211 protein-coding genes, 4 tRNA genes and 2 pseudogenes (1 of these 217 only partly in view) are annotated in these 227868 nt (G+C 71.9%); 129 read left to right on the top strand and 88 right to left on the bottom strand.

Annotated features, from left to right (window positions below):
* From ACWFQ8_RS04115 to ACWFQ8_RS04105, 3 genes are all read right to left on the bottom strand, one after another.
* On the bottom strand, window positions 1–223 hold the 5' portion of the coding sequence (locus tag ACWFQ8_RS04115) for a DUF5667 domain-containing protein (RefSeq protein WP_453784602.1). 980 nt of this gene lie to the left of the window's left edge; only the first 223 of its 1203 coding nucleotides appear in the window; it begins with the start codon at window positions 221–223; the stop codon falls past the left edge of the window.
* A gap of 233 nt (window positions 224–456) precedes the next feature.
* Window positions 457–1272 carry an ECF subfamily RNA polymerase sigma factor, BldN family gene (locus ACWFQ8_RS04110; protein ID WP_453784601.1) on the bottom strand — a complete coding sequence of 272 codons (816 nt, stop codon included), beginning with the start codon at window positions 1270–1272 and terminating at the stop codon, window positions 457–459.
* A gap of 361 nt (window positions 1273–1633) precedes the next feature.
* Window positions 1634–2656 carry an HAD family hydrolase gene (locus ACWFQ8_RS04105; protein ID WP_453784600.1) on the bottom strand — a complete coding sequence of 341 codons (1023 nt, stop codon included), beginning with the start codon at window positions 2654–2656 and terminating at the stop codon, window positions 1634–1636.
* Between the two features lie 106 nt (window positions 2657–2762).
* Between ACWFQ8_RS04105 and ACWFQ8_RS04100 the strand changes: the two genes are divergently transcribed.
* The 6 genes from ACWFQ8_RS04100 (at window position 2763) to hemB (ending at window position 9631) form a co-directional block, all read left to right on the top strand.
* Window positions 2763–3041: a glutaredoxin family protein gene (locus ACWFQ8_RS04100; RefSeq protein WP_453784599.1), complete on the top strand. Its 279-nt coding sequence runs from the start codon at window positions 2763–2765 to the stop codon at window positions 3039–3041.
* A 273-nt stretch (window positions 3042–3314) separates the two neighbouring features.
* On the top strand, window positions 3315–4124 hold the full coding sequence (locus ACWFQ8_RS04095) for a redox-sensing transcriptional repressor Rex (protein ID WP_362740397.1): 810 nt from the start codon (window positions 3315–3317) through the stop codon (window positions 4122–4124).
* A complete protein-coding gene (locus ACWFQ8_RS04090) occupies window positions 4121–5836 on the top strand; it encodes a glutamyl-tRNA reductase (protein WP_453784598.1) in 1716 nt (571 codons plus the stop codon). Before ACWFQ8_RS04095 ends, ACWFQ8_RS04090 begins: the two co-directional genes overlap by 4 nt.
* Window positions 5833–6801: a hydroxymethylbilane synthase gene (gene hemC, locus ACWFQ8_RS04085; protein WP_453784597.1), complete on the top strand. Its 969-nt coding sequence runs from the start codon at window positions 5833–5835 to the stop codon at window positions 6799–6801. The genes ACWFQ8_RS04090 and hemC overlap by 4 nt, the downstream gene beginning before the upstream one ends.
* A complete protein-coding gene (locus ACWFQ8_RS04080; RefSeq protein WP_453784596.1) occupies window positions 6798–8465 on the top strand; it encodes a uroporphyrinogen-III synthase in 1668 nt (555 codons plus the stop codon). Before hemC ends, ACWFQ8_RS04080 begins: the two co-directional genes overlap by 4 nt.
* 164 nt (window positions 8466–8629) lie before the next feature.
* Window positions 8630–9631, top strand: a complete 1002-nt coding sequence (gene hemB, locus ACWFQ8_RS04075; RefSeq protein ID WP_453784595.1) for a porphobilinogen synthase — start codon at window positions 8630–8632, stop codon at window positions 9629–9631.
* Window positions 9632–9743: 112 nt separating this feature from the next.
* Here hemB and ACWFQ8_RS04070 read toward each other — a convergent pair whose 3' ends face one another.
* Window positions 9744–10088, bottom strand: a complete 345-nt coding sequence (locus ACWFQ8_RS04070) for a hypothetical protein (protein WP_453784594.1) — start codon at window positions 10086–10088, stop codon at window positions 9744–9746.
* A gap of 142 nt (window positions 10089–10230) precedes the next feature.
* Here ACWFQ8_RS04070 and ACWFQ8_RS04065 point away from each other — a divergent pair, with 142 nt between their 5' ends.
* Window positions 10231–10503, top strand: a complete 273-nt coding sequence (locus ACWFQ8_RS04065; RefSeq protein WP_453784593.1) for a DUF1876 domain-containing protein — start codon at window positions 10231–10233, stop codon at window positions 10501–10503.
* 87 nt (window positions 10504–10590) lie between these two features.
* Here the strand turns inward: ACWFQ8_RS04065 and ACWFQ8_RS04060 are convergent, their stop codons facing one another.
* Window positions 10591–11442 (bottom strand): ABC transporter permease, encoded by an 852-nt coding sequence (locus tag ACWFQ8_RS04060; protein WP_453784592.1) that lies wholly within the window; start codon window positions 11440–11442, stop codon window positions 10591–10593.
* Entirely contained in the window at window positions 11439–12368 is a 930-nt protein-coding gene (locus tag ACWFQ8_RS04055) for an ATP-binding cassette domain-containing protein (protein ID WP_453784591.1), read from the bottom strand. Before ACWFQ8_RS04055 ends, ACWFQ8_RS04060 begins: the two co-directional genes overlap by 4 nt.
* A 104-nt stretch (window positions 12369–12472) precedes the next feature.
* Here ACWFQ8_RS04055 and ACWFQ8_RS04050 point away from each other — a divergent pair, with 104 nt between their 5' ends.
* Window positions 12473–13252 (top strand): TetR/AcrR family transcriptional regulator, encoded by a 780-nt coding sequence (locus tag ACWFQ8_RS04050; RefSeq protein ID WP_453784590.1) that lies wholly within the window; start codon window positions 12473–12475, stop codon window positions 13250–13252.
* Here ACWFQ8_RS04050 and ACWFQ8_RS04045 read toward each other — a convergent pair.
* The 3 genes from ACWFQ8_RS04045 to ACWFQ8_RS04035 form a co-directional block, all read right to left on the bottom strand.
* A complete protein-coding gene (locus tag ACWFQ8_RS04045; RefSeq protein ID WP_453784589.1) occupies window positions 13230–13475 on the bottom strand; it encodes a DUF397 domain-containing protein in 246 nt (81 codons plus the stop codon). The two genes, ACWFQ8_RS04050 and ACWFQ8_RS04045, sit on opposite strands and share 23 nt — an antisense overlap.
* Window positions 13472–14296 carry a helix-turn-helix domain-containing protein gene (locus tag ACWFQ8_RS04040; protein WP_453784588.1) on the bottom strand — a complete coding sequence of 275 codons (825 nt, stop codon included), beginning with the start codon at window positions 14294–14296 and terminating at the stop codon, window positions 13472–13474. Before ACWFQ8_RS04040 ends, ACWFQ8_RS04045 begins: the two co-directional genes overlap by 4 nt.
* A 339-nt stretch (window positions 14297–14635) precedes the next feature.
* Window positions 14636–14953 (bottom strand): hypothetical protein, encoded by a 318-nt coding sequence (locus tag ACWFQ8_RS04035; protein WP_453784587.1) that lies wholly within the window; start codon window positions 14951–14953, stop codon window positions 14636–14638.
* A 334-nt stretch (window positions 14954–15287) separates the two neighbouring features.
* On the opposite strand from ACWFQ8_RS04035, the pseudogene ACWFQ8_RS04030 reads away from it, so the two are divergent.
* A pseudogene (locus ACWFQ8_RS04030) lies at window positions 15288–15386 on the top strand (IS5/IS1182 family transposase); the annotation flags it as partial.
* Between the two features lie 87 nt (window positions 15387–15473).
* Here ACWFQ8_RS04030 and ACWFQ8_RS04025 read toward each other — a convergent pair.
* Window positions 15474–16271 carry a VOC family protein gene (locus ACWFQ8_RS04025; RefSeq protein ID WP_453784627.1) on the bottom strand — a complete coding sequence of 266 codons (798 nt, stop codon included), beginning with the start codon at window positions 16269–16271 and terminating at the stop codon, window positions 15474–15476.
* Between the two features lie 305 nt (window positions 16272–16576).
* Between ACWFQ8_RS04025 and ACWFQ8_RS04020 the strand changes: the two genes are divergently transcribed.
* Window positions 16577–16855 carry a hypothetical protein gene (locus tag ACWFQ8_RS04020; protein WP_453784586.1) on the top strand — a complete coding sequence of 93 codons (279 nt, stop codon included), beginning with the start codon at window positions 16577–16579 and terminating at the stop codon, window positions 16853–16855.
* A gap of 72 nt (window positions 16856–16927) precedes the next feature.
* Here the strand turns inward: ACWFQ8_RS04020 and argS are convergent, their stop codons facing one another.
* A complete protein-coding gene (gene argS, locus ACWFQ8_RS04015; RefSeq protein ID WP_453784585.1) occupies window positions 16928–18697 on the bottom strand; it encodes an arginine--tRNA ligase in 1770 nt (589 codons plus the stop codon).
* A 179-nt stretch (window positions 18698–18876) separates the two neighbouring features.
* Here argS and lysS point away from each other — a divergent pair, with 179 nt between their 5' ends.
* A complete protein-coding gene (gene lysS / locus ACWFQ8_RS04010) occupies window positions 18877–20607 on the top strand; it encodes a lysine--tRNA ligase (protein ID WP_453784584.1) in 1731 nt (576 codons plus the stop codon).
* Between the two features lie 120 nt (window positions 20608–20727).
* On the opposite strand, the gene ACWFQ8_RS04005 is transcribed toward lysS, so the two are convergent.
* The 3 genes from ACWFQ8_RS04005 to ACWFQ8_RS03995 form a co-directional block, all read right to left on the bottom strand.
* On the bottom strand, window positions 20728–22215 hold the full coding sequence (locus tag ACWFQ8_RS04005) for a DUF2637 domain-containing protein (RefSeq protein WP_453784583.1): 1488 nt from the start codon (window positions 22213–22215) through the stop codon (window positions 20728–20730).
* Between the two features lie 194 nt (window positions 22216–22409).
* A complete protein-coding gene (locus ACWFQ8_RS04000; RefSeq protein ID WP_453784582.1) occupies window positions 22410–23189 on the bottom strand; it encodes a DUF3558 domain-containing protein in 780 nt (259 codons plus the stop codon).
* Between the two features lie 113 nt (window positions 23190–23302).
* Window positions 23303–24196 carry a DUF3558 domain-containing protein gene (locus ACWFQ8_RS03995; RefSeq protein ID WP_453784581.1) on the bottom strand — a complete coding sequence of 298 codons (894 nt, stop codon included), beginning with the start codon at window positions 24194–24196 and terminating at the stop codon, window positions 23303–23305.
* Between the two features lie 192 nt (window positions 24197–24388).
* Here ACWFQ8_RS03995 and ACWFQ8_RS03990 point away from each other — a divergent pair, with 192 nt between their 5' ends.
* A complete protein-coding gene (locus ACWFQ8_RS03990; RefSeq protein WP_453784580.1) occupies window positions 24389–25582 on the top strand; it encodes an RtcB family protein in 1194 nt (397 codons plus the stop codon).
* Between the two features lie 135 nt (window positions 25583–25717).
* Here ACWFQ8_RS03990 and ACWFQ8_RS03985 read toward each other — a convergent pair whose 3' ends face one another.
* Complete coding sequence (locus tag ACWFQ8_RS03985; RefSeq protein WP_453784579.1) at window positions 25718–26485, bottom strand: hypothetical protein; 768 nt, start codon at window positions 26483–26485, stop codon at window positions 25718–25720.
* Between the two features lie 255 nt (window positions 26486–26740).
* Here ACWFQ8_RS03985 and ACWFQ8_RS03980 point away from each other — a divergent pair, with 255 nt between their 5' ends.
* Together ACWFQ8_RS03980 and ACWFQ8_RS03975 are read left to right on the top strand one after the other, a co-directional pair.
* A complete protein-coding gene (locus ACWFQ8_RS03980; protein ID WP_453784578.1) occupies window positions 26741–28237 on the top strand; it encodes a glycosyltransferase family 39 protein in 1497 nt (498 codons plus the stop codon).
* Window positions 28238–28284: 47 nt separating this feature from the next.
* Window positions 28285–29397: a tetratricopeptide repeat-containing glycosyltransferase gene (locus ACWFQ8_RS03975; protein WP_453784577.1), complete on the top strand. Its 1113-nt coding sequence runs from the start codon at window positions 28285–28287 to the stop codon at window positions 29395–29397.
* 66 nt (window positions 29398–29463) lie between these two features.
* Here the strand turns inward: ACWFQ8_RS03975 and ACWFQ8_RS03970 are convergent, their stop codons facing one another.
* Together ACWFQ8_RS03970 and ACWFQ8_RS03965 are read right to left on the bottom strand one after the other, a co-directional pair.
* Window positions 29464–30228, bottom strand: coding sequence for an SDR family NAD(P)-dependent oxidoreductase (locus ACWFQ8_RS03970; RefSeq protein WP_453784576.1), 765 nt, complete (start codon window positions 30226–30228; stop codon window positions 29464–29466).
* Between the two features lie 68 nt (window positions 30229–30296).
* Window positions 30297–30632, bottom strand: a complete 336-nt coding sequence (locus ACWFQ8_RS03965; protein ID WP_453784575.1) for a YnfA family protein — start codon at window positions 30630–30632, stop codon at window positions 30297–30299.
* A gap of 324 nt (window positions 30633–30956) precedes the next feature.
* On the opposite strand from ACWFQ8_RS03965, the gene ACWFQ8_RS03960 reads away from it, so the two are divergent.
* Window positions 30957–31328, top strand: coding sequence for a hypothetical protein (locus tag ACWFQ8_RS03960; protein ID WP_453784574.1), 372 nt, complete (start codon window positions 30957–30959; stop codon window positions 31326–31328).
* Window positions 31329–31396: 68 nt separating this feature from the next.
* Here ACWFQ8_RS03960 and ACWFQ8_RS03955 read toward each other — a convergent pair whose 3' ends face one another.
* The 21 genes from ACWFQ8_RS03955 to ACWFQ8_RS03855 form a co-directional block, all read right to left on the bottom strand.
* On the bottom strand, window positions 31397–31573 hold the full coding sequence (locus tag ACWFQ8_RS03955; protein WP_453784573.1) for a hypothetical protein: 177 nt from the start codon (window positions 31571–31573) through the stop codon (window positions 31397–31399).
* Window positions 31570–33156 carry an FAD-dependent oxidoreductase gene (locus tag ACWFQ8_RS03950; RefSeq protein WP_453784572.1) on the bottom strand — a complete coding sequence of 529 codons (1587 nt, stop codon included), beginning with the start codon at window positions 33154–33156 and terminating at the stop codon, window positions 31570–31572. The genes ACWFQ8_RS03955 and ACWFQ8_RS03950 overlap by 4 nt, the downstream gene beginning before the upstream one ends.
* A 176-nt stretch (window positions 33157–33332) precedes the next feature.
* Window positions 33333–34079 (bottom strand): Mut7-C RNAse domain-containing protein, encoded by a 747-nt coding sequence (locus ACWFQ8_RS03945; protein ID WP_453784571.1) that lies wholly within the window; start codon window positions 34077–34079, stop codon window positions 33333–33335.
* Window positions 34080–34184: 105 nt separating this feature from the next.
* A complete protein-coding gene (locus ACWFQ8_RS03940) occupies window positions 34185–34724 on the bottom strand; it encodes a GNAT family N-acetyltransferase (RefSeq protein WP_453784570.1) in 540 nt (179 codons plus the stop codon).
* A gap of 36 nt (window positions 34725–34760) precedes the next feature.
* Window positions 34761–35750, bottom strand: coding sequence for a zinc ribbon domain-containing protein (locus ACWFQ8_RS03935; protein WP_453784569.1), 990 nt, complete (start codon window positions 35748–35750; stop codon window positions 34761–34763).
* Between the two features lie 491 nt (window positions 35751–36241).
* Entirely contained in the window at window positions 36242–36814 is a 573-nt protein-coding gene (locus tag ACWFQ8_RS03930) for a phage tail protein (protein WP_453784568.1), read from the bottom strand.
* Window positions 36811–38802: a putative baseplate assembly protein gene (locus ACWFQ8_RS03925; RefSeq protein WP_453784567.1), complete on the bottom strand. Its 1992-nt coding sequence runs from the start codon at window positions 38800–38802 to the stop codon at window positions 36811–36813. Before ACWFQ8_RS03925 ends, ACWFQ8_RS03930 begins: the two co-directional genes overlap by 4 nt.
* A complete protein-coding gene (locus tag ACWFQ8_RS03920; protein ID WP_453784566.1) occupies window positions 38802–39224 on the bottom strand; it encodes a GPW/gp25 family protein in 423 nt (140 codons plus the stop codon). The genes ACWFQ8_RS03925 and ACWFQ8_RS03920 overlap by 1 nt, the downstream gene beginning before the upstream one ends.
* Window positions 39224–39541 carry a PAAR domain-containing protein gene (locus ACWFQ8_RS03915; RefSeq protein ID WP_453784565.1) on the bottom strand — a complete coding sequence of 106 codons (318 nt, stop codon included), beginning with the start codon at window positions 39539–39541 and terminating at the stop codon, window positions 39224–39226. The genes ACWFQ8_RS03920 and ACWFQ8_RS03915 overlap by 1 nt, the downstream gene beginning before the upstream one ends.
* A gap of 136 nt (window positions 39542–39677) precedes the next feature.
* A complete protein-coding gene (locus ACWFQ8_RS03910) occupies window positions 39678–41495 on the bottom strand; it encodes a VgrG-related protein (RefSeq protein ID WP_453784564.1) in 1818 nt (605 codons plus the stop codon).
* Window positions 41492–42226 (bottom strand): CIS tube protein, encoded by a 735-nt coding sequence (locus tag ACWFQ8_RS03905; protein ID WP_453784563.1) that lies wholly within the window; start codon window positions 42224–42226, stop codon window positions 41492–41494. The genes ACWFQ8_RS03910 and ACWFQ8_RS03905 overlap by 4 nt, the downstream gene beginning before the upstream one ends.
* A gap of 89 nt (window positions 42227–42315) precedes the next feature.
* Window positions 42316–42741 carry a phage tail protein gene (locus ACWFQ8_RS03900; protein WP_453784562.1) on the bottom strand — a complete coding sequence of 142 codons (426 nt, stop codon included), beginning with the start codon at window positions 42739–42741 and terminating at the stop codon, window positions 42316–42318.
* Window positions 42742–42774: 33 nt separating this feature from the next.
* Complete coding sequence (locus ACWFQ8_RS03895) at window positions 42775–45906, bottom strand: hypothetical protein (RefSeq protein ID WP_453784561.1); 3132 nt, start codon at window positions 45904–45906, stop codon at window positions 42775–42777.
* Window positions 45907–45910: 4 nt separating this feature from the next.
* Entirely contained in the window at window positions 45911–46069 is a 159-nt protein-coding gene (locus tag ACWFQ8_RS03890; RefSeq protein ID WP_453784560.1) for a DUF6760 family protein, read from the bottom strand.
* Window positions 46066–46557, bottom strand: coding sequence for a hypothetical protein (locus tag ACWFQ8_RS03885; protein WP_453784559.1), 492 nt, complete (start codon window positions 46555–46557; stop codon window positions 46066–46068). The genes ACWFQ8_RS03890 and ACWFQ8_RS03885 overlap by 4 nt, the downstream gene beginning before the upstream one ends.
* A complete protein-coding gene (locus ACWFQ8_RS03880; protein WP_030388073.1) occupies window positions 46554–46994 on the bottom strand; it encodes a phage tail protein in 441 nt (146 codons plus the stop codon). Before ACWFQ8_RS03880 ends, ACWFQ8_RS03885 begins: the two co-directional genes overlap by 4 nt.
* Window positions 46995–47073: 79 nt before the next feature.
* The gene (locus ACWFQ8_RS03875) at window positions 47074–48630 is read right to left on the bottom strand and encodes a phage tail sheath family protein (protein WP_453784558.1); all 1557 of its coding nucleotides are present in this window, start codon (window positions 48628–48630) and stop codon (window positions 47074–47076) included.
* Between the two features lie 207 nt (window positions 48631–48837).
* A complete protein-coding gene (locus ACWFQ8_RS03870) occupies window positions 48838–51093 on the bottom strand; it encodes an ATP-binding protein (RefSeq protein WP_453784557.1) in 2256 nt (751 codons plus the stop codon).
* Complete coding sequence (locus tag ACWFQ8_RS03865; RefSeq protein ID WP_453784556.1) at window positions 51090–51794, bottom strand: DUF4255 domain-containing protein; 705 nt, start codon at window positions 51792–51794, stop codon at window positions 51090–51092. The genes ACWFQ8_RS03870 and ACWFQ8_RS03865 overlap by 4 nt, the downstream gene beginning before the upstream one ends.
* Window positions 51791–54979, bottom strand: a complete 3189-nt coding sequence (locus tag ACWFQ8_RS03860) for a hypothetical protein (RefSeq protein ID WP_453784626.1) — start codon at window positions 54977–54979, stop codon at window positions 51791–51793. The genes ACWFQ8_RS03865 and ACWFQ8_RS03860 overlap by 4 nt, the downstream gene beginning before the upstream one ends.
* Window positions 54980–55167: 188 nt before the next feature.
* Window positions 55168–55845, bottom strand: coding sequence for a LuxR C-terminal-related transcriptional regulator (locus ACWFQ8_RS03855; RefSeq protein ID WP_453784555.1), 678 nt, complete (start codon window positions 55843–55845; stop codon window positions 55168–55170).
* A 167-nt stretch (window positions 55846–56012) separates the two neighbouring features.
* Here ACWFQ8_RS03855 and ACWFQ8_RS03850 point away from each other — a divergent pair, with 167 nt between their 5' ends.
* A complete protein-coding gene (locus ACWFQ8_RS03850; protein WP_453784554.1) occupies window positions 56013–57380 on the top strand; it encodes a COG1470 family protein in 1368 nt (455 codons plus the stop codon).
* 271 nt (window positions 57381–57651) lie between these two features.
* Here ACWFQ8_RS03850 and ACWFQ8_RS03845 read toward each other — a convergent pair whose 3' ends face one another.
* The 3 genes from ACWFQ8_RS03845 to ACWFQ8_RS03835 all read right to left on the bottom strand — a co-directional run bounded on the left by ACWFQ8_RS03845 (window position 57652) and on the right by ACWFQ8_RS03835 (window position 60610).
* Window positions 57652–57879: a hypothetical protein gene (locus ACWFQ8_RS03845; protein WP_453784553.1), complete on the bottom strand. Its 228-nt coding sequence runs from the start codon at window positions 57877–57879 to the stop codon at window positions 57652–57654.
* 327 nt (window positions 57880–58206) lie between these two features.
* Complete coding sequence (locus tag ACWFQ8_RS03840; RefSeq protein ID WP_453784552.1) at window positions 58207–60042, bottom strand: eCIS core domain-containing protein; 1836 nt, start codon at window positions 60040–60042, stop codon at window positions 58207–58209.
* Window positions 60043–60172: 130 nt separating this feature from the next.
* Window positions 60173–60610, bottom strand: coding sequence for a hypothetical protein (locus ACWFQ8_RS03835; protein ID WP_053675327.1), 438 nt, complete (start codon window positions 60608–60610; stop codon window positions 60173–60175).
* Window positions 60611–60902: 292 nt separating this feature from the next.
* Between ACWFQ8_RS03835 and hemL the strand changes: the two genes are divergently transcribed.
* The 6 genes from hemL (at window position 60903) to ccsB (ending at window position 67397) form a co-directional block, all read left to right on the top strand.
* Entirely contained in the window at window positions 60903–62225 is a 1323-nt protein-coding gene (gene hemL / locus ACWFQ8_RS03830) for a glutamate-1-semialdehyde 2,1-aminomutase (RefSeq protein WP_453784551.1), read from the top strand.
* Window positions 62222–62911: a histidine phosphatase family protein gene (locus tag ACWFQ8_RS03825; RefSeq protein ID WP_453784550.1), complete on the top strand. Its 690-nt coding sequence runs from the start codon at window positions 62222–62224 to the stop codon at window positions 62909–62911. The genes hemL and ACWFQ8_RS03825 overlap by 4 nt, the downstream gene beginning before the upstream one ends.
* Window positions 62912–63097: 186 nt before the next feature.
* The gene (locus tag ACWFQ8_RS03820) at window positions 63098–63742 is read left to right on the top strand and encodes a TlpA family protein disulfide reductase (protein ID WP_453784549.1); all 645 of its coding nucleotides are present in this window, start codon (window positions 63098–63100) and stop codon (window positions 63740–63742) included.
* Window positions 63743–63746: 4 nt separating this feature from the next.
* Entirely contained in the window at window positions 63747–64523 is a 777-nt protein-coding gene (locus ACWFQ8_RS03815) for a cytochrome c biogenesis CcdA family protein (RefSeq protein ID WP_453784548.1), read from the top strand.
* 13 nt (window positions 64524–64536) lie between these two features.
* The gene (gene resB / locus ACWFQ8_RS03810) at window positions 64537–66312 is read left to right on the top strand and encodes a cytochrome c biogenesis protein ResB (protein WP_453784547.1); all 1776 of its coding nucleotides are present in this window, start codon (window positions 64537–64539) and stop codon (window positions 66310–66312) included.
* Entirely contained in the window at window positions 66309–67397 is a 1089-nt protein-coding gene (gene ccsB / locus ACWFQ8_RS03805) for a c-type cytochrome biogenesis protein CcsB (protein ID WP_453784546.1), read from the top strand. Before resB ends, ccsB begins: the two co-directional genes overlap by 4 nt.
* Before the next feature lie 40 nt (window positions 67398–67437).
* Here the strand turns inward: ccsB and ACWFQ8_RS03800 are convergent, their stop codons facing one another.
* Window positions 67438–67905 (bottom strand): PLD nuclease N-terminal domain-containing protein, encoded by a 468-nt coding sequence (locus ACWFQ8_RS03800; RefSeq protein WP_453784545.1) that lies wholly within the window; start codon window positions 67903–67905, stop codon window positions 67438–67440.
* A gap of 88 nt (window positions 67906–67993) precedes the next feature.
* On the opposite strand from ACWFQ8_RS03800, the gene ACWFQ8_RS03795 reads away from it, so the two are divergent.
* The 3 genes from ACWFQ8_RS03795 to mqnP are packed head-to-tail and all read left to right on the top strand — an operon-like array spanning window position 67994 to window position 70832.
* Window positions 67994–69448, top strand: a complete 1455-nt coding sequence (locus tag ACWFQ8_RS03795; protein ID WP_453784544.1) for a menaquinone biosynthesis decarboxylase — start codon at window positions 67994–67996, stop codon at window positions 69446–69448.
* The gene (locus tag ACWFQ8_RS03790; protein ID WP_453784543.1) at window positions 69445–69912 is read left to right on the top strand and encodes a hypothetical protein; all 468 of its coding nucleotides are present in this window, start codon (window positions 69445–69447) and stop codon (window positions 69910–69912) included. Before ACWFQ8_RS03795 ends, ACWFQ8_RS03790 begins: the two co-directional genes overlap by 4 nt.
* Window positions 69909–70832 (top strand): menaquinone biosynthesis prenyltransferase MqnP, encoded by a 924-nt coding sequence (gene mqnP / locus ACWFQ8_RS03785; RefSeq protein WP_453784542.1) that lies wholly within the window; start codon window positions 69909–69911, stop codon window positions 70830–70832. Before ACWFQ8_RS03790 ends, mqnP begins: the two co-directional genes overlap by 4 nt.
* Before the next feature lie 15 nt (window positions 70833–70847).
* Here the strand turns inward: mqnP and ACWFQ8_RS03780 are convergent, their stop codons facing one another.
* Entirely contained in the window at window positions 70848–71462 is a 615-nt protein-coding gene (locus ACWFQ8_RS03780; RefSeq protein WP_453784541.1) for a rhomboid family intramembrane serine protease, read from the bottom strand.
* Between the two features lie 86 nt (window positions 71463–71548).
* Between ACWFQ8_RS03780 and ACWFQ8_RS03775 the strand changes: the two genes are divergently transcribed.
* Window positions 71549–72268 carry a UbiX family flavin prenyltransferase gene (locus tag ACWFQ8_RS03775; protein WP_453784540.1) on the top strand — a complete coding sequence of 240 codons (720 nt, stop codon included), beginning with the start codon at window positions 71549–71551 and terminating at the stop codon, window positions 72266–72268.
* 2 nt (window positions 72269–72270) lie between these two features.
* Here ACWFQ8_RS03775 and ACWFQ8_RS03770 read toward each other — a convergent pair whose 3' ends face one another.
* A complete protein-coding gene (locus ACWFQ8_RS03770) occupies window positions 72271–72399 on the bottom strand; it encodes a hypothetical protein (RefSeq protein WP_453784628.1) in 129 nt (42 codons plus the stop codon).
* Between the two features lie 121 nt (window positions 72400–72520).
* Here ACWFQ8_RS03770 and ACWFQ8_RS03765 point away from each other — a divergent pair, with 121 nt between their 5' ends.
* The 6 genes from ACWFQ8_RS03765 (at window position 72521) to ACWFQ8_RS03740 (ending at window position 80369) form a co-directional block, all read left to right on the top strand.
* Window positions 72521–72976, top strand: coding sequence for an Lrp/AsnC family transcriptional regulator (locus tag ACWFQ8_RS03765; RefSeq protein WP_384540255.1), 456 nt, complete (start codon window positions 72521–72523; stop codon window positions 72974–72976).
* Between the two features lie 64 nt (window positions 72977–73040).
* Window positions 73041–74204, top strand: a complete 1164-nt coding sequence (gene mqnE / locus ACWFQ8_RS03760; RefSeq protein ID WP_453784539.1) for an aminofutalosine synthase MqnE — start codon at window positions 73041–73043, stop codon at window positions 74202–74204.
* 224 nt (window positions 74205–74428) lie between these two features.
* Window positions 74429–74701 carry a DUF4229 domain-containing protein gene (locus ACWFQ8_RS03755; RefSeq protein ID WP_453784625.1) on the top strand — a complete coding sequence of 91 codons (273 nt, stop codon included), beginning with the start codon at window positions 74429–74431 and terminating at the stop codon, window positions 74699–74701.
* Window positions 74702–75168: 467 nt separating this feature from the next.
* A complete protein-coding gene (locus tag ACWFQ8_RS03750) occupies window positions 75169–76512 on the top strand; it encodes a dicarboxylate/amino acid:cation symporter (RefSeq protein WP_453784538.1) in 1344 nt (447 codons plus the stop codon).
* A 207-nt stretch (window positions 76513–76719) separates the two neighbouring features.
* Window positions 76720–78600, top strand: a complete 1881-nt coding sequence (locus ACWFQ8_RS03745; protein WP_453784537.1) for an AMP-dependent synthetase/ligase — start codon at window positions 76720–76722, stop codon at window positions 78598–78600.
* 161 nt (window positions 78601–78761) lie between these two features.
* Complete coding sequence (locus ACWFQ8_RS03740; protein WP_453784536.1) at window positions 78762–80369, top strand: alpha/beta hydrolase; 1608 nt, start codon at window positions 78762–78764, stop codon at window positions 80367–80369.
* Window positions 80370–80523: 154 nt separating this feature from the next.
* Here the strand turns inward: ACWFQ8_RS03740 and ACWFQ8_RS03735 are convergent, their stop codons facing one another.
* A complete protein-coding gene (locus ACWFQ8_RS03735; RefSeq protein WP_453784535.1) occupies window positions 80524–81201 on the bottom strand; it encodes a GNAT family N-acetyltransferase in 678 nt (225 codons plus the stop codon).
* Window positions 81202–81292: 91 nt separating this feature from the next.
* Between ACWFQ8_RS03735 and ACWFQ8_RS03730 the strand changes: the two genes are divergently transcribed.
* On the top strand, window positions 81293–81589 hold the full coding sequence (locus ACWFQ8_RS03730) for a hypothetical protein (protein ID WP_453784534.1): 297 nt from the start codon (window positions 81293–81295) through the stop codon (window positions 81587–81589).
* 130 nt (window positions 81590–81719) lie between these two features.
* On the opposite strand, the gene ACWFQ8_RS03725 is transcribed toward ACWFQ8_RS03730, so the two are convergent.
* Complete coding sequence (locus ACWFQ8_RS03725; RefSeq protein WP_453784533.1) at window positions 81720–82019, bottom strand: hypothetical protein; 300 nt, start codon at window positions 82017–82019, stop codon at window positions 81720–81722.
* Window positions 82020–82134: 115 nt separating this feature from the next.
* On the opposite strand from ACWFQ8_RS03725, the gene ACWFQ8_RS03720 reads away from it, so the two are divergent.
* Together ACWFQ8_RS03720 and ACWFQ8_RS03715 are read left to right on the top strand one after the other, a co-directional pair.
* Window positions 82135–83310, top strand: coding sequence for an NAD(P)/FAD-dependent oxidoreductase (locus ACWFQ8_RS03720; protein ID WP_453784532.1), 1176 nt, complete (start codon window positions 82135–82137; stop codon window positions 83308–83310).
* 31 nt (window positions 83311–83341) lie between these two features.
* Complete coding sequence (locus ACWFQ8_RS03715) at window positions 83342–84232, top strand: RNA polymerase sigma-70 factor (protein WP_453784531.1); 891 nt, start codon at window positions 83342–83344, stop codon at window positions 84230–84232.
* Window positions 84233–84292: 60 nt separating this feature from the next.
* Here the strand turns inward: ACWFQ8_RS03715 and ACWFQ8_RS03710 are convergent, their stop codons facing one another.
* Together ACWFQ8_RS03710 and ACWFQ8_RS03705 are read right to left on the bottom strand one after the other, a co-directional pair.
* On the bottom strand, window positions 84293–84541 hold the full coding sequence (locus ACWFQ8_RS03710; protein WP_453784530.1) for a DUF397 domain-containing protein: 249 nt from the start codon (window positions 84539–84541) through the stop codon (window positions 84293–84295).
* Window positions 84538–85410 (bottom strand): helix-turn-helix domain-containing protein, encoded by an 873-nt coding sequence (locus ACWFQ8_RS03705; RefSeq protein ID WP_453784529.1) that lies wholly within the window; start codon window positions 85408–85410, stop codon window positions 84538–84540. The genes ACWFQ8_RS03710 and ACWFQ8_RS03705 overlap by 4 nt, the downstream gene beginning before the upstream one ends.
* A gap of 118 nt (window positions 85411–85528) precedes the next feature.
* On the opposite strand from ACWFQ8_RS03705, the gene ACWFQ8_RS03700 reads away from it, so the two are divergent.
* Both ACWFQ8_RS03700 and ACWFQ8_RS03695 read left to right on the top strand, forming a co-directional pair.
* Window positions 85529–85957: an ATP-binding protein gene (locus ACWFQ8_RS03700; protein ID WP_453784528.1), complete on the top strand. Its 429-nt coding sequence runs from the start codon at window positions 85529–85531 to the stop codon at window positions 85955–85957.
* Window positions 85958–86207: 250 nt separating this feature from the next.
* A complete protein-coding gene (locus tag ACWFQ8_RS03695) occupies window positions 86208–87920 on the top strand; it encodes a lytic transglycosylase domain-containing protein (protein WP_453784527.1) in 1713 nt (570 codons plus the stop codon).
* Between the two features lie 197 nt (window positions 87921–88117).
* Here ACWFQ8_RS03695 and ACWFQ8_RS03690 read toward each other — a convergent pair whose 3' ends face one another.
* Window positions 88118–88321, bottom strand: a complete 204-nt coding sequence (locus ACWFQ8_RS03690; RefSeq protein WP_453784526.1) for a cold-shock protein — start codon at window positions 88319–88321, stop codon at window positions 88118–88120.
* Between the two features lie 236 nt (window positions 88322–88557).
* Here ACWFQ8_RS03690 and ACWFQ8_RS03685 point away from each other — a divergent pair, with 236 nt between their 5' ends.
* The 3 genes from ACWFQ8_RS03685 to ACWFQ8_RS03675 all read left to right on the top strand — a co-directional run bounded on the left by ACWFQ8_RS03685 (window position 88558) and on the right by ACWFQ8_RS03675 (window position 95069).
* Window positions 88558–89421 (top strand): menaquinone biosynthetic enzyme MqnA/MqnD family protein, encoded by an 864-nt coding sequence (locus ACWFQ8_RS03685; protein WP_453784525.1) that lies wholly within the window; start codon window positions 88558–88560, stop codon window positions 89419–89421.
* A 254-nt stretch (window positions 89422–89675) separates the two neighbouring features.
* Complete coding sequence (locus ACWFQ8_RS03680; protein WP_453784524.1) at window positions 89676–94127, top strand: FtsK/SpoIIIE domain-containing protein; 4452 nt, start codon at window positions 89676–89678, stop codon at window positions 94125–94127.
* A gap of 213 nt (window positions 94128–94340) precedes the next feature.
* Window positions 94341–95069, top strand: a complete 729-nt coding sequence (locus tag ACWFQ8_RS03675; protein WP_453784523.1) for a hypothetical protein — start codon at window positions 94341–94343, stop codon at window positions 95067–95069.
* Between the two features lie 37 nt (window positions 95070–95106).
* Here the strand turns inward: ACWFQ8_RS03675 and ACWFQ8_RS03670 are convergent, their stop codons facing one another.
* Genes ACWFQ8_RS03670 through ACWFQ8_RS03660 form a run of 3 tightly spaced genes read right to left on the bottom strand, consistent with a single transcriptional unit; the run spans window position 95107 to window position 97327 of the window.
* Complete coding sequence (locus tag ACWFQ8_RS03670; RefSeq protein ID WP_453784522.1) at window positions 95107–95631, bottom strand: hypothetical protein; 525 nt, start codon at window positions 95629–95631, stop codon at window positions 95107–95109.
* Between the two features lie 44 nt (window positions 95632–95675).
* Window positions 95676–96686: a hypothetical protein gene (locus ACWFQ8_RS03665; RefSeq protein ID WP_453784521.1), complete on the bottom strand. Its 1011-nt coding sequence runs from the start codon at window positions 96684–96686 to the stop codon at window positions 95676–95678.
* Window positions 96674–97327 (bottom strand): hypothetical protein, encoded by a 654-nt coding sequence (locus ACWFQ8_RS03660; RefSeq protein WP_453784520.1) that lies wholly within the window; start codon window positions 97325–97327, stop codon window positions 96674–96676. Before ACWFQ8_RS03660 ends, ACWFQ8_RS03665 begins: the two co-directional genes overlap by 13 nt.
* A 197-nt stretch (window positions 97328–97524) precedes the next feature.
* Between ACWFQ8_RS03660 and ACWFQ8_RS03655 the strand changes: the two genes are divergently transcribed.
* Window positions 97525–97788 carry a hypothetical protein gene (locus tag ACWFQ8_RS03655; protein ID WP_453784519.1) on the top strand — a complete coding sequence of 88 codons (264 nt, stop codon included), beginning with the start codon at window positions 97525–97527 and terminating at the stop codon, window positions 97786–97788.
* A 74-nt stretch (window positions 97789–97862) separates the two neighbouring features.
* Here the strand turns inward: ACWFQ8_RS03655 and ACWFQ8_RS03650 are convergent, their stop codons facing one another.
* Entirely contained in the window at window positions 97863–98123 is a 261-nt protein-coding gene (locus ACWFQ8_RS03650; protein ID WP_384535236.1) for a WXG100 family type VII secretion target, read from the bottom strand.
* A gap of 310 nt (window positions 98124–98433) precedes the next feature.
* On the opposite strand from ACWFQ8_RS03650, the gene ACWFQ8_RS03645 reads away from it, so the two are divergent.
* Complete coding sequence (locus tag ACWFQ8_RS03645) at window positions 98434–98895, top strand: hypothetical protein (RefSeq protein WP_453784518.1); 462 nt, start codon at window positions 98434–98436, stop codon at window positions 98893–98895.
* A 28-nt stretch (window positions 98896–98923) separates the two neighbouring features.
* On the opposite strand, the gene ACWFQ8_RS03640 is transcribed toward ACWFQ8_RS03645, so the two are convergent.
* Window positions 98924–99169 (bottom strand): hypothetical protein, encoded by a 246-nt coding sequence (locus ACWFQ8_RS03640; protein WP_453784517.1) that lies wholly within the window; start codon window positions 99167–99169, stop codon window positions 98924–98926.
* Between the two features lie 78 nt (window positions 99170–99247).
* Here ACWFQ8_RS03640 and ACWFQ8_RS03635 point away from each other — a divergent pair, with 78 nt between their 5' ends.
* The 7 genes from ACWFQ8_RS03635 to ACWFQ8_RS03605 all read left to right on the top strand — a co-directional run bounded on the left by ACWFQ8_RS03635 (window position 99248) and on the right by ACWFQ8_RS03605 (window position 105600).
* Window positions 99248–101440, top strand: coding sequence for an alpha/beta hydrolase (locus ACWFQ8_RS03635; protein ID WP_453784516.1), 2193 nt, complete (start codon window positions 99248–99250; stop codon window positions 101438–101440).
* A 52-nt stretch (window positions 101441–101492) separates the two neighbouring features.
* Window positions 101493–101861 carry a hypothetical protein gene (locus ACWFQ8_RS03630; RefSeq protein WP_453784515.1) on the top strand — a complete coding sequence of 123 codons (369 nt, stop codon included), beginning with the start codon at window positions 101493–101495 and terminating at the stop codon, window positions 101859–101861.
* Window positions 101858–102205: a hypothetical protein gene (locus ACWFQ8_RS03625; RefSeq protein WP_453784514.1), complete on the top strand. Its 348-nt coding sequence runs from the start codon at window positions 101858–101860 to the stop codon at window positions 102203–102205. Before ACWFQ8_RS03630 ends, ACWFQ8_RS03625 begins: the two co-directional genes overlap by 4 nt.
* A 96-nt stretch (window positions 102206–102301) precedes the next feature.
* On the top strand, window positions 102302–103519 hold the full coding sequence (locus ACWFQ8_RS03620) for a mucin-2 (protein WP_453784513.1): 1218 nt from the start codon (window positions 102302–102304) through the stop codon (window positions 103517–103519).
* 10 nt (window positions 103520–103529) lie between these two features.
* On the top strand, window positions 103530–104120 hold the full coding sequence (locus ACWFQ8_RS03615) for a hypothetical protein (RefSeq protein ID WP_453784512.1): 591 nt from the start codon (window positions 103530–103532) through the stop codon (window positions 104118–104120).
* A gap of 64 nt (window positions 104121–104184) precedes the next feature.
* On the top strand, window positions 104185–104772 hold the full coding sequence (locus ACWFQ8_RS03610) for a hypothetical protein (RefSeq protein ID WP_453784511.1): 588 nt from the start codon (window positions 104185–104187) through the stop codon (window positions 104770–104772).
* Window positions 104773–104808: 36 nt separating this feature from the next.
* On the top strand, window positions 104809–105600 hold the full coding sequence (locus ACWFQ8_RS03605) for a hypothetical protein (protein ID WP_453784510.1): 792 nt from the start codon (window positions 104809–104811) through the stop codon (window positions 105598–105600).
* 74 nt (window positions 105601–105674) lie between these two features.
* On the opposite strand, the gene ACWFQ8_RS03600 is transcribed toward ACWFQ8_RS03605, so the two are convergent.
* Together ACWFQ8_RS03600 and ACWFQ8_RS03595 are read right to left on the bottom strand one after the other, a co-directional pair.
* The gene (locus ACWFQ8_RS03600; protein WP_453784509.1) at window positions 105675–106718 is read right to left on the bottom strand and encodes a hypothetical protein; all 1044 of its coding nucleotides are present in this window, start codon (window positions 106716–106718) and stop codon (window positions 105675–105677) included.
* Window positions 106706–107344, bottom strand: coding sequence for a hypothetical protein (locus ACWFQ8_RS03595; protein WP_453784508.1), 639 nt, complete (start codon window positions 107342–107344; stop codon window positions 106706–106708). The genes ACWFQ8_RS03600 and ACWFQ8_RS03595 overlap by 13 nt, the downstream gene beginning before the upstream one ends.
* Before the next feature lie 607 nt (window positions 107345–107951).
* On the opposite strand from ACWFQ8_RS03595, the gene ACWFQ8_RS03590 reads away from it, so the two are divergent.
* The 13 genes from ACWFQ8_RS03590 to ACWFQ8_RS03530 all read left to right on the top strand — a co-directional run bounded on the left by ACWFQ8_RS03590 (window position 107952) and on the right by ACWFQ8_RS03530 (window position 120221).
* Complete coding sequence (locus ACWFQ8_RS03590) at window positions 107952–108662, top strand: hypothetical protein (protein WP_453784507.1); 711 nt, start codon at window positions 107952–107954, stop codon at window positions 108660–108662.
* Window positions 108663–108690: 28 nt separating this feature from the next.
* Window positions 108691–109539: a hypothetical protein gene (locus ACWFQ8_RS03585; protein WP_453784506.1), complete on the top strand. Its 849-nt coding sequence runs from the start codon at window positions 108691–108693 to the stop codon at window positions 109537–109539.
* Window positions 109536–110843, top strand: coding sequence for a CpaF family protein (locus ACWFQ8_RS03580; protein ID WP_453784505.1), 1308 nt, complete (start codon window positions 109536–109538; stop codon window positions 110841–110843). Before ACWFQ8_RS03585 ends, ACWFQ8_RS03580 begins: the two co-directional genes overlap by 4 nt.
* 7 nt (window positions 110844–110850) lie before the next feature.
* Complete coding sequence (locus tag ACWFQ8_RS03575) at window positions 110851–111792, top strand: type II secretion system F family protein (protein WP_384535269.1); 942 nt, start codon at window positions 110851–110853, stop codon at window positions 111790–111792.
* Window positions 111789–112724 (top strand): type II secretion system F family protein, encoded by a 936-nt coding sequence (locus tag ACWFQ8_RS03570; protein ID WP_453784504.1) that lies wholly within the window; start codon window positions 111789–111791, stop codon window positions 112722–112724. The genes ACWFQ8_RS03575 and ACWFQ8_RS03570 overlap by 4 nt, the downstream gene beginning before the upstream one ends.
* Before the next feature lie 46 nt (window positions 112725–112770).
* Entirely contained in the window at window positions 112771–113019 is a 249-nt protein-coding gene (locus tag ACWFQ8_RS03565) for a hypothetical protein (RefSeq protein ID WP_453784503.1), read from the top strand.
* A gap of 103 nt (window positions 113020–113122) precedes the next feature.
* The gene (locus tag ACWFQ8_RS03560; RefSeq protein ID WP_453784624.1) at window positions 113123–113500 is read left to right on the top strand and encodes a TadE family protein; all 378 of its coding nucleotides are present in this window, start codon (window positions 113123–113125) and stop codon (window positions 113498–113500) included.
* A gap of 7 nt (window positions 113501–113507) precedes the next feature.
* Entirely contained in the window at window positions 113508–113978 is a 471-nt protein-coding gene (locus tag ACWFQ8_RS03555; protein ID WP_453784502.1) for a TadE/TadG family type IV pilus assembly protein, read from the top strand.
* The gene (locus ACWFQ8_RS03550; protein WP_453784501.1) at window positions 113975–114436 is read left to right on the top strand and encodes a pilus assembly protein TadG-related protein; all 462 of its coding nucleotides are present in this window, start codon (window positions 113975–113977) and stop codon (window positions 114434–114436) included. The genes ACWFQ8_RS03555 and ACWFQ8_RS03550 overlap by 4 nt, the downstream gene beginning before the upstream one ends.
* Before the next feature lie 62 nt (window positions 114437–114498).
* Entirely contained in the window at window positions 114499–117456 is a 2958-nt protein-coding gene (locus tag ACWFQ8_RS03545; RefSeq protein WP_453784500.1) for a BTAD domain-containing putative transcriptional regulator, read from the top strand.
* Window positions 117457–117460: 4 nt separating this feature from the next.
* Complete coding sequence (locus ACWFQ8_RS03540; protein WP_453784499.1) at window positions 117461–118216, top strand: prepilin peptidase; 756 nt, start codon at window positions 117461–117463, stop codon at window positions 118214–118216.
* 113 nt (window positions 118217–118329) lie between these two features.
* Window positions 118330–119529, top strand: a complete 1200-nt coding sequence (mqnC, locus tag ACWFQ8_RS03535; RefSeq protein WP_453784498.1) for a cyclic dehypoxanthinyl futalosine synthase — start codon at window positions 118330–118332, stop codon at window positions 119527–119529.
* Between the two features lie 47 nt (window positions 119530–119576).
* The gene (locus tag ACWFQ8_RS03530) at window positions 119577–120221 is read left to right on the top strand and encodes an imidazolonepropionase-like domain-containing protein (protein WP_453784497.1); all 645 of its coding nucleotides are present in this window, start codon (window positions 119577–119579) and stop codon (window positions 120219–120221) included.
* On the opposite strand, the gene ACWFQ8_RS03525 is transcribed toward ACWFQ8_RS03530, so the two are convergent.
* Together ACWFQ8_RS03525 and ACWFQ8_RS03520 are read right to left on the bottom strand one after the other, a co-directional pair.
* Entirely contained in the window at window positions 120187–120588 is a 402-nt protein-coding gene (locus tag ACWFQ8_RS03525) for a response regulator transcription factor (RefSeq protein ID WP_453784496.1), read from the bottom strand. The two genes, ACWFQ8_RS03530 and ACWFQ8_RS03525, sit on opposite strands and share 35 nt — an antisense overlap.
* Window positions 120589–120642: 54 nt before the next feature.
* Window positions 120643–121461: a DUF3152 domain-containing protein gene (locus ACWFQ8_RS03520; protein WP_453784495.1), complete on the bottom strand. Its 819-nt coding sequence runs from the start codon at window positions 121459–121461 to the stop codon at window positions 120643–120645.
* 480 nt (window positions 121462–121941) lie between these two features.
* On the opposite strand from ACWFQ8_RS03520, the gene ACWFQ8_RS03515 reads away from it, so the two are divergent.
* The 3 genes from ACWFQ8_RS03515 to ACWFQ8_RS03505 all read left to right on the top strand — a co-directional run bounded on the left by ACWFQ8_RS03515 (window position 121942) and on the right by ACWFQ8_RS03505 (window position 124636).
* On the top strand, window positions 121942–122634 hold the full coding sequence (locus tag ACWFQ8_RS03515) for a demethylmenaquinone methyltransferase (protein WP_453784494.1): 693 nt from the start codon (window positions 121942–121944) through the stop codon (window positions 122632–122634).
* 6 nt (window positions 122635–122640) lie between these two features.
* Window positions 122641–123567 (top strand): glutaminase, encoded by a 927-nt coding sequence (locus ACWFQ8_RS03510; RefSeq protein WP_453784493.1) that lies wholly within the window; start codon window positions 122641–122643, stop codon window positions 123565–123567.
* A gap of 310 nt (window positions 123568–123877) precedes the next feature.
* Window positions 123878–124636, top strand: coding sequence for a GntR family transcriptional regulator (locus tag ACWFQ8_RS03505; protein WP_453784492.1), 759 nt, complete (start codon window positions 123878–123880; stop codon window positions 124634–124636).
* 376 nt (window positions 124637–125012) lie between these two features.
* On the opposite strand, the gene ACWFQ8_RS03500 is transcribed toward ACWFQ8_RS03505, so the two are convergent.
* Window positions 125013–125561 (bottom strand): GNAT family N-acetyltransferase, encoded by a 549-nt coding sequence (locus ACWFQ8_RS03500; protein WP_453784491.1) that lies wholly within the window; start codon window positions 125559–125561, stop codon window positions 125013–125015.
* A 105-nt stretch (window positions 125562–125666) separates the two neighbouring features.
* On the opposite strand from ACWFQ8_RS03500, the gene ACWFQ8_RS03495 reads away from it, so the two are divergent.
* Window positions 125667–126950: a geranylgeranyl reductase family protein gene (locus tag ACWFQ8_RS03495; RefSeq protein WP_453784490.1), complete on the top strand. Its 1284-nt coding sequence runs from the start codon at window positions 125667–125669 to the stop codon at window positions 126948–126950.
* A 49-nt stretch (window positions 126951–126999) separates the two neighbouring features.
* Here the strand turns inward: ACWFQ8_RS03495 and ACWFQ8_RS03490 are convergent, their stop codons facing one another.
* The 4 genes from ACWFQ8_RS03490 to ACWFQ8_RS03475 all read right to left on the bottom strand — a co-directional run bounded on the left by ACWFQ8_RS03490 (window position 127000) and on the right by ACWFQ8_RS03475 (window position 129513).
* Entirely contained in the window at window positions 127000–127443 is a 444-nt protein-coding gene (locus tag ACWFQ8_RS03490; RefSeq protein WP_453784489.1) for an NUDIX hydrolase, read from the bottom strand.
* 45 nt (window positions 127444–127488) lie between these two features.
* On the bottom strand, window positions 127489–127935 hold the full coding sequence (locus ACWFQ8_RS03485; RefSeq protein ID WP_453784488.1) for a PIN domain-containing protein: 447 nt from the start codon (window positions 127933–127935) through the stop codon (window positions 127489–127491).
* Window positions 127932–128174 (bottom strand): hypothetical protein, encoded by a 243-nt coding sequence (locus ACWFQ8_RS03480; RefSeq protein ID WP_453784487.1) that lies wholly within the window; start codon window positions 128172–128174, stop codon window positions 127932–127934. The genes ACWFQ8_RS03485 and ACWFQ8_RS03480 overlap by 4 nt, the downstream gene beginning before the upstream one ends.
* 484 nt (window positions 128175–128658) lie before the next feature.
* Complete coding sequence (locus ACWFQ8_RS03475) at window positions 128659–129513, bottom strand: C40 family peptidase (RefSeq protein WP_453784486.1); 855 nt, start codon at window positions 129511–129513, stop codon at window positions 128659–128661.
* A gap of 879 nt (window positions 129514–130392) precedes the next feature.
* On the opposite strand from ACWFQ8_RS03475, the gene ACWFQ8_RS03470 reads away from it, so the two are divergent.
* Genes ACWFQ8_RS03470 through nuoN form a run of 14 tightly spaced genes read left to right on the top strand, consistent with a single transcriptional unit; the run spans window position 130393 to window position 146312 of the window.
* Window positions 130393–130752, top strand: coding sequence for an NADH-quinone oxidoreductase subunit A (locus tag ACWFQ8_RS03470; RefSeq protein ID WP_384375927.1), 360 nt, complete (start codon window positions 130393–130395; stop codon window positions 130750–130752).
* Between the two features lie 15 nt (window positions 130753–130767).
* Complete coding sequence (locus tag ACWFQ8_RS03465; protein ID WP_453784485.1) at window positions 130768–131322, top strand: NuoB/complex I 20 kDa subunit family protein; 555 nt, start codon at window positions 130768–130770, stop codon at window positions 131320–131322.
* A complete protein-coding gene (locus ACWFQ8_RS03460; protein ID WP_453784484.1) occupies window positions 131319–132056 on the top strand; it encodes an NADH-quinone oxidoreductase subunit C in 738 nt (245 codons plus the stop codon). Before ACWFQ8_RS03465 ends, ACWFQ8_RS03460 begins: the two co-directional genes overlap by 4 nt.
* Entirely contained in the window at window positions 132056–133393 is a 1338-nt protein-coding gene (locus ACWFQ8_RS03455; protein ID WP_453784483.1) for an NADH-quinone oxidoreductase subunit D, read from the top strand. The genes ACWFQ8_RS03460 and ACWFQ8_RS03455 overlap by 1 nt, the downstream gene beginning before the upstream one ends.
* Entirely contained in the window at window positions 133390–134139 is a 750-nt protein-coding gene (gene nuoE / locus ACWFQ8_RS03450; RefSeq protein ID WP_453784482.1) for an NADH-quinone oxidoreductase subunit NuoE, read from the top strand. The genes ACWFQ8_RS03455 and nuoE overlap by 4 nt, the downstream gene beginning before the upstream one ends.
* Entirely contained in the window at window positions 134139–135488 is a 1350-nt protein-coding gene (gene nuoF / locus ACWFQ8_RS03445) for an NADH-quinone oxidoreductase subunit NuoF (protein ID WP_453784481.1), read from the top strand. The genes nuoE and nuoF overlap by 1 nt, the downstream gene beginning before the upstream one ends.
* Complete coding sequence (locus ACWFQ8_RS03440; RefSeq protein ID WP_453784480.1) at window positions 135485–138001, top strand: NADH-quinone oxidoreductase subunit G; 2517 nt, start codon at window positions 135485–135487, stop codon at window positions 137999–138001. The genes nuoF and ACWFQ8_RS03440 overlap by 4 nt, the downstream gene beginning before the upstream one ends.
* Entirely contained in the window at window positions 137998–139371 is a 1374-nt protein-coding gene (gene nuoH / locus ACWFQ8_RS03435) for an NADH-quinone oxidoreductase subunit NuoH (protein WP_453784479.1), read from the top strand. The genes ACWFQ8_RS03440 and nuoH overlap by 4 nt, the downstream gene beginning before the upstream one ends.
* Before the next feature lie 3 nt (window positions 139372–139374).
* Complete coding sequence (gene nuoI, locus ACWFQ8_RS03430) at window positions 139375–140031, top strand: NADH-quinone oxidoreductase subunit NuoI (RefSeq protein WP_453784478.1); 657 nt, start codon at window positions 139375–139377, stop codon at window positions 140029–140031.
* Window positions 140028–140834, top strand: a complete 807-nt coding sequence (locus ACWFQ8_RS03425) for an NADH-quinone oxidoreductase subunit J (RefSeq protein WP_453784477.1) — start codon at window positions 140028–140030, stop codon at window positions 140832–140834. The genes nuoI and ACWFQ8_RS03425 overlap by 4 nt, the downstream gene beginning before the upstream one ends.
* Window positions 140831–141130, top strand: a complete 300-nt coding sequence (gene nuoK / locus ACWFQ8_RS03420; protein WP_112449176.1) for an NADH-quinone oxidoreductase subunit NuoK — start codon at window positions 140831–140833, stop codon at window positions 141128–141130. Before ACWFQ8_RS03425 ends, nuoK (ACWFQ8_RS03420) begins: the two co-directional genes overlap by 4 nt.
* 13 nt (window positions 141131–141143) lie before the next feature.
* On the top strand, window positions 141144–143039 hold the full coding sequence (gene nuoL, locus ACWFQ8_RS03415; protein ID WP_453784476.1) for an NADH-quinone oxidoreductase subunit L: 1896 nt from the start codon (window positions 141144–141146) through the stop codon (window positions 143037–143039).
* Window position 143040: 1 nt separating this feature from the next.
* Window positions 143041–144660, top strand: coding sequence for an NADH-quinone oxidoreductase subunit M (locus tag ACWFQ8_RS03410; RefSeq protein ID WP_453784475.1), 1620 nt, complete (start codon window positions 143041–143043; stop codon window positions 144658–144660).
* A 5-nt stretch (window positions 144661–144665) separates the two neighbouring features.
* Window positions 144666–146312 (top strand): NADH-quinone oxidoreductase subunit NuoN, encoded by a 1647-nt coding sequence (gene nuoN / locus ACWFQ8_RS03405; protein ID WP_453784623.1) that lies wholly within the window; start codon window positions 144666–144668, stop codon window positions 146310–146312.
* A 197-nt stretch (window positions 146313–146509) separates the two neighbouring features.
* Here nuoN and ACWFQ8_RS03400 read toward each other — a convergent pair whose 3' ends face one another.
* The 8 genes from ACWFQ8_RS03400 to fahA all read right to left on the bottom strand — a co-directional run bounded on the left by ACWFQ8_RS03400 (window position 146510) and on the right by fahA (window position 156059).
* Window positions 146510–147085 (bottom strand): hypothetical protein, encoded by a 576-nt coding sequence (locus ACWFQ8_RS03400; RefSeq protein WP_453784474.1) that lies wholly within the window; start codon window positions 147083–147085, stop codon window positions 146510–146512.
* Window positions 147086–147662: 577 nt separating this feature from the next.
* Window positions 147663–150524 carry a fumarate reductase/succinate dehydrogenase flavoprotein subunit gene (locus tag ACWFQ8_RS03395; protein ID WP_453784473.1) on the bottom strand — a complete coding sequence of 954 codons (2862 nt, stop codon included), beginning with the start codon at window positions 150522–150524 and terminating at the stop codon, window positions 147663–147665.
* Window positions 150525–150535: 11 nt separating this feature from the next.
* A complete protein-coding gene (locus ACWFQ8_RS03390) occupies window positions 150536–151399 on the bottom strand; it encodes an ABC transporter ATP-binding protein (RefSeq protein WP_453784472.1) in 864 nt (287 codons plus the stop codon).
* Window positions 151396–152250 carry an ABC transporter permease gene (locus ACWFQ8_RS03385; RefSeq protein ID WP_453784471.1) on the bottom strand — a complete coding sequence of 285 codons (855 nt, stop codon included), beginning with the start codon at window positions 152248–152250 and terminating at the stop codon, window positions 151396–151398. Before ACWFQ8_RS03385 ends, ACWFQ8_RS03390 begins: the two co-directional genes overlap by 4 nt.
* Complete coding sequence (locus tag ACWFQ8_RS03380) at window positions 152247–153590, bottom strand: ABC transporter substrate-binding protein (protein WP_453784470.1); 1344 nt, start codon at window positions 153588–153590, stop codon at window positions 152247–152249. Before ACWFQ8_RS03380 ends, ACWFQ8_RS03385 begins: the two co-directional genes overlap by 4 nt.
* Before the next feature lie 14 nt (window positions 153591–153604).
* The gene (locus tag ACWFQ8_RS03375) at window positions 153605–153832 is read right to left on the bottom strand and encodes a 4Fe-4S dicluster domain-containing protein (RefSeq protein WP_030011381.1); all 228 of its coding nucleotides are present in this window, start codon (window positions 153830–153832) and stop codon (window positions 153605–153607) included.
* 79 nt (window positions 153833–153911) lie between these two features.
* A complete protein-coding gene (locus ACWFQ8_RS03370; RefSeq protein WP_453784469.1) occupies window positions 153912–154682 on the bottom strand; it encodes a GntR family transcriptional regulator in 771 nt (256 codons plus the stop codon).
* Between the two features lie 150 nt (window positions 154683–154832).
* On the bottom strand, window positions 154833–156059 hold the full coding sequence (gene fahA, locus ACWFQ8_RS03365; protein WP_453784468.1) for a fumarylacetoacetase: 1227 nt from the start codon (window positions 156057–156059) through the stop codon (window positions 154833–154835).
* A 141-nt stretch (window positions 156060–156200) separates the two neighbouring features.
* On the opposite strand from fahA, the gene ACWFQ8_RS03360 reads away from it, so the two are divergent.
* A complete protein-coding gene (locus ACWFQ8_RS03360; protein ID WP_453784467.1) occupies window positions 156201–157007 on the top strand; it encodes an HAD-IIB family hydrolase in 807 nt (268 codons plus the stop codon).
* Between the two features lie 77 nt (window positions 157008–157084).
* Here the strand turns inward: ACWFQ8_RS03360 and ACWFQ8_RS03355 are convergent, their stop codons facing one another.
* Window positions 157085–159088, bottom strand: a complete 2004-nt coding sequence (locus ACWFQ8_RS03355; protein WP_453784466.1) for a CocE/NonD family hydrolase — start codon at window positions 159086–159088, stop codon at window positions 157085–157087.
* A 372-nt stretch (window positions 159089–159460) separates the two neighbouring features.
* On the opposite strand from ACWFQ8_RS03355, the gene ACWFQ8_RS03350 reads away from it, so the two are divergent.
* The 4 genes from ACWFQ8_RS03350 to ACWFQ8_RS03335 all read left to right on the top strand — a co-directional run bounded on the left by ACWFQ8_RS03350 (window position 159461) and on the right by ACWFQ8_RS03335 (window position 162671).
* Entirely contained in the window at window positions 159461–160471 is a 1011-nt protein-coding gene (locus ACWFQ8_RS03350; RefSeq protein WP_453784465.1) for a polyprenyl synthetase family protein, read from the top strand.
* A gap of 261 nt (window positions 160472–160732) precedes the next feature.
* Window positions 160733–161947 (top strand): LolA family protein, encoded by a 1215-nt coding sequence (locus ACWFQ8_RS03345; protein WP_453784464.1) that lies wholly within the window; start codon window positions 160733–160735, stop codon window positions 161945–161947.
* Window positions 161948–162054: 107 nt separating this feature from the next.
* Entirely contained in the window at window positions 162055–162258 is a 204-nt protein-coding gene (locus ACWFQ8_RS03340) for a plasmid partition protein ParG (protein WP_453784463.1), read from the top strand.
* Window positions 162255–162671 (top strand): hypothetical protein, encoded by a 417-nt coding sequence (locus ACWFQ8_RS03335; protein ID WP_453784462.1) that lies wholly within the window; start codon window positions 162255–162257, stop codon window positions 162669–162671. The genes ACWFQ8_RS03340 and ACWFQ8_RS03335 overlap by 4 nt, the downstream gene beginning before the upstream one ends.
* 39 nt (window positions 162672–162710) lie before the next feature.
* Here the strand turns inward: ACWFQ8_RS03335 and ACWFQ8_RS03330 are convergent, their stop codons facing one another.
* The 7 genes from ACWFQ8_RS03330 to ACWFQ8_RS03300 all read right to left on the bottom strand — a co-directional run bounded on the left by ACWFQ8_RS03330 (window position 162711) and on the right by ACWFQ8_RS03300 (window position 173020).
* The gene (locus ACWFQ8_RS03330) at window positions 162711–164027 is read right to left on the bottom strand and encodes a M28 family metallopeptidase (RefSeq protein WP_453784461.1); all 1317 of its coding nucleotides are present in this window, start codon (window positions 164025–164027) and stop codon (window positions 162711–162713) included.
* A 203-nt stretch (window positions 164028–164230) separates the two neighbouring features.
* Window positions 164231–165175 carry an EamA family transporter RarD gene (gene rarD, locus ACWFQ8_RS03325; protein WP_453784460.1) on the bottom strand — a complete coding sequence of 315 codons (945 nt, stop codon included), beginning with the start codon at window positions 165173–165175 and terminating at the stop codon, window positions 164231–164233.
* 224 nt (window positions 165176–165399) lie between these two features.
* On the bottom strand, window positions 165400–166476 hold the full coding sequence (locus tag ACWFQ8_RS03320) for a 2-oxoacid:ferredoxin oxidoreductase subunit beta (protein ID WP_453784459.1): 1077 nt from the start codon (window positions 166474–166476) through the stop codon (window positions 165400–165402).
* Complete coding sequence (locus tag ACWFQ8_RS03315) at window positions 166469–168412, bottom strand: 2-oxoacid:acceptor oxidoreductase subunit alpha (RefSeq protein WP_453784458.1); 1944 nt, start codon at window positions 168410–168412, stop codon at window positions 166469–166471. Before ACWFQ8_RS03315 ends, ACWFQ8_RS03320 begins: the two co-directional genes overlap by 8 nt.
* 167 nt (window positions 168413–168579) lie before the next feature.
* On the bottom strand, window positions 168580–169239 hold the full coding sequence (locus ACWFQ8_RS03310; RefSeq protein ID WP_453784622.1) for a response regulator transcription factor: 660 nt from the start codon (window positions 169237–169239) through the stop codon (window positions 168580–168582).
* A 306-nt stretch (window positions 169240–169545) separates the two neighbouring features.
* Window positions 169546–170850 (bottom strand): sensor histidine kinase, encoded by a 1305-nt coding sequence (locus tag ACWFQ8_RS03305; protein WP_453784457.1) that lies wholly within the window; start codon window positions 170848–170850, stop codon window positions 169546–169548.
* Window positions 170851–171835: 985 nt separating this feature from the next.
* Window positions 171836–173020, bottom strand: coding sequence for a sensor histidine kinase (locus ACWFQ8_RS03300; RefSeq protein ID WP_453784456.1), 1185 nt, complete (start codon window positions 173018–173020; stop codon window positions 171836–171838).
* Between the two features lie 147 nt (window positions 173021–173167).
* On the opposite strand from ACWFQ8_RS03300, the gene ACWFQ8_RS03295 reads away from it, so the two are divergent.
* From ACWFQ8_RS03295 to ACWFQ8_RS03235, 13 genes are all read left to right on the top strand, one after another.
* Window positions 173168–173575: an NADH-quinone oxidoreductase subunit A gene (locus tag ACWFQ8_RS03295; protein WP_384539808.1), complete on the top strand. Its 408-nt coding sequence runs from the start codon at window positions 173168–173170 to the stop codon at window positions 173573–173575.
* Entirely contained in the window at window positions 173566–174165 is a 600-nt protein-coding gene (locus tag ACWFQ8_RS03290; RefSeq protein WP_453784455.1) for an NADH-quinone oxidoreductase subunit B, read from the top strand. The genes ACWFQ8_RS03295 and ACWFQ8_RS03290 overlap by 10 nt, the downstream gene beginning before the upstream one ends.
* Entirely contained in the window at window positions 174162–175436 is a 1275-nt protein-coding gene (locus ACWFQ8_RS03285; protein ID WP_453784454.1) for an NADH-quinone oxidoreductase subunit C, read from the top strand. Before ACWFQ8_RS03290 ends, ACWFQ8_RS03285 begins: the two co-directional genes overlap by 4 nt.
* Complete coding sequence (locus ACWFQ8_RS03280) at window positions 175433–176401, top strand: complex I subunit 1/NuoH family protein (RefSeq protein WP_453784453.1); 969 nt, start codon at window positions 175433–175435, stop codon at window positions 176399–176401. Before ACWFQ8_RS03285 ends, ACWFQ8_RS03280 begins: the two co-directional genes overlap by 4 nt.
* Window positions 176398–177009 carry a NuoI/complex I 23 kDa subunit family protein gene (locus ACWFQ8_RS03275; protein WP_453784621.1) on the top strand — a complete coding sequence of 204 codons (612 nt, stop codon included), beginning with the start codon at window positions 176398–176400 and terminating at the stop codon, window positions 177007–177009. Before ACWFQ8_RS03280 ends, ACWFQ8_RS03275 begins: the two co-directional genes overlap by 4 nt.
* Window positions 177006–177650 carry an NADH-quinone oxidoreductase subunit J family protein gene (locus tag ACWFQ8_RS03270; RefSeq protein WP_453784452.1) on the top strand — a complete coding sequence of 215 codons (645 nt, stop codon included), beginning with the start codon at window positions 177006–177008 and terminating at the stop codon, window positions 177648–177650. Before ACWFQ8_RS03275 ends, ACWFQ8_RS03270 begins: the two co-directional genes overlap by 4 nt.
* A complete protein-coding gene (gene nuoK, locus ACWFQ8_RS03265; protein WP_453784451.1) occupies window positions 177650–178006 on the top strand; it encodes an NADH-quinone oxidoreductase subunit NuoK in 357 nt (118 codons plus the stop codon). Before ACWFQ8_RS03270 ends, nuoK (ACWFQ8_RS03265) begins: the two co-directional genes overlap by 1 nt.
* On the top strand, window positions 178003–180024 hold the full coding sequence (locus ACWFQ8_RS03260; protein WP_453784450.1) for an NADH-quinone oxidoreductase subunit 5 family protein: 2022 nt from the start codon (window positions 178003–178005) through the stop codon (window positions 180022–180024). The genes nuoK (ACWFQ8_RS03265) and ACWFQ8_RS03260 overlap by 4 nt, the downstream gene beginning before the upstream one ends.
* A 38-nt stretch (window positions 180025–180062) precedes the next feature.
* Window positions 180063–181616 (top strand): complex I subunit 4 family protein, encoded by a 1554-nt coding sequence (locus ACWFQ8_RS03255; RefSeq protein ID WP_453784620.1) that lies wholly within the window; start codon window positions 180063–180065, stop codon window positions 181614–181616.
* Complete coding sequence (locus tag ACWFQ8_RS03250; protein ID WP_453784449.1) at window positions 181613–183214, top strand: NADH-quinone oxidoreductase subunit N; 1602 nt, start codon at window positions 181613–181615, stop codon at window positions 183212–183214. The genes ACWFQ8_RS03255 and ACWFQ8_RS03250 overlap by 4 nt, the downstream gene beginning before the upstream one ends.
* A gap of 204 nt (window positions 183215–183418) precedes the next feature.
* Window positions 183419–184282 (top strand): zinc metalloprotease HtpX, encoded by an 864-nt coding sequence (gene htpX, locus ACWFQ8_RS03245; RefSeq protein WP_453784448.1) that lies wholly within the window; start codon window positions 183419–183421, stop codon window positions 184280–184282.
* Window positions 184279–184671 (top strand): YccF domain-containing protein, encoded by a 393-nt coding sequence (locus tag ACWFQ8_RS03240; RefSeq protein ID WP_453784447.1) that lies wholly within the window; start codon window positions 184279–184281, stop codon window positions 184669–184671. The genes htpX and ACWFQ8_RS03240 overlap by 4 nt, the downstream gene beginning before the upstream one ends.
* Before the next feature lie 100 nt (window positions 184672–184771).
* Window positions 184772–184999, top strand: coding sequence for a hypothetical protein (locus tag ACWFQ8_RS03235; RefSeq protein ID WP_453784446.1), 228 nt, complete (start codon window positions 184772–184774; stop codon window positions 184997–184999).
* Between the two features lie 61 nt (window positions 185000–185060).
* Here the strand turns inward: ACWFQ8_RS03235 and ACWFQ8_RS03230 are convergent.
* A pseudogene (locus ACWFQ8_RS03230) lies at window positions 185061–185607 on the bottom strand (amino acid permease); the annotation flags it as partial.
* Window positions 185608–185952: 345 nt separating this feature from the next.
* Window positions 185953–186441, bottom strand: a complete 489-nt coding sequence (locus ACWFQ8_RS03225; protein WP_453784445.1) for a YajQ family cyclic di-GMP-binding protein — start codon at window positions 186439–186441, stop codon at window positions 185953–185955.
* A 200-nt stretch (window positions 186442–186641) separates the two neighbouring features.
* On the opposite strand from ACWFQ8_RS03225, the gene ACWFQ8_RS03220 reads away from it, so the two are divergent.
* The 3 genes from ACWFQ8_RS03220 (at window position 186642) to ACWFQ8_RS03210 (ending at window position 187903) form a co-directional block, all read left to right on the top strand.
* Window positions 186642–186723 (top strand) — tRNA-Tyr (locus ACWFQ8_RS03220).
* Window positions 186724–186883: 160 nt separating this feature from the next.
* Window positions 186884–187306 carry a hypothetical protein gene (locus ACWFQ8_RS03215; protein WP_453784444.1) on the top strand — a complete coding sequence of 141 codons (423 nt, stop codon included), beginning with the start codon at window positions 186884–186886 and terminating at the stop codon, window positions 187304–187306.
* 156 nt (window positions 187307–187462) lie between these two features.
* Complete coding sequence (locus ACWFQ8_RS03210) at window positions 187463–187903, top strand: DUF3574 domain-containing protein (protein WP_453784443.1); 441 nt, start codon at window positions 187463–187465, stop codon at window positions 187901–187903.
* 64 nt (window positions 187904–187967) lie between these two features.
* Here ACWFQ8_RS03210 and ACWFQ8_RS03205 read toward each other — a convergent pair whose 3' ends face one another.
* Together ACWFQ8_RS03205 and ACWFQ8_RS03200 are read right to left on the bottom strand one after the other, a co-directional pair.
* Window positions 187968–188624 carry an SDR family oxidoreductase gene (locus tag ACWFQ8_RS03205; RefSeq protein ID WP_453784442.1) on the bottom strand — a complete coding sequence of 219 codons (657 nt, stop codon included), beginning with the start codon at window positions 188622–188624 and terminating at the stop codon, window positions 187968–187970.
* A gap of 53 nt (window positions 188625–188677) precedes the next feature.
* Window positions 188678–189979: an amidohydrolase family protein gene (locus ACWFQ8_RS03200; RefSeq protein ID WP_453784441.1), complete on the bottom strand. Its 1302-nt coding sequence runs from the start codon at window positions 189977–189979 to the stop codon at window positions 188678–188680.
* A 340-nt stretch (window positions 189980–190319) separates the two neighbouring features.
* Between ACWFQ8_RS03200 and ACWFQ8_RS03195 the strand changes: the two genes are divergently transcribed.
* The 7 genes from ACWFQ8_RS03195 (at window position 190320) to ACWFQ8_RS03165 (ending at window position 193590) form a co-directional block, all read left to right on the top strand.
* A tRNA-Thr gene (locus ACWFQ8_RS03195) sits at window positions 190320–190392 on the top strand.
* Between the two features lie 48 nt (window positions 190393–190440).
* Window positions 190441–190513, top strand: a tRNA-Met gene (locus ACWFQ8_RS03190).
* A gap of 88 nt (window positions 190514–190601) precedes the next feature.
* A complete protein-coding gene (gene rpmG / locus ACWFQ8_RS03185; RefSeq protein ID WP_006604855.1) occupies window positions 190602–190766 on the top strand; it encodes a 50S ribosomal protein L33 in 165 nt (54 codons plus the stop codon).
* Window positions 190767–190904: 138 nt separating this feature from the next.
* On the top strand, window positions 190905–191357 hold the full coding sequence (locus tag ACWFQ8_RS03180; RefSeq protein WP_453784440.1) for an FAS1-like dehydratase domain-containing protein: 453 nt from the start codon (window positions 190905–190907) through the stop codon (window positions 191355–191357).
* 1 nt (window position 191358) lies between these two features.
* Complete coding sequence (locus ACWFQ8_RS03175; RefSeq protein ID WP_453784439.1) at window positions 191359–191787, top strand: MaoC family dehydratase; 429 nt, start codon at window positions 191359–191361, stop codon at window positions 191785–191787.
* 254 nt (window positions 191788–192041) lie between these two features.
* Window positions 192042–193157, top strand: a complete 1116-nt coding sequence (locus ACWFQ8_RS03170) for a UDP-N-acetylmuramate dehydrogenase (RefSeq protein WP_453784619.1) — start codon at window positions 192042–192044, stop codon at window positions 193155–193157.
* Between the two features lie 16 nt (window positions 193158–193173).
* On the top strand, window positions 193174–193590 hold the full coding sequence (locus tag ACWFQ8_RS03165) for a hypothetical protein (RefSeq protein ID WP_453784438.1): 417 nt from the start codon (window positions 193174–193176) through the stop codon (window positions 193588–193590).
* Here ACWFQ8_RS03165 and ACWFQ8_RS03160 read toward each other — a convergent pair.
* A complete protein-coding gene (locus tag ACWFQ8_RS03160) occupies window positions 193580–194599 on the bottom strand; it encodes an adenosine deaminase (RefSeq protein ID WP_453784437.1) in 1020 nt (339 codons plus the stop codon). The two genes, ACWFQ8_RS03165 and ACWFQ8_RS03160, sit on opposite strands and share 11 nt — an antisense overlap.
* Before the next feature lie 280 nt (window positions 194600–194879).
* Entirely contained in the window at window positions 194880–196106 is a 1227-nt protein-coding gene (locus ACWFQ8_RS03155) for a pyridoxal phosphate-dependent aminotransferase (RefSeq protein ID WP_453784436.1), read from the bottom strand.
* A 194-nt stretch (window positions 196107–196300) separates the two neighbouring features.
* Between ACWFQ8_RS03155 and ACWFQ8_RS03150 the strand changes: the two genes are divergently transcribed.
* From ACWFQ8_RS03150 to ACWFQ8_RS03110, 9 genes are all read left to right on the top strand, one after another.
* Window positions 196301–196373: transfer RNA gene (locus ACWFQ8_RS03150), tRNA-Trp, on the top strand.
* A 106-nt stretch (window positions 196374–196479) separates the two neighbouring features.
* On the top strand, window positions 196480–196761 hold the full coding sequence (gene secE / locus ACWFQ8_RS03145) for a preprotein translocase subunit SecE (protein WP_384539873.1): 282 nt from the start codon (window positions 196480–196482) through the stop codon (window positions 196759–196761).
* An 84-nt stretch (window positions 196762–196845) separates the two neighbouring features.
* Entirely contained in the window at window positions 196846–197766 is a 921-nt protein-coding gene (nusG, locus tag ACWFQ8_RS03140; protein ID WP_453784435.1) for a transcription termination/antitermination protein NusG, read from the top strand.
* A gap of 193 nt (window positions 197767–197959) precedes the next feature.
* Window positions 197960–198394 (top strand): 50S ribosomal protein L11, encoded by a 435-nt coding sequence (gene rplK, locus ACWFQ8_RS03135; protein WP_030710298.1) that lies wholly within the window; start codon window positions 197960–197962, stop codon window positions 198392–198394.
* Between the two features lie 89 nt (window positions 198395–198483).
* Window positions 198484–199212 carry a 50S ribosomal protein L1 gene (gene rplA / locus ACWFQ8_RS03130; protein WP_053682631.1) on the top strand — a complete coding sequence of 243 codons (729 nt, stop codon included), beginning with the start codon at window positions 198484–198486 and terminating at the stop codon, window positions 199210–199212.
* 495 nt (window positions 199213–199707) lie between these two features.
* Complete coding sequence (gene rplJ / locus ACWFQ8_RS03125; RefSeq protein WP_030710304.1) at window positions 199708–200238, top strand: 50S ribosomal protein L10; 531 nt, start codon at window positions 199708–199710, stop codon at window positions 200236–200238.
* Between the two features lie 110 nt (window positions 200239–200348).
* A complete protein-coding gene (rplL, locus tag ACWFQ8_RS03120) occupies window positions 200349–200732 on the top strand; it encodes a 50S ribosomal protein L7/L12 (protein ID WP_356525203.1) in 384 nt (127 codons plus the stop codon).
* 624 nt (window positions 200733–201356) lie between these two features.
* Window positions 201357–204839, top strand: coding sequence for a DNA-directed RNA polymerase subunit beta (rpoB, locus tag ACWFQ8_RS03115; protein WP_453784434.1), 3483 nt, complete (start codon window positions 201357–201359; stop codon window positions 204837–204839).
* Between the two features lie 97 nt (window positions 204840–204936).
* Window positions 204937–208836, top strand: a complete 3900-nt coding sequence (locus ACWFQ8_RS03110; RefSeq protein ID WP_453784433.1) for a DNA-directed RNA polymerase subunit beta' — start codon at window positions 204937–204939, stop codon at window positions 208834–208836.
* Window positions 208837–208905: 69 nt separating this feature from the next.
* Here ACWFQ8_RS03110 and ACWFQ8_RS03105 read toward each other — a convergent pair whose 3' ends face one another.
* A complete protein-coding gene (locus ACWFQ8_RS03105; RefSeq protein ID WP_453784432.1) occupies window positions 208906–211359 on the bottom strand; it encodes a YfhO family protein in 2454 nt (817 codons plus the stop codon).
* A 1093-nt stretch (window positions 211360–212452) separates the two neighbouring features.
* Here ACWFQ8_RS03105 and rpsL point away from each other — a divergent pair.
* The 4 genes from rpsL to tuf all read left to right on the top strand — a co-directional run bounded on the left by rpsL (window position 212453) and on the right by tuf (window position 216811).
* Window positions 212453–212824: a 30S ribosomal protein S12 gene (gene rpsL, locus ACWFQ8_RS03100; protein ID WP_007265893.1), complete on the top strand. Its 372-nt coding sequence runs from the start codon at window positions 212453–212455 to the stop codon at window positions 212822–212824.
* A gap of 2 nt (window positions 212825–212826) precedes the next feature.
* On the top strand, window positions 212827–213297 hold the full coding sequence (rpsG, locus tag ACWFQ8_RS03095; RefSeq protein WP_007265894.1) for a 30S ribosomal protein S7: 471 nt from the start codon (window positions 212827–212829) through the stop codon (window positions 213295–213297).
* 39 nt (window positions 213298–213336) lie between these two features.
* Window positions 213337–215469, top strand: coding sequence for an elongation factor G (fusA, locus tag ACWFQ8_RS03090; RefSeq protein ID WP_453784431.1), 2133 nt, complete (start codon window positions 213337–213339; stop codon window positions 215467–215469).
* Window positions 215470–215617: 148 nt separating this feature from the next.
* Entirely contained in the window at window positions 215618–216811 is a 1194-nt protein-coding gene (tuf, locus tag ACWFQ8_RS03085) for an elongation factor Tu (protein ID WP_453784430.1), read from the top strand.
* 183 nt (window positions 216812–216994) lie between these two features.
* Here tuf and rfbC read toward each other — a convergent pair whose 3' ends face one another.
* A complete protein-coding gene (rfbC, locus tag ACWFQ8_RS03080) occupies window positions 216995–217594 on the bottom strand; it encodes a dTDP-4-dehydrorhamnose 3,5-epimerase (RefSeq protein WP_453784429.1) in 600 nt (199 codons plus the stop codon).
* Window positions 217591–218466, bottom strand: coding sequence for a glucose-1-phosphate thymidylyltransferase RfbA (rfbA, locus tag ACWFQ8_RS03075; protein ID WP_453784428.1), 876 nt, complete (start codon window positions 218464–218466; stop codon window positions 217591–217593). Before rfbA ends, rfbC begins: the two co-directional genes overlap by 4 nt.
* Window positions 218467–218548: 82 nt before the next feature.
* On the opposite strand from rfbA, the gene rfbB reads away from it, so the two are divergent.
* From rfbB to ACWFQ8_RS03035, 8 genes are all read left to right on the top strand, one after another.
* Window positions 218549–219526, top strand: a complete 978-nt coding sequence (gene rfbB / locus ACWFQ8_RS03070) for a dTDP-glucose 4,6-dehydratase (protein ID WP_453784427.1) — start codon at window positions 218549–218551, stop codon at window positions 219524–219526.
* A complete protein-coding gene (gene rfbD / locus ACWFQ8_RS03065; RefSeq protein WP_453784426.1) occupies window positions 219523–220443 on the top strand; it encodes a dTDP-4-dehydrorhamnose reductase in 921 nt (306 codons plus the stop codon). The genes rfbB and rfbD overlap by 4 nt, the downstream gene beginning before the upstream one ends.
* Window positions 220440–221771 (top strand): hypothetical protein, encoded by a 1332-nt coding sequence (locus ACWFQ8_RS03060; protein ID WP_453784425.1) that lies wholly within the window; start codon window positions 220440–220442, stop codon window positions 221769–221771. The genes rfbD and ACWFQ8_RS03060 overlap by 4 nt, the downstream gene beginning before the upstream one ends.
* A gap of 68 nt (window positions 221772–221839) precedes the next feature.
* A complete protein-coding gene (locus ACWFQ8_RS03055) occupies window positions 221840–222529 on the top strand; it encodes a glycosyltransferase family 2 protein (RefSeq protein ID WP_453784424.1) in 690 nt (229 codons plus the stop codon).
* Window positions 222526–222987 (top strand): DUF2304 family protein, encoded by a 462-nt coding sequence (locus tag ACWFQ8_RS03050; RefSeq protein WP_453784423.1) that lies wholly within the window; start codon window positions 222526–222528, stop codon window positions 222985–222987. The genes ACWFQ8_RS03055 and ACWFQ8_RS03050 overlap by 4 nt, the downstream gene beginning before the upstream one ends.
* A gap of 6 nt (window positions 222988–222993) precedes the next feature.
* On the top strand, window positions 222994–223893 hold the full coding sequence (locus ACWFQ8_RS03045; protein WP_453784422.1) for a glycosyltransferase family 2 protein: 900 nt from the start codon (window positions 222994–222996) through the stop codon (window positions 223891–223893).
* Window positions 223894–223923: 30 nt separating this feature from the next.
* Window positions 223924–225729: a hypothetical protein gene (locus ACWFQ8_RS03040; protein ID WP_453784421.1), complete on the top strand. Its 1806-nt coding sequence runs from the start codon at window positions 223924–223926 to the stop codon at window positions 225727–225729.
* A 142-nt stretch (window positions 225730–225871) separates the two neighbouring features.
* Window positions 225872–227868 (top strand): peptidoglycan recognition protein family protein (locus tag ACWFQ8_RS03035; RefSeq protein ID WP_453784420.1); only part of this gene is annotated, 1997 nt, incomplete at its 3' end.

The following is a 227868-nucleotide window of genomic DNA, read 5'->3' as shown; positions in this document are numbered from 1 at the left end:
GCTGGGCTCGCTGCACCACTTTGACGTCGGCGTCCAACTGCGGGCGCGGCATTTCGCCGAGCGCGCTCGCCAAGGCCAACAACCGGTCGCGGTCGGCAGGTTCGGCAGGTGCCTCGGACTGCTCGGCCGCCGGATCCGGTTCCGGAAGATCGGAAAGGGTCCGATCCTCCAGGGCCTGGGCGAAGGCGTTCGCCCGCCGGTGCGGAGTCACGTTCGCGATCACTGGCGGCACCTCCTCTCGTCATGACGATCGACTCCCCTGGGTGTCCGGAAGGTTGCCTTCCTTGAGCACATCCACACGTTCGAGTGAGCGGCTTCGGGCAAGGCATGTCCACAGGGAGCCTGCATTCCGCACAACGAGCGTCGCGGCACTTGGGTTACGGACGAAGGATGATCGGACCACAGCGTCATCGAGGGGTCACCGAATATTGAGGTCGGGTTGTGGTGTGAAGACCGTCAGCGGGCGTCTTCCGGAAGGAGGCGGGCCAGCGTACGGACCGCCCGGTACTGGAGTGTCTTGATGGCCCCCTCGTTCTTCCCCATCACCCGGGCCGTCTCGGCGACCGAGAGGCCCTGCAGGAAGCGCAGCGTCACGCACTCCTGCTGCTGCGGATTGAGTTTCCGTACGGCCTCCAGCAGGGCCGCGTTGGAGAGGGACTCCAGGACGGAGTCCTCGGGGCTGCGCTCGACCTCGTTCGCGTCGAGCATCTCCCCGGTGGTGACCTCCAGCCGGAAACGGCTGGACTTGAAGTGGTCGGCCACCAGGTTGCGGGCGATCGTCACCAGCCAGGCGCCGAAGTCGCGGCCCTGCCAGGTGAAGGTGGAGATGCGGCGCAGTGCCCGCAGGAAGGTCTCACTGGTGAGGTCCTCCGCGGTCGCCTTGCCGCCGACGCGGTAGTAGATGTAGCGGTAGACCGTGTCGCTGTACTGGTCGTAGAGACGGCCGAAGGCCTCGGCCTCGCCGGCTTGGGCGCGTTCGACCAGGTCCATCATGCGGGCCTGGTCGCTGTCCGCCGCGGGGCGGCGGGAGGCGGTCTGCGTGCTCGTGCCGGCGGCGCCGTTCGAGCCCCCGGCCGCGCGTCCTCGTCTGCCCACCGTCGCGCCGCCGTCGGTCAGGGCATAGCAAGGGCCGACCGGGCCGAGGCCGGCAGGGACCGCGGCGGCGAAGGCGGGGACGGCGTACGCGGTGGGGACGAAGCCGCGCAGGTGGTCGAGGACCGTTGCGCGCAGCGTAGCCAGGCCCGAGGCGTCAACCCCGACAGGTGGGTACACGGGACTCCCAGAGGCAGAGCTTCCATCACGTGCAGTGCGGAACCGTTCACCCGTCGTGGCGACAGATGGACGGTGGCATGCGTTTGAGGAGAATAACGCTTCGTACAGGCGGCGCTACACCCAGTTGCTCAAATCACCGGTTCCGACACTTCTGTTGCCTGTCGAGGGCATATTCAGTCGCAGTTGGTGACCGTTTGTTGATCACTTGGATGCGCGGAATGGACGCTTCCAGAGGAGCTGTCGACCGTCTCGGGCATGCCGGAGTGCCGCGCGGGGGGCGCGGGCAGAGGTGAGCGAATGCCCCGGCCCCGCGGTGCGGGCGGGCGGGGGCGGGGCCGGGCCGGTCGGGGGCCTGTCGCGGCTACTTGCGGCGGCGGTTCAGGGCGATCGCGGCGGCCGCGCCGCCGGCGATCGCGCCGACCCCGGCGGCCGCCGGGACGCCCACCTTCACGGCCTTCCGGCCGGTCCGATAGTCGCGCAGGCGCCAGTCGTTGCTCCGCGCATGCTTGCGCAGTTTTGTGTCGGGATTGATCGCGTAGGGATGTCCGACCAGCGACAGCATCGGGATGTCGTTGTGCGAATCGCTGTACGCGGCGCAGCGCGCGAGGTCCAGGCCCTCGGCGGCGGCCAGGGCGCGGACGGCCTCGGCCTTGGCGGGGCCGTGCAGCGGCTCGCCGACCAGCCGGCCGGTGTAGACGCCGTCCACGGATTCGGCGACGGTCCCCAGGGCGCCGGTCAGGCCCAGCCGGCGGGCGATGATCGTGGCCGTCTCCACGGGGGCGGCCGTGACCAGCCAGACCTTCTGGCCGGCGTCGAGGTGGGCCTGGGCCAGGGCGCGGGTGCCCGGCCAGATCCGCTCGGCCATGTACTCGTCGTAGATCTCCTCGCCGATGGCCATCAGCTCGCGGACCTTGTGGCCCTTGACGATGGACAGGGCGCTGTCGCGGGCGTCCTGCATGTGCTCCGGGTCCTCGACCCCGGCGAGCCGGAACCAGGCCTGCTGCCAGGCGAAGCGGGCCAGCTCGCGGCGGCGGAAGAACTCGCGCTTGTAGAGGCCGCGGCCGAAATGGAAGATCGCGGCGCCCTGCATGACGGTGTTGTCGAGGTCGAAGAAGGCGGCGGCCAGGTCGTCGCCGGCGACGGGGAACGCGGGCTCCGCCGCGGCTTCGCCGAGGGCTTCCGGTTCGATGTCCGGTGCGATGTCCGACAGGGCGGGGGACGGGGTCCCGGTCAGCGCCGTCTTGCGGGCGGCTTCGGCCGAGGCCTCGCCCGCGAGCACGCTCCGCGCGGTGGCGGAGCGTCTGCGTGGTGCGAGCCATCCCCATGCAGCGCGCGTCCCGAAGGGACTCCTACCGGGGTGGTGGTCGGGCGTCGGGCGGGGCATGACGCGAGCATAGCCACTGTGTTCGGGACTTCCCGAACCGATGGGATGCGGCGGCGTGAACTCTTCGGGGCGCCGCTGTTACGCCGGGGCGCGGGAGAATGAGGGCATGAGTCCTCTGTTGCGCCGCAAGGAAAAGAAGAGTCCGGCCGAGCGGATGGTGACGCTGATCGGAAAACCGGGGTGCCACCTCTGCGACGACGCACAGGTGGTGATCGAGAAGGTCTGCGCGCAGACGGGCGCCCGGTGGGAGAAGAAGGACATCTCGCAGGACGAGGAGCTGTACCGGCTGCACTGGGAGCAGATTCCGGTTGTCCTCGTGGACGGCGAGCAGCACACCTTCTGGAGGGTGAACCCGGAGCGCCTGCGGCGGGCGCTGGAGGGCTGACCCTCCGTGCGGGTACCCTCATGGGCGATTTGTGCAGGCTCGGGGGCGTATCTGTGAGGAGTGTGTACGGTTTTGCCCCCTTGGCGATTTGAACGGGTTCGGCGTGTCGCCGGTTCCGGCCCTGCGGACCCGGGGCGCGTGACCCCGGTCACTTTGGTCGGACAAATTGGACACAATCTTTGTGCACGCGTTCACAAAGGCATAGCCTGCTGTCGACGGGGCGGCCCTGGGACAAGTGGCCGCCTGCAGCCCCGCTCATCCCGCAGGAGCATCGTGGCAACTGGCCGAACTCACCGACCGGCGACCCGCAGCCGAGGTATTCCCGAGGCCACTGTCGCCCGGCTTCCGCTGTACCTGCGCGCCCTCACCGCGCTCTCCGAGCGATCGGTGCCCACGGTGTCCTCCGAGGAGCTCGCGGCCGCCGCCGGAGTCAATTCCGCGAAGCTGCGCAAGGACTTCTCCTACCTGGGCTCGTACGGCACCCGCGGCGTCGGCTACGACGTCGAGTACCTCGTCTACCAGATCTCCCGCGAACTCGGCCTGACCCAGGACTGGCCGGTCGTCATCGTCGGCATCGGAAACCTCGGCGCCGCGCTCGCCAACTACGGCGGTTTCGCGTCGCGCGGGTTCCGCGTGGCCGCGCTGATCGACGCCGACCCGGCGATGGCCGGCAAGCCGGTGGCCGGGATGCCCGTGCAGCACACCGATGAGCTGGAGAAGATCATCGAGGAGAACGGGGTGTCGATCGGCGTCATCGCGACGCCGGCCGGTGCGGCCCAGCAGGTCAGCGAGCGGCTGATCGCGGCCGGTGTCACCTCCATCCTGAACTTCGCCCCGACCGTGCTGTCCGTGCCCGACGGCGTGGACGTGCGCAAGGTCGACCTCTCGATCGAGCTCCAGATCCTCGCCTTCCACGAGCAGCGCAAGGCCGGCGAGGAAGCGGCCGCGGCCGCTGCCGCCGGCGGCTCCTCCGTGGGCGGCGCCGCGCCCGCCGCGGCCGTCGTGCCGCCGGCCGGCCGGGCCGCCGCCGAGGCGCGCAAGGGCGGACCCGAGGGTGACGTCCCGGCGGTGATGCCGGCATGAGTCTGCTGGTCGTGGGGCTGAGCCATCGCAGTGCCCCCGTGAGCGTGCTGGAGCGGGCCTCGCTGGCCGCCGACGCCAAGGCGAAGCTGCTGCACGACACCCTCGCCGCCGAGCCGGCGGCGGAGGCGGCGGTGCTCGCCACGTGCAACCGGATCGAGCTGTACGCCGACGTGGACAAGTTCCACGCCGGTGTCGCCGAGCTGTCCACGCTGCTGGCCCAGCACAGCGGGGTCGCGCTGGAGGAGCTCACCCCCTATCTCTACGTGCACTACGAGGACCGGGCGGTGCACCACCTGTTCTCCGTGGCGTGCGGGCTGGACTCGATGGTCGTGGGCGAGGGACAGATCCTCGGCCAGATCAAGGACACCCTGGCGCTGGGGCAGGAGCAGCACACCGCCGGGCGGCTGATCAACGACCTGTTCCAGCAGGCGCTGCGGGTCGGCAAGCGAGCCCACTCGGAGACCGGGATCGACCGGGCCGGGCAGTCGCTGGTCACCTTCGGGCTGGAGCAGCTGACCGCCGGACGGCTGCCGGTGGCGCAGTGGGCCGCGGGCAAGCGTGCGCTCGTGATCGGCGCCGGGTCGATGTCCTCGCTGGCCGCCGCGACGCTGGCGCGGGTCGGTGTCGCCGAGATCGTGGTGGCGAACCGGACCGCCGAGCGGGCGGAGCGGCTCGCGGAGATTCTGGTTGCCTCAGGCACGGGTGTGAAGGCCGCCGCGGTGCCGATGGGTGCCGTGGCCGACGAGCTGACACGAGTCGACCTCGTCGTCTCGTGCACCGGCGCCACCGGGCTGGTCCTGACCGCCGAGGACGTCCTCGCCTCCGTTTCCCGGGGCTCCGCCCCGGACTCCGCGCCTCGCACGCCGGCCGGGCCGGAGGGGCAGGGCTCCGCCCCGGACCCCGCGCCTCGCACGCCGGCCGGTTTGGATCGTGCCGGTGTCGTGGCCCGGTTGGCCGCGGCGGCCGCCACGCACGGCCGACTGGCCGATGCCGGGGCCGTGCGGACCATGGAGGTCGCGGCCGAGGCCGACGGGTGTCCCGTCGGGACGGACGGGCGGTCCGCGCTGACCGGCGTGGACGCCAGCTCGCTCGAACTGCACGGGACCTGGGCCGACCAGGGCGAGGCCGCCGCGCAGCGGCAGCCCCGGCGCGGCGTGCGTACGCCCACGGGCGGGACGGCGGCGCGGCTCGCGCTGCTGGACCTGGCGATGCCGCGTGACATCGACGCCGCCGTGCACCGCATCCCCGGCGTACGGCTCGTGGACATCGAGTCGCTCGCGGAGGCGTCCGCGGACGCGCCGATGGCGGCCGACGTCGAAGCCGTGCGCGCGATCGTGGCCGAGGAAGTGGCCGCTTTCGGGGCGGCGCAGCGGGCGGCGCACATCACGCCGACCGTGGTCGCCCTGCGGGCCATGGCCGCCGAGGTCGTCGCCATGGAGGTGGCGCGACTCGACGGTCGGGTGCCCGATCTCGACGAACGGCAGCGGGCCGAGGTCAACCAGACCGTGCGCCGCGTCGTCGACAAGCTCCTCCACGCGCCGACCGTGCGCGTGAAGCAACTCGCGAGCGAGCCCGGCGGCGCCGGGTACGCCGAGGCGCTGCGCGAACTCTTCGACCTCGACCCGCAGACGGTGGCCTCCGTCAGCCGGGCCGACGCGAGTGCCCAAGCAGCCGACATGGACAAGTACGACGACTCAGGACGGGCATCATGAATCCACGTCTCGACCAGCCCCTCCGGCTCGGCACGCGGCGAAGCAAGTTGGCGATGTCCCAGTCAGGCCAGGTCGCCGAGGCGGTACGGGCGGTCACCGGCCGCCCCGTCGAGCTCGTGGAGATCACGACCTACGGCGACGTGTCCCGCGAGCACCTCACGCAGATCGGCGGCACGGGCGTGTTCGTCACGGCCCTGCGCGACGCGCTGCTGCGCGGGGACGTCGACTTCGCCGTGCACTCGCTGAAGGACCTGCCGACGGCGCAGCCCGACGACCTGGTGATCGCGGCCATGCCGCGGCGCGAGGACCCCCGGGACGCGCTCGTCGCCCGCGACGGCCTCACCTTCGAGCAGCTGCCCGACGGGGCGCGGATCGGTACCGGGTCGCCCCGCCGGACCTCGCAGCTCAACCACCTGGCGCTGTCGCTGGGCAAGCGGATCGAGACGGTGCCCATCCGCGGCAACGTCGACACCCGGATCGGTTTCGTACGGGACGGCGAGCTCGACGCCGTCGTGCTGGCGGCCGCCGGGCTGAACCGGATCGGCCGCGGCGACGAGGCCACCGACCTGCTGGCCGTCGACAGCGTCCTGCCCGCTCCGGGTCAGGGCGCCCTGGCCGTGGAGTGCCTCGCGTCCGACGCGGACCTGATCGCCGCGCTCGGCGAGCTCGACGACCCGTACACCCGGGCCGCCGTGACCGCCGAGCGCTCCCTGCTCGCCGCCCTGGAGGCCGGCTGCAGCGCACCCGTGGGCGCGTTCGCCGACCTGTTGGCCGACGGGCAGATTGTCAATGAGATGCGCGTGCGCGGCGTCGTCGGAACCCTCGACGGCACGACGCTCGTGCAGCTGTCCACCACCGGTCCCGTGCCCCAGTCGTACGACGAGGCCATGGCGCTCGGCCGCGAACTCGCGGACGAGATGCTGGCCAAGGGCGCGGCCGGTCTGATGGGGGAGCGATCGCTTTGAACCCCTCAATTCCCACCCCCTCCGCTTTCCCGGCCGTCGCCGCCCACGGACACGTCACCTTCCTCGGTGCCGGCCCCGGCGACCCGGGTCTGCTGACGCTGCGCGCCGTCGAGGCGCTCGCCGCCGCGGACGTACTGATCGCGGAGCCCGAGGTGCTCGACGTGGTCCGTACGCATGCGCGCGCGGGCGTCGACTCGCCGCAGCTGACGATCGCTGACGAACTGTCAGCAGCCGCTGGGGTCCCGGTGATCCGGGACGCGGCCAATCTTGTCATGGAGGCCGCGCGCTCCGGCAGGCGGGTCGTGCGTGCCGTCACCGGCGACCCCGGACTCGACGGCAACGCCGCCGAGGAGATGCTCGTCTGCGCGGCGGCGGGCATCCCCTTCGAGGTGGTGCCCGGTGTCGCGACGGCCGTCGGCGTGCCCGCGTACGCCGGTGTGCCGCTGCGCGACAAGCAGGGTGCCGACGTGCGGTTCGTCGACGCGCGGACCGCGTCGGCGCGCTGCTGGACCGAGGTGGGCGCGAGCGACGGGATCCTCGTCGTCTCCGCGACGCTGGAGACGGTGGCGAGCGCCGCCGCCGAGCTGGTGTCCGCCGGGCGCAAGCCCGACACCCCGCTGACGGTCACCGTCGCCGGTACGACCACGCGGCAGCGTACCTGGTGCGCGACGCTGGGCACGATCGCGCAGGTGTTCAAGCAGGGCAAGGTGCTGCCGTCGCCGGAGGGCGCGCGCCCCGTCATAGCCGTGGTCGGTGAGCACAGCGCCGTCGCGCGCCGTGAGGACCTCTCCTGGTTCGAGTCGAAGCCGCTGTTCGGCTGGCGGGTCCTCGTACCGCGTACCAAGGAGCAGGCCGCCTCGCTCTCCGACCAGCTCCGTTCGTACGGTGCGGTGCCGCACGAGGTGCCGACCATCGCCGTGGAGCCGCCGCGCACCCCGCAGCAGATGGAGCGGGCCGTGAAGGGCCTGGTGACGGGCCGCTACGAGTGGATCGCCTTCACCTCGGTCAACGCGGTCAAGGCCGTCCGGGAGAAGTTCGAGGAGTACGGGCTCGACGCACGTGCCTTCGCGGGCATCAAGGTCGCGGCGGTGGGCGAGCAGACCGCGGCCGCGCTCGTGGAGTTCGGCGTGAAGCCGGACCTGGTGCCGAGCGGGGAGCAGTCCGCGGCCGGGCTGCTGGAGGACTGGCCGCCGTACGACCCGGTCTTCGACCCGATCGACCGGGTGTTCCTGCCGCGGGCCGACATCGCGACGGAGACGCTGGTCGCCGGGCTGATCGAGCTCGGGTGGGAGGTCGACGACGTCACCGCCTACCGGACGGTGCGTGCGTCGCCGCCGCCGGCGGACACGCGCGAGGCGATCAAGGGCGGCGGTTTCGACGCCGTGCTGTTCACGTCGTCGAGCACCGTGCGCAACCTGGTCGGCATCGCCGGGAAGCCGCACAACGTCACCGTGATCGCGTGCATCGGGCCGGCGACGGCCAAGACGGCGGAGGAGCACGGGCTGCGCGTGGACGTGCTGTCGCCGGAGCCGTCGGTGTCGAAGCTGGCGGAGGCGCTGGCCGAGTACGGTGCGGCGCGCCGCGAGGCGGCGAAGGAGGCCGGCGAGACGGTGTTCCGACCGAGCGAGCGCAGGCCGGGGGCCCGGCGCCGCCGGACCACCTGACCGGTGGGGTGAACGGTACGGGGGCGGGGCCGCGCCTGCGTGGTCCGACGACCGCGGCGGGGAGCCGTGCCGGGCGCCGCGATCCGGTGGACCCCGCCGGACACGCCGGACGCCGCACTAGGGTGGTCGCGACTGTTCTCGATGCTCGAAGAGGCGACTGGAAAATGAGCACGTACGGATCCTTCCCCGGCTCGCGGCCCCGGCGGCTGCGCACCACCCCGGCGATGCGGCGGATGGTCGCGGAGAACCGGCTGCACCCCTCGGACCTGATCCTGCCGGCGTTCGTCCGGGAGGGGATCCGTGAGCCGCTGGCGATCTCGGCGATGCCCGGCGTCGTCCAGCACACCCGGGACACGCTGCGGAAGGCCGCCGTGGAGGCGGTCGCGGCGGGGGTATCCGGGATCATGCTCTTCGGCGTGCCGGCGGACGAGAACAAGGACGCGCTCGGCACGGCCGGCACCGAACCGGACGGGATCCTCCAGGTCGCGATCCGCGATGTGAAGGCCGAGGTCGGCGACGACCTGGTGATCATGTCGGACCTGTGCCTGGACGAGTACACCGACCACGGTCACTGCGGGGTCCTCGACGAGCACGGCCGCGTCGACAACGACGCGACGCTGGAGCGCTACGCCGAGATGGCGCAGGTCCAGGCCGACGCCGGCGTCCACGTCGTGGGGCCGAGCGGGATGATGGACGGCCAGGTCGGCGTCATCCGCGACGCGCTGGACGAGACCGGGCACGAGGACGTGGCCGTCCTGGCGTACACGGCGAAGTACTCCTCGGCCTTCTACGGGCCCTTCCGCGAGGCCGTCGCCTCCTCCCTCCAGGGCGACCGCAAGACCTACCAGCAGGACCCGGCGAACGCCCGCGAGTCCCTGCGCGAGCTGGCCCTGGACCTGGAGGAGGGGGCCGACATGGTGATGGTCAAGCCGGCCGGCCCCTACCTCGACATCCTGTACCGGGTCGCGCAGGCGGTGGACGTACCGGTGGCCGCCTACCAGATCAGCGGCGAGTTCGCGATGATCGAGGCGGCGGCCGAGAAGGGCTGGATCGAGCGGGACCGGGCGATCCTGGAGGCGCTGCTGGGCATCAAGCGGGCCGGCGCCGACACGATCCTCACGTACTGGGCGACCGAGGTGGCGGGCTGGCTGCGCGAGACGCGCTGAATCCTGACTCCCTGACTCCCTGACGACCGTGCCGCGGGCGGTGACGGCGTGGCACTCGGCGAAGACCCGCCGCAGGTGCTCGACGGCGCGCATGCCGCCCGCGGGGCCTGAGCTACGGCCAGTCGACGAGCGTGTGGAAGACGAGGCAGTCGAGCAGCACGGCGGCCGGGGCGGCCAGCGCGAGGCCCAGCCGCCGGCCGGCGTCGCGGCGCCGGCGGGGCAGTGCCCAGCAGGCGGCGAGCAGCGCCCCGACCACGAGCAGGCCGATGGCGAAGAAGGTGGAGGCGACGCGGTACGAGGCGTCGAACCGGTCGCTCGCGGCGCCGTCGCAGGAGTCGCAGGCCATCGGGGAGAGCCCGACGAAGAACAGCGCCGCGGCGCCGAGGGGCAGGGTGAGCAGGGTGGACAGGAGCGGTGCGACGAACGCACGTGGGTCGCGCGAAGTGTCCCGGGTCATGGGAACCACTCAACTCCCGTATGGGCGCGGGCACATGAGTGCGGGTACTCACCTTTCACCGGGCCGGAGCGCTCCCCGTTCGCGTACGTCCGGGAGCGGGCGCACCCTGGAAGGAAGGGTGACCCCCTGGAGGTGATGCACCATGTCCACGCTCGTCGGGTGGCATGTGGAGCTCGAATTCACCGAGGAGGGCCACCGCACCAGTGCGGCGGCCCTGGTCAGGCTCGGGGACGGCTCCGAGATGAGGGCGCACGGCTACGCCATGCGCCACCCCTCCGACCCGGAGCAGCTGAGGGTCGGGGAGGAGATCGCGGGTGCCCGTGCGCTCATGGATCTCGCTTCGCAGATGTTGCGGAAGGCCCACAGCGAGATCGACGAGGCGACGGGCCGCCACTCCTATCCGCTCAACCGCTGAGCGGCGCCGGACCGCCGGTCGGCTCGTCCGGAGCCGTCCGGCGGGTCAGCGGGTCCGCCGGGCGGGTCAGCGGGTCCGTCCGGCGGGTCAGCGGGTCCGGCCGCGGAAGAGGACCGACGCGAGGGCCACGGCCGCGGCCGTGATGCCCGCGCACCAGGACAGGGCCACCCAGGGGGCGCTCCCGGCGGGCTGTGCGAGGAGCAGTGCGCGCAGCGACTCGATCACCGGGGTCAGCGGCTGGTGCTCGGCGAAGCCGTGCAGCCAGCCGGGCATGGTCTCGATGGGGACGAAGGCGCTGGACGGGTAGGGCAGGAACATCATCAGGAAGGTGAACCCGCCCGCCGCTTCCGGGGACTTGGCGAGCAGGCCGAGTACGGCCGCGAGCCAGGAGATCGCCGTGATGTACACGAGCAGCAGTCCGGCGGCGGCGAGGAAGGCGGCGGGCCCGGCCTGCGGGCGGAAGCCGATGGCGAGGGCGACGACGAGCACCAGGGCGGTGGAGAGCAGGTTGCGCAGGACGGACGCGGTGACGTGCCCGGCCAGGATCGGGATGCCGCCGATGTCCAGGGCGCGGAAGCGGTCGATGATCCCGTTCTTCATGTCCTCGGTGACGCTGACGGCGGTGCCGGCCGCGCCGAAGCCCGCGCAGAGGAGCATGGCGCCGGGGACCACGTACGTCACGTACGCGGTGCCGGTGTCGATCGCGCCGCCGAAGAAGTAGACGAAGATCAGCATCAGGACCACGGGCAGCATCAGGGCGGTGACCAGGGCGTCCGGGTTGCGGCGGCTGATGCGCAGGCTGCGGCCGGCCAGCGAGAGGGCCGCGGTGTGGCGGGAGCGGCGGACGGGCCTGCCGGGGCTCTCGGGGCTGTCGGGGCGCCCGGTACGGGGCGGCGCGGTGGGCGGTGCGGGCATCGGCGCGGGCGTCGGTGCGGTCATCGGGCGGCTCCCGTCAGGGCGAGGAACACGTCGTCGAGGGTGGCGGTGCGGACCGTGAAGCGGTCGACGGCGGTGCGGTCCGGGTCGACCTCGTCGAGCAGCGCGCGGACGTGGCCGGCGCTGCCGTCCGTGGCCAGGCCGAGGGTGAGCGCATCCGGGTCGAGGTGGACGGCGCGCGGGGCGAGGGCCTCGTAGTCGGCCGGGGTGGTGAGGGTCAGGTCCAGGCGGTGTCCCGCGACACGGGACTTGAGGGCGGCCGGCGTGCCCTCGGCGGCGATCCGCCCGGCGGCCAGGACGGCGACGCGGTTGGCGAGGCGGTCGGCCTCCTCCAGGTACTGGGTGGTGAGCAGCACGGTGGTGCCGTCGGCGCGCAGTTCCCGTACGAGTTCCCACAGGTCCTGGCGGCTGCGCGGGTCGAGCCCGGTGGTGGGCTCGTCGAGGAACATCACGTCGGGCCGGGAGACCAGCCCGGCGGCGAGGTCGAGGCGGCGGCGCATGCCGCCCGAGTACGTCTTGGCCGTGCGCCCGGCGGCGTCGGCCAGTTGGAAGCGCTCCAGCAGCTCGTCGGCGCGGATGCGGGCGGCGCGCGCGGAGAGCCCGCACAGGCGGCCCATCATGCGGAGCGTCTCGGCGCCGGTCTGGAGGTCGTCGACGGCCGCGAACTGCCCGGTGAGGCTGATGGCCCGGCGGACGCGGGACCGCGCGCCGGCGGTGTCGTGCCCGGCGACCCGGGCGGTGCCGGCGTCGGGGTCGGTGAGGGTGGCCAGGATGCGGACGGTGGTGGTCTTGCCCGCGCCGTTCGGCCCGAGGAGGGCGAGGACCGTGCCGCGCGGGACGGCCAGGTCGATGCCGTCGAGGACGCGGAGGTCGCCGTAGGACTTGGTGAGGCCGCGGGCGTCGATGCCGAGGTGGTCATGAGTGGCCATCAGGGATTGCGCTCCCTTCTGCGTATGGGTTACGCGCTTCTGTGTAAGTCATACACAGAACTAGGATGGGCGTCAACCGCACGGGCGAGGAAGGGGGGACGGCGATGGCGAAGGATCCGACGGCGGACGACGGCGGAACGGGCCTGCCGGCCAGCCTCGAAACGGCCTGGGGCCTGCGGGAACGGCCCGGCAAGGGCCCGCGCCCGAGTCTGACCGTGGCGCGCATCGTGGACGCTGCCGTCGCGCTCGCGGCCGCGGAGGGGGTCGAGGCCGTCTCCATGGGACGGGTCGCCAAGGAACTGGGCGTCTCGACGATGTCCCTCTACCGGTACGTCACGGCGAAGGAGGAGCTCTACATCCTGATGGCGGACGCGGGCGCGGGCACCCCGCCGGCGCCGGCGCGGGGGGCGGACCGGGGCTGGCGGGAGTCGCTGTCGGACTGGGCGTACGGGCAGCGGGCGGTCCTGATGGCCAACTCCTGGCTCCTGCGCATCCCGATCACCGCCCCGCCGGCGACGCCGAACCAGTTGGCATGGATGGAACGCGGGCTCGCCGCCCTGGCCGACACCGGCCTCGACGAGGGCGAGAAGCTCTCGGCGATGATGCTGGTGGCCGGCTTCGTCCGCAACGAGGCCACCCTCGCCGCCGACATGACGGACGCCATCGTGAAGAACGGCGTCTCACCGGAGCAGGTCATGGGCCAGTACGTACGCACCCTGCGGCTGCTGACCCGCCCGGACACCCACCCGGCGGTGACGCGGGTGCTGGAATCCGACGTCTTCGGCGGCTCCGGTGACGAGGACCCGGAGTTCCAGTTCCGCTTCGGCCTGGGCCGCCTGCTGGACGGCCTGGCCGCCCTGATCAACGAGCGGTCCACCTCGTGAGCGCCGCCCAGGCCGCCGGGGTCAGGTCCAGGACGGGGCCGTCGCTGACCTTGGAGTCCCGCACGTGGACCGTGTGCGCGCACGCGGCCACCTCGACGCACGCGGCGGCTTGGCCGCTGCTGTACGTGGACTTCCGCCAGTTCATGGCGACCTCTACACAGGCGCCGCCCTCGCTGCCGCTGTAGCTGGACTTGAACCACTTCAGTGCGGTCCTGGCACTCATGTCTCTCCTAGCAGGCCGTCCAACAGGCCTCGCGTCTGCTCGGTGTTGAGGGCCTGTGTCCGCAGCATCGCATACTTGCGGGAGAGGATGCTGACCTCATCCGGGTCCGAGATCAACTGGCTGCCGCGCTGGGTTTCCGTGTAGCCGAGGTGCCGGTGATCAGGTGTTTCCAGCAGGATGAACGCACCGTCCAGAGCCGCGTGAGTGGTCCGGCCCAGCGGCATCACCTGGAGGCTCACGTCGGGCAGGTAGGAGCAGTCGCGTAGATGGCGCAGCTGCTCCGCGTACACCTCGTCACCGCCGAGGCGATCGCGGAGTACCGCCTCCCAGACGACGAAGCTCAGCGTCGGCGGCTTGCCGCGGCGCAGTATCTCCTGGCGGGCGAGGCGCTTGGTGATCAGCGCTTCGATCTCCTCCTCCGGATGGGCCGGGACCCGGCAGACGAACACCGCGCGGGCGTAGTTCTCCGTCTGCAGCAGGCCCGGCACGACCTGGTTGTCGAACCAGGAGAGGGTGATCGCGGCCTTCTCAAGGTCCATGTACTCCTCGGCCCACGGCGGGGTCACATCGATCTCCGGCATCTCGTGTGCGGCAACGGCCAGCAGGCCCGGCAGGCCCAGGTGCTGGTCCATCAGCTCCGCGACGCTCGGCATCAGGGCGCGGCGGCCCTGCTCGATGGAGGCGATGGTCTCCGCGTCCAGGCGGATCAGCTCTCCGAGCTCCTTCTGCGTCAAACCTTTGGCGACCCGGCCGGCGGCCACCTGCTTGCCGACCATCTTCATGGTCGTCGCGTTCGGCCGTGCTCGTTTCCTCGGTGGCATGACGATGGACTCCCCGCCCGCGCGTGTTCGTTACCCCATGCCGGCCCGTACTCATCGATGAGTACGGGCCGGTGCTGAGGTTCACGCTAGTCACGGACGGCGACGATCGCCTCATGAACGTCGATACTCAACCCGCACTGCTGCGGGACCGCTTCCACCCCCGGTCACGTCAAACCGTGGCGCCGGCCAGGCAGTTCACGGCGGCCACACTTGACGTGTGGGGTGTGACATCCCGCCGCCACGACCTATTGCTCTGCGTGAGCGAGCCGGCCACCCCCGCCCTCCGGCACGGAGTCCCGCTCTCCGACGGGTGAGGGTGCGTAAGTGGTCAGGAGCGGTTCAGCTGGTGCTCAGCCGGTCGCCCGGCATCGGGAGGCGGGGAGGGGTGTAGCCGGCGTGGTCCTTGGGGTCATGTGCACGCCCGTCGTCACGTAGCTGGTCGGGGAGGAGAACGACGCGGGCGGTGTCGGAGAGGGTCTGACCGGAGCCGGGCCCGATCCAGGAGTCGCGGTCTTCCACGGGTGTCTCTGGGTATTGGTGCACGCTGATGGTGTCGCACAACAGCACGACATCCGCTGAGTCCACTGCGCACGCCGCGAGTTGCACCATGGGCTCGGGCAGGGTGTCGGTCATGGCCAACCGGTAGGTGTAGTGCACGGCATTTCCCCGCTCGGACACCTGAGGGTGTGGCCCCACTTCCCACTGCGTGATGCGGGCGGTCAGTGGGTACGTCCGCTCGCCGCGGACCACGGTGACCGCGGCTCCCGCGGGGCCGGGTGCGCTTTCCCCATGCCCTGCTTCCCCTGCCAGGCAGCTGGCGAGGACGACAGCCGCACAGGTGACCATCGCCGTCCGCACCGCCGCATCGACACGCCTACGAGTCCGCCGCTCCACTTCTCTCCGCCCGTCGTCCGTGCCCTCTCGGCCCGCTCCGGAGATCAGAGACGCGGGCCACCGTCTCCTGGTTCCGGGCTACGGGTTCCCCGTATCTGCAGAAGCCGCCGTCGGTAGGACCCTCACGATCGCCGACGGCGGCTACCCAGGAACCGGACTCGTCATCCCGCACCGCCGCGAGCGCGGCCGGACCGAACCCTCGAACTGTCACCTGACAGGTCATCGGCCCGTACGGCTGCCCGCCGTGCCCGAGGCGACTCGGAGATCGTTCACGGGCCGAGCCTCAGGCCGGTTGTTCCGGGGACGTGGCCGTGATGATCGCGAAAGGGGCGCCCTGGGGGTCGGCCAGGACGGCCATGCGGCCCGCCACCATGTCGAAGGCGGGGGCGAGCACCGTGCCGCCGGCCCGGACCGCCGCCGCCTGGACGGCGTCGACGTCGTCCGCGTGGAAGTACGGCAGCCAGCTCGGCGGTGTGCCGGGCGGCATGTTGGACAGGTCCATCATCCCGCCCACCACGCGCCCGCCGACCTTGAACTCCGTGTAGTCCATGGCGCCCGGCATCTCGGACTTGGCGGTGGTGATCGGCAGCACCGCCTCGTAGAACGCGGCCGCGGCGGCGGTGTCGCCGGTGCTCAGCTCGTTCCAGATGAGCGCGCCGTGCTCGTTGACGATGCCCGCGCCGTCGAAGGTGCCGGCCTGCCACAGACCCACGACCGCGCCCGTCGGGTCGGCGATCACGGCCATCCGCCCGAGGTCCATGACGTCCATCGCGGGCAGGACGACCGTGCCGCCCGCGTCCGTGACCGCCTTCTGCGCGGAGTCGATGCTGTCGGTGGCCAGGTACGTGGTCCACACCGTGGGCGGCAGCGGGTCGGGGATGCTGCCGTCCGGGCTCATCGCCTTCATGATTCCGGCGACGGGCTTGCCCTTGAGGGTGCAGACGGAGTAGCCGCCCTGCTCGGCGGGGCCGATCTCGCCCTGCCAGCCGAAGAGTTCGCCGTAGAAGTCGAGGGCGGCCTGCTGGTCGGGGACCATCAGGTCGATCCAGCACGGGGTGCCGGGCTTGTAGGGGCCGTTCATGTCGGGCACGGGGCTCTCCGTCGGGTAGGGGAAGGACGGGCCGTCCCCTACCCGGCCCGTAGGGACCGAACCGGGCCGTACGGGTGAAGGGCAGAGGGCGGCGGGCCCCGTCGGGCGCCGTGCGACGCTTGCGATCTGCGGCGAGGCGGGCGGCAGCCGGGGGCCGTCGGGTACTGCCCGTACCGCAACGAGCCCCAGCGGAAGATCGACCAGGTCAAGCAGCTCGTCGACGAGACCTCGTCGCGCGCGTCGGCACCGAACTGCGCGTCTACCCGGGCCGCGGCGACGGCTCCGTGGGATCCCCGGTGCGCATCGGCACCGGCTTCCCGGCCGACGCGCAGGTCGTCGGCATCTTCGCCCCCACGCGGTACGGGTTCGGCTACGGCACGGTGAACCGTCCGCTGATCGCCGGCGCCGCCGACGCGGACGGCAACGGCACCGTGGACATGTGGACGACCACGAACGACGGCACGGGCACGCTGCTGTTCTACGCGGGCGGCACCGACTCCGCCGGCGCCCCCGCCGACGGCCCCCGCACCGTGGTCGGCCTGAGCAGCTGGAACACCATCCGCTCGATCAGCTGAACCGCCCTGGCGAAACGCGGCGACCCCGCCTCCCGGACAGGGAGGCGGGGTCGCCGTGCGGAGCGGCCGGCCTCAGAGCTTCTCGGGAGTGCGGATGCCGAGGAGGGACATGCCCTTGCTGAGGGTGCGGGCGGTCAGCTCGCACAGGAACAGCCGGTTCTCGACCTGTTCCGGGGTGTCCGCCTTGAGCACCGGGCACTCCGAGTAGAAGGTCGTGTAGAGCGAGGCCACCTGGTACAGGTACGCCGCCAGCTTGTGCGGCGCGTACTCGGAAGCCGCCTCGGCGAGGAGCTCGCCGAAGTGGTCGAGGTGGAGGCCGAGCGCGCGCTCGGCGGGCGCCAGCGCCAGCTCCGCGTGGGCGGCCGGCTTCGCGTCCCCGGCCTTGCGCAGGATGGACTGGATGCGGGCGTACGCGTACTGCAGGTACACGGACGTGTCACCCGTGAGCGAGACCATCTGGTCCAGGTCGAACTTGTAGTCGCGCGCGGCGGAGGTGGAGAGGTCCGCGTACTTCACCGCGCCGATGCCGACCTGCACGGCCCGCTCGCCGATCTCGGCCTCGGTCAGGTCCTGCGCCTTCTCCCGCACGACGGCCGCGGCGCGGTCGATGGCCTCGTCCAGCAGGTCCACCAGCCGTACCGTCTCGCCCTCGCGGGTCTTGAACGGCTTGCCGTCCTTGCCGAGGACCGTGCCGAAGGCCAGCTGGACGGCCTTGACCTCGTCGTTCAGCCAGCCGGCCCGGCGCGCCGTCTCGAAGACCATCTTGAAGTGCAGGGACTGGCGCGCGTCGACCACGTAGATCAGGGTGGTGGCCGACAGGTCGGCGACGCGGTTGCGGATCGCCGAGAGGTCGGTGGCGGCGTAGCCGAAGCCGCCGTCCGACTTCTGCACGATCAGCGGGGTCGGGTTGCCGTCCGGGCCCTTGACGTCGTCGAAGAACACGCACAGCGCGCCGTTGGAGCGGACGGCGACGCCCGACTCCTCCAGCAGCGCGCAGGTCTCGACGAGCATGTCGTTGTAGCCGGACTCGCCGACCACGTCCGGGTCCTGGATGTCCATGTCCAGCTTGTCGAAGACGGAGTAGAAGTAGATCTTCGACTCGTCCACGAACCGCTGCCACAGCGCGAGCGTCTGCGCGTCGCCGGCCTGGAGGTCCACCACCCGCGCGCGGGCGCGGGTCTTGAACTCCTCGTCGGAGTCGAAGAGCGCGCGCGAGGCCTTGTAGAGGCGGTTCAGGTTGGACATGGCCTCCTCGCCGGAGACCTCCGCCGACCCGTCCGCGGACTTGTGGTCGAGCTCGTGCGGGTGCTCCAGCAGGTACTGGATGAGCATGCCGAACTGGGTGCCCCAGTCGCCGATGTGGTGGCGCCGGACCACCTTCTCGCCCGTGAACTCCAGGATCTCCACCATCGCCGCGCCGATCACCGCGGAGCGCAGGTGCCCGACGTGCATCTCCTTGGCCACGTTCGGCTGGGCGTAGTCGATGACGGTGGTACCCGGCTTCGCCGCGAACGGGACGCCGAGGCGGTCGTCGGCGGCGCGTGCCGCCAGCGTCTCGATGATCGCCCGGTCGGTGACGGTGATGTTCAGGAAGCCGGGGCCGGAGACCTCGATCTCCCGGACCAGGTCACCGGTGGGGATGCCCTCGACCACGGTCGTCGCCAGCTCGCGCGGGTTGGCCTTGGCCTTCTTCGCGAGGGCCAGGATGCCGTTGGCCTGGAAGTCGGCCCGGTCGCTTCGTCGCAGCAGCGGGTCGGCGCCACCGGCCTCCGGCAGGGCCGAGGCGAGGGCGTCCGCGACGCGCTGATTGACGGAAGAAGCGAGGGAAGGGACCGAGGCCATGAGCTGCCGTTCCTGTGAGGTGGTGCCGGTGGGTGCACTTGGGTGTTCCGACAAGTGCCGAGTATCCCACGCGCGCGCCGCCGCTTTCTCGGGAGAACGGGCTCGCCGAGCAACCCCGGAGGGGCCTGTTCCGTCTGGGAGAATGGCTGAAGCCAGCATTCGAGATAGAAGGACGTGTCGTGGCGCAGAGCAGCACCGAGACCGACTGGGTCTCCCGTTTCGCGGACGAGGTCATCGCCGAGGCGGAGCGCCGAGCCCCGGGCAAACCTGTCGTCGTCGCGTCCGGCCTCTCCCCCTCCGGCCCGATCCACCTGGGCAACCTCCGCGAGGTCATGACCCCGCACCTGGTCGCGGACGAGATCCGCCGCCGGGGCATCGAGGTCCGCCACGTCATCTCGTGGGACGACTACGACCGCTACCGCAAGGTGCCCAAGGGCATCCCGGGCGTGGACGAGGAGACCTACGGCCAGTACATCGGCCGCCCGCTGACCGCCGTCCCCGCCCCGGCCGGGTCGGAGTACGGCAGCTGGGCCGAGCACTTCAAGGCCGCCATGGTCGAGGCGCTGGCCGAGCTGGGCGTCGAGTACGACCCGATCAGCCAGACCGAGCAGTACACCAGCGGCGCCTACCGCGAGCAGGTGCTGCACGCGATGAAGCACCGGGGCGACATCGACGCCGTCCTGGACCAGTACCGCACCAAGCAGAAGCCGGGCGGCAAGAAGCCCCAGCAGAAGCAGGTCGACGAAGCGGAGCTGGAGGCCGCCGAGGGTTCCGGTGCGGCCGCCGAGGACGACGGCAGCACCGGCGAGGGCGGGTACTTCCCGTACAAGCCGTACTGCGGTCAGTGCGGCAAGGACTTCACCAAGGTCACGTCCTACGACGACGAGTCGACCGAGATGACCTACGTCTGCACCGAGGACGAGTTCACCGAGACGGTCAAGCTCAGCGAGTTCAACCGGGGCAAGCTGGTCTGGAAGGTCGACTGGCCGATGCGCTGGGCCTTCGAAGGCGTGATCTTCGAGCCGTCCGGCGTCGACCACTCCTCGCCCGGCTCGTCCTTCCAGGTCGGCGGCCAGATCGTGCACATCTTCGGCGGTGAGCAGCCGATCGGTCCGATGTACGCGTTCGTCGGCATCAGCGGCATGGCCAAGATGTCGTCGAGCAAGGGCGGGGTCCCCACTCCGGCCGACGCGCTCAAGATCATGGAGCCGCAGCTGCTGCGCTGGCTGTACGCGCGCCGCCGCCCGAACCAGTCCTTCAAGATCGCCTTCGACCAGGAGATCCAGCGGCTCTACGACGAGTGGGACAAGCTGGAGGCCAAGGTGGCGGACGGCTCCGTGCTGCCCGCCGACGCGGCCGCGCACACCCGCGCCGTCCGCACCGCGGCCGCCGAGCTGCCGCGCACCCCGCGGCCGATGCCGTACCGGACGCTCGCGTCCGTCGTCGACGTCACCGCCGGGCACGACGAGCAGACCCTGCGCATCCTCAGCGACCTGGAGCCGGACAAGCCGCTCACCTCGCTCGACGAGGTACGGCCGCGCCTGGACCGCGCCGAGAACTGGATCACCACCCAGGTCCCGGCCGACCAGCGGACCCTCGTACGCGAGGAGGCCGACGCCGAGCTGCTGTCGTCGCTGGACGACGAGGGTCGCCAGTCGCTGCGGCTGCTGCTGCAGGGTCTGGACTCGCACTGGTCCCTCGACGGGCTGACCACGCTCGTCTACGGGGTCCCGAAGGTGATGGCCGGGCTCGAACCCGACGCGAAGCCGACGCCGGAGCTCAAGGTCGCGCAGCGGACGTTCTTCGCGCTGCTCTACCGGCTGCTGGTGACCCGGGAGACCGGGCCGCGCCTGCCCACGCTGCTGCTGGCGGTCGGCGCGGACCGGGTGCGCAAGCTGCTCGCCGTCTGAGCCGTCCCGGTCCCGGACCGACGCGGAAGGGCCCGCACCCTCGGGGTGCGGGCCCTTCCGCGTCGCTCGCGCCGCTGGTGCCGCTCGCGTCGTGACCGGTGGACTTCGCCGGCCGCAGCGCTAGGCGATGTGCTCGGCCTCGCGGTCCTTGTGGTAGCGGATCTTGAACGCGGGGATCATCCGGCGCAGCAGCGAACCGCTGCGCGGGTGGACGACGCCGTAGCGGTCCGAGAGGTGTATGTCGAGGGACTCCGCCGACGGGTAGTCCTGCTTCTCGTCGACCAGAGCGCAGAACACCTGGTACGCGACCTCGCCGAACTGGGCCTCGTCCGGGGTCTCCGGCGCCTCCGGCGTGCCGGGGGTGACCGGTGCGTCCGGGGCCACCGGGGCCGCCGGGGCGGCGTGCGGTTCGTGGGGCGGCCGCGGCTGCGGGGCGTCCTCCTGGCGGGCGCCCGGGACCGGCAGCCCGGGCGCGGGGGCGTCGCCGGCCCGGACGGGATGGTCCTGCTCCTCCTGCGGCGCGGCGAGCGGGTGGTAGCCGCCCTCGTACGCCGCCTGCGGGGCGCGGGGCGCGGCGAACCAGGCGCTGTTGTGCGCCGCCGGCATGGCGGTCGGGTCCACGGCGAAGGGTGCGGGGGCCGGGGCGGGAGCCTCGGCGGGGTGCGGCTGCGGCTGCTGGGCCGCCGGGAACGGCCCGGCGGGGTGCGGCTGCGGCCGGTCGTGCTCGGAACCGGCGTGCAAGGGGCCGGCCTGTTGCGGGCCGGCGTGCTCGGGGCCGGCCTGCGTCGGGCCGGTGCCCTGCTGCGCCGGGTCCGCCGGGGCGGCGGTCAGGGCCGGGGCGCTCGCGGTGCCCACGGCGGCCGGGGCCTGACCGCGGGTCCGGTCCTGGTCCCGGGTGTCCACCGGGGGCAGCAGCAGCGGCTCGATGCCCGCCGCCGCCAGCCCTTCGGGGGCCGTCTGCGAGAGGGGCACCCCGATCCGGGCCAGGCGCAGCGGCATCAGCGCCTCGACGGGCGCCTTGCGGCGCCAGGCCCGCCCGTACCGCGCCTGGAGCCGTGCCTGGTAGATCAGCCGGTCCTGCTCCATGACGACGGCCTGCTCGTAGGAGCGCAGCTCCCACAGCTTCATCCGCCGCCACAGTTTGAAGGTGGGGACGGGGGAGAGCAGCCAGCGCGTGAGGCGCACGCCCTCCATGTGGCGGTCCGCGGTGATGTCCGCGATCCGGCCCACGGCGTGGCGGGCGGCCTCCACCGTCACCACGAACAGGATCGGGATCACGGAGTGCATGCCGACGCCCAGCGGGTCCGGCCAGGCCGCGGCGCCGTTGAAGGCGATCGTCGCCGCGGTCAGCAGCCAGGCCGTCTGCCGCAGCAGGGGGAAGGGGATCCGGATCCACGTCAGCAGCAGGTCCAGGGCCAGCAGGACGCAGATGCCCGCGTCGATGCCGATCGGGAACACCAGCGAGAAGCTGCCGAATCCTTTCTGCAGGGCGAGCGCGCGCACCGCGGAGTACGAGCCCGCGAAACCGATGCCCGCGATGACCACGGCTCCGGCGACGACGACGCCGATGAGTATCCGGTGCGTACGAGTCAGCTCCATCGCGGCCACCCGCGATCCCCTCCCTTGTCGAGCACGTACCGATCACGTGCCGAGGCCTTACCCAGCCTTTACCGAGCTGCGGCAGGCACAGCGTACGGGTGACTCGCTGTCAGCGTCCCGGGTGGGCCCGCTCCTGGCCAGACCGTTATGCCCGGACCGTGTGCCCCGGACCGGTGCGGCCCGGACCGGTGCGGCCCGCCGGGCTACTGCTGCGGCTGCGGGGACTGCGGCTGCTCCGGGGCGGCCTGCTTGTTGGCGGTGTCGATTGACGCCACGGCTTCCTTCGCCGCCGCGACCGCGTCCTGGAGCAGCTTCGCGTGGTCCGGCGCGCCTGCGCCCTCGTAGGCCGCGCCGTTGTAGTCGAGCGTGATCACGGCGTTCTGGGTGCGCGCCACGATCGTCGTGTTGAAGAAGTCGACGTCCTTCTTCGCGGTGTGGACGACGGACGTGGCCTGGTCGCCGATCCCGCCCGCCGGCTCCGCCTTCACGTTCTGCGCGCCCTCGGTCGCCTTCGCGGTCTCGACCTGCTTGTTGTACTGCTCCTCGGCGCGCTTGTTCGCGTCACCGAGCGAGGCGTGCGAGTCGTAGCGGAAGAGGGAGATCGAGAGCCAGCGGTACTGCGAGCCCTTGAGGCCGTCCTCGTCCAGACCGTTCCAGGAGCAGCTGGCGCGGCTGGCCAGGTCGTTCGACTTGGTCGCGGTGCCGTTCTTGTCCTTCGCCTCGGGGACGAGCGTGTCGACCGTGGCGGTGGCGACGGCCTTGCACGGGTCCGGCAGCGTGGCGAAGGCCGCCTTCGCCAGGGTCGCGGAGGGCTTCGCGTTCGGCTTGGCGGAGGAGGAGGAATCGGACTTCTTGCCGCCGTTCGAGCCCGAGCCGGAGCCCGAGCCCTTGCCCGAATCGGACGAGCACCCGGCGACGGTGAGGATCACCGGGACGGCTGCGCAGGCGAGAACACGGGTGAGGCGCGAGGCTGATCGGTGCATGGTTCCTTCAGTGCGTTGGGGGTCGTCTTCGGACGCGGGACCCGGACAAAGGTAGCCCGATCGTGTGTGCGGCTGCTGTGCGCGCCGTCACGCCGGACCGGTCCGCGCCCCGTTCATGCGTTGAAGCGCTCGACCAGGGCCTGCGCCAACTGCCGTGCCCTGTCCTGGGTTTCGGGCGACGGCGGGACCACACCGGGCAGCGCGGGCTGCACGCTGTACTCGACGGTGACGATGACATTCGAGGTACGGAACACAATCCGCACGGTGCGCGCCTGCGCGGCGGTGGCGCCGGCCGAGCCCAGCTTGTCGTCCAGGAAGGCCTCGTTCCCCAGGCCCTCCAATACGCGCGAGCCGAGCACGGGCGGGGCCGAAGGGCTTGCGCCGGGGCTCCCGCTGGGGCTCGTGCCGGGCGTGGCCGATCCGGCAGGGGCCGATCCGGCGGGGGCCGATCCGGCGGGGGCCGGGGTGCCGGCGTCGGTGCCCGGGCCCGGCGGGTTCGGCGGCGCCGCCGCGGTGGCGGAGGCGGTCGGGACCGGGCCGGGGAAGGGCAGGTGGGCGTCGGTGAGCTGGCGCACGTACACCTGGTGCGCCTTGTCGTCGTCGCTCGCGACGGCCCGGTCGTAGGAGACCACGCGCTCGAAGCCGACCGACAGCAGCCGGGTCTCCTCGGCGTTCTGCGCGGTCCAGCGGCAGCCGACGCGCCGGTCGCCGTCGTACGAGGCGTCCGCGGCGCCGGCGTACAGCTGCTCGCGCTCCGCGTCGGTCAGGGCGTCCGCGATCGGCAGCATGGCCCGGAGGCGCTTGCCGTCAACGGCCTTGCAGGGCGCGGGCAGGCTGCGGTACTTACCCGGCTGGGCGGGCACGGCGGGGTTGCCGCCCGCCTTCGCGTCGGTGGTGCTCCCCTTGCCCGAGCCGCTGGTGCACCCGGTCAGGCCGGTCGCGCCGGCCGCGAGTGCGGCAAGCATCGCGATGCCGGGCAGGACTCGCCGTACCGCCTTGCGCTGCACGTCCCATGACTCCCTTCGACCGGCGGAACCCCCGACGGTCAGGAAAATACGTTGCCGCGCCTCGGGCGCGGGTGGACACAATGTCTACCGCACACGCTGGTGCCGGCGCCGGTCTCCTGTCGTATTTGGGACCTAGAGCGAGGCTTTTTGCGTATTCAGACTTTTCTGGGTTTTTCGGGGGATTGAAGTCCTATGTCATATGTAGAGGTTCCGGGAGCGAAAGTTCCCATCCGGATGTGGACGGACCCGGCGTCGGTCGAGGACGGCGCGATGCAGCAGCTCCGCAACGTGGCCACCCTCCCATGGATCAAGGGCCTCGCGGTCATGCCGGACGTCCACTACGGCAAGGGCGCCACGGTCGGCTCGGTCATCGCGATGAAGGACGCGGTCTGCCCGGCGGCGGTCGGTGTCGACATCGGCTGCGGCATGTCGGCCGTGAAGACCTCCCTGACGGCCAACGACCTGCCCGGTGACCTCTCGAAGCTGCGGTCGCGGATCGAGCAGGCGATTCCGGTGGGCATGGGGCTGCACAAGGAGGCCGTGGACCCGGCACGCCTGTACGGCTTCTCGGCGCAGGGGTACGGCGACCTCTGGGAGCGGTTCGACTACATCACCGACGCGGTCAAGTTCCGTCGGGAGCGGGCCACGAAGCAGATCGGAACGCTCGGCGGAGGAAACCACTTCATCGAGTTCTGTCTCGACGAGGCCGGCTCCGTCTGGCTGATGCTCCACTCCGGTTCCCGGAACATCGGCAACGAGCTGGCCGAGTACCACATCGGGGTGGCGCGCGGACTGGCCCACAACCAGGGTCTGGTCGACCGGGACCTGGCGGTGTTCCTCGCGGCCACTCCCGAGATGGATGCGTACCGCAACGACCTCTTCTGGGCGCAGGAGTACGCGCAGTACAACCGCGCGGCGATGATGAGCCTCTACAAGGAGGTCGTCCGCAAGGAGTTCCGCAAGGCCAAGGTCTCCTTCGAGCAGGAGATCAGCTGCCACCACAACTACGTGGCGGAGGAGCGGTACGACGGGATGGACCTGCTGGTCACGCGCAAGGGAGCGATCCGTGCCGGCAGCGGTGAGTACGGGATCATCCCGGGTTCCATGGGCACGGGCTCGTACATCGTGCAGGGCCTCGGCAATGCGAAGTCCTTCAACTCCGCCTCGCACGGTGCGGGCCGCAAGATGAGCCGGACGGCGGCGAAGAAGCGCTTCTCCGCGCGGGACCTGGCGGAGCAGACCAAGGGCGTGGAGTGCCGCAAGGACTCGGGCGTCGTGGACGAGATCCCCGGCGCGTACAAGTCGATCGAGCAGGTCATCGACCAGCAGACCGACCTGGTGCGGGTCGTCGCCAAGATCAAGCAGATCATCTGCGTGAAGGGCTGAGGCACCCCGGCGCCGGTACGCCCAGGGCGCCGGTACGCCCCGTACGCCTGTCTCGCGCGTGCCCGTACGCACGCGTGCCGTGCCCGGCGGCTGCGGGCACGGCACGGCGGTGCGGCGGATTTTCGTTCCGGTGGGTCAGGAACGCATCGCGCTCTTCGCGAGGCCCTTGTCTGCGGGCGGCGCGCTGACGCCGGGGGCCCGGGGGGCCCGGTTCAGGAGGAGGCCGGTTCCCGGCGGCTGGGGGTTGACCGGGGTCCAGACGAGGGGGTCGGGGCACTCCAGCAGGTCGGGCTCACCGCGGTCCACCGGGCAGGTGACCTCCCATACCTCCCCGCCGGTGGTGACCACTTGTACGTTGACCCTGTTGCGGGTCTCGGTGAGCGTGATCCCGCAGGGGTCGTCCGGGTAGTCCTCGGCTCCGGAGGTGAGGTCGTACCAGGTGTAGGCCGGCTCGTCCGGGTTGTCCGCGTTGAAGTCGTACACGCCCGCCCAGGCGGTGCCGTCGGGGGTCAGTACGCCGGTGTACCTGACCTCGGCCTCGTCCCACGAGGTGGAGATGTCCACGCAGGAGCCGCCGGGTCCGGGGGGGCCCGTGGGCCCGGTCGGGCCCGTCGGGCCGGTGGCCCCGGTGGCGCCCTTGCACTTGTCCTTTGCGAGGCGGTCTTCGTCGAACCCCCGGACGTCGGCGGCGCCGTTCGGGCCCTTGCTGGTCTTGCACGTGTCACCGCCCGACCTGTCCGACGCAGCCGCTCCGGCCACCTCCGGCCTTCCGGGGATCGCGACCGCGGGAGTGGCGTAGCCGAGCATCACGACGGCCAGGGACGCCAGCGCGCCACCGGCCAGCCATCTTCCCTGCCGGGGAAGGGGGCCCAGGCTAAGTGGGGTCCTTTTCTCGGAACTCATCTGACTGCTCCTCATGGAACCGGTGGGGTGGGTCGACCCTGAGGCGGTCGTGCCTCTCCCGGCATCATTCGAGAGCGGGACCGTCATATACCGGGAGCCACGCGGACAGATCATCACATCGGCTCAGCGTGACTGACCCAATGGCGGCGGCGCGGCCGCGGGTACGACGCCGGATCCGGGGCTGATCAGGCGAACACAGGATGATCGGTCCGTGGCAAACCCCGGTCGGCCGCGGGGCGGGGCTATGACTGTTCCGTGACGACTCTCACCCGTCCCGCTCCGTCCGTGGAGACCCGGCCGGACCGGTCGAGGCGACGACGGCGCCTGGAGGAAACACCCGGCCTGTGGATGGGGCCGGCGCTCACCACGCTGGCCTTCGTGCTGTCCGGCATCGGCGCCCCGCAACTGGGCACCGACGAACTGGTCACCTGGGAGGTGGGCACGCGCAGCACCGGCCGCATCCTGTCCCTGCTGCACCACGTCGACGCCGTGCACGGGACGTACTACCTCCTGATGCACGGGTGGATGTCCGTGTGGGGTGACGGGCACACCGCCCTGCGCCTGCCCTCGGCACTGGCCATGAGCGCGACCGCGGCCGTCGTGGCCCTGATCGGGCGCCGGATCTTCACCCCGCGCGCCGGACTGTGCGCCGGCCTGCTCTTCGCCCTCGTCCCCATGGTGAGCCGGTTCGGCCACGAGGCCCGCGGCTACGCCCTGGTGGTGCTGGCCGCGACCCTCGCGACCCTGCTGCTGCTCCGGGCGCTGGACGCGCCCCGGGCCCGCCGTCGTTGGGCCGCGTACGGGCTGTGCGTGGCGGTCGTGGGGCTGCTGCACCTCATCGCGCTCACCGTGCTGACCGGGCACCTGGCGGCGGTGCTCCTGCGGGCCCGCCGCGAGCGGCGCGTGCCCTGGGGGTTCTGCCTCGCGGCCGCGGCCGGCGTCGCCTGCGCCGTTCCGGTGATCCTGCTGGGCCGGTCGCAGGCGTCCCGCCAGCTCTTCTGGCTGGCCGAGCCGGACGGGTGGGGCCTCGCCGGGATCTGGCCCCAGCTGTTCGCGTCGGCCCTGTGCGCCGGAGCGGTGATCATGCTCGCCGCCCTGGCGTGGAAGAGCCGCCCCGACGCCCTCCTGCTGTGCGCCACGACGGCCCTGGCGCCCCCGCTCGTCCTGTGGGCGGCCTCCCACGGGGACGTCTCCTACTTCCGCTTCCAGTACCTCCTGTTCACCGTGCCGGCCTGGGCGCTGGCGGCGGGCGCCGGACTCGCCGGGGCGACGCGGTCCCGGCTGACGGCAGGGGTGGCCCTGGCCGTGCTCGCCGTACTCGTCCTGCCCGACCAGCGCCGGATGCGGGGGGAGTACGAGCACGACGTCCCGCACGGCGCGGACTACGCGGGAGCGGCGCGGACCATCCAGAAGTACGTCCGCCCCGGCGACGGCGCGGTCTACGTCCGGGGCGCGCCCTGGATGCTCGACCAGGGAGTCCGCTACTACCTCGGGCGGGGCCCCGCGCCGAGGGAGGTGTTCCTCGCCGCCACGGCCGCCGAGAACGACGAGCTGTACCCGGTCCATTGCGCCCGGCCGGCCGCTTGCCTCAAGGACGAGCGCCGGATCTGGGTGGTGGTACCGGGCAGCCCCTCCGACGCTCTGGACGCGGTCCCGGCCGACCAGTCACGGGTGCTGCGGGCGCGCTACACCACCTACGGGACGGAACGGCTCGACGGCCTGACCGTGGCGCTCCTGGAGCGCACACCGTAGAACCCTCATCGTTTCGCGACTGCACATCACAGAGGTGGAGGGAAGCTGTGGCACCAACGGTCTGCCTGAACATGATCGTCAAGGACGAGGCGGCGGTGGTCCGGCGCTGTCTCGAATCCGTGCGTCCGCTGATCGACACGTGGGTCGTCGTCGACACCGGTTCGACGGACGGCACCCAGGACGTGATCCGTGAGGTGCTCGGCGATCTGCCGGGCACCCTCTACGAACGGCCGTTCAAGGGCTTCGACGTGAGCCGTAGTGAGGCCGTCGAACTCGCGCGCGAGCGAGCGGACTACCTGCTGTTCATCGACGCCGACGACCTGATGGAGGTGGAGCCGGGCTTCCGCATGCCGCCGCTGACGCACGACGCGTACCGGGTCGCCCTGCACGACGGGCCGATCATCCACTACCGGCCGGCGCTGGTCTCGACCCGGCTGCCCTGGCGCTACGTCGGTGTCCTGCACGAGTACATCGAGTGCGGAGGGCCGTACGAGCTCGGGACGCTCCAGGGCGCCCACATCCTCTCGGTGGGCGGCGGCGCCCGGCTCAAGGACGGCCAGCGCGCCAAGTACCTGCGCGACGCCGAGGTCCTGGAGGCGGGACTGGCCAAGGAGCCCGAAAACTCCCGCTACGTCTTCTACCTGGCCCAGACCTGGCGCGACGCCGGAGAGCCGGAGAAGTCGCTCGCCGCGTACGACCGGCGGGCGGGCATGGGCGGCTTCGCCGAGGAGGTCTTCTGCGCCCGCCTCTACGCGGCGCGCCTGGCCGTGGCGCTCGGGCGGCCGCCGAGGGAGGTGATGGACCGCTACCTGCGTGCGCACGAGAGCCGCCCCGGGCGGGCCGAGGCCCTCGGCGACCTCGCGCGCCTGTGCCGGGTGGGCGGCGAGCGCTGGCCGCTGGCGTACCTGTTCGCGCGGCAGGCGGCGCGGATCCCGTACCCGGCGGACGTGCTGTTCGTCGAGTTCGACTGGTACGACTGGCGCGCGCTCGACGAGCTCGCCGTGGCGGCCTTCTGGGTCGGGGAGTACGAGGAGTCCGCGGACTGCGCGCGACGGCTCCTCGCGGGCGGCAAACTCCCGGCCGACCAGCGGGAACGCGTCACGCGGAACCTTGAGTTCGCCCGGGAAAGGATCGCCTCGCGCGATCTCGTGGACGCTTGACCGGTCGGGCGCACGGGTCGACCCGAGGGGTTGACGGCGAGCGGGGGCACCACGCGCCGCGGTGCGTCACAGCTCGCGGTGGACCTTGGTGTTCGAGGCCTGGGCGCGGGGGCGGACCACCAGCAGGTCGATGTTGACGTGGCTGGGGCGCGTCACCGCCCAGGTGATCGTGTCGGCCACGTCGTCGGCGGAGAGCGGCTGCGCCACGCCCGCGTAGACCTTGGCGGCCTTGTCGGTGTCGCCGCGGAAGCGGGTCGTGGCGAACTCCTCCGTCTTGACCATGCCGGGGGCGATCTCGATGACGCGTACGGGCTGGCCGACGATCTCCAGCCGGAGCGTCTCGGCGAGGACGCGCGCGCCGTTCTTCGCGGCGACGTAGCCGGCGCCGCCCTCGTACGTGGAGTGGCCGGCGGTGGAGGACAGGACGACCACCGTGCCGTCGCCGGACGCGGTGAGCGCCGGGAGCAGGGCCTGGGTCACGTGGAGCGTGCCGATGACGTTGACCTCGTACATCGTGCGCCAGTCGGCGGGGTCGCCGGTGGCGACCGGCTCCGCCCCGATGGCACCGCCCGCGTTGTTGACGAGCACGTCGCAGCGGTCGAGCGAGGCCGCGAAGGCGTCGACGGCGGCGCGGTCGGTGACGTCGAGGGCGTGGGCCGCCGCGGAGTGTCCGGCCGCGCCGATCTCGGCGGCCAGGGCCTCGATGCGGTCCTTGCGGCGGGCGGTGAGGACGACGTGGTAGCCGGCCGCGGCGAGCTGCCGGGCGGTGGCCGCGCCGATGCCGCTGCTCGCGCCGGTGACTACGGCGGTTCGGGTGGCGGCCGTGCTCATGCGGGCTCCTCGGTCGTGGGGTCGTTCGGTCATTCGTACGGGCGGTTCCCCGCCAGCATAGGCACCGTTCAGCGCCCGCGCGGGGCGTACATGATCAGGGCCATGCCGGCGAGGCACACGAGGGCGCCGACGACGTCCCAGCGGTCGGGCCGGTAGCCGTCGGCCACCGCGCCCCAGACGAGGGAGCCCGCGACGAAGACCCCGCCGTAGGCGGCGAGGACACGGGCGAAGTCGCCTTGCGGCTGGAGGGTCGCGACGAAGCCGTAGAGCCCGAGGGCGATGACGCCGGCGCCGATCCAGGCCCAGCCCTTGTGCTCCCGGACGCCTTGCCAGACGAGCCAGGCGCCGCCGATCTCCAGAAGGGCGGCGAGGGCGAACAGGGCGGCGGAGCGGGCGATGAGCATGGCTCAAAGGTAGGCGGCACGCGGGCGGGGCGGGGGAGCGCAGATGGGGGGAGGCGCGCCCTCGTTCGTGTGATGGTCCGACCGGGCGGGGGCGGTGCTGGTTAGCGTTCGCGCGAGGAGGTGGTGTCGGTGCGCCGTGGTGCCGTACGCAGTGTGGTGGTGGCCGGGTTGCTGGCGCTCGGGGCGGCGGCCGGGGCGGGCGGGGCGGCTTCGGCCGGTCCGGTCCCGGCCGGTCAAGGGGCTCCGGGGGCTCTGGGTCTTCCGGGTGCTCCGGGTGCTCCGTTGGTGCCGACCGCGGCCGGGGGGGCCGGGCCGGAGGCGGACGTGGCGTACCGGGGGCGGGTGTCCCTGCGGGAGGGCCGGCTGCGGGTGTGGCTGGTCCCGCAGAACGACGGCCCGGCCGCGCTGCCCAACGCGGCGGTGCGGATCCGGCTGACGGCCGACCTCGCCGACCATCAGGAGCTCGCACCGGGCTGCGTGCGCGCCGGGGCGCGCGAGGTCATGTGCGAGACGGGACCGCTGCCGCTGCACGGGCGGGGCCGGCACATCGGGATGGTGCTGCAACTGCGGGAGCCGGTACCGGAGGTGGTCCTGCGGGTGGACACGTGGTGGAACGGCGGCGCGACGGACCGGAACCTGGCGAACAACGAGCACGCGGTGCTGGCCCTGGACACGGGCGACTCGTACGCCTTCTGAGCCCGCTGCGGCGCCGGGTCCCGCGGGGCGCTCACACCCCGGGGGCCGGTGCGCGTCGTAGGGTCCCGTCAGGCCGCCGGGCCGAGGCGTCCCTCCAGGAGGGTTCGTACGATCCGGGGCCGGTCCCCCCGGGCCGGGTTCTCGTCGGCGAGGGCCACGACGGCCAGGTGGTCCTGGTCCCGCACCTTGACGGCCGCGCCGTTCGAGGCGCACCGGCGGGTGGCCGGGGTCGTCGCGGCGGTCACGGCTTCGGGTCCGTGTCCGGGTGGGTGGGGGCGGGCAGCAGCCAGGGAGCCAGTGCCGTCGCGAGTTCGGTGTCGGTGGCGCGCGCGGCGCTCCAGGCGACGTACCCGTCGGGTCGGACGAGGACGCAGGCGGTACGTCCTTCCGCGCGCCAGTGCCGGTGGGTGAGCGGGGTACCGGGCGGGGTGGCCGCGCCCGGCGGGGTGACCAGGACGAAGCCGCCCTCGCGCAGGGCCTCGTAGAGCCGCTCCCCGTCGGCCAGGGCGAGGTCGGGGGCGCGCCGGCCCGCGGGGCGGCGGGTGCCGGGCGGCGGCGGATAGGCGAGCGCGATGCCGCTGACCAGGCCGAGGGCGCGGTCCTGGACGGGGCCGAGGCGGGGGAGCAGCGCGCCGCCGAGCCGGCGGGCGGTGCGGGGGGCCGGGCCGGTGGCCATGGCGGAGCGGACGATGGCGCCGCTGACGCGCAGGACCAGGCGGCCGACCGGGTGGCGTTCGCGGTGGTAGCTGTCGAGGAGGTCCTCGGGGTCCGGTGCCCGGCCGTGGAGGACGGCCGCGAGCTTCCAGGAGAGGTTGGCGGCGTCCTGGAGGCCGGTGTTCATACCGAGGCCGCCCGCGGGGGAGTGCACGTGGGCGGCGTCGCCGGCGAGGAAGACGCGGCCCAGGCGGTAGTGGGGGACCTGGCGTTCGTCGCTCTGGAGGCGGGAGATCCAGCGGTGGCCGTGCATGCCGTGGTCGGTGCCGAGGGCGGTGCGGGCGATGGCGCGCAGCTCGTCGAGGCCGACGGGGTCTCCGGGGGCGGGGGCGGGGTTCCCGGCGGTCTCGCGGCGCCAGCCGATGGCGCGGTACCAACCGTCCCCGAAGGGCACGAGGAAGGCGAAGGAGTCGTCCGTGCCGTTGACGGTGAGGAGCTCGGCGGGCGGATCGGTCAGCCGCACGTCCGCCAGGATCATGGAGCGGACGACGGCCTGACCGGGGAAGGGCAGTCCGAGGGCGTCGCGGACGGTGGAGCGGACCCCGTCGGCGCCGACGACGTGGCGGGCGTGGAGGGCGGTGAGGGCGCCCCCGGCCGTACGGACGGCGAGGGTGACGGGGGCGGAGTCGGCGGCCCGGTCGGCGGCGCGGTCGGTGGCCCGGTCGGTGGCGCCGTCCGGGGTCCGCCGTGCCGGGTCCTGCTGTTCCGGGTCCTGTTGCAGTCCGACGAACTGACAGTCGTACCGGATGTCCACACCTGTGGACAGCGCGCGACGCTCCAGGAGTTTCTCTGTCTCATATTGAGGGGTGATGAGGACGAACGGGTAGCGCGTGTTGAGGCGTTGAAGGGAGAGGGCCATGCCGCCGAAGGGGCTGATGCGATCGATCTGCCGACCGCGGGCGACGAGCTCGTCGGCGAGGCCGCGGGCGTCGAGCAGTTCGAGGGTGCGGGCGTGTACGGCGAAGGCGCGGGTGAGGTTGGCGGCCGTGCGGGGGCGGCGTTCGAGGACGGTGACGGAGAGTCCGGCGGCGGCCAGGTCCCCGGCCAGGAGCAGACCGGTGGGCCCGGCGCCCACGACGACGACGTCGAGCGGTTCCTCTGCAACGGTGGTCATGCCCCGGCAGTCTGCCAGCCGGTCCCCGCCGCGGCCGTGAGCCGGGCGGTACGGATTCCCCGGCGGTGCGGGACACTCCGGCGCGGTCCGGTGCGTGCCGGGCGGTGCCGGGTGGCTGAGGCGCGGGCGGGGCCCGACGGTGCGGCGGTGCCGGGTGCTCAGGCGGTGCCCTGTGTTCAGGCGGTGCCGGGTGCTCCGGCGGTGCCGAATTCTACGAGGGCCTCGTCGACGATCCGTTCCAGGCGGGCGTGGTGGGCGCCGCGCCAGTAGACGCGCTCGCAGTCGGTGCACTGCGCGAACACGTCGTAGGAGCGGTGGGTGCCGTGTTCCAGACGATCGCCCACGCTGTCCTTGTCGGCCTCGTGGAGGGGACCGTTGCATGCGGTGCAGCGGGTCCAGGGCGTGAGCACGGGCGCGAAGCGGCCGAGGACGTCGCGCAGTTGCTCGTCCGGGTTGTCGCTGTAGACGTACGCGCCGGCGAAGATCTCGCGGCGGCGCAGCAGTCCGCGGTCACGGGAGAGCAGGACGCGCTGTTCGGCGGCGGAGCGGGTGGCGAGGGCGGGGTCGCCGATGTCCTCGTTCTCGTAGGCGGCGTCGACGCCGAGCAGGCGCAGGCGGCGGGCGAGGGTGCCCAGGTGGACGTCGAGGAGGAAGCGGAGCGGTGCGCCGGGGATGTGCTGGGGGCGGTCGACCCCGAACACCTCGACCGATTGGCCGTCCTGGGGCACGTACGAGACGGGCACCTCCTGCCCGTCGACGAGCAGCCGGCCGACCTCGGTGAGCGGAACACCGGCCGACTCGACGACGTGCCCGAGGCTGGACGCGCCGTCGGTCGCGGTCGGCACGCGCTCGGCGCGCCGGCTGGGCGACGCGAACAGGCGCAGTTCGGGGGCGAGGGTGAGCTGAATACCGGGTCCGTTCACCCTGCCAGCATGCCACTGCCACCCCCGTTCCCGCGGCCGTATTTATCCCGCCCCGCCGTGGGCGACGGCTGTGCCGGGTCCCACGGTTGGGGCTGCCCGGAGTGGTCAGGGGAGTGGTCGGGGGAGGGGGTGGTGCCAGTCGTGGCTGGGGTGGGGGACTCCCGGGGGGTATTCGAGATCTACTCGGCCCAGGCAGGTGAAGCCCGCGCGGCGGCAGACCGCGTTGGAGGCCGCGTGGTCCGTGCGCGGGAAGGCGTGGACGGCCCCGCGGGTGCCGTGTTCGCCGAGGTGCGCCAGCAGCTCCGTCAGCGCCGCCGCCGCCAGCCTTTGGCCCCGGAACTCCGGGAGGACCGCCCAGCCGCTCTCGTACACCGGCTCGCCCCGCCACTCCCGTTCCCAGAAGCCGATGGTCCCGACCGCGTCCCGGCTACCGCCCGGTGCCACCAGGTCCACGCGGAACATCCGCCCCGCCGCGGGCTCCCGCGCGCTCAGGGCCTCGTACCGCCGCTGCCGGTCGGCGAGTTTCTCCTCGCTCTCCGGCCCGCCCAGGAACCTCGTCATCTCGGCCGAGTTCTTGCGCCGCAACAGCCAGAAGTCCTCCGGCCCCCACGGCGTCAGCCGCACCGCACCCCGCGTCTTAGACATGCCCGGGACCCTATCCCCGGCGCCGGCACCGGACGATCAGCTCCGCTGGAAGAACTCCACCTCCGCGAGTGCGAGATGGCGGTCCGCGCCGGCTCCTGCGGCTCCGGCGGGTTCGGATAGGGTCAGCCGGACCGTCGTGGCGTCACTGATGCCGGTGGGGAACGTCTGGGGACCGGGCTTGTCGCTCAGCGTGAGCCTCTTGTGGACCTTCCGCCCGTCCCGTGCCGTCACCTCCATGTCGATCCGCAGGGCCCGTCCCTGCTTCACGTACTCCTCGGGCGCCGGCGAGGCACCGTTGGTGACGATCACGTCGACCAGGCGGAAGGGCTTGGCGAACGTGTACGTCACCGAGGCGCCGGCGCCGGGCGCGCCCCAGTAGCGGTTGCTGAGCCCGTCCGTGCCGTGGCCCACGGGGTGCCCGGGGACTTCGGCGCTGGCCTCGACGCGGGTCGGGGTCACCGCCTTGGCCTTGGAGAGCTTGTCCCGGGTGTCCTCCAGCAGGTGGCGGCCGGCGGGCAGCAGCAGGAAGCCGGCCGCGCACAGGGCCAGCACCACGGTCAGGATCACCAGGAAGCGCACCATGCGGCCGGAGCCGGCCCGTGTGCGCCGGCGGAACGGCCACACCGTGCGCCACCACGGCAGGGGTGCCGGTGCGGTGCCGGGCGTCAGAGGCGCCGCGCAGCGGCGGCAGAAGCGGCGCTCGGGCGGGTTGGCCGCGCCGCAGGCGGGACAGGGCACCCCGGGTGTGTCGTCGTCGCTCACCGCGGGGCGGCGTACGACGGGGCGTGCGGCGGCGGCCTTCGCGGGGCGGACGGGCTGCGGAGCAGCTACCGCTGGGGTGGTGGGCGGTACGGGGGCGGGCGGCCCCGCGCCGCGGGGCCCCGGGCCGGTGCGGGGGGCGCCGGTGGCGCCGGTTGCGCCGGTCCTGGCGGTGCTGCCGGTGCTGACGGTGGCGTTGCGGGCTTGCGGGGTGGCGGCCGTCCGGGCCGCCGCGGCGGGCCCCGGCGGGGCTGCGGCGGACTCCACGGGCGGGGGCGCGTCGGCCCGCGCCGCCGCCGCGGCCCGGGAGCCGGCACCCGTACCCGCGTCGACCGCAGCACCGGTACCGGTGCCGGTCCTGGCGCCCGTGCCGGTGCCGGAAGCCGTACTTGTGCCGGTGCCGGTGCCGGTGCCTGCGCCTGAACGGGTGGCTGCACCTGTGCCTGTGCCCGTACCCGTGCCCGCACCCGCGCCGGGTCCCGTGTCGGGGATCGGCGCGGGCGGAAGCGTGGCCGGGGCCGGGGCCGGGGCCGGAGCCGAGAGGGGGTCAGGGTCAGGGGTCGGGACCGCGGTCGGGTCAGGGGCTGGGACGGGGTCAGAGGTCGGGGCAGGGGTCGGGGTGGGGTCAGGGGTCGGGACGGGGTCAGGGTCAGGGGTCGGGGGGGAGTCCGACCAGCCCAGGTAGGAGCCGCAGTTGCCGCAGAAGTCGTCCGTCGGGCCGTTGGACGCCCCGCACACGGGACACGCTCGCATCGCCGTCATCTCCCTTCCTCCCCGGGCGGTCCCGGCAGGACCTCCACCCGGCACACCGTGTGGACGGGGCACAGGGTGCGGACGAGCGCGCGGACCCGGTCCTCGTCCACCGGGTACGCCTCGATGCCCGGGGACGCCCACACCCGTACCAGGACCTCGTCGGCCGGAGGCGGCGGCAGATCGGCGCCGGCCGTACGGGACCAGATGGCCCCGCCGTCCCCGCTGACCTGGGCGGACACGCCCAGCACCAGGCGCAGGGCGTCGACCAGGCCGCCCCGGGTGCCGCGCCGGTGGTGCAGTTCCACCGCGCGGGCCACCGCCTCGCGCCGCAGCTCGGTCGGCCACCTGGGGTCGTCGACGACGCCGACCCAGGACGCCAGCCAGGACAGGAAGTCGGCCGGGGCCAGGCGCGGGTCGAAGTAGGCGGGCAGGTTGTCGAGGGTGGCGAACACCGGGGCCAGGACCGTGTCCAGTCCCGCCGTGAACCGTTGCGCGAAGTCGTCGTCGGCGTACAGCGCGGGCAGTTGGTCGCCGATCGGGTGCCGACTGGGCAGGCCCGGGACCGCGGCCCGGCTCATCCGTGCACCTCCGGCCGCGGGGCCGTCACGACCACCTGGTGCTGGTACGAGAAGACGAGCGCGCCCGCGCCGATGTCGATCCGGTCGACCGGTGCGCCGCGCCGCCCGGTGATCGGGTCGGCGGCGAACAACCGGATCTCCTCCACCAGGACGTCCCCGACGGCGCGTTGCAGTACGCCGAACACCTCCCCGTACTGCACGGGCCGCCCGAACGGCCAGCCGGCGCCGTCGGGGCCGCCGTGCAGCGGGTCGAGGTGCCGGAACAGCGCGGCCAGCGCCGCGTCGCGCACCCGGTCGGCGTCCCCGGGGGGTGCCGACAGCCGGGCGACCACGGTGACGCCCTGGTAGACGGGCGGCTCCACGACGAGGCGCGTGCCGATCAGGCGTCGTTCGTCCAGGGCCGCGGTGATCGAGGCGAGCACCTGGTCGGAGGGGATCAGCTGCTCGAAGCGGAGCCGGTCGCCCTCGTCGGCCACCGCGTCCGGGACCACCAGGACCCGCACCGAGCCCGCGCCGCCCCCGCCGTCCCCACCAGCCCCGCCCCCGCCGGCCGTGGCCGGCAGGCAGCGGACCCGCCGTACCGAGGGCGCCGCCCGCCGGGCGATGATCTCGTAGTCCTCGGCGGTCACCGCGCGTTCCTGCATGCGCAGCGTCTGCGGCGCCCGCAGCTTGGCGTTGTCGATCGTCTCGCCGGCGACGCCGCCGCGCGCCGCCTCCCGGTTGGTGACCCGGGCGATGTACGGGACGGAGCTGCGCAGTACGGAGATCGCGCCCCGGGAGACGTTGCCGGCCGGGCCGCCCCCGGTGCGGTAGCGGGCCACCCGGACCTGGGCACCCTTGGGCGGTACGGCGCCGCAGGGGCGCAGGGTGCCGTCGGCCTCGCGCAGTACGGGCGCGAACGCGAACTCGCCGGTGGCGGCGTCCACGCGCACGTGCCGGTCGTCGGGTCCGGAGCGGCCGAAGTGGTCCACCACGTCCCAGCGCTGCCAGCCGTCGGGGGAGGACACCTCGACCACCGGGGGCTCCCCGTCGAGCAGTACGGGCGGGCGGCCGACCCGGAAGGTCTGTCCCGCCACTCCCTCGGACGCGCCGAGCGGTACGTCGCGCACCCGCTCGGCGTGCTCCACGGTCATCGTGCCGCCGACGGTGAAGACGGCGGCCTCGCGCACGGTCGGGGAGTCGGAGTAGAACGGCTGGCCGGGCTCGGCCTCGGTGACCCGGCAGCGCAGCCAGCCCGCGCGGGTCCCGCTGATCACCGACGCGGTGTGCCCGGCCGGTACGTGGACGATGACCTCGCCGGGCCGGTTGAGTCCGCCGGTGCTGTCGGAGCCGGTCTCGCAGAGCTGCCACCGGCCGCCGTCCCAGGCCTCCCACACCAGCGGGGGCTGGCGCGGGTCGACGCCGACGCCCTCGACGCGGCTGTCCAGGCGCACGGCGACCACGCAGCGCGGCACGGCCGTGGGCAGCCCGAACAGCAGCGCGTCACCGGGCTCGGGGGTCGCCTGGAAGCACGGCGTGTCGCGGCCCTCGGTGAGGGCACCGGTCCGGTCGGTCAGCTCACCGGTGCGGGGCGCGGTGACCAGCCGGGTCAACTCGCTCGGCAGGATCCGCAGTTCGTCGGTGGTGGCGAAGACCGCCGCTTCCTCGGTCTCGCCGGCCGCGGTGGTCACCTCGGTGCCCGCCGGCAGCGTCACCGTGTCGGGCTGCGGAGCCGACAGCCAGAAGTCGACGTCGGCGGTGGCGGCCGAGGGCGGGTACAGCCCGATGCCCAGCAGGTCGAGGAACGCCAGGTAGTTCTTGTCCGGGACCCGGTTCAGCCGGTACAGCAGCTGGTCCACGAGGTAGGCGAACGTCTCGATCAGCGTGACGCCCGGGTCGGAGACGTTGTGGTCGGTCCACTCCGGGGCGCGCTGCTGCACGTACCGCTTCGCCTCGTCGACGAGTTGCTGGAACCGTCGGTCGTCCAGGTTGGGGGAGGGCAGGGCCATCAGTCCGCGACCATTTCCTCGGCCCCCTCCTCGGAGGGGATCGTGTAGAAGGGGAAGACCAGGTTGCGCCGGTCGTTGGTGGTGCGCACCGTGTAGTGCACATCGATGTAGAGGGTGCCCGCGTCCACGGAGTCGAAGGCCACGACGACCTCGTCGACCGCGATCCGGGGCTCCCACCGCTCCAGCGCCTCGCGCACCTGTTGGGCGACCCGCCCGGCGGTGTCGCCGTCGCCGGGGGCGAAGACGTACTCGTGGATGCCGCAGCCGAATTCCGGCCGCATCGGCCGCTCGCCGGGCGCGGTGCCCAGCACGAGGCGGATGGCCTCCTCCAGCTCCCGTTCCCGCTCGACCATGGCGATCCCGCCGGTCGGTCCGACCCGCAGGGGGAACGCCCAGCCCCGTCCGATGAACCGGTCGCTCATCACACGCCCCCGATCAGCACGTTCGGGGCGCCGGTCAGGATCATCGCGCCGCAGGCGGTGCGGTCGCGCGCCCGCGCGGCGGGCAGCCCGCCGATGAGGACGGCACCCGCCGCGGGCCCGGCCGGTCCGGGCAGGATCACATTGGCCGGTCCCAGGGCCGCGTGCGGCGGGATCGGGCAGACGTGCAGGCTGCCCACGACGGCGGCGGGGAGGCCGCCGATCAGCACCGTCGCCACCACCTTGGCGGCCCCGGGCGGTGGCGTGGCGATCCGACCGCCGTGGTCGGTGGGGTCGCCGGTACGGGCTGAGGCTGGCATCGGGTGCTCCTCGGGGAAGGCGGTCGTGGCGCAGGGGGTACGAGAGGCGCGAGGGGTGCGGGGCTTCAGGGGTGCCAGAGGCACGAGGAGCGCGAGGGGTGCAACGGGTGCGGTGGTCGCCGGTGGCACGGGGGGCTCAGTTGATCCGGACGAGTCGGGCCTTGAGGACGGCGAGCAGGCCGCCGTCGACGGTGACGCCGCTGGTACCGGACACCTGGACCGACCGGCCGCCGATGCTGACCCCGGCGGTGCCGTCGATGTCCACCTGGCTGCCGGTCACCTTCACGGTGCCCCGGCCGGCGTCGAGGGTGATGCCGTTCCGGTCCAGGAGGACGGAGGTCAGCGGCTTGTTGCGGCCCGCGTACACGGTGAGTTCGATCCGGTTCAGGCGGTCGTCCATCCGTACTTCGAGCCGCTCGTCCCCGGTCACGAGCCGCAGCCCGGACGGCCCCGGCGCCGCCGCGTCCAGCAGCTCCACCCGCTGGCCCGTACGGGACACCACCGAGCGGCGGTTGACCTTCCCGCTGGTCTTGTCGATCAGCGGCACGTCGTGCGGTGAGGGCTGGTCCACACCGTTGTAGAGGCCGCCGATGACGTACGGGCTGTCGAGCAGTCCCTGGTCGAAGCCGACCAGCACCTCGTCATTGACCTCGGGACTCACCACGCCGCCGCCGCCCGTGCCGCCCCACTGGACGGTGCGCACCCAGTCGCTGACGTAGGTGTCGTCCAGCCAGGGGAACCGCAGGCGGACCGCGCCCCGCTGGGAGCCGTTCGGCTCGCGCACGTCCGTCACCACGCCGATCGCCAGACCGGGGATGCGCGGGCCGCGCCCCGGCGCGTTGCCACCGGTCACCAGGCCGGCCAGGGAGCGGTCCGGGCTGGCGCTGACCCACACGGTGGTGCGGTAGCCGCCGTGCGGCTCCAGGACGTGCTGGACGGCCGTCGCCGTGTACCGGCCGGAGAACGCCTGCCCGACGTTGCCGAGGGCCACCGGCTTGCCGGCCCGCAGCAGCGGGTTCCCCTCGGCCACGGCCTCCAACTCGCCGAAGCCGGAGCTGATCTGGGCCGCCGCCGCGTTCGCGACGGCCGTCGTCTCGGCCTGCGTACGGTAGGGGGTGTCGGTGACGGCCACGGCCGACTTGCCGAACCGCGCGGCGAACTGCGGGCTGAGGCCCGGCACCACGGTGTCGCTGACCACGGACGGCTGCTCGGCGACCAGCGGCCGCTTGGTGGTCACGTCCCAGCCCCGCACCTGCACCTTCGAGGCGCCGTCGGCGGTCGACAGCGCGGCGCGCAGCGCCAGCAGGTTCCGTCCGTACTCCAGGACCATCGGGTCGCGCGTCGCCGACGTCGACGGGGCCGGCGCCCCGGACGCCTTCGCCGGCCGGGTGAAGTGGAGCACCCCTTGGTCGTCGAGGCTCACCCGGGCCCCGCTCTCGCCGGCGAGGTGCTGCAGGAAGTCCCAGTCGGAGACGTTCGCCTGGGAGAGCTGCTGGTGGGTGACCGGCGCGGCCTCCACCTTCCCGACGGCCAGCCCGGCTCCGGCCGCCACCTTGCGGACGATGGCGGCCACCGTCATGTTCCGGTACGCGACGACCTTGCGGCCGCGCTGGAGGCGGTGCGCCTTGGAGTAGGCGCGTACGACGGTGAACGATCCGGTACGGTCGCGGTCGATCTCCAGGGCCGTGACCTCGCCGTTGAACAGCCGCTGCCGCGCCTGGCCCTTGACGGTCATCACCGACACCCGCAGCGGGCTGCCGATGGTGATGCCCGTCGCGCGCAGGAACTCGTGGTCGGGGTCGCGGTAGGTGAGGACCGCGGTGTCCGGCAGTGCCACGTTCTCGTCCACCACGCAGCTCACGAGCTGAGCCGCCCAGACGGGCGGCAGTTCGCCGGGTGCTTCGACGATCGGGTCGGCCGCGAACGAACGGCCCCCGGTTGCGGACGCGCTCATCGCTGCCCCTCCTCGCCGGCGCCGTACTCGTCGTCCCGCAGGCCCGGCACCACGAGCTCGGTGCCGGGGGCGAGCGCCATCGGGTCGTCGATGCCGTTGGCCTCGGCGATGGCCCGCCAGGCCGTCGCGTCGCCGTACTCGCGCCAGGCCAGCATCGCCAGACTGTCGCCCGCCACCACGAGGTGCGTACTGCGGGCGGTGCGCGCTCCGGACGTCGGGTTCTGGCCGGGCGGGTCGACGCTCGCTTCCTCGATGGACAGCGAGCAGGTGGCCCGCAACGGCTTGCCGTCCACGTCGAAGAGCGTGTACGAGACCGACAGGTTCGACAGGACCCCGTCGAACGAGGTCGTCCGCGCGCTGCCCCACTCGAAGCGCACCCAGGGGCTCGCCGGCTTCTTGCGGCCGAGGCTGGCCGGGGTCGGCACGCAGGCCTTCATCAGCTTCTCCACCGCCTGCTCCACCGAGTTGTCGTGGGTTGCGGTGGCGTCGAGGAACACGTCCAGGCTCAGGGTGCGCGGGCCGCTGCCGACGAACTCGGGCAGTGCCGACTGGCCCGCCATCCGGGACGGGGACCGCCGCCACTCGGTGGTCTTGCCCAGTTGCAGGGTCGACGGGTTGAACTGGAGGTCGAGCTTGGCGATCATTCCGCCGGGCTTGGCCCCGACCGAGGCGGGGGGCTCCTTGAGGGTGAGCTGGGCCCGGGCGCGGCTGGCGCGTGCCGATGAGGCCATGCCGTGGACTCCCTTCCGGAGCGGCGAGACTAAGAGGGGTGCGGGGTGCGGGGTGCGGGGTGCGGGGGGTGCGGGGAAAGGGCGGGCGGTCAGGAGGGCAGCAGGCCCGCGTGGGCGATCTCCAGGGTCTCCACCGCGGCTTGGGACTGGGCGGGGTCGAAGGACGGGCCCTGCCAGCGCACCGGGACGATCCCGAACACCTGCCAGCTGATGATCCGGCTCAGATCGGGCCGCAGCGCGACGATCTCGCCGTCCTTGGGCTCGACCCGGCGCAGGGTCTCGTCCAGCCAGCGGCCGATCTTCGCCGTGTCGGTGGTGACGGGCCGGGTGAGGGTGATGTTGGACCAGGTGACCCGCCCCGGCAGCTGCCAGGTGAAGCCGTTGTTGCCGCCCTCGGCGTAGCTCTCCATCTCGACCTCGGCGCCCATGCCCGAGCAGGTGTGGAAGGCGCCCAGGTCGTTGCCTCCGATCGCCAGCCGGAAGAACACGCTGCTCGCGAAGATGTTGTCCGTCATCGGTCCGTGGTCCGTTTCTCGTTCGTCGTGTGCTCAGCGGCGCCCGTCGAAGGGCCTGCCCGCGCGTTCCCGGCCGCGTCGTAACTCGGTGCGCAGCAGGCGGGCCACCGGGTCGAGCAGCCGGCGCGCCAGGTCGTCCAGATCGAGGTCGCCGCCCTGCGGCACCGCATCGCGCGCACCCTGGGGCCGGGCGGACGCGGCGGTGGCCGGGCGGCGGCCGCCCGTGTCGCGCTGCACCGGTGGCGGGCCCGACCGGTGGGGCGCGCCGCCCGCGGGGGGCGCGGTACCGGTCGCTCCCGGAGGTACGGCGGACTCCCCCGGACGGGGCCGCACCACGGGTACGGGCTGGGCCGACGAGGCGGCCGGGGACGGCTGGACGGCGAGCGGCGGCGCGTGCGGGCCGGTGACGGGCAGCGGCCCGCCCGCGACGGGGCCCGCGCCCGTCGCGGGCGACGGGTACCGGCCCGGCGCGGGGCGTACGACGTGCGCGGGACGAGGGGCCCGGCCGGGCGCGGCGGGGGCGGAGGTGCGTACGGGGGCCGGCGCGGTCGTCGCGCGCTGGACCCGCGGTGCGGCGGAGGGCGGTGCGGGTGCGGGCCAGCGTGCCGTTACGACGGGGCGGCCCGCCGTCGGCCGGGCGGCGGGGGCGGCCGCGCTCCCCATGTCGCGGGTGTCGAGGGTCAGCGGCCGTGCCGAGAGGAGGGGCAGGGCGCGGCGCGCGGGGCCCGCTGCCGTGTCGGCTGCCGTGCCGGCCGCGCCGTGCGGGGTGCCGCTCCGGTCGGAGACGGCGCGGGCGACGACGAGCGGCGCCCCGGCGCGCTGGACGCGGTCGCGCGGTGCGGCGGCCGGCGCCGGGGCCGGTGTGGCGGCGGGTGCGGCAGCGGGTGTGGTGGCGGGTGTGGTGGCCGGGTACGGCCGGCCGGCTCCGCCCAGCAGGGGCGCGGGGCCGGTCGGGGCGGGCGTACGCGCCGACGCGCGCTGTACGCCGGCGGGCGCGGCCGGCGGCGCGGTGCGGTACGAGGACGAACCGGACGCGGGCACGGAGGCGCTCGGGGGCAGCGCGGGCAGGGGCGCCCCCAACCCGGTGCGTACGCGGGGCGCCGACGACCCCGGGCGGGGCCCGGGAGTGGCCCCGGACCGGGCCGGGCCGTGCTGCGGGGGCGGCTTCGGGCCCTCGCCGCGGGCAGGAGCCGCACCGGCGGCCGGGGGCTCCGCCTGGCGCTGGACCACGGGCATCGCCGGAGCGCGTACCGAGTCCGGCGCCGGGGCGTGCGGGCCCGACGGCGCGGCGGTGGCGGGCAGTTCGGTCAGCGGGGCGCCGAGCGGCGCACGGCCGCGGCTCGCCGAACGCCGCGTCGGAGCGTCCGGGGAGGGCGCCCCGGCCGACGGGGAGACGGCGGGAGGTACGACGGGCACGCGGCGCCGGGGCGTGGCGGGCACCCGGGCGACGGTCAGCGAACGGCCGACGGCCCGCGTCCGGACCACGGCGTGCGCGGCCCCGTCCGGAGCGGTCCCCGCGGAGCGGGAGGTTCCGGCGGCGGCCCGCTGGACGGGCGGGGGCGCGGCGGCGCGGCCGCCGGGGGCGGGGCCGGCGGACCTCGGCGGGTCGGCTGCGGTGCGGCCGGCGGTTCGGCCGGCGGAGGTGCCGGAGGGCGCGGCGGGGGCCCCGGCGGACCTCGGCGGGTCGGCTGCGGTGCGGCCGGCGGAGGTGCCGGCGAGGGCCCCGGCGGACCCCGACGGGCCGGTGGCGCGGCCGCCGGGGGCGGGTCCGGCGGACCTCGGCGGGTGGGTTGCGGTCCGCTGTGCGGTGCGGTCGGCGGGGGTGCCGGTGGGGCTCGGCGGGCCGGCTGCGGTCCGCCGGGCGGATGTGGCGGTGCGTCCGGCGGACGTCGACGGCTCGGCCGGGGCGCGGTGGGCGCGCGCGGCGGACGCTTCCCGGGGCGGGACTGCTTCGGCGGACGCGCCGGGGACCACCGCGATACGGCGGACCAGCGGGAAGCGCGCGGGTGCCGGGGCGCGGCCCGGCCCGTCCGGGGACACGGCCGCGCCGCTGTCCGTCGCCCCGGCGCGCTGCACGGCGGGAGCGGGCGTGCCGAGTACGGCCGCGGAGTGTGCGGACGTGAGCCCGCGGGTGGCGGGCGACCCGCCGGAGGGGGGCTCGCCCGCCGCCTCCGACGGGGTGCCGGGCCCGGACGGCGGTGCTGCCGTCGCCCCGGCCCCCGGGGGGATCTTGGCCGCGCCGCCTCGGGCCGCGGCCCGTGCGACGAACGGGCCCGGTGCGCCGATGCCCGCGTTCCCGGCCCCCGCACGGCCGCGGGACGGCCGTACGGCGTCGGGGTGAGACCCGGCGGCGGGCGGACCCGCCGGGGCGTTCGCGCGGTCGCCGCCCCGGGTCGGGCGTACGGAGTCGGGCTGGGCAGGCCCGGACGCGCCCGGTCCGGACCCGTGCGGGGTGCCGCCCCGGGAGGGGCGCCCGGCGTTCGGCAGGGGAAGGGCGGGCCCGGCACCCGGTCCGGACGCGTGCGGACCGGGCGCGCGGGAGGGCTGAACGGCCTTCGGCAGGGACCGGTCCGAGCCCGCCGCGGCCGGGCCGGGGTCGGTGGCCGGGCCGGGGCCGGTGGCCGGGCCGGGGTCGGTGGCCGGGCCGGGGGGCGTCGGGCTCGACGTGGGCGCGCCGGGGCGGATACGGCGCGAGACCTGCGGGATGTCGCGCTGCCGCGGTGCACCCGGAGCCGACGGACGGACCGGCCCGACCGGCTGCTCCGCCGCCGGGTCGGCGTCCGGCCGCAACGCACGCAGCAGCAGCGGGCCGCCGCTGCTGGGGGCGGGACGCGCGGTGGCGGGGCGGGCGACTCCGCGCACGAGACCGGCCGGCGCGGACGGCAGCACGGCGTGGGCGAGCCCGGTGTCGAAGGACGGGTCGCGCCACGCGGCCAGCCCGGACCGGAAGGCGAGGCCGTCGCTGACGCCCATCGGCGCGCGGGACACGGTCAGTCGGGGCGGCGACGTCGCGCGCCATCCGCCGTCCCAGTCGCCCGGCACACCGGAGCCCCCTGCGGCGGGCACGCCGCCGAGAGCCCCGCCCGGAACTCCGTCCGGAGCGCCGGCGGTCGCGGCGGCGTCGGGCACAGCGGCGCGCCGACGCAGCCTGTCCCGCCATGCCATCTGCTCAACCGCCTTCGTTCACACGGGTGTTGATACGAGCTATCTCGGTGACCCAGTCCTGGCGCTCGCCATGGGTGAGGTCGAGGATCTCGTCGCGCCGCCAGTGGAAGTGGTAGGCGATGTACGCGATCTCCTCCTTGAGCCGGGGGAGGGCGTACGTCACGATTCCCCCAGGCGCCCACCGGAGAGGTCGACCTCGAAGCCGCCGTCGCAGTGCGGGCAGGTGACCGCCGCGCGGGTGTGGCCCTCGCTGTTGACGCGCCGGTAGAAGTCCTGCAGGAACGCGACGTCGGTCGCGTACATCCGCTCGACGATCCCGGCGTGCACGTCGGTGATCGTGCCGAGCCGGGTGATCACCTGGCTGAGCAGGACCACGCTCAGGTACGCCGGGTTCTCCTTGACCCGCAGGTCGATCTGGGGGCGCAGCTCGTCGCGGGCCGTGGCCAGACGCATCGCGCCGTGCCGGTGCACGGTGCCCGCCTCGTCGACGTACCCGCGCGGCAGCTCGAACTCGAACTCCGTGCGCAACCCGTGGTCCTCGCGCGGCGCCGGCGCGGCGGGGGGCGCCGCCGCCTGTTCCGGGGCCGTGGCGGGCGCCGTGGCCTGGAGGATCTCCTCCAGGCTGCCCGCCGTCACCGTACGGCGCCTCATTCGACGATGATCTCCTCGAACACGATGGTCACGGACTCGGTGGCCGCCGCGGACTCACCGGCCTTGAGGGACGGGCCCTCCCACTTGGAGGCCCAGCCCTGCATCAACTGGATGCGGCGGACGGTCGCGCCCGTGGAGTCCTTGATCTCGATGGTGAGGTTCTGCCGCGCGGTGTCGACGGCCCCGTTGTTCAGGGTCTCTTTGATCCACTTGGTGAACTCGCTGCTCTTGTCGAGACCGCGGGTGATCGTCACCTCGCCCGCCTGGCGGGCGCCGGGCTGCTTGCGGATGATCTGCTTGCCCTCCGCGCTGACCTGGCGGACCTCGACGACCTCTTCCTCGACGGTCAGGCCGCTGATCTCCTGGATCGATTCGACCAGGTAGCCACCGAGCTGCACGCCGAAGATATGGGTGGAAAGAGCATCGCCCTCTGCCATGACTGTCCTTCACCTTTCCTTGTTCTCAGGGCTTTACCGGCTCGCCCGGCTCTTCAGGCCGTTCTGCCCGTTCTGATCGTCACTCGTCGACGAGGCTGGTGCTGTCGGAGAACTGGGCCAGGCGGAACACCACGAACTCCGCGGGCTTCACCGGCGAAACGCCGATCTCGCAGACGACGCGGCCCTGGTCGATCGACTCCTGCGGGTTGTTGTCCCGGTCGCACTTGACGTAGAACGCCTCCGCGGCCGTGCGCCCGAACAGCGCGCCGCGGCGCCACTCCTCGGTGAGGAACGCCGTGACGTTGCGCCGGATGCTCGACCACAGCCGGTCGTCGTTCGGCTCGAAGACCACCCACTGGGTGCCCAGGAGGATGGACTCCTCCAGGTAGTTGAAGAGCCGGCGCACGTTCAGGTAGCGCCAGGCCGGATCGGAGGAGAGCGTGCGGGCGCCCCAGATCCGGATGCCCCGGCCGGGGAAGGCCCGTACGCAGTTCACGCCGATCGGGTTGAGCAGGTCCTGCTCGCCCTTGCTCAGGCGCAGCTCCAGGTCCACCGCACCGCGGATCACCTCGTTGGCGGGGGCCTTGTGCACACCGCGCTCGGCGTCGCTGCGGGCCCACACACCGGCGATGTGACCGCTGGGCGGGACGGTCGTGTTGTGCCCGGCGGCGGGGTCGAAGACCCGCACCCACGGGTAGTAGAGGGTCGCGTAGCGGGAGTCGTAGCCCGCCTCGTCCATGCGCCAGGTGCGCACCTGCTGCGCGGAGAGCCCGGGCGGGGTGTCCAGGACGGCCACCCGGTCGCCCATCTGCTCGCAGTGCGAGATCACCGCGAGCTGCACGGTGCGTACGCCCTCGGAGTCGATGTCGCCGCGCTCGTAGGCGCTCATCAGGTCCGGAACGGCGACCATGGTGATCTCGTCGATGGTCTCCAGACCGGCGAACCCGGTGCGGGCGCCCGCGTCGCCGACGTACTCGGACGGGTCGAGCCGGGACACGTCCGCCTGCGCGGTCGGGGCGGGCGCCGCCGAGGCGTCGGGCAGGGCCACGGTCTGGCCGGCGGGCCGGGTCTGGGGCGCGTTGCGCTGCTCGGTGACCTCGATCAGCTTCGAGGCACGGGCCTGGGTGACGAGGTAGCCCTTGACGTTCTTGCGGGCGGACGCCTCGTAGGTCTCGGCCACCTGGTCGCCCTGGCGGACCAGGACCTTGAAGCGGTCCTCGGGCGGGTTCTCGCCGTCCGCGTCCGCGATCTCCACGGACACGCCGGTGACTCCCGGTCGCGCCGCGACGAGGAAGCCGCCGAGCTCGACGGGGTCCGCCGCGCGGAGGTGGGGGCGGGCGGTGCCGGCGGCCGGTACGGAGGCGTCCTGGCCGGACCCGCCGATGCGGACGACGTACGCGGCGCCGCCGCCGTTGGCGAAGTAGCCGTAGACGGCGTGGGGCAGGTAGGTGCCCTCGGTGAAGCCACCGAACCGCTGGGTGTACTGGTCCCAGCTGGTGACCAGCGTCGGCTCGTGGAACGGCCCGCTCTGGGCGAACCCGACGAACGCGGCGACGGCGGTGCCGACCCCTTCGATCGGGCGAGCACCGGACTGCACCTCCTCCACGTACACGCCCGGGGTGAGGTACGTCGGCATGCTCGCTCCTTCGCGCTTGCTGCCCTGCGTGCGCAGGACGTCGAAACTTCGGGACTGCGGGGACTGCGGGACTTCGAGGACTGCGAGAACTGCGAGGACCGCATTTCTGGTCCGCCGACAGCTTTTCGCGCGGGCGCGGCCGCGGGGCAGGGGCGTGCGGACCTGGCCGGGGGCAAGTGCGCTGCCCTCCCGGTCCGGCGGCCCGGCTCACACGTGCGTGACCTGGTCGACGTACGGACCGAACTCGCCCTCCAGGACCAGTCGGCCGAGCTTGCGGTACTCCTGGGCGACCGCCGTCACCACCTGGGACATGGTCAGCGGCTCGCCCGATGCGGCGGCGAAGTACGCGGCGGTCACGGCGCAGGCCCGGATCGAGCCCCCGGCCAGTTCGAACCGGTCCGCGCAGAAGCGGAGATCGAGGCCGTCGGCCCGGGGCAGCCGGTCGCCCAGGCACCGCTCCCACAGGGCCAGGCGCTGGGCGGCGTCGGGCACCGGGAAGTCCGCGATGACGTCCAGGCGGCGGGTGAACGCCTCGTCGAGGTTGGCCCGGAGGTTGGTGGTCAGGATCGCGATGCCGTCGAACGACTCCATCCGCTGGAGCAGGTAGGCCGACTCCATGTTGGCGTGCTTGTCGTGGGAGTCCTTCACCTCCGAGCGCTTGCCGAAGATCGCGTCGGCCTCGTCGAACAGCAGCACCGCGTTGACGGCGGACGCCTCGGTGAAGATCCGCTCCAGGTTCTTCTCGGTCTCGCCGACGTACTTGTCGACGACGGTGGACAGGTCCACCACGTACAGGTCCATGCCCAGGTCGGCCGCCACGACCTCGGCGGACATCGTCTTGCCGGTACCGGAGGAGCCCGCGAACAGCGCGATCACCCCGCGTCCGCGCCCGCCGCCGGGGCGCATGCCCCACTGCCCGAGCACCTGGTCGCGGTGCCGGGCGCGGACCGCGAGCTCGCGCAGCCGGCGGTGGGTGGGAGCGGGCAGCACCAGGTCGTCCCAGCCCACGGCGGGCTCCACCCGCCGGGCGAGGCGGGCGAGTCCGGCGCCGTTCTGGGCCCGTACGGCGGTGCGCAGGTCGTCGGGGGTGACGGGGCGGCCGTCGAGCGCGGCCGTACGCACCGCGGTGTCGGCGGCGCGCCGCAGCTGTCCGGCGTCGAGGCGGTGGGCGGCCACGGACCGCGCGAGCGCGTCGGTGCCGCCCGCCGCGCCCGCGCCGCCGGCACCGGCTGCCAGGCCCGCCGTGCCCGCGTCGCCGCCGACGACAGCCGTGCCCGCGTCGCCGCCGACGGCGGTCCCGCGCTCGTCTCCGGCAACCGCCGCCGGGCCCACGGCGTCCGCCGTCCCCGCCCGGCCGTGTGGTGCGCCGGCCCGCTCCAGCGCGTGCCGCCAGCGCACGACGTGCCGGTCGGGGGACGGGGCCGCCACCGTCATGGTGACGGGGGTGTCGGCCGCCCAGGCGGGCTCCCAGCCGCTCGTCCCGTACGTGAACAGGGGGGTGCCGCGCAGCACCGCGCACAGCGCGCGCAGGACCCGGGTCCGCTCGTCGGGCTTGTCGGGCAGCTCCTCCACCGGCCCGAGCAGCACACCCGCCCCCAGCAGGCGGGCCTCGCGGGCGGCGGCGCGGGCGAGTTCGGGCACGGTACGGACGTGGTGCGTCAGCGCCGCCGCGTCCAGGGCCAGGGGGAGCAGCCCGCCGGCGCGCAGCGCGGCGGCGGCCAGGCCGACGGGATCGCCGCCGCGGGTCCGCAGGTGGACGTGGCCGGTGCCGCTCGTGGCCGCCGCGACGGCCCGGCGCAGTTCGGCCGGGTCCACCGCCGGGTCGTCGGCGGCCTCCCCGAGCACGTCGGCCAGCCGCGGGTCGGGCGAGGCGTCGCCGAGGAGGTGTGCGGTGACCCGGTCCGGGACGGCCAGCACGCGTGACAGCGGCGGCCGTTCGGGCTCGGTGACCTCCAGCAGGCCGCCCGCGACGAGCGGTGCGGTGGGGGAGAGCCGGAACCGCGCGGTCGCCACCCCGGCGCGGCCGCACAGTTCGAGGGCGAGGGCGACGGTGGGCCGGCGGCGGGTCAGGTCGTCGTTGAGGTAGCCGTAGAGCTGTTCGAAGCGGGCGTCCAGGTCCGGCGCCAGGGCGACCAGGAGCAGGTCCAGGTCGAGCGGAGCCAGCCCGAAGCGCGTGGCGAGGACGTCGAGCGCCGAGCCGGGCGGGGGGTCGGCCGGTGCGAGCGCGGGCAGGGCGGGGTCGTACGGGGCGTCCAGGACGCGGGTGACGGCCTCGTGGGTGAGGTACTGGCCCCGGTAGGGGTCGTCCGGGTCGGGATCGGCGGCGCGCCGGAGCGCCACGGCCCGGCGCACCCGGTCCTCGACGAGCCGGAGCCGTGTCCACAGGTACGGGATCGTGTCGGCCGCAGGCGCGGGTGGGGGCGCCGACGCCGACGCGGGCGGCGGCGAAACGGTGTGCGTCACGGCTGCCGTTCCCCCCGTCGGCGGCGCGCGGGAGCCTTCGGCCGTTCCCGGGAGCCGCCGAAGCCCTCCGGTCCCGCACCGCTCAGCTCGACGTAGCGCAGCCGGCGCGCGTCGTTTGTCTCCCCCGGCTCGACCCGCGGCACGGACCGTACGACCAGGCCCTCGGTGACCGGTAGCGCGGTGGCGTTGCTGATGCCGGCCAGCGGCGCCTTCACGCGCACGCCGAGGGACGGCTTCAGCTCGCCGCCCAGCGCCGACCACACCTCGGAGGCGGCCGGGGCGTCCGCGCCGGTGCCCCCCGCGTCCATGTCCACGAGCAGGCCGAGTTCGGCGAGCGTGCCGCTGAGCAGGCGCGCGGGCAGCGCGTCCACGGACACGAGGCAGGACAGCACCTGGGAGAGCAGCCGGTGCTCGTCCTGCGGCCTGCTCGCCCACGCGGTGACCAGGTAGGTCAGCTCGAACCAGCGCGGCGGGGTGCGGCGCGCGACGACCAGCCCGTCCGCGTCGTACACCTCGCCGCCGCCGTTGCCGCGCCGGGTGGGGTCTTCGCGGATGTCGTACAGGAACACGCAGACCGTGGGCGCGCTGCGGCGCGCGGCCCAGTCGCGCGTCGGCGCGTCGAACACCACCTCGACGCCCGACGCCTCCAAGCCGGACTCCGCCAGCAGCCGGCGCAGCCCCTCGTCGACTTCGTGGATCACCGGCGGGTCACCTCGTCGGGCGGCTGCACCGTGCCGTTGACCACCAGGAAGTCGGTCTGCACCGGGGAGAAGCCGGGGCCGCTCGCGATGATGACACGGGGTCCGGTCTGGTCCTTGGCGAGGATCAGCAGCTGGCCGGTGAACGTGCCGTCGCGCCGGGGCAGGGTCGGCGCCGCCGCCGCGGTGATGCCCGGCTTCCACGTGAACCGCACCGGCACACCGGGCGGGAAGTCCTCGCCGCGCACCGAGGTGACGAAGCCGGGCTTGCCGATCGGCGGCACGGCGACGATGCGCGGCTGGAGGATGCGCAACTGCTGCTGCGCGGTGTTGTCGCCGGGGTCGGCGTCCGTGCCGGTCGTGGTGAGGGTGCCGGTCACCCGGCCGGTGAGCGCCTTGTCGGGGCTGAGGACGACCTGGAGGACGGTCCGGGCGCCCGGTGCCAGGTCCGGCAGCGCGCACGTCCAGTTCTGGTCGCAGCCCGGCGGCGGCCCGTTGTGGGGCACGCCCTCCGGGAGGCCGAGGCGCAGCCGCAGGCCGGTGGCCAGTGCGTTGCGTCCGTTGCGCACGGTGTAGGTGACGACGACGCGGCCGCCCACGTAGCCGGGGTCGGGCTGCGCGGTGACGCGCACCGCGGGCCCGGCCGGAGGCGCGGGCGGCTCCGGCTGCGGCGCGGGCGGGAGGGTCGGCGTCCGCGTGGGCGTCGGGGTGGGTGCCGGGGTCTGCGTCGGGGTGGGCGTGGGTGTCGGTGTCGGCGTCGGCGTGACGGGGGCCTCGCGCACCGGCACCACGGTCCGGTCGGCGTTGTCGGTGGGGCGGGGGTCGAGGACGGTGCCGGTGACCGACCAGTCCACCGGCTGGTCGCCGGCGGTGACACCGGTGAGGGTGACGGTCACCGGGACGGTCGCCCCGGGGCGCACCGTGCCCAGCGCGCAGGTCAGTGTCGCGGCGTCGCAGGTGACGCCCGGCGCGGTGAGCGCGGTGACGGTCACCCCCGCCGGGGGCGCGACGGTCAGCCGGGTCCCGGGCGAGGCCGCCGGGCCCTGGTTGACGACGTCCACCCGGAGGGTGGCGGAGTCGCCCACGGTCAGCGGGGCCGCCTTGGCGGGCGCCCGGACGGAGAGGTCCACCGACTGCTGCACGGCCGGTTCCTTCTGCCGGCCCGGCAGGCCGGTGACGAGCAGGTTGTGGGCGCCGGTGGCGACGTCCACCAGCTTGAGCTTCTCGGGGCTGTTGGCGGCCCGGTCGCCGCGGGCGCTGAGTACGAGGCTCTTCCCGTCGGCGGTCCAGGCGGCGTCGCGGGGCTGGAACGGTCCGCGGGCCGGGCTGTCGGGCAGTTCCCTGCCGCACGCTCCGGGAACGTCGCGGGCGGCCTCGGGCAGCAGGACCCGGCAGGCGTCACCCGTCGGGGAGGCGAGCAGGATGCCGCCCTGGTCGTCGAGGCGGCCGCCGCCGTTCTTGCGGTTGAAGGCGAGGGTGGCGCCGTCCGGTGAGAACGCCGGGCTGTCGTCGATGACCTCGCAGGCACCTGGGCACAGCATGGCGCTCAGGTCGCGCTGGCGGTCCAGGCGGTCCACCGGCACGGTCCAGACGTGCTTGTTGCCACCGCGGTCGCTGATCATGTGGTTGCGGGTGAAGGCCAGGGTCGTGCCGTCGGAGGACCACGTGGGCTGGGCGTCGCCGCCCCTGCCCTGGCCCTCGGGCGGGGTGACCTCGCCGCGGATCGCGCCCGTGGCGGCGTCCGCGATCAGGATGCGCGCGGGGCCCGCGGCGCCGCCGGTGCCGCCCGGCGAGGTCCGGGTGAAGGCCAGGAACCTGCCGTCGGGGGAGAACGTCGGGTCGGTGTCCCAGTCCTTGGGCCCGCGGCCCGCGAGGGGCAGGGGCGCCGCGCCGGACCCGTCGGCGTCCGCCGTCCAGATCCGCTGGATCCGGCCGTCGGGCGTGTCCTCGAAGCGGGTCAGCACGATCCTGCGCCCGTCGGGCGTGTAGTTCTGCCGCTCGGTCCACGGGTCGTACCCGGGGGCCGGCTGGAACAGCGGGTCCTTGGCCGGGTCGGTGTTGGTGTCGGCCGCCGGGTCCTCCTTGAGGATGGTCAGGCCGAGGTCACGCGGGTCGGAGCCGTCCGCCCGCGCGTCCTGCAGGGTCACCACGTGCGGCCCGGAGGCCGAGGTGCGCTCGACCACGGCCCCGCCGCCGTCGAGCGGCCCGAGCCAGGTGGGCGAAGCGACCTCGCGGTCCTCGCTGAGCACCACCTGCGGCGTGTCGGCCGCGTGCGCGGGCACCCGGAAGACGTGGTCCCAGTCGCCCTCGCACTCGCAGGTGCGGTTCGGGCTCAGGAAGAGCACGCCGTTCCCGTCGGGCAGCCAGGTTGCCCCGTGGGTACGCCACTGCTCCTGCGCGCCCGCCAGCAGCGGCCCGCCGCCGCGCCCGTCGGTCCACCGCAGGCGGGGCCCGGCGGGCCCGGTGGCGGTGTAGGCGATCCGGTCGCGGTGGGCGGCGTCGTCCACCGGGTTCCACACCGGCTCGGTGGCCGGGCCGTCGGCCGGATCGGAGACGCGGACGGCGGCGCCGCCCCGCAGCGGGCGTACGTGGATCTGCCGTCCGGCGGCCCGGTCCTCGTCGCTGGAGTACGCCAGGCGGCGGCCGTCGGGCGAGACCGTGGGGTGCTCCTCGTTCGCGGGCGTGTCGGTCAGCCGGGTCAGTCCGGTCCCGTCGGTGCGCACCAGGTACAGGTCGCGCTGGACGCCGCCGGTCTCGGGCCGCTGGGCCGTGTCGAAGACGACCGCCCGGCCGTCCGGGGTCAGCCGGGGGTGCGCCACGTCCAGGCCGCTGGTCAGGCGGCGTACCGAGCCGTCCGCGGAGCGCAGGTAGACCTGCGGGTTCCGCTCGTCGCGGCGGCCGGCGAAGACCAACTGGTCGCCGAGGGCCGCGGGCTGGAGGTCCAGGTGGGCCGGACCCTCCCCGAACAGCGGGGTGCTGGACGTGCCGGTCGCCACCCGGCCCAGGCTGCGGTGGCGCGTACCGGCGTACGCCACCCGGCTGTCGCCGGCGTCGGCCGCGAGGGGTCGTGCCCCGGCGTCGCCGGGGCCGGTGGCCGCCGTCACCGCGAGCAGGGGGGCCAGCAGCAGCAGTGACGCGCCGGCCCTCCCCCAGCGGTGTCGCCGACCGTCGGAGCCACCCGTGCCCATCACGGTCCACCTCACAGTCCGGGTGCAGCATCTGCGCATGATCCCGCCACCCTGCGGGCCGGCGCCCGCGGACCGGCAGGGCCGCGGGGCCGGACCCGGGGGAAGCGCCGGGTGCGCTTTCGGGCAGCGGCCGGGGCGGTGGCGGGCCGGGCGCCGGGCCCCGCCCCGGGGCCGTGCCGCCGCGGCGGTCAGATCAGTCCGTTGCGCAGGGCGTAGCCGACCGCGTGCGTGCGATTGCGCAGTTGCAGCCGCGTGATGACTTCGTGCAGCACGTTCTTGACGGTCCGTTCGGAGTACGAGGTCTTGCGCGCGATCTCCGCGGTGTCCAGGCCGTCCGACACCAGCCGCAGCATGTCCGCCTCGCGCGCGGTCAGGGTGGACAGGGACACCGCGCGCGGGTCGAGGGCCGAACGCTGGAGGCTGCCGACGTGGTCGAGGAGTTTCGCGAGGAGGTCGCCGGGCAGTACGCCCTCTCCGTTCGCCATCGCCAGGACCAGGCGCAGGAGCCGGTCCTGGTCGGCTTCGGCGCGCCGCAGCACCGCGGTGACCCCGCATTCGATGGCGCGCTGCAGGGCGTCGCCGGATTCGAAGGTGCCGACCACGAGCCCGGTGCGGGTGGTGGAGTCGTGGCGCAGCCGGTACAGCAGGGCGGCCGTCTCGTCGTCCACGCTGTCCACGGCCACGAGCGACACCTGCGCGCCGTCGGCGCCGGCGGCGTCGACGAGTTCGATCTCGGGGCGCTGGCGCAGCTGGTGGACGATCCCGACGTGCAGGACCGGGTCGGACGCGTACACGGCCACGGTGACCCGCCGGCCGCCGCCGGACGAGGAGAGGGGTCCGTGGTACTCGCTCTGGGTCTGGGTCATGTGTCGTACCTGTTCCGGGATGCGTATGTGCGGACACGGGCGGGAAGGATCATCAACAGCTGCTGCGCACCGGTGAGTTGAGGAGAGCCCGGGAGGGCATCGGGGCTGCCCGGGGCGTTGCCCCCGCGCCCTTGGAAGCGGCCGGTGCGGCGTCGTAGCGTCGCCGTGTGATATCCCCAGCAGCCTCTCCCAGCCCCGGCCCGCCCGGCCTCGACATCCCGGCGGTGTCGGTGACGCCGGGCGGTACCGCGTCCACCAGCCTGACCGTCCGCAACGACAGCGACATCGTCGAGGCGTACCGCCTGGAGGTCGTCGGCGACTGCGCTGCCTGGGCCACGGTGGAGCCCGCGCGGCTCTCCCTGTACCCCGGCACCTCGGAAGCGGTGACGATCCGTCTGGCGCCGCCGCGCTCGCCGCACGTGAGGGCCGGGGACGTGCCGCTCGCCGTACGGGTGCTGCCCACCGAGCACCCCGAGTCCGTACGGGTCCCCGAGACGACCGTGCACGTCGAGGAGTTCCGGGAGCTGCGGGCGGAGAGCGCTCCCAGACGCCGCCGCGGCTGGCTGCGCGGGCGCTACCGGATCGCCGTGCGCAACGAGGGCAACTGCCCCGTACGGCTGGGCTTCACGCCCGCGCAGCCGGGCGAGGAGCTGAGGTTCGATTTCCGTCCCGCTGCGGTGAAGCTGGAGCCGGGCGAGTCCGGCGAGGTGGTGCTGAGGGTCCGTACCGGCACGCCGGTGTGGTTCGGGGCCCCGGTGACGTGGCCGTTCACCGTGGAGGTGGCGTCGGTCGGGGAGGGCGACGGCGAGGCGGCCGAGGGCGCCGAGGAGCGGCGGTCGGAGCCGGACGCCGTCCGGACCTCGCTGGAGGTGGAGTTCGTCCAGATCCCGATCTTCCCGACGTGGCTGCTCGCGGTCCTGGCCGCCCTGCTCGCCCTGCTGCTCGCCTGGTTCCTGCTGGTGCGCCCGGTCGTGCGCAGCACCGCCAAGGAGGCGGCCGAGCTGGTGCAGAAGAAGCCGACGCCCACCGCCGACGTGAACGGGCAGGTCCCGGCGGCCGGCGGCGCCGAGCAGCCGGCCGGAGGCGCCAAGAACCCCGTGCCCGGGGCCGGCGGAGCCGGTACGGGCGGCGGCGGTACGGGCACGGGTACGGGCGCGGGCACCGGCATCGGCGCCGTCGGGCAGCAGAGCTCGGCCACCATCGACCTGCAGACCGGCGGCGGGCAGACCAAGACCGGTTCCTACACGGTGCCGGCGGGCAAGGCGTTCGGGATCACGGACATCGTCGTCGCCAACTTCCAGGGCGACGAGGGGGTGGTGACCATCAGCTTCGGCGACCGCAAGATCACCACGATCGCGCTGGAGACGTTCCGCAACCAGGACTACCACTGGGTCACCCCCATCAGCATCACCGAGAGCCAGACTGTGACCGTCCAGGTGACCTGTGCGAAGCCGGGCACCCCCGCTACCGGCCGTCAGGCACAGGAGTGCCACGAGGTGCTCAATGTGAGCGGGGTGCTGAGCGACCTCCGGTGACCCGAGCGGCACGGACATCGTCGGTCAGGTTGTCCGCCGGGGCAAAGGACGCCTTTGCCCCGGCGTCTGGAAATCGGTACTCGACATCTCGATCAGGTGTCCACTTTGCGGTCGTACGTTCCCGTCCGGGCGTCCCCTCGACGTAGTGAACTGGCGGGTAACCAGAGGTAATCGGCGAAGCGGCAAAGATGGCGTGATCGCGGCTTCCTCCCCCGCGCCGGTCAGTGGGTGGGGACCGCCACCTGCTGACCGGAGTCCAAGACCGCGCTGCTCAAGGACAACTGGGCCGGGACATCGTGCCGGGCCTGGCCGACAGGAAGGGCTTGACGGCCCCGGTCGCGGTGTCCTCGGCCGGGGCGATGTCGATCTGGAGGTTCGTCAGCGCCATCAGGCAGTGCATGGGGTCGCGGTTGGTGTCGCCGTCGTACGCGGCGATGCCCGCCCGCACCCGCGCCACCAGGTCGTCCTGCGGCTCCGGCAGCGTCCGGGTACGCGCCATGAACCGGCCCAGCAGCCCCCCCGGGGCGCGGCGGGTCGGCCGGCAGCGCCGCCGCCGTGGGAGCGGTGGCGCGGGACGCGGCGGACCGGTCCTCGGCCCGAAGCGGATGCCGGGACGGGCCTGAGCCGTCCTTGGCGGCATCTGCTGCTGCCTTCTCGCGGGCGGGGACGCGCATGGGACCTGCCTCTCGGGGTGTGCGGCGGATGCGGGGGGACGCCCCCCCTGCTTACCCCCGGAACCCACCCGTCGGCATGCCCGTTCGGGCACACCCGGGGAAAGGCCGCCCCGGCCCGGACGGCGCCGCCCGCCGCGGAGCCGCTGCCGCGCTCAGCGGTCGGTACGCCGCCGGTTCGAGGCGCCGGCCTGCATGCGGTCGTGCTGGTAGGCGTCCTCGGCCCAGCGCGCGAGGTCGTGCAGCTCGCCCTTGAGCTGGTCCCAGGTCTTCATCGTGGCGCCCATCGTGCGGATCTCGAAGGGAACCATCACGGCGCCCTCCTCCTGGTGCGGGGCGATCTGGTTCATGCCGCCGAACACGCTCTGCTGGTCCACAGCGGGAGCCCCGTTGAGCGCCGATTGGGCGAACGCGATGAGGGACACCTCGGGCCCGTCGATCTGCCGCGTGGCGTTCTCGCGGAACTCCAGCTTCCCGCCGTCCCCGGAATCCTCCTGGTATCCAGCGAGGGCGTCGAGGACGTCCTCGCTGCTGTCGCCCAGGAACTCCTGGAACGCCGGGTCGAGCAGGCGCCGGACGTCCGAGAGCCGGGACCGGGACAGGACGGCCGTCAGGTTCTTGATCTGCCCCTGGTCCTGGTCCTGCGCCACGTAGTCGGCCACGGCCGCGACCTGCATGAAGAACAGCTGGCTGTAGCCGTCGAGCGCGTCCGTGGCCACCCGCTTGCGCTTCTTGGAGGCCGCCGCGCCCCGTTCGTACATCTGCACGACGTCCGAGGCGAAGGCCTTGGCCTGGGTGAGGCGGAAGCGGGCACGGAGGTTCGGTGCGCCCGCGGTGGCGGGCGCGGCGTCACGGAGGTGGTCGAAGAACATCGGCATGCCGCTCAGTGGTACCCCGACCGAGTAGTGCACGAACAGGCCGTCGCCCAGGCCCCTGCGTCCGGCGTGCTCGGTGTAGCCGAGCCCCGGGGCGACCCGGGCCCCGGCTCCCTCGGCGAGGATCTCCAGGCTCAGGGGCATGTTCTGCAGCGGCGTCTTGTCGGCCGCCCGGTAGAACTCTTCGCGCACCTTCCGGATCTCTTCGACCAGATGGTCCAGGGCCTCGGGTCCGGCCTCGCTCATCGAACCGACCACCGGGACCGCCCCGGTGACGAACTCCACGTTCGAGTACCCGCCTCCGTTGGTCAGCGAGCGCTTGTCGGAGACGACCTTGAAGTCCGCCGCGGTGCTCTTGGCCAGGTCGGTGTCGCCCTCGTACTTCTCACCCCGCTCGTTCTCCACCGGGAGGCTGACCTCGGTCTCGAAGCCCAGCATGCGCTGTACGGGCGCCCCGGAGCCGCCGGAGGCCGACCGGTGCGCGGGGCCCGCCGCCGGCCGCGCGTCCCGGAGCTCCGGCCGGGGCCGGGACATGGCCCGTACGGCATTCACCTCGGCCTCCCGCTCGAAGGCGTCGGACGGGTCCGACACCGACAGGCCCGCACCGTTGTCCGTACCGGACACCGGGCCGCGCCGCTGCTGGATCACATGGGTGAGCTCGTGCGCGAGGGTGTGCTTGTCCCCACCGGCCGCTCCGATGACGACATCGCGGCCCGAGGTGTAGGCCCGGGCCCCGATCTCGGCGGCGGAGCGCTGGGCCGCCGCCCCCGTGTGGAGGCGCACCTCGGAGAAGTCCGAACCGAGGCGGTCCTCCATCTCCCGGCGCAGCGGCTCCTCCAGCGGGCGGCCCGCGCCCCGGAGCACCTCGTGGACGGCGGAGCGCTGCACCGCGGGCGCGTCATGGTCGTGATCGCAGGACGCGTCGTGCCGGCGCCGCTCCTGCTCGACCAGCCGCGCGACGGCCGTGTTCCCGATCCGCCGCTGCAACGCGCCGACCTGCCGGGGGGACACCGCCGAGACCGCCCCCGAGGCCGGTACGGGCGCCTGCGCCTGCCGGGCCCGGCCCGCCCCCTGCCCGCCGCCGGACCCACCGCGGTCGTTCGCCTGAGCCCGCACGAGAGCCCCTCCCGCTCGACTGCCACTGCCAAGGCCCGTGTCTACCGGCGCCCCGCCCCCGAACCCAGGGACGCGAGGGCAACACCGGGGCCACGGCCCTTGCCCCGGCGGAGGCCGGCGGGCCGTTCGGTCAGGGCCAGACCAGGCAGTACGGCTGGTGGCCCGCCTCGTGGAGGCGGTGGGAGAAGTCCTGCCACTCGTGGAGCAACTGGTAGACGTTGAAGGCGTCGCGGGGGCCGCCGCGGTCCGGGACCGTGGACCAGATGAAGGCGGCCGCGCCGACCGATTCCTCGCCCACACCGCGGAGCGGGTCCACGACCGTCATGGGCAGTTTGACCACCGCGTAGTCGGGGTGGAGGACGACCAGCTCCAGCGGCGGCACCTTGTGGAGGGGTATGCCCTCGATGCCGGTCAGGACCATCGCGGCCACCGTCTCCGGCTTGATCTTGGTGAAGAGGCCGCCCATGCCGAGCTCGTCGCCGCCCAGCTCCTCCGGGCGCATCGTCACCGGGACCCGGGCGGCCGTCGCGCCGTCGGGCGCGCCGAAGTACTTGTACGTCACTCCCATGCCGCGACCCCTGAGCAGACCTTCCGGGGGAGCAGCGGGTCCCGGGACGGCATCGGCCGCTTCCGCGGCGCGGCGGTGCTTGCCCCGGCGGCGGGATTCGCGGGCGCGCTGGGGGTCGAGGCCGTCCGTACCCTCGCCCGGTCCACCACCGCGTTGCATATCTCCACCCGACTGGTCTTGCTCGCCCCGGCCCCGCGGCCCCCGCCACGCAGCCTGATCATCATGGCAGTGACCTCCCCCGCAGTGGCGCGGTGAAACGCCCGTCCGCAAGTCTGTCGCGGCCTCTGAGACCATGGCTGGTGTGAGCTACCCGTACCCGTATGAAGCCCCAGTTTCGCAGACGCTCTTCGAGCGCGCGTCCCTCGTGACCCCCGGCGGCGTGAACTCTCCGGTCCGCGCCTTCCGCGCCGTGGGCGGTACGCCCCGGTTCATGGTGTCCGGTACCGGTCCATATCTGACCGATGCCGACGGCCGGGAGTATGTCGACCTCGTGTGCTCGTGGGGGCCGATGATCCTCGGCCACTCCCACCCCGAGGTGATCGAGGCCGTCCGGGCGGCCGTCGCCCGCGGCACGTCCTTCGGCACCCCCGGCGAGGGCGAGGTCGCGCTCGCCGAGGAGATCGTCGCGCGGATCGAGCCCGTCGAGCAGGTCCGCCTGGTGTCCTCGGGTACCGAGGCGACCATGTCGGCGATCCGGCTGGCCCGGGGCTTCACGGGGCGCGCCAAGGTGGTGAAGTTCGCCGGCTGCTACCACGGTCACGTGGACGCGCTGCTGGCCGCCGCCGGTTCCGGGCTCGCGACCTTCGCGCTGCCGGACACCCCCGGGGTGACCGGAGCCCAGGCGGGCGACACGATCGTCCTCCCCTACAACGACCTCGAAGCGGTACGGGCGGCCTTCGCCGCGCACCCCGGCGAGATCGCCTGCGTGATCACCGAGGCCGCGCCCGGCAACATGGGCGTCGTCACCCCGGCCGAGGGCTTCAACCAGGGTCTGGCCGACCTGTGCCGCGCCAACGGCGCCCTCTACATCTCCGACGAGGTCATGACGGGCTTCCGCACCTCGCGCGCCGGCTGGTACGGGGTGGACGGGGTCGAGCCCGACCTGATGACCTTCGGCAAGGTCATGGGCGGCGGCTTCCCGGCGGCGGCCTTCGGCGGCCGCGCGGACGTGATGGGCCACCTGGCTCCGGCCGGTCCGGTGTACCAGGCGGGCACGCTCTCCGGCAACCCGATCGCGACCGCGGCCGGCCTGGCGCAGTTGCGCCTGCTCGACGCGGCCGCGTACGAGAAGGTCGACGCCGTGTCGGCGCGGATCCAGGGCCTGGTGACCGAGGCGCTGACCAAGGAGGGCGTGGCGCACCGGGTGCAGACGGCGTCCAACATGTTCTCCGTGTTCTTCACCGAGGACGAGGTCCGCGACTACGACGACGCCAAGAAGCAGGAGAGCTTCCGCTTCAACGGCTTCTTCCACTCGATGCTGGCTCAGGGCGTCTACCTGCCGCCGTCCGCCTTCGAGTCCTGGTTCGTGTCCACCGCCCACGACGATCGGGCGATCGAGCGCATCGCGGCCGCGCTCCCGGCCGCCGCCCGGGCCGCGGCGGAGGCGACCGCGTGAGCGCCGGCGACACCTCGGAGATCACCGTCGTCCACCTGGTGCGCCACGGAGAGGTGCACAACCCGGACGGGGTCCTCTACGGGCGCCGGGCGGGCTACCACCTCTCCGAGCTGGGGCGCCGGATGGCCGACCGGGTCGCGGAGCACCTGGAGGCCCGGGACGTCACGCACGTCGTGTCCTCCCCGCTGGAGCGGGCGCAGGAGACCGCCGCGCCGATCGCCAAGAGCCACGGGCTGGACCTGGCGACGGACGGGCGGCTGCTGGAGGCGGAGAACGTCTTCGAGGGCAAGACCTTCGGCGTCGGTGACGGCGCGCTGCGCAAGCCGGGCAACTGGAAGCACCTGACGAACCCGTTCAGGCCCTCCTGGGGCGAGCCGTACGTCGAGCAGGTGGTCCGGATGATGGGCGCGCTGGAGGCGGCGCGAGACGCGGCGCGCGGCCACGAGGCGGTGGCGGTCAGCCACCAGCTGCCGATCTGGATCGTGCGCAGCTACGCGGAGAAGCGCCGACTGTGGCACGACCCGCGCCGCCGCCAGTGCACGCTGGCCTCGTTGACGTCCTTCACCTACCAGGGCGACAAGCTGGTGTCGGTGGGCTACAGCGAGCCGGCCCGAGACCTGGTCCCGGCGCACCTGCTGGCCGGGGCGAAGCCGGTCAAGGGCGCGTCCAAGGCCTTCGGCGCCTGACCGGGGATTCGGACTCGGCGATGCCGGCCGCGGCCGGCATCGCCACCCGCGGTTCCGGCGCCGCGGTTCCGCCGGCCGCACCCCGCGCCCGCCGGGCATCCGCCCGGACATCGGTGCTGACCAGGGCATCGACGCCCCTCCGGGGGGCGCGGTAGATCCCCGAACCGCTCATGCGAAACTTTTCACATGAGCCTTAGCCGCGCACGGGTCCGTCGACGTAGCAGCCGCTCGACCGGCGCCCGTGCCCTCCTGCTGACCGCGGTGACCGTCGCGGGCGTCCTGACCCTGGCCTCCTGCACCGACACGGACGGCGGCGCCAAGGCCTCCGGCAGCTCCGGGGGCAACTACGTGACGGGCCCGAGCGGCATCTCGACCGTGCCCCGGGGCGAGCGCGACGAGGCCCCCGCGCTCGACGGCGAGAACCTCGCCGGCGAGCCGCTCGACGTCACCACCCTCAAGGGCAAGGTCGTCGTCCTCAACGTCTGGGGCTCCTGGTGCCCGCCCTGCCGCGCCGAGGCCCCGAACTTCGCGAAGGTCTCGAAGGAGCTCTCCGACGCCGGCAAGGACGTCGCCTTCGTCGGCATCAACACGCGCGACTACAGCAAGCAGAACGCGGTCTCCTTCGAGCAGAACTACGGGATCACCTACCCGAGCCTCTACGACCCGGACGGCAAGCTGATGCTCCGCTTCCCCAAGGGCACCCTCAACCCCAAGGCCATCCCCTCCACGATCGTCCTCGACAAGGACGGCCGGATCGCCGCGCGCGCCCTGGTCGCGATCAGCGAGGAACAGCTGCGCTTCATGATCGACCCGATCCTCGCGGAGAAGTGAACCGGTGGTCACCGGACTCCTCCTCGCCGCCGAGCCCATCGGGGTGAACACCACCGTCCTGAACGGGGCGCTGCTGCTGGCCCTGCCCATCTCGGTACTCGCCGGGCTGGTCTCCTTCTTCTCGCCCTGCGTGCTCCCCCTGGTCCCCGGCTACCTCTCCTACGTGACCGGCGTCAGCGGCGCCGACCTCGCCGAGGCCCGGCGCGGGCGGATGCTGGCCGGAGCGAGCCTGTTCATCGCAGGCTTCACCGCCGTCTTCGTCTCCACCGGCGCGCTCTTCGGCTACTTCGGGGACGTCCTCCAGGACAACATGGCGGTCATCTCACGGGTCCTCGGCGGCCTGGTGATCCTCCTCGGCCTCTTCTTCATGGGGGCGATCCCGGGCCTGACGATGCGGGAGTTCCGCTTCCACCGGAAGCCGACGGCGGGCCTGGTCGGCGCGCCCGTGCTCGGCGCGCTCTTCGGGGTCGGCTGGACCCCCTGCATGGGGCCCACCCTCGCCGCCGTGACCACCCTCTCCCTCGACCAGGCGAGCGCGGGCCGCGGCGCGCTGCTGACCGTGGCCTACTGCCTCGGCCTCGGCGTGCCGTTCATCCTCGCGGCCATCGCCTTCCGCAAGGCGCTCGGCGCATTCGGCTGGGTGAAGAAGCACTACGCGTGGGTCATGCGCATCGGGGGCGGCATGCTGGTCCTGACCGGCCTGCTGCTCGTCACAGGAATCTGGGACAGCATCGTCAGCGACATGCAGAGCTGGACCCAAGGCGTCACGGTGGGAATCTGAGGACTTTGAGCACATGAGTACGACCGACAAGGCGCCGACCGACAAGGCGACCGACAAGGCGACCGACACGGCGACTGGACCGGCCGACCCCTCCGAGGACGGCACCGAGCCCGCACTCGGCGCGGCCGGCGCGCAGCTCTCCACCGCCCCGCTGGAGGACGGCCCCACCGGGCCGGCCGTCGGCATCGGCGTGATCGGCTGGGCCCGCTGGTTCTGGCGCCAGCTCACCTCCATGCGCGTGGCGCTGATCCTCCTCTTCCTGCTCTCCCTGGGCGCGATCCCGGGATCCCTGGTCCCGCAGACCCAGGTCGACGCGATGAAGGTCGCCCAGTGGAAGGACGAGCACGAGTTCTGGGTGCCCGTCGCCGAGAAGCTCCAGCTCTTCGACGTCTACAGTTCGGTGTGGTTCTCCGCGATCTACATCCTGCTGTTCGTGTCGCTGATCGGCTGCATCGTCCCGCGCACCTGGCAGTTCGTCGGCCAGCTCACCGGCCGCCCGCCCGGCGCCCCCAAGCGCCTGGACCGGCTGCCCGCGTACACGACCTGGCGCACCGAGAAGACCCCGGAGGAGGTGCGCGCGTACGCGAAGACCCTCCTGAGCGGGCGGCGCTTTCGCACCGAGGCGGGCGGCACCTCCGTCGCCGCCGAGAAGGGCTACCTGCGCGAGGCCGGGAACCTGGCCTTCCACATCGCCCTGATCGTGATGCTGGTGGCGTTCGCCTGGGGCCAGCTCTTCAAGTCCGAGGGCGGCAAGCTCGTCCTGCGCGGCAAGGGCTTCTCGAACACCCTCACCCAGTACGACGACTTCAAGTACGGCGGCTTCTTCGACCCCGACGACCTGACGCCCTTCTCCTTCTCGCTGGACCGGTTCGACGCCACGTACGAGCAGACCGGCCCGCAGAAGGGCACCCCGCGGGACTTCAAGGCGTACGTGACCCTCAGCGAGGGCGTGCACGGCGCGCCCCGGAAGACCGAGATCGAGGTCAACAAGCCGCTCCCGGTCGGCGGGTCCAAGATCTACCTCCTCGGACACGGCTACGCACCGGTCATCTCGGTGACCGACCCCACCGGCAAGGTGATCTACCGCGACGCCGTGCCGATGCTGCCCTTCGACGCGAACCTGAGCTCCTCGGGCGCCGTCAAGGTCTTGGACGGCTACCGGAACAAGAACGGCGACAAGGAGCAGCTCGGCTTCAACGCCATGTTCGTGCCGACCTTCGCCGGCGAGGGCCACGGCACGATGCTCTCGCAGTTCCCCGCGCTGGACTTCCCCGTGCTCGCGCTCAGCGCCTACCACGGCGACCTGCGCGTGGACTCGGGCCTACCGCAGAACGTGTACCAGCTGAACACCTCCAAGCTGCAGGAGTTCAAGGGCGCCGACGGGCAGCTGTTCAAGCAGCGCCTCCTCCTCGGCGAGACGATGACCCTGCCGGACGGAGCGGGCTCCGTGAAGTTCGAGGGCATCGAGCGCTGGGCCACCTTCTCCATCACCCACCAGCCCGGCAGCGGGCTCGCCCTGGCCGGCGCGATCGCGGCCATCGCGGGCCTGGCCGGATCGCTGTTCATCCAGCGCCGCCGGATCTGGGTCCGCGCGGTGGCCGGCGAGGACGGCGTGACCGTCGTCGAGATGGCGGGCCTCGGCCGCAGCGAGTCCACCAAGCTCCCCGAGGAGCTGGCGCAGCTCGCCGCCGCGCTGCACGACCGGGCGCCGACGGCGCCCGCCGCACCCCCCGCCGCACCCGACGCGGCCGATCCCGTCGAAGAAACCCCTGAAGGAGAGCGCGGATGACGCCGCTCGCAGCCGCAGCCAACGAGAACCTGGCCGAGATCAGCAACTACCTGATCTATTCGTCGATGGCGGTCTACACGCTCGCCTTCTTCGCGCACATCCTGGAGTGGACCTTCGGCAGCCGCAGCAAGGTGGCCCGCACGGCCGCCGCGCTGACGGCGCGCAAGACCGGCGCGGCCGCCGCCCCCGCCGTGCAGGTGCGCGGCAAGGGCGGGGCGACCGCGGTCCTCGACAAGCCGAAGGTCGTCACCCGCTCCGCCGCCGGCACGCGCGACGTGCCGGACGGGCCGGGCGCCGCGGGCGGCGACGAGCGGGGCGACCTCTACGGGCGGATCGCGGTCTCGCTGACCGCGCTCGCCTTCCTGGTCGAGGCGGCCGGCGTGGTCGCCCGCGCGATGTCGGTCCAGCGCGCCCCCTGGGGCAACATGTACGAGTTCTCGATCACCTTCTCCACCGTGGCCGTCGGCGCGTACCTGGTGCTGCTGGCCCTGAAGAAGAACGTCCGCTGGCTCGGGCTGATCCTGGTCACCACCGTCCTGCTGGACCTCGGCATCGCGGTGACCTGGCTGTACACCGAGAGCGACCAGCTGGTGCCGGCCCTGCAGTCGTACTGGCTGTGGATCCACGTCTCCACCGCGATCTTCTGCGGCGCGGTCTTCTACATCGGCGCGGCCGGCGCGGTCCTCTACCTCCTGCGGGACGGCTACGAGAGCCACCTGGAGGCCGGTCGGGTGCCGGGACGCTTCCGGTCCTCCGTGATGGAGCGGCTCCCCTCGGCGGCCTCGCTCGACAAGTTCTCGTACCGCATCAACGCCGCCGTCTTCCCGCTGTGGACCTTCACGATCATCGCGGGCGCGATCTGGGCGGGCGACGCCTGGGGCCGCTACTGGGGCTGGGACCCCAAGGAGGTCTGGTCGTTCGTGACCTGGGTGGCCTACGCCTGCTACCTGCACGCCCGTGCCACCGCCGGCTGGAAGGGCCGCAAGGCCGCGTACCTCGCGCTCTTCGCCTTCGCCTGCTGGATCTGGAACTACTACGGCGTGAACATCCTGCTCAGCGGAAAGCACTCGTACGCGGGCGTCTGAGTCAGCGAAACCACGGAGTGAGCCCCGGCCGGGCCGCCGGTCAGGCCGGGCCGCCCTTGTCGGGTCCGGTGTCCTTGCCGGTGTCCTTGTCAGTGTCCTTGCCGGTGTCGCCGTCCTCGGCACCGCCGTCGCCGGTGCGGCCGTCCTCGCCCGGTGCCCCGTCGGCCCCGCCGTCCCGGCGTTCGCGCTTCTCGCGCCGCTCGCGGTCGTCCCGCTCGTCCCGCAGCGACTTCAGGAACTCCGGGTTGTCGTCGGGCGCCACCCACCGGGTGCGGCGTGCCCGGCCGCCGCCGAGGCCGCCCCCGCCGAGACCGCCGCCTCCGGCCGCGACCCGCTTCCTGCCCGCGGCCAGCCACACCACGGGCCCGACGATGGAGAACAGCAGGATGATGAACACCCAGGCCGCCTTGGGCAGGTGCTTGACCTCTTCCTCGGGCGTGTTCAGGCAGTCGATGAAGGCGTAGATGGTCAGCGCGAGGAGCAGCAGGAAGGGCAGATAGCGCAGCACGGTGCGGGACGACTCCCAGGCAGTGGCGGCGGGCCCGTGGCGGGCCCCGGTGACGCTTCCAGGGTAGTAGGTGACGGATACTGGCCCAATGGCTTACGACGATCTCCGCTCGCTGCTCCGGGCTCTGGAGCGGGAGGGCGACCTCAAGCGCATCAAGGCCGAAGTCGACCCGTATCTGGAGATCGGGGAGATCGTCGACAGAGTGAACAAGGCCGGCGGGCCCGCGTTGCTCTTCGAGAACGTCAAGGGCTCGGCGATGCCGCTGGCCATGAACGTCTTCGGGACCGACCGCCGCCTGCTCAAGGCCCTCGGCCTGAAGTCGTACGGCGAGATCAGCGAGAAGATCGGCGGGCTGCTGAAGCCGGAGCTGCCGCAGGGCTTCATCGGCGTCCGCGAGGCCTTCGGCAAGCTCGGCTCGATGGTCCACGTGCCGCCGAAGAAGATCAAGGGCGACGCCCCCGTCCAGGAGGTCGTGCTCACCGGCGACGACGTCGACCTCGACCGGCTGCCGGCCCTGTTCACCTGGCCGCAGGACGGCGGCTCCTTCTTCAATCTCGGGCTGACCCACACCAAGCACCCCGAGACCGGCGTCCGCAACCTCGGCCTCTACCGCCTCCAGCGCCACGACAAGCGCACCATCGGCATGCACTGGCAGATCCACAAGGACAGCCGCAACCACTACGCCGTCGCGGCGAAGCGCGGCGAGCGGCTGCCGGTCGCCATCGCCTTCGGCTGCCCGCCCGCCGTGACGTACGCGTCCACCGCGCCGCTGCCCGGGGACATCGACGAGTACCTCTTCGCCGGGTTCGTCGCGGGCAAGCGGATCGAGATGGTCGACTGCAAGACCGTGCCGCTCCAGGTCCCGGCCCACGCGGAGGTCGTGATCGAGGGCTGGCTGGAGCCCGGGGAGATGCTGCCCGAGGGGCCGTTCGGCGACCACACCGGCTTCTACACGCCGCAGGAGCCGTTCCCCGCGCTGAAGATCGACTGCGTGACCATGCGCAAGCGCCCGCTGCTCCAGTCGATCGTCGTCGGCCGGCCGCCGACGGAGGACGGGCCGCTGGGCCGCGCGACGGAGCGTTTCTTCCTCCCGCTGCTCAAGATCATCGTGCCGGACATCGTGGACTACCACCTGCCGGAGTCGGGCGGCTTCCACAACTGCGCGATCGTCTCGATCGACAAGAAGTACCCCAAGCACGCGCAGAAGGTCATGCACGCCATCTGGGGCGCGCACATGATGTCGCTGACCAAGCTGATCATCGTGGTGGACTCCGACTGCGACGTCCACGACCTGCACGAGGTGTCCTGGCGGGCCCTGGGGAACACGGACTACTCCCGCGACCTCACGGTCGTCGAGGGCCCCGTCGACCACCTGGACCACGCCTCGTACCAGCAGTTCTGGGGCGGCAAGGCCGGCATCGACGCCACGAAGAAGCTCCCCGAGGAGGGGTACACCCGCGACGGCGGCTGGCCCGACATGGTCGAGTCCGACCCGGCCACGGCGGCCCTGGTCGACAGCCGTTGGAAGGAGTACGGACTGTGAGCCCCGTCGTCGGGGGCCCGGCCCTCTTCATCGGCGGCGACGCCACGTACGTGGCCCTGGTGCGTCCGGAGCTCGATCCGGCGGACCCGGGCGTCCGCGAGGCCGCCGAGCGGGCCGGGGTCTCGCCCGAGGAGTTCGCGGGCCCCGGCAACGTCTGGGCGCTGATGCTGGACCAGGAGGACGGCGAGGGCGACGGCTTCGAGCTGCCGGGCCTGCGGGACGCCGAGGCGGAGGACTTCGCCGAGCGCCTCGCGGCCGCCCTGGCCGCGGCCGAGCCGTTCACGACCGAGGCCGGAGACGTGCTGCGGTTGGACGCCCGCCCGGTGGCGGACACCTGGGAGTTCACGGCCCGCGTCACCCCGCCCGAGGGCCAGGAGGGCGCGCCCCGGACCCTGGAGACGGGGCCGGTGCCCGCCGCCGCGCTGCTGGCCGACCTCGAAGAGTTCCGCAGGAGCCTCGCATGATGGCGACCGCCGACGGCGTGCTCGGACCCGGTCCCGCGCCGCAGGCCACCGGCAAGGTCAAGGCCTTCCTGCGGCTCGTGATGATCGAGCACTCGGTCTTCGCGCTGCCGTTCGCCTACATCGCCGCACTGACCGCCATGTTCCGGCTCGACCGGAGCGTGCACTGGGGCACGCTGCTGCTCGTCACCGTCTGCATGGTGGGGCTGCGGACCTTCGCCATGGCGGCGAACCGGATCATCGACCGGGAGATCGACTCCCGCAACCCCCGCACGGCCGGCCGTGAGCTCGTCACCGGCGCGGTCTCCGTGCGCTCGGCCTGGACCGGGGCCGGCATAGCGCTCGTGGTCTTCCTCGGCTCGGCGGCGCTGCTGAACCCGCTCTGCCTGATGCTGGCGCCCGTCGCGGTGGTCCCGATGGTGGTCTACCCGTACGGCAAGCGGTTCACGAACTTCCCGCACGCGATCCTCGGCCTCGCCCAAGCCATAGGGCCGATCGGGGCCTGGCTGGCCGTCACCGGCACGTGGTCCTGGGACGCGGTGATCCTCGGACTGGCCGTCGGCGTGTGGATCGGCGGCTTCGACCTGATCTTCGCCAGCCAGGACGTGGCCGCCGACCGCGCGGAGGGCGTCAAGTCCGTCCCGGCGCGCTTCGGCGTCGCGGCCGCGCTCTGGGGCGCCCGCGGGGCGCACGTCGTGACCACGGCCCTGCTGGCCTGGTACGCCGTGGCCACCGGCGCGGGCGCGCTGTTCTGGTGCGGCCTGCTGATCGTCGCCGCGGCCTTCGTCTACGAGCACACGATCGTCACGCCCCATGACCTGTCGCGCCTGAACCGCGCGTTCTTCACGGTCAACGGCTTCATCGGCATCGCCCTCTTCGTCTGCGCCGTCCTCGACCTGGCGCTCCGCGGCCTCACGCCGTAACCCGCGGCCCGGGGCTCACGCCGTGAGTGCCTCGCGCCGCGGCGCGGGGGCGGGGCGGCGGAAGCAGACGGCGGTGAGGACGCCCGCCACGAGGCCGATGAGGTGGGCGTACCAGCCGACCCCGGAGTCGGTGGGCAGGACGCCGAGGAACATCGAGCTGCCCCAGACCGCGGCGACCACCAGGCCGACCACCGCGTCGAGCGGCTTGCGCTCGACGAAGCCGCGCACCACCACGTAGCCGAAAAGGCCGAAGACGAGCCCGGAGGCACCCGCGCCGAGGGTGTTCGGCGGGGCGACGAGCCAGGCGCCGACGCCGACCGCGAGGGTGATCAGGGCGCTGACGGCGAGGAAGCGGCGGATGCCGCTCAGGGCGGTGATGAAGCCGAGGATCAGCAGCGGCAGGCTGTTGGACGCCACGTGGCCGAAGCCGAAGTGCAGGAAGGGATGGGCGACGACGCCGATCAGGTGATCGGGATCGCGCGGGGTGATCCCGTACGGGTCGAGGGCGTTGCCGGTGGCCTGATCCACCGCTTCGAGGACCCACAGCAGGGCGATCCAGGCGAGCATCAGCTTGCCCGCCGCCTTCGCCCGGTCGGTCCGCGTCCAGGACGGATCCGTCGTTGTGCTCATCGTCGCCCCTTCGAAGCGCCCCACCCCTGGAACGTCCCGCCACCTTACCGAGTGCCCGCCCGTGGTGGCCGGATAGTCTCGGAGGTATGACTGAGCGCAAGCGCACCCCGTGGGTGGTCGGGGTTTCCGGGGCGTCCGGGACGCCCTACGCGGCGGCCGTGCTCCGCGGGCTGCTCGCGGCGGGGGAGAGCGTCGACCTGGTGGTCAGCCGGGCCTCGCGGCTGACCCTGCTGGACGAGACCGGAATCGCCTTCCGGGACGCGCACTGGCGTGACGATCTGACGGAGTGGCTGGCGCGCGGCGCCGACGGCAAGCCGGCGACCTACCCCGGCGCCATGGACGGCGCCGACGTCCGGTACTGGGGCGCCGGGGACCTGGCGGCCGGCCCGAGCTCGGGCTCGTACCCCGTGCGGGGGATGCTGATCGTGCCGGCGTCCACGGCGTGCGTGGCGGGAGTGGCGCTCGGGCTGTCGAAGGACCTGCTCCAGCGCGTGGCGAGCGTGACGCTCAAGGAGCGGCGCCGGTTGGTGGTCGCCGTGCGGGAGACCCCGCTGAACGGGCAGACGCTCAAGCATCTGGTGGCGCTGGACGAGGCGGGCGCGATCGTGCTGCCCGCATCCCCGGGCTTCTACTCGGGCGCGACGCACATCCAGGATCTGGTGGACTTCGTCGCGGGGCGGGTGCTGGACGCGGCCGGGGTGCCGCACCGGCTGTACCGCCGCTGGGACGGCCGCCTCGGCGGAGACGCCGGGGAGGGGGAGCCCGCGGGCTCCCGTCCTCCCCGGGCGGCAAGCGCCGGTGGCTAGGCCTACTTGGTGGTGCGCGGCTTGCGGGTCCGGTCGACGCGCTGCGCGGCGGCGGGCTGGTGGGCACGGGATCGGTTGGCCAGCTCCTGGAGCTGTCGCATGTGCGCGTAGGCCATCTCGATCGTGTACACGGTGAACCACTCCTGAAGATCGTCATCGATCTGTTGAAAGATTCACAGGGTGTTGACCCTGTGTGCCTTAGATTCTATACCTAGACTTGCAGGATCGCCGAATAATGGAAGGCTCCACGTAATGGACACGGTGGACAGGCAGCTCATTCAGGCACTCCGGGAGAACGGTCGTGCCTCGTACGCGGAGCTGGGCCGTCTCGTGGGCCTCTCCGGCCCCAGCGTCACCGACCGCATCAACCGGCTGGAGACGGCCGGGGTCATCACCGGTTACCGCGCGACCGTCGACGCGGCCTCCCTGGGCCTCGGCGTCACCGCGCTGATCGGCATCTCCCTCTCCGACGCCGCGGACCACGAGGACGTGGCACGGCGGCTGCGCGACCTCGCGGAGATCGAGGACTGCTGGTTCATCGCCGGCGACGACTCCTTCATGCTGAAGGTCCGCGCCAACGACGTGGACGGCCTGGAGAAGATCATCCGCAGGCTCTCCGGTACCAAGGGCGTCTCGCGCACCCGCACCACCATCGTGCTCTCCACGAAGTGGGAGAACCGGGTCGGGGAACTGCCCGAAGAGGGCTGAGAGTACGGTTGGTGGCGGTTGCAGGCAGTACGACAGGACACATAGAGGAAGGCGGGCGAGCGGAATGGACGCTGGGCTCAAGCGTGAGCTGGAGGAGAAGGTCCGTTCCGGCGAGCGGCTGACCCGGGAGGACGGCATCGCCCTCTACGAGTCCGACGACCTGGCCTGGCTCGGCGGTCTCGCCCACGAGGTCCGCACGCGCAAGAACGGTGACGTCGTCCACTTCAACGTCAACCGCCACCTCAACATGACGAACGTGTGCACCGCGTCGTGCGCCTACTGCTCGTTCCAGCGCAAGCCGGGCGAGAAGGACGCGTACACGATGCGCATCGAAGAGGCCGTGCGCCTGGCCAAGGCCATGGAGAACGAGAACCTCACCGAGCTGCACATCGTCAACGGCCTGCACCCCAACCTTCCGTGGCGCTACTACCCGCGCTCGCTCTCCGAGCTGAAGAAGGCGCTGCCGGACGTCTCGCTCAAGGCGTTCACGGCGACCGAGATCCACCACTTCGAGACGATCTCCGGCATGTCGGCCTCCGACATCCTGGACGAGCTGATCGAGGCGGGCCTGGAGTCGCTGACCGGGGGCGGCGCGGAGATCTTCGACTGGGAGGTCCGCCAGCACATCGTCGACCACCGCACCCACTGGGAAGACTGGTCGCGCATCCACCGCCTCGCGCACTCCAAGGGGCTCAAGACCCCGGCGACCATGCTGTACGGGCACATCGAGGAGCCGCGCCACCGCGTGGACCACGTGCTCCGGCTGCGGGAGCTGCAGGACGAGACCGGCGGCTTCCAGGTCTTCATCCCGCTGCGCTACCAGCACGACTTCGTGGACATGCAGGACGGCAAGGTGCGCAACAAGCTCCAGGCGCGGACGTCGATGGCCACCGGCGCCGAGGCGCTCAAGACCTTCGCGGTCTCGCGGCTGCTGTTCGACAACGTGCCGCACGTGAAGGTCTTCTGGGTGATGCACGGCGTGCAGACCGCCCAGCTCGCGCTCCAGCACGGCGCGGACGACATGGACGGCTCGGTCGTCGAGTACAAGATCACGCATGACGCGGACAACTACGGCACCCCGAACAAGCTGGGCCGCGAGGACCTGTTGGAGCTGATCCGCGAGGCCGGCTTCCGCCCGGTCGAGCGCAACACGCGCTACGAGATCATCCGCGAGTACCCCGGCCCGGTCGCCGACCTGCGCGAGACCCCGCAGGCGATGCGCGTCTGATCCGGCGGCTGGTCGACAGATGCGCCCTGGTGAGCCCTGGCCTCGAAGGCCAGGGCCGGTCGGGGCCCGATGCGGCTGCCGCCGCACCGACCCCGCCCACCCCGCTGGGCGGGAGTCGGCGCCCGGCGTGCTTCACTGGACGGGCACGCAGACGTACCGAGGACGACGAGAGAGAAGGGGTCACCGTGTCCCGCAAGCCGAGCGCAACGATCCGCTACACCGCGATGCGCCTGGGCATCTTCGTCGGATGCCTCGTCCTCGTCGCGGGCCTCGTCCGCCTGGGCTGGGTGCCCTCCGGGCTCGGGGACGCCAACCCCGCCTGGGTCGTGCTGCTCGCCCTCGTGCTCTCCGCGCCGCTCTCCTTCGTCCTCCTGCGCAAGCAGCGGGACGAGATGTCCGTGCAGATCTCCGGACGCGTCGCGGGTGCGAAGCAGAAGCTCGCCGCGAACCGCGGCCAGGAGGACCGGGCCGACGACGCCGCGCGCGTCGGCTCGTAGGGCCCCGTCCCGTCGGCTTCGTCACACCGATACGCCGATCACGGCAGACGCACCGCACACGCGGAACACTCACGTACCCGCAGAACGCACCGAACCGCTCCAGCGCCGGGCACACCGCCCGTCATCCGCTGGGGCGTTCGTGTTTCCCGGGGCGGACAGCGGCCGCAGTGGGCAGGGGCCGCGCGCGTCGCTGTCTCAAAGGCGCCCTTTGAGATTCTCAAAGGATAAGTGTTAGCGTATTCAACATGTTGACCGCAGCCGCCCACCCGACGACCACGAGCCCTCCGCTCGTGGCGTGCCTGCGCGTCGACCACTGCCGCCGCGCGTCCGCGGCCTGTCGCTGTTGCGGCTGAGCCCCGTCCGGCTCGCCCCGGCAGCGGTCCCGGCCGGCTCCTTTCCGGCTGCCGCACCGCATTCGCACCGCACCGCATCGCCCCCGCCTGTCCTCAGCGTGTCCCCTCCGGAGAGTGTCCGTGTCCGCGACCCCCCAGGCCCCCGCCAAGGCCTCTTTCACCTTCCCCTTCTGGGCCCAGATCATCGCCGGCCTCGTGCTCGGCGTGCTCTTCGGCTGGATAGCCCGCAGCCAGGACGTCAGCTGGCTCGGCACCACCCTGGAGAAGGTCGGGGACATCTTCGTCCAGCTGCTCAAGCTGGCCATCGCCCCGCTCGTCTTCTTCGCGATCCTGGTGTCCATCACCAACCTGCGGAAGGTGAACAACGCCGCGCGGCTCGCCTCCCGCACGCTGCTCTGGTTCATGATCACGTCGCTGATCGCGGTCGGCATCGGCATCGGCATCGGCCTGCTCACCGACCCGGGCGCGGGCACCGGCCTCACCGCGGCCGACGGCAAGGACCCCAAGCGGACCGGCTCCTGGATCGACTTCCTCACCGGCATCGTCCCGACGGACATCGTCACGCCGTTCACCGAGCTCAAGGTCCTCCAGATCGTCTTCCTCGCCGTTGTCGCCGGCATCGCCGCCCTCCAGTTGGGCGACCGGGCGAAGCCGGTCCTCGACCTCGCCGAGTCCGTACTGGAGCTGCTGCAGAAGGCCCTGTGGTGGGTCATCCGGCTGGCCCCGATCGGCACCGTCGGCCTGATCGGCACCGCCATCGCCACCTACGGCTGGGAGTTGGTCGGCAAGTACGCGACCTTCACCGCCGACGTGTACATCGGCTGCGCACTGGTGATGTTCGGCGTCTACCCGCTGCTGCTCGCCACCGTCGCCAAGGTCAGCCCGGTCCAGTTCTTCAAGGGCGCCTGGCCGGCCATCCAGCTCGCCTTCGTCTCCCGCTCCTCGGTCGGCACGATGCCGGTCACCCAGAAGGTCACCGAGCGCCTCGGCGTTCCGAAGGAGTACGCGTCCTTCGCCGTCCCCTTCGGCGCCACGACCAAGATGGACGGCTGCGCCGCGATCTACCCGGCGCTCGCCGCGATCTTCATCGCGCAGATCTTCGACGTGCCGCTGGGCATCAAGGAGTACCTGCTCATCGCCTTCGTCTCGGTGGTCGGTTCGGCCGCCACGGCGGGTCTGACCGGCGCGACGGTCATGCTGACCCTGACCCTCTCCACGTTGGGGCTGCCGCTCGCCGGCGTCGGCCTGCTGATGGCGATCGACCCGATCCTGGACATGATGCGCACGGCCACCAACGTGGCCGGCCAGGCGGTCGTCCCGGTCATCGTCGCGGCCCGCGAGGGGATCCTGGACAAGGAGGCCTACGCCTCCGCCTCGTCCTCGCCGCTCGACGAGCCGGCCGCGCCCGTCGCCCCGGCCGCGTCCGCCGAGGCGGAGCCGGTCACCGTCGCCGCCTGATCCTCGCCCCGCACTCGTCGCAGCCCTCGCCCCCGTCCGGGCGGGGGCTGCGGCGTACCCGCCCGTACGGCGACCGGGCCGGCGGGCGCGTCGTGGGGCGGTGGCGTGGAGCGTCGGTGAAGAAGGGTGCACAGGGGGTGGCCGAGCGGGTTACCGGTGCGTAGATTACCGGCGGTAACGCCCGTGTCGAGCCGAGGAGACCGCACCGTGGACGCCGCGCTCAGGCTGGTCGGATCCGTAGAGCCCGCCAAGACCGTCATCGGCGGGGTGGTGCGCGAAGTGCGGGTTCCCCCGCTGGCGCCGGTCCAGGCGCACGGATCGCTCGGGGACATCCCCTTCGACAACGCCCGGGAGGCGCCCCGCGACCCGGTGCTCGCGCGCAAGGAGCGGGACGGGACCTGGCGGGACGTCTCGGCCGCCGAGTTCGCGGCCGAAGTGCTCGCCGTCGCGAAGGGGCTGATCGCCGAAGGGCTGCGGGAGGGCGACCGGCTCGCCATCATGGCCCGCACCACCTACGAATGGACCCTGCTCGACTTCGCGGGATGGGCCGCCGGGCTGGTCACCGTACCGATCTACCCGACCTCCTCCGCGCTCCAGGCCCGCTGGATCATCCAGGATTCCGGAGCCGTGGCCTGCGCCGTCGAGGACACCGCGCAGGCCCGCCTGATCAGTGCCGACCGGGCCGCGATGCCCTGGCTGACGCACCTGTGGGAGTTCGACACGGGCGCGGTGGCCCGGTTGGTCAAGGCCGGGGAGCGACTGCCCAACGCGGTCGTGCACGGACGGCGGGCGGCCCGTACGCCGGAGTCCGTCGCCACGATCATCTACACCTCCGGCACCACCGGACAGCCCAAGGGCTGCGTGATCACCCACGCCAACTTCTTCGCCGAGGTGGACAACTCGGTGGAACTGCTGCACCCGGTCTTCAAGTCGGTCAGCGAGGACCCCGCCTCGACCCTGCTGTTCCTGCCGCTCAGCCACGTCTTCGGACGGATGGTGGCCGTCGGCTGCATGCGGGCCCGCGTCAAGCTCGGGCACGCGCCCAGCATCGCCACCGAGGACCTGCTCGCCGACCTGGCCGGATTCCGGCCGACCTTCCTCCTCGCCATCCCCTACGTCCTGGAGAAGGTCTACAACACCGCCCGCGCCACCGCCGAGCGGATGGGCCGGGCCTCCTCCTTCGACCGCGCCGCCCGGATCGCGCGCCGCTTCGCCGAGACCGCCCCCGGCAAGCGGCCCGGGCCCGTACTGCGCGCGGCCCGCGCCCTGTACGACCCGCTCGTCTACCGGCGGATCCGGGCCGCGCTCGGCGGCCGGGTGCGCTACGTCCTGAGCGGCGGCTCGCCGCTGGGCCGGCGGCTCGCCGCCTTCTACACGGGCGCCGGCATCGAGGTCTTCGAGGGCTACGGACTGACGGAGACCACCGGCGCGAGCACCGTGACCCCGCCGCTGAGCCCCCGGCTGGGCACGGTGGGCTGGCCGCTGCCGGGCACGGCCGTACGCATCGCCGACGACGGGGAGGTGCTGCTGGGCGGCCGGCACGTGTTCGCCGGGTACTGGAACACCGGGCACGCCGTCCCGCCGGGGAGCTGGCTGCCGACCGGAGACATCGGAGAGCTCGACGCCGACGGGTACCTGACCATCACCGGCCGCAAGAAGGACCTGATCATCACCTCGGGCGGCAAGAACGTGGCCCCCGCGCCGCTGGAGGACTGGCTGCGCGCCCATCCGCTGGTCGGCCAGTGCATGGTGGTCGGCGACAACCGGCCGTACGTCACCGCGCTGATCACCCTGGAACCGGACGGACTGGAGCACTGGCGGCAGATGCGCAAGAAGCAGGGCCTGCCGATCAGGGAGCTGGTGCGGGACGAGGAACTGCGGGCGGACCTCCAGCGGGCGGTGGACGAGGCGAACCGGCTCGTCTCCCGGGCGGAGTCGATACGGCGCTTCACCGTGCTGCCGGCGGACTTCACGCAGGAGCGCGGCCATCTGACCCCCTCCCTCAAGCTCCGGCGCGCCGCCATCGCACGGGACTACCGGGACGAGATCGACGCGCTGTACCGGGGGCCGCGCGAGTCCGGGGCCTGAGCCGGGCCCCCGGTACAGCGGGGGTTCGGGGCACGGGCGTGGGGGTGCGGCGACCGGGGCGGCCCCCGGTCGCCGCGGCTCCGCCCGCTGGACGCGCGGGGCCGTCGGGGCGCGCTTATGGTGGGCTGACTGGTCCGGGGGGCCCGTCCGAGGAGGGCGCAGTGCCCCGATGCCGCATACGCCCGCGCTCCCGTACCGGGGTCGCCGCCGCGGCCTGCGTGCTGCTCCTGGTCGGCCTCGGCACCACCCCGGACGCCGCCCCCGTCGCCGCGCTCGGCCCCGCCCCGAGCCCCCCTCCGACGGTCGCGCCGACCGGCGGGGACCCCCTGCAGCGGTTCCACGGGCAGCGCGTGCGGTGGGGGAAGTGCCCCGAGCGGGACGCGCCCGCCGTGATGCGGTGCGCGACGATCGCCGTGCCGCTCGACCACGACCACCCGGCCAAGGGCACGGTCCGGGTCGCGGTGGCCCGCATCCCGGCCACCGACCGCGAGAAGCGCATCGGCTCGCTCCTGCTGAACTTCGGCGGCCCCGGCTCCCCGGGCATCGCCACCCTCGCCGACGACCCCGACGTCTTCGCCGACCTCGGTGAGCGCTACGACCTCGTCGCCTTCGACCCCCGCGGCGTCGGCCGCAGCGAGCCCGTCTCCTGCGGAGGCTCCCAGTCGGTCCAGGACGAGGAGGTCGGCGACGCCGCCTCCCAGCTGGCCGCCCTGCGGGCCGTGGTGCGGCGCTGCGAGCTCGCCTCCGGGCCGGTCCTCCCGTACATCGGCACCGTCCACGTCTCCCGCGACATGGACGTGATCAGGCGGGTCCTCGGCGACCGGAAGCTCAACTTCCTGGGCTTCTCCTACGGGACGCGGCTCGGGGCCGTCCACGCCGCGCAGTTCCCGCGGAGCATCGGGCGGATGGTCCTGGACGGGGTCGACACCCTGAGCGAACCGCTGGCCGAGCAGGCCCTCGTATCGGCGCGCGGCCAGCAGCGGGCCCTGGAGCGCTTCCTGTCCTGGTGCGCCCGCCGGCACGACTGCGTCTACGGGAGCAACACCCGCACCGCCAAGGAGAAGGTGGCCGACCTGGTGACGCGGCTCGACGAGAGGCCGCTCGTCGGGGACGACGGCTCGTACATGACCGGCCAGGACGTCGTCACCTCCATCGGCGTCGCCCTGTACTCGAAGACGATGTGGCCCGACCTCGCCGAGGCGCTGGCGGCGGCCGAACGGCGCCGCGACCCGGAGGGACTGCTCCACCTGGGCGGCCCGACGCAGCCGCCGACCGATGACGACGACGACGGCGGCGGACCGGGCGAGGGCCCGGCCGTACCCGCGGACAACGGCGACGCCGCCCTGGTCGCCGTGAACTGCGCGGACGACCCGGACCGGTCGAACGCCCGGGCGGACCCGGCGGCCGTCGAAAAGGAAGTGACCGACCGCACCGCCGAGTTCACCAAGGCCTCGGAGATCTTCGGGCCGTACCAGCTGATGACGGTGCTCTCCTGCTACGGCCGTCCGGCGGGCACCGACTTCATCCGCAACATCGACCGCCCGGGCGCTCCGCGCATGCTGCTCGTCGGCACCCGGGGCGACCCGGCCACCCCGTACGAGTGGACGGAGGAGACCGCCGAGCGCCTCGGTTCGGCGGTGGTCCTGGACCACAAGGGCGACGGGCACACGGGATACGAGTCCTCGCCCTGCGTCCAGGAGTACGTGCACCACTTCCTGCTCGACGGCCGGCTCCCCGGCGGCACGCGGTCCTGCCCCGCCGGCGACTGAACCGGGCCGGTCGGGAGGCCAGCTCGGAGTCGCCCAACTGTGGTGGTTTGCCCAGGCATCGAATATCTCCGATCTCGTCGTCGATCTTCACGTACAGTCCGGCGATGAGGGTGTCCAGGTGCTCGTTTGTCAGCAGACGATCTCGGCGCCCTCCCTATGCTTCGGGGCAAGACTCCTTCCTCAGTGAGGTGACTCCTGAGCAGTCGACATCGGCCGGCCGAGTGTCAGGGTTGGCCCGCGGGATGGCTGTCCGCAGCTGCGGGGCGTCGGGGGAGTTCGTGAACTGTGCTGCTTCGCGTGCCATCTCGGCGGTGAGGGCCCAGCGTTCGTGGTCCCTCCACTCGCCGTTGATGTACTGGAAGGCAGTCGATGTGCCCTCGTGCTGAAAGCCCAGCCGTCTGATGAGGTTCAGCGAGGAAGTGTTGTCCGGCTGGATGTTCGCCTCCAGTCGGTGCAGGTCCAGCTGGCCGAAGGCGAGCTGGACCACGAGCCTGAGGCCTTCGGTCATATAGCCACGGCCGGTCGTAGAGGCGTAGGAGGTGTAGCCCAGGGTTCCGCTCTGGAGGGTGCCTCGGACGATGTTGTTGATGTTGACGCCGCCCACGATCGAGCCAGTGCTGCACAGGCACATCACGAAGCCCTCATGAGTGGGCTGCTCGAACCGCTCAAGGTAGGCCTCGAACGCTTCGACCGTGTTCTCGCGAGCACCCAGCCAGCGACGAAGCATCTCGGCGCTCTCCTGGGCCAGCTCCGTGAGCTCGGCGTAGTCCTGTCTGCGGACGTGGCGTAGGGCCACTCGCGGCCCTTGCAGGAGGTAGCTGGTGATTGCCATCCGGGGATCCTATGCATGCAGCCTGTTCATGCATGCGTCTGGCGGCCAGCCAGGCGCCGGCGGCCGGGGCCTGGGTGATCACACCGCTGACGTGCTCTCCGACCCAGACGGCATCGAACTCGAACTTCGCCCCCGGGCGCACCAGTCGGACCGCAGCTCGCGGCCCACCGCGTACGGGATCAGCTCGTCGGCGAGCGCGTGGTACTGGTACACCGGTGCGGCCGGCGCCGTGCTCCCGAGCCGGCTCTGGTTCAGCCGGGCCCGCCAGCCGGGCCGGGCGAGCGGGTCGCGCGTGGTCAGGTCGGAGATCCGCTCGAAGGAGCCGGCGACGGCGTCGATCGCTTCGGGGCGGAGCGCACGGGCGCCGCCTTCGACGCGGGCCGGCTGACCGCGCCGCTGGTGCGGGACGAGCCCGCGCTCGACGCAGAGTGAAGGGGCGTGGGTATATGTTCGGCCATGTAAGGAGCTCCCCGGCCGGACCCGCCCGTGCCCCTGCGGGGGAGAGGTTCCGGGTAGGGCTACCCGTGCGGCCCCCTGCCCGGGTTTCCGAGGGCGGCGGCCAGGAGGAGCAGGGCCGCCGGCCAGAACGCGGCCATGCCCGAGAAGAGGGCGCAGAGGCCCCACGCGAGCAGGGTGAGGCCGATGGCCGTGCAGGTGCGGGCGAAGGCGCGTTGGTGGTTGAGGAGGAACCAGGGGGCGGCGGTGGCCAGGGCGGCTATGACGGTCGGGCGCAGGAAGTCGTTGGCGAGGGGGACGCGCACGGCGGCGAGCAATGCCACTGCGGCGAGGACCCGTTGGATCCAGTGGACTCTTTCCATGACGTCATTGAACATGTTCAACTGAACGTGTTCAATGAGAAAGTCCTCCTGAGGTGTCACAAGGGTGGGCCGAGCGGTGTCTTGAGGCCGAACACCCCTTGACGGAGGAGCGGATATGAACACCAACGTGGTTGTGATCGGTGGCGGTTACGCGGGCGTCATGGCGGCCAACCGGCTGACGCGGCGCGAGGACGTGAGCGTGACGCTGATCAACCCCCGCCCGAGCTTCGTCCACCGCATCCGCCTGCACCAGCTGGTGGGCGGCACCGACAGCGCGGTCGTCGACTACCGGGAGGTCCTGGCCGAGGGGGTCGCTCTGGTGGTCGACAGCGTGGCGCGGATAGACGCGCCCACCCGCACCCTCGATCTCGCCTCGGGCGGCACGGTCGGCTACGACTACCTGGTCTACGCGGTCGGCAGCGGCAGCGCCGACCCGCGGGTCCCCGGGGCCGCCGAGTTCGCCCACCCGATCGCCACCTTGGAGGAGGCGCAGCGGCTGCGGCCGGTCCTCGAAGCCTCGAACGGCGCGGTGACCGTGGTCGGCGCGGGTCCGACCGGCATCGAGACCGCCGCCGAGCTGGCGGAGGCCGGCCGCGCCGTGACCCTGCTCTGCGCCGACGTGCTCGGCCCGTACCTGCACCCGCGCGGCCGGAAGTCGGTCGCCGGGCGGCTGGCCAAGCTCGGAGTGACCGTGCTCGAAGACGCCAGGGTGGCCTCGGTGACCCCCGGCAGCGTCCGGATCGCGGACGGCCGCGAGCTGCCGAGCGAGGTGACCGTCTGGACCGTCGGCTTCGGCGTCCCGGACCTGGCCGCCCGCAGCGGCCTGACCACCGACGCCCTGGGCCGCCTCCTCACGGACGAGACGCTGACCAGTGTGGACGACGCCCGCATCATCGCGGCCGGCGACTCGGCCGCCCCCTCGGGCCTGCCGCTGCGCATGAGCTGCCAGGCCGCCATGCCCATGGGTGCCCGGGCCGCCGACACGGTCCTCAGCCGTGTCGCGGGCGAGGAGCCCGCCACCCTCAACCAGTCGTTCGCCGCGCAGTGCATCAGCCTCGGCCGGGGCGACGGCATCTTCCAGTTCGCCACCCGCGCCGACGTCGCGATCTGGTTCAAGGTCGACGGCCGCCTGGGCGCGAAGCTCAAGGAGACCGTCTGCAAGGGCGTCGTCAAGCACCTCGCCGACGAGGCCGGCAAGCCCGGCGGCTACCGCCTGCACCTCATGTCGGGAGGCGGCAAGCGCCAGGAGCTGCTCCAGGCCAAGCGTGAAGAGGTAGCCGTCACGGCCTAGCGTGACGGCCACCTACCGAAAGGATCTTGCCGTGAAGGCCCCTGACCCGGCGACCGAGAGCTTCGTCGCCCACCGCAACCTGCTCTTCACCGTCGCCTACGAGATGCTCGGATCGGCGGCCGACGCCGAGGACGTCCTCCAGGAGACCTGGCTGCGATGGGTGGAGGTCGACTTGGAGCAAGTCCAGGACCGACGGGCCTACTTGGTCCGCATTACGACCCGGCAGGCCCTCAACCGGCTGCGCACCATGCAGCGCCGCAGGGAGGCGTTCGTGGGCCCGTGGCTGCCCGAGCCGATGCTCACCGCCCCGGACGTGGCCGAGGACGTCGAACTCGCCGAGAGCGTGTCGATGGCGATGATGCTGGTCCTCAAAACACTGGCGCCGACCGAGCGCGCCGTCTTCGTCCTGCGCGAGGTCTTCGACGTCAGCTACGACGAGATCGCCGCGGCCGTCGACAAGACCCCCGCGGCCGTCCGCCAGATCGCCCACCGCGCCCGCAAGCACGTCGACGCCCGCAGCCCCCGCCAGGTGGTCTCCCTGAGCGAGACCCGGGCCGCCCTGGACTCGTTCCGGCGCGTCCTGGAAACCGGAGACCTCCAGGGCCTCCTCGACGTCCTCGCCCCCGAGGTCGTCCTCCTCAGCGACGGCGGCGGCATCAAGCAGGCCGCGGTACGCCCGATCACGACCGCCGACAAGGTGGCCCGCTTCATGATCGGCGGCCTCGGCAGGCACCAGAACCTGGTCACCGTCACCCCCACCGTGGTCAACGGCGCCCCGGCCCTCCTCGTCCACTTGGACGGAGAGCTCGACGGCGTCCTGGCGGTCCGCGTCGAGGGTGCCCTCATCGCCAGCCTCTACTACGTCCGCAACCCCGAGAAGCTGTCCCGCGTGGGGTCCGAGAATCCGCTCACCCTCCGCTGACCCACCCCCTGCGCCCGTGGCTCCGCCGTCGATACGTGGCGGGGCTCGGTCCGCGCAGGGTCAACGGCCCGCTGCGACCCCGTCCAGGAACGCGCTCCAGCTCGCGGGCGCCACCGCCAGCTCGGGTCCCGCCGTCACCTTGGAGTCCCGTACGTGGACGACCGCGGGGCAGGCGGCCACCTCGACGCACTGGCCGCCCTCGCCGCCGCTGTAGCTGGACTTCCGCCAGGTCAGGGCGACTTCGATGCAGTTGCCGCCCTCGCCGTCGCTGTAACTGCTTTTGAACCAGGCCAGGTTCGTGGTGTTCATCGTGTCTCTCCCAGCATCTTCTCGATCATGTCGAGGGACTCGTCCGGCGTGAGCGCCTGTGCCCGGATAATTCCATAGCGCTCCGCCATGATGCGTACCTGATCGGGGTCGGTGATCAGGTGGGGGCGGCCGTACGCCTCGTGGTAGGCAATCTGCTGACGCCCCTTGGGGTGCAAGAGGGTGAAGGAGCCGCCCATGGCGGCGTGTGCACCCTGCTTGTACGGCATCACCTGGAGCTCCACCGTGCGTAACCGGCCGACTTCCAGGAATCGCAGGAGCTGGCCATGGTGGACGTCTGATCCGCCAACGGCCCGTTCCAACAGGTTGTAGTCGAGGACGAAGCTGAATGTAGGGGAAGGCCAGCGTTCGAAGATCTGCTGGCGGGCCAATCGGTCCTGCACCCGCCTTTCGATCGTTTCCACGTCCAGAAGCGGGCGGCGTTGAGTGAAGATCTCTCGTGCGTGGCCCTCGGTTTGCAACAAGCCCGGTACTCCTTGTTGCCCGTACTCATGCAGCGCCTGCGTAGCCGCCTCAGCCTCCGCATAGCTCCGGAACCAATCCGGATGCCGGGTCCGCGCCCGCTTCAACGCCTCCCTCACCTCCGGCACCGCCACCCGCAGGACCCCCCGCGCGCCCAGCACGGCGTCCGCCCGCTCCAGGAGGTCCGGTTGGGGGGTGCGTACGCCGCGTTCGATCGCGCCGATCAGGTCCTCGCCGACGTGGAGGCGCGCGGCGAGTTCCTTCTGGTGGAAGTCGGCGGCCTCCCGCAGTGCCTTGATCTGTTTGCCCAGGGCGCGGAACAGGTGTGCCGTGCCGTCCGCCTCCACCGGGCGTTCGGGTCGTTCCTCGTGCTCCGACAGGTCGTTCATCGGCTGATCCGCCCTCGTCCGTACAGCCCGTACACGAAGGGGTCGGCGCACGTACGGATCACCGTCGTAGCGCCGCCGCTTCTGGAAAGGGTAGAAGCGGACCGCCACGCTCGGTGAGGTGACGACCGAAATCAGTGACATGGCAAAGGACTTCCGGCAGCGGTTCAGCTCCACCCGCCGGGGCGCGCGCCTCGCCCGGCGGCTGGCGCGGGCGCAGCTGGACCTCTGGGGCGTGCCCTTCGACTGCGCGCTCTCCGACGACGTCGGGCTCGTCGTCGGTGAACTCGCCGCCAACGCCGTGCTGCACGCGCGGCTCCCCGGCCGGGACTTCGAGCTGCGGATGCGCTACGACGGGCGGGAGAGCGTACGGGTGATGGTGAGCGACGCCGACGGCGACACGGGGCCGCCGCCGGTACCCCCGCACGTGGATCCCTGGTCGGCCGAAGGCGGGCGGGGGCTACGGCTGGTGGCAGCCGTGGCACGGGAATGGGGGGTGGCGCCCCGGCCGCCGGGGAAAACGGTCTGGGCGGAAATCGGCCCCGGGTAGACGGCGCGGCAGCACACCCGATGCCCGACGCGACCCAAAGCAAAGCAAACCGGAAGTCTTCGGGGTGATCCGGTCAAGGCCCGGCACCCCGGTTTCCAACTGTCCGAGGACCGGGGTGGAAGACAAGACGAATGGTGTGCCACATCTCCCGGGGGAACGGCGAGTCGATTCCGAATACCTGATAGACAGTGGATATTCACGGCCCGACCGGCCGGACACCTTTGACGGCTCCTGGGGGGATCGCCGCACTGTGAAGCCGCTTCACCGTCACCTCGTCAACACCTCGCGCAAGGTCCTGTGCACGGCCGCGCTCGCGGCCAGCCTGACCACCGCCGCCGTCGTGACCACTCCGTCGACCGCCGACGCCGGCGAGTCCGAGCCGACGCCCGACAGCCCGCAGGCCGCCGACCGCGGCGACGCCCGGCTGGACCTGCCCGGCGACCTCGCCGATCCGACGCCGGCGCCTGCCGCCGGCACGCCGGAGGGGGCCAGCGGGATACCCGGGACGGCCCTCGACGCCTACCGCCGCGCGGAGGTGGCCGTGGCCGCCGCGCTGCCCAACTGCAAGCTGCCCTGGCAGCTGCTCGCCGGCATCGGCCGGGTCGAGTCCGTCCACGCCTCGGGCTACGGGTTGAAGGCCGACGGGTACACCGAGAAGCCGATCCGCGGTCCCCGCCTCGACGGCAACGGCTTCGCGGAGATCCGCGACACCGACCGGGGCGAGTGGGACGCGGACGTCGTCTACGACCGGGCCGTCGGTCCGATGCAGTTCATCCCGTCGACGTGGGCCGTCTGGGGCGCCGACGGCAACGCCGACGCGAAGCGCGACCCGAACAACATCTACGACGCCGCGCTGGGCGCCGGCCTCTACCTGTGCGCGGGCGACCGGGACCTGTCGGTCGCGGCCAAGCTGGACTCGGCGATCCTCAGCTACAACAACTCCCGCGAGTACGTGAACACGGTGCTCGGCTACATGCGGCAGTACCAGCAGGGCGGCGTCGCCGAGATCCCCAACCCGCCGGCCGGGACCTACCCGACGCCGCCGACGGGCACCCTGCCCACCCCGCAGCCCGCGGCCGCGCGGCCGCCGGTGACGAAGCCGACGACCCCGCCGGTGACGACCCCGCCGGTGACGACGCCGACGACCCCGCCGGTCACGACGCCCACCAAGCCGCCGACGAAGCCGACGGAGCCCGAGAAGCCGGCCCCGCACGTGGCCGAGCTGACCCAGCTCGGCGGCGCGGGGATCACGGCCGAGGCCGGGTCGGCCTTCGCCGGGGCGCCCCGGGTCAAGGTGCTGCTGAGCGACGGCAAGCCGGCCGTCGGCCAGGAGGTCGTCTTCGCGGTAGAGGAGGACACCACGGGCGGTACCGGCTTCGGGACCACCCCGGCGGACTCCCTCGTCGCCAAGACGGACGCGAACGGTGTCGCGTCCGCGCCGGGCCTCAAGGCCGGCGCCAAGGCGGGCACCTTCACGCTGCGGGCCTCGACGTACGACAAGGTGGCGCGGCTCACGGTGAACTTCGCCGGTACGGTCACGGCGAAGCCGGTCGCGGAGCTGCTGGTCCGTACGGACGGCACGAAGCCGCTGGAGGTCGTCGCCGGTACGAGCTTCAAGGGGATCGGGATCCTCGCCACGACCGCGGACAAGAAGCCGGTCGCCGGGACCGTGGCCACCGCCGGGCTGGTCCGGGAGGACCCGAAGAAGCCGGGTACGTGGATCCCGGTGGACCCGGAGACCGCGAAGGGGCCGTACTTCAAGGACGCGGCCGGCGAGCGGACGACCAGCCTGGAGCTGGCCGCCACGGGCGCCGACGGCAAGATCGCCGTGCCGGACCTGATCACGACGGACGTCGCCCCGGGCACGTACCACCTCCGGCTGATCACCCCGGAGAACGTGGTCCTGATCCTGGAACTCAAGATCACCCCCGCCACCACCACCCAGCCCAAAACCCCGGCCTGACCCGGCCCGCAGGGGCGGCGGCACCCCGCCGCGCGCAGCGTAGAGGCCCGCACCGTGACGAACGGTGCGGGCCTCCGCGCTGTCCCCCACCCACCCCGGGAGGGAAAAGGCAGGAGCCCCGCCGTTCTGCTCGCGCAGAGGGGACGGGGCTCCTTGGGTACTGCTTATCCAACCGCGATTAAGGTTGGCCCAGGCGACTAGGCCGGGGTGACGTTCTCCGCCTGCGGGCCCTTCGGACCCTGCGTGACGTCGAAGTTCACCAGCTGGTTCTCCTCAAGGGAGCGGAAACCAGAGGAATTGATCGCGGAGTAGTGGACGAAGACATCCGGGCCGCCGCCGTCCTGGGCGATGAAGCCGAAGCCCTTTTCAGCGTTGAACCACTTCACGGTTCCGGTAGCCATGAGCCCTCCTATGGGCCAAAGGGTCGCCCTGCTCCAGAACCTGCTAAGAAGTCTGAAAACTACAAAAGCCTGCGGGTCACATTCTCCGCAGGCCTCGTACTGCAAGGGAAACCAAACTGCAACTTGCGACGAGCGTAGCACGCACCCCGTGGGTCGGGCCAGAGGGAAAGATCACGTCACTCGAACGTTTGAGGCCCGTCGGAACGCTGACGCGACCCGGGGGCTAGTCTCGCGATGTGGACGTCTACCGCAGCCGGCCCCGCGTCGGCCACATCCAGTTCCTGAACTGCCTGCCCCTCTACTGGGGGCTGGCCCGAACCGGCACCCTGCTGGACCTGGAGCTGACCAAGGACACCCCCGAGAAGCTCAGCGAGCGCCTCGTCGCGGGCGAGCTGGACATCGCGCCGATCACCCTCGTGGAGTTCCTCCGCAACGCTGACGACCTCGTCGCCTTCCCCGATCTCGCGGTCGGCTGCGACGGCCCCGTGATGTCCTGCGTGATCGTCTCGCAGGTGCCGCTGGAGCGGCTCGACGGCGCCCGCGTCGCCCTCGGCTCGACCTCGCGGACCTCGGTACGCCTCGCCCAGCTGCTGCTTTCCGAGAAGTACGGCGTGGAGCCGGACTACTACACCTGCCCGCCCGACCTCGGGCTGATGATGCAGGAGGCCGACGCCGCAGTGCTGATCGGCGACGCCGCGCTGCGGGCCTCCCTGCACGACGCCCCCCGGCTCGGCCTGGCCGTGCACGACCTCGGACTGATGTGGAAGGAGTGGACCGGGCTGCCGTTCGTCTTCGCCGTCTGGGCCGCCCGCAAGGACTACCTCGCCCGCGAGCCCGCCGTGGTGCAGAAGGTGCACGAGGCCTTCCTCGCCTCCCGGGACGTGTCCCTGGAGGAAGTCACCAAGGTCGCCGAGCAGGCGGCCCGCTGGGAGGCCTTCGACGCCGAGCTCCTGGAGCGCTACTTCACCACGCTCGACTTCCGCTTCGGACCCGATCAGCTGGCCGGCGTGAGGGAATTCGCGCGCCGCACGGGACCGACGACGGGGTACCCCGCCGATGTGGCCGTGGAGCTCCTCCCGGCGGCCGTCCCGGAACACTGACCGGATTCAGCGGGGAGCGGCTCCGTGTTCTCCCGGTGGTGACCCCAATCGTCCGGCTCGGGTGAATATGTGATATCCCGCGCATTGCCGACCCTTTCACATTCCGGCGGGCCCGCGCCGGAATGCCCGCAGCAATGGCGGGGAACGCCGGGGGCGGCTGTTCCCGGCTCCCCGCCCAGCGACTAGCCTCAGTTGATCAGTGAGGGCCCGGCGGGCGGGCGGCGCGGCACGCGCCGAGGGTGAGGGGACAGGTCATGCGAGTCCTGGTGACGGTCGTACACGGGGGCACAGCCCCGCAGGACGTCGTGATCAACGCGGACGAGACGGCGACGGCCGGCGATGTGGCGCAGGCGGTGGCCTCGGCCTTCGGCGGCGCCCGCCCCGGGTGGCCCGGCGGCGCCCGCGAGGTGGTCGTACCGCTGCACGCCGGATTCGCGCGCCAGGCGCCTTCCGGACCGGCCCTGTGGGCGGACGGGTACCGGTGCGAGCCGGGCACTCCCGTCGCCCGGATCCTGCGCGACGGCATGCGGGTCTCCGTGGACGACGCGATCGGCCCGCTGCTGCGCCGGGGCGAACCGGCCGGGCGCTACGAACTGCGGATCGCGGCCGGTCCGGCCGCCGGCCGCGTGGTCCGCCTGGGCGTCGGTGCGGCGACCATCGGCTCCGCCCCCACCTGCACGGTTCCGGTGCCGGACGGCGGGCTGGCGCCCGTCGCCGCGCGCGTGACGGTCGACGTCAAGGGGAACGCCACCCTCCAGACGCAGCAGACGACGGGGGTCCTGCTCGACGACGAGGAGGTCCAGGGCGAGACGGCCTGGCCGCTGGGCGCCGTACTGCGGGCGGGGGAATCTCTGTTCGTCCTCGACCACGTCACCGAGCCCGACGCCCACCTGTCCGCCACCGGCGAGGGCGGGCTCGCCTACAACCGCCCGCCCCGGCTGTCGCCGCTGCGGCCCCGGCCCCGGGCGGTCGTCCCCGTCCTGCCGTCGAAGTCGGAGCGGGCCCGCTTCCAGATGATCGCGGCCTTCACCCCGATGATCTTCGGTCTGGTGATGTTCGCCGTCACCAAGCAGATCTACATGCTGCTCTTCTGCGCCATGACCCCGATCATGATGCTCGGGCAGTGGATCAGCGACAACCGCGAGGGCAAGAAGAAGAACAAGAACTCCCTCAAGCAGTACAAGAAGGACCTCGCCGCCTTCGAGGCCGAGCTGCTCCGCCTGGGCAAGCAGGACCAGCAGCACCGGCGGGCCGACAGCCCCGACCCCGCGCAGGTCCTGCTCTTCGCCACCGGACCGCGCCGCCGCCTGTGGGAGCGCCGGATCACCGACGTGGACGCCCTCCAACTGCGCGTCGGCGTCGGCGCGCTCCCGGCCGACGTGGACCTCGTCATGGCCCGCGGCGGATACGCCGAGGACAAGCCGGAACCCCCGCTGCTGGCCGACGTACCGGTCACCCTGCCCCTCGCCGAGCTCGGCGTCATCGGTGTCGCCGGCGACCGCCCCCGCGCCCTGTCCACCGTGCGCTGGCTCGCCGTACAGGCCGCCGTGCTGCACAGCCCCCGCGACCTCTCGCTGGTCGTGCTGTCGTCCGTCCGCGAGGCCGGCGCCGACTGGGCGTGGGCCCACTGGCTCCCGCACGCCACGCCCCAGCTCGGCCAGGACTGCGTCGCCCTCGTCGGCTCCGACTCCGAGGCCATCGCCAAGCGCGTGAACGAGCTCCTCAACGAGCTGGCCCGGCGCAAGGCCGCCCGCGAGGACCACAGCTCCCTCAGCGGCGGCATGGCCCCGGAACCGTTCGTCGTGCTGGTGCTCGACGGGGCCCGGCTGCTGCGCCGCGTCCCCGGGGTGCCGCAGCTGCTCCAGGAGGGCCCGGCCTACGGGATCTTCGCCCTCTGCGTCGACGAGGACGAGCGGGTCCTGCCCGAGGAGTGCGCCGCGGCCGTCGCCTGGACCTACGAGTCGCCGACCCGGGTGCGGCTGCGCGGCGGCGGCCTGGAGGCCGTCGGCGAGGTACTGGCCGACCAGGTCACCGCCGACTGGTGCGAGCTGCTCGCCCGCTCCCTCGCGCCGGTGCGCGACGTGAGCCGCGACGACGCGGGAGGCGCGCTGCCTACGGCGGCCCGGCTGCTGAACCTCCTCGGCATGCCCGACCCGACGGGCACCGACATCGAGCGGATCTGGCGGGCCGGCGGCTCCACGACCTCGGCGCCCATCGGCGTCGCCGCCGACGGAACGTTCACCCTCGACATCCGGCGGGACGGCCCGCACGCCCTCATCGCCGGTACCACCGGCGCGGGCAAGTCCGAGCTGCTCCAGACGATCATCGCGTCGCTGGCCGTGGCCAACCGGCCGGACGCCCTCAACTTCGTCCTCATCGACTACAAGGGCGGCAGCGCCTTCATGGACTGCGCCCGCCTCCCGCACACCGTCGGCATGGTCAGCGACCTCGACGCCCACCTCACCGAACGCGCCCTCGCCTCGCTCGCCGCCGAGCTCCACCACCGCGAGACGATCCTCTTCAACGCGGGCACCAAGGACATCGAGGACTACAACGACACCCGCAAGCTGCGCCCCGAACTGGAGCCGATGCCCCGCCTGGTGCTGGTCATCGACGAGTTCGCCTCGCTGGTCGCCGAGCTCCCCGACTTCATCGCCGGCCTCGTCGACATCGCCCGACGGGGCCGTTCGCTCGGCGTCCACCTGATCCTCGCCACCCAGCGCCCCGCCGGCGTGGTCAGCGCCGACATCCGGGCCAACACCAACCTGCGCATCGCGCTGCGCGTGACCGACGGCACCGAGTCCCAGGACGTCATCGACGCCTCGGACGCCGGCGCCATCGCCAAGTCGACCCCGGGCCGCGCCTTCGTGCGCTCCGGCGCGCAGTCCCTCGTGGGCGTGCAGTCCGCCCGCATCGGTGGTCGGCGCCCGGCCACCGGGAACAGCGGCCCGAAGGCGAACCTGATCCCGCTCACCTGGGACTCGTACAGCCGCCCCCTGCCCCGGGCGGCCGACGCGGACGACGACGGCACGATGGTCACCGACCTCGCCGTACTCGTCGACGCCGTCCGGTCCGGCTCGGACGCGATGGGCTTCCCGCCGCCGCGCAGCCCGTGGCTGGACCCGCTGCCCGAACGGGTCACGCTGGAGGACCTGCCCCCGACGGACGGCCGGCACGCGCCGGGCGACGTCCCGCCGATCGGCTACGCGCTCACCGACCTCCCGGCCCAGCAGGCCCGCGCCGCCTTCGCCCTCGACCTGGTGGGCGGCGAGCACACCATGCTGGCCGGCGGCGCCCGTTCGGGGCGGTCCACCGCCCTGCGCACCCTGGCCGGCGCCCTGGCGCGCGGCAGCGACCCGGGCGAGGTCCACGTGTACGGCATCGACTGCGGATCGAACGCCCTGCTGCCCCTCGTACGGCTCCCGCACGTCGGCGCCGTGGTCAACCGCGACGAGCCCGACCGGGTGCGGCGGCTCATCGAGCGCCTGCTCGCCGAGATCAGCAGGCGCCAGCAACTGCTCGCGATGGAGGGCGCGTCGAGCGCCGCCGAACAGCGCGCGGCAGCCGCGCCCGAGGACCGCCTCCCGTGGATGGTCCTGCTGCTGGACAGCTGGGAAGGCTTCGTCGGAGCCTTCGAGGCCTACAACTACGGCCAGCTGATCGAGATGATGCAGCGCATCTTCCGCGAGGGTTCGGCGGTCGGCCTCAAGGTCGTCATGACCGCCGACCGCAGCGGCCTCAGCGGCATGGTCGCCTCCGCCTTCGTGGACCGGCTCATCCTGCGCTTCGCCGACCCCAACGACTACGCCGTGGCCGGCATCCACCCCCGCGAGGTGCCGAAGAACATGGGCCCGGGGCGTGCGCTGCGCATCACCGACACCGGCATCGACGAGACGCAGATGGCGCTGCTCGACCCGGACCCGTCCGGCCAGACCCAGGTGCGCAAGCTGCGCGAGATAGCGGAGGAGGTGCACGCCCGGTACGGCCGGGTCCCGGCGCACCGCCGCCCGATGCGCGTCGACGCCCTGCCGCCGCGGATCACCGCCGGGGAGGCACTGGCCCTGGACCCGGACTTCACGCCGCCGTCGCCGCTGTGGGCGCTGCTCGCGGTCGGCGGGGACGAGCTGGCCCCGCTCGGCATCGACCTGGAGGAGGCCGGCCCCGGCTTCGTCATCGCCGGCCCCCCGAAGTCGGGCCGCTCGACCGCGCTGGTGTGCGCGTCGGAATCCCTGCTGGCGGCCGGTACCCCACTGATCCTGATCACCCCGCGGCGCTCGCCGCTGCGGGACCTGGAGGGGCGCCCGGGCGTCCTGGGCGTCCTGAACGCGGAGAGCCGCGAGGACGACCTGTCCGACCTGGTGGAGCTGGCGGAGGGACGCCCGTACGTGGTCGTCGCCGACGACGCCGAACTGCTCTACGACACCCGGCTCGACGAGGCGCTGGAGGCCCTGCTGCGCAAGGGTGCGGACGGCGGCCTGGGCCTCCTGACGGCCGGTACGACGGACGCCCTGAACTCGCAGTACCGGGGCTACGTGACCTCGGCGCGCAAGTCGCGCAACGGGCTGCTGCTCACGCCGCAGAGCTCGCAGGACGGCGAGCTGTTCGGCCTGCGCCTGCCGTCGAACACGGGCGGCGGCCCCACGGGCAGCGGCCTGCTCGCGTCGGGCGGATCGTTCATACCGGTCCAGGGCGTGATGCGCGGCTGACCCGCCCGCGGCCGGGTCGCGCGGCGGACCCCCGCGCGGGCGCCCCGTCCACCTTGTCCCGTAACCCGCCCCGGCCGTCGATCAGCTTCGCCAGCTGATCCAGGTCGTCCGGATTCGCCTGTCGCATGGAGCCTCCCCCGAGAACATGCTGTCGATCACTTGATCGTATGCGGCAGGATGGGCCGCCGGGGCTCAACGGGAGGGAATCTCTTGGTGTTCGGGAAGAAGAAGCAGGCCCAGCCCGCTGTCGATCCGGGGCCGTGGGAGCGGATTTCGAAGTTCACGGTCGGGACGGTCACGCGGAACGCCCTGCGTACGGCGAAGCGCGGCGAGGGGCCGCTGGCCGTGCGCGCCTTCAGCTGGGTGGCGGGCGACGTGGAGCGGACCCCGTTCCTGTACGTGGTCCCGGTCGAGCCGGACGCCCCGCCGCGGGCGAAGGGGTTCCGGCTGCACGCGACGCCCGACGCGGCCGGCCCGGCGGTGTGCGCGGTCCTGCCGGACGCGAAGGCCTCGGGGCGGTACCGGGTGACGGACGCGGAAGGCGCCGAGCTGGGGGCGGTGATCCGTACGCCGGTCGCCAAGCGGTCGGTGCAGCACGGGTGGTGGCTGGAGGCGCCCGACCATTCCGAGATCGTGGCCCGATACCACTGGGCCGAGGGAACCGCCTCGGATGTCGGCGAGCGCGCCGCCTTCCAGGTGGTGAAGGTCCCGTTCCTGATGCTTCAAGAGGTGGTCACGCTGGGCATGGGCAGTGAGAGCGACAACTCCTCCACGCCCAAGCCGGACACCTGGCGGTCCGGGGACACCACCGTGATCACGGCCGACAGTCAGTTCGGTGCGCGCTGGTACGCGATCCAGGCGCCGTGGCTGGACCGGCGCCTCGGCTTCGCCCTGGCGGTGCTGCGCGACGGGAACCGCAAGCCGGCGGAGGGCCCGGCGTAGCACGCGCCGCCGGGCGGTGGCCCGGCGGCGCGGTGGTCTAGTAGCCGACGCCGGTGGCCTTGGCCAGGGCGGTCAGGAAGGCCGTACGGTCGTGCGTGGCGATCGTGAGGCCCTTGCCCTCGCGGGTGGTGAGCACCACGGTGTCCATGCCCATCGGCACGGCCCAGCCGCCCCCGACGAGCCTCGGGGCGTTCGACTCCGTCTTGCGCAGGCCGGGAATGCCGTCGATGTTCGACGCCGACGCGGCGTACCGGGTGGCCATACCGGGCACCGCCTGCTGGAGCGCCACCTGGACGGACCCGGGGTGGATGGCGTCGAGCGGGAACCGCTCGCGGCCGACGCGCAGGACGCCCTGCGCGGGGTCGATCCGGATGCGGTGGTAGATCCGCTTCGAGATCGGCACGGCGATGCAGGGCAGCAGGAGCAGCAGGAAGAGCGCCGAGACGGCGAGCCACGGCCCGGTGTCCTCGGGGACCGAGTCCACGCCCATGGCGATGACACCGGCCAGGTAGAGGCCGATGCATATCGCGGACCAGGTCTTCGGGAGCTTCTCGACGTACATGAAAGTCCTTCGGTTCGTCTTGTGTGGAGACGGTGCGTGCGCGGCTACCGGTTGACGGCCTGGATCTCCTGGACGGTGACGTCCTGGGAGGTACCGAAGGTCCCGCTGGGGAGGGCGCCGCCCTGGCCGGTGGAGCTGGTCCACTCGACCTTCCAGGTCACCGTGGCCCGCAGCTTGTGTGGGGCCTTGCCGGCGGTGGACCGGAGGTAGGTGACGCCGCAGGGCGGGTCCTGGTTCGCCCTGTCGGCGCTGAACGGGGCGCCGATGCTGCCGTCGCCGGCGATGGCGCACACGCCGCCGGCCGGGTGGACCCGGGCGTCGGCGGTGCCGGGGTCGAGCTTGAGCGAGACCGGGGTGGCGGTGGTGGTGGCCGACAGGCCGGAGTTCGGGATGCTGGCGGTGACCGAGACGGGACGGAACGTCGACTTGTCGAGCCAGGTCCACGTCGGGAGGTTCACCGTGGACTTGTCGCCCGGCTTCATGGTGATCGTGGTGTCGGGCAGGCGCAGCTCGTCGTACGCGTACTCGGCGAGGACCTTCGGGGTGACGGCGAGGGGCTCCGGGGGAGTCTGGCCGTTGGGCACCCAGAAGGGCAGCTTGTCGCAGGACGTGGCGGCGGGGTCGTCCTTGCGCTTGGGGTTGACGACGGAAGCCCAGAACATGCCCTGGCCTTCCTTGTCCAGGTTGTAGTCCTTGTAGGGCGTGCCGTCCTTGTAGTACCCGTTGAGGAGGGAGGCGAACGCGTCACCGAAGAACGGCAGGCCGTCGATGGCCTTGACCGTGGACTCGATCTGCTTCGGCGAGAAGGCGGGCTCGTACCAGCAGGCGGGCGGAGTCCAGTTGCTGTCCTCGGAGCTGAGCGTCCCGGTCTTGGCCGAGCCGGCCTTCCCGGGGGTGCTGACCTGAATCTTCGTCTCGGCCGTGATGTTCTGGCCGCTCGTACCGCCCTTGGTGCCCCCGCCCCGGTCCGCGTGTGCCGCAGGGGACGTCAGGGCCGTTGCGAGCGCGCCCATGACGAGCACGGCCGCTGCCCTCCGGCTCGTCACGGCTGGCATCCCTGGAACCCCCGCTCCGAGACGGTCTTGGCCGTCTGCCAGACACCCTTGTCGTTCAGCTCGAGACGTTCGTTGTAGAAGACGTAGGACTGCTTGGTGGCGGGGGTGATGTCGACCTTGCCCGTCTTCACGTCCTTCGTGTACCCCTTCGTCTCGTCGGCGCAGTAGGTGATCGCAGCGGCACCGTCCTTGAGGAAGGTGACCTTGCGGGAGAAGTACTTGACCGTGCCCGTCACCGTCTTGCCGTCCTTGAGGAAGCCGTTGATCCACGTGGTGGCGTCCACCAGGGCCGTGTCCTTCGTGTAGAAGGCCAACGCCTCGGACTTGGCGTCCTTGCGGGCGATCGCGTCGTCGACGGCCCGTATGTGCTCGGCACTGTCCCGGAGCACCGCGTCGACCTTCGGGTCGCCGGTGTTCTCGCCCTCGAAGACGAGTACGTCATCCGCGGGCAGGGTGATCTTCGGACGGTTCGCACCGGCCGGGGCGGAGGCGGTGGGGGAGCCGGCGGAGGGGGACGGGCCGCCGTCCACGCCGGGGATCTTGTCGTTCGCCGCCGGCTCGGCGTCTGCGCCGCACGCCGTCATCGTCAGGGAGAGCGTGGCCGCAAGGAGGCCGAGGCCGACCCGGGTTCGCGCATGCATAGTTGACATCCGTAACGTCTGTTGCGACATCGGTCATGGGTTGATCGGACAGTGGCATCGTAGCCACGCGTACTGACAGCTCCGAAGTCAGGCGGGACGTTCGCGAACCGTAAGAAGCCTCCCGGTGGCCGGGAGTGGGGCGCCGCCCGAGCCGTCGATATGCTGAGACGGTTTACGAGACAGCGGGGGAGGCTGCCATGGGTAATCCTGACGTGCAAGAGCTCAACCAGCGGGCCGGCGCACTGAGGTCGCTCGCCGACCACATCGAGAAGCTGATGGATCAGCCGCGCGACTTCAGCATGGGGCAGATGAAGACCTGGGAAGGTCCCAACGCCACAGACGTGCGCGGCAAGTTGAGCACCTGGAAGACGACGTGCGGGACGGTCGCGAAGAGCCTGCGCGAGGAGGCTCAGACCAGCTCCGACCAGGCCAAGGAGCTGCAGAAGCAACCGAAGACCTGACCCACGACGGCGGGGCGTCCACCTGGTTCAGGTGGACGCCCCGCCGCTGTGAGACTTCCGATCCGCGGGACGGATCAGGTGGCGCGCTCGATGTTGTCGGCGCTGGTGGACGCCGACTTGCTGGCGTCGTTGAGGGTGTCGACCCACTTCGAGAACGTCCCGCGGGCGTTCTCCCAGTCCTGGCGGAACTGGTCCGACTTCGGACCCTTCCAGTAGCCGGTGCTACCGGACGTGGACGAGTTCAGGTCACTGATCAACGTCTGCAGGTCGCCCGCTCGGCGGCTGAACAGCTTGGACAGTTCCCTGAGCTGCTTGATATCTGCGCCACGATCCATGGCGGCCTCCCCGTGTAACTGTGAACGACGGACGTTCCGTTCGCATCAACGGACGCTATCGCAACTGTAAGCGAAAAGGATCCCTCTCCCGAACACCCGTCCGTGGCTATGCTGGGCCTCCAAGGGCCGGGCAGGAGGGCCCCCACCGTCTCCGCAGGGTGTCGGTGACCGACGGAACCATGGCGGTGACGAACAGTTGCGTATCGGAACCATTCGGAGGATCTCGTGTGCCGTGCTCGTGGCGGCGACGCTCGCCAGTTGCTCGGCGCTGCCCGGTTCCGGGTCGGATTCGGGGCCGAAGAAGGACGACGTGAGCAAGCCGACGTACCAAGAAGCGCTGGAGGCCATGCTCCCGAGCGTTGAGGAGGCGATGAGGCTGGCGATGCCGGGCATCGAGCCGCAGCAGGGCTCGATGGGCAACGCCGACTGCGGCGGCCCCGACCTCCTCGACGGCAAGGACGCCAGCAAGCAGAGGGCCACGTACAACATCGACCTGACCGGACTGGCCTCGGACGGGCGCTCGCCCGAGGAGCTGGCCAGCGGGGTCGTGAGCCGCCTCAAGAGCCAGGGCGGCTGGACGGCGGGCGAGCGGCAGGACGGAACCCCGGTCGGCTATCCGGACGGGGTGATCAAGTACCTGGAGAAGGCCGGTGCCGGAGGCGTCATGATCATTGCTCACCCCTTCAAGACGACCTCGGGCGCGGTCATCCCCAAGCTCACCGCCGTGATCGACACGGATTGCCTCCGGAACCCGAAGTACTTGCAGGGGTGATCGGTCGCGGGGGCGGTGACTGAGCGGCTCAGTTGGGCTGGTTCGAGGAAGTCTTCTCCTTCCGGTTACCGGCCTCCTTGTCCAGTTCGGTGGCCATCGTCTCCAGGCGCGTCTTTCGGGTGGCGAGTTCCCCGCGTACGTGCGTCGCGGTGGGGCCTTGCCATTGCTCGTTCGTCTTCGCGTTGCGGTCCGCCGCGATCTCGATGGGCTCGTTGAGCAGAGTCCTGAGGTCGTCGGCCAACTTCCGCAAATCGGCCGCTTCGTTGGCCCCCATGGCAAATCGCCCCGTGTCTCTGGTCAGTTGACCGCTTGGCTGGTCATGCAACAGTCCGCAGTACTACGATACGCCGCCATGGCCATGGTTTTTGCGGATCCGGAGATGCTCGACCGACTGGCGAAATCGCTGGACAGCAAAGCCGGTGCGATCCCCCAGTTGAGGAGTAGGGCATCCGCCCTCGACGCGGGTGGGTACGTGTCCGGTCTGCCCGCGATCGCCTCCTGGCTGGGTGACACGGCCAAAGACCTGCGGCGCCGCGCGAACATCCTGCGGTCGCCCTCCGAATCGCCCTTCGATACGCTCGCGGCGTTCGGATTGCCCCCGGGTGTGGCCGGTGACCCGGATGCGGGGAAGAAGCTCCAGACCGACCTGAAGGCGCTCCTCGAAGCCCAGAAGAACGGCACTCCGCAGCAGCGGGCCCAAGCGGTGAAGGACTACTTCGCCACCCTCTCCCCCGCTCAGCAGGCGGCCCTCGCGACCACGGATCCGCTGCTCGTCGGAAATCTGGACGGTGTCCCGGTCAATGTCCGCTTCGCGGCGAACCGGCTGACGATTCAGTCGGAATACACGAAGGAAGCCGCTTACCTGGCGACCCTGAAGCCGACCGACGGGGCGTACAAGCGCACCAAGGAGCGTGTGGACACGCTGCGGAGCTTCATGAACCCGCGGATCAGAACGTTCCTCGACCCGAACACGGGCCAGGTGACGAAGGTGGAAGTCCCTCGGCAATTCCTGGTCTTCGATCCGCACTTCGGCTCGACCGCCGATGCCAAGGCCTCGCCCTTCCCGGACGGCCGCATCGCCGAGGTGGTGGGTGATCTGGGGACGGCGGACAACGTCGCGTTCCGCGTTCCGGGAATTACCAACCGTCTCGACAACTTCAACGGTTTCTCCAGCGGCGGCTACCAACTCGTGGCCGACGAGGCGGGAATCGAGCAGCCGGGTAAGGCGGTGGTCAGCTGGCTCGGCTACGACACTCCCGAACTCGGCGACTCCGTGGACCCGGCCAAGGCCATCGCGGGCGGTTCGGCCCTGAACGCGTTCCGTCAGGGCATATCCGTGAACTTGAAGCCGAACGCCGGGCTGGACATCTTCGCCCACAGCTACGGGACGCTGGTCACGAGCAAGGCGCTGCAGGGCGGCCTGACCAACGTCGACAACGTCACGTTCATGGGCAGCCCGGGCCTCGGCCCCAACATCAACTCCGTCGCGGACTTCAAGATGCCGAACACCAAGTTCTTCGCGATGCGCGCTCCCGGCGACTGGGTCTCGTACACGCAGGGGCACGGCAAGGACCCGGCGGACTTCAAGGACATCACCCGTCTCGCGACCGACGGGGCGCACGGGCACTCGCAGTACTACAACTCCCGGACCGGGTCCCTGGCCAACATGCACCAGATCTTCTTCGGTGGCGGCGCCCAGCCCCTGACCAGGACGAACACCACCCTCGACGACGAGCAGATCGGCGCGGCCGAGGCGCGCGAGATGGTCGGGTTCCTGAACGGGAAGATCCCGCCGGACGTGGTGGTCAAGATGGGCGGGGAACTCAACGGGGCGGTGCAGGACCACTTCGAGGGGCGGACCGGCGCGAAGGACCTCCTGCTGGACGTCCACGCCGTCCTAGGCAAATACAACATGCTGGACCGGCTCCCGCCGGACGAACTGTTCGGCAAGATCAACGACCTCGGGGGCAACCTCGCGTACAAGGAGACGTACAAGGCGGTCAAGGACAAGGGAGCGCCCGACTTCATCGCCGCAGCGGCGGCGAAATCGGCGGAGATCGCCGCGCAGAACACGCTGCACATCGTCACCTGGCCGGTCGTGAAGGCGCTGGAGGTCGACCGGATCGCGAACAACGTGAACCAGCTCGGCGACGTCCTCGACCAGGGGGCCGAGGAGATCGGCGGGCACGTCAGGGAGCTGGGCACGGAGCTCGGACGGGAGGGCGCCGGGATCTACAACGACACCAAGGAACTGACGGGCGGCCTGTTCAAGGACGGCGGGCGGGTCGGTCTGGAGCTCGGCGACACCCTCGTACGGCCGTGGAACGCTGCCGAGAACGTCGGGGACATCTGGAAGATCGCGGACGGGGCGAAGGACAAGCTCTACGACAAGGTCCCGGACATCGCCGGCGGACTGAACGACGCGAAGAACACGATCGTGGACAAGGGCGGGGACATCGCGCGCTCCACGGTCGAGCACGGCAGCAAGGCCCTGGACAAGGGCAAGAACATCGTGGAAGGCGTGGGCAAGTTCATCGGTCTGTAGGGTCGATGCGGGGGTACGCGCAGGGCATCCACACGGACCGGAGGGAGCAGGGATGGGGCAGGACAACGGACGCGTCAGGGACCGCAAGCGACTGGAGAAGGAGGCCGGGGAGGTCCTCAAGGGCGTCCTCGGCGGCGCGGCCACCCTGGTGAACCCGCCCTCGCACCTGGGGCCCGGGACCGTCGCGCTCACCGCCTTCGCCGAGTCCGAGACCCGGTCGGGGGCCGACCTCACGGCCGCCGTGTCCGCGGCGCTGGTCGAAGCGGGCTGGGCGATCCAGGACCCGGAGCGGTCGCCCTCCGCCCCTGCCGCCGGACCCGCGGTGTACGCCGTCCTGCCGGGCCTGGGCAGCGGCTCCTTCGCCGTACAGCCGCCCGCGATCTCCTTCGCCGGCGTGCTGGAACCGGAGGGCGGGGCGTGAGCGGCGGGTCGGACGAGGCCGTGGAAGCGGCCAGGGCCGTCCTGGTCGCCGAGATCCGCGCGGCGATCAGGAGGGCCACGCCGCAGGCCGTCTACCCGGACGCCGAGTTCGAGGGCGGCTCCGCCCGCGTCGCGGGCTGGGACCCGCAGGAGACGCAGTCCAACGACGCTCTGCTGCGCGCGAGTACGGAGTACCTCGCGGAGCACGGCTGGCGCGTGTCCCTGGAGGCCACGGACAGCGACGACCGGTCGGCCGGGGTCGCCAAGGCGGGCGTGGGGCGCGGGCGCCTCTACGCGGCGTCCCGGGGGCTGACGTTCACCGGAAGCGTGACTCCGCTTCGCTGACGCGACGAACGGCCCCGGACTCGTGTTCGCCCAATACCCCGTATATGCTGCGCAGTTTGTAGGACTGAACGCATGTTCGCACGGGGGAGTTAGCGAATGAGGAAGGCCAACCCGGAGGATCTGGAGCAGCTCGCGAAGCTGCTGGACGGCAGGGGTGGAGCGCAGGACAAGCTCGCGGAGGCATTCACGCGCGCCTCCACCCTGGGCGTCACAGCGAAGCTGGGCCCACTGCGGCCGATCCAGAGCTGGAACACGGAGACCGCACCCGACCTGCGCAAGCGCGCAGGCATCCTGAGGGCCGAGAACGGCGACCCGACGGGCGGCTTCCTGTGGGCGGGCTTCTCGGCCGGGGACGCCGCGCGGCTGGCGACGAACCCGCAGCTGGCGATCCTGGCCGGCGCGGCCTCGCTCGCCGACGACGGCTCGTTCGACTGGGTCAAGCGCCAGCCGAACGAGACGTACTCCGAGTGGCAGGACCGCATGAAGAGCGAGTCCGTCACCAAGATCACCGGGGACAAGAAGCTGGGCGATGCCGTCGCCGACTACCTCGACCTCGTCGAGTTCATATCGACCGCGCCCGCCGCCCTGTTCAAGTCCGGCAAGGCCGCCTGGGACCTCAAGAAGTACTGGGGGGCGGACAAGAAGGCACTGAAGGCACCCGGAACCTTCCTCGCGCAGATGCTGCGCGGCCACGGGTCGACGTTCACCCACGGACTCGCCCGCCAGGGCGGCCGGGTCGGCCGGATGATTCCGCCGCCGGTGCTCAACTTCCTCGCCGGAAACAACAGCTACGGCATCCTCCAGGCGAAGCGGTGGGCGTGGGAGGTCAACCTCCTCAAGATCGGTCCGCAGGCGGCGCGGCTCCAGGGGCTGGGCGGCGCGGGCGCACTGAGCCGCTTCGGGGCGGGCGCCGGGGCCACGCTGAAGACCGCCGGCCTCTGGCGCGGCGCCGGCATCGTGGGCAGTGCCGCGGCCACCGGCTGGGGCGCCTACGAGCTGTACCAGAAGGGCAACCCGGTCGAGGCGTTCAAGAAGGACGGGGCGGGTTATGTGGCACAGGTCGCGGGAGTCGGCTTCAACGCCTCGTTGACGGCGGCGATGATCGCGCCGAACCCCATCACCTTCGGCGCCGTCGTGGTCACCGGCGCCATTTACGGCGTGGCGTCCATCGTCGACAACTGGGACACGGTGAAGAAGTGGCCGGGCCAGGTGGCGGACGCGGCGGGCAGGGCCGGGGAGGCCATCTCGAAGGGTGCGGGCAAGTTGGCCGACGGGGCCAAGAAGCTCGCGAGCAAATACAACCCCTTCGACTGAGTTGGGTGCCGTGAACAGCAGCGTGCGCATCGAACTCGGCTACCGGGGCGGCTCCGAGAGGTACCTCCGGGGGCTGACCACCCATGTATGGGCCGGGACCGTGGACGGCTTCGGCACGGTCGAGCTGAGCTCCCCGGTCGAGCGGGACGCCTCGGACGGCCTGGGCAGCTCCGTGGTGGGGCAGGGCATCCCGCCCATGCTCTTCCACGGTGTGGGCTTCCGCGGGGCTCCGAGGATGGCGGGGATGCAGCTGACCGTGGACGGCTGGTCGGCGAAGCTGCGGCGCCGGCACCTCGCCGTGACCCGGCGCGGCCGAGCGCTGCGCATCGAGGTCGCGGGCCGGTCGTACCGGTACCAGGTGGCGGGCGGCAAGCTGCGCCACGAGCTGCTGCGCGAGGGCGCCGCCGTCACCGTGGTCCGGTCGTCCTGGCGGCATCCCCGGACCCTCTCCGGTTCGGGACGGGGGAACATCGACAGCTGGGACATCGGCTTGGCGATCCTCCTGGAGAGCGCCTACACCCGGAACCTCACCTTCGGCGGTGCCGTGTACTCATGGCCCGGCCGCGTTCTGAGCAGGATGGACGACCTGCCGGAGCTCTGACCGTCGGCCGGGACCGGGAGGAACCCGAGCGGTAAACTCACACCATTCGACTGAGGGGCGCCGAATGCACAATATTCCCTTTGAGCTTTCCTATCGTGGGCCCGCCGAAGGGCATATCGAGGGTACGGTCACACACGCCTGGTCCGGAGATGTGCCCGGATTCGGGCACATCGAGCTGAATTTCCCGGTGAAGCGCATCGACAGGGAAGCCAACATCCTGCTGGCCGCGGCCTGGGGGGAGCGTTTTCCGTCGGTCACCTTCGCGGGAATGGGATTCCGCAATCACTTGCGGATGGTCGGGATGAAACTGACGGTCAACGAGTGGGAGGCGACCTTCAAGCGGCGCCACCTGGCCGTCACGCGTCGGGGCCGGGCTCTGCGCATCAAGGTCTGCGGCCGGGAATACCGCTATCAGGTGCTCGACGGCAAGCGTCAGCACGTGCTGCAGCGGGACGGAGCCAGCGTGACCACGACCCGTTCGGAGTGGAGACATCCCCGGACGATCACCGGTGTCGCGCAAGGGAACATCGACAACGTGGATGTCGCCCTGGCGATAGCCCTGCAAAGCGCCTACACGCGCAATCTCACCTTCGGTGGTGCCGTGTACTCCTGGCCCGGCCGGTTCATGAGCCGGCTCGACATTCCCATGTGATTCACATCAATTGTCTTGCAGTCAAAGGAATATGACATGCCTTCGATCGACGCGGCCCGCCGTCGTCTGCGCCTCGCCGACTCCCACATCAGTGTGCTGGGCCTCCTGGTGGAGGAGGATGCGGTGCCCTCCGAGCTGGAGACGGCGCACGCCGAGCTCCGCGCGGCCGGAATCGTCGGAGACGACGGTTCCATCATCGGGGACCTCTACCCGCTCGTCTCCACCCTGCTGGCGCCGCGCGTCATCGTCCGTACGGAGATAACCGGTCCCCAGGGAGTCCTGGAGAGCGGCGCCGTCATCGGCAACGACTTCGTCTTCACGCACGAGGGCTGGCTCGGCGAGGCCGAGTCCGAGTACGTCCCCGTGGGGGCGCCCCTGCTCGTCCCGGCGCTCGCCCGCAGCATCGACCTGCACGACGACATCCTGGAGGGCGCCGACCTCACCGAGGTGATCACCTCCACCACCGGTGAGCTCGACGCACTGATGGTGCGCATGGAGGCCGGTCAGGGGAGTGTGGACACCGACGAGGTCGTACGGGCGACGGGAGCCCCGGCGCGGCTGGTGGAGGTGCTCGCGCAGCTCAACTGCATGTGGCGGATGACCGTGGTGTGGAAGAACGCCCACGTCGAGAACGCCGAGCCGACCTTCACCGGCCTGGCGGTCTGGGACTGCGGGCTGGAGGGCTACTGGGTGCGCGAGCTGCCCGCGGAGCCCGTGCGCGAGGGGGAGGTGTCCCAGGAGAGCCCGCTGCGGGTCCGGCGCACCAATGCCAAGGAGCTGTGGCAGATGATCGCCGACCTGCTGCCGGACGGCTCGGAGCTCGGCTGACCCCCTGGCCCCACCGGTCGTACGACACCGCCCGCCGGGAGAATCCCGGCGGGCGGTGTCGGTGGTGCTGCGCCTCAGCGGTTGACGGCCTGGATCTCCTGGACCGTGACGTTCTGCGGGTCGCCCACCATGGTGGCCGAGGGAAGGGCCGCGGGGGCCGAGCCGCCGCTGGTCCAGCTCGCGGTCCACGTCACCGTCGCCTGGAGCGGGAACGTGCTGCCGCCCGAGGAGCGCAGGTACGTGACCCCGCACGGCGGGGTCTGGTTCTCGGCGCCCGGGGTGAACGGGGCTCCGGCTCCGGCACCACCCGTGTTGAACGCGCACTCGCCGCCGGCCGGGTGCAGCGTGGCGTCGCCCGTGCCCGGCTTGATCCGGACCGACGCCGGGGTCGCGGTCGCGGTCGCGGAGAGGGTCGTGCCGCCCGCGTTGATGGTGGCCGTGACGCTCTTCGGCTCGAAGACGCCGCCGTCCATCCAGGCCCACGTGGCCAGGTTGACCTTGGTGTTGTTCGCCGGGGCCAGGCTGACCTGGGTCGTCGGCAGGTTGATCGCACCGTACGCGGCCTCCGCCAGCATCTGCGGCGTGATGGCCTGACGGAACGGCGGCGGCGTGCCGTTCGGCACCCACTCGGGCAGCTCGCTGCACGACATGGCGGCGAGCTCGGTCGCGCGGTCCGGATTGACGACGGAGACCCAGAAGGCGCCCTCGGACGCCTTGTCGAGGTTGTAGTCCTTGTACTTGCCGTCCTTGTAGATGTCCCGGAACTGCCCGACGGCCGTCTTCGCGTAGCTGTGCTGGCCCGGGTAGTTGACGGTGTCGCTGTAGAACGCCTCCACGTACTTCTGGAACTCGGCGGCCGAGCGCGGTTCGTACCAGCACGCCGGCGGCGTCCAGTTGGTGACGGTGCTGAACCCCTTGGACGTCTGCCCCGGCTGACGCCTGTCCCCGGTGATCTGGATCGTGGAGGTCAGCGTGCCGTCCTTGAGCCCGCCGCCGCCCTCGGCGCCCCGGGAGGAGTCCGGCGGGATGTCCGCGCTCGCGGTGCCCGGTATGAGTGCCAGTGCGGCGGCCGTCGTCGCCACCGCGATCCAGCGCATCGGAAGTCCTACGGTGTGCACGTCTTGTCTCCCCGCTTCGAAGTGAGCTTCGTGGTCTGCCACACGCCCTGATCGGTCTTCTCCACCCGGACCTGGTACCGGATGTACGAGTTGGCGGTCACGGGCGTGGTGAGCACCTTGCCCGTCTTGCGTTCCTTGGCGAACGCCTTGCCCTCGTCCGCGCAGTACTCGACGCCCGCGGACTTGGCGTCGCCCGTCTCGATCCGGGGGTTGAAGAAGCGCGTGGTCCCCGTGGGCGTCAGGCCGTCCTTCTTGAGCTTCGCGATCCAGGTCGAGGCGCCGATCAGGGCATCGCCCTTGTGGTAGAAGAGGACGGCCGGGGACTCGGCCGCGTCGCCCGCGACGGCCGCGTCGACGGACGCGACGGCGTTCTTGATGTCCCCGAGGAGGGCGTCCTTCACGGGGTCGCCCGTCGTCCACCCCTCGAACTCGTGCTTCAGGTCGGCCGGCAGCGCGACGTCGGGGCGGCCCGCCACCGGGTCCGACGGGGCCGCGCTCGGGGGCGCGGACGACGAACCCGCGCTCTGGTCCGAGCCTGCGATCTTGTCGTCGGTCTTGTCGCTACCTCCGCCGCATGCGGTCAGGAGCAGGGTGGCAGTTGCCGTAGCGGCGACTGCAACGGGCAAAGTGCGGCGGTTCACTGGGCAGCTCCCGGTGGGACGAGGGTCTGTGAAGCGTTCTGACGCTACCCGCGCGGAGAATGGTTTCGCCAGGGCGAATGGGACCGGATCCACGCCGGGGCGGACCGTTGCCCGCCCACCCGATGGGGATTGCGTCGAATGTCGCGACCGCGAAGTCGGCCCGCCCGTCCGCGGGGTGTGGAGGTTCGGTGAACCTCTGCATGCGGTGGGGCCGTCGGCGGCGTCGGGGCCGTCCGGCGCGGTCGCGTCCGGGGGCGCGCGGCGGCGGACCGCGGGCTCGGCGCGGACGGGAGCGCGGTGGGGACGCCGGATCGCGGTCCGCCGCCCGAGGGCTGGTCAGGTGGGCTCGGACCGGCGGGAATGGGGTCCCGTACGGAGGTTCGCGGAGGGTGTCTGAGTACCCGTACTGAGTACGCGTACTCAAATCCGCGCTCCCGGGGCGGGCGGCGCCGGACTCGCCTTGAGGTGCTTATGTGCTACTGCTACCGTGCGATCACCTTGCTTTTTCTATAGTTCGGTCAAGTCGCCAACAGGCTTGGTTCTGTTCGAGAATGACCGGTTTTGTCTTTCGCGGTGCACGGGGAGCGGTGGAGTGAAGGTCCAGGAACGTTCGGGCGCGGCCAGCCACAGGGGTTCCGGCTCAGCCCAGGGCGTTGGTGAGCGGCTGCCCTCCTCGGGGCGGGAACGCAAGCCCGCGCTGGCCGCGTTGGCGGTGCTGCTCATCCTCGTCGGCGCCCTCGGGGCCACCGTGCTCGTCCTGCGGGCCGGGGAGCGGATCGAGGTCGTCCGGATCGTGGCCGACCTGCCCGCGGGCAAGTCCGTGACCGACGCGACCATGAAGCCCGTGATGGTGGCGGAGGACCCTGCCGTCCACTACGTCCTGTGGGAGCAGCGCGAGACGCTGAAGACCCTCCAGGCCAAGAACACGCTGGTCAAGGGAACCATCCCGATCGGTGAGATGTTCGCCCAGGACAAGGGCCTGCCGGACGGCAAGGCCCTGGTCGGCCTCTCCCTCAAGGAGGGCCAGTACCCGGCCGGGCTCAAGGTCGGCGACCACGTCTCCGCCTACAAGGTGACCGCCGACACGGCCGCCGCCGCCAAGCCCGGCAGCGCCGGCGAGGGCAACACGCTGCTCGTGAAGGACGCCAAGGTCACCGACATCTTCGTCGGCGACGGCAAGGCCATCGGCAGCGGCAACCTGCCCGTCACCGTCATGGTGGCCACCGGCGAGATCGCGCCACTGACGCAGGCGGCCGCGGCCGGCCAGGTCGCCGTGGTGCTGATCCCGTCCGCCAACGGCTGATTCACGAGCGCACAGGAAAGCAGAAGACATGGCGCTCATCGCACTCGCCGCCGACAAGGGGTCACCCGGCGTGACGACCGCGGCCGTTGCGCTCTCGGCCGTATGGCCGCGTCGCACGCTGCTCGCCGAGGCGGACCCCGCGGGCGGAGACCTCGTCTACCGCAGCTCGGCCTCCCACGGCGGGCCGCTCAACCCCAACTCCGGCATGCTGTCGATCGCCGCGACCGCCCGTCGCGGCCTGGCCCCGGACCAGCTCTGGGACCACGCCCAGACGATGTCCGGCGGCCTCGACGTCCTCGTCGGCCTCGGGTCCTCCGAGCAGTCCGCGGGCCTCATCGGCCAGTGGCCGCTGCTCGGCCGGGCGTTCGCCCAGCTCGGTGACTCCCCGCACGCGCCCGCCGACGTCATCGCCGACTGCGGACGCATCAGCGCGGACGGACCCGCGCTGGAACTGTTCGCCCACGCGAGCCTGGTGCTGCTCGTCGCACGCACGACGCCCGAGAGCATCGCGCGGGTCCGCGACCGGGCCCTCGCGCTCTCCGCGCGCCTGCACGGCGCCCAGCGCGGGGCCGCGCAGTTCGGCACCCCGCTGCTCGGCGTCGTACTGGTCACCGACCCCAAGGACTCCGCCAAGGTCGTCAACCAGGTCAACGACATGCTGGTCGCCTCGCACTCGGGCGTCCGGGTCGTCGGCACCCTCGCGTACGACCCGCAGGGCGCGGACCAGCTCGCCGGCCGCCGCCGGGGACGCCTGGACAAGTCCCTGCTGATCCGCTCCGCCCGGCAGATCTCCTTCGACCTGAACCAGCAGTACGGCACCCTGTGGGCCGGCCCCGCCGGCGGCCCCGCCGGCGCACCCCCGGGCACGGCCCGATGAGCGCCGTGGACCACACGCTCGTCAAGCGGTTCCGGCAGGAGGCGGGCGACCGCATCGCCGAGCAGCGGCGGGTGGACCAGCTCGCGGGCCTCATGCAGATGTCCGGCGAGGACGAGCGCCAGTACGCCCGCGCCGTCATCGCCCAGATCCTGGAGGACTACGCCCGCGGCGAGATCAACGCGGGCCGTACCCCCTTCGACGCCGAGACCGAGGAGCAGTTCGCGGCCGCCGTCCACGCCGCGCTCTTCGGCGTCGGCCGGCTCCAGCCGCTGCTCGACGACCCCGAGGTCGAGAACATCGACATCAACGGCTGCGACCAGGTGTTCGTCGGGTACGCGAACGGCAGCGAGGTCCGGGGCGACCCGGTGGCCGAGACCGATGAGGAGCTCGTCGAGCTCATCCAGGTCCTCGGCGCCTACTCGGGCCTGTCCTCGCGGCCCTTCGACTCCGCGAACCCGCAGCTCGACCTGCGCCTGCCCGACGGCTCCCGGCTGTCGGCGGTCATGGACGTCACCCGGCGGCCCTCGCTCTCCATCCGACGCGCCCGCATGGGCAAGGTCTTCATGGCGGACCTGGTCGGCAACGGCACGCTCACCCCGGAGCTGGGGCACTTCCTGTCCTGCGCCGTCCGCGCGCGCAAGAACATCATGATCGCGGGCGCCACCAACGCCGGCAAGACCACGCTGCTGCGCGCGCTCGCCAACGAGATACCCCCGCACGAACGCCTCATCACGGTGGAGCGGGCCCTGGAGCTCGGCCTCGACACCTTCACGGAGCTGCACCCCAACGTGGTGGCCTTCGAGGAGCGCCTGCCCAACTCCGAGGGGCAGGGCGCCATCATGATGTCCGAGCTGGTGCGCCGATCCCTGCGTATGAACCCCTCCCGGGTCATCGTCGGCGAGGTCCTCGGCGACGAGATCGTCACCATGCTGAACGCGATGTCCCAGGGCAACGACGGCTCCCTCTCCACGATCCACGCCAACAGCTCCAGCGAGGTCTTCAGCCGTATCTCCACGTACGCGCTGCAGGCCGCGGAACGGCTGCCCATCGAGGCCAGCCAGATGCTGGTGGCCGGCGCCATCAACTTCGTCGTCTTCGTCGAGCGCCGCAACGCCTTCCAGAGCGGCGGCCGGCTCCGCCGCGTCGTCACCTCCGTGCGCGAGGTCAACGGCGTCGACGGCCGCGTGCTCTCCAGCGAGGTCTTCGCGGAGACCTCCGACGGGCGCGTCGTCGCGCACGCCCCGATCTCCTGCATCGAGGAACTCATTCCCTTCGGCTACCGACCCAGCGGATCCTGGGGGTGAGGCGGACATGAACAGCATCACCTCCATGGGCGGCCTCTTCTCGCTGCCCGTCCTGTACGCGCTCCTGTGCGGGCTCGTGGTCGGCGGCGGGCTCGCCCTGCTCACGGCCGCGATCCGCGGCCTGCCCGTCAAACCCGAGCACGAGCGCGCCAATTCGCGCGAGCGCCTCGCCGAGCTGGCCCGGTTCGCCGGCCGCCGCGGCTCCCTCGCGATCGGTACCGGCCTCGCGATCCTGCTGCTGACCCGCTGGGCGGTGGCGGGCATCGCCACCGGCGTGCTGGTCTTCTTCTGGGACCGCCTCTTCGGCGGCGCCGCCGAAGAGCGGGCCGCGATGCGCCGGGTCGAGGCGCTGGCGTCCTGGACCGAGTCGCTGCGCGACACCATCGCCGGAGCGGTCGGTCTGGAGCAGGCCATCCCCGCCTCGGCCCGCGCCGCGGCCCCGGCCATGCGGCCCCACCTGGAGACGCTCGTCGACCGGCTGCGGGCCCGCATGCCGCTGCCGGACGCTCTCCAGCACCTCGCCGACGAGATCGACGACGCGTCCGCCGACATCATCGTCGCCGCGCTGATCCTCAACGCGCGGCTGCGCGGACCCGGTCTGCGGCAGGTGCTCGGCGCGCTCGCCAAGTCGGCCCGCGAGGAGGTCGACATGCGCCAGCGCGTGGCGGCCCAGCGCTCCAGCACCCGGCGCAGCGTGCAGATCGTCGTCGGCGTCAGCGTGGCCTTCGTACTCGGCCTGTCGATCTTCAACCCGGACTTCGTGTCCCCCTACAACTCTCCGGTGGGCCAGGTCGTCCTGGCCTGCGTGTGCGGCCTGTTCGCCCTGGGCTTCTGGTGGCTGCGCAAGCTGTCCACCATCGAGACGCCCGAACGCTTCCTGGTCCGCGACGCCCAGCCGGTGCGCTTCGCGCAGCCCCCGTCCGAACGTGAGGAGGTCGGTCCGAGGTGAACCTCACCCTTCCGGTCGTCATCGGGGCGGTCCTCGGTCTCGGCGTCTACGCGCTCGTCCGGGCCCTGGTGCCCTCCAAGCGCGGCGCGGTGGCCACCGTGGCCCAGATCGACGCGATGCGGGCGCGCGGCGCCCTGTACGAGAACCCGGGCCGCACCGTCCAACAGGACGTGGAGGCCGGGAAGATCGGCACCCTGCGGGCCGGCGTCGGCGCCCGCGTGGCCGACTTCTACCGGCAGCAGGGCTGGGAGCAGCGTTCCCTGCGCGCCGACCTGAACGTCCTGGAGCGCAGCTGGGAGAACTTCCTGGCGACGAAGATCCTGCTGGGCGCGGCGGGCCTGTTCTTCGGCCCGTTCCTCTTCGTGATCGTCATGACGCTCGGACTCGGCAGCGGACCGGTCGTCCCGGTCTGGATGGCACTGGTCTGCGGCGCCCTCTTCTTCTTCCTCCCCGATCTGGAGGTCCGCCGGGACGCGGCCGACAAGCGTCGTGACCTGCGCCGCGTCATCGGGGCCTACCTCGACCTGGTCGCGATGAACCTGGCCGGCGGCCGCGGCCTGCCGGAGGCGCTCATGGCCGCCGCCGAGATCAGCGACGGCTGGGCCCTGCGGCGCATCCGCAACACCCTCGCGGACGCCCGCATCACCGGTACCAGCCAGTGGCAGGCGCTCGGCATGCTCGGCGAGGAGCTGGGTGTGGAGGAGCTCAAGGACCTGGCGAGCGCGCTCGGTCTCGTCGCGGAGGACGGCGCGAAGGTACGGGAGTCCCTGGCCTCCCGCGCCGAAACGATGCGGCACCGCGAGATGGCCGAGATCGAGGGCAGCGCCGGCGAGAAGTCGCAGTCGATGCTCGTCGCCCAGCTCCTGCTCTGCGCCGGCTTCCTGGTCTTCCTGATCTTCCCGGCGGCGATGCGCGTCTTCCAGGGCGCCTGACCCTCCCGTTCGACCTCCCCTTCACACTCTTCGAGAGGACCCCCCCATGAACGGCTTCCGCAGCAGCCACCCGGCTGTCGACTTCCTGGTCACCTTCCTGCAGGGCCGGGTGCAGCGCGCCCGTTCCGGCGAGCTGGACCGCGGCGCCTCGGCCGTCGAGTGGGTGATCATCTCGGCGGTCGTCGTGGCGATCGTCGGTGTCGTCGCGGCCATCATCAACGCCGCGCTCGGCGAGGGCGCGAAGAAGGTCGGCGACTGCATCGCGGGCGCCAACCAGTCCGGTACCTGCAAGTAGCAGCTGCGCACTCGTGACCGACGCCGTGATCCGCTGCGCAGCCCGGCTGCGCGGTGCCGTACGCCGCAGGACGGAGGCCGCCTCCGCCCGCGGTGACTCCGGCATGTCCGCGATCGAGTTCGTCTTCCTCACCCCGGTCCTGTTTTTCATGATCTTCGCGGCGGTGCAGTTCGCCCTGTACTCCTTCGCGGACCAGGTGGCGCAGTCCGCCGCCCAGGCGGGCGCGCGCGAGGCGCGGGCCTCGGCGGACGCCGACCCGGGCGGCTGGCGGGGCAAGGCGCGCAACACGGCGGACAGCTACATCCAGCAGCTGGGCCCCCAGCTGGTGCTCGGACCGCAGGTCGTGGTCGACCAGCCGGCGGCGGACACGGTGCGGGTGGTGATCACGGCGCGGGTGCCCAGCATCGTGCCGGGTCTCGACCTGACCGTCCACGCGCAGTCGAGCGGCCCGGTCGAGCGGTTCGTACAGGACGGGGGATGACGCTCCGATGAGTCTTCGGACGAGTCTGCGAACGGGCCTTCGGGCCCGGCAGTGGGTACGTGACCGGGCGGCGGCCGGCGGCCGGGGCGGCGATCGGGGCATCTCCACCCTCGAAGTGGTCATCATCGCTCCCGTCTTCTTCCTCTTCATCCTGGTCCTGGTCGCCTTCGGCCAGCTCGCGCAGGGCCGCGGCGCCGTCGACGGAGCCGCGCGCGACGCGGCCCGGGCCGGCTCCATCCAGAAGGACCAGCGCACGGCCATGGCCGAGGCGCGCAAGGCGGCGGAGGCCGATCTCAGTGACGTGTGCGCGGGTCCGGTGACGGTGCGGCAGACCAGCGCGGGCTTCACGGCCGGCGCGTTCTTCCGGGTGGAGGTCAGCTGCGAGATCCGGGGCCTGGCCATGCTCGGACTCGACGTCCCGACCAGGATCAGCGGCGAGGCCGTCTCCTCGCTCGACCCGTTCCGGAGGGCGGCGTGAAGGCACTCGACGGGCTGCGGGCCCGGCTCGCGGCCCGCGGCGCGGACCTCGACGACCGGGGCTCCGGCGCCGGCGCGCTGATCATCTTCAGCATCCTCTTCCTGGCCCTGGCCGCCTTCGTCGTCGACGGCGGCATGGCGATCTCCCAGCGGGAACGGGCGGCGGACATCGCCGAGCAGGCCGCGCGGTACGCCGCGCAGGACATTGACCGGGCCGCCCTGTACGCGGGTTCGGGCGGCGCCCCGATCAACTTCGAGAACTGCGGGGCCCGGGTCCGCGTCTTCGCGCAGGAGGCGAAGCTGTCGGGGCCGGACGTGGCCGCCGCCGGCTGCGTCTCCGCCAACGCCCAGCGGGTCCAGGTCGAGATCCGGCTGACCTACCGGCCCGTGCTCGGCCTGTACCACCGCGGACCGGTCACGGTGCGCGGCCGGGCGGTCGCCGAGTCCGTGACCGGATGACCCGGCCGCCGGAGCCCCCCTCCCCGTATCGCCCCACCGACCTCTCCACACAGGAAGCCGCCATGGCACGCAGAACCTCCCGCACGAGCGCCGCACCGAGGCCGCGGCGCACCTTCGGCGACTTCGTCAAGGCGTTCCTCGCGTTCCTCGCGCTGGCCGTGCTCGTGTTCGGCGTCCCGGTCGCGCTCGCGTCCCAGGTCGGCTGGCCGCTGCCCGACGAGGTGCCCTCGCTGGACATGCTCCGCGAGCAGATCACCGTCAACACCTTCATCCACGTACTGACCGTGGTGGTGTGGCTGGCCTGGGCGCAGTTCACCGCCTGCGTCCTCGTCGAGGTCAAGGCCGCCGTGTCCGGCTTCGGGATGCCCGCGCGGGTGCCCGCCGCCGGGGCGAGCCAGGCCCTGGCCCGGCAGCTCGTCGCGGCCCTGCTGCTGGTGACCGCCGGAGCGGCCAGCTTCACCCCCGGCCTCTCCCAGCTCGGCCAGGCGCTGGAGGACCAGCCGCGCCCGGGCGTGGCCGCCTCCGCCCAGCTGACCCCGGGGCAGCAGGCGCAGCAGGCCGCCCAGGACCGGGCCGCCGAGCAGGCGGAGTCCGACCGGCAGGCGGCCGAGCAGGCCCGGGAGGAGGGGACGAAGTTCTACCGGATCCAGCCTCCCGAGGGCCGTCACCACGACTCGCTGTGGGAGATCTCCGAGCGGCACCTGGGCGACGGCCGCCGCTACTCCGAGATCTACGAGCTCAACAAGGACCGGGTGCAGCCCGACGGGGAGAAGCTCTCCAAGGCCAGCCTGATCCGGCCCGGCTGGATCATGGAGATGCCCGCCGACGCGTACGGCGGCGACCTCGTGCAGATGCCGGACGAGGCGCCGCAGGTGTCCGAGAAGGTGCGCGAGCAGATCCTGGAGTACTCCAAGAGCGGCGACCACCCGCAGGCGGCCGGCAACACGGCCCAGGGCGGCTCCGGCACCGCGACGGGCGCGGTCGACACCGACACCACGCAGTTCGTCCTGCCCAAGGACTGGGCCACGCAGGACCGGACGGGCGCGGTGCAGGTCTCCGACACCGCGATCGGCGCCGCTGACAGCGGCGCCGCGGCCGAGGCCGCCGACGACTCCTCCTTCGGCCTCCCCGAGGCCCTCCTGGCCTCCCCGCTGCTCGCCGCCGGCCTGCTGGCCGCCCTCGGCCGCCGCCGGCGCACCGCCCTGTGGCAGTCCGCGATGGGCGCCGTCACCGGGCGCGGCGCCACACCCCCGCCCGTCCCCACGGGCGAGGCCGCCAACGTGCAGGACGCGCTGTTCGTCGGCGCCGACCCGGCGGCCGTCCGCCGCCTCGACCACTCCCTGCGCGGCCTGTCCGAGGCACTCGCCGCCGCATCCCGCCCGCTGCCCACCGTGTACGCGGCCTGGCTGGCCGGCGGCGAGATCCACCTCCAGCTCGGCGACGGCGAGGCCGCCCCGCCCGCGCCGTGGCAGCAGGGCCAGGACCACACGGTCTGGCGGCTGGACCAGGCCTCCGCAGAGGCCGCCCCGGCGGGCACCACCGCCGCCCCCTACCCCGGACTGGTCAGCCTCGGCACCCTCGACGGCAACCGGCTGCTGCTGAACCTGGAATCCGTACCCGGCATGGTCTCGCTGACCGGCGCGGACGAGGACCGGGCCGCGGTCATGTCCTCGATCGCCGCCGAACTCGCCACCAACGGCTGGTCGGACCGCCTGACGATCACCCTGGTCGGATTCGGCGAGGAGCTCACCGCCCTCGCCCCCAGTCGGCTGCGCCACCTGCCGGACATCGACGAGCTGCTCCCCGTCATGACGGCCGAGACCCGCCAGCGCGCCTCCGCGCTCGGTGCCGCCGGCCACGACTCCGTCCTCACCGGCCGCACCGGGCACGCGCAGGAGAACCGCTGGGCGCCGCACCTCGTCCTGATCGCCGCCGAGCCGACCGAGGCCCAGGCCGCGGAGCTCGCCGCACTCGGAGCGGGCGCGTCCCGCCTCGGCATCGGCTACCTCCTCGGCACGCCGACGAAGAACCTCCCCGGCGCGGTCTGGGAGCTGGAGATGACCTCCGACGGCCGCCTCCTCGCCCCGGTCCTGGGCCTCGAACTCCGGGCCCAGACGCTGCCCCGGGCCCAGCACGAGGCCGTCGTCCAGCTCTTCCGCGACGCCGACGGCCGGGCGGGCCAGGACCCGAACCCGGACCCGGGCGCCCCGCCGTTCCTCGTCGACGTCACCGAGCAGGGCCGCCCGGCGGTCTACGCCCGCCTCATCGGCCCGTTCGAGATCATCGGCCTCGACGCCCCGGACCCGGACCGCGCGGCCCTGATGGCCGAGGCCCTGGCCCTGTGCCTGCTGCACCGCGAGGGCGTCAACCCCCGGGTGCTCGCCGCCGCCCTGTGGCCGCGCGGCGTCGGCGACGACGTCCGCGACGCGCTCGTCGAGCGGCTGCGCGAGTGGCTCGGCACCGACCCGGACGGCACCCCGCGGCTGCGTTCCGGCGTCGCCGGCCGGCTCACCCTGGCCCCGTCCGTCGTCTCCGACCTCGACGTGCTGCGGTCGCTGCACCACGAGGCCACGCAGGGCCGCGGCGCCCGCAACCCGAACGTCCGCGAGCGGATGCTCACCGACGCGCTGGGCCTCGTCCGCGGCGGCCTGCTGCCGGACCGGCCCGCGGGACGGTACGGGTGGCTCGCACACGAGATCATCGACGCGCAGCTGCCGCTGCTGGTCACCGAGGTCGCCCTGACCCTGTCCCAGCACCAGCTGGGCAAGGACCGGCCCGAGCAGGCCGTCGCGGCGCTCTCCAGCGCCCTGTCCCTCTCGCCCGCCGACGAGCGCCTGTGGAACGAGCTGCTGCGCGCCACCCACGCCACCGGTGACACGGACCGCCTCACGGCGCTCGCCGCCACGCTCACCACCCGCGCCGCCGAGCTCGGCGGCGGCCGGGGCCTGCCCCCGCGCACCGCCGCCCTCCTCGACGAGCTGCTGCCGTCCTGGCGCGGCGACGGCGCGGCGGCGGGCTGACGGGATGGACGTCACGGCGGCCCTGGCCGTGGCCGGCGCCGCCGTGTGGGGCGCCGCCACGGGTCTGCTCGTACCGCGCGCCGCGTACCGGCTCGGCGTCGCCCCCCAGGAACCGTGGCGCTCCCGCTGCCCGGCCGGCCACCCGCTGACGGGACCGGCCGGCGGCTGGCTCGGCCGCGCCACGTGCCCGGCCTGCGGCGAAGGGGCCCGGCCGTACGCACCGGCCCCGGCGGCGGCCGTGCTCGGCGCGGCCGTCTGCGCGACCCTGGCGGCCGCCGCCGGGCTCCGCCCGGAACTGCTCGTGTGGCTGGCCCTCGCGCCCTTCGCCGTCCTGCTCGCCCTCGTCGACCGGGCGGTGCAGCGGCTGCCCGACGTCCTGACGCTGCCGCTCGCCGCCGCGACCGCGGCCGGCCTCGGCCCGGCCGCGCTGCTGCAGGGCGCGGCCGACGCCTGGACGAGAGCCCTGCTCGGCGGCCTCGCCCTCGGCGCCTGCTACTTCACGCTCTTCCTCATCAACCCCCGGGGCATGGGCTTCGGGGACGTCAAGCTCGCCCTCACTCTGGGCCAGGTCCTGGGCTGGTACGGCTGGCCCGTGCTCTTCGCCGGCACCTTCGCCGCCTTCCTCGCGGGCGCGGTCCACGGCCTGTTCCTGATGGTGCTGCGCGGCGCGGGCCGCAAGAGCACCATGCCCTTCGGCCCGTTCATGCTGGCGGGCGCCCTGGTGGGCGTCGTGTACGCGGCGGCGACCGGCGCCCCGTAGGGCGGCGCGCGCCGGAACCGCGGCCCGCGGGGGGTGTGCGGGAGACCGTCCCGACCGCTGGCGTAGGCTGGATCGGTCCGGACCTTGACACACCGCCGAAAGGTGACGCACCGGTGACCGACCAGGCCGCTCTCCAGTCTGTCCTCGACCGCGCCGCCGCAGGGGGCCGCATCACCCCGGAAGAGGCGCTCGACCTCTACCGCCACGCGCCGCTGCACGCCCTCGGCCAGGCGGCCGACGCGGTGCGCCGGCGCCGCTACGCGGGTACCGAGCACATCGCGACGTACATCATCGAGCGGAACATCAACTACACCAACGTGTGCGTCACGGCGTGCAAGTTCTGCGCCTTCTACGCGGCCCCCAAGGACGCCAAGAAGGGCTGGTCCCGCGACCTCGACGACATCCTGCGCCGCTGCGCGGAGACCGTCGAACTCGGCGGCACGCAGATCATGTTCCAGGGCGGGCACCACCCCGACTACGGCGTCGAGTACTACGAAGAGCACTTCGCCGCCATCAAGAGGGACTTCCCCCAGCTGGTCATCCACTCCCTCGGCGCGTCCGAGGTCGAGCACATGGCCAGGATCTCCGGGGTCTCGGCCGAAGAGGCCATCCGCCGCATCCACGCCGCCGGGCTCGACTCCTTCGCGGGCGCCGGCGCCGAACTCCTCCCGGCGCGCCCGCGCAAGGCGATCGCCCCCCTCAAGGAGTCCGGCGAGCGCTGGCTGGAGATCATGGAGATCGCCCACCGGCTGGGCGTGGAGTCCACCTCCACCATGCTGATGGGCACCGGCGAGACCAACGCCGAGCGCATCGAGCACATCGCGATGATCCGCGACACCCAGGACCGCACGGGCGGCTTCCGCGCCTTCATCCCGTACACCTACCAGCCCGAGAACAACCACCTCAAGGGCCGGACCCAGGCGACGATCTTCGAGTACCTGCGCATGATCGCCATCGCGCGGCTCTTCCTCGACAACATCGCCCACATCCAGGGCTCCTGGCTCACCGTCGGCAAGGAGGCGGGCCAGCTCTCCCTGCACTACGGCGCGGACGACCTCGGCTCGATCATGCTGGAGGAGAACGTGGTCTCCTCGGCCGGCGCCAAGCACCGCTCCAACCGCCAGGAGATCATCGACCTGATCCGCAAGGCGGGCCGTACCCCGGCGCAGCGCGCGACCACCTACGAGCACCTCCTGGTGCACGACGACCCGGCGAACGACCCGGTCGACGACCGCGTGGTCTCGCACATCTCCTCCACGGCCATCGAGGGCGGCACGGCCCACCCCGAGCTGAAGCTCATCTCCACGAACTGACCCGTACCGCCCCCGAACCGCTGCCGACCCGACCCGAACCGCTGCCGATGCTGACGCTCCACACCGCCGAACTCCTCGTCCCCGGACCGGGATCCGCGCCCCTGCCCGGCGGCGCGGTCCTCGTCGACGGCGACCGGATCGCCCGCGTCGGGCCGTACGAGGAGCTCGGCGCGGCCCACCCGCACGCCCGCACCCGCCGCTGGCCCGGGGTCCTGACCCCGGGGCTGCTCGTGCGCGGGGCGGACACCCTGCTGGAGCGGACGTACTACCCGGACGACCCGTACGAGGTCGCCGAGCTCGGCGCCGGCCCGATCACCGGCCGGGGCGCGCTCGACGCCCTGGAGCTCACCGAGGCGCGCTGGGGCAACAGCGCGCGTCGCGGCACGCAGAAGCTGCTCGCGCGCGGGGTGGTGGCCGTGTCCGGCCGCTTCGCGATCCCGGCGGTGCGGACGGCGGTGGTCCGATCCGGGCTGACGGTCCTGCCGCCCGCCTCCTACGAGGGATCGCCGGACCTGGACCCGTTCGCCGGGCGGCAGAGCGCCGAGGAGGCGTTCCACGGGGCACTGGCGGAGGGCGCCCCGGCCCGGTTCGCGGTGTTCGCCGCCGAGGACCCGCGGGAGCTGCTCGCGCTCGGCGCGACCAGTTGCGTGGCGACGGTCATCGGGGGCCGGCTGCTGCACCGCCGGCGCTGAGCGCCGGCTCCGCCCCGCCGGGGCCCGGCGCGGCTCCGGCGGGCTCCGCCGTGGTGGGCGCGTCGCCCGCCACCGGTCGCGCGCCCTCCCGGGCCAGCGCGGACAGCAGACAGGCCTGCAGGCGGCTGATCCCGCCCAGCTTGGCCCGTATGTTCACGACGTGGAACTTGACCGTGCTGACGGACAGTTGGAGCTCGGCGGCGAGTTCCGCGTTGGAGGCCCCGGTGGCCAGGCACAGGAACACGGCCGACTCCTGATCGGTCAGCTGGGCGTCACGCGGTTCGCGCGCCGGCTGGCGCGCCGGCCTCCCCCGCGCCTCGTCGTAGGAGGGGAACCACGCGGGGACGCTGAAGCTGACGACGCGCACGGTTGACCACTCCTCGCCCCCGGCCGGCCCGATGCGGTGGTCCGGCTCTCCTCCCTAAGGGACGCGTGGACCTGACAGGTAGGTTCCGTTCGCGTCGTAGGGCCAGGCGTTCGCCTTGCAGCCGTGCAGTCCCTTGATCTGCTGCATCATCGCGGGAGCGGGCTGCCCGGCGCCCGGGCAGCCCTCGTGCTCCCGGCCGATCTCGTGCCCGACCTCGTGGTTGACGATCAGCGCCCGGTACTCCTCCACCGGCCCGTCGAACTGCGGCGAACCCTCCTGCCAGCGCTTGAGGTTCACCACGACGGTGTGGCCCGCCCGGCAGTTGGTCTCCCCGATCAGCTCGGGGGTGACCACGTCGCACAGCCGGTTGGTGGTCGAGGGAGTCGCGATCTTCACCGTGAAGTCCACCGGCTGGCCGGCCCCGACGAGCTGGAACCCGTACGCCGGGTCCCTGGTCCAGCCGCGCGGATCGCCGAGGATCGCCTCGACGGAGCGGGCCGCCGCATCGGGGTCGACCCCGCTGCCCTCCTCGACCTCCACGCGCCAGCGCAGCGCCGGACCCTTGCCCTGGGCATTCCCGGCCGTGCCGGAGCCCTTGAAGGTGCCCGGGCCCGAGGCCGGCACCGGGGTGGCCGAGGGGCTCGGGACGGCGGGCGGCGAGGTCGGGGCCGGCGCGGGCTGCGACGGGCCGGCCGAAGGGGTCCCGGCCGCCGCGGACCGCCGGCCGCCGTGCGCACCGGGGTCCGAACCGCCGCCGGACTCCCCGTCCGGGGAATCCTGGGCGCCCGCCGCCGACCGTCCGTCCGCCTTCGCCTCGCCCTCGTCCCCCGGAACCAGCGCGTACGCGGTCGCCGAGAGCACGACGAGCGTCACCGAACCGAGGAGGAGAGTGCGCCGCAGCCGTCTGCGCCGCTCGGCCCTCCGCCTGGCGCGCGGGCTGGTGGAGCGACCGGTGGAATGGCCTGCCGGCATCGTGAAGCTTTCTGTTCGAGGCGGCCCCTGCCGGACCGGCCACTGCATCGGGGCCCCTGATCGGTGGGTGACCCTCACCGGGCCGCACTCCGCCCCAGTCAACGTGACGCCCGGGGAGGGGAGTAACTGGCCTTCGGGCCAGTTGTCCGCGTTCCCCGCCCTCGGAGGGCGGGCCGCCCAGCGTATCGACAGATGATCACCCCGGGTCCGCCGGGGGACCGGGAGGGCATCGCGCGGGGGACGGGTAGGGCACTGCCCGTGGGACGGGGAGGGCGGCGCCGGGGCACCGGAGGGCGGCGCCGGGGCCGTGCGGGGCGGGACGGCCTGAGAGGATGGGGGCGTACCCGCCGATCCGCAGCGCACACCGAGGGGCGAACACCAGTGACAAGGGCTTCCCTGGACAAGCAGCCGCACGAAGTCGCCTCCATGTTCGACGGAGTCGCCGCGAACTACGACCTCACCAACGACGTCCTCTCCCTCGGCCAGGCCCGCCTCTGGCGCAAGGAGGTCGCCAAGGCGGTCGCCGCGCGCCCCGGCCACACGATCCTCGACCTGGCCGCCGGCACGGCGACCTCCTCACTGCCCTTCGCCGCCACCGGCGCGTACGTCGTCCCCTGCGACTTCTCCCTCGGCATGCTCCGCGAGGGCAAGAAGCGCAATCCGTGGCTGCCGCTGACCGCAGGCGACGCCACGAAGCTGCCGTTCAAGGACGACGTCTTCGACTCCGTGACGATCTCCTTCGGCCTGCGCAACGTCCAGGACACCGACGCCGCCCTGCGCGAGCTGTACCGGGTCACCAAGCCCGGCGGCCAGGTCGTGATCTGCGAGTTCTCGCAGCCCACCTGGGCCCCCTTCCGCACGGTCTACGTCGAGTACCTGATGCGCGCCCTGCCGCCGGTGGCCCGCGCCGTGTCGTCCAACCCCGACGCGTACGTCTACCTCGCCGAGTCCATCCGCGAGTGGCCCGACCAGCCGGCGCTGGCCGCGCTGCTGCAGAAGGCCGGCTGGGGCAAGGTCGCCTGGCGCAACCTGAGCGGCGGCATCGTGGCCCTGCACCGCGGCGTCAAGGCGTAGCAGGCGGTGGAGGCCGGGGCTTTCGACTACGCGGAGCTGCTGGAGCGGGTCGCGGCGGACATCGCCCCGCTGATCGGCAGCGGCACGCCCGCCGAGTACATCCCGGCGCTCGCGACCGTGGACCGGGGCCGGTTCGGGATGGCGATCGCCGACCTCGACGGCAACGTCTTCGGCGTGGGGGACTGGCGGACCCCCTTCTCCGCCCAGTCGATCACCAAGGTGTTCGCGCTCGCCCTGGCGCTCGCCGAGGGCGGCGACAGCCTGTGGGAGCGGGTGGGCCGGGAGCCGTCGGGCAACCCGTTCAACTCGCTCGTGCAGCTGGAGTACGAGAACGGCGTCCCGCGCAACCCGTTCATCAACGCGGGCGCCCTCGTGGTGACCGACCGGCTCCAGACCCTGACCGGTGACGCGAGCAGCGAACTGCTGGAGTTCCTGCGCCAGGAGAGCGGCAACCCGGGCATCGGCTTCGACGCGGAGGTGGCCGCCTCCGAGCAGGAACACGGCGACCGCAACGCCGCCGTGGCCCACTTCATGGCCTCGTACGGGAACATCGACAATCCGGTGCCCGCGCTGCTGGAGCACTACTTCTGGCAGTGCTCCATCGAGATGAGCTGCGCCGACCTGGCGCTCGCCGGCCGCTTCCTGGCCCGGCACGGGCTGCGCGCGGACGGCTCGCGGTTGCTGACGCGCAGCGGGGCCAAGCAGATCAACGCGGTGATGCTGACCTGCGGGACGTACGACGCGGCCGGCGAGTTCGCCTACCGCGTCGGACTGCCGGGCAAGAGCGGCGTGGGCGGCGGCATCGTCGCGGTCGTCCCGGGCCTGTGCACACTGGCCGTCTGGAGCCCCGGCCTGGACGCCCGGGGCAACTCGGTGGCGGGCGTGGCAGCCCTGGACCGCTTCACGACCCTGACGGGCCTGTCCGTGTTCTGAACCCTCCCTCGCGCGCCGCGGCCGCGGACGCCCTCCCCGGCCCCGGCCCGCCGCCCGCACCCGACGCCGACCAGGAGCCCCCGGCACCGCGGGCGCGCCGGATCGCTGGGCGCTCGCCGTCTCTCAGCGGTCGGCTGCCGTCCGGGGCCGGCCGCCCGCAAGGATGCTATGGACGGCAGTCGGCCCCGTCGGCCGCTTCGACGTTGGCGCTTGTGCAGAGAGCTTCTTCGGCACCGGCGCCGGTCTCGCAGGCCACTGTGTCGACGGAAGACTGACCCATGTAGATGACTCCTGAGTCGTGATCGTTTCGATGAGCACCCAAGGCGGCAGCCGCCGGCCGAAGTACCGGCGGATCGCTGATGCGCTGAGGACGGCTGTCCAATCGGGCGAGTACGGGCCGGGTGACCGTCTGCCAGGTGAGAACGACCTCATGGCTGCCTACGGTGTCGCCCGGATGACCGCACGTCAGGCCCTCGGCGTGCTGCAGAACGAAGGCCTCGCGGAGGCGCGGAAGGGCGCCGGCGTCTTCGTGCGGGCGTTCCAGCCCTTGCGGCGGCGCGGCATCCAGCGCCTGGCGCAGGAACGGTGGGGCTCAGGCCGCTCCATCTGGTCCGCCGATGCCGGAGACAGAGAGCTGATCGTCGATCAGATCGAGGCCGGCGAGGAAGAGGCTCCCCACCGCATCGTCGACGTCCTTGGCGTTCCTGCCGGGTCCCGAGTGTGGGCGCGCAGTCGCCGCTTCGTGCTCGATGGCAAGCCGGTGCTCTTCGCGACGTCGTACCTGCCGTCGGACGTCGTTGCCGACTCTGCCATCACCCAGGCCGACACCGGCCCCGGTGGGACGTACGCGAGGCTGGCCGAGCTGGGGCACGGGCCCGTTCACTTCCGCGAGGAGATCCGCTCCCGGATGCCTTCGGCGGATGAGGCGGAGCGGCTCGCGCTCTCCATGGGCACACCTGTCATCCAGATCGTCCGCACCGCGTTCACCGAGGGCGGGCGGGCCGTCGAGGTCAACGAGATGACCCTGGACTCCGCGTCCTACGTGCTGGAGTACGACTTCGACGCCTAGTTCGACGGCGTACGGCAGCTCCTGATCGGTTTCTGCCCCGGACATCGGCCCCGGACGGGAGAGATGGGGAGCGCGTAGCCATCCGGTGCGCTCGTCCGTCCCCGGTGGGCTGCTGGGCGGGCTCTGATGCGGGTATCAGCCCCGGACGGCCGTCGGACGCTGTGCCGAGGAGCGCGTGGCGATGGGCGGCGCGCGTGGCCCCGGAGGGGCTGGGCCGGCCCGACACGAGAGACCAGACCCTCCTCCCTCCGGTCAAGGAGATGCCGTCCACCCGCCCCCCCGGCCGGCGGGGAGGGGGTGGGCCGGCAGCAGCCGGCCCGGGTGCGGGGCGGTGGGGGTAGAAGTCCCGCACGTGCGTGGACCCGTACCCCGCCCCTCACTCCCGCCCGAGCGCCAGCTCGTAGCGGCGGCCGTACCGGGTACCGCCCGGCAGGAGGAACCGCTCGGCCAGCGGCATGCCCAGGCGTTCCGCCACCGCGATCGACCGGGCGTTCGCGTCGTTGATCATCGCCACCACCCTCGGCACACCGGCCTCGCGCACCCGCTCCAGCGTGGCCAGCGCGGCCGCGTAGGCGTACCCCCGGCCCCACGCGGAGCGGGCCAGCCGCCAGCCGATCTCGATCTCCCCGACCGGCCCCCACGCCTTCTCCCGGGGCCACGGCTGCGCTCCCGTGAAGCCGATCACCGTGCCCTCCTCGTCCAGCAGCGTCCACAGGCAGTAGCCGAGCTGGGCGTCGTGCATGCGCTGCCGCGCGGTGATCTCCTCGTAGAAGGACAGCTCGGCGGGCCCACCGAGGAACTCCATGACGTCGGGGTCGTCGAAGGCGCGGTGCCAGGCGTGCGCGTCCTCGTCGGTGGGCACGCGCAGGCTCACGGAAGGCAGCGGCCGGGTCTGCGAAGTGGACGAGCCGGGTGAGGTGGTCAACGGGGGTGGCCCTTCTGATCGCGGTCTCTCTCGCTGCATAGACTGCACAGGTCCGGCGTCTTTGGGCACCCCTTATCGAGTATCGAGCCTTCGGGAGACACCGCAGTGACCGAGCCCCTCTCCGAACACTCCGCGGACGTCATCGTCGTCGGAGCCGGTCCCGCCGGCTCGACCACCGCCTACTACCTCGCCAAGGCCGGGCTGGACGTCCTGCTGCTGGAGAAGACCTCCTTCCCCCGTGAGAAGGTCTGCGGCGACGGCCTGACCCCGCGCGCCACCAAGCAGCTGGTCGCGATGGGCATCGACATCTCCGAAGAGGCCGGCTGGCTCCGCAACAAGGGCCTGCGCATCATCGGCGGCGGGCAGCGGCTCCAGCTGGACTGGCCGGAACTCGCCTCCTTCCCGGACTACGGACTGGTCCGCAAGCGCGACGACTTCGACGAGACGCTGGCCCGCCAGGCGCAGAAGGCCGGCGCCCGGCTGTACGAGCGCTGCAACGTAGGCGAGCCCGTCCGCGACCCGCGCACCGGCCACATCACCGGCGTGCGGGCGAAGCTGGGCGAGGAGAAGACCCCGGTCACCTTCAGCGCGCCGCTGGTCGTCGCGGCCGACGGCAACTCCTCCCGGCTGTCGCTGGCGATGGGCCTGCACCGGCGCGAGGACCGCCCGATGGGCGTCGCCGTGCGGACGTACTTCACCTCGCCCCGGCACGACGACGACTACCTGGAGTCCTGGCTGGAGCTGTGGGACCGGCGCGGTGCGCAGGACCGGCTGCTGCCCGGCTACGGCTGGATCTTCGGCATGGGCGACGGTACGTCCAACGTCGGTCTCGGCATCCTCAACTCCTCCTCCGCCTTCAAGGAGCTGGACTGGCGCGAGGTCCTCAAGGCCTGGTGCGCGTCCATGCCGGAGGACTGGGGCTACACCCCCGAGAACATGACGCAGCCGATCCGCGGCGCGGCCCTGCCCATGGCCTTCAACCGGCAGCCGCACTACACCAAGGGCCTGCTGCTGGTCGGTGACGCGGGCGGCCTCGTCAACCCGTTCAACGGCGAGGGCATCGCGTACGCCATGGAGTCGGGCCAGATCGCGGCCGACGTCATCGTGCAGGCGCACGCCCGTGCCACCCCGGCCCAGCGCGAACTGGCCCTGCACACCTACCCGAAGGTGCTCAAGGAGACCTACGGCGGCTACTACACGCTGGGCCGCGCCTTCGTGAAGCTGATCGGCAACCCGAAGGTCATGAAGGTCGCCACGCAGCGCGGCCTGACACACCCGGTGCTGATGAAGTTCACGCTCAAGATGCTCGCCAACCTGACCGACCCGACGGGCGGCGACGCGATGGACCGCATCATCAACGGCCTCTCGAAGGTGGCTCCGCGTTCGTGATCATTCAACCGGGACCGCGGAAAAGGGGCGGGGGCGGAACAGGTCGGGTCTACGACCAACCCTGCTCGGTAAGTGCCTCGGCGCCCCTGAGGTAGCCGTAGAGGCCGGCGGCGGGGTACTCGATGATGTCCTCGGGCAGGGCGTCGACCGGGAACCACGTCAGGGCGAGGCCCTTCTCGGGCTCGCGGTTGACCGGCTCGCCGGTCCATTCGGTCGCGAGGAAGAACAGGCCGATCCGCTCGACCTGCTCGCTCTGCTTGTGGTGCACGGTGTGCACGAGCCGCAGGTGCCCGGGGTCGACCTCGATCCCGGTCTCCTCGCGCAGCTCGCGGGCGGCTCCGACGGTGAGCGGCTCGGCCCGGTCGAGCTTGCCGGAGGGAGCGTGCCATCGGCCGTGTCCGTACGGTCCGCCGCGCTGCGACAGCAGGATCATGTCGCCGTCGCGCAGGATCACGTGCGTGTCGATGACGGGGGCTGCGGGTGCGGAGCTCATGGGTTCACCGTGGGGTCGTCGGGTCTGCGTACGCCGGCTGAGCTCTCACACGTGGACGATCTTCACCCTCGGCGAACCGGGAAGTTCCTCGGCGGCCTTGCACAGCGCCGGGATGTGCGACGTGTCGGACGTGACGAGCAGGACCGGGGGTGTGCAGAGCGCGGCCGTGGCCACCACGAGTGCGTCCACGAGGCATTCGTGCCCGTCAAGGCCCGAAGCGTCCAGCAGCTTCGCTGCGGCCTCTGTCACCGCGTCGTTGACCGGTTTCACGTCGAACCGGGACAGCAGGAACTGGAGTCGCTTGGCGGCCTCTCCGGTTCGGCGCACCTCCAAGGGCGTCAGGGCGGACAGTGCCACTCGGCGGCCGCTCTGCTGAGCTACCTCGATGCGCGCCCGCATCCCCTCGTCGCCGTCGACGTGCAGCGAAAGCACTTGGGCGTCCAGGACGAGCGTGCCCTCGCTCTTGGCCTTGATCTGGAGGCGCTTGCTCACCACTCCTGTTCCGCCTGCCGTCGCGCTTCGGCGGAGACGGGGCCGAACGCCTTGCGGTCAGCGGCCACGACCTCGCGGAGCTTTTGCGCGGCGAGCCATTCCTCCAGGGCTTCGGCTACGACGGAGGAAAAGCCGTTCTTGCCGGTGCGCTCCTCGACTTCCTTGATCAGCGATTGCGCGAGCGACACGGATCTCTTACCGGCCCGCTCGGCGGGCTGGGGCGCTACGTGGCTGCTCATACCTAAAACGTAACACCGCCGGTAGGAAAAATCTCGGGTGCAGCACCCAGCCTCAGTGGAAGCAGGGTGGCTCCGAAGGCGCCGACGGCGAGCAGGTAGGACCGAGCGCGGCCGGGTGGGCGGCGGGGGCGCCGGAGTGCGGGCGTCCGTACAGCCGTCGGGTCACGGGTCTCCAGCTCCCGCGGGCGCGCGGCCGGGCGGGCGCGGCCACCTTCGCGGGGCCCCGGGCGGGTGCGGCGCGAGGGGTCCGGAACGGCCCGAGGGCCGGTACTCCGCCCCCGAGCGGGGGAGTACCGGCCCTCGGGCCTACAACGGCGGTTCCGGCGCCCGAGCGGTGCTCAGAGGGCCCCGGGAGGCCGGTCGACGCCACGTCACGAGAGGCCGGGGAGGCCTGCGGCGTCACGAGGCCGGAGAGGCCGGGGAGGCCTGCGGCGTCACGGGAGGCCGGCGGGGCCCACAGCGTCACCGGAGGCCGGGGGAGGCCTCAGAGGACGCGGACGGCGCCCGTCGGCTTGTCGTAGCTCAGGGAGCGCTCGACGATGCCCGTGCCGGAGTTCTGCGCGCCGACGAACTTGCCGCCGCCGACGTAGACGGCGACGTGGTACGCGCTGCCCTTGGCGCCCCAGTACAGGATGTCGCCCGGCTGGAGGGCGTTCAGGGACACCGACGTGCCGGCCGTGGACTGCGCCTGGGACATGCGCGGCAGGGAGATGCCGGCCTGGCGGTAGGCGGCCTGGACGAGGCCGGAGCAGTCGAAGGAGGACGGGCCGGTGCCGCCCATCACGTACGCCTTGCCGACCTGCGCGCGGGCGAAGTTCACGATGGCCGCGGCCGAGCCGGTGGCCGGGGCGCTGACGGAGCTTCCGGAGCTCTTGGCGGTGGATCCCGCGTTGGAGGCGGGCGCGGAGGCGGTCGCCAGGGAGGCGCGGGCCGTGCTGCGGTCCGCGCGCTCGGCCGCGGCCTTGCGGTCGGCCTCGTCCTTCGCCTTCTTCTCGGCGTCGGCCTTCTGCTGGGCGTCTTCCTTGGCCTTCTTCGCCTCGGCGGCGGCGCCGGTGCGGGCGCTCTCCTCCTGGGCGGTCAGTTCGCCCTCGACGGCCGCGGCGCGGGTGTTCTCGGCCGCCTTGGTGACGGCGGAGGAGACCTCGGCGCCCAGGTCCAGGTTGAGGACCGGCATTTCGAGCGTCGTCTCGGCCACGGGCTCGGCGGACGGGGACGCGCTCGCGGTGCCGGCCATGGCGAGAGTGCTGAGGACGCCACCGGCAACTCCGGCGCGGACCGCGAGCTTCGAGGCGCTGCGGCGGGGCTTCCGGTGGCTGGGTATGTGAGCGGTGTGGGACATGAGTACAACCGCTATCAGGGGGGCAGGGTTCCCTTCAAGAAACGTGGGGTGCGCCACAGTTGTGCGCGAATGGCACGAACCGGGCGCGCCTCGCCTCTTATTGACGCCGTAACGGGCTAAACGGACATGCATTCACAAGGCTGTGATCATGGGGTTTCAGCATTAAGTCCTAATTGATCCCGGGCCTACCATTCCGGCGCACTGTTGGCCAAGCCCTCTTTCGGTGGCGCGGATTCCGTGTGGCGCAGGTCACAGTCGTGTCTCGCCGCGGGGTCGCCGTGGCCCGGTCGTGACCTCGCTGTGAACCGGACCGTGATCGACCCCGGGGTGAGGGACGCCCCGGACGCGGGTACGCGTGGGGCAGGTCCTCGTACGCGGCGACCACCGACCCGTCCACCGGAAGCGGCTCGTGAACGGATGCACACGGTCCGCGACCGCGGTCGGTCCCCGCGCGCCCCCGCGTCCACCTCCGTACGCGGAGCCTCCCCCGCCCGGGGGACCCGGATCCCCATACCACCCGGCATCCGAGGGTGCCAATTTGCGTGCAGGGGCCATTTTTTGATAGGGCACCCTGCCCTCTACCTGCGGTAACGCGGCCGGATGTCACCTTTGGTGATCATGTGGATGCTTCACGTATGAAGATCACCACTCATTGGACTTGATGATCGTTCGTCAGGTGGTGGAGATCACAAACGCGGTCTTGCAACCCGTGTCGCAGATCACAGACGAGCGGGCATAAGATGCGCAGCAGTCCGGCTTGTGAACTGCCTCACATGTACACGATCTTCGCGAGGCGGGACACGCCCCCGGTCACCGCTGGAGGGGCTCCGGCCGGCGCAGCGGTCCAACGGTCAAGGACGACTGGAAGGAGCGAGGAGCGTGAATGCGTACGCGCCCATCCTCGTGCTCGGCGCCCTCGGCGCAGGGTTTGCGATCTTCTCCGTGGTCATGGCCACGCTGATCGGCCCAAAACGGTACAACCGGGCGAAGCTCGAAGCCTACGAGTGCGGCATCGAGCCGACGCCGTTGCCGGCCGGCGGCGGCCGCTTCCCCATCAAGTACTACCTGACGGCGATGCTCTTCATCGTCTTCGACATCGAAGTTGTCTTCCTCTACCCCTGGGCCGTCACCTTCGACTCCCTGGGGATCTTCGGGCTCGTCGAGATGCTGCTCTTCGTGCTCACCGTCTTCGTCGCCTACGCCTACGTCTGGCGCCGCGGCGGCCTGGAATGGGACTGAGGGGCTGAATTTTCCATGGGACTGGAAGAGAAGCTGCCGAGCGGCTTTCTGCTGACCACCGTCGAACAGGCCGCGGGCTGGGTGCGCAAGTCATCCGTCTTCCCCGCGACCTTCGGCCTCGCGTGCTGCGCCATCGAGATGATGACCACCGGAGCGGGCCGGTACGACCTGGCCCGCTTCGGCATGGAGGTCTTCCGCGGCTCACCCCGCCAGGCCGATCTGATGATCGTGGCCGGCCGGGTCAGCCAGAAGATGGCGCCCGTGCTGCGGCAGGTGTACGACCAGATGCCCGCTCCCAAATGGGTCATCTCCATGGGGGTTTGTGCATCCTCGGGCGGAATGTTCAACAACTACGCGATTGTCCAGGGTGTCGATCACATCGTCCCGGTGGACATCTACCTGCCCGGCTGCCCCCCGCGCCCGGAGATGCTGATGGACGCGATCCTCAAGCTCCACCAGAAGATCCAGGGCGCCAAGCTCGGCGTGAACCGGGAAGAGGCGGCACGCGAGGCGGAGGAGGCGGCCCTCAAGGCGCTCCCCCTGATCGAGATGAAGGGGCTGCTCCGGTGAGCGAGACCCAAGAGCCGGCGAACGGCACCGACGCGGGCAACGGCGGCAACGTCCCCGCCCCGCGCGCACAGGGCCCCGAGGTCATCGGGGTCCGCAAGGGCATGTTCGGCGCCGCCGCCGGCGGCGACACCAGCGGCTACGGCGGCCTGGTCCGCACGATCGCCCTGCCGGGCGCGTCCGCCCGGCCCTACGGCTCGTACTTCGACGAGGTCGTCGACGAGCTGGAGGGCGCCCTGGAGGAGCAGGACCTGGTCCCCGAGAACGCGATCGAGAAGACCGTGGTCGACCGGGGCGAACTCACCCTCCACATCGCCCGCGAGCACCTCGTCCGGGTCGCGCGCACCCTGCGCGACGACCCGGCCCTGCGCTTCGAACTGTGCACCGGCGTCTCCGGCGTGCACTTCCCCGGCGACAAGGGCCGCGAGCTGCACGCCGTCTACCACCTGCGCTCGCTCACCCACGGTCGGGTGCTGCGGCTGGAGGTCTCCGTCCCGGACGCCGACCCGCACATCCCTACCCTCGTCCCGGTCTACCCGACCAACGACTGGCACGAGCGCGAGACGTACGACTTCTTCGGCCTGGTCTTCGACGGCCACCCGGCCCTGACCCGGATCATGATGCCGGACGACTGGCAGGGCTTCCCCCAGCGCAAGGACTACCCGCTCGGCGGCATCCCCGTCGAGTACAAGGGCGCCCAGATCCCGGCTCCCGACCAGCGGAGGTCGTACAGCTGATGTCCACGCCACACCACGCCTCCGCCCACGCCTCCGCGCGCGAGACCACCGAAGGCACCGTCTACACCGTCACCGGCGGCGACTGGGACGAGATCGTCCGGTCGGCCGCCAAGGCCGACGACGAGCGCATCGTCGTCAACATGGGCCCCCAGCACCCCTCCACCCACGGAGTGCTCCGCCTGATCCTGGAGATCGACGGGGAGACGGTCACCGAGGCCCGCTGCGGCATCGGCTACCTGCACACCGGCATCGAGAAGAACCTCGAATACCGGAACTGGACGCAGGGCACCACCTTCGTGACGCGCATGGACTACCTGACGCCGTTCTTCAACGAGACGGCGTACTGCCTCGGCGTCGAGAAGCTGCTCGGCATCACCGACCAGATCCCGGACCGCGCCACCGTCATCCGCGTCCTGCTGATGGAGCTCAACCGGCTCTCCTCCCACCTGGTGTGCATCGCCACCGGCGGCATGGAGCTCGGCGCGACCACGATCATGATCTACGGCTTCCGGGACCGCGAGCTGATCCTCGACATCTTCGAGCTGATCACCGGTCTGCGCATGAACCACGCGTTCGTCCGCCCCGGCGGTCTCGCGCAGGACCTGCCCCCCGGCGCCGTCGACCACCTCCGCGAGTTCGTCAAGACCATGAAGAAGAACCTGCCGGAGTACGACAAGCTCGCCACCGGCAACCCCATCTTCAAGGCCCGCATGCAGGACGTCGGCCACCTCGACCTGACCGGCTGCATGGCCCTCGGCGCCACCGGCCCCGTCCTGCGCTCCGCCGGTCTTCCGCACGACCTGCGCAAGTCGGACCCGTACTGCGGCTACGAGGACTACGAGTTCGACGTCCCGACCACCGACACCTGCGACTCCTACGGGCGGTTCCTGATCCGGCTGGAGGAGATGCGCCAGTCGCTGCGCATCGTCGAGCAGTGCCTGGACCGGCTGGAGCCCGGACCGGTCATGGTCGCCGACAAGAAGATCGCCTGGCCGGCGCAGCTGGCGATGGGCCCGGACGGGCTCGGCAACTCGCTCGACCACATCAAGAACATCATGGGCACCTCCATGGAGGCCCTCATCCACCACTTCAAGCTGGTGACCGAGGGCTTCCGGGTACCGGCCGGGCAGGCGTACGCGGCCGTCGAGTCCCCCAGGGGCGAACTCGGCGTCCACGTCGTCTCCGACGGCGGCACCCGCCCCTACCGGGTCCACTTCCGCGACCCGTCCTTCACCAACCTGCAGGCCATGGCCGCGATGTGCGAGGGCGGCCAGGTCGCCGACGTCATCGTCGCCGTCGCCTCCATCGACCCCGTGATGGGAGGCGTCGACCGATGACAGAGATCTCGCTGGGTATGCCCCAGCTGCCGGCCCCCGACTTTCCGGCGGAGGTGCGCGAGCGCCTCGAAGCGGACGCCAGGGACGTCATCGCGCGCTACCCGGACAGCCGCAGCGCGCTGCTGCCCCTGCTGCACCTCGTCCAGTCGCAGGAGGGCTACGTCTCGCGCACCGGCGTCCGCTTCTGCGCCGAGGTACTGGGCCTGACCACGGCGGAGGTCACCGCGGTCTCCACCTTCTACACGATGTACCGGCGCAAGCCCTCCGGGGACTACCAGGTCGGGGTGTGCACCAACACCCTGTGCGCGGTGATGGGCGGCGACGCGATCTTCGAGGAGCTCAAGGAGCACCTCGGGGTCGGCAACAACGAGACCACCGCCGACGGCAAGGTCACGCTGGAGCACATCGAGTGCAACGCGGCCTGCGACTTCGCCCCCGTGGTGATGGTGAACTGGGAGTTCTTCGACAACCAGACCCCCGAGTCCGCCAAGGCCATGGTCGACGACCTGCTGGCCGGCCGCCCGGTCGAGCCGACCCGGGGCGCGCCGCTGTGCACGTACAAGGAGACCGCCCGGATCCTGGCCGGCTTCCCGGACGAGCGCGAGGGCGCCGTGGAGGCGACCGGCGGCGCCGGACCCGCCTCCCTGATCGGGCTGCGCCTCGCGCGCGGCGAGAGCCCGCACGCCTCGATCGTGCACCCGCGGGGCGAGGCCCGCGGCGGAGCCGACACCGAGGGAGGGGAGTGATGTCCGTGTCCACCGAACTGAGCAAGAACGGTACGAGCCCGGAGAAGCTCCTCGCTCCCGTGCTGTCGGCGTTCTGGGACGAGCCCGGGTCCTGGACGCTGGAGACCTACCGACGCCACGAGGGCTACCAGGGACTGCGCAAGGCCCTCGCGATGACCCCGGACGACCTCATCGCGTACGTCAAGGACTCCGGTCTGCGCGGCCGGGGCGGCGCCGGCTTCCCCACCGGCATGAAGTGGCAGTTCATCCCGCAGGGCGACGGCAAGCCGCACTACCTCGTCGTGAACGCGGACGAGTCGGAGCCGGGAACCTGCAAGGACATCCCCCTGCTCTTCGCCAACCCGCACTCCCTCATCGAGGGAATGATCATCGCCTGCTACGCGATCCGGTCGCAGCACGCCTTCATCTACCTGCGCGGCGAGGTCGTACCGGTCCTGCGGCGCCTGCACGAAGCCGTGCGCGAGGCGTACGAGGCCGGATACCTCGGCAAGGACGCCCTGGGGAGCGGGCTCGACCTCGACATCACGGTGCACGCGGGAGCGGGCGCGTACATCTGCGGCGAGGAGACGGCACTGCTCGACTCCCTCGAAGGCCGGCGCGGTCAGCCCCGGCTGCGTCCCCCCTTCCCCGCCGTGGAGGGGCTCTACGCCTGCCCCACCGTCGTCAACAACGTCGAGTCCATCGCCTCGGTTCCCGCGATCCTGAACAAGGGCAAGGACTGGTTCAAGGCGATGGGGACGGAGAAGTCTCCCGGCTTCACCCTCTACTCGCTCTCCGGACACGTCGCGGGCCCGGGCCAGTACGAGGCCCCGCTCGGCATCACCCTGCGCCAGCTCCTCGACATGAGCGGCGGCATGCGCCCCGGGCACCGGCTCAAGTTCTGGACCCCGGGCGGCTCCTCCACCCCGATGTTCACGGACGAGCACCTCGACGTCCCGCTCGACTACGAGGGCGTCGGCGCGGCCGGCTCGATGCTCGGCACCAAGGCGCTCCAGTGCTTCGACGAGACCACCTGCGTGGTGCGGGCCGTCACCCGCTGGACGGAGTTCTACGCGCACGAGTCCTGCGGCAAGTGCACCCCCTGCCGCGAAGGCACCTACTGGCTGGTCCAGTTGCTCCGCGACATCGAGGCCGGCAAGGGAGTCATGTCCGACCTCGACAAGCTGAACGACATCGCCGACAACATCAACGGCAAGTCCTTCTGCGCGCTCGGCGACGGCGCCGCCAGCCCGATCTTCTCCTCGCTCAAGTACTTCCGCGAGGAGTACGAGCAGCACATCACGGGCAAGAGCTGCCCCTTCGACCCCAAGAAGTCGACCCTCTGGGCTGACACGGAGGTGAACGCATGACCGTCACCACTGACGCTCCCGCCGGTGGCGGAGACGCCGCGGGGTCGCGGCGGGACGCCGAGAACACGGTCTCGCTGACCATCGACGGCATCGAGCTGTCGGTCCCCAAGGGCACCCTCGTCATCCGGGCCGCCGAACAGCTGGGCATCGAGATCCCCCGGTTCTGCGACCACCCGCTCCTCGACCCCGCCGGTGCCTGCCGCCAGTGCATCGTCGAGGTCGAGGGCCAGCGCAAGCCGATGGCCTCCTGCACCATCACCTGCACGGACGGCATGGTCGTAAAGACCCAGCTCACCTCCCAGGTCGCCGACAAGGCCCAGCGCGGGGTGATGGAGCTGCTGCTCATCAACCACCCGCTGGACTGCCCGGTCTGCGACAAGGGCGGCGAGTGCCCGCTGCAGAACCAGGCCATGTCCCACGGCAACGCCGAATCCCGGTTCGAGGGCCGCAAGCGCACCTACGAGAAGCCCGTCCCCCTCTCCACCCAGGTGCTGCTGGACCGCGAGCGGTGCGTGCTGTGCGCGCGCTGCACCCGCTTCTCCCAGCAGGTGGCCGGCGACCCGATGATCGAGCTGGTCGAGCGCGGCGCGCTCCAGCAGGTCGGCACCGGCGAGGGCGACCCCTTCGAGTCGTACTTCTCCGGCAACACCATCCAGATCTGCCCCGTCGGCGCCCTCACCTCCGCCGCCTACCGGTTCCGCTCCCGCCCGTTCGACCTCGTCTCCTCCCCGAGCGTGTGCGAGCACTGCGCGGGCGGCTGCGCGACCCGGACCGACCACCGCCGCGGCAAGGTGCTGCGCCGACTGGCCGCGGAGGACCCCGAGGTCAACGAGGAGTGGATCTGCGACAAGGGCCGCTTCGGTTTCCGTTACGCGCAGCGCCCCGACCGGCTCACCACCCCGCTGGTGCGCGGGGCCGACGGGATCCTCGCCCCCGCGAGCTGGCCCGAGGCCCTGGAGGCCGCCGCCGCGGGCCTCGCCGCCGCGCGCGGACGGGCCGGAGTGCTCACCGGGGGCCGGCTCACCGTCGAGGACGCCTACGCGTACGCCAAGTTCGCCCGCGTCGTGCTGGACACCAACGACATCGACTTCCGGGCCCGCGTGCACAGCGCGGAGGAGGCCGACTTCCTGGCCGCCGCGGTGGCCGGCACCGGCAAGGACCTGGACGGCACGGGGGTCACGTACACCTCGCTGGAGGCGGCGCCGGCCGTCCTCCTCGCCGGCATCGAGTCGGAGGAGGAGGCCCCCGGTGTCTTCCTGCGGCTGCGCAAGGCGCACCGCAAGCACAAGCAGCGGACCTTCGCCCTCGCCCCCTTCGCCACCCGCGGCCTGGAGAAGGCCGGCGGCACCCTGCTGGCCGCCGCCCCCGGCACCGAGCCCGCGTGGTTCGACGCCCTGGCCACCCGCACCGGCCTGGAGGCCGGTGGCGCGGACGCGGCCGACGCGCTGCGCCGGCCCGGCGCCGTCATCGTGGTCGGAGAGCGCCTCGCCGGGGTGCCGGGAGCGTTGACCGCCGCCGTCCGGGCCGCCGCCGCGACCGGGGCCGCCCTGGTGTGGATCCCGCGCCGGGCCGGTGAGCGGGCCGCCGTCGAGGCGGGCGCGCTGCCGTCCCTGCTGCCCGGCGGCCGCCCGGCCACCGACCCGCGGGCCCGCGGGGAGGTCGCCACCGCCTGGGGCCTGGACGAGCTCCCGCACCGCTACGGCCGCGACACCGGCCAGATCGTCGAGGCCGCGGCCTCGCGCGAACTGTCCGCGCTGCTGGTCGCGGGCGTCGAGGTCACCGACCTGCCCGACCCGGCCCGGGCTCGGGTCGCCCTCCAGGAGGCCTTCGTCGTCTCCCTGGAACTGCGGCCCGGCGAGGTCACCGACCACGCCGACGTGGTCCTCCCGGTCGCCGCGGTGGCCGAGAAGGCGGGCGCGTTCATCAACTGGGAGGGCAGGGTGCGGCCGTTCGAGGCCGCGCTCAAGCCCGACCAGATGACCCGCCGCCTCGCCCCCGCCGACGCCCGCGTGCTGCACATGCTGGCCGACGCCGCCGACCGGCCGATCGCCCTGCCCGACGTGCAGGCCGTACGCCGGGAGCTGGAGCGGCTCGGCCCCTGGGAGGGCGAGCTCGCCACCGAGCACTCCACCGACCCGGTGCCGCCGCCCCGTCCCGGCGCGGGCGAGGCGGTCCTCGCGGGCCACCGGCTCCTCCTCGACCTCGGCCGGCTCCAGGACGGGGACGACGCCCTGGCCGGCACCCGGCACGAGGCGAGCGCCCGGCTGTCGGCCGCCACGGCCGCCGAGACGGGCGTCAAGACGGGCGACGTCCTCGCGGTGACCGGCCCCGCCGGTACCGTGCGGCTCCCGCTCCGGGTCACCGAGATGCCCGACCGCGTGGTCTGGCTCCCGCTGAACTCCACCGGTTCCGGCGTCCTCGCCGACACCGGCTCCCGCCCGGGCACCCTCGTCCGGATCGGGCCCGCGACGCCGGCCGACGCCGGCGGCACCCCTGCGGAGGTGGGCGCGTGAACGCGGTACACGGTGACCTCGTACAGCTCGCCGCGGAGGACCTGTCCCTGTTCGGGCGGGACGTGTGGTGGCTGGTCGTCATCAAGGCGGTGTTCTGCTTCGCCTTCCTGATGGTGACGGTGCTCTTCTCCATCGTGTGGGAGCGCAAGGTCGTCGCCTGGATGCAGCTGCGCATCGGACCCAACCGGCACGGGCCCTGGGGCATGCTCCAGTCGCTCGCCGACGGCGTGAAGCTGATGCTCAAGGAAGACGTGATCGTCAAGCGGGCCGACAAGGTCGTCTACGTCCTGGCCCCGATCATCGCGGCGATCCCGGCCTTCATGGCCATCGCGGTGATCCCCTTCGGTCCCGCGGGCAACGAGGTCTCCATCTTCGGCCAGCGCACCACGATGCAGCTGACCGACCTGCCCATCGCGATGCTCTACATCCTCGCGGTGGCCTCGGTCGGCATCTACGGCATCGTCCTCGCGGGGTGGTCGTCCGGATCCACGTACCCGCTCCTGGGCGGCCTGCGCTCCTGCGCGCAGATGATCTCCTACGAGATCGCCATGGGCGCGGCCTTCGCCTCGGTGTTCCTCTACTCCGGTTCGATGTCCACCTCGGCGATCGTCGAGGCCCAGGCCGACCGCTGGTACATCGTCCTCCTGCCGGTCTCCTTCATCATCTACGTCATCACGATGGTCGGCGAGACGAACCGCGCCCCCTTCGACATGCCGGAGTCCGAGGGCGACCTGGTCGGCGGCTTCAACACCGAGTACTCGTCCATCAAGTTCGCGCTGTTCATGCTCGCCGAGTACGTCAACATGGTCACCGTCTCGGCGGTCTCGGTCACCCTGTTCCTGGGCGGCTGGCGGGCCCCGTACCCGATCAGCACCTTCTGGGAGGGCGCGAACCACGGCTGGTGGCCGATGCTCTGGTTCGTCCTCAAGGTGCAGCTGCTGCTGTTCTTCTTCATCTGGCTGCGCGGCACGCTGCCGCGCGTGCGCTACGACCAGCTGATGAAGCTCGGCTGGAAGGTCCTGATCCCGGTCTCCGTGGTCTGGCTGATGCTGGTCGCCACCGTCCGGGCCCTGCGCAACGAGGCCTACGACTTCAGCGAGATCGTCCTCTACGTCGGCGGCGCGGTCGTGGCGATCCTGCTGCTCTCCTTCGTCGCCGACCTGTTCCGCGACAAACGCGAGAAGGCGGCCGCCGAGCAGGCCGGCAAGGCCGCGGCCGACGAGCCCTTCGACCCGTTGGCGGGCGGCTTCCCCGTACCGCCCAAGCCCGGCCAGCACCTGGCACCCGTACCCCGCCGACGGCCCCGCAGCGAGCGGGAGCTGGCGGTCGGCGGCACGGGGAACACGGACAGTGACCGAGAGGAGGCTTGAGAAATGTCTGACGAGAAGTGGCACAACCCCGTGGCCGGCTTCGGCGTGACCTTCAAGGCCATGTTCAAGAAGCGGCTCACCGAGCAGTATCCGGAGCAGCGCAAGACCACCGCCCCGCGCTTCCACGGACGGCATCAGCTCAACCGGCACCCCGACGGTCTGGAGAAGTGCATCGGGTGCGAACTGTGCGCCTGGGCCTGTCCGGCCGACGCGATCTACGTCGAGGGCGCGGACAACACCGAGGAGGAGCGCTACTCCCCGGGTGAGCGGTACGGCCGGGTCTACCAGATCAACTACGCCCGCTGCATCCTGTGCGGGCTGTGCGTCGAGGCGTGCCCCACGAGGGCGCTGACCATGACGAACGAGTTCGAACTGGCCGACTCCAGCCGCGAGTCGCTCATCTACACCAAGGAGCAACTGCTCTCCGGCCTCACCGAGGGCATGGTCGAAGCACCGCACTCGGTCTTCCCCGGCACGGACGAGCAGGACTACTACCGGGGTCTTGTGACGGGGGCCGCCCCGGGCACCGCCCGGCAGGTCGCCGTATCCAAGGGCGAGACGGCCGAGAACGGGACGGCCGAGAACGGAACGGCCGACAACGGAACGGCCGACAACGGGACGACGGCGGGCGGACCCCGGCACGAGGAGGTGGACGCGTGAGCACCGTCGCCGCAAGCCTCACCTCCACGGGCGAGGCCGTGCAGTTCTGGATCCTGGGCACGGTCGCCGTCATCGGCGCCCTGGCCACGATCCTGATGAAGAAGGCCGTGCACAGCGCCCTCAGCCTGGCCGGGACGATGATCATCCTGGCCGTCTTCTACCTCGCCAACGGGGCGTACTTCCTGGGCGTCGTCCAGGTCGTCGTCTACACCGGCGCGATCATGATGCTGTTCCTCTTCGTGGTCATGCTCGTCGGCGTCACCGCCGCCGACTCCCTGAAGGAGACGCTCAAGGGCCAGCGCTGGCTGGCCGCCCTGTGCGGGCTCGGCTTCGGCATCCTGCTGATCGCCGGCATCGGCCACGCCCGGCTCACCCACTTCAACGGGCTCGGCCGGATCAACTCCGCCGGACACGTCGAAGGTTTGGCGCAGCTGATCTTCACCAAGTACGTCTTCGCCTTCGAGATCACCGGCGCGCTGCTGATCACGGCGGCCGTCGGCGCCATGGTGCTCACCCATCGCGAGCGCACCGAGCGGGCCGCCACCCAGCGCGAGCTCGCCGAGAAGCGCGTCCGCGAGGGCGTCCAACTCCCGCCGCTGCCCGCCCCCGGCGTCTACGCCCGGCACAACGCGGTGGACGTCGCCGGTCTGCTGCCGGACGGCACCCCCTCCGAGCTCACGGTCAACAAGACCCTGCGCGCCCGCGGCCAGATCCGCGACGTCTCCAGCGAGGCGCTCGACGACCTCAAGGCACTGGAGCAGGCGTCCTCGGAACGCCTCGGCCGTGAGGAGGCCTCGCAGTGAATCCGGTCAACTACCTCTACCTGTCGGCCCTGCTGTTCACCATCGGCGCGGCCGGCGTGCTGATCCGGAAGAACGCGATCGTGCTGTTCATGTGCGTCGAGCTGATGCTCAACGCCTGCAACCTCGCCTTCGTCACCTTCTCCCGGATGCACGGCAACCTCGACGGCCAGATCATCGCGTTCTTCACGATGGTCGTCGCCGCCGCGGAGGTCGTGGTCGGCCTGGCGATCATCGTGTCGCTCTTCCGTACCCGCCACTCGGCCTCGGTCGACGACGCCAGCCTGATGAAGCTGTAAGGGGCGTTTCACAGTGGAGAATCTGATTGCGCTGCTGGTGGCGGCGCCCCTGCTCGGAGCGGCGGTGCTGCTGTGCGGCGGCCGGCGCCTCGACCGGGTCGGCCACTGGATCGGCACCGTGCTCGCGGCCGTCTCCTTCGGCATCGGCACGGCCCTGTTCGCCGACATGCTGGGGCGCGGCGCCGACGACCGGACGCTGCACCAGCGCCTGTTCACCTGGATCCCCGTCGAGGGGTTCCAGGCGGACATGGCCTTCCAGCTGGACCAGCTGTCGATGACCTTCGTCCTGCTGATCTCCGGGGTGGGCACGCTCATCCACGTGTACTCGATCGGGTACATGGAGCACGACGAGCGCCGCCGCCGCTTCTTCGGCTACCTCAACCTGTTCGTCGCGGCGATGCTGCTGCTCGTCGTCGCCGACAACTACCTGCTGCTCTACTTCGGCTGGGAGGGCGTGGGCCTCGCCTCCTACCTCCTGATCGGCTTCTGGCAGCACAAGCCCAGCGCGGCCACGGCCGCGAAGAAGGCCTTCCTGGTCAACCGCGTCGGCGACATCGGCCTGTCGATCGCGATCATGCTGATGTTCACGACGTTCGGCACCTTCGCCTTCGGGCCGGTGCTCGGAGCGGTCGGCGAAACGTCGGAAGGCACCCTGACGGCCATCGGCCTGATGCTGCTGCTGGCCGCCTGCGGCAAGTCCGCCCAGGTCCCGCTGCAGTCCTGGCTCGGTGACGCGATGGAGGGCCCGACCCCGGTCTCGGCCCTGATCCACGCGGCGACGATGGTGACCGCCGGCGTGTACCTGATCGTCCGCTCGGGCGCCATCTTCAACGGGGCGCCCGACGCCCAGCTGGCGGTCACCGTCGTGGGCGCGGTCACGCTGCTCTTCGGTGCGATCGTCGGTTGCGCGAAGGACGACATCAAGAAGGCCCTCGCCGGATCGACGATGTCGCAGATCGGCTACATGATCCTGGCCGCCGGCCTCGGCCCGATCGGCTACGTGTTCGCGATCATGCACCTGGTCACGCACGGCTTCTTCAAGGCGGGCCTCTTCCTCGGCGCCGGTTCCGTGATGCACGGGATGAACGACGAGGTCGACATGCGCAAGTACGGCGGGCTGCGGAAGTTCATGCCGGTCACCTTCGTGACCTTCGGCCTCGGCTACCTGGCCATCATCGGCTTCCCCGGCCTGTCCGGCTTCTTCTCCAAGGACATGATCATCGAGGCGGCCTTCGCCAAGGGCGGCACCCAGGGCTGGATCCTCGGCGGCGTCGCCCTCCTGGGCGCCGGCATCACCGCCTTCTACATGACCCGCGTCATGCTCCTCACCTTCTTCGGCGAGAAGCGCTGGCAGCCCAACGCGGACGGCCACGAGCCGCACCCGCACGAGTCCCCGAAGTCGATGACCATCCCGATGATCATTCTGGCGTTCGGCTCGGTCTTCGCCGGAGGCTTCTTCGAGATCGGCGAGCGCTTCCTGAAGTGGCTGGAGCCCGTCACCGGCTACGAACACGGCCACCCGCCGGTCAGCGCGCTGACGGTGACGCTGGCCACCATGGCGGTCCTCGTCGCCGGCGTCGCCGTCGCCTGGACGATGTACGGCCGCAAGCCCGTCCCGGTGGTCGCCCCGCGCGGCTCGGTCCTCACCCGGGCCGCCCGACGGGACCTGTTCCAGGACGACTTCAACCACGTCGTGCTGGTGCGCGGCGGAGAGCACCTGACCCGCTCGCTCGTGTACGTCGACCACAGCCTGGTCGACGGAGTGGTCAACGGGACGGCCGCCTCGGTCGGCGGGCTCTCGGGCCGCCTGCGCAAGCTGCAGAACGGCTACGCCCGCAGCTACGCGGTCTCGATGTTCGGGGGCACGGCGATCCTGATCGCCGCGACCCTGCTGATGAGGGCGGTGTGAAATGAACTTCCCGCTTCTGACGGTGACGGCCGCGGTCCCCGCGGTCGGCGCCATCCTGACGGCGGCCGTCCCGGCGACCCGCAGGACCGCCGCCAAGTGGCTCGCGCTGCTCTTCTCGCTGGCGACACTGGCCCTGGCCGTGCTCGTCGCGATCCGCTTCGAGCCCGGTGGCGACCGCTACCAGCTCACCGAATCCCGCTCCTGGATCGCCGACTTCGGCGTCCGCTACGAGCTGGGCGTGGACGGCATCGGCGTGGTCCTCATCGGGCTCACCGCGGTCCTGATGCCGTTCATCATCCTGGCCGGCTGGCACGACGCCGACCCGTTGGAGACCACGAGCCGGCGCTGGCGGCCGACGCAGGGCTTCTTCGCCCTGATCCTGCTGGTCGAGGCGATGGTGATCATCTCCTTCGAGGCCACCGACGTCTTCCTCTTCTACATCTTCTTCGAAGCCATGCTCATCCCGATGTACTTCCTCATCGGCGGCTTCGGGGACCGGGCGACATCCTCCCGATCAGCCGCTTCCGCGGCGGGCGGGTCCGACGAGAACGCGGCCGCGCAGCGCTCGTACGCCGCGGTCAAGTTCCTCCTCTACAACCTGGTCGGCGGCCTGATCATGCTGGCCGCCGTCATCGGGCTGTACGTGGTCGCCGGGAACTTCTCGCTCCAGGAGATCGCCGCCGCCCGCGCCGCGGGCACGCTAGACATGGCGACCGACACCGAGCGGCTGCTCTTCCTCGGCTTCTTCTTCGCCTTCGCGGTGAAGGCCCCGCTGTGGCCCCTGCACACCTGGCTGCCCAACGCGATGGGCGAGGCCACCGCCCCGGTCGCCGTGCTGATCACCGCCGTCGTCGACAAGGTCGGCACCTTCGCGATGCTCCGCTTCTGCCTCGGGCTGTTCCCGGAGGCCAGCAAGTGGGCCACGCCGGTGATCATCGTCCTGGCGCTGATCAGCATCGTCTACGGCGCGCTGGTCGCGGTCGGCCAGCGCGACATCAAGCGGCTGGTCGCCTACGCCTCGATCTCGCACTTCGGCTTCATCGTCCTGGGCATCTTCGCGATGACCTCCCAGGGCCAGTCCGGCGCCACCCTCTACATGGTCAACCACGGCCTGTCGACGGCGGCGCTGATGCTGGTCGCCGGCTTCCTGATCTCGCGGCGCGGCTCCCGGCTCATCGCCGACTACGGCGGCGTGCAGAAGGTGGCTCCGGTCCTGGCCGGCACCTTCCTGATCGGCGGCCTCGCCACCCTCTCCCTGCCGGGCCTCGCGCCGTTCGTCAGTGAGTTCCTGGTCCTGGTCGGCACGTTCGCCCGGTACCCGGTCGCCGGCATCGTCGCCACCGTCGGCATCGTGCTGGCCGCCCTCTACACGCTGGTGCTCTACCAGCGCACCATGACCGGCCCCGTGGCGGAGGAGGTCCGCACCATGCCGGACCTGCGCCTGCGGGAGGTGCTGGTGGTCGCCCCGCTGATCGCGGTCCTGATCGGCCTGGGCGTCTACCCCAAGCCGCTGACGGACATCGTCAACCCGGCGGTGGAGCACACCATGTCGGACGTCAAGCTGACCGACCCGAAGCCCGAGGTGGCTGTCGAGGCCAAGAATGGGGAGGCGGCGAAGTGAGCGCAGTGACTGCTGCCCAGAGCCTGCTGACGGTGGCGGCGGAGGGTCCGGTCGACCGGATCCCGGCGCCGGTCATCGAGTACGCGCAGCTGGCGCCCACGCTGATCGTGGTGGGCGCGGCGATCGTCGGGATCCTGGTGGAGGCCTTCGTGCCGCGCAGGTCCCGCTACTACGTGCAGGTGTTCCTCGCCGTCGCCGCGCTGGCCTCGGCCTTCGCTGCGGTCGTCGGCCTCGCGGCCGCCGGGTACGGGGGCACCAAGGCGCACATCGCGGCGATGGGCGCCATCGCCGTGGACGGTCCGGCCCTGTTCCTCCAGGGCACCGTCCTGCTGGCGTCGATCGTCGCGATGTTCACCTTCGCGGAACGGCGCCTCGACCCGGTCTCGCACGGGAACCGGGTGGACTCCTTCGCCGCCCAGGCGGCGTCCGTACCGGGCAGCGACAGCGAGAAGGCGGCCGTCAAGGCGGGCTTCACGACCACCGAGGTCTTCCCGCTGGCCCTGTTCGCGATCGCCGGCATGTTGATCTTCCCGGCGGCCAACGACCTGCTGACGCTGTTCATCGCCCTGGAGGTCTTCTCCCTCCCGCTGTACCTGCTCTGCGCCGTCGCCCGCCGCCAGCGGCTGATGTCGCAGGAGGCCGCGGTGAAGTACTTCCTCCTGGGTGCCTTCTCCTCGGCCTTCCTGCTCTTCGGCATCGCGCTGCTCTACGGGTACGCGGGCTCGGTCTCGTACGCGGTGATCGCCGACGTCGTGGACGGCACGGTCGCCGCGATGGACCCGGCGCTGGCCGCCACCATGGGCAATGACGCGCTGCTGCTCATCGGCGGCGCGCTGATCCTGACGGGCCTGCTCTTCAAGGTGGGCGCGGTCCCCTTCCACATGTGGACCCCGGACGTCTACCAGGGCGCCCCGACCCCCGTCACCGGCTTCATGGCGGCGGCGACGAAGGTGGCCGCCTTCGGCGCCCTCCTGCGCCTGCTGTACGTGGTCCTGCCGGGGCTGCGGTGGGACTGGCGGCCGGTGATGTGGGGCGTCGCGATCGTCACGATGCTGGCGGGCGCGGTGATCGCCGTGACCCAGACGGACGTCAAGCGGCTGCTGGCGTACTCCTCGATCGCGCACGCGGGCTTCATCCTGGCCGGTGTCATCGCGACCTCGGCGGAGGGCGTCAAGTCCGTCCTCTTCTACCTGGGCGCGTACTCCTTCGTGACGATCGGCGCCTTCGCGGTGGTCACGCTGGTGCGCGACGCGGGCGGCGAGGCCACGCACCTGTCCAAGTGGGCCGGCCTGGGGCGGCGTTCGCCCCTGACGGCGGCCGTGTTCGCGGTGTTCCTGCTCGCCTTCGCGGGCATCCCGCTGACCTCCGGATTCGCCGGGAAGTTCGCCGTGTTCAAGGCGGCGGCGGAGGGCGGCGCGGGCGTGCTGGTCGTGGTCGGCGTCATCTCGTCCGCGATCGCCGCGTTCTTCTACATCCGCGTGATCGTCCTGATGTTCTTCAGCGAGCCGAAGGCCGACGGCCCGACGGTGGCCGTCCCCTCACTGCTGACGATGACCACCATCGCGGTGGGCGTCGCGGTCACCCTCGTCCTGGGCGTGGCTCCGCAGTACTTCCTGGAACTGGCGGGGCAGGCGAGCACGTTCGTCCGCTGAACCGGTACACGGCACGGCACGGCCGAGGGCCCGGCTCCCGTTGGGGGAGTCGGGCCCTCGGCCGGTTCACGTCGTCCGCGGTCCAGCCGCCCGGAGGCGGGATCGGCCAGCTGTGTTCCGGGTTCATCAGTGCTCCCATGAGCCGCGGTCTCGCGAGTGCGGCCAGCGTATCGCCGGGGAATCCCGGAGCACCGCCGCTACGAGTGGGTCATGTGCTTGGAGCACTTGACGGCCGGGTTCCAGTTGTGGAAGAGGCCGGCCGGATTGTATTTGTAAGCCCACAGGTGGAGGTCGAAGTGCTTCGGCATCCCCGGGGTGTGGCCCGGCATCGGGCCGTCGAAGGGGAGGCCGAACATGGTGGGGCGGCCGGCCGTCGTCGCAAGGTCCTGGTCGGGGTCCGCGACCATCCACTCGACCGCGTACAGCTTGCGTCCGCCGCCCGGGCCCTTCTCCGGGCCGTAGATGATCGCCGTCGGCTTCGCCGGGTCGGTCGAACCCCAGCGGGACCTGTTCTCGTAGTGGTAGCCCATCGAGCCCGGGCCGCGCGGGTTGTCCATGCAGTCGTCGGTGCGGACGTAGCCGTCCGCGACCGCCGCCCTCTCGTTCGCGTACTTGGCCGTCACCCGGTAGGCCGTCGCCAGGTCGAGCATGGCCCGGCGGTCCTTCGGATCGGGCGCCGGGCCCTTCACGGCCTGCGCCGGGGGGAGCGCGGCCAGGGCTATGGACGCGGCGGCGGCGAAGACGAGGACGGCCTTGCGGGAACGGGCGGACATCGGTGCTCCTGCCGATCGGGGACGTTTCGTCCACCATCGGGGCGTACCGGGGGACGTGCACGTCCCGTGCCCCCAAACGGGGGCACGGGGGAGCCGACGGGGCGTCAGGGGCGGGTGGTGCCGGGGAGGCAGCGCGCCTTCGGGTTGAACGTGGCGAACAGGCCCGCCGGGTTGTCCTTCCAGAGCCACACGTGCAGGGCGTAATGCGTCTTCTGCCCCTTGAACCGGCCCGGGATCGGCCCCTTGAAGGGCTGTCCGCACAGGCTCGGGCGGTCGTCGTCGGTCTCGACCTTGCCGTCGCGGTCCGTGACGACCCATTCGAGCGCGACGAGGCGGCGGCGGCCGGCCCCAGGAGCATCACCCGCACCCCCCGCCGCACGGGCCGCGCCGGGCCCATCCCCGCGCCCACGCCGCCCGCCCGGCGTACACCGACCCCGCGCTGCGGGGTCGGGCCGCGCCCCCGGTGCCGGGGTCGGGCGGCGCGGGCGGCGTAGGCGCGGACGTCCGCGTCCGGGGCGGTGACGGCCGCGCGCCCGCGGGCCGGGGTCGGGCCGCGCGCCGCGCTGCGGGGGTCAGGTCAGGCGGCGCGGGCGGCGTAGGCGCGGACGTCCGCGTCCGGGTCGGTGACGGCCGTGGCCAGGGCGGCGCGGGCCGCGCCGGTGGACCGGTGCGCCAGCAGGGCGAGCACCGCCGCCTTGCGGACGTCGGCGTTGGCGTCGGCCAGCGCGGCGGCCAGGGGCGGCACCGCCGTGGCGGGCGCGGCGGCCGACAGCGCGGCGGCCGCCCCCGCCCGCACCTGCCATGCGGGATCGGACAGGGCCGCCACGGCGGTGTCCGCGTGCCCGTCGGGGCAGCCGGTCGAGGCCAGCGCCCCGAGCGCGGCCCCCCGTACGAGTGGATCCGCGTCCCGGAGCAGCGGCCCCAGCGCGGCCCGGACGACGGCGGAGCCGGCCCGGGCCCGGGCCTCGCCGACGCCGCCCGGCCCGTGGGGGGCGGGCGGTGCGTCCGGCTCCGCCCGGGGCGTGGCCGGTGGCGTCGCGGAGGCCGGGTCCGGAGCGGGGTGGGCGATGGCCGCAAGGCCCTTGGCCACGGCGACCCGGACCTCGCGGGCCGGGTCCGAGGCCGCCGCCGCCAGGGCCTCGACGGCGTCCACCGACACCAGCGCCCGCACCGCGTGGATGCGGACCTCCGGTTCGGCGTCGCCCAGCGAGGCGGCGTACAGTCGCGCGTCCCCCAGCCGCAGAGCACGCAGCGCCTCCAGCGCGGCCGCCCGGACCGCCGGGTCGGGGACGGCGAGGGCCGCCCGCAGCCCGGCACCCAGGGCCGCCTCGGCCGGCAGGACCTCCAGCAGCTCGCGCAGCGCACCGGCAGCGGCCGCCCGCACGCCGGGCGCCGCGTCGGCCAGGCGGGCCGCCAGCGCCGGGCCCGCCCCGGTCGGGACGGTCTCGCCGATCGCCGCCACGGCGGCCGTCCGCACCGCCGGGTCGGGATCGGTGAGGTAGGGCCGCAGGGCGTCCAGCCCAGGCGACTCCTCGGCCAGGGCGAGCAGTTCGAGGATGCGGGGCGAGGAGGCGCCGGCCCCCGCCCCGGCGGCCGGGACCGCCTCCGTGCCCTCCGCCACCTCCGTGCCGTCCGCCGCCGGGGCGGTGCGCGCCGCCGGGGCCGCGCTCGGGGGGCCCGCCGTCGCCGTCGGGAGCGGGGTCACCTCACCCAGGTGGCGGGAGGGGCCGCCGGTGGGCGTGAAGCCGTCCACCGGAACCAGGTACGGCTCCACCGGCCGCGCCGTGAACTCCATCGCCCCCGAGGAAGACTTGCGCAGGTCCAGGTGGTGCAGCCACCCCGCGTCGTCCCGCTCCGGATGGTCCAGCCGCTCGTGGTACAGCCCCCAGCGCGACTCCGTCCGCGCCAGCGAGGACCGCGCCGCCATCTCCGCGCAGTCCCGGATGAAGGACACCTCCGCGCACCGCATCAGCTCGTGCGCCGTCCGCGCGCCCATCTCCGCGATCTCCGACTCCATCCGGGTGAACGCCTCCACGGCGAGCGACAGCTTCGCGCCCGTCTTCGGCGGCGCCACGTAGTCGTTCACGAACCGCCGCAGCTTGTACTCCACCTGCGGCTGCGGCGGCCCCTGCGGATTGCGCAGCGGCCGGTACACCAGCTCGTGCGCCGCGGCGAGCTGGTCCTGCGGCAGGTCGCCCTCGTACACCGTCCAGCGTGAGGCGTCCGCACCGGCCAGGTCGCCGAAGACGAAGGCGCCGATCATGTAGTTGTGCGGTACGGAGGCCAGGTCCCCGGCCGCGTACAGCCGCGGGACGGTGGTGCGGGCGTGGTCGTCCACCCGGACGCCGGACGCGGAGTGGCCGCCGCACAGGCCGATCTCCGAGATGTGCATCTCGATGTCGTGGGTGCGGTAGTCGTGGCCCCGGCCCGCGTGGAAGGTCCCGCGCGTCGGCCGCTCCGTGGTGTGCAGGATGGATTCCAGCGAGGCCACCGACTCCTCCGGGAGGTGGCTGAGCTTGAGGTACACCGGCCCTCGGTCCGAGGCCAGTTCCGCCGCGAACTCCGCCATCATCTGCCCCGACCAGTAGTCGGAGTCGACGAACCGCTCGCCGTGCCGGTTGACCTGGTAGCCGCCGAACGGGTTCGCGACGTACGCGCACGCCGGCCCGTTGTAGTCCTTGATCAGCGGGTTGATCTGGAAGCACTCGATCCCGGTCAGCGCGGCGCCCGCGTGGTACGCCATCGCGTAGCCGTCACCCGCGTTGGTCGGGTTCTCGTACGTGCCGTAGAGGTAGCCGGAGGCCGGCAGTCCCAGGCGCCCGCACGGGCCCGTCGCCAGGATCACCGCCCCGGCGCGCACGGTCACGAAGGCGCCGGTCCGGGTGTTGAAGCCGGCCGCTCCGACCGCCCGGCCGTCCTCGGGCGAGGTCAGGACCCGCACCGGCATCACCCGGTTCTCGATCCGGATCCGCTCGCGCATCTCGCGCCGCCGCAGCTGCCGGTAGAGGACCTTCTTGACGTCCTTGCCCTCGGGCATGGGCAGGACGTACGAGCCCGAGCGGTGGACCTGGCGCACCGCGTACTCGTTGTGCTCGTCCTTCTCGAACTTCACCCCGTACGACTCCAGGCGCCGCACCATCGCGAAGCCCCGGGTCGCGGTCTGGCGGACCGTGGACTGGTCGACGATCCCGTCGTTGGCACGGGTGATCTCGGCGACGTAGTCGTCCGGTTCGGCGCGGCCGGGGACGACGGCGTTGTTGACCCCGTCCATGCCCATGGCGAGGGCCCCGGAGTGGCGTACGTGCGCCTTCTCCAGGAGCAGCACCCGCGCGCCGCGCTCGGCGGCGGTCAGCGCCGCCATCGTGCCGGCGGTGCCGCCGCCGATGACGAGGACGTCGCAGGAGAGTTCCTCGGCGTCGCCGAGCGCGGGGATGTCCACGGTGCTGCCTTTCAGAGGGAGTCGATGATCCGGGCGCGCAGCCCGGCGTGCGCCGCGCTCCGGGTCCGGTCGCGCGGGTGCGGTACGGCGAGCACGTCGCCGGTGCCCAGCAGGGCGACGCGGTCGCCGAGGAACAGGGCCTCGTCGACGTCGTGGGTGACGAAGACGACGGTCGCGCCGGTGCCGGCGAGGACGTCCACGAGGAGGTCCTGCATCTCGGCGCGGGTCTGCGCGTCGAGCGCGCCGAAGGGCTCGTCCATGAGGACGGCGCGGGGGCGCGCGGCGAGGGCGCGTGCCAACTGCACGCGCTGGCGCTGGCCGCCGGAGAGCTGGTGCGGGAGCTTGTGCGCGTGGTCGGCCAGACCCACCCGCTCCAGCCACGCGCCGGCCACCCGCCGCCGCTCGTCGCGCCGGCCCGGCGCCGCGGGGCGGAACCTGCCGGAGAGCCCGGCCGGGTCCCGCGCGCCGGCCTCCTCGCCGGTCGCCCAGGCCGGTCCCGTTCCGGTCGGGCGCGCGGAACGGCGGATGGCGAGCGGGAGTTCCACGTTGGACCGTACGGTCCGCCAGGGCAGGAGCGCGTCGTCCTGGAAGACCAGCGCCCGGTCGGCGTCCGGCCCGGCCAGCGGGAGCCCGTCCTGCTCCACCGTCCCGCCGAGGGGCGCCAGCAGCCCGGCCAGCGTGCGCAGCAGCGTGGACTTCCCGCACCCGGAGGGCCCGACCACGGCCAGCACCTCCCCCGCCTCCACGGCCAGGTCGACGCCGTCCAGCACCACGCTCCCGCGATGCCCCAGTCGCACGCCGCGCAGCGCGAGCCGCGCCCCGCGGGCGTCCGGGACGGCGGTGTCGCTCGGGCTCGCGCCCAGATCCACGCTCATGTGCTCACCTCTCGGATACGTGCCTTCGTGGACCCGGCGCCCGCCGCCGCCGGTACGGGGCGCGGCAGCGGTACCGGCGCGTCCGCGGCGCGGGCCGGCAGCCAGCGCGTGAGGCGGCGCCCGGCCCGCTCCACCGCCGTCGAGGTCAGCCAGCCCAGGGCGCCGATGGTGACCATGCCGACGAAGACGCCGGGGTAGTCGACCACCGTGTAGTCCTGCCAGGTCCGGTAGCCGACCCCGTACTCGCCGGAGATCATCTCCGCCGAGATCACGCAGATCCACGAGACCCCGATGCCGACCGACAGGCCCCCGAAGATGCCCGGCAGGGCCCCCGGCAGGACCACGGAGAACAGCACGCGCCGCCGGCCCCCGCCCATCGTCAGCACCGCCTCCTCCCACACCGGCGTCAGTGCCCGCACGGCGTGCCGCGTCGAGACCAGCACCGGGAAGAAGGCCGCGGTGAAGGTGATGAAGACGATCCCCTGCTCGTTGGAGGGGAAGAGCAGGATCGCCACCGGTACCAGGGCGATGGCCGGGACCGGCCGCGCCACCTCCAGCAGCGGCCCCAGCAGATCGGCCGCGAACCGGGACCGGGCGATCGCCGTGCCCACCGCCACCCCGAGCACGGCCGCGAGCGCGAAGCCCGTCACGATCCGGCCCAGGCTGGACGCCAGGTCCTCCCAGTACGGGCCGGCCTGCGCCCGCTCCGCGAACTTCGCCGCCACCTCGCCCACGGTGGGGAACTGCTCGAACCGCAGCCACAGGTTCACGTCCAGCGCGGTCAGCGCCTGCCACAGCAGCAGCGCCCCGCCGAGCGAACCCGCCCGCAGCAGCCGGCGGCCCGCGCTCATGACGCCAGTGCTCCCGCCTCGGCGAAGCTCACGATCCGCGCCCCGGACCCCTGGTGCCCGGACACGTAGGCCTTCGCACCCGCCGCCGTGACGAAGGCGCGCAGCTCCGGGCCCTCGGCCACCCACACCGCCTTGTCCGCGAACCAGAGCGTGCCCGTCACCGCGTCTGGTACGTACGCCGCCCGGACCTCCGCCCCGCGCGCCGCGCGGAGCAGCTCGCGCGGCGTGTCGAAGGCCGTCGTGCGCGGCTGCCCCTTGATCCACAGCTCGGGCCGGGCGGCCGTCGCCTTCGGGTACTCCGGCGCCCCCGGCGCGGCCCGCTTCAGCGGCTCGGGGTCCACGAAGGCGTCCACGTCCACGTCGCCGACCAGCTGGGCGTCCTTGAGGACCGGTACGTCCTGCTTCAGCGCGTCGATCAGCTCCGGGCGCAGGGCCGGGTCGAAGGTCGCGATGCCGTTCGCCCCGTTGTAGAGGTACACCACCTCCGCGGGCAGCCCGGTCTCCTTCGCCACCGACTCGGCGGCCGCGACCGGCTCCGCGCGCAGGTGGTCGGTGGCCCGGCGCTGCGCCCGCAGGAAGTCGTCCAGCACACCGGCCCGTTCGCGCGCGAACTCCTCCCGCACGGTGACCCCGTGGAAGGTCGGCAGGTTCAGCTCGGCGCCGTCGTACAGGGCCTTGGCGCGTCCCTCGAAGGCGAGCTGCCCCGGCCACGCCACGAACTGCGACAGCGCGTCGACACTGCCCGCCTGGAGCGCGGAAGCACCGACGCTGGGCTGCTGGTTGAGCTTCTGGATGCCACTGGCCGGATCGATCCCGGCGCGCTGCAGGGCCCGTACGAGGGTCCCGTCCGCCGCCGAGCCCACGCTGGTCGACACCTTCTTGCCGCGCAGGTCGGCGAGGGTCTCCAGCTTCGAGTCCGGGGCGGTGACCACGGTGTTGAGGCCCCCGCGCAGGTTGTAGCCGGTCACGGAGACCAGCCGGGTGGGCTGCTTCAACTCCTTGCCGCGCGCCGCGTTGATGAGCAGCGGGAAATCGCCCATGGAGCCGATGTCGATCTTCCCGGCCGTCATCTGGGCGGTGATCGGGGCACCGGTCGCGTAGTCCTGCCAGTCCACCTTGTAGGTGGTGCCGTCCTTCTTGCCGCGCGCGGCGAGCTCCTGCTCGAAGTAGCCGAGGGAGCGCAGGAGCGTGCCCGCGGTGACCGTGTTGATGGTCTTGGACTGGTAGCCGACGGTCACGGTGACCGTCTTGGCGCCGTGCGCCCCCGAGGCGCTGCCGCAGGCGGAGGCGAGGGGGGCGACGAGCAGGGCGAGCGCGGGAGCGAGGGCCTTCTTGCGCATGGGAGCGGAACCTTTCACCGGAGCAGGTAGGGCATGTTGACGGTGACCGCGCCGGTGGGACAGCGCGCGGCGCACGGGCCGCAGTACCAGCACTCGTCCACGTGCATGTACGCCTTGCCGTTGTCCTCGCGGATCGCGAGCGAGTCGAGCGGACACATGTCGACGCACAGGGTGCAGCCGTCGATGCACAGGGACTCGTCGATGGTCACGGGCACGTCGCCGCGCTGGGGGACCACAGGCATGGCTGTCTCCAGGAAGGGGGGTTCTCGGGCGTTCTCGGGGTTCTCGGGGTTCTCGGGCGTTGCCGGGCGGGGGAGGGGCTCAGAGGGCGCGGCGCAGGAGTCCGCTCATGGTGATCCGGTCGCCGCGGAAGCGGATGAACTCCAGGTCCACGGGCCGGCCGTCGCGCAGGTGGGTGAGCCGCTCCAGCATCAGGACGGCCGCGCCGCGCGGGGCCTGGAGGACGGCGGAGGAGTGCGCGTCGGCGTTGACGGCCTCCAGGGTGATCTCGGCGTGCCCGAGCGGCTGCCCGGTGAGCTGTTCCAGGAGCCGGAAGACGTCGGTGTTCTCCAGGTCGCAGTCCAGCAGTTCGGATCCGATGTCCATGGGGACGTACGTGAGGTCGAGGGAAAGCGGCAGCCCGTTCAGGCGCCGCAGCCGCTCGATGTAGAGCACGTCGGCGTGCTCGGGCAGGCCGAGGCGGCCCGCGACCGGGGCGGGGGCGCGTACGGGGCCGACCGTACGGACCTCGTTGGTCACGCGGCCGTGCTCGTGCAGGGTTTCGGCCAGGCCCTGGAGGCGGTCCAGGCCGTGCGGGTACTTCTCGCAGACGACGACGGTGCCGACGCCCGGCCGGCGCTCCACGAGCCGTTCGCCGCGCAGCAGGTCGAGGGCCTGGCGCACGGTGTTGCGGCCGGCGCCGTAGTCGGCGGCGAGGGTGTCCTCCAGGGGGAGGACCCCGTCGGGGTAACCGCCCGACAAAATCTGGTGGCGCAGGAGGTCGGCGAGCTGCCGGGCCTGGTCCGCGCGCAGCCGCCGCCGGCGCGCGGCGGCGACCGGGACGGTGTGCTCACGGGTGCGTTCGGCTGGCATGGCAGGGAACGTACCGGCGGTCCGCCGCGGATGGTGTTGCCGCAGTGTTGCGCCACCGCGGACCGCGGGGGCAGGGCTGTGACCTGCGCTTCTGGCGGGGTGGCGGAGAGATCCGCCACCCCGCGGGGGAGCTGCGTCCCGAGGACCGGACTAGTGCCGTCCCACGATGCGGCCGGTGACCTCGCCGAGGCCCACGCGGACGCCGTCCGGGCCCGGGGCCCAGGCGGTGAGGGTGACGGTGTCGCCGTCCTCCAGGAAGGTGCGCTTGCCGTCGGTGAGCTCGATGGCATCGCGGCCGTTCCAGGTGAGCTCCAGCAACGAACCGCGCTGGTCGGTCTCCGGGCCGCTGACGGTGCCCGAGCCGTAGACGTCGCCGGTGCGCAGGGAGGCGCCGTTGACGGTCATGTGCGCGAGCTGCTGGGCGGCGGTCCAGTACATCGACGCGAACGGCGGCCGGGCCACCTCCTGCCCGTTCAGGGAGACGGTGATGTGCAGGTCGAAGCCGCCGGGGCGGTCGCTGCCCGCGTCGTCGAGGTAGGGCAGGAGCGGGAAGTCCCGGGCGGGCGGGGCGACGCGGGCCGAGTCCAGGGCCTCCAGGGGGGTGACCCAGGCGGAGACGGAGGTGGCGAAGGACTTGCCGAGGAAGGGGCCCAGCGGGACGTACTCCCAGGCCTGGATGTCACGCGCCGACCAGTCGTTGAGGAGGAAGAGCCCGAAGACGTGGTCCTCGAAGTCGCCCAGCGCCACCGGCCGGCCCTGCTCCGAGGGGGTGCCGACGACGAAGCCGACCTCGGCCTCGATGTCGAGCTTGACGGACGGGCCGAAGACGGGCGCCGGGTCGGTGGGTGCCTTGCGCTGGCCGCCGGGGCGTACGACGTCCGTCCCGGACACCACGATCGTGCCCGCACGGCCGTGGTAACCGATGGGCAGGTGCTTCCAGTTGGGGGTCAGGGCGTCCCCGTCGGGGCGGAACATCCGGCCCACGTTGGTGGCGTGGTGCTCGCTCGCGTAGAAGTCGACGTAGTCGGCGACCTCGTACGGCAGGTGCAGCACGACCTCGTCCAGCGGCAGCAGGTGCGGCTCCACGGCGGGGCGGTGACCGGGGTCGGTGACCCACGCGGTCAGCGCGCGGCGCACGTCGCGCCAAGCGGTCCGCCCGGCGGCCAGCAGCGGATTCAGGGAGGCCTGCCCGAGCAGCCCGGCGTACGGGGAGCCGAGCGCGACCGCCGCCGCACCCGCGTCGAGCACGTACCCGCCGATCCGCACCCCGATCCGGCGCCGGGCGGGGTCCTGCGGGGTGGAAAAGACGCCGTACGGGAGGTTGTGCGGCCCGAACGGGTCGCCCTCGGGGACATCGAGGGGGCTCTGCTGGGGCATGGGGTGCTGCCTCGCTTTCGACGCGGTCCGGGGGTGTCCCGGTGGCTGGTTGACACGTTACGTGGCTGATGGGGTGTGTGGGAGGCCAGATACGGGCGCTATTTGTAGGACTTGTCCAAAGGGGTCCGTATCCTTGGCGCCGTGACTTCCGCCCTCCCCTTCGCCTTGATCGCCACTGACCTGGACGGGACTCTGCTGTGCGCCGGGGACACCGTCTCCGCCCGCTCGTACGAGGCGCTCGCCACCGCTCGCACGGCCGGCGCCCGGCACATCGTCGTCACCGGCCGCCCGGTCCCCCAAGTACGGCACGTCCTGGACGGCCTCGGCTACACGGGGCTCGCGGTGTGCGGGCAGGGCGCGCAGGTGTACGACGCGGCGCGCGGCCGCCTCCTGCACTCCGTGTCCATGGACCGGGGGCTCGCCGAAGTGGCCCTCGGCAAGATCGAGGCGGAGATCGGCGAGGTCTACGCGGCGGTCAACCAGGAGGGTTTGGACGCGGAGATGCTGATAGAACCCGGCTACCGGATGTGGCACCCGCACCTGCCGACGGTCCGGGTGCCGCGCCGGGCCGACCTGTGGTCGTCCCCCATCAACAAGGTGCTGCTCCAGCACCCGGAGTTGGACGACGACGAGCTGACGCGGGTGGCCCGGTCGGTGGTGGGCGACCTGGTGAACGTCACGATGGCGGGGGAGCACACGGTGGAACTCCAGCCCCCGGGCATCGACAAGGCGAGCGGGCTGGCCCGGGCGGCGCGGATCCTGGGGGTGCCGGGATCGGGGACGATCGCGTTCGGGGACATGCCGAACGACGTCCCGATGTTCGCGTGGTCGGCGCACGGGGTGGCCATGGCCAATTCCCACCAGGAGCTGGTGGCCGTCGCGGACGAGGTCACCCTGTCGAACGAGGACGACGGCATCGCGGTGGTCCTGGAACGCCTCTACGGCTGACGCCGCACCCACCGGTGATGTGCCGGGTGCGGCTCGTCCGGGGGCGCCGCCCGGGGTCGGGGCGCAGCGCCCGGGGGTCAGCCCGCCGCGCGGGGGAGGCGCCGCTCCCACGTGCGGTGGAAGACCACCTCGTCCCCCTCCCGGCACACCACCTCGTTCGACGTCACGAAGCCGCCCTCGTCGCACGAGACCTCCGACCGCGTCTCCACCCGCACGTCCCACCCCCGTTCCGGCCGGTGGAGCCGGATCTTCCAGTCCGAGCGGGCGCGGGCGGACAACGGGTCCGCCTCCTGGATCTCGTACACCTCCAGCGCGTCCTCGCCGTACTCCAGCCCGTCCGGGTACACCCGCGTGCCCCCGTACCGCGGGTCCACCTCCAGCCGCCACGTCCCGCGAGCGACGTCCCGTACGACGAGCCGTTGCGGCCGCGGCTCGTCCAGCGTCGCCGGGTACACGACTCCCAGCGGCTCCGCCTGCTCCGGCTCCCCGAAGACGATCCCCTCGTCAGCCGGGGACGGCGTGCGCACCGGCAGCGTCAGGGTGCTGCCCGCCGGGTCCAGGGTCCACCCGGCCTCCGAGCCGGCCCGGGGCCAGATCCACGGCCAGTAGGCCGAGGACACCGCCAGCCGGATCCGGTGTCCCGGCGGGAAGCAGTGCCCGATGCCGTTCAGCTCGAAGGTGACGTCCTCGTACGCGCCCACGGGCCACGGCACGGCCCCCTCCCGGCCCCGGCGGGCCGAGAGGTTCAGCGCGCCGCGCGTGACCAGCGTCGACGCGCCGTCCGGGGCCACGTCGCACAGCCGCGCCACCACCTGCCCGTACGGCACGTCCAGGCGCAGCCGCAGCGTCACCGACGGCCGTCCGAGGATCCGCACCGGCTCCCGGCCGCTCACCGGGAACTCGAAGCACGCCGATTTCGCGTCCTCCTCCCGCTGGTCCGGCGGCAGGTCGGAGTCGTTGCCGAAGGGGAAGAAGCGGCCCGCGTCCAGCCCGGTGTGCTGCGGGGAGGCGACCTCCACGGGCGCGCCCTGGAGCCCGTACGGGACGGGCACGACGGCGGCGGACGGCCAGGACCGGTCCCCGACCCAGCGGCCCGGGAGCTCGTCGTACACCGTCGCGGGCGGGTGGGAGTCGCTGATCCAGGAGCGGAGCAGCGGCTCGCGCATCACGCCGTTGTCGACTCCCTTGAGCCAGTGGTCCCACCAGCGCAGGGTCTCCTGGAGGAAGCCGATCGCCGGACCCGGCGGCAGCCCCCGGTCCGGGTACTGGTGCGACCACGGGCCGATCAGGCCCCGGACGCGGGTGGACGGCAGGTGCTGGACCAGCCGCAGCACGGTGTCCCGGTACGGGTCGTGCCAGCCGCCGACCGCGAGGACCGCGGCGCCGATCGCCCCGTAGTCCTCGCAGACGCTGCCGCGGCGCCAGTAGTCGTCGCGGGTCTGGTGCGAGAGCCAGGTGTGGATCAGCGGTTCGACCGCGTCCAGGCGGTCCAGCCACTGCCGGCGCCAGCCGTCGCCGACGAACTCGGGGTCCGGCGGGCGGGCGGCGAAGGCCAGCATGGTCGCCGCCCACGCGTGCATGTCGACGGCCAGGACCGAGCCGCCCATGTAGTGGACGTCGTTGTCGTAGCGGTCGTCCGTGGAGCACACGGTGACGATCGCCTTCAGGGGCCCGGGGGCGAGCGCGGCGATCTGGAGGGAGTTGCAGCCGCCCCAGGAGATGCCGAACATGCCCACGGACCCCGTGCACCACGGCTGCGCCGCCAGCCACTCCACGACCGCGACCCCGTCGGCCAGCTCGCGGGCGCTGTACTCGTCTCCGGGCCGGCCCCCGCTGCAGCCGTGGCCGCGCACGTCGACCCGTACGGAGGCGTAGCCGTGCCCCGCGTACCAGGGGTGGCGCTGGCGGTCGCGCGGCGCGGTCCGGTCCGTGAGGCGGTACGGGAGGTACTCCAGCAGCGCCGGCACGGGCTCGCCGGTGACGGGGCGCCAGATCCGGGCGTACAGCTCCACGCCGTCGGGCAGCGGGATCCGGACATCCTCGCGCGTGGTCGCGTACGGGAACTCGGTGCGGATGATCATGAGAGTTCAGTCGCCAATCGCCGCAGTGGACGGGGTGCGTCGTGCGCCGCGGCCGCGGCCCGCGGGCCGGTGGGGCGGCCGCCGATGATCTTCGTCACTCCGGTCGTCGCCCGGTGGCGGCCGGTCGGTCGCCGGGCCCCCGGACTCCCGGGCCCCTCCACGGTGGGCGCAACTCTGGACACAATGGATTCTCCGGTTGTTTCGACTCCTCAAGAACATACCGGTGCTTAACAGGCAGTGCGCGCGTGGTGGCCGGACAGGCGCTCTCGGTGATCGAAAACGGACCCGATACGCTGGCTTGAGTGATGGCAGCGACACATCGACAATCCAGGTGATCGTCAGCGTGATCGTCAGCAGACAGGAGTACCCCTCGTGACCGTCGTCGGGCCGTTCGGACTGAGCGTGCGGGACCAGGCTCTTGAGACCGATGTCCAGGCCGGACTGGCCGCCGTCGAGGCGGGTCTGCTGGAGGCCACCAAGAGCGAAGTCCCCTTCATCACCGAGGCCGCGCAGCACCTCGTGCGGGCCGGAGGCAAGCGCTTCCGCCCGCTGCTGGTGATGCTCGCGTCCCGGTTCGGCGACCCGTACGCGCCGGGGATCGTGCCGTCCGCCGTGGTGGTGGAGCTCACGCACCTGGCCACGCTGTACCACGACGACGTCATGGACGAGGCGGACGTACGGCGCGGGGTGGAGAGCGCGAACGCCCGCTGGGGCAACTCGGTGGCCGTCCTGACGGGTGACTTCCTGTTCGCCCGCGCCTCGCACATCCTGGCCGACCTCGGCCCCGAGGCCGTCCGCATCCAGGCCGAGGCCTTCGAGCGGCTGGTGACGGGGCAGATCCTGGAGACGGCCGGCCCGCGCGACGGCCGTGACCCGGTCGCCCACTACCTCGACGTCATCGCCGGCAAGACCGGCTCGCTGATCGCCGTCTCCGGCCGCTTCGGCGCGCTCATGTCCGGCGCCGACGAGTCCGTCGTCGACATCCTGACGCAGTACGGCGAGCGCCTCGGCACCGCCTTCCAGCTCGCCGACGACGTCCTCGACATCGCCTCCAACGCGCACGAGTCGGGCAAGACGCCGGGCACCGACCTGCGCGAAGGCATCCCGACGCTGCCCGTGCTGCGGCTGCGCGAGATGGCGGCGCGGGACGGGCGGCCCGAGGACCTGGAGCTCGTACGGCTGCTGGACGGCGACCTGACGGACGACGCCCGCCACGCCGAGGTGCTGACCCGGCTGCGCGCGCATCCCGCCCTGGAGCAGGCCCGCCGCGACACCATTCGCTACGCGGAGGACGCGCGCGCCACGCTCGCCCCGCTTCCCGAGTGCTTCGCGAAGGCGGCACTGGAGGAGCTCTGCGACGCGGTGGTCCACCGCGCCGGCTGACGCCCGCGCCGGGCTGCGCCGCCCCGCCGGGGCGTCCCCGCCCCCGCGACGACGGAACGGGCCCTTCCGCCCGGCGACCCCTACGGGTCGGGGCGGCGGGGCCCTCGCCGTGTCATCCCACGGTCGTACCCACAGTTGAGTCCCGGGGCTGACGCCTTCGGGCCGCCGTTTTGATCAGATGGAGTCATAAAACCCCACCAGATCGGGTGAGCGCGGCGACACGGGGGTCGCCGCCGTCGACACAGAGGGCAGGGCACTGACATGTCAGCGAACACGAAGACTTCTCGCAAGGTCGCCCGGTACGCCGTACCGGTCGCGGTGGCAGGTGTGGCCGCGGCGACCGTCGCGATGGTCCCGGCCTTCGCCAACGCCGGCGGACCCGACCTTCCGAAGGTGACGGCGCAGCAGCTGATCGAGAAGGTGGCCGCCTCGGAGGTGCAGCAGCTGTCCGGCACGGCCCGGCTCAGCACCGACCTGGGCCTGCCGAAGATCGCCTCCGGCCTGCTCGGCGGCGGCGGCGTCGCGGGCGGCTCGGCGAACCCGGAGGACAAGGTCGCGCAGCTGGCCAACGGCACGCACACCTTCCGCGTCGCCGCCGACGGCCCGGACCGCCAGAGGCTCACCTTCCTCGACGGCAAGGACGAGTACAGCCTCGTCCACAACGGCGACGACGTGTGGGGCTACGACTCCAAGTCGAACGAGGTCTTCCACGAGAAGGCCCCCGCGCGGACGGGCGGCGACGAGGCCAAGGAGCGCAAGACCGGCGACCGCCTGGCCGCCTCGCCCCAGCAGCTCGCCGAGGAGGTCCTGAAGGCCGCCGGCCCCACCACGGACGTCAGCGTGGGCGACACCGCCCAGGTCGCCGGCCGGGACGCCTACCAGCTGGTGCTCAAGCCCAAGCAGAGCGGTTCCACGGTCGCTTCGGTGCAGATCGCGGTGGACGCGAAGAACGGCGTGCCGCTGCGCGTGCAGGTGCTCTCCACGGAGGGCGGCAAGCCGATCGTGGACGCGGGCTTCACCAAGGTGGACTTCGCCAAGCCGTCCGCCGACACCTTCGCCTTCACCCCGCCCAAGGGCGCCAAGGTGACGGAGGGCTCCGACGCGGCCGGCCGCGAGCACAAGGACGAGGGCTTCAAGGCGCTGGAGTCCCTCCCGGGCCTGGGAGACCTGCTCGGCGGGCCGAACGGCAAGGGCGACATGTCGGTGCTCGGCGAGGGCTGGGCGACCATCGCTCGGATCGACTCCGGAGCGGGCAAGGGCCTCCAGGACCTCAAGGGCGGCCAGAACGACAAGAACGCTCCCAAGGAGGCCCAGCAGTTCCTGGACTCTCTCGGGGACAAGGTCACCGGGACCTTCGGTGAGGGCCGGGTCCTGTCGACCCGCCTGGTCAACGCCCTGATCACGGACGACGGCAAGGTCTACGTCGGCGCGGTCACCAAGGACGCGCTGGTGAAGGCGGCCGACGCGAACAAGTAGGCGCCGCGCGGCGGCGCCGCCACCGGGGGTGGGCGGGGACTGTGTCCCTGCCCACCCCCGCGGCATTCCGCCCCGCCGTACAGCGCACCCGCTGTACGGTGTGGGGTATGTCGAGACACGTCACCATCCGCCTGGACGAAGAGTTCCACGAACGCCTCAAGGCGCGCGCGGCGGCCATGGGCACGACGGTCACCGCTCTGATCACCGAGGTCACCGAACGCGAACTGGACGAGGACCGCAAGAGCTTCCTGTCCGGAATCGACGAGTTCGCCGACCACTGGGGCTACTTCCAGGAGCGGTTCGGCAATTGAAGATCACCATGGAGTGGGCCTGGACCGCTCTGGCCCACCATCTCCCGTCCGATCCCGCCGTGTGGGACCCCTCCGGGGTGGCCGCGGCCGTCGCCCGCCACCAGAACGACCTCGTCCTGGTACCCGAACAGCCCGCCCCGGACACCGCGTGGCGGGCCGCCGCGTTTCTGCACACCCTCGCGGTGTGCCCGGCGCTGGAATCCCCGATGAACGAGTTCTACGCGGCCGCGGCGACCCGCTCGTACCTGCGGGTCGCCGGAGCCGAGCAGCTGCCCTCGCCGGAGGAGCTCGGCGATCTCGTCGAGGCGGCGAAGCTGGGCCGCGCGGACATCGGTGCGGTGGCGCGGGAGCTGCGCGCCCGGATGCGGGAACCGCTGCCCGCCTCGCTACGGAGCCGCGCGGAGGACGCGTAGCCCCGCCGGCCGGGGCCGGCGGGGCGGTGGGGCGATCTCCTAGAAGGTGATCCTCCAGCTGTTGATGTAGCCGACGTCCTGCGCCGCCACGTCCTTGACCTGGAGCTTCCAGACCCCGTTGGCGACCTCGCTCGACGCGTTCACCGTGTACGAGGCGACCACGTTGTCGGCCGAGTCGGAACCGGAGTTCTTCAGCCGGTACGCCGTGCCGTCCGGCGCCAGCAGGTCGATCACCAGGTCACCGCGGTAGGTGTGGACGATGTTCACGTCGACCTTGGTGGTGGCGGGCGCGTTGCCGGCGACGCCGGAGGCGGTGATCGACGAGGTCACCGCGGCGGCCGGGGAGTCCGGGATGTTCACGTCCGCGGTGTTCTCGAAGGACGGGCCGGGCGGGACCGGGGTGGTGGCGCCGAGGTTCCAGATCGCGTAGGCGACGGCGTCCGAGTTACGGTCCAGGGCGGTGTCGCTGATGTTCGTCAGGCTGTCGCACGAGGAGTGGTAGCAGCGGTCGAAGGCCTGACCGGAGGTGCCGCCCCACTTCTGCACCTGCGCCGCCGTCTTCGTCCGGCTGGCGCCGGTGAAGAGGCCGCCGACCGGGATGCCCACGTTCTTGAAGGACGCGTGGTCCGAGCGCCCGTCGCCCTCGGTCTCGATCTCCGTCGCTACGCCGATGCCGGCGTAGTAGTTCTTGAAGGTCTGCTCGATGGTCGGGTCGTCGTCGTAGACGAAGTAGCCCGGGTTCGGCGAGCCGATCATGTCGAAGTTCAGGTAGCCGGCGAACTTCGAGCGCTCCGCGGCCGGCAGGTTGTTGACGTAGTGCTTGGACCCGATCAGGCCCAGCTCCTCCGCGCCCCACCAGCCGAAGCGCAGGTGCTTGGTGGGCTGGAGGCCGGCCCGGGAGACGGCGAGCGCGGCTTCGAGGACGGCCGCGGAACCGGAGCCGTTGTCGTTGATGCCCGCACCCGAGGTCACGGAGTCCAGGTGGGCGCCGGACATCAGGACCGAATTCGGGTCGCCGCCCGGCCAGTCGGCGATCAGGTTGTAGCCGGTGGCGCCGCTGGAGGTGAAGGTCTGCAGCGCGGTGGTGAAGCCCGCGGCGTCGAGCTTGGCCTTCACGTAGTCGATGGAGGCCTTGTACCCGGGCCTGCCGTGCGCGCGGTTGCCGCCGTTGTTGGCGGCGATCGTCGAGAACTGCGACAGGTGGGCCTTGACGTTGGCCAGGGGGATGTCGGGCGGCGTCGGCGCCGCGGTGACCGCCGTGGGGGCGGCGAGTGCGGCGGGGGCGGTGGCGGCGAACAGGCCCGCGACCGCGAAGGCGGTCACGGCAGCGAGGCGCCGAGAGACGGACAGGCTCATGTGGGGGCTCCGGAATTCCGCGGGGATGTGACGGAACAGGTGGGGATAGAGCAGGTGAGCGTTAGTGCGTCAGTGCGAGCCTGATGGTCGGCGAGAGTGTGACTATCCGTCAAGACCACAATCCGGTCAGGGTGGTTCGGAAAACGGACGATCCCCGGTACGCACGCTGCGTACCGGGGATCGTGAGGGTGGGGAGAGCGGTGTTACGCGGGCTCGCGGGTCGGCGCGGCCACCACCGGCGGCGCCACCTCGACCCTGCTCCGCGACCGCCGCGCGGTGCGCAGGGCGTCCCAGGTCAGCAGCGCGAGCGCGGCCCACACCAGCGAGAACCCGGCCCACCGCTCGGGCGGCATGGCCTCGTGGAAGTACAGGACGCCGAGCCCGAACTGGAACACCGGGGCCATGTACTGGAGCATCCCCAGGGTGGACAGCGGGACCCGGATCGCGGCCGCGCCGAAGCACACCAGCGGGAGCGCGGTGACCAGGCCGGTCGCGGCGAGCAGGGCGGAGTGCCCCGCCCCCTGCGTCGTGAAGGTGGACTGCCCCTGGACCCCCAGCCACAGCACATAGCCGAGGGCGGGCAGGAACAGCACGGCGGTCTCCGCGGCGAGCGATTCGAGGCCGCCCATGTTGAGCTTCTTCTTGATCAGCCCGTAGGTGGCGAAGGAGAAGGCGAGGGCCAGCGAGATCCACGGCGGACGCCCGTAGCCGACCGCGAGGACCAGGACGGCGGCGAGGCTGATGCCGACGGCCACCCACTGCGCGCGGCGCAGCCGTTCACCGAGCACCAGCACACCGATGGCGATGCTGACGAGCGGGTTGATGAAGTAGCCGAGGCTGGCCTCGACGACGTGGCCGTTGTTGACGGCCCAGATGTACAGGCCCCAGTTCACACCGATCACCGAGGCGGCGAGCGTGGTCAGGGCCAGTTTGCGGGGTTGGCGCAGCAGCTCCGCCATCCACCCCCAGCGGCGCAGGGCGAGGAGCGCCAAGCCGACCACGGCCAGGGACCACACCATGCGGTGGGCGAGGATCTCGACGGCTCCGGAGGGCTTGAGGAGCGGCCAGAAGAGGGGGACCAGCCCCCACATCCCGTATGCGGCGAATCCGTAGAGCAAACCCGTGCGCTGCTCGTTCTCTGCCTTCACGGGGCCTCCTGTACGACTTCAAGCCAACTTCACGACGGTAACGCCGAGAGAGCCGGATGTCATGCCCGTTACGGCGAGATACTCATGACACTTCGGGAAACGTCCACCGCGCGCCGGGCAGCTGGTGCGCGATCCGTCCCCGTACGCGACGGAGCCCGGGCCTCCGGGGAGGTCCGGGCTCCGTGACGACGGCTACGCCGCCGGTGCCGCTCGCACGGCACCGGTCAGCCGACGACCGTCCAGGTGTCGTTGCCGGTCAGCAGCGCGCCCAGGTCGCCCTTGCCGCTGCGGTCGATCGCCAGGTCGAGCTGGTCGGCCATGAGCGTGTCGTACACGGGCCGCCGGACGCTGCGGAACACCCCGATCGGGGTGTGGTGCAGGGTGTCGGGGTCGGCCAACCGGGACAGGGCGAAGGCCGTGGTCGGGCTGGTGGCGTCCGCGTCGTGGACCAGGACGCGCGACTCGTTCTCGGGGGTCACCATGACGACCTCCAGGTCGCCGGTGGCCGGGTCTCGGACGACGCCCTTGGCGCCGTCGGCCCCGAAACGGATGGGCCGGCCGTGCTCCAGCCGGATCACGGCCTCCTGGGCCTGCTCGTTGTCCTTGAGCACCTCGAAGGCGCCGTCGTTGAAGATGTTGCAGTTCTGGTAGATCTCGACGAGCGCCGTGCCCTCGTGGGCGGCCGCCTGGCGCAGCACCTCGGTGAGGTGCTTGCGGTCGGAGTCCACCGTCCGGGCGACGAAGGAGGCCTCGGCGCCGATCGCCAGGGACACCGGGTTGAAAGGGGCGTCGAGGGAGCCCATGGGCGTGGACTTGGTGATCTTGCCGACCTCGGAGGTCGGCGAGTACTGGCCCTTGGTCAGCCCGTAGATCCGGTTGTTGAACAGCAGGATCTTGAGGTTGACGTTCCGCCGCAACGCGTGGATGAGGTGGTTTCCGCCGATGGACAGGGCGTCGCCGTCACCGGTGACCACCCAGACGGACAGGTCCCGGCGCGAGGTGGCCAGCCCGGTGGCGATGGCGGGGGCGCGGCCGTGGATGGAGTGCATCCCGTAGGTGTTCATGTAGTACGGGAAACGGGAGGAGCAGCCGATGCCCGAGACGAAGACGATGTTCTCCTTCGCCAGCCCGAGCTCCGGCATGAAGCCCTGGACGGCGGCGAGCACCGCGTAGTCACCGCAGCCGGGGCACCAGCGGACCTCCTGGTCCGACTTGAAGTCCTTCATGGACTGCTTGGCCTCGGCCTTGGGCACCAGCGACAGCAGTGTCGGGGCCGGAGCCGCGTCGGTCACCTCAGTCATTGATGGCCTCCTTGAGAACCGTCGCGAGCTGCTCCGCCTTGAACGGCATTCCGTTGACCTGGTTGTACGACTGGGCGTCGACCAGGTATTTCGCCCGGATCAGGGTCGCGAGCTGCCCGAGGTTCATTTCCGGCACCACTACCCTCTCGTAACGCTCCAGGACCTCGCCGAGATTCCTGGGGAAGGGGTTGAGGTGGCGCAGATGGGCCTGCGCGATCGGCTCGCCGGCGAGCCGCAGCCGGCGGACCGCGGCCGTGATCGGGCCGTAGGTGGAGCCCCAGCCCAGGACGAGCGTGCGGGCTCCGTCCGGGTCGTCGACCTCCACATCGGGCACGGCGATGCCGTCGATCTTGGCCTGGCGGGTGCGGACCATGAACTCGTGGTTGGCCGGGTCGTAGGAGATGTTGCCCGTGCCGTCCTGCTTCTCGATCCCGCCGATGCGGTGTTCGAGGCCGGGAGTGCCGGGGACGGCCCACGGGCGGGCCAGGGTCAGCGGGTCCCGCTTGTAGGGCCAGAACACCTCGGTGCCGTCGGCGAGCTCGTGGTTGGGGCCGGCGGCGAACTGCACCCTGAGGTCCGGCAGGTCCGCGACCTCGGGGATCCGCCACGGCTCGGAACCGTTGGCGAGGTAGCCGTCCGACAGCAGGAAGACGGGCGTCCGGTACGTCAGCGCGATCCGCGCCGCGTCCAGGGCCGCGTCGAAGCAGTCCGCCGGCGTCCTCGGGGCGACGATCGGGACCGGCGCCTCGCCGTTGCGCCCGTACATCGCTTGGAGCAGGTCGGCCTGCTCCGTCTTGGTCGGCAGGCCGGTCGAGGGGCCGCCGCGCTGGATGTCCACGATCAGCAGCGGCAGCTCCAGGGACACCGCCAGGCCGATCGTCTCCGACTTCAGGGCCACACCGGGTCCCGAGGTGGTGGTGACGGCCAGCGACCCGCCGAAGGCCGCGCCGAGCGCCGCGCCGATGCCGGCGATCTCGTCCTCGGCCTGGAACGTGCGCACGCCGAAGTTCTTGTGCCTGCTCAGCTCGTGCAGGATGTCCGAGGCGGGCGTGATCGGGTACGAGCCCAGGTAGAGCGGCAGGTCGGACTGCTGGCCCGCCGCGATCAGCCCGTAGGCCAGGGCCAGGTTCCCGGAGATGTTGCGGTAGGTCCCGGTCGGGAAGGCGCGGGTGGCCGGAGCCACCTCGTACGACACCGCGAAGTCCTCGGTGGTCTCGCCGAAGTTCCAGCCCGCGCGGAACGCCGCGACGTTCGCCTCCGCGATGTCCGGCTTCTTCGCGAACTTCTGCCGCAGGAAGCTCTCCGTGCCCTCCGTCGGCCGGTGGTACATCCACGACAGCAGGCCCAGCGCGAACATGTTCTTGCTGCGCTCGGCCTCCTTGCGGGGGAGCCCGAAGTCCTTCAGGGCCTCCACGGTGAGCGACGTCAGCGGCACCGGGTGGAGGTTGTAGGCGTCCAGCGAGCCGTCCTCCAGCGGCGAGGTCGCGTAGCCGACCTTGGCCATCGGGCGCTTGGTGAACTCATCGGTATTGATGATGATCTCCGCGCCGCGCGGCACGTCCCCGATATTGGCTTTCAGCGCCGCCGGGTTCATCGCGACCAGCACGTTCGGGGCGTCACCCGGCGTGAGGATGTCGTGGTCGGCGAAGTGCAGCTGGAAGGAGGAGACGCCCGGGAGGGTCCCGGCGGGGGCGCGGATCTCGGCGGGGAAGTTCGGCAGGGTGGAGAGGTCGTTGCCGAATGATGCCGTTTCCGAGGTGAACCTGTCGCCGGTGAGCTGCATGCCGTCACCCGAGTCACCCGCGAAACGGATGATCACACGATCGAGACGACGGACTTCCTTGCCACCGGGGCTCGCCGGGATGCGCTGCCCACCGACAACCGCACCCCCAGCCCCATCGGCCTGATCGGCTGGGCTACTGACCTGGCTGGTCACTGAACTGGACCTCCTTCGAGGCGTGGGCTCCCCCGGTTCCAACCCTACGTCGGTAGGGTCCCGTCCCCGGGGAGCGCCCACGTTCCGGACCGTCGGACCGCCCCTTGAGACGCTCCTACCGGTTTGCCTTGTCTGACAGAGTGTCGATCGATCAAGACTTCACGTAATCAGGACTTGAGGTAGGTGAGAACGGCCAATACGCGCCGGTGATCCCCGTCACTCGGTGACAGGCCCAGCTTCATGAAGATGTTGCTGACGTGCTTCTCCACCGCTCCGTCGCTCACGACGAGCTGCTTCGCCACCGCGGAATTGGTACGGCCTTCGGCCATCAGGCCCAGCACCTCGCGCTCGCGCGGCGTCAGCCCCGCCAGCACGTCCTGCTTGCGGCTGCGGCCGAGGAGCTGGGCGACGACCTCCGGGTCCAGGGCGGTACCGCCCCGGGCGACGCGCACCACGGCGTCCAGGAACTCCCGGACCTCGGCCACCCGGTCCTTGAGCAGGTACCCCACCCCGGTGCTGGAACCGGCCAGAAGTTCGGTGGCGTACTGCTCCTCCACGTACTGCGACAGCACGAGCACCCCCACGCCGGGGTAGTCGCGCCGCAGCCGCACCGCGGCCCGCACCCCCTCGTCGGTGTGCGTCGGCGGCATCCGTACATCGGCCACCACCACGTCCGGCAGCGCGTCCTGCGCCGCCAGCTCAGCCACCGTCCTGAGCAGGGCTTCCGCGTCCCCGACGCCGGCCACGACGTCATGCCCCCGGTCGGTCAGCAACCGGGTCAGGCCCTCGCGCAGCAGCACTGAATCCTCGGCGATGACCACCCGCACCCTGTCGTCCACGTCTCTGCAGCTCCCGCGTCACTGTTCCCCGTACTCCCTGACGCCGCCAAGCATCCCAGCCCCGGAGCCCGATCAAGGCCCCGGAGGGACAACGGATGGGCGGGCGGGGGGAGTTTCCGAGAAGCGGCAGGTTCCGCAAAGGGGCCGGTGGGGCGCCTGGTGGGGAGGCACGGTGAGGCAGGGATGAGGCGGGGGTGGGACCGCGATGGACCGCCGGTGAGACGACGGCCGGGGCGGGCCGGCAGTGACCGGGCACCCGGCGGCGGGACGTGGCCGGTACGCGCCGGCCCGGCCTCAGGGGCGGGTGCGCCAGGGAAGCTCGGCGGTGACCGTCGTACCGACCCCGGCGGGGGAGTCGACCACCAGGACCCCGTCCACCGCGTCCAGCCGGTCCGCCAGCCCCGCCAGCCCCGTGCCGGCCGTGAGCGGGCCCGCCCCGCCCCGCCCGTCGTCGGCGACCTGGATCAGCAACCGCTCCCCGGACTTCCACACGTCCACCGACGCCGACCGCGCCCCCGCGTGCTTGCTCACGTTCCGCAGCAGCTCCGAGACCGTGAAGTACGCGATGCCCTCGATCGCCTCCGCCGGCCGGGCCGGCAGCTCCACCGCCACCCGTACGGGCACGGCGCACCGGGAGGCCACCGACGACAGCGCCGCGTCCAGCCCGCGATCGGTCAGCACGGCCGGGTGGATCCCGCGCGCCAGGTCCCGCAGCTCCTGGAGGGCGATCTTCACCTCGCCGTGGGCCTCGTCCACCATGCGCGCGCCGACCCGCGGGTCCTCCAGCAGCTTCTCCTTCGCGAGCCCCAGATCCATGGCCAGGGCCGCCAGCCGGGCTTGCGCGCCGTCGTGCAGATCACGCTCGATGCGCCGCAGATCGGCCGCGGCGGTGTCCGCGACCACCCCGCGGTCGGACTCCAGCTCGTGGACGCGGCTGTCCAGCCGGGACGGCCCGAGCAGCCCGTCGACCATGACCCGGTCGACGGCGGTCAGGGCCCGCAGCACCCAGGGCGTGGCGAGGGTGATGAGCAGCCCGGCCAGGGCGGTGGCGCAGACGGCCGCCGGAGAGTCCAGGTAGAAGGAGTACGCGTCGTTCTGGAACACCATGAGACCGGGCTGGTCGGTGAAGGCGGGGAACACCCAGAACCAGAGCGGGTACAGCAGCATGGACCAGCCCGTCGTCCAGAGCGTCAGTGCCAGGCAGAAGCCGAACAGCGCCCAGGGGAAGTGGATCACCGAGTACAGCACGTGCCGCCAGGCGCTGCCGCTCTTGAGTACCGCTCCCATGGCGGCGATCGCGCCGCCCTTGCGGGCCCGTACGGGTGCCGGGTCGCCGACCCGGGCCCCGAGCAGGGTGCGGACCCGGGCCCGCTCCAGATGCCCGAAGCCGCGGCACATGGCCAGCACGCCCGCCAGGACGGGGATCCCGAGGAAGGTCACGAGCAACCCGGCCCCCAGGCTGACGCCGGTGACCGCGAGCGAGAAGTACAGCGTGCTGAGCGGCAGCCCGACCAGCACGTACCCGAACTCCCGCCAGGTCCTGCCCTCGACCGGCGCCCGCAGCACGGAACCGATGCCGGTGCCCTTGCCGTTGTCCATGATCCCGACCCGCCCTTCACGTCTTCTCGTCCCACCCACCCTGCCGCGCCCCCACCCCCCGAACCATGCGGCGAGTCGGCCTGTCCACCGGGGGGTTATCCCCACCCCCACCACCCGCCGAGACCGCGCAGAACGACGAGCCCGCGCCCCGAATCGCCGACGACCGAGGACCGCGAGGGACGGCGGCCCACGGGCTGAACATCCGGCGAGCCATCCAGTCGGCATCCGGCGGGCCGGCCAGTCCGCCTCGGGCAGGGCCGGCCGGTCGGCTCCGGCAGGACCGGCCCGTCCGCCTCCGGCAGGGCCGGCCGGTCCGCCTCGGGCGGGGCGGGCCCGTCCGCCTCCGGCAGGACCGGCCCGTCCGCCTCCGGCGGGACCGGCCCGTCCGCCTCCGGCGGGGCCGGCCAGCGGACCCGCCCGTCGGGCCGGTCCGGTCCGGCCGGCACTTCTCCGGAACAGGCGGGCCGTAGTAGCCGGAGCAGCGGACGAGTCGGCCGTAGCGCCGCCTCAGAAATGCCACGGCGGCGGAGGGCCGCCATCTCCCCCCCACCGGCCCCGCGCCCCCACCCCCGGCGCGGGGCTGCGCCCGGCGGTGCCCCGCGCCCCGGGCCCGGCGGTGCCCCGCGCCCGCGCACGGCCGGGCTGGGAACCGAGGTCCCGCACAGGCCGGCGCCCTGCCTGGCCCCACGGGGAACGGGCACCACCCGGAACCGAGCCCGGGCCCGGCGGGGCCCCGCGCCCGCGCCCGGCCGGGCTGGGAACCGAGGTCCCGCACAGGCCGGCGCCCTGCCTGGCCCCCCGGGGGGATCGGGGCACCGCCCAGAAGCGAGCCCGCGCCCGCGCACGGCTCGGGCCCGCGCACGCCCGCGCCCGCGCACGGCCGGGCCCGCCCGCACGAAGCCGCCGCGTCCTCGCCCGGGGCGGGAGCCACCCGTCCCGCCGGCGGAGCCACCCCGTCCCGCCCGGCGGAGCCACCCCGCAGGGGCTACCGCCCCGCCCGGTCCCGCCACGGCAGCTCCGCCGTGACCACGGTCCCCCCGCCCTCCGGGGAGTCCAGCACGAACACCCCGTCCACCGCCCCCAACCGCTCCGCGAGCCCGGCCATCCCCGTCCCCCCGGACATCCGCGCCCCACCCCGCCCGTCGTCCGACACCCGGATCAGCAGCCGCGCCCCCGACCGCCAGACCTCCACGCCCGCGCCCCGCGCCCCCGCGTGCTTGCTCACGTTCTGCAGCAGCTCCGACACCACGAAGTACGCGATGCCCTCGATCGCCTCCGCCGGCCGGGCCGGCAGATCCACCGCCACCTTCACGGGCACCACGCACCGCGACGCCACCGACGACAGCGCCGCGTCCAGCCCCCGGTCGGTCAGCACGGCCGGGTGGATCCCGCGGGCCAGGTCCCGCAGTTCCTGGAGCGCCAGCTTCACCTCCCCGTGGGCCTCGCCGACCATCGCCGCCGCGCCCTCCGGGTCCTCCAGCAGCTTCTCCTTCGCCAGCCCCAGCCCCATGGCCAGCGCCACCAGCCGCGCCTGCGCCCCGTCGTGCAGGTCCCGCTCGATGCGCCGCAGGTCCGCCGCCGCCGTGTCGACCACGACACCCCGGTCCGACTCCAGCTCCGCGATCCGCCGCTCCAGTTCGTCCGAGGGCGACAGCAGGCCCCGTACCATCGCGCGGTCCGCGTTCGCCAGCCCGCGCACCAGGTACGGCAGCACCGGCCACAGCACGAACAGCCCGGTCAGCGCGATACTGAAGGTCAGAACCCCCCACGGCAGCCGGACCAGCTCGTACAGCACCGTCCGCCAGGCCACCGGGTCCTTGATCCCCGCCCACAACCAGGGGAAGAACCCCCCGGCCCGCCGGACGCCGGGGAGCGGGGTCGGCTCCTCGACCCGTACGCCCAGGAGCGCCCGCGCCCGCGCCCGTTCCAGCCGTCCCAGCTGCCGGGACACGAACAGACCGCACGCGAGCAGAGGGAGTCCGACGGCGGTCACGGACAGACCGCCCGCAGTGGAGACCATGAAGACCGTGTAGACGAAACCGACGATCGCCAGCGGCAGATTGCTCAGCAGATGCGCGATCTCCTTCCACGTCACGGCGTCGAAGGCGGCGCGAACCGGGGGAGGCCGGTCATTGCCGGTGCTCTCGGAGGACTGGGTGATCACGGTCATGCGGCACAGCCTGTCAAGCGCGCCCCGCTGATGCCATGGGGTGGCCGGGGTGCTGTGAACGGGGGATAACCCCACCCCGTGGGAGGCAGGCCCTAGACTCCCGTGCGTACCAGATCGTCGACAGTGGCCGAGGAGCGAGGAACGGACGTGCCCGAACAGACGGTTTCGACCGCAACCGTGCTCGCGGCGGACTACTTCCGGAGTTATTCGGTCGTCGGCCTGCTGGCCGTCCTCGGTGTGCTCTTCGTGGCCGTGGCCTTCGGCGCCGGCCGCCTGCTGCGCCCGGTGGTCCCGACCCCCGAGAAGCTGCTGACGTACGAATGCGGTGTGGACCCCGTCGGCGAGGGCTGGGCGCACACCCAGGTCCGCTATTACGTCTACGCCTTCCTCTACGTCGTCTTCGCTGTCGACTCGATCTTCCTCTTCCCGTGGGCGACGGTGTTCGCCGCCGCCGGTTACGGCGCCACGACCCTGGTCGAGATGTTCATCTTCCTGGGGTTCCTGGCCGTCGGCCTGCTCTACGCGTACAAGAAGGGCGTCCTCGAATGGACGTGACACCGCAGCCGCAGCCGCAGCCGCAGCCGCTCCCGGAGCCCAAGCGCCTGGGAGTGCTCTCGCGCCTCGCGCCGGAGCCGATGAAGGTGGTCCTCAACTGGGGCCGCCGGTACAGCCTGTGGGTCTTCAACTTCGGCCTCGCCTGCTGCGCGATCGAGTTCATCGCCGCCTCCATGGCCCGGCACGACTTCATCCGCCTCGGCGTCATCCCCTTCGCACCGGGGCCCCGCCAGGCCGACCTGATGATCGTCTCGGGCACGGTGACGGACAAGATGGCCCCCGCCGTGAAGCGGCTCTACGAGCAGATGCCGGAGCCCAAGTACGTCATCTCCTTCGGCGCCTGCTCCAACTGCGGCGGACCGTACTGGGACTCGTACTCGGTCACCAAGGGCGTCGACCAGATCATCCCGGTCGACGTGTACGTACCGGGCTGCCCGCCGCGCCCCGAGGCGCTGCTCCAGGGCATCCTCAAGCTCCAGGAGAAGATCGCCCGCGAGTCGCTGGCGGAGCGCTACGCGGCGGACCCGTCCGTCGCCCAGCTCACCAGCGGCCTCGTCTCCCCGCCGCCCGCCCCGGGGGCCGGCGCGTGAACCTCTACGACTCCCTCCCCGACGCGGCGGCGACGGTCTTCGGCGCCGAGGCGCTCGCCGAGTTCTCGTACGACGTCCTCACGGTCGACGTACCGGTCGGCTCGTGGATCTCCGCGCTGGAGATCGCCCGGGACAAACTGGGCTGCACCTACTTCGACTGGCTGAGCGCGGTGGACGAGCCGGGCACCGGCTTCCGGATCTGCGCGCACGTCGTGTCGCTGGAGAACAAGCGCGTACGCCGGCTGCTGCTGCGCACGACCGTCCCGCACGGCGCGCCGTCCCTGCCGTCGGCCGTCGCCGTGTACGCGGGCGCGGAGTGGCACGAGCGCGAGACGTTCGAGATGTTCGGGGTGGTCTTCACCGACCACCCGCACCTCGTTCCGCTGCTCCTCCCCGAGAACTTCGAAGGCCACCCGCTGCGCAAGGACTTCGTCCTGGCGGCGCGCGTCGCCAAGGCCTGGCCGGGAGCGAAGGAGCCGGGCGAGGGCGCCGACCCCGACGGCCCGAAGCGCCGCCAGATGCTCCCGCCGGGCGTCCCGGACCCCAACGACTGGGGCCCGCTCAAGGGGCAGCTCCCGCCGGCCCCGACCCGCCCGGCCCGCACCCCCCGCGCGGCCGGCGCCGCCCCCCGCGAGGGCGCCCCCGCGCGCCGCACCCGCTCGGCCGCGGAGGCCTCGGCCCCCCGACCGACCACGGAGACCCCGCAGCGCGGCGCCCCCTCGGCCCCCGACGCCCCCGCAAGCCGGCCCCCGACCACGGACACCCCGCGGACGGCGGCGACCCCGCCGCGCCGCAGCCGCTCCACGGCCGACGGCTCCGCGAGCCAGGCCGAGCCCGCGCCGGAGCCGGGCGAGACCCCGGAGGCCACCGCGCCGCAGGCCGACCCGACCCCGGCCGCCCCGCGGACGGCGGCGACCGCTCCGCGCCGCAGCCGCTCGACGGCCGACGGCTCCGCGAGCCAGGCGGCGCCGCCGGACCCGGACGCCCAGGCAGACGCACCCCAGCCCCCCGGCAGGCCGCAGGCCACCCGCCGGGCAGCGCCCCGCAGCGCGGACGCGCCCTGGCACGACCCGAAACCCGCCTTCGAGGAGCCCCCGGCCACCCCGAAGCCCGAACCGGAGGCCCAGCCCGCCCCGACCCCCGGGCCGAAGTCGAAGGCGACCCCGGAGGCCGAGCCCGCCCCGACCCCCGGGCCGGAGGCCGAGCCCCCGTCCACCCCGACCTCCGGGCCGGAGGCCAACCCCACCACCGACACCGGAGGCGACGCGTGAACGACGTCCTCGACGTCGCCCTGCGGCTGATCGTCGTCTTCGCCGTCTTCCTCGTGCTCCCGCTCGTCGTCGGGCAGACCGAGCACAAGGTGATGGCCCACATGCAGGGCCGCCTCGGCCCCATGTACGCGGGCGGCTTCCACGGCTGGGCCCAGCTCGTCGCCGACGGCGTGAAGTTCGCGCAGAAGGAAGACATCGTCCCGGCCAACGCCGACCGGCGGATCTTCCAGCTCGCCCCCGCCGTCGCGCTCCTGCCCTACCTCCTCGTCCTTGTCGCCATCCCCATCGGCCCCGGCGAGGGCGCCGTCGGACAGGTCATCGACGCCGGGCTGTTCTTCGTACTCGCCGTCATGGGCGTCGGAGTCCTCGGCTCCCTCATGGCCGGCTGGGCCTCCGCCAACAAGTTCTCCCTGCTCGGCGGCCTCCGCACCGCCGCCCAGCTGCTCGCCTACGAGCTCCCCATGCTGCTCGCCGCCGCCTCCGTGGCCATGGCCGCCGGGACGGTGTCGCTCCCCGGCATCGTCGAGGCCTTCGAGTGGTGGTGGCTGCCCTGGCAGATCGCCGGCGCGCTCGTCTTCTTCACCGCCGGCCTCGCCGAACTCCAGCGGCCCCCCTTCGACATGCCCGTCGCCGACTCCGAGATCATCTTCGGCGCGTACACGGAGTACACCGGCCTGCGCTTCGCCCTGTTCCTGCTCGCCGAGTACGCCGGCATCGTCGTGCTCTGCGCCCTCACCACCGTCCTGTTCCTCGGCGGCTGGCACGGCCCGTTCGGCGCCGACGGCCTCGGCTGGGTCTGGACCCTCCTCAAGACCGCGGTCCTCGCCTTCCTCGTGATCTGGCTGCGCGTGAGCTACCCGCGGCTGCGCGAGGACCAGCTCCAGAAGCTCGCCTGGACCGTACTCATCCCGCTCGCGCTCGCCCAGATCGCGCTCACCGGCATCGTGAAGGTGGCGATCAACTGATGCCCATGCCCGGATCCGGCCTCGCCAAGGGCCTCGCCGTCACCCTGCGCACGATGACGAAGCGCGCGCACACCGCCCAGTACCCCGAGGTCCAGCCCGAGCTCCCGCCCCGCAGCCGCGGGGTCATCGGCCTGTTCGAGGAGAACTGCACGGTCTGCATGCTGTGCGCCCGTGAATGCCCCGACTGGTGCATCTACATCGACTCCCACAAGGAGACGGTCCCGGCGTCCACCGCCGGTGGGCGCGAGCGCAGCCGCAACGTCCTCGACCGCTTCGCCATCGACTTCTCCCTCTGCATGTACTGCGGCATCTGCATCGAGGTGTGCCCCTTCGACGCCCTCTTCTGGTCGCCGGAGTTCGAGTACGCGGAGACCGACATCCACGAGCTGACCCACGAGCGGGACAAGCTCCGCGAGTGGATGTGGACCGTCCCGGCCCCGCCCGCCCTCGACCCGGCCGCCGAGGAACCGAAGGAAGTCGCCGCCGCCCGCAAGGCGGTGGAGAAGGCCGAGGCAGCAGCCGCCGCCGCAGCGGCTGCCGCAGCGGCCGCCGCCGAGCCCTCCGCCACCGAACCGCCGACCACCCCCGCCCCGGAGGGAGACGCGTGACCCCCGCCGCCACCCTGGCCGCGGCCACCACGGCCGGGCCCGGATTCCTCTCCCCGACCGGCGTCGAGGTCGCCTTCGTCCTCGTCGGCCTCGCCACCCTCGGCGCGGCCCTCGTCACGGTCACCACCAAGCAGCTCGTGCACGCGGCCCTCTGGCTGGTCGTCGCGCTCGGCGGCATCGCCGTCGAATACCTGCTGCTGACCGCGGAGTTCATCGCCTGGGTCCAGGTCCTGATCTACCTCGGTTCCGTGGTGGTCCTCCTCCTCTTCGGACTGATGCTCACCAAGGCACCCATCGGCCGCTCCCCGGACGCCGACTCCGGCAACCGGTGGGTCGCGCTCGGCGTCGCCTCGGTCTCGGCCGTCGCACTCGTGTGGGTCGTCGTCGACGCCTTCCGCACGACCTGGATCGACCTCGACGGCCCCGTCCAGGGTTCGACGAAGGTCTCCGGCGAGATCCTCTTCCAGCACTGGGTGCTGCCCTTCGAGGCGCTCTCCGTCCTCCTCCTCGCGGCCCTCATCGGCGCCATCGTGCTGTCCCGGCGGGGCGGCCCCACCGCGCCGGCCGGCGACGCCGACGCCGGTACGGCCGCCGGCCCCGGTACGGCCGCCGACACCGGTGACAAGAAGGGCCAGCGCTGATGCACCTCGCCTACCCCGCCGTGCTCGCGGCGCTCCTCTTCTGCACGGGCCTGTACGGAGTACTCGCCCGCCGCAACGCCATCCTGGTCCTGATGTCCGTCGAGCTGATGCTCAACGCCGCCAACCTCAACCTGGTGGCCTTCGACGTGTGGCTGCGCGACACCCTGCACGCGGGCCAGGCCCTCACCCTCTTCACCATCGCCATCGCCGCCGCCGAGATCGGCATCGGTCTCGCGATCGTGCTGATGGTGTACCGGAACCGGGGCACCTCGGACGTCGACCGGCTGCGCGACACCGCCGAGGGCCACGAGCCCGACCCCAGCCACCGCACCACCCGGCCGGAGGTCGCCGCGTGAGCACCACGACCCTGGCCGTCCTCGTCCCCCTGCTCCCCTTCCTGGGCGCGGTGGCGGGACTGCTCCTCGGCCGCACCGCCCCCGGCTTCGTCCGGCCGCTCGCGATCCTCCCGACCCTGGCCGCCGCCGTGCTGGCCGTGCTCGTCGCCGTCCGCCAGGGCGGCGGCCGTCCGATCGACACGGCGACGGAGCTGACCCCGACCGGCTCCGTACCGATCGAGCTCTCGCTCCACCTGGACGGCTTCGCCGTGCTGGTCGCCGTCCTCGTCGGACTCGTCGCCACCTGCGTACAGCTCTACTCGACGGCGTACCTCCGCGAGGACCCGCGCTACCCGTCGTATGCCGCTCTGGTCTCACTGTTCACCTCCGCCATGCTGCTCGTCGTCTACTCCGGCGATCTGATGGTGCTGCTGGTCGGCTGGGAGATCATGGGCATCTGCTCGTACTTCCTGGTCGGCCACTACTGGGAGACCGAGGCCGCCCGGTCCGCCTCCCTCAAGGCCTTCCTGGTCACCAAACTCGGCGACGTCCCCTTCCTCATCGGCCTGTTCGCGCTCGCCACCGATGCCGGCTCCTTCCGGATCACCAAGATCCTCGACACCGTCGCCGCGGGCGGACTCGACCACCCGACGCCGATCGCGCTGCTCCTGCTCGCCGGTGTCGCCGGCAAGTCCGCGCAGTTCCCGCTGCACACCTGGCTCCCCGACGCCATGGCGGGCCCCACCCCGGTCTCCGCGCTGATCCACGCCGCGACCATGGTCGCCGCCGGTGTCTACTTCATCGCCCGTCTCCTCCCCGTCTTCACGGCGTCCGGCGCCGCACTGGTGGTCATGGCCGTCATGGCGGCCGTCACGATGATCGGCTCCGGCCTGGCCGCCCTGGCCCAGGACGACATCAAGCGGGTGCTCGCCTACTCCACGGTCGGCCAGCTGGGCTACATGATCGGCGCCCTGGCCGTCGCCGACCGCGGCGCGGCCGTCTTCCACCTCCTGTCCCACGGCGCCTTCAAAGCCCTGCTGTTCCTCGGCGCGGGCGTGATCATCCACGCCGCCGGTACGAACTCCCTGGCCGCCATGTCCCGTACGAGCGGCCTGGCCAAGCGCATCCCCGACGCCTTCTGGACGATGACGATCGCGCTGCTCGCGCTCGCCGCCTTCCCGCCCTTCGCCGGCTTCTTCTCCAAGGAAGCCGTCCTCGTCGCCGCCGAGCGCGCCGCCACCGGTCACTCGGAGTCCGCTCCCGGCGCGGCCGGCTGGCTGGTGCTCGTCGCCGGCGTGCTGACCGCGCTGCTCACCGCCGCCTACGCCACCCGGCTGTGGCTGATGGCCTTCCGCGGCCGGGGTGCCGAGGCTCCCGACCACGGCAAGGAACCCATGGCCATGACCGGCGTGCTCTGGCTGCTGGCGATCCCGTCGATCGCCTTCGGCGTCGCCGCGTGGCCGATCGCCGACTGGTTCGACGGCGGTCAGCTCGTCCCGACCGCGGCCACCTCGCTCCTCGGTACGGGCGCGGCCGTCATCGGCGCCCTGCTGACCTACGGCCTCTGGCAGCGCGCCACGGCCAAGGCCGCCACGGCCCCCGCCCCCACCGGCCGGGCCACCGCGGACGCCGCGGTGCCCGCTTCCGTGGCCGCCGCCGTGTCCGCCGCGGAAGCCCCCGAGGTCGCCGAGGTCACCCACGAGCACCCCGCCGTCCCGGCCACCCCGGCCCCCGACCCCGGACGCGCCCTGCTCGGCCCCCTGCACCGCCACGCCGCCGACGGCTTCCACCTCGACGCCCTCTACGACCGGCTGTTCGTACGCCCCGTCCGCGGAGCCGCGAGCCTGGTCCGCTTCCTCGACCGCGAGGTCGTGGACACCTACGTCCGCGGCGCGGGCACCGGCACCCGGCTGATCGGCAGCCTCGTCCGCCGGGCCCAGACCGGCAACGTGCAGAGCTATCTGAGCGCCCTGCTCGCCGGCGCCGTGGTCCTGGCGATCGCCACCGCCGTCCTCGCCAACGTCAACGCCGGATCGTGAGCCGTGAGTCAGCCGTGATTGATATCAGCCCGTCCGTGATGCAGTTCCTTCTGGCGTTCATCGTGGCCGCACCGCTCCTGGGCGCCGCCGCGGCCCTCCTGCCGCCCCCGCCCGGCCTCAAGGGCCGCAGCCCCGAACAGGCCGTCCTGCGCCACGGCGTGACCGTGACCGGCGTGATCCTCGCCGCGGCGATCGCCCTCACCCTGGGCTTCGACCACCACGCCCCGTCCCGCTTCCAGGCGACGACGGACATCAGCTGGATCCAGGCGTTGAACGTCCGCATCCACCTCGGCATCGACGGCATCTCGCTCCCCCTCCTCCTGATGACCGCGCTGCTGTTCTTCCTCTGCGCGCTCTACAGCTACTTCAAGCTCCCCGCGGGCCCCTCCGCGAAGGCCTTCGTCGCCCTGCTCCTCGTGCTCGAATCCGGCACCCTCGCCACCTTCGCCGTCCTCGACCTGCTGCTCTTCTTCCTCGCCTTCGAGATGGTCCTCATCCCGATGTACTTCCTCATCGCCCGCTGGGGCGGTGCTCAGCGGCAGGCCGCCGCCTGGAAGTTCATCCTCTACACCCTCCTCGGCTCCGTGGTCATGCTGCTCGGTCTGCTCCTGATCGGCCTGAAAAGCGGCACTTTCGACATGGTGGCACTCGCCTCTGACAACGGCCGCGAACTGAGCCGGACCACCCAGCTCCTGGCCGTCCTCGCCATCGGCGTCGGCCTCGCCGTGAAGACCCCGATGTGGCCCCTGCACAGCTGGCTCCCGGACGCCCACACCGCCGCTCCCACCGTCGGCTCGGTCCTGCTCGCCGGGGTCCTGCTCAAGATGGGCACGTACGGGTTCGTCCGCATCCTGCTCCCCGCCACCCCCGACGGCATGGCCGCCTTCGCCCCCTACCTGGGCGCCTTCGCCGCCGTCGGCATCGTCTACGGCTCCCTCGCCTGCCTCTCGCTGGCCCGCAGGGGCAACAAGGGCGACCTCAAGCGCCTCATCGCGTACTCCTCCGTCGGCCACATGGGCTTCGTCCTCCTCGGCATCGCGACCATGACCCCCACCGGCGTCAACGGCGCGCTCTTCGCCAACGTCGCCCACGGCCTGATCACCGGCCTCCTCTTCTTCCTCGTCGGCGCCCTCAAGGACCGCTACGGCACCGCCGACCTCGACACCCTCGCCGGGGCCACCGGCGCCGCCCTCTACGGCCGCGCCCCCCGCTTCGGCGCCTTCCTCGCCTTCGCCGCCGTGGCCTCGCTCGGCCTGCCCGGCCTGGCCGGGTTCTGGGGCGAGATGCTGGCCCTGTTCGGCGCCTTCGACCCCGCCGAGGGCCTCTCCCGGCCCGCCTTCCTCACGTACACCGCCCTCGGCGCGTTCGGCACCCTGCTCACCGCCGCCTACCTGCTGATCGTCGTACGGCGCGTCTGCATGGGAGACCCGAAAGCCCATCCCGAGCCCGCCGTCGCGGACATCCGGCGCTACGAGTTCGCCGCCTGGACCCCGCTCGTGGTCCTCACCGTCCTCGCCGGCCTCTGGCCCGCGGTCCTCCTCGGCCTCACCGACCCGGCCGTCCAGAAGCTCCTCGCAGGAGGCAACTCATGACGGCCATGACGGCCCTGACCGCCCTGACGCTCGCGTCGGGCCCCGCCGCCGAGACGCCCGACCTGGTCCAGTCCGTCGACTGGCAGGCCATCGCACCCGTGGTCGTCACCGCCGTCGTCGGCCTCGCCGTCCTGGTCGCCGACCTGTTCGTGCCCGAGCGCCGCAAACCGCTCCTCGGCTGGATCTCCGTGGCCGGCCTGGCCGCCGCGACCGCCACCCTGCTGCCGCTGCGCGCCGGCGACCGCACCACGTTCTGCCTGACCGGCGACCCCACCGCCTGCAGCTACACCGCCGACCACTTCACGCTCGTCGTCCAGTTCCTGGTGCTGGCCGGCGCCCTGGTCACCGCGCTGCTGTCGGTCACCGCCGTCCGCGAGACCCGCATGCCCGCCGGGGAGTACTGGTTCCTGCTGCTCTCCTCCGCCGCCGGCGCGGCCCTGCTGCCCGCCTCCCGGGACCTCGCCACCCTGATCGTCGCCCTCGAAGTGGCCTCGCTGCCCGCCTTCGCGCTCGTCGGAATGCGCCGGGGCGACCGCCTCTCCTCCGAGGCCGCCCTCAAGTTCTTCCTCTCCTCCGTCACCGCCACCGCCGTCTCCCTCCTCGGCGTCGGCTTCGTCTACGCCGCCACCGGATCCCTGCACCTCACCCAGGTCGCCGACCGGCTCGAAGACGTCCCCGGGCAGCTCGACACCCTGGCCATGGCCGGTGTCGCGCTGACCCTCGTCGGCTTCGCCTTCAAGACCGCGGCCGTCCCCTTCCACTTCTGGGTCCCCGACACCTACGTCGGCGCCCCGCTGCCCATCGCCGGGTACCTCTCGGTGATCGGCAAGGCGGTCGGTTTCACCGGCCTCGTCCTCGTCACGGTGATCGCCTTCCCCGCGTACTCCGACATCTGGGGCCCGGCCCTCGCCGTCCTCGCCGCACTCACCATGACGGTGGGCAACGCCGGCGCCCTGCGCCAGTCCGCCGACCGCCCGAACAGCGCCGTGCGGCTGCTGGCCTGGTCCTCGGTCGGCCAGGCGGGCTACCTGCTCGTCCCGATCGCCGCCGCCGCGTACTCCGGGCGGGACCAGATCGGCGCCACCGTCGCCTACGCCCTCATGTACGCCGCCGTGAACCTCGGCGCCTTCGCCGTGGCCGCGCTCGTCGCCCGTACGAAGCCCCTCCACCGGATCAGCGACTACCGCGGCCTGTACGCCGAGCGCCCCCTGGCCGCCCTCTCCCTGGCCTTCTTCCTGCTCTGCCTGGCCGGCCTGCCGCCGGGCATCATCGGCCTCTTCGCCAAGGTCACCGTCTTCCGATCCGCCGTCGACGCGGGCCTGGGCTGGCTGGCCGTCGTCATGGCGGTCAACGTCGTCGTCGCCCTGTACTACTACCTGCGCTGGACGGCCCTGCTCTTCCGTACCCCGCAGGAGGCCACCGGAGCCACCGCGGCCACCGGAGCCACCGCGGGAGCCGGGGCCGCCGCGGGAGCCCGTACGAAGGCGCCCTGGCCGGTCACCGCCGCCATCGTGCTCACCGCGGCCACGGCGGTCGTGCTCTCCGGCGCCCCGCAGCTGGTCCTGCGCTTCGCCTCGGGCAGCCTCTTCCCGCAGTGACCGGTCCCGCGCCCGCACGGCCGAAACCCGTACGGAGCAACGCCGACAGCCGCCCCGCCACCCCCGCCGCACGGGGGGCGGGGCGGCCGTGCGCCGGGAACCAGACGCCCTCACCTCGCGTTGACCAGGAAGGGAGGGTCCACTGGACCGTAGACCCTCAGACCCTGACGGGGCTCCCCTGCCGCACCACAAGGAGGGCGTACCGTGCACCGCCGGCACAACGGGCTCAAGACCGCCGTACTCCTCGGCGGCCTGTCCGCACTCATCATCGCCATCGGCAGCTTCTTCGGACGGGGCGGCCTGATCGTCGCCGTCCTCATCGCCCTCGGGACGAACGCGTACGCGTACTGGAACAGCGACAAGCTGGCTCTACGCGCGATGCGCGCCCGCCCCGTCAGCGAGTTCGAGGCACCCGCGCTCTACCGCATCGTGCGCGAGCTCTCCACGTCCGCGCGCCAGCCGATGCCGCGCCTGTACATCTCGCCGACCGAGGCGCCCAACGCCTTCGCCACCGGCCGCAATCCGCGCAACGCCGCGGTCTGCTGCACGGAGGGCATCCTGCGCCTCCTCGACGAGCGCGAGCTGCGCGGCGTGATCGGACACGAGCTCAGCCACGTCTACAACCGCGACATCCTGATCTCGTCGGTCGCCGGAGCCCTCGCCTCCGTGATCATGTTCCTGGTGAACTTCGCCTGGCTCATTCCCGTCGGCCGCTCCAGCGACGACGAGGGCCCCGGCCTGTTCGGCATGCTGCTGATCATGATCCTGGGCCCGCTGGCCGCCTCCGTGATCCAGCTGGCCATCAGCCGCTCGCGCGAGTACGAGGCGGACGCCTCCGGCGCCCAACTCACCGGGGACCCCCTCGCCCTCGCCGGCGCCCTGCGCAAGCTCGACGCGGGCACCAAGCAGCTCCCGCTGCCGCCGGAGCCCCGGTTGGAGACCGCGAGCCACATGATGATCGCCAACCCGTTCCGTCCGGGCGAGGGCCTTTCTAGGATGTTCTCGACCCACCCCCCCATGGCCGAGCGCATCGCCCGGCTCGAACAGATGGCAGGCCGCCGGCAGTGAACACCATTCTGAACGTCATTTGGCTCGTACTCAGCGGTATCTGGCTGTTCCTCGGCTACTGCCTCGCCGGTGTGATCCTCTGCATCACCATCATCGGCATCCCCTTCGGAATCGCCGCCTTCCGCATCGCCGTCTACGCCCTGTGGCCCTTCGGCTACACCACGGTCGAGCGCCGCGACGCGGGCGCCGGCTCCTGCGTCGGCAACGTCCTGTGGCTGGTCCTCGCGGGCTGGTGGCTGGCCCTGGGCCACATCGTGACGGGCATCGCGCTGTGCGTCACGATCATCGGCATCCCGTTCGGCATCGCCAACTTCAAGATGGTCCCGCTCTCCCTGCTGCCGCTGGGCCGTGAAATCGTCCCGACCGACGCGCCGTTCGCCGCCCGCTGACGGAGGCTCGGTACGCGCTTGCCGTCCTCGGTCGAGTTGTCCACAGCCGAGTTGTCCACAGGGGGAGCGCGCTGTCGGTGGTCTCGTTCACCATGAAGGCATGAACGAGACCGAGCAGTTGCTGGAGCAAGTCGCCGAGCACGTCGCGGACCGCGTGCGCACGTCAGCGCCCGGGCGCGGAAGCACCCTGCCCGCGCCGCTGGGCGCCGGGGAGATCGCCCGGGCCGAGGGCATACTCGGCCACCGCGCCGCCGCTGCTCGGCGCGCTCTGCACCCGCGTGGGTCACGGCGGGTTCGGGCCGGAGTACGGCCTGCTGCCGCTGCCTGATTCTGCGAGGAGTCCGGCCCGGGGGAGGAGGGCGACGTGGAACCGCGCCCCTGGGTCGAGTTCAGATCCCGGATCTAAGTGCCCCGAACGCCAGTACCGAGGCCCCCACGACGGCCGACGCGAGGGGCAGCCTCGCGGCCGGCACCGCACAGCCGGACAGCCCGAGGGCTGCCACGGCCCGACCCTTGACAGCTGAATCGAGAGTCCACGCGGAGGCGTTCGCGATCGCGTAGGAGACCGGCACCTCGAAGGAAGAGAAACCGATCGCACCCCGCAGATCGGCGGTGGCCGCGAGCACCGCCACGACCGCACCCACGGCCGGTTCGGCATGGCGCGGCACCTGATGCCGGAGGTGTACGAAGGCCGGCGCACGGGGGAGGTGGCCGCCTCGGGTCATCGCCAGGGCCGTCCGCGACACCCCGAGTACGAGGGCGAGCAGTGAGCCCGGCGCGGCGAGGGGCGCGCCCACCCGGACGGCCGGGGCCAGTTCGGGCCGGCCGGCCGCCCGGTCGGCGTCCACGAGCGGGGCCGCCGACCGGGCCCACCCTTCCGCACCCAGCGCCGACAACGCCGCCACCCACGTCGGCGTACCCGAGCAGGGCGATCCCCTGCCCCGCATTCGGCCCGCGCCGTGAGTTCGTGCAGCCCCGCCGGCTCGGCCAGGATCTGCCCCGGTGCCTCCAGCCCGCTCAGGGCGTAGACCTGCCCCGCGATCAGCACGATCCCGCCCGGCGAGCATCCCGTGCACGACGGCCAGGGAGGTCGCCCGGAACCACCGCCCGAGCCGGAGCACCCCCATGCCCAGCTGGACCAGGCCGGCCGCAAGGACCAGCACCCCGAGCGCGGGCAGGCCGCGCACGGCCCGGGCACACCACCGCACCCCCGTGAACCACCGCGGCCCGGCGGTCGGTGAAGACCGCCGGGCCGGCGTGGAGTCAGGTCGGGACCTGAGGTCAGCGGTAGTTCACGTACTGGATCGCGAAGTCCAGGTCCTTGCCCTTGAGGAGGGCCTGGATGGCCTGCAGGTCGTCGCGGCTCTTGGAGCTGACGCGCAGCTCCTCGCCCTGGACCTGGGCCTTGACGCCCTTGGGACCCTCGTCCCGGATGATCTTCGCGACCTTCTTGGCGTTCTCCTGGGAGATGCCCTCTTCGATCGTCGCGAAGATCTTGTACTCCTTGCCGGACAACTGCGGCTCGCCGGCGTCCAGCGCCTTGAGCGAGATCCCGCGCTTGACCAGCTTCGTCTCGAAGACGTCGAGGACGGCCTTGACGCGCTCCTCGGAGTTCGCCTCCATCAGGATCTTCTCGCCGGACCAGCTGATGGTCGCGCCGGTGCCCTTGAAGTCGTAGCGCTGCGAGAGCTCCTTGGCGGCCTGGTTGAGGGCGTTGTCGACCTCCTGCCGCTCGACCTTCGAGACGATGTCGAAACTGGAGTCGGCCATGTGCTGTGGCTCCTTGAAGTCGGTAGTGACGGCCCCGGAGGGCGCGGCCGGACATCCCCGGACCGCTCCGCAAAGCCTAGCCACCGCGCCCACCCGGAAGGCTGATCAATCCGGTGGCGAACCACCCCCGGGCATCAGGTATCGTTTACGTCGTTGCCAGGGAGCGCCGCCGCGAGGCGGAAAAAATGGCAGCGTCTCTTGGCGGTGTGCCCGAGTGGCCAAAGGGAGCAGACTGTAAATCTGCCGGCTCAGCCTACCCAGGTTCGAACCCTGGCGCCGCCACGCGATGTGAGGCCCCCGTTACTGCGGAAGCGCAGTGACGGGGGTCTTCTCGCATGCCGCGAGCGGTCGCCTGCGGGTACGGCCCCGGGCGCAAAAGCGGTGGTCCGCGCACGAGGGGTCCGGCATGCTGGGCGCATGATCAGCACCAGCCGAAAGGCACATGCCGCGTAAGGCACCCTCGCAGGTCAGGAGAGACCTGCCCGCGCCTGCGTCCCCCAAGGGCGAGCGCGGCGTCATCCCGCGGGTCTCCGCCCGCACCGTCGCCGAGATCCACCGGGTGGAGCGCGTCCGGTACTGGCAGGGTGCGACGTACCGGGCCCTGAACCACTGGCGCCGGACCGTGTACCGGCGCGGGCCCCGGGTCATCTATCCGGCCGTCGACGAATACCTCGGGTGCTGCGACTCGGTGGGCTACTGCCGCGGCACGCTGGAGGTCATGTGCCACCTCCTCTCGCCCCGGGCCCGGCGGGAGCTGCGCGCCGTGCTCGCGCCGCTGGACGAGCGGTTCCTGGCGCGCACGCTCAACGACCCCTGGGCATCGCCGCACGATCCCTGGTGGCGCCGGCGGCTGGAGACTCCGTGAGCACCGGCCGGCAGGACCGGTCGAGGGAACCGCCCGGCCCCTCCCGATCCAGGTCGCCGTACGGGGCAAGGGCCGGCGCCGCTTCCGCCGCCGGCCGTTCGACGCCCGGGCCTGCCCCCGACCGCATCGTCAGGGTCTCCTGTTCGTTCACCGGGCGTGAAATGGACATCTGACACCCGGGGAATGGTCGGCGGCGGCGTGCTCGTCGCCCTGCTCGGCGCCGGCATCCCGGCCCTGGTGGGGGCGGCCCTCGACACGCAGGTGGGGGACCCCTACCAGGAGACCCGGCTGTACTTCGGCACCGAGCGCCCCGGCGGCCGTGACCCCATCGGCGAGGGGGAGTTCCTGCGCTTCCTGGACCGCGAGATCACCCCCGCCTTCCCGGAGGGGTTGACCCTGCACGAGGGGTACGGCCAGTGGCGGGGGAAGGACGGCTCCGTCGTGCGCGAGACCTCCTACGAGGTGGTGCTGCTGTACCCCGAGAAGGAGGCCGACGAGCGCAGCGGCCGTATCGAGCGGATCCGCCGCGCGTACGAGGACCGGTATCAGCAGGATTCCGTCGGGCGCTCCGACGACAGACTGACCGCCGAGTTCTGAACCGCCCGGCCCGAGTGCCGGGCGGGGCGCCGGCCGGGCGGTCGCCCGCCCCGGGGGAGGCGCCTCAGTTGCCGGCCACGTCCTTGACGGCCACCGCCACCGGGGTCGAGCCGGAGACCAGCTCCAGTGTCAGGCCCGCCGTCGCCGGGGTCTCGATCAGCTCGGCGAGCACCGCCGCCACGTCGTCGCGCGGGACCGGGCCGCGCCCCGTACGGGCCTCCAGACGGACCAGGCCCGTGCCGGCGTCGTCGATCAGCGCACCCGGGCGCAGCACCGTCCACTCCAGACCCAGCCGGGTCCGGACGTGCTCGTCGGCCTCGCCCTTCGCGCGCAGGTAGGCGTCGAAGACCTCGTCGCCCTCGTGGTGGGCGTCCGCTCCCATCGAAGAGACCATCAGGAAGCGGCGCACTCGGGCCCGTTCGGCGGCGTCGGCGAACAGCACCGCCGCCCCCCGGTCCACGGTGTCCTTCCGCGCGACACCGCTGCCGGGACCCGCGCCGGCGGCGAACACCGCCACGTCCGCGCCCTGCAGGATCCCCGCGACGTGCTCCACCGAGGCCGACTCCAGGTCGCACAGCACCGGTTCGGCGCCAGCCCCTCTCAGGTCGTCGCCCTGGGCCGGGTCGCGGACGATGCCCGCGACCTCGTACCCGCGCGCGGCGAGCAGGCGCTCCAGCCGCAGCGCGATCTGTCCGTGTCCACCAGCGATGACGATGCGCATGACCCGACGGTACGACGACACGGGCGCCCGCGCCCGGGAACGCACGGCGAACGTCAGCGTCCGGGCTCCGTACGGCCCTGCCGGGGCAGGTCCAGGGCCACCGCCACGGCCGAGTCGCAGTACTCCCGTACGGCACTCGTCCGGGCTACCACCCGCCCGCGGTGGATCACGATCCGGCTGTACGCGAGGGACAGCACGCCCGCGATCCGGTCCCCGCGCACCGCGAGCAGCTCCGCCGGGAAGCCGGCCTCCACCCGCACCTGCGGAAGGCCCATGGCCTCGCGGGCGGCTGCGCTGACGCAGGCGTAGGCCTCGCCCGGCCGGAGCCCGCCCTGCGAGGCCAGCAGGTACGCGGCCTCCAGCGGGTCACCGCGCCCCACCGGGTTCCCCGCGTCCCGCAGGGCCCCGCTGCCGGCCGCCACACGCACCCCGGAGGCCCGTAGCAGCCGTACGGGCGCCGTGCGCAGGCCGCGCCGCTCCAGGGCGGCGCAGTCCCCCTGGGGCAGGCAGGTCACCCGCACGCCGGCCGCGGCCAGCTGGTCGGCGGCGCGGGTCGCCACGTCCAGCGGGAGCCGGGACAGCCCGCCGCAGGGTCCGACGGTGACCCCGGGGCGCAGCCCGCCGGCCATCGCCGCGAGGCGGCAGAGGCGGGCGGGGTCGTCACCGTCCGTATGCAAATCGACGGGACAGCCGTGCTCGGCGGCGAGTTCCAGGACGGCTTCGAGGAAGCCCGTCGGGTCGGGGTCCAGGTCGGGGCAGCCGCCGATCACCGAGGCGCCCATCTTGACCGCGTCGCGCAGCATGGCGCGTCCGTCCGCGCCGGCGACCCCGGTCAGCAGGCGGGGTACGGCCACGGTGGTGAGGTCGGTGAGCCCGCGCAGGGAACGGCGGGCCTGCAGGACGGCCTCCAGGGGGCCCAATCCGTGCACATCGGCGATCCGGACGTGCGACCGCACGGCGGTGGCGCCGTGGCCGAGCTGGAGCAGGGCCGATTCGGTGGCCCGGCGCTGGACCTCGTCGGGGGTGTACGAGACGGGCCCCTCGCCGTCCGCCGTCAGCGCGGTGTCGCCGTGGGCGTGGGGCTCCGCGGGGGCGGGCAGTAGCAGGTAGCCGCCGAGGTCCACGCGGGACAGGGCGGGAGCGGGGAGGCTGCCCGCGGTGCCGACGGCCTGGATGCGGCCGCCGCTCAGGCGGACGTCGACGGTGCGGCCGTCGGTGAGGCGTGCGCCGGCGAGCAGCAGGGTCGTGCCCTGGTCGCGGTCGTGACCGCGGCCGTGTGCGGGTCCGTGGGCGCCGCCCTCACCGCGGCCGTTGCGCGGGGAGTGGAACGGCTGCTGCGGCTGGCTGTCGGACATCGCGCTCCTGCGGTGGCTCGGGCGGTTCCTGGGCCGCGGCCGCAGCGCGCGGCCCAAGATCACGCAGCGTGCTCAGAGCCTAGGGCGCGGCGCACTCCGCTTCACGGAAGAGCGCAATAGTCGTACCGGTGTGGTGCTCACGCGCCCGGGCGCCCCCGGATGCGCCCGGCGGCGACCCGCTCCGTGGCCGCGGCGTGTGAGCCCGCGCACATTCCGGCTCGAAACGGGGCCCGCGGCCGTCGGAGGGATGATCGGAAAGGAGATCCGGACCCCCTCGGAGCCCAGCAACCGCAAAGGATTTGGGCGATGGGCGGGCAACCGTGTAATGTCTTCATCGCTCGCCCCAATAGCTCAGTCGGTAGAGCGTCTCCATGGTAAGGAGAAGGTCTGCGGTTCGATTCCGCATTGGGGCTCTGGTGAGAGAGGCCCCCCATCCTCGGGTGGGGAGCTGATCACATCAAAGCGGCGTAGCTCAGTCGGTAGAGCAAGCGGCTCATAATCGCTGTGTCACCGGTTCAAGTCCGGTCGCCGCTACACACAGTAGCCGATTGCGGGGTCGGTCTCCCGATCGGCTACTCTTTTATGCGTTCATCCGTCCCATATTCCGTCAAGGAGCACTCACGTGGCTGCCACCGACGTCCGCCCGAAGATCACGCTGGCCTGCGTGGAGTGCAAGGAGCGGAACTACATCACCAAGAAGAACCGGCGTAACGACCCGGACCGTCTTGAGATGAAGAAGCACTGCCCGCGTTGCAACTCGCACACCGCGCACCGCGAGACCCGCTGACCCCAGCGAAGTCTCGTTTAACAGGCACCGTCATGAGGTCGTCCCCTTCATCGGGGGGCGGCCTTGTGTCGTTTTCGCGCCCGCCACCGGCGCCCGTTCTCGTGTGTTTCATGTCCCTTCATCAGGAGGTAGTGAGTCATGGCTCTCGACCAGTCCTTCGTGGGGCGGAGCTACCCGCCCACCGATCCGTACGAGGTCGGCCGGGAGAAGATCCGCGAATTCGCGGTTGCGGTGGGTGACGCCAATCCCGTCTACACCGACCCCGAAGCCGCCAAGTCTTTCGGCCACTCCGATGTGATCGCCCCGCCGACCTTCGTGTTCGCCATCACGTTCGCGGCGGCGGGCGCGGTCGTCGAGGACCCGCAGCTGGGGCTGGACTACAGCCGGGTCGTGCACGGCGACCAGAAGTTCGCGTATTCCCGCCCGGTGCGCGCCGGCGACCGGCTCTCGGTGACCTCCACCATCGAGGCCGTGAAGTCGCTCGCGGGCAACGACATCATCGACATCCGCGGCGAGGTCCACGACGAGACCGGCGAGCACGTGGTGACGGCGTGGACGAAGCTCGTCTCCCGCGCCCCCGAGGAGGCCTGACATGGCAGCGCAGATCAAGTACGCCGACGTCGAGGTCGGCACCGAGCTGCCGGCGGCCGCCTTCCCCGTGACGCGCGCCACCCTCGTGCGGTACGCGGGCGCCTCGGGCGACTTCAACCCGATCCACTGGAACGAGAAGTTCGCCAAGGAGGTCGGGCTGCCGGACGTGATCGCGCACGGCATGTTCACGATGGCCGAGGCGATCCGCGTCGTCACCGACTGGGTCGGTGACCCGGGCGCGGTGGTCGAGTACGGGGTGCGCTTCACCAAGCCCGTGGTGGTCCCGAACGACGAGCGGGGCGGCCTGATCGAGGTCACGGCGAAGGTGGCGGTCAAGCTGGACGACAACCGCGTCCGGGTCGACCTGACGGCGATGAGCGCGGGCCAGAAGGTCCTCGGCATGTCCCGCGCGGTAGTCGCCCTGTCCTGACCCCGGCTCCTGTCGGAGCCCCGGGCTCGCCCGCCCCACGGACCCCCGCCCCGGCGCTGCGCCGAGCCGCGGCGGGGCGACCGGGACGCCCTCTACCGCTTCGCCGGCAGCGAGCCCCACCGCTCCGGTTCCCGCGCCGCGGCCGCGCACATGAAGGAGTCGGTCTTCACCTTCTGGACGGTTCCGGCGGCCGAGCTGCCCATCACGTGGGAGGAGGCCGAGCGCCGCCTCGCCGAACAGCAGCGCCCGACCGGCTGAGTCGCGGTCCGTGGCCCCGCAGGGATGCGAGGGGTACGGACCGTACTCTTGTCCACGTGCAGGAACTCCACGACGCCCCCCTCGCCCCGCTGACCACCTTCCGCCTCGGTGGCCCCGCGGCCCGGCTGGTCACCGCGACCACCGACGCCGAAGTGGTCGCCACCGTGCGCGCCGCGGACGCCGCCGGCACCCCGCTCCTGATCATCGGCGGGGGCAGCAACCTGGTCATCGGCGACCGGGGCTTCGAGGGCACCGCCCTGCGCATCGCGACCACCGGCTTCGTCCTCGACGGGACCTCCCTGGAGCTCGCGGCCGGCGAGAACTGGAGCGACGCCGTCGCCCGCACCGTCGAGGCGGGCCTCGCCGGGATCGAGTGCCTCGCCGGAATCCCCGGCTCCGCCGGTGCGACCCCCATCCAGAACGTGGGGGCGTACGGGCAGGAGGTCCGGGACACCGTCACCGAGGTCGTCGCCTACGACCGCATGCGCCGCGAGACGGTCACGCTGACCGCCGCCGAATGCGCGTTCTCGTACCGCGACAGCCTCTTCAAGCACCAGCCCGAGCGGTACGTGGTCCTGCGCGTGCGCTTCGCCCTGGAGGACGCCGGCGGCCTGTCCGCGCCGATCAAGTACCCCGAGACGGCCCGCGCCCTCGGCGTCGAGGCCGGCGACCGGGTCCCCGCCGCCGCCGCCCGCGAGACCGTGCTGCGCCTGCGCGCGGGCAAGGGCATGGTCCTGGACCCGGCCGACCACGACACCTGGTCGGCGGGCTCCTTCTTCCACAACCCGATCCTGACCGACGAGGCCTACGCCGCCTTCCTCGCCCGCGTCCAGGACCGCCTCGGCCCCGACACCGCCCCGCCCGCGTACCCCGCCGGCGACGGCCGTACGAAGACCAGTGCCGCCTGGCTGATCGACAAGGCCGGTTTCACCAAGGGCTACGGCACCGGCCCGGCCCGCATCTCCACCAAGCACACGCTCGCCCTCACCAACCGGGGCGGAGCCACCACCGAGGACCTGCTCGCCCTGGCCCGCGAGGTCGTCGCGGGCGTCCACGCGGCCTTCGGCGTCACCCTGGTCAACGAGCCGGTGACGGTCGGCGTCAGCATCTGAGGAGTCCCGGCCGCCCATGCTCTGTCCCCTGCACGGAGCCGGTACGGACCCCACCCGTCTCGTGGGTCGCACGCTCAGCAGAGTCGTCGCGTCCTGGCACATCAGCGACGGCGAGCGGTCCGAGGCTCCCCTCGACGTCTGGCTGATCGACAGCGTCGGCGACTGCATCCGGATCACCACCGGGTCCGACCAGTGCCTCATCGTGGAGTCCGCCGCGCCGCACGACCCGTACGACATGGGGGAGTGGGGGCGCATCGAGGTCGGCGAGGACCTCGGCGACCACCCCTTCCTGCGGCACCTCGGCGAGACGGTCGCCTCCGTCACCGAGTACGCGCTGCCCGAGCAGGGCCGCACCCACCTGGAGATCGGCTTCCCGGACGGCGGCCGGGTGCGCGCCGACTGCTACGAGGGGGACCTGCGGCTCACCCGGTGAGCCAGTGGTCGATCCCGTCCAGCAGCTTGGCCTGCACGTCCTCGGGCGCGGCCGAACCGCGGACCGATTGGCGGGCCAGCTCGGCCAGCTCCGGGTCCGTGAAGCCGTGGTGGCGGCGCGCGATCTCGTACTGGGCCGCCAGCCGGGACCCGAACAGCAAGGGGTCGTCCGCGCCCAGCGCCATGGGCACCCCGGCGTCGAAGAGCGTGCGCAGCGGGACGTCCTCGGGCCGCTGGTACACCCCGAGGGCCACGTTGGAGGCCGGGCAGACCTCGCAGGTGATCTGGCGGTCGGCGAGCCGCTTGAGCAGCCTGGGGTCCTCGGCGGCCCGTACGCCGTGCCCGATGCGGGCCGCGTGCAGGTCGTCGAGGCAGTCGCGGATCGAGGCCGGGCCGGCGAGCTCGCCGCCGTGCGGGGCCGCCAGGAGGCCGCCCTCGCGGGCGATGGCGAAGGCCCGGTCGAAATCGCGGGCCATGCCGCGGCGTTCGTCGTTGGAGAGCCCGAAGCCGACGACGCCGCGGTCGGCGTAGCGGACGGCCAGGCGGGCCAGGGTGCGGGCGTCGAGGGGGTGCTTCATGCGGTTGGCGGCGATGAGGACCCGCATCCCGAGACCGGTCTCGCGGGACGCCGCGTCGACGGCGTCCAGGATGATCTCAACGGCGGGGATCATCCCGCCGAGGAGCGGGGCGTAGGACGTGGGATCGACCTGGATCTCCAGCCAGCCGCTGCCGTCGCGGACGTCCTCCTCGGCGGCCTCGCGCACCAGGCGGCGGATGTCGTCGGGCTCGCGCAGGCAGGACCGGGCGGCGTCGTAGAGGCGCTGGAAGCGGAACCAGCCGCGTTCGTCGGTGGCGCGGAGTTTGGGCGGCTCGTCGGCGGTCAGGGCGTCGGGCAGGCGGACGCCGTACTTGTCGGCGAGCTCCAGGAGGGTCGATGGTCGCATCGAACCGGTGAAGTGCAGGTGGAGGTGGGCCTTCGGCAGAAGCGTGAGATCGCGTGCGTGCTCCATCCGGTGATCCTGCCGTACGCACGCGCTGAGCGGGAGGGCGTTTTACCTATCGGGGGCTTGCTCGAACGGGAGATCGGGGCTCCGCCCCGCGCCCCGCGCCTCAAACGCCGGCGGGGCTGAACGATCGGGGCTCCGCCCCGCGCCCCGCGCCTCAAACGCCGGCGGGGCTGTAGTGAGGCTCCGCGCTTCGAACGGCGGCGGGGTGGGAGTGCGGACCGGGAACGGGGAGCGGCGGCGCCCCTGTGGGGGAGCCGCCGCTCGGGTCGGGTGGGGCCGGGGGCTAGGCCTTGGCCTCCGCCAGGAGCTTCTGGATGCGGGAGACGCCCTCCACCAGGTCCTCGTCGCCCAGGGCATACGAGAGACGGAGGTAGCCCGGGGTGCCGAAGGCCTCGCCCGGGACGACCGCGACCTCGACCTCGTCGAGGATCAGCGCCGCGAGCTCCACGGAGGTCTGCGGGCGCTTGCCACGGATCTCCTTGCCGAGGAGCTGCTTGACCGAGGGGTAGACGTAGAACGCGCCCTCGGGGGTCGGGCAGACCACGCCCTCGATCTCGTTCAGCATCCGCACGATCGTCCGGCGACGGCGGTCGAAGGCGGTGCGCATCTCGTGGACCGCGTCCAGGTTGCCGGAGACGGCGGCGAGCGCCGCGACCTGGGCCACGTTGGAGACGTTGGAGGTGGCGTGCGACTGCAGGTTGGTCGCGGCCTTCACGACGTCGCGCGGGCCGATGATCCAGCCCACCCGCCAGCCGGTCATCGCGTACGTCTTGGCGACACCGTTCACGACGATGCAGCGGTCGGCCAGCTCGGGGACGATCGTGGGCAGGGAGACGAACTTCGCGTCGCCGTACACGAGGTGCTCGTAGATCTCGTCGGTCAGGACCCACAGGCCCTTCTCGGCGGCCCAGCGGCCGATCGCCTCGGCGTCGGCCTCGCTGTAGACGGCGCCCGTGGGGTTGGAGGGGGAGACGAAGAGGACGACCTTGGTGCGCTCGGTGCGCGCGGCCTCCAGCTGCTCGACCGAGACCCGGTAACCGGTCGTCTCGTCGGCGACGACCTCGACCGGGACACCGCCGGCGAGACGGATGGACTCCGGGTAGGTGGTCCAGTACGGAGCCGGGACGATGACCTCGTCACCCGGGTCCAGGATGGCCGCGAAGGCCTCGTAGATCGCCTGCTTGCCGCCGTTGGTGACGAGGACCTGGGAGGCGTCGACCTCGTAGCCGGAGTCGCGCAGCGTCTTCGCGGCGATCGCGGCCTTCAGCTCGGGCAGGCCGCCGGCCGGCGTGTAGCGGTGGTACTTGGGGTTGCGGCAGGCCTCGACCGCGGCCTCGACGATGTAGTCCGGGGTCGGGAAGTCGGGTTCGCCCGCGCCGAAGCCGATCACCGGGCGTCCGGCGGCCTTGAGGGCCTTGGCCTTGGCGTCGACGGCGAGGGTGGCGGACTCGGAAATGGCGCCGATACGGGCGGACACCCGGCGCTCGGAGGAAGGCGTTGCAGAGGTCATAGGGGCAATCGTCCCAGACCGCAAACAGGGCCCGCACTCCGTTCCGGAGACCGGACGACAGAGACCCCGGATCGGGTTCTGTTCGACGTCAGGGCCCGGACCACGTACACTCACCTGTCGTTGGACCTCACCAGTCGCTCCAGAGCGCGCGCACTCCGTGCACTCGCCCGGATGCGGTAGGTTGAGGGACGCAAAGGGTCGTAGCTCAATTGGTAGAGCACTGGTCTCCAAAACCAGCGGTTGGGGGTTCGAGTCCCTCCGGCCCTGCTCCACACTCCTTCTCGGACGTGTGTGCGCAGGTACGTACTTCTATGCAACGCCGTGCGGCGCAACCGGGCGCGGTACGGCCACGACCCGGATTCAGGTGAGAGACGTGACGGACGCCCTGGGCTCCATCGACATGCCTGACGCCGAGGACGAGACGCGCGAGAAGAAGCCCCGCAAGGGCGGTAAGCGTGGCAAGAAGGGCCTTCTGGGCCGGCTCGCGCTGTTCTACCGCCAGATCGTCGCGGAACTCCGCAAGGTTGTCTGGCCCACGCGCAATCAGCTCACGACGTACACCACCGTGGTGATTGTCTTCGTCGTCATCATGATCGGTCTGGTGACCGTGATTGACTATGGGTTCCAGGAAGCCATCAAGTTCGTCTTCGGCTGATCCCCGCGGAGGGCGGCGCCTTGATGGGTGCCGCCCGTTTTCGCATGTTCCACCACCTTTTGTATCCAGGAAGAAGCAGCCACCGTGTCTGACCCGAACCTGAACGCGAGCCACGACTCCGTCGAGTCCGTCGAGGACGAGCTCGACATCGTCGAGGCGGCAGACGCTGTGGACCCGGACGAAGCCGAGCTCGCCGACGCCGAGGCGGGTGTCGCCGCCGAAGAGGCCGCGCTGCACGTCGAGTCCGCCGAGGCCGATGCCGAGATCGAGGCCGACGCCGAGGCTGGCGACCAGGTCGAGGTCGACGCGGAACTCGATGAGTCCGCCGACGAGGAGTCCGCCGAGGCCGAGGCCGAAGAGGCCGCCGACGCCGAGCCCGCGGAGCCCGTGGACCCCGTCCAGGCCCTGCGCGAGGAGCTGCGCCTCCTTCCCGGCGAGTGGTACGTGATCCACACCTACGCGGGCTACGAGAAGCGCGTGAAGGCGAACCTGGAGCAGCGCGCCGTCTCGCTGAACGTCGAGGAGTTCATCTACCAGGCCGAGGTGCCCGAGGAAGAGATCGTCCAGATCAAGAACGGCGAGCGCAAGAACGTCCGGCAGAACAAGCTGCCCGGCTACGTTCTCGTCCGCATGGATCTGACGAACGAGTCCTGGGGCGTCGTCCGCAACACGCCTGGTGTCACCGGCTTCGTCGGCAACGCGTACGACCCGTACCCGCTGACGCTGGACGAGATCGTCAAGATGCTCGCCCCGGAGGCCCAGGAGAAGGCCGCCAAGGCCGCCGCGGAAGAGGCCGGTCTGCCCGCGCCCGCCGTCAAGCGCACGATCGAGGTCCTGGACTTCGAGGTCGGCGACTCGGTCACCGTCACCGACGGCCCGTTCGCGACGCTGCAGGCGACCATCAACGAGATCAACCCCGACTCGAAGAAGGTCAAGGGCCTCGTCGAGATCTTCGGCCGCGAGACCCCGGTCGAGCTCAGCTTCGACCAGATCCAGAAGAACTGACCCGCGCTGATCCGCTTCGCGTGAGTGACGGCTTCTGAGCCACAGCTTCCGGACAGGTCAGATCGCCCCTCAAGGGCGGTCTGACCTGCTCGGTTTTATGCCCCGCACTGATACCCGTTATCGTGGTGCGGTATGCCTCCATCCGGATGACCGGTTGGCGGCGAAAAACTCTCACTAGGACCCGGAGAGAGCAATGCCTCCCAAGAAGAAGAAGATCACGGGGCTCATCAAGCTCCAGATCAAGGCCGGTGCGGCCAACCCGGCTCCGCCGGTCGGCCCCGCGCTCGGTCAGCACGGCGTCAACATCATGGAGTTCTGCAAGGCCTACAACGCCGCGACCGAGTCGCAGCGTGGCATGGTCGTGCCGGTGGAGATCACGGTCTACGACGACCGCTCCTTCACCTTCATCACCAAGACCCCGCCGGCCGCGCGCCTCATCCTGAAGCACGCAGGCGTGGAGAAGGGCTCCGGCGAGCCGCACAAGACCAAGGTCGCCAAGCTCACGGCCGCCCAGGTCAAGGAGATCGCCGAGCTCAAGATGCCCGACCTGAACGCCAACGACATCGACGCCGCCGTGAAGATCATCTCCGGCACCGCGCGCTCGATGGGCATCACGGTCGAAGGCTGATCCAGCCACCCCCCAGCACCACCAGTGGTAGGACCAAGCGCTGGTCCGCACCACGACTCCACGCCTGAAGTCACAACACAGGAGCAGAAGTGAAGCGCAGCAAGACTCTCCGCGCTGCGGACGCCAAGGTCGACCGGGAGAAGCAGTACGCCCCGCTCGAGGCCGTCCGTCTCGCCAAGGAGACCTCCGCGACCAAGTTCGACAGCACCGTCGAGGTCGCCTTCCGCCTGGGTGTCGACCCGCGCAAGGCCGACCAGATGGTCCGTGGCACCGTGAACCTCCCGCACGGCACCGGCAAGACCGCCCGGGTCCTGGTCTTCGCGACCGGTGACCGTGCTGCGGCCGCGGAAGCCGCCGGCGCCGACATTGTCGGCGACGACGAGCTGATCAACGAGATCGCGAAGGGCAACCGCCTCAACGAGTTCGACGCCGTGGTGGCCACCCCGGACCTCATGGGCAAGGTCGGCCGCCTCGGCCGCGTGCTCGGTCCCCGTGGCCTCATGCCGAACCCGAAGACCGGCACCGTCACGATGGACGTCGCGAAGGCTGTCACCGAGATCAAGGGTGGCAAGATCGAGTTCCGCGTCGACAAGCACTCGAACCTGCACTTCATCATCGGCAAGGTCTCCTTCTCCGATGAGCAGCTGGTCGAGAACTACGGCGCGGCCCTGGACGAGATCCTCCGTCTGAAGCCGTCCGCCGCGAAGGGCCGCTACATCAAGAAGGCCGCCCTCAGCACCACGATGGGTCCCGGCATCCAGCTGGACTCCAACCGCACCCGGAACCTCCTCGTCGAGGAAGACCCGGCTGCTGTCTGAACGGGCTGAGCCCCTCGGGCTCTCCTGAACGGCCGAACGGGCCCCTCGCCCCCTTCACCGGGTGGCGGGGGGCCCGTTCCCGTGTCCCGGGGCCGCTCGCGCCGCAGGACGGGGCTGCCGGAGCGGGTGGGGGCCGCCACCTGTGGTCGGAGGGGCCGGAGGAGTCGGAGGGTCGGGAGGAGCTCGGGAGGAGGCCGGGAGGCCGGCCTCCGGTCCCGAACCGTGCCGGAGAGGGCCCCTCGGGAGGCGATTTGCCTTGGCTCGACCCCTTCACGTAGTCTTCTCCAGAAGCCAAAGACCGCTGGTCGTTGCCGTGCCCGCAAGGGTTTCGGTGGCCGAAGGATCCGCTGAATGCGGACGTCCTGCGCAGGTGTTCGTGGATACGCTCCCGGAGCAATTCGGTCGAGCTTACGCCCCGTGCGCTTGCGCCGGGGCGTTTCGTTTGTTCAGCCCCTTCTGAGCGGTCCTCATCACCCGGAAGGAGGCCGACGCTCTATGGCAAGGCCCGACAAGGCTGCCGCGGTAGCCGAGCTCACGGACCAGTTCCAGAGCTCGAACGCCGCCGTGCTGACCGAGTACCGGGGTCTCACCGTGGCGCAGCTCAAGACGCTGCGTCGTTCGCTCGGTGAGAACGCCCAGTACGCCGTGGTGAAGAACACGCTGACCAAGATTGCGGCCAACCAGGCCGGGATCACCGCGCTGGACGAGCACTTCGCTGGTCCGACCGCGGTCGCCTTCATCACCGGTGACCCGGTGGAGTCGGCGAAGAGCCTGCGTGACTTCGCCAAGGACAACCCGAACCTCATCATCAAGGCGGGTGTCCTTGATGGTAAGGCGCTCACCGCCGATGAGATCAAGAAGCTTGCGGACCTCGAGTCCCGCGAGGTTCTGCTCAGCAAGCTGGCCGGCGCGTTCAAGGGCAAGCAGTCTCAGGCTGCCTCGCTCTTCCAGGCGCTGCCGTCGAAGTTCGTCCGCACCGCGGAAGCGCTTCGCGTCAAGCTCGCCGAGCAGGGCGGTGCCGAGTAATTCGGCTCGCGCACTGATCCGCGCCGCCTAGCGCGCGGGTCGTAGCGGGCCGTTACGCCCGCCTCTCTATACATCCGGCACCTGCCGAAATAGTGGAAGGATCGCCCATCATGGCGAAGCTCTCTCAGGACGACCTCCTCGCCCAGTTCGAGGAGATGACCCTCATCGAGCTCTCCGAGTTCGTGAAGGCCTTCGAGGAGAAGTTCGACGTCACCGCCGCCGCGGCCGTCGCCGTTGCCGCCCCGGGCGCCCCGGGTGCCCCGGCCGAGGCCGCCGAGGAGCAGGACGAGTTCGACGTCATCCTCACCGGTGCCGGCGACAAGAAGATCCAGGTCATCAAGGTCGTGCGCGAGCTGACCTCCCTGGGTCTCAAGGAGGCCAAGGACCTCGTGGACGGCGCCCCGAAGCCGGTCCTCGAGAAGGTCGCCAAGGAGGCCGCTGACAAGGCTGCCGAGTCCCTCAAGGCTGCCGGCGCGGCTGTCGAGGTCAAGTAACACCTCCGGGGCCTCTCCGAGGCCCCGGTCAAGGGCGATCACCCGTAAGGGTGGTCGCCCTTTGGCGTACCCGCTGTGCCTGATTTGCCCTGGTCTCGTTGGGGAGTAGGGTGATCATCGTTGCCCCGTGGCAGGGTCCGGAGATGATCCGCACGGAGCAGGGGGCCTTGACGAACGGGACGCGGCGCGCAATTCTCAGACCCGTCGCCAGGTCGACCGCCTCGATCCGAGATCCGAGGCATGGATCGGCTACGAAGAGGGCAGTACTCATACGCGCTCCGTGTGCGAGGGCCGCAGGGCCGGGCGCAGCGCGGGACGTGGCGCAGGACGCAAGTGCGGGACGCAGTGTTGGACGAACACGGTGTTGGTTTGAACGACGTGGGGAAGGCCTGTTGCCGGTTTCCGGAAACCTGGTCTGGACATCAGTGAGCCTAGTGGCTACACTGACCCTTTGCGCTGCCTGTTAGCTGCCCCCTGCCCGTCGCCAGGGGCATGCCCACGCTTGAGCACACTTGATCGACCGCCCTGACCTGGCCCTTTCGGCCAGTCCGGGAGCGTACGTCTTCTGTGTCGGCTGGGACCGGTACGCGCGTAGTGAGTCCGAGCCCTCGGAAGGACCCCCTCTTGGCCGCCTCGCGCAACGCCTCGACCAATACGAACAACGGTGCCAGCACCGCCCCGCTGCGCATCTCCTTTGCAAAGATCAAGGAGCCCCTCGAGGTTCCGAACCTCCTGGCGCTGCAGACCGAGAGCTTTGACTGGCTGCTCGGCAACGCTGCCTGGAAGTCCCGCGTCGAGTCGGCTCTTGAGAGTGGACAGGACGTCCCCACCAAGTCCGGTCTGGAAGAGATCTTCGAGGAGATCTCGCCGATCGAGGACTTCTCCGGGTCGATGTCGCTGACCTTCCGCGACCACCGTTTCGAGCCGGCGAAGAACTCCGTCGACGAGTGCAAGGAGCGCGACTTCACGTACGCGGCTCCGCTGTTCGTCACTGCCGAGTTCACGAACAACGAGACCGGAGAGATCAAGTCTCAGACGGTCTTCATGGGCGATTTCCCGCTCATGACCAACAAGGGCACCTTCGTCATCAACGGCACCGAGCGTGTCGTGGTGTCGCAGCTCGTCCGTTCCCCCGGTGTCTACTTCGACTCCTCCATCGACAAGACGTCCGACAAGGACATCTTCTCCGCCAAGATCATCCCGTCCCGGGGTGCCTGGCTGGAGATGGAGATCGACAAGCGCGACATGGTCGGTGTCCGCATCGACCGCAAGCGCAAGCAGTCCGTCACCGTCCTCCTGAAGGCTCTCGGCTGGACCACCGAGCAGATCCTTGAGGAGTTCGGCGAGTACGAGTCCATGCGCGCCACCCTGGAGAAGGACCACACCCAGGGTCAGGACGACGCGCTGCTCGACATCTACCGCAAGCTGCGCCCGGGCGAGCCGCCGACCCGCGAGGCCGCTCAGACGCTGCTCGAGAACCTCTACTTCAACCCCAAGCGCTACGACCTCGCGAAGGTCGGCCGCTACAAGGTGAACAAGAAGCTCGGCGCCGACGAGCCGCTCGACGCCGGTGTGCTCACCACGGACGACGTCATCGCGACGATCAAGTACCTGGTCAAGCTGCACGCCGGCGAGACCGAGACGACCGGCGAGTCCGGCCGTTCGATCGTGGTCGAGACCGATGACATCGACCACTTCGGCAACCGTCGTCTGCGCAACGTCGGCGAGCTCATCCAGAACCAGGTCCGCACGGGTCTGGCTCGTATGGAGCGCGTCGTCCGCGAGCGCATGACGACCCAGGACGTCGAGGCGATCACGCCGCAGACCCTGATCAACATCCGGCCGGTCGTCGCCTCCATCAAGGAGTTCTTCGGCACCAGCCAGCTGTCCCAGTTCATGGACCAGAACAACCCGCTCTCGGGCCTGACCCACAAGCGCCGCCTGTCGGCGCTGGGCCCCGGCGGTCTGTCCCGTGAGCGGGCCGGCTTCGAGGTCCGTGACGTCCACCCGTCGCACTACGGCCGCATGTGCCCGATCGAGACCCCCGAAGGCCCGAACATCGGTCTGATCGGCTCGCTCGCGTCCTACGGTCGCGTCAACGCGTTCGGTTTCGTCGAGACCCCGTACCGCAAGGTCATCGACGGTGTCGTCACCGACGAGGTCGACTACCTGACCGCCGACGAGGAAGACCGCTTCGTCATCGCCCAGGCCAACGCCGGCCTGTCCGACGACATGCGCTTCACCGAGGCCCGCGTGCTGGTCCGCCGCCGTGGCGGCGAGATCGACTACATCGCCGGCGACGACGTCGACTACATGGACGTCTCCCCGCGCCAGATGGTGTCCGTCGCGACCGCGATGATCCCCTTCCTGGAGCACGACGACGCCAACCGCGCCCTCATGGGCGCGAACATGATGCGCCAGGCCGTTCCGCTCATCAAGGCGGAGGCGCCGCTCGTCGGCACCGGCATGGAGTACCGCTGTGCGGTCGACGCCGGTGACTCGATCCGCGCGGAGAAGGACGGTGTCGTCCAGGAGGTCTCGGCCGACTACATCACCGTCGCCAACGACGACGGCACGTACACCACGTACCGCGTCGCGAAGTTCTCCCGCTCGAACCAGGGCACCTCGGTCAACCAGAAGGTCATCGTCAACGAGGGCGACCGGATCATCGAGTCCCAGGTCCTCGCCGACGGACCGGCGACCGAAGAGGGCGAGATGGCCCTCGGCAAGAACCTGCTCGTCGCGTTCATGCCGTGGGAGGGTCACAACTACGAGGACGCGATCATCCTGTCGCAGCGCCTCGTGCAGGACGACGTCCTCTCCTCGATCCACATCGAGGAGCACGAGGTCGACGCCCGTGACACCAAGCTCGGCCCCGAGGAGATCACCCGGGACATCCCGAACGTCTCCGAGGAGGTCCTCGCGGACCTCGACGAGCGCGGCATCATCCGCATCGGTGCGGACGTCGTCGCGGGCGACATCCTGGTCGGCAAGGTCACGCCCAAGGGCGAGACCGAGCTGACCCCGGAGGAGCGCCTGCTCCGCGCGATCTTCGGTGAGAAGGCCCGCGAGGTGCGTGACACCTCGCTCAAGGTCCCTCACGGTGAGATCGGCAAGGTCATCGGTGTCCGCGTCTTCGACCGCGAGGAGGGCGACGAGCTTCCCCCGGGCGTGAACCAGCTGGTCCGCGTCTACGTCGCCCAGAAGCGCAAGATCACCGACGGCGACAAGCTCGCCGGCCGCCACGGCAACAAGGGCGTCATCTCCAAGATCCTTCCGATCGAGGACATGCCCTTCCTGGAAGACGGCACGCCGGTCGACATCATCCTCAACCCGCTGGGTGTCCCGTCCCGAATGAACCCGGGACAGGTCCTGGAGATCCACCTCGGCTGGCTCGCCAGCCGCGGCTGGGACGTCTCCGGCCTGGCCGAGGACTGGGCCGAGCGTCTGAAGGTCATCGGTGCCGACAAGGTCGCGCCCGGTACCAACGTCGCCACCCCGGTGTTCGACGGCGCCCGTGAGGACGAGCTCGCCGGCCTCTTCGAGCACACCATCCCGAACCGCGACGGCGACCGCCTGGTGCTTCCGTCCGGCAAGGCGCGTCTGTTCGACGGCCGCTCCGGTGAGCCGTTCCCGGACCCGATCTCCATCGGGTACATGTACATCCTCAAGCTCCACCACCTGGTCGACGACAAGCTCCACGCTCGGTCGACCGGTCCGTACTCGATGATCACGCAGCAGCCGCTGGGTGGTAAGGCGCAGTTCGGTGGCCAGCGCTTCGGTGAGATGGAGGTGTGGGCGCTGGAGGCTTATGGCGCCGCTTACGCCCTCCAGGAACTGCTGACCATCAAGTCCGACGACGTGACCGGCCGCGTGAAGGTCTACGAGGCCATCGTCAAGGGCGAGAACATCCCCGAGCCGGGCATTCCCGAGTCCTTCAAGGTGCTCATCAAGGAAATGCAGTCGCTCTGCCTCAACGTGGAGGTGCTGTCCTCGGACGGCATGTCCATCGAGATGCGCGACACCGACGAGGACGTCTTCCGCGCGGCGGAGGAGCTCGGTATCGACCTGTCCCGGCGCGAGCCGAGCAGCGTCGAAGAGGTCTGACGGGCCTGATGGGGGGCTCCTGAGTGAGCCCCCCGTCATCCCCGGGACCGTTCAGACCATGATTGAGACTCGACCCCGAAAGAGGGATTGACGCACAGTGCTCGACGTCAACTTCTTCGACGAGCTGCGGATCGGCCTTGCCACCGCGGACGACATCCGAACCTGGTCCCACGGCGAGGTCAAGAAGCCGGAGACCATCAACTACCGCACCCTCAAGCCCGAGAAGGACGGACTCTTCTGCGAGAAGATCTTCGGTCCTACCCGGGACTGGGAGTGCTACTGCGGCAAGTACAAGCGTGTCCGCTTCAAGGGCATCATCTGTGAGCGCTGTGGCGTCGAAGTCACGCGCGCCAAGGTGCGCCGCGAGCGGATGGGCCACATCGAGCTCGCCGCTCCCGTCACCCACATCTGGTACTTCAAGGGCGTCCCGTCGCGCCTCGGATACCTGCTGGACCTCGCGCCGAAGGACCTTGAAAAGGTCATCTACTTCGCCGCGTACATGATCACGTTCGTGGACGACGAGCGCCGCACCCGCGACCTCCCGTCGCTGGAGGCCCACGTCTCCGTCGAGCGCCAGCAGATCGAGAACCGCCGTGACGCGGACCTCGAAGGCCGGGCCAAGAAGCTGGAGACCGACCTCGGCGAGCTGGAGGCCGAGGGCGCGAAGGCCGACGTGCGCCGCAAGGTGCGCGAGGGCGCCGAGCGCGAGATGAAGCAGCTCCGTGACCGCGCGCAGCGCGAGATCGACCGCCTCGACGAGGTGTGGGCCCGCTTCAAGAACCTCAAGGTCCAGGACCTGGAGGGCGACGAGCTCCTGTACCGCGAGCTGCGTGACCGCTTCGGCACGTACTTCGACGGCTGCATGGGCGCCGCCGCGCTGCAGAAGCGTCTGGAGTCCTTCGACCTGGAGGAGGAGGCCGAGCGCCTCCGCGAGATCATCCGTACCGGCAAGGGCCAGAAGAAGACCCGTGCGCTCAAGCGCCTCAAGGTCGTCTCCGCGTTCCTGCAGACCAGCAACAAGCCCAAGGGCATGGTTCTGGACTGCGTGCCGGTCATCCCGCCGGACCTCCGTCCGATGGTGCAGCTGGACGGCGGCCGCTTCGCGACCTCCGACCTGAACGACCTGTACCGCCGTGTGATCAACCGCAACAACCGCCTGAAGCGCCTTCTCGACCTCGGTGCCCCCGAGATCATCGTGAACAACGAGAAGCGCATGCTCCAGGAGGCCGTCGACGCCCTCTTCGACAACGGTCGTCGTGGTCGTCCGGTGACCGGTCCCGGCAACCGCCCCCTGAAGTCCCTCAGCGACATGCTGAAGGGCAAGCAGGGTCGATTCCGCCAGAACCTCCTCGGCAAGCGCGTGGACTACTCCGCGCGTTCCGTGATCGTCGTCGGCCCGCAGCTGAAGCTGCACCAGTGCGGTCTGCCCAAGGCCATGGCGCTGGAGCTCTTCAAGCCGTTCGTGATGAAGCGCCTGGTGGACCTGAACCACGCGCAGAACATCAAGTCGGCGAAGCGCATGGTCGAGCGCGGCCGCACGGTCGTCTACGACGTGCTCGAAGAGGTCATCGCCGAGCACCCGGTCCTGCTGAACCGTGCGCCCACGCTGCACCGCCTCGGCATCCAGGCCTTCGAGCCCCAGCTGGTCGAAGGCAAGGCCATCCAGATCCACCCGCTCGTCTGCACCGCGTTCAACGCGGACTTCGACGGTGACCAGATGGCCGTGCACCTGCCGCTCTCCGCGGAGGCGCAGGCCGAGGCCCGCATCCTGATGCTGTCCTCGAACAACATCCTCAAGCCGGCCGACGGCCGTCCGGTCACGATGCCGACCCAGGACATGGTCCTCGGTCTGTTCTTCCTGACCACCGACGGTGAGCTCCGTGACGTCAAGGGCGAGGGCCGTGCGTTCGGCTCCACGGCCGAGGCGACCATGGCGTTCGACAACGGTGAGCTCGCGCTCCAGTCGTCCGTCGACATCCGCTTCCCGGTGGGCACCATCCCGCCGCGCGGCTGGGTGCCGCCGGTCGCCGAGGAGGGTGAGCAGGAGTTCCAGCCGGGCGACAGCTTCCGTCTGCGGACGACCCTGGGTCGCGCGCTCTTCAACGAGCTGCTGCCCGAGGACTACCCGTTCGTCGACTACTCGGTGGGCAAGAAGCAGCTCTCCGAGATCGTCAACGACCTGGCGGAGCGCTACCCCAAGGTCATCGTGGCGGCGACGCTCGACAACCTGAAGGCGGCCGGCTTCCACTGGGCGACCCGTTCGGGCGTCACCGTGGCCATCTCCGACGTCGTCGTGCCCGAGGCCAAGAAGGCCATCGTCGCGGGCTACGAGGCGATGGACGAGAAGGTCCAGAAGCAGTACGAGCGCGGTCTGATCACCAAGGACGAGCGCACGCAGGAGCTCATCGCGATCTGGACCAAGGCGACCAACGAGGTTGCCGAGGCGATGAACGCGAACTTCCCCAAGACGAACCCCATCTTCATGATGGTTGACTCGGGTGCCCGAGGAAACATGATGCAGATGCGGCAGATCGCCGGTATGCGCGGTCTGGTGTCGAACGCGAAGAACGAGACCATCCCGCGTCCGATCAAGGCGTCCTTCCGTGAGGGCCTCACCGTTCTGGAGTACTTCATCTCCACGCACGGTGCCCGTAAGGGTCTGGCGGACACCGCCCTGCGTACCGCCGACTCGGGTTACCTCACCCGTCGTCTGGTGGACGTCTCGCAGGACGTCATCATCCGCGAGGAGGACTGCGGCACCGAGCGCGGTCTGAAGCTGAAGATCGCCGTTCGCGGCGAGGACGGCGCGCTGCGCAAGGCCGACGACGTCGAGACCTCGATCTACGCCCGCATGCTGGCCGAGGACGTCGTCATCGACGGCAAGGTCATCGCGCCGGCCAACGTCGACCTCGGTGACGTGCTGATCGACGCCCTGGTCGCCAACGGCGTCGAGGAGGTCAAGACCCGTTCGGTCCTGACCTGCGAGTCCGCGGTCGGCACCTGTGCCTTCTGCTACGGACGCTCCCTCGCCACCGGCAAGCTGGTCGACATCGGTGAGGCGGTCGGCATCATCGCCGCCCAGTCCATCGGTGAGCCCGGTACCCAGCTGACGATGCGTACCTTCCACACCGGTGGTGTGGCCGGTGACGACATCACGCAGGGTCTGCCGCGTGTCGTCGAGCTCTTCGAGGCCCGTACCCCGAAGGGTGTCGCCCCGATCTCCGAGGCCGCCGGCCGCGTGCGGATCGAGGAGACCGAGAAGACGAAGAAGATCGTCATCACGCCCGACGACGGCAGCGACGAGACGGCGTTCCCGATCTCGAAGCGCGCCAAGGTCGTCGTGCACGAGGGCGACCACGTCGAGGTGGGCCAGAAGCTCACCGCGGGTGCCACCAACCCGCACGACGTGCTGCGCATCCTCGGCCAGCGTGCGGTCCAGGTCCACCTGGTCGGCGAAGTCCAGAAGGTCTACAACTCGCAGGGCGTGTCGATCCACGACAAGCACATCGAGATCATCATCCGGCAGATGCTGCGCCGCGTGACGATCATCGAGTCCGGCGACGCGGAGCTCCTGCCGGGCGAGCTCGTCGAGCGGTCGAAGTTCGAGACCGAGAACCGTCGTGTGGTCACCGAGGGCGGTCACCCCGCCTCCGGCCGTCCGCAGCTGATGGGTATCACCAAGGCCTCGCTCGCCACCGAGTCGTGGCTGTCGGCGGCGTCCTTCCAGGAGACGACCAGGGTTCTGACGGACGCGGCGATCAACGCCAAGTCCGACTCCCTGATCGGCCTCAAGGAGAACGTCATCATCGGTAAGCTCATCCCGGCCGGTACGGGCCTCGCCCGCTACCGCAACATCCGGGTGGAGCCCACCGAGGAGGCCAAGGCCGCGATGTACTCGGCCGTCGGTTACGACGACATCGACTACTCGCCCTTCGGCACCGGCTCCGGCCAGGCTGTCCCGCTGGAGGACTACGACTACGGCCCGTACAACGGCTGAGACTCGTAAGAAGAAGCCCCCCGCCGCTCCGAGAGGAGCGGCGGGGGGCCTTTTCGTTGCCGGGGCGGGTCAGGCGCGGCGGCGGCGCGCGCCCACGGCGGCCGCGAGGAGGACCAGCAGGCCGAGGGCGCCTCCGGCCAGGCCCGGCGCGAGACCCCTGGGGGTGAAGGTGCAGGACACCCTGTCCGTGCCCGGGGCGAGGTCCACGGCCAGGAGGCCGTGGAAGGGCTTCACGGGGGCCGAGCACCGCCAGCCGGGGACGGCGGTCGCGGCGATGACCGCCGTGCCGCCGGCGTGCGCGGGGAGGGCGGCGTCGATGCTGTGGCCGCCGACCTCCACCGAGGTGGCGCCGGTGGTGGTGAGGTGGCGCACGGCCGTGTCGAGGGCCGGTCGGTCCAGGCAGCCGAGCGGGTGGTCGCCGGCGGTGGCGCCCTGGGTGCGGGTCTCCACGGTGACCTCGACCCGTCCCGAGGCCGGGACCGGGCCCAGCGGGACGACGCCGGTCACCAGGTCCTCCAGCACCGTGCTCGCGGGGCCGGCGCGCAGGGTGCCGTAGAGGGCGGGGGAGTACCAGAAGGCCTCGGAGCCGGGGGCGCAGTCGGCGGCGTACGTCTGCTCGGTGGGGGTGCCGCCGCGGGTGACCTCGGGGACCCGGTAGACGGTGGCGCCCAGGACGTTCTCCTGGCGGGCGTAGACGCTGTCCGCCGGGTTGGGCGAGGTGTACGGGGCGGTGCGGACGGTGACCAGCGGGGGAGCGGGGAACCTCGTCCCCGTCCAGCTGCCCGGTGCGGCGCCCGGGCGGACCCGCGCGCCGATGGAGAAGATCGCGTCGAGCACCGGGTTGTCGGCGCCGAAGATGGTCCGCCCGTCGTTCTTGTAGCCGTGGCCGAGGGGCTCCAGGGCCCGGTACGTGGCCTCGGGCAGGTAGCTGCTGTAGTACTGCGGCCCTTCCGCGCGCAGGGCGAGGGCGTCGTTGTACGAGGTCTGCGGCGCGCCCGAGTCGGTCCGGTAGGCGGGCCAGCCGGCCACGCTCCGGACGGCGTCGAAGTGCTCGTTCACCGAGCGGTTCGAGGTGGCGACGGGCTGCGCCCAGCGCTCGCGCGCGCGGCGTGCGTCCGCGTTGGCGGCGGCCGCCGTGGACTCGGCGAGGACGACGCCGACCATGAGGACGGCCGCGACCGGGACCAGGTACCGGCGTTCCTCGCCGAGGGCGAGCAGGACCAGCGCCAGTAGGGAGACCGCCCCGCCGCCCAGCACGGCGGGCCAGGTCGCGCCGCCGAAGTCGTTGGTGCCCCGGAGTACGAAGGTGGCCGCGACCAGCAGCCCGGTGACCAGGGCGAGGTGCGCCGGGCGGGGGCGGTGGGCCAGGGACAGCCAGGCCACGACCACCAGCATCCCGCTGAAGACGAAGGCCTCGCGGTACGGGTTGCCGTTCGGCACCGCCAGGCCGTGCCACACGTACTGGGTGGGCGGGAACTGGAAGGAGGCGGCGACGAGCAGGATCGCGGCGGCCCACACCATGCGGGTCCGCTTCGCGACGGCGGTGTTGAGGAGGAAGGACCCGGCCAGGATCAGGCCGAGCGAGGCGACGTAGAGCCGGGGCCGGCCGCCCCACAGGTGGGTGGCCGGGAGCATGCCGGAGAGGAAGATCTCGATCCGCACCGGGTCGAAGGCGGCGGCCCCGGTGGGCTGGGCGGCGCCGCTGGACAGGAACGAGGGCAGCAGGAGCGGCAGGGTGAGCAGGATGCCGGTCCCGGCGGCCGTCGCCGCGCGCCACAGCGCGCGCAGGCGTTGGCCGCCCGACATGTCGCGGGTGGCGAGGCGGACGGCGAGCAGGACGCAGGCGGCCATCGTGGCCATCATCGCGGTGTAGAAGTTCCCGAACCAGGCGAGAGCGACCAGCAGGGCCACCCCGGGCCAGCGGCGCTCCTCCAGGCACCACTCCACGGCGATGCCGAGCAGCGGGAGCGCGACCAGGCCCCACAGCCACATGGGGATGTACGAGGCGTCGGAGAGCGCCCAGCCGCAGAGCCCGTAGCAGGCGCCGAGCACGCCCCGCTGCCACCAGGGGCCGGGGAGCAGCTTGCCGAGGTACACCGTCATCACCGCGGCGGCGGTGCCCATCGTGATCGGGGTGATCGCGAAGACGGCGAGGTCGACGTGGGCGCGGGGGACGAGGACGGCCAGCCAGGAGAAGGGGTTGCCGAGGTACGTGTAGTAGTCGGACAGGAACTGCTGGCCGAATCCGCCGCGCCAGGTGAAGAGGAGGTCGCCGGCGGCCTCGCCGTGCACGAGGTCCCACAGGGCGCGGTGGAAGGGTACGTACTGGTTGGCCTGGTCGTTGACGGCCCGGCCGGTGTTGCCGAAGGGGAAGGTGCCCCGGGCCACCCAGGCCGCGCAGAACGCGGTCGCCGTGACGAGGAAGGCGAGCAGCGGCCCGCGCGTCCGGGTGAACCGGCGCGAGGCCAACGACCTTCGGGTATAGGGGAGTTGGGTGTCGACTGTGGTCTGTTCCGGTGCCACGGTCCCCAATGTCCTGCTCCCTGCTGGTCGGTTGCTCGGATGCGCGGCGGGTCGATCTGTACGCGGCGGCGCCGGGCAAGCCTCCAGTTTAGGTCGCCGCGGCGGAGCGGCCCGCCGGTGGCGGGCGGGTCCGGGGGCGCGAAAGGGGGCTGCCGGGCGCCGAGTTGACGCGCCGGGACGGGGGCGGCGGCGGAGACGGACGCCGGCGCGGCCCGCCGGCCGGGGCTCCGGCGGGAGCGCGCCAGGAGTCCGGCCGGGGGGAGGCGGGGTCGGCGGGTCGGCGGTCCGTCCGGTCGCCGCGCCGCACCAGCAGGGCGGGTGAACCGCCGCCCCCGGGCGAGGTGGCCTCCTGCCGACGCGCCGGGGGCGGGGGAGGCCGGGGAGGAGCCGACCGGCGGCGGGGCACGGAGCGGGGCCGGGAGCGTGATCGCCTCCGCCGGGCCCGGGCCGAGAGCCCTGCCGGCCCCGGCCGCAAACCCCCGCTCAGTCCTCGCCGGGCCCCGGCCGAGAACCCCGCCCGGCTTCCGCGGGGCCCGTCGAGAATCCCGCCGGCCCCGGCCGCAAACCCGCTCGGTCCTCGCCGGGCCCCGGCCGAGAACCCCGCCCGGCTTCCGCCGAGAGCCCCGCCGGCCTCGGCCGCAGACCCCCGCTCAGTCCTCGCCAGGCCCCGGCCGAGAACCCCGCCCGGTCTCCCCCCGGCCCCCGCCGAGAACCCCGCCCAGCCCTCGCCGGGCCCGCGGCGGCGCGCCGGCGGTCGACGGGGCGCGCGGCCGGGCGAGCCGGATGATCCGGCCGTCGCCCCCGCCCCGGCGCCGGCGCGGTCTCGTACGCCCCGCTTGCGCCCGGCGTGTTTTCGTGCTGGGCATTTGTTTTGACCTACCTCTGTGAGGTAGGTACGCTCTGACCTTGTGCCTGGGGTGTGCCCTGGGCTCCCGCGTGTGCGTCAGACCCCGCGGAGAGCCGAGAAGACCACACCGCGATCTGCGCCTCTCTCACTTCGGTGAAGGCGTGCAGTATCCGACACACCCGACCGCGTGGGTCGGGCGAGTTCCAGGTTAGTTTCACTACACGGCACACAGAAACCGGAGAAGTAGTGCCTACGATCCAGCAGCTGGTCCGTAAGGGCCGGCAGGACAAGGTCGAGAAGACAAAGACCCCCGCGCTCGAGGCTTCGCCCCAGCGTCGCGGCGTCTGCACGCGTGTGTTCACGACCACCCCGAAGAAGCCGAACTCGGCGCTCCGTAAGGTCGCGCGTGTGCGTCTGACCTCCGGCATCGAGGTCACCGCTTACATTCCGGGTGAGGGACACAACCTGCAGGAGCACTCGATCGTGCTCGTGCGTGGTGGCCGTGTGAAGGACCTGCCGGGTGTTCGTTACAAGATCATCCGCGGTGCGCTTGACACCCAGGCTGTCAAGAACCGCAAGCAGGCCCGCAGCCGCTACGGCGCCAAGAAGGAGAAGTAAGAATGCCTCGTAAGGGCCCCGCCCCGAAGCGCCCGGTCATCATCGACCCGGTCTACGCATCTCCTCTGGTGACGTCGCTCATCAACAAGATCCTCCTGAACGGCAAGCGCTCCACCGCCGAGCGCATCGTTTACGGCGCCATGGAAGGCCTCCGCGAGAAGACCGGCAACGACCCGGTCATCACGCTGAAGCGCGCGCTGGAGAACGTCAAGCCGTCGCTTGAGGTCAAGTCCCGCCGTGTCGGTGGCGCGACCTACCAGGTCCCCGTCGAGGTCAAGCCGGGTCGCCAGTCGACCCTGGCCCTCCGCTGGCTCGTGGGTTACTCCCGCGCCCGTCGTGAGAAGACCATGACCGAGCGCCTCATGAACGAGCTGCTCGACGCCTCCAACGGTCTTGGCGCTGCCGTCAAGAAGCGCGAGGACACGCACAAGATGGCCGAGTCCAACAAGGCCTTCGCGCACTACCGCTGGTAGTCCCAACCCCCATCGAGACCGAGAGAAGACTGAGCCGATATGGCTACCACTTCGCTTGACCTGGCCAAGGTGCGCAACATCGGCATCATGGCTCACATCGACGCGGGCAAGACGACCACCACCGAGCGCATCCTGTTCTACACCGGTGTGTCGTACAAGATCGGTGAAGTCCACGACGGCGCTGCCACGATGGACTGGATGGAGCAGGAGCAGGAGCGCGGCATCACGATCACGTCCGCCGCGACGACCTGCCACTGGCCGCTCGAGGACGTCGACCACACCATCAACATCATCGACACCCCCGGTCACGTGGACTTCACCGTCGAGGTGGAGCGTTCGCTCCGCGTCCTCGACGGTGCCGTCACCGTGTTCGACGGTGTCGCCGGTGTGGAGCCGCAGTCGGAGACGGTGTGGCGTCAGGCCGACCGTTACGGCGTCCCGCGCATCTGCTTCGTCAACAAGCTGGACCGCACCGGCGCCGAGTTCCACCGCTGCGTCGACATGATCAAGGACCGCCTCGGTGCGGTTCCGATCGTCATGCAGCTCCCCATCGGCGCCGAGATGGACTTCCAGGGCGTTGTCGACCTGGTCACCATGAAGGCGTTCGTCTGGTCCGCCGAGGCGACCAAGGGCGAGATGTACGACATCGTCGACATCCCGGCCACGCACACCGAGGCCGCTGAAGAGTGGCGCGCGAAGCTGGTCGAGACCGTCGCCGAGAACGACGACGAGATCATGGAGCTCTTCCTGAACGGCGACGAGCCGTCCGTGGAGCAGCTGCACGCCGCCGTCCGTCGGATCATCCTGAACTCCGGCAAGGGCAAGGGCGAGCCCACGATCACCGCGGTGTTCTGTGGCACGGCGTTCAAGAACAAGGGCGTTCAGCCCCTGCTCGACGCCGTCGTCCGCTACCTGCCGTCGCCGCTGGACATCGAGGCCATCGAAGGCCACGACGTCCGCGACGCCGAGCTCGTCGTGAAGCGCAAGCCTTCCGACGAGGAGCCGCTCGCGGCTCTGGCGTTCAAGATCATGAGCGACCCGCACCTCGGCAAGCTCACCTTCGTCCGGGTTTACTCGGGCCGCCTGGAGGCCGGCACTGCGGTGCTGAACTCCGTCAAGGGCAAGAAGGAGCGCATCGGCAAGATCTACCGCATGCACGCGAACAAGCGTGAGGAGATCGCGTCGGTGGGCGCCGGTGACATCGTCGCCGTCATGGGCCTGAAGCAGACCACCACCGGTGAGACGCTGTGCGACGACAAGCTGCCCGTGATCCTGGAGTCCATGGACTTCCCGGCTCCGGTCATCCAGGTCGCCATCGAGCCCAAGTCCAAGGGTGACCAGGAGAAGCTGGGTGTCGCCATCCAGCGTCTCGCGGAGGAGGACCCCTCCTTCCACGTTCACTCGGACGAGGAGACCGGCCAGACCATCCTCGGCGGTATGGGCGAGCTGCACCTCGAGGTGCTGGTCGACCGTATGAAGCGCGAGTTCAAGGTCGAGGCCAACGTCGGCAAGCCGCAGGTCGCGTACCGCGAGACGATCCGCAAGGCCGTCGAGCGTCACGACTACACCCACAAGAAGCAGACCGGTGGTACCGGTCAGTTCGCCAAGGTGCAGATCGCGATCGAGCCCATCACCGAGACCGACGGTCCGGCGTACGAGTTCGTGAACAAGGTCACCGGCGGCCGCGTCCCGAAGGAGTACATCCCTTCGGTCGACGCCGGTGCGCAGGAGGCCATGCAGTTCGGCATCCTGGCGGGCTACGAGATGACGGGCGTCCGCGTCACGCTTCTCGACGGTGGCTACCACGAGGTCGACTCCTCCGAGCTCGCGTTCAAGATCGCCGGCTCGCAGGCCTTCAAGGAGGCCGCGCGCAAGGCTTCTCCCGTGCTCCTTGAGCCGATGATGGCCGTAGAGGTCACCACGCCCGAGGACTACATGGGTGACGTCATCGGTGACATCAACTCCCGCCGTGGCCAGATCCAGGCCATGGAGGAGCGTCACGGTGCTCGCGTCGTGAAGGGCCTCGTGCCCCTTTCGGAGATGTTCGGCTACGTCGGAGACCTCCGCAGCAAGACCTCGGGTCGCGCCAGCTACTCGATGCAGTTCGACTCCTACGCCGAGGTTCCCCGGAACGTCGCTGAGGAGATCATCGCGAAGGCCAAGGGCGAGTAACTCTTCCGAGTACACGCTTTAGGCTTGTCACCGGAGCCTCTGGGGCAGCAGGAGCAACACTCTCGCTGCCCCGAGGAACCGGCTTTCCAGCAAAGATCACCTGGCGCCGATGAGTAAGGCGTACAGAACCACTCTCCAGGAGGACCCCGTGGCGAAGGCGAAGTTCGAGCGGACTAAGCCGCACGTCAACATCGGCACCATCGGTCACATTGACCACGGTAAGACGACCCTCACGGCCGCCATTACCAAGGTGCTGCACGACGCGTACCCGGACCTGAACGAGGCCTCGGCCTTCGACCAGATCGACAAGGCTCCCGAGGAGCGCCAGCGCGGTATCACCATCTCCATCGCGCACGTCGAGTACCAGACCGAGGCGCGTCACTACGCCCACGTCGACTGCCCGGGTCACGCCGACTACATCAAGAACATGATCACCGGTGCCGCGCAGATGGACGGCGCGATCCTCGTGGTCGCCGCCACCGACGGCCCGATGCCGCAGACCAAGGAGCACGTGCTCCTGGCCCGCCAGGTCGGCGTCCCCTACATCGTCGTCGCGCTGAACAAGGCCGACATGGTGGACGACGAGGAGATCCTGGAGCTCGTCGAGCTCGAGGTCCGCGAGCTGCTCTCCGAGTACGAGTTCCCGGGCGACGACCTGCCGGTCGTTCGCGTCTCCGCGCTGAAGGCGCTCGAAGGCGACAAGGAGTGGGGCGAGAAGCTTCTCGGCCTCATGGCTGCCGTCGACGAGGCCATCCCGACCCCGCCGCGTGACACCGACAAGCCGTTCCTCATGCCCGTCGAGGACGTCTTCACGATCACCGGTCGCGGTACGGTCGTCACCGGCCGTATCGAGCGTGGTGTCCTGAAGGTCAACGAGACCGTCGACATCATCGGTATCAAGGAAGAGAAGACCACCACCACGGTCACCGGTATCGAGATGTTCCGCAAGCTGCTCGACGAGGGCCAGGCGGGCGAGAACGTCGGTCTGCTCCTCCGTGGCATCAAGCGCGAGGACGTCGAGCGCGGCCAGGTCATCATCAAGCCCGGTTCGGTCACGCCGCACACCGAGTTCGAGGCCCAGGCCTACATCCTGTCGAAGGACGAGGGTGGCCGTCACACCCCGTTCTTCAACAACTACCGCCCGCAGTTCTACTTCCGTACCACGGACGTCACGGGTGTTGTCACCCTGCCGGCCGGCACGGAGATGGTCATGCCGGGCGACAACACCGAGATGTCGGTCGCGCTGATCCAGCCGATCGCCATGGAGGAGGGCCTGAAGTTCGCCATCCGTGAGGGTGGTCGTACCGTGGGCGCCGGCCAGGTCACCAAGATCACGAAGTAATTTCGTGCTCTGACCCGGTAGCTCGTTCGCGAGCACCCGTTCCACTGGAGGGCCCCGGTCCACCGCTTCGGCGGTGGGGCGGGGCCCTTCGGCGTCGCCCGGCGCCGCGCGTACGGGCCCGGGCACGGGAAGAGGGCCGCACCCCCGACGGGGTGCGGCCCTCTTCCGCGTGACGGCGGCGGGTCAGCGCACGCGCAGCGACTCGGTGAACTCGTTGCAGACGGCGTAGTCGGGCAGCAGGCCGGTCGCGATCGCGTCGGCCAGCGTCGGAGCCGCCTCGTCGCGGGCGGACAGCAGCGGGACGTCGGCCGGCCACTCGATGCCCAGGTCGGCGTCGAGCGGGTGGACCGAGTGCTCGCCGGTCGGGTTGTACGCCTCCGAGCAGAGGTACGAGAGCGTGGCGTCGTCGGACAGCGCGCAGAACCCGTGGCCGAGGCCCTCGGGGATGTAGACCGCGCGGCGGTCCACGTCGTCGAGGCGGACGCCCTCCCACCGGCCGAAGGTCGGGGAGCCGACCCGCAGGTCCACGATGACGTCGAGCACGGCGCCGCGCACGCAGGTCACGTACTTGGCCTGGCCGCGCGGTACGTCCGCGAAGTGGATGCCGCGGACCACGCCGCGCGAGGAGACCGAGAGGTTGGCCTGCGCCAGGTTCAGCGGGTGGCCGACGACCTCGGCCAGCCGGTCGAAGCGGTACCACTCGGTGAACAGGCCGCGCGGGTCGCCGTGCAGCTGCGGCGTGACCTCGAAGGCGCCGCCGATGGAGAGTTCGCGGAACTTCATCGGGAGCCCTCCTCGTCGAGCAGGGTCAGCAGGTAGTCGCCGTATCCGCTCTTGACGAGCGGTTCGGCCAGCTCGCGCAGTTGGGCCGAGTCGATCAGGCCGGCCCGCCAGACCGCTTCCTCGATGCAGCCGATCTTGAAGCCCTGGCGCTCCTCGATCACGCGGACGAACTCCGAGGCCTGCACCATCGAGACGAAGGTGCCGGTGTCGAGCCATGCGGTACCGCGGTCGAGGATGGTCACGTTCAGCTCGCCGGCCTGGAGGTAGGCGTCGTTGACGGCGGTGATCTCCAGCTCGCCGCGGGCGCTGGGCTTCAGCTCCCGGGCTATCTCCACGACGCGGTTGTCATAGAAGTACAGGCCCGGCACGGCGTAGCGCGACTTGGGCCGGACCGGCTTCTCCTCGATGGAGATGGCCTGGCCCTTCTCGTCGAACTCGACGACGCCGTACGCCGTCGGGTCGGCCACGGGGTACGCGAACACCCGGCCGCCCTTGGCGCCGGTGTGCTGGGCCAGGCGGGTGCCGAGGCCACTGCCGTGGAAGATGTTGTCGCCGAGGATCAGCGCGACGGACTCGTCGCCGATGAAGTCGGCGCCGAGGACGAAGGCCTGGGCGATGCCCTCCGGGCGCTCCTGGACGGCGTACTCCAGCCGCAGGCCGAACTGCGAACCGTCGCCGAGCAACCGCTCGAACTGGTCGCGGTCTTCCGGAGTGGTGATGATCAGGATCTCACTGATCCCCGCCATCACCAGGGTGGAGAGGGGGTAATAGATCATCGGCTTGTCGAAGACGGGCAGCAGCTGCTTCGAGACTGCCCGGGTCAGCGGCCAGAGTCGCGATCCGGTGCCACCGGCCAAGAGGATTCCACGCATGGGGAGAACCCTATGCGAGAGCCCGGGACCGAGCCGAGCTCAGGGCATGTGACGTTCGGCGGACCGCTAGACTCTTCGTATTATGCGCATCCTCGTGACCGGCGGCGCCGGCTTCATCGGTTCAGAATTCGTCCGCCAGCAGCTCGGCGCAGATGCCGCGGCGCAGATCACCGTCTTCGACAAGCTGACCTACTCCGGCGTCGAGGCCAATCTGGCTCCGGTCGCCGATCACCCCGGTTACCGCTTCGTCCAGGGCGACATCTGCGACGCCGAGGCCGTCGACCAGGTGATGCCCGGCCACGACGTCATCGTGCACTTCGCCGCCGAGTCCCACGTGGACCGCTCGATCGCCGGCGCCGGCCCGTTCGTCCTGACCAACGTCGTCGGTACCCAGGTCCTCCTGGACGCCGCCCGCAAGCACGGCGTCGGCCGCTTCGTGCACATCTCCACCGACGAGGTGTACGGCTCGATCAGCGAGGGCTCCTGGACCGAGGAGTGGCCGCTGGTGCCCAACTCCCCGTACTCCGCCTCGAAGGCGTCGTCCGACCTGCTGGCGCTGGCCTACCACCGCACCCACGGCATGGACGTGGTGGTCACGCGCTGCTCCAACAACTACGGGCACTACCAGTTCCCGGAGAAGGTCATCCCGCTGTTCGTCTCGAACCTGATGGACGGCAAGAAGGTCCCGCTGTACGGCGACGGCGGCAACGTCCGCGACTGGCTGCACGTCTCCGACCACTGCCGGGGCATCGACCTGGCCATGCGCAAGGGCCGGGCCGGCGAGGTCTACAACATCGGCGGCGGCACCGAGCTCACCAACAAGGAGCTCACCGGCGTCCTGCTGGAAGCGGCGGGCCTGGGCTGGGACATGGTCGAGAGGGTCCAGGACCGCAAGGGCCACGACCTGCGCTACTCCATCGACATCAGCAAGATCGGCGCGGAGCTCGGCTACGCCCCGCAGGTCACCTTCGAGGACGGCATCAAGGCCACCGTCGACTGGTACCGCGAGAACCGCGCCTGGTGGGAGCCGCTCAAGGCGAAGGCGGCGCTGCAGAAGTGACCGCCGACTCCGGGGCCACGCGCTGGCTCGTCACGGGCGCCGCGGGCATGCTCGGCCAGGACGTCCTGGCCGTGCTGGCCGACGCGGGCATCAAGGCCACCGGCCTGGGCCGCGCCGACCTCGACATCACTGACCCGGCCGCCGTCCGCGCCGCGGTCGGCGGCGTCGACGTGGTCGTCAACTGCGCCGCCTGGACCGACGTCGACGGGGCGGAGACGGCCGAGGACGCCGCCACCGCCGTCAACGGCGCCGGCGTACGGGTCCTCGCCGGGGCCTGCGCCGAGGCGGGGGCGCGCCTGCTGCACGTCTCCACCGACTACGTGCTGCCCGGAGACGCCACGCAGCCCTACGCCGAGGACGCCGCGACCAGCCCCGTCAACGCCTACGGCCGCAGCAAGCTGGTCGGCGAGCGGGCCGTGGCAGAACTGCTGCCCCGGGACGGGTACGTGGTCCGCACGGCCTGGCTCTACGGCGAGCACGGGCCGAACTTCGTCGCCACCATGCTGAAGCTCGCGGCCCAGCGGGACACCCTGGACGTCGTCGACGACCAGCACGGACAGCCCACCTGGTCGTACGCGCTGGCCCGCCGGCTCGTGGAGCTCGGCCTGGCCGCACTCGACGGCCGCGCCCCCGGCGGCGTCTACCACGGCACCGCGAGCGGCCGCACCACCTGGCTCGGACTGGCCCGCGAGAGCTACCGCCTCAGCGGTCTCGACCCGGAGCGCATCCGGCCCACCACCTCCGCCGCTTTCGTGCGTCCCGCCGTCCGCCCGTCGTTCAGCGTGCTCGCGCACGACCGCTGGGCCGCGGCGGGCCTCGCCCCGCTGCCCGACTGGCGGGACCAGCTGGCCGAGGCGCTCGCCACCCCCGGCTTCACCGCCCTGTCCCGTACGGCCCGGGACGGCCGAGCGGGATGAAAACCCTGCTGAACAAGCTGACCGCGGCGCTGCCGCCGGGCACCGTCGCGGTGGCCGGCGGCACCGTCGTGCTCGGCGCGGCCTCGTACGTCCACCTGGGCGTCGCCGGCCACAGCCTGTCCACGGAGGAGATGGCCAACGTCTCCGTGCTGTGGACGATCGTCATGTCCATCGGCATCGGCGTCTTCTTCCCCATCGAGCAGGAACTGACCCGGATCGTCTCCGCCCGCGCGGTGCTCGGCCACGGCGCGGCCCCCGTGCTGCGCCGGGCCACCCTGCTGACGGCCGCGGTGCTCGGCGCGACCCTGCTGGTGCTCGCCGTCGGCGCGGGCCCGATCGCCGACCTGCTGTTCCGCGGCGACCGCGGGCTGGTCGCGGCGCTCGGCGGCGCGTTCACGGGCATGGCCGTCTGCTACCTCACCCGCGGCGTCCTCGCCGGCCTCGGCCTCTTCGGGGCGTACGGCACCCAACTCGCCGTCGACGGGGGCCTGAGGATCGCGCTCGCCTTCGGCTGCGCGCTGGGCGGCCTGCGCTCGGCCCTCGCGTTCAGCCTGGTCCTGGCCGTCGCCCCGGTCATCGCGACCCTGGTCACCCTGCCCGCACTGCTGCGCGCGGTCGGGCCCGGCGAGCGGATCGCCTGGCGGGAGCTGTACGGCGGGCTCGGGCTGCTGATCTGCGCCACCCTGCTGTCCCAGGTCGTCGTCAACGCGGCCGTGATGAGCACCAAGCTGCTGGCCCCCACCGACAGCGTGCTGATCGCGGCGCTGCTGAACGCACTGGTCCTGGCGCGGGTTCCGCTCTTCGTCTTCGGCTCGCTGCAGGCGTCGCTGCTGAACGGTCTCAGCGCCGCGTTCACGGCCGGCGACCGCGTCGCGTTCTGGGCGATGCTGCGCCGGATCGGCGTGGTCGTCGGGCTGCTCGGCCTGCTCGGCGGCGTGCCCGCCACCGTGCTGGGGCCGTGGCTGATCGGAGTGCTCTTCGACGCCCAACCGGTCCTCGGCTGCTTCCACTTCTTCCTGTTGTCCGCCGGCACCGTTGCGTACATGTTCGCGATGGTGCTGGGACAGGCGCTCATGGTATTCAAACGGCACAACCTGCAGTTGCTCTGCTGGGCCGTCGGCACCGCCGTGCTCGTGGGCGTCACCCTCGTACCGGGTGATGTGGCCATGCGTGTGATCGTTGCCTACGCCCTCGGTTCGCTCGCCACCGTGCTCGCTATGCTGGCAGCCCTGAGGCTGAGCTTTGCCGGAGCGGCCGCGGCGGTCCCCGAAGGACCCGGGCAGATGGCCGACGCGGGCAGCCCGGGTGTCGGTGCGACCGGAAGATGAAGATGCCCGCCCCTGACGCCACACCGATCGCCGAGCACTCGTTCGTGCCACATTCCGCTGGAGCTACCGTGTCCCAATACGACGATGTCTGGCTGGTCATACCGGCCTATAACGAGGGCCAGGTGATCGCCGAGGTGGTCGAGGGGGCCCGCAAGACGTTCCCCAACATCGTCGTCGTCGACGACGGCAGCACCGACGACTCGGCCGAGCACATCGCCTCCACCGGCGCCCACCTGGTCCGGCACCCGGTCAACCTGGGCCAGGGCGCCGCCCTGCAGACGGGCCTGACGTACGCGCTCGCGCAGCCCGGTGCCCAGTACTTCGCGACCTTCGACGCGGACGGCCAGCACCAGACCAAGGACGTCGAGACCATGGTCGCCGTGTTGCGCGCCGGCGAGGCCGACGTCGTCCTCGGCTCCCGGTTCATCGAGCAGAACGGCCAGGTGCCGTGGATCAAGCAGGTCGTGCTGCGCACGGCCGCCGCCGTCAGCCCGACCGCGCGCAAGCTCAAGCTCACCGACGCGCACAACGGCCTGCGGGTCCTGGGCCGCGAAGCCGCCGAGCAGTTGAAGATCACCATGAACGGCATGGCCCACGCGTCCGAGCTCGTCGGCTTCCTGGCCGGCTCCGAGCTGCGCGTCACCGAGGTACCGGTGGACATCCTCTACACCGATTACTCACGCGCCAAGGGTCAGTCCCTGATCAACGGCGTCAACATCCTTTTTGACATTTCGCTGCGGGAGCGTGGGCGTCGATGAAGTACTTCTGGATCCAGCTGCTGCTGATCCTCGGTTCCGTGTCCATGGCACTGATGTTCATACGGACCTGGGGCCAGGCGAAGAACCGCGCCTGGAAGCGGATCGCGTTCTCGGTGTTCGTCGTCGTCAACGTGTACGCCGTGCTCCGCCCGACCGACGTCACCTGGCTCGCCCAGCAGCTGGGCGTCGGCCGCGGCACCGACCTGGTGCTCTACGTGATGGTGCTCGCGATGGGCTTCCTCACCCTGAACACCTTCCTGCGCTTCCGCTCCCTGGAGAAGAAGATCACCGACCTGGCCCGGACGGTCGCGATCAACGAGGGCATGCGGCACAACGACGAGCGCCTGGCCCAGGACGCGGCCGCCCCCGTGCTGCCCGCGCCCTCGGCCACCGCGCCCACTCCGGAGCCGGTGCCCGCCCCGGAGCCCGCGCCCGCCAGTGACTCCGTGAAGGCCTGACGCCCCATGGTGACCTTCGACTTCATGCTCCCCTACTACGGGGACGTGCGGCTGATGCAGGACGCCGTGCGCAGCGTCCTCGCGCAGAGCGACCCGGACTTCCGGCTCGTCGTCATCGACGACGGCAAGGAGGCGGAGGTACCGGGCTGGTTCGAGCAGCTCGGCGACAAGCGGGTGCACTACAGCCGCAACGAGCAGAACCTCGGCATCACCAAGAACTTCCAGAAGTGCGTCCGGCTCTCCGAGGCCGACTACGTGGTCATCATGGGCTGCGACGACCTGCTGCACCCGCACTACCTGGAGACGGTCCGCGCCCTCGTCGAGGACCACCCCGGCATCGGCATGGTCCAGCCCGGCGTCGACGTCATCGACGGCGAGGGCCGGGTGACCCAGGGCCTCGCGGACAACACCAAGAAGCGGCTGTACGCACCCCAGGTCAAGGGCCGCAGGGTGATGGGCGGCGAGGAACTGGCCGCCAGCGTGCTGCGCGGGAACTGGCTGTACTTCCCGTCCATCGCCTGGCGCGGCGAGGCCCTGCGCGAGGTGAACTTCCGGGACGACTACTCGGTCATCCAGGACCTCGCGCTCGTCGTCGACCTGCTCGAAGGCGGTGAGCAGATGGTGATCGACCACTCCACCACCGTGTTCCAGTACCGTCGGCACGCCGTCAGCGAGTCCTCGGTGCAGGCCTTCTCCGGCACCCGGTTCACCGAGGCCGAGCGCTACTTCGCCGCCGTGGCCGCGCGCATGGACGCCCGTGGCTGGCCCAAGGCGGCCCGCGCGGCGCGCTTCCACAGCGCCTCGCGGCTGCACGCGCTCACCATGCTTCCGGGCGCACTGCGCCGCGGGCACCGCGACGGCGCCCGCACCCTGGCGAAGCACGCCTTCACCTCCGGGCAGAACTGAGCGATCCCGCACACCACGAAACGGACTGAGATGACACATCTGGCCCCCGAGGAAGTCGGCGAGGGCGGCCCGGCGCACGTCCCCGCCGAGACGGCGGAGGACAAGAGCTCCTCGTCCGTCTCGCGGATGCGTACGCGGCTGTCCCGGCGCCGGGTCCTCGCGTTGGCCGAGGTCGTGGTCTCCGTCGTGGCGGCCCTCGGGTACACGCTGCTGAGCAGGCACATCGGCGTCAACCCGATGAACCGCATCGGCCAGGTCAGCGGTCTCGCCAAGCTGCAGCTGTACGCGGCCGTGCTCGGTCTGCCGCTGCTCGGGCTGCTGCTCTGGACCGCCTACCGGGGTTCGGCCCGGCGCCACCAGCTCGTCAAGCGCCTGGTCTGCGCCGCCCTGGCCGGGCTGGCCACCGGCGTGGTGGCGGGCGGTGTGGTCGTCGCGCTGCGCGGGACGCCCCATCCGCTCGGCGGCCAGGAGGGCGACCCGAGCGTCCTGGTGGAGATGGCCAACTCGTTCCTCTCCGGCGAGGGCATGTCCGGCATCTACCCGCCGGCGTTCCCGGCGCTGATGGCACTGTGGGCCAAGGTCCACTACGGCGGCCTCGGCGGGGCGGGCTTCGCCCTGCACGACCTCCAGATCATCTGCAGCGCCCTGGTCGGTCCGATGGCGTACCTGTCCTGGCGCCTGCTGCTCCGCCCGTTCTGGGCCCTGCTGATCGCCGTCCCGGCCGCCGTGCTCTTCCTCGACCCGGTCCGCCCGTACAGCCACGTCGTGATGATCGTGCTGCTGCCGCTCCTCGGGTTCTGCTTCCGCGAGCTGCGCCGTGCGGGCGGCCGTACCCCGAAGTCCCTGGTACTGCGCGGGGCGGGCCTCGGCCTGATTTTCGGCGTGCTCTTCCTCTGGTACTCCGGCTGGTTCGTCTGGGCCGCCCCCGGGGCCGCCGTCCTCTTCCTCTTCCTCTTCCCGTGGCGGGCCGGCGCCCCCGCGGTCAAGCGGGCGGCCCTGTTCGTCGGGTCCGTCCTGGGCGCTGCCGGGATCATCGGCGCCCCGCTGCTCTACCAGATGGCGCGGCTCGGCTCGCAGACCCCGGACCGCTACGGCTACCTCGGGGTGTACGTCGACCCGGCGTACGTCCTGGGCTGGATCTCCGACCGGACCGGGTACATCAAGTACCACCAGTGGCCGGTCGCCGGTGAGATGGCGGGCCAGAGCGGCTTCGCGCTGCTGCTCCTGCTCGGCGTGGGCCTCGGCGTGGGCCTGGGCATGCGGAACATCATGGTCCGCACCGCCGCCGCCGTCCTCGCGGGCGCCTGGCTGGCCCGCTTCTGGTTCGCCTCGCACATGGCGCACGACAAGGCGGTCCAGCTCTTCCCGCGGACCACCTGGATCATCATGTACGCGCTGATGATCCTGGCCGTCCTCGGCGTGATGGTCGCGGTCCAGCGGGGCTCGGGCTGGACCGAGCGGACCCTGCGGCCGTCCGCCGCCGACCCGTCGGTGCGGGTCGTCCCGCGCCGGGTGGTCCGCCAGCTCTCGGCCGGCATGGTGTGCGCGGTCGCGCTGTTCGCCACGATGGGGGCGTCCTGGTCGGCGAACCGCTACATGCCGACGCACGAGGACACCAACCTCATGGGTCTCGACGCCTGGCGCGCGCACGACATCAAGCTGCCCGACGGCACGTGCCCGCGCTTCGCGCCGAACAAGGACTGTGAGGACCTCCAGATCAAGCGCTGGAAGCAGTTCGCGGACGACGGCAAGATCTGGTGCGCCAACATCGTGGCCGCGGACTGGCCCGCGATCTGCGGCCGTCGGGCGCCGTTCAAGGACAAGTCGGTGGAATAGCACCCACGTACGACTCCCGTCACCCCTGAGTCACCCGCCCCACTCGGATCGCCGTCACTACGAGCCAGTAGGATCCCGGCGATCAGTGCTGCTACCCGGTGGGTAAGTCATAGGGGTTGGGGACAACTTGAGAATAGGTCGTGTGCGCGGCACGGCGATGGCCGCCGCGCTCGCCGCCGTGGCGGTCCTGGGCATCCAGGGCGTCGCCAACGGCACGGGGGTGTTCAGCGGCGAGGACGAGGTGTCGCCGTACAGCGCGCCCGCCCGTGAGAAGGGCCCGGTCGAGGGGGAGGTGCACAAGCTCGCCCTCCAGGCCAAGGGGAGCGACGAGGCCGTCCTCTCCCAGCGGGACACGGAACCCTTCGGGCTCCTCGGAGTGTCCTGGACGGACCCCGAGGCCGAGGTCAAGGGGGCCATCGAGGCCCGGACCCGGGACGCCGATTCCGGCAAGTGGTCGAAGTGGGTCACCCTGGAGCAGGCCGAGTCCGGTCTCGACGGCAAGCGTCCGGGCCTGCGCGGCGCCACCGAGCCCGTCTGGGTCGGCCCGTCGGACGGCGCCGAGGTACGGGTGACCGGCCAGGGCGCCGCTCTGCCCGCCGGCATGGAGCTGACCCTGGTGGACCCGGGCGCCGGGGCCTCCGCCAAGAAGAAGGGCGACCTGAGCCTCGGGCCGGCCGCCTTCGCCGCGGACCCGGTCCCGCCGGCCCCCGCCGCTCCTCCCACCACTCCGGGACCCGAGTCGACGGCGCCGCGGCCGGACGTCGTCTCGCGCGTGCAGTGGGGCGCCGACGAGTCCCTGAACAACGAGGGCCCGATCTACCTGCCCGGCGCCAAGGTCAAGGCGGTCTTCGTCCACCACACCGCGGCCGCCGCGCCGTACGAGTGCTCCGAGTCCGCGGCCATCGTGCGGAGCATCCACGTCTACCACGTGAACACCAACAAGTGGCGCGACGTCGGCTACAACTTCCTCGTCGACAAGTGCGGCACGATCTTCGAGGGCCGTCAGGGCGGTGTGGACCAGCCCGTCCTGGGCGCCCACACCTACGGCTGGAACTCCGAGTCGACGAGCGTCTCCGTACTCGGCGACTACACGAACGCGGGTGCCTCCGCCGCCGCCCTGGAGTCCATATCCAAGGTCGCGGCCTACAAGCTCGGCCAGTACGACGGCGACATGAACGGCACCACGACGCTCACCGCCGGCGCCACCCAGGCCAACCACCACCACCAGAACTTCACCGCCGGGCAGACGTACACGTTCAAGACGGTCTCGGGTCACCGGGACGGCTTCAACACCGAGTGCCCCGGCAACTCGCTCTACCCGCAGCTGGATTCGATCCGCACGTCGGGCCCCGCGGCCCAACTGAAGATCGCCTCGGTGAACGGCAAGGCGGCCCAGCCGGGCGCCACGCTCCCGTCCGGCGCGGCCCTGACGGTCGACTGGACCACCAGCACGATCAGCGGCCGGCTGAACCGGTTCGAGCTCCTGGTGGACGGCCGGCAGGCCGCCGTCACCGGCGCGGGCGACCGCCGGGCGACCGCCATCGTGTCCCAGGGCAGCCACCAGGTCCAGGTCCGGGCCACCGCCGCCAACGGCAAGGTCTCCACGAGCCTCGCCGTCACCGTCCAGGCGGACGTCGAGGACGCCGGCTTCGTGCCCCTCGCCCCGAAGCGCCTGATGGACACCCGCTCGGGTCTGGGCGTGCGCCAGGGCCCGGTCGGCGGCCAAGGCGTCGTCACCCTGCCGGTGGCCGCCGCCACCGGAGCGGCGCCGGGCACGGTCACCGCCGTCGTCCTCAACGTCACCGCGACGAACCCGACCGAGTCGAGCTTCGTGTCGGTCTACCCCAGCGGTACGACCCGCTCCAGCGCCTCGAACCTGAACTTCACCCCCGGCCGCACGATCCCGAACCTGGTGGTCGTGCCCGTCGTGGACGGGAAGGTCAGCTTCTTCAACAACTCCGGCAGCGTCGACCTGATCGCGGACATCACCGGCTACTTCACGTCCGCGAGCGGCGGGGCGAAGCAGGCGAACTTCGGCCCCAAGCGCCTGATGGACACCCGTTCGGGTCTGGGCGTGCGCCAGGGCCCGGTCGGCGGCCAGGACGTGGTGACCCTGCCGGTGGCGGGCGTCGAGGGCGT

Source organism: Streptomyces sp. NPDC055254 (assembly GCF_053606025.1).
The sequence above is the reverse complement of the archived record's forward strand: the minus strand, read 5'-3'. Positions and strand labels throughout refer to the sequence as shown.

Coding starts and splice junctions, on each gene's coding strand:
- ACWFQ8_RS04105 (WP_453784600.1), bottom strand. CDS start 2,656: ATGCCCCGCCCGACGCCCGACCACCACCCCGGTAGGAGTCCCTTCGGG.
- ACWFQ8_RS04100 (WP_453784599.1), top strand. CDS start 2,763: ATGAGTCCTCTGTTGCGCCGCAAGGAAAAGAAGAGTCCGGCCGAGCGG.
- ACWFQ8_RS04090 (WP_453784598.1), top strand. CDS start 4,121: ATGAGTCTGCTGGTCGTGGGGCTGAGCCATCGCAGTGCCCCCGTGAGC.
- hemC (WP_453784597.1), top strand. CDS start 5,833: ATGAATCCACGTCTCGACCAGCCCCTCCGGCTCGGCACGCGGCGAAGC.
- hemB (WP_453784595.1), top strand. CDS start 8,630: ATGAGCACGTACGGATCCTTCCCCGGCTCGCGGCCCCGGCGGCTGCGC.
- ACWFQ8_RS04070 (WP_453784594.1), bottom strand. CDS start 10,088: ATGACCCGGGACACTTCGCGCGACCCACGTGCGTTCGTCGCACCGCTC.
- ACWFQ8_RS04065 (WP_453784593.1), top strand. CDS start 10,231: ATGTCCACGCTCGTCGGGTGGCATGTGGAGCTCGAATTCACCGAGGAG.
- ACWFQ8_RS04060 (WP_453784592.1), bottom strand. CDS start 11,442: ATGACCGCACCGACGCCCGCGCCGATGCCCGCACCGCCCACCGCGCCG.
- ACWFQ8_RS04055 (WP_453784591.1), bottom strand. CDS start 12,368: ATGGCCACTCATGACCACCTCGGCATCGACGCCCGCGGCCTCACCAAG.
- ACWFQ8_RS04050 (WP_453784590.1), top strand. CDS start 12,473: ATGGCGAAGGATCCGACGGCGGACGACGGCGGAACGGGCCTGCCGGCC.
- ACWFQ8_RS04045 (WP_453784589.1), bottom strand. CDS start 13,475: ATGAGTGCCAGGACCGCACTGAAGTGGTTCAAGTCCAGCTACAGCGGC.
- ACWFQ8_RS04040 (WP_453784588.1), bottom strand. CDS start 14,296: ATGCCACCGAGGAAACGAGCACGGCCGAACGCGACGACCATGAAGATG.
- ACWFQ8_RS04025 (WP_453784627.1), bottom strand. CDS start 16,271: ATGAACGGCCCCTACAAGCCCGGCACCCCGTGCTGGATCGACCTGATG.
- argS (WP_453784585.1), bottom strand. CDS start 18,697: ATGGCCTCGGTCCCTTCCCTCGCTTCTTCCGTCAATCAGCGCGTCGCG.
- ACWFQ8_RS04000 (WP_453784582.1), bottom strand. CDS start 23,189: ATGCACCGATCAGCCTCGCGCCTCACCCGTGTTCTCGCCTGCGCAGCC.
- ACWFQ8_RS03990 (WP_453784580.1), top strand. CDS start 24,389: ATGTCATATGTAGAGGTTCCGGGAGCGAAAGTTCCCATCCGGATGTGG.
- ACWFQ8_RS03985 (WP_453784579.1), bottom strand. CDS start 26,485: ATGAGTTCCGAGAAAAGGACCCCACTTAGCCTGGGCCCCCTTCCCCGG.
- ACWFQ8_RS03970 (WP_453784576.1), bottom strand. CDS start 30,228: ATGAGCACGGCCGCCACCCGAACCGCCGTAGTCACCGGCGCGAGCAGC.
- ACWFQ8_RS03965 (WP_453784575.1), bottom strand. CDS start 30,632: ATGCTCATCGCCCGCTCCGCCGCCCTGTTCGCCCTCGCCGCCCTTCTG.
- ACWFQ8_RS03950 (WP_453784572.1), bottom strand. CDS start 33,156: ATGACCACCGTTGCAGAGGAACCGCTCGACGTCGTCGTCGTGGGCGCC.
- ACWFQ8_RS03940 (WP_453784570.1), bottom strand. CDS start 34,724: ATGTCTAAGACGCGGGGTGCGGTGCGGCTGACGCCGTGGGGGCCGGAG.
- ACWFQ8_RS03930 (WP_453784568.1), bottom strand. CDS start 36,814: ATGAGCCGGGCCGCGGTCCCGGGCCTGCCCAGTCGGCACCCGATCGGC.
- ACWFQ8_RS03925 (WP_453784567.1), bottom strand. CDS start 38,802: ATGGCCCTGCCCTCCCCCAACCTGGACGACCGACGGTTCCAGCAACTC.
- ACWFQ8_RS03920 (WP_453784566.1), bottom strand. CDS start 39,224: ATGAGCGACCGGTTCATCGGACGGGGCTGGGCGTTCCCCCTGCGGGTC.
- ACWFQ8_RS03915 (WP_453784565.1), bottom strand. CDS start 39,541: ATGCCAGCCTCAGCCCGTACCGGCGACCCCACCGACCACGGCGGTCGG.
- ACWFQ8_RS03910 (WP_453784564.1), bottom strand. CDS start 41,495: ATGAGCGCGTCCGCAACCGGGGGCCGTTCGTTCGCGGCCGACCCGATC.
- ACWFQ8_RS03905 (WP_453784563.1), bottom strand. CDS start 42,226: ATGGCCTCATCGGCACGCGCCAGCCGCGCCCGGGCCCAGCTCACCCTC.
- ACWFQ8_RS03900 (WP_453784562.1), bottom strand. CDS start 42,741: ATGACGGACAACATCTTCGCGAGCAGCGTGTTCTTCCGGCTGGCGATC.
- ACWFQ8_RS03895 (WP_453784561.1), bottom strand. CDS start 45,906: ATGGCATGGCGGGACAGGCTGCGTCGGCGCGCCGCTGTGCCCGACGCC.
- ACWFQ8_RS03885 (WP_453784559.1), bottom strand. CDS start 46,557: ATGAGGCGCCGTACGGTGACGGCGGGCAGCCTGGAGGAGATCCTCCAG.
- ACWFQ8_RS03880 (WP_030388073.1), bottom strand. CDS start 46,994: ATGGCAGAGGGCGATGCTCTTTCCACCCATATCTTCGGCGTGCAGCTC.
- ACWFQ8_RS03875 (WP_453784558.1), bottom strand. CDS start 48,630: ATGCCGACGTACCTCACCCCGGGCGTGTACGTGGAGGAGGTGCAGTCC.
- ACWFQ8_RS03860 (WP_453784626.1), bottom strand. CDS start 54,979: ATGGGCACGGGTGGCTCCGACGGTCGGCGACACCGCTGGGGGAGGGCC.
- ACWFQ8_RS03855 (WP_453784555.1), bottom strand. CDS start 55,845: ATGACCCAGACCCAGAGCGAGTACCACGGACCCCTCTCCTCGTCCGGC.
- ACWFQ8_RS03845 (WP_453784553.1), bottom strand. CDS start 57,879: ATGGCGCGTACCCGGACGCTGCCGGAGCCGCAGGACGACCTGGTGGCG.
- ACWFQ8_RS03835 (WP_053675327.1), bottom strand. CDS start 60,610: ATGGGAGTGACGTACAAGTACTTCGGCGCGCCCGACGGCGCGACGGCC.
- hemL (WP_453784551.1), top strand. CDS start 60,903: ATGGCTGGTGTGAGCTACCCGTACCCGTATGAAGCCCCAGTTTCGCAG.
- ACWFQ8_RS03820 (WP_453784549.1), top strand. CDS start 63,098: ATGAGCCTTAGCCGCGCACGGGTCCGTCGACGTAGCAGCCGCTCGACC.
- resB (WP_453784547.1), top strand. CDS start 64,537: ATGAGTACGACCGACAAGGCGCCGACCGACAAGGCGACCGACAAGGCG.
- ccsB (WP_453784546.1), top strand. CDS start 66,309: ATGACGCCGCTCGCAGCCGCAGCCAACGAGAACCTGGCCGAGATCAGC.
- ACWFQ8_RS03795 (WP_453784544.1), top strand. CDS start 67,994: ATGGCTTACGACGATCTCCGCTCGCTGCTCCGGGCTCTGGAGCGGGAG.
- mqnP (WP_453784542.1), top strand. CDS start 69,909: ATGATGGCGACCGCCGACGGCGTGCTCGGACCCGGTCCCGCGCCGCAG.
- ACWFQ8_RS03780 (WP_453784541.1), bottom strand. CDS start 71,462: ATGAGCACAACGACGGATCCGTCCTGGACGCGGACCGACCGGGCGAAG.
- ACWFQ8_RS03775 (WP_453784540.1), top strand. CDS start 71,549: ATGACTGAGCGCAAGCGCACCCCGTGGGTGGTCGGGGTTTCCGGGGCG.
- ACWFQ8_RS03765 (WP_384540255.1), top strand. CDS start 72,521: ATGGACACGGTGGACAGGCAGCTCATTCAGGCACTCCGGGAGAACGGT.
- mqnE (WP_453784539.1), top strand. CDS start 73,041: ATGGACGCTGGGCTCAAGCGTGAGCTGGAGGAGAAGGTCCGTTCCGGC.
- ACWFQ8_RS03755 (WP_453784625.1), top strand. CDS start 74,429: ATGCGCCTGGGCATCTTCGTCGGATGCCTCGTCCTCGTCGCGGGCCTC.
- ACWFQ8_RS03735 (WP_453784535.1), bottom strand. CDS start 81,201: ATGGCAATCACCAGCTACCTCCTGCAAGGGCCGCGAGTGGCCCTACGC.
- ACWFQ8_RS03725 (WP_453784533.1), bottom strand. CDS start 82,019: ATGGAAAGAGTCCACTGGATCCAACGGGTCCTCGCCGCAGTGGCATTG.
- ACWFQ8_RS03720 (WP_453784532.1), top strand. CDS start 82,135: ATGAACACCAACGTGGTTGTGATCGGTGGCGGTTACGCGGGCGTCATG.
- ACWFQ8_RS03710 (WP_453784530.1), bottom strand. CDS start 84,541: ATGAACACCACGAACCTGGCCTGGTTCAAAAGCAGTTACAGCGACGGC.
- ACWFQ8_RS03705 (WP_453784529.1), bottom strand. CDS start 85,410: ATGAACGACCTGTCGGAGCACGAGGAACGACCCGAACGCCCGGTGGAG.
- ACWFQ8_RS03690 (WP_453784526.1), bottom strand. CDS start 88,321: ATGGCTACCGGAACCGTGAAGTGGTTCAACGCTGAAAAGGGCTTCGGC.
- ACWFQ8_RS03680 (WP_453784524.1), top strand. CDS start 89,676: ATGCGAGTCCTGGTGACGGTCGTACACGGGGGCACAGCCCCGCAGGAC.
- ACWFQ8_RS03670 (WP_453784522.1), bottom strand. CDS start 95,631: ATGTACGTCGAGAAGCTCCCGAAGACCTGGTCCGCGATATGCATCGGC.
- ACWFQ8_RS03665 (WP_453784521.1), bottom strand. CDS start 96,686: ATGCCAGCCGTGACGAGCCGGAGGGCAGCGGCCGTGCTCGTCATGGGC.
- ACWFQ8_RS03660 (WP_453784520.1), bottom strand. CDS start 97,327: ATGCATGCGCGAACCCGGGTCGGCCTCGGCCTCCTTGCGGCCACGCTC.
- ACWFQ8_RS03655 (WP_453784519.1), top strand. CDS start 97,525: ATGGGTAATCCTGACGTGCAAGAGCTCAACCAGCGGGCCGGCGCACTG.
- ACWFQ8_RS03650 (WP_384535236.1), bottom strand. CDS start 98,123: ATGGATCGTGGCGCAGATATCAAGCAGCTCAGGGAACTGTCCAAGCTG.
- ACWFQ8_RS03640 (WP_453784517.1), bottom strand. CDS start 99,169: ATGGGGGCCAACGAAGCGGCCGATTTGCGGAAGTTGGCCGACGACCTC.
- ACWFQ8_RS03635 (WP_453784516.1), top strand. CDS start 99,248: ATGGCCATGGTTTTTGCGGATCCGGAGATGCTCGACCGACTGGCGAAA.
- ACWFQ8_RS03630 (WP_453784515.1), top strand. CDS start 101,493: ATGGGGCAGGACAACGGACGCGTCAGGGACCGCAAGCGACTGGAGAAG.
- ACWFQ8_RS03620 (WP_453784513.1), top strand. CDS start 102,302: ATGAGGAAGGCCAACCCGGAGGATCTGGAGCAGCTCGCGAAGCTGCTG.
- ACWFQ8_RS03610 (WP_453784511.1), top strand. CDS start 104,185: ATGCACAATATTCCCTTTGAGCTTTCCTATCGTGGGCCCGCCGAAGGG.
- ACWFQ8_RS03605 (WP_453784510.1), top strand. CDS start 104,809: ATGCCTTCGATCGACGCGGCCCGCCGTCGTCTGCGCCTCGCCGACTCC.
- ACWFQ8_RS03585 (WP_453784506.1), top strand. CDS start 108,691: ATGGCGCTCATCGCACTCGCCGCCGACAAGGGGTCACCCGGCGTGACG.
- ACWFQ8_RS03580 (WP_453784505.1), top strand. CDS start 109,536: ATGAGCGCCGTGGACCACACGCTCGTCAAGCGGTTCCGGCAGGAGGCG.
- ACWFQ8_RS03575 (WP_384535269.1), top strand. CDS start 110,851: ATGAACAGCATCACCTCCATGGGCGGCCTCTTCTCGCTGCCCGTCCTG.
- ACWFQ8_RS03565 (WP_453784503.1), top strand. CDS start 112,771: ATGAACGGCTTCCGCAGCAGCCACCCGGCTGTCGACTTCCTGGTCACC.
- ACWFQ8_RS03560 (WP_453784624.1), top strand. CDS start 113,123: ATGTCCGCGATCGAGTTCGTCTTCCTCACCCCGGTCCTGTTTTTCATG.
- ACWFQ8_RS03555 (WP_453784502.1), top strand. CDS start 113,508: ATGAGTCTTCGGACGAGTCTGCGAACGGGCCTTCGGGCCCGGCAGTGG.
- ACWFQ8_RS03545 (WP_453784500.1), top strand. CDS start 114,499: ATGGCACGCAGAACCTCCCGCACGAGCGCCGCACCGAGGCCGCGGCGC.
- ACWFQ8_RS03540 (WP_453784499.1), top strand. CDS start 117,461: ATGGACGTCACGGCGGCCCTGGCCGTGGCCGGCGCCGCCGTGTGGGGC.
- ACWFQ8_RS03530 (WP_453784497.1), top strand. CDS start 119,577: ATGCTGACGCTCCACACCGCCGAACTCCTCGTCCCCGGACCGGGATCC.
- ACWFQ8_RS03505 (WP_453784492.1), top strand. CDS start 123,878: ATGAGCACCCAAGGCGGCAGCCGCCGGCCGAAGTACCGGCGGATCGCT.
- ACWFQ8_RS03490 (WP_453784489.1), bottom strand. CDS start 127,443: ATGAGCTCCGCACCCGCAGCCCCCGTCATCGACACGCACGTGATCCTG.
- ACWFQ8_RS03480 (WP_453784487.1), bottom strand. CDS start 128,174: ATGAGCAGCCACGTAGCGCCCCAGCCCGCCGAGCGGGCCGGTAAGAGA.
- ACWFQ8_RS03475 (WP_453784486.1), bottom strand. CDS start 129,513: ATGTCCCACACCGCTCACATACCCAGCCACCGGAAGCCCCGCCGCAGC.
- ACWFQ8_RS03465 (WP_453784485.1), top strand. CDS start 130,768: ATGGGACTGGAAGAGAAGCTGCCGAGCGGCTTTCTGCTGACCACCGTC.
- ACWFQ8_RS03455 (WP_453784483.1), top strand. CDS start 132,056: ATGTCCACGCCACACCACGCCTCCGCCCACGCCTCCGCGCGCGAGACC.
- nuoE (WP_453784482.1), top strand. CDS start 133,390: ATGACAGAGATCTCGCTGGGTATGCCCCAGCTGCCGGCCCCCGACTTT.
- nuoF (WP_453784481.1), top strand. CDS start 134,139: ATGTCCGTGTCCACCGAACTGAGCAAGAACGGTACGAGCCCGGAGAAG.
- ACWFQ8_RS03440 (WP_453784480.1), top strand. CDS start 135,485: ATGACCGTCACCACTGACGCTCCCGCCGGTGGCGGAGACGCCGCGGGG.
- nuoI (WP_453784478.1), top strand. CDS start 139,375: ATGTCTGACGAGAAGTGGCACAACCCCGTGGCCGGCTTCGGCGTGACC.
- ACWFQ8_RS03410 (WP_453784475.1), top strand. CDS start 143,041: ATGAACTTCCCGCTTCTGACGGTGACGGCCGCGGTCCCCGCGGTCGGC.
- ACWFQ8_RS03400 (WP_453784474.1), bottom strand. CDS start 147,085: ATGTCCGCCCGTTCCCGCAAGGCCGTCCTCGTCTTCGCCGCCGCCGCG.
- ACWFQ8_RS03390 (WP_453784472.1), bottom strand. CDS start 151,399: ATGAGCGTGGATCTGGGCGCGAGCCCGAGCGACACCGCCGTCCCGGAC.
- ACWFQ8_RS03385 (WP_453784471.1), bottom strand. CDS start 152,250: ATGAGCGCGGGCCGCCGGCTGCTGCGGGCGGGTTCGCTCGGCGGGGCG.
- ACWFQ8_RS03380 (WP_453784470.1), bottom strand. CDS start 153,590: ATGCGCAAGAAGGCCCTCGCTCCCGCGCTCGCCCTGCTCGTCGCCCCC.
- ACWFQ8_RS03375 (WP_030011381.1), bottom strand. CDS start 153,832: ATGCCTGTGGTCCCCCAGCGCGGCGACGTGCCCGTGACCATCGACGAG.
- ACWFQ8_RS03370 (WP_453784469.1), bottom strand. CDS start 154,682: ATGCCAGCCGAACGCACCCGTGAGCACACCGTCCCGGTCGCCGCCGCG.
- fahA (WP_453784468.1), bottom strand. CDS start 156,059: ATGCCCCAGCAGAGCCCCCTCGATGTCCCCGAGGGCGACCCGTTCGGG.
- ACWFQ8_RS03355 (WP_453784466.1), bottom strand. CDS start 159,088: ATGATCATCCGCACCGAGTTCCCGTACGCGACCACGCGCGAGGATGTC.
- ACWFQ8_RS03345 (WP_453784464.1), top strand. CDS start 160,733: ATGTCAGCGAACACGAAGACTTCTCGCAAGGTCGCCCGGTACGCCGTA.
- ACWFQ8_RS03340 (WP_453784463.1), top strand. CDS start 162,055: ATGTCGAGACACGTCACCATCCGCCTGGACGAAGAGTTCCACGAACGC.
- ACWFQ8_RS03330 (WP_453784461.1), bottom strand. CDS start 164,027: ATGAGCCTGTCCGTCTCTCGGCGCCTCGCTGCCGTGACCGCCTTCGCG.
- ACWFQ8_RS03320 (WP_453784459.1), bottom strand. CDS start 166,476: ATGACTGAGGTGACCGACGCGGCTCCGGCCCCGACACTGCTGTCGCTG.
- ACWFQ8_RS03305 (WP_453784457.1), bottom strand. CDS start 170,850: ATGGACAACGGCAAGGGCACCGGCATCGGTTCCGTGCTGCGGGCGCCG.
- ACWFQ8_RS03300 (WP_453784456.1), bottom strand. CDS start 173,020: ATGACCGTGATCACCCAGTCCTCCGAGAGCACCGGCAATGACCGGCCT.
- ACWFQ8_RS03290 (WP_453784455.1), top strand. CDS start 173,566: ATGGACGTGACACCGCAGCCGCAGCCGCAGCCGCAGCCGCTCCCGGAG.
- nuoK (WP_453784451.1), top strand. CDS start 177,650: ATGCACCTCGCCTACCCCGCCGTGCTCGCGGCGCTCCTCTTCTGCACG.
- ACWFQ8_RS03255 (WP_453784620.1), top strand. CDS start 180,063: ATGCAGTTCCTTCTGGCGTTCATCGTGGCCGCACCGCTCCTGGGCGCC.
- ACWFQ8_RS03250 (WP_453784449.1), top strand. CDS start 181,613: ATGACGGCCATGACGGCCCTGACCGCCCTGACGCTCGCGTCGGGCCCC.
- ACWFQ8_RS03235 (WP_453784446.1), top strand. CDS start 184,772: ATGAACGAGACCGAGCAGTTGCTGGAGCAAGTCGCCGAGCACGTCGCG.
- ACWFQ8_RS03225 (WP_453784445.1), bottom strand. CDS start 186,441: ATGGCCGACTCCAGTTTCGACATCGTCTCGAAGGTCGAGCGGCAGGAG.
- ACWFQ8_RS03215 (WP_453784444.1), top strand. CDS start 186,884: ATGCCGCGTAAGGCACCCTCGCAGGTCAGGAGAGACCTGCCCGCGCCT.
- ACWFQ8_RS03205 (WP_453784442.1), bottom strand. CDS start 188,624: ATGCGCATCGTCATCGCTGGTGGACACGGACAGATCGCGCTGCGGCTG.
- ACWFQ8_RS03200 (WP_453784441.1), bottom strand. CDS start 189,979: ATGTCCGACAGCCAGCCGCAGCAGCCGTTCCACTCCCCGCGCAACGGC.
- ACWFQ8_RS03180 (WP_453784440.1), top strand. CDS start 190,905: ATGGCTCTCGACCAGTCCTTCGTGGGGCGGAGCTACCCGCCCACCGAT.
- ACWFQ8_RS03175 (WP_453784439.1), top strand. CDS start 191,359: ATGGCAGCGCAGATCAAGTACGCCGACGTCGAGGTCGGCACCGAGCTG.
- ACWFQ8_RS03165 (WP_453784438.1), top strand. CDS start 193,174: ATGCTCTGTCCCCTGCACGGAGCCGGTACGGACCCCACCCGTCTCGTG.
- ACWFQ8_RS03160 (WP_453784437.1), bottom strand. CDS start 194,599: ATGGAGCACGCACGCGATCTCACGCTTCTGCCGAAGGCCCACCTCCAC.
- ACWFQ8_RS03155 (WP_453784436.1), bottom strand. CDS start 196,106: ATGACCTCTGCAACGCCTTCCTCCGAGCGCCGGGTGTCCGCCCGTATC.
- rplK (WP_030710298.1), top strand. CDS start 197,960: ATGCCTCCCAAGAAGAAGAAGATCACGGGGCTCATCAAGCTCCAGATC.
- rplJ (WP_030710304.1), top strand. CDS start 199,708: ATGGCAAGGCCCGACAAGGCTGCCGCGGTAGCCGAGCTCACGGACCAG.
- rplL (WP_356525203.1), top strand. CDS start 200,349: ATGGCGAAGCTCTCTCAGGACGACCTCCTCGCCCAGTTCGAGGAGATG.
- rpsG (WP_007265894.1), top strand. CDS start 212,827: ATGCCTCGTAAGGGCCCCGCCCCGAAGCGCCCGGTCATCATCGACCCG.
- fusA (WP_453784431.1), top strand. CDS start 213,337: ATGGCTACCACTTCGCTTGACCTGGCCAAGGTGCGCAACATCGGCATC.
- rfbC (WP_453784429.1), bottom strand. CDS start 217,594: ATGAAGTTCCGCGAACTCTCCATCGGCGGCGCCTTCGAGGTCACGCCG.
- rfbA (WP_453784428.1), bottom strand. CDS start 218,466: ATGCGTGGAATCCTCTTGGCCGGTGGCACCGGATCGCGACTCTGGCCG.
- rfbB (WP_453784427.1), top strand. CDS start 218,549: ATGCGCATCCTCGTGACCGGCGGCGCCGGCTTCATCGGTTCAGAATTC.
- ACWFQ8_RS03060 (WP_453784425.1), top strand. CDS start 220,440: ATGAAAACCCTGCTGAACAAGCTGACCGCGGCGCTGCCGCCGGGCACC.
- ACWFQ8_RS03050 (WP_453784423.1), top strand. CDS start 222,526: ATGAAGTACTTCTGGATCCAGCTGCTGCTGATCCTCGGTTCCGTGTCC.
- ACWFQ8_RS03045 (WP_453784422.1), top strand. CDS start 222,994: ATGGTGACCTTCGACTTCATGCTCCCCTACTACGGGGACGTGCGGCTG.
- ACWFQ8_RS03040 (WP_453784421.1), top strand. CDS start 223,924: ATGACACATCTGGCCCCCGAGGAAGTCGGCGAGGGCGGCCCGGCGCAC.